General features: G+C 73.0%; 185 protein-coding genes, 2 tRNA genes, 1 pseudogene and 1 riboswitch (1 of these 189 cut by a window edge). Of the genes and pseudogenes, 128 read left to right on the top strand and 60 right to left on the bottom strand.

Annotated elements, in window-relative coordinates; all coding sequences use genetic code 11:
• From HCN08_RS03835 to HCN08_RS03825, 3 genes are all read left to right on the top strand, one after another.
• A protein-coding gene (locus tag HCN08_RS03835; protein ID WP_167981413.1) for a LamG domain-containing protein crosses the window boundary here: on the top strand, window positions 1-1,168 show its final stretch. Its footprint begins 2,894 nt before the window's first position; 1,168 of the gene's 4,062 nt are visible here — the last part of the coding sequence; its start codon lies beyond the left edge, outside the window; its stop codon occupies window positions 1,166-1,168.
• 139 nt (window positions 1,169-1,307) lie between these two features.
• Window positions 1,308-8,405, top strand: a complete 7,098-nt coding sequence (locus HCN08_RS03830; RefSeq protein ID WP_167981412.1) for an RHS repeat-associated core domain-containing protein — start codon at window positions 1,308-1,310, stop codon at window positions 8,403-8,405.
• Complete coding sequence (locus tag HCN08_RS03825; protein WP_167981411.1) at window positions 8,402-8,842, top strand: Imm1 family immunity protein; 441 nt, start codon at window positions 8,402-8,404, stop codon at window positions 8,840-8,842. The genes HCN08_RS03830 and HCN08_RS03825 overlap by 4 nt, the downstream gene beginning before the upstream one ends.
• A gap of 114 nt (window positions 8,843-8,956) precedes the next feature.
• Here HCN08_RS03825 and HCN08_RS03820 read toward each other — a convergent pair whose 3' ends face one another.
• Window positions 8,957-9,751 carry a transposase family protein gene (locus HCN08_RS03820; protein WP_167981410.1) on the bottom strand — a complete coding sequence of 265 codons (795 nt, stop codon included), beginning with the start codon at window positions 9,749-9,751 and terminating at the stop codon, window positions 8,957-8,959.
• A 221-nt stretch (window positions 9,752-9,972) separates the two neighbouring features.
• Here HCN08_RS03820 and HCN08_RS03815 point away from each other — a divergent pair.
• Window positions 9,973-10,790 (top strand): IS5 family transposase gene (locus HCN08_RS03815; RefSeq protein ID WP_167981409.1). Its coding sequence is split into 2 segments (ribosomal slippage): window positions 9,973-10,315 and window positions 10,315-10,790, totalling 819 coding nucleotides; the frame shifts between segments, so codons are not numbered across the junction.
• Between the two features lie 885 nt (window positions 10,791-11,675).
• On the opposite strand, the gene HCN08_RS03810 is transcribed toward HCN08_RS03815, so the two are convergent.
• A complete protein-coding gene (locus HCN08_RS03810) occupies window positions 11,676-11,984 on the bottom strand; it encodes a hypothetical protein (RefSeq protein WP_167981408.1) in 309 nt (102 codons plus the stop codon).
• A gap of 83 nt (window positions 11,985-12,067) precedes the next feature.
• Here HCN08_RS03810 and HCN08_RS03805 point away from each other — a divergent pair, with 83 nt between their 5' ends.
• The 13 genes from HCN08_RS03805 (at window position 12,068) to HCN08_RS03740 (ending at window position 27,373) form a co-directional block, all read left to right on the top strand.
• Window positions 12,068-12,400 (top strand): hypothetical protein, encoded by a 333-nt coding sequence (locus HCN08_RS03805; protein ID WP_167981407.1) that lies wholly within the window; start codon window positions 12,068-12,070, stop codon window positions 12,398-12,400.
• 9 nt (window positions 12,401-12,409) lie between these two features.
• Window positions 12,410-13,030: a hypothetical protein gene (locus HCN08_RS03800; RefSeq protein ID WP_167981406.1), complete on the top strand. Its 621-nt coding sequence runs from the start codon at window positions 12,410-12,412 to the stop codon at window positions 13,028-13,030.
• A 680-nt stretch (window positions 13,031-13,710) separates the two neighbouring features.
• Entirely contained in the window at window positions 13,711-13,902 is a 192-nt protein-coding gene (locus HCN08_RS03795) for an aroma-sacti cluster domain-containing protein (RefSeq protein WP_167981405.1), read from the top strand.
• Between the two features lie 2 nt (window positions 13,903-13,904).
• A complete protein-coding gene (locus HCN08_RS03790; RefSeq protein WP_167981648.1) occupies window positions 13,905-15,674 on the top strand; it encodes an AfsR/SARP family transcriptional regulator in 1,770 nt (589 codons plus the stop codon).
• 50 nt (window positions 15,675-15,724) lie between these two features.
• Entirely contained in the window at window positions 15,725-15,865 is a 141-nt protein-coding gene (locus HCN08_RS03785; RefSeq protein WP_167981404.1) for a hypothetical protein, read from the top strand.
• A gap of 106 nt (window positions 15,866-15,971) precedes the next feature.
• A complete protein-coding gene (locus HCN08_RS35035; RefSeq protein WP_240969744.1) occupies window positions 15,972-18,101 on the top strand; it encodes a glycosyltransferase in 2,130 nt (709 codons plus the stop codon).
• Window positions 18,098-19,309, top strand: coding sequence for a radical SAM protein (locus HCN08_RS03770; protein ID WP_167981403.1), 1,212 nt, complete (start codon window positions 18,098-18,100; stop codon window positions 19,307-19,309). Before HCN08_RS35035 ends, HCN08_RS03770 begins: the two co-directional genes overlap by 4 nt.
• Window positions 19,306-20,208 carry a DUF6895 family protein gene (locus tag HCN08_RS03765; RefSeq protein ID WP_167981402.1) on the top strand — a complete coding sequence of 301 codons (903 nt, stop codon included), beginning with the start codon at window positions 19,306-19,308 and terminating at the stop codon, window positions 20,206-20,208. Before HCN08_RS03770 ends, HCN08_RS03765 begins: the two co-directional genes overlap by 4 nt.
• Window positions 20,205-21,635, top strand: coding sequence for an MFS transporter (locus HCN08_RS03760; RefSeq protein WP_167981401.1), 1,431 nt, complete (start codon window positions 20,205-20,207; stop codon window positions 21,633-21,635). The genes HCN08_RS03765 and HCN08_RS03760 overlap by 4 nt, the downstream gene beginning before the upstream one ends.
• Window positions 21,632-24,844 carry an ATP-binding protein gene (locus tag HCN08_RS03755; protein ID WP_322974205.1) on the top strand — a complete coding sequence of 1,071 codons (3,213 nt, stop codon included), beginning with the start codon at window positions 21,632-21,634 and terminating at the stop codon, window positions 24,842-24,844. The genes HCN08_RS03760 and HCN08_RS03755 overlap by 4 nt, the downstream gene beginning before the upstream one ends.
• Before the next feature lie 61 nt (window positions 24,845-24,905).
• Complete coding sequence (locus HCN08_RS03750; RefSeq protein WP_167981399.1) at window positions 24,906-25,721, top strand: S8 family serine peptidase; 816 nt, start codon at window positions 24,906-24,908, stop codon at window positions 25,719-25,721.
• Window positions 25,711-26,361 (top strand): GAF domain-containing protein, encoded by a 651-nt coding sequence (locus tag HCN08_RS03745; RefSeq protein WP_322974204.1) that lies wholly within the window; start codon window positions 25,711-25,713, stop codon window positions 26,359-26,361. The genes HCN08_RS03750 and HCN08_RS03745 overlap by 11 nt, the downstream gene beginning before the upstream one ends.
• Entirely contained in the window at window positions 26,354-27,373 is a 1,020-nt protein-coding gene (locus HCN08_RS03740; RefSeq protein ID WP_167981398.1) for an ATP-grasp domain-containing protein, read from the top strand. Before HCN08_RS03745 ends, HCN08_RS03740 begins: the two co-directional genes overlap by 8 nt.
• A gap of 172 nt (window positions 27,374-27,545) precedes the next feature.
• Here the strand turns inward: HCN08_RS03740 and HCN08_RS03735 are convergent, their stop codons facing one another.
• Both HCN08_RS03735 and HCN08_RS34710 read right to left on the bottom strand, forming a co-directional pair.
• Window positions 27,546-28,793, bottom strand: a complete 1,248-nt coding sequence (locus HCN08_RS03735; RefSeq protein ID WP_167981397.1) for a hypothetical protein — start codon at window positions 28,791-28,793, stop codon at window positions 27,546-27,548.
• Window positions 28,790-29,332: an acyl-CoA dehydrogenase family protein gene (locus HCN08_RS34710; RefSeq protein ID WP_322974203.1), complete on the bottom strand. Its 543-nt coding sequence runs from the start codon at window positions 29,330-29,332 to the stop codon at window positions 28,790-28,792. Before HCN08_RS34710 ends, HCN08_RS03735 begins: the two co-directional genes overlap by 4 nt.
• Window positions 29,333-29,638: 306 nt before the next feature.
• On the opposite strand from HCN08_RS34710, the gene HCN08_RS03725 reads away from it, so the two are divergent.
• The 5 genes from HCN08_RS03725 to HCN08_RS03705 all read left to right on the top strand — a co-directional run bounded on the left by HCN08_RS03725 (window position 29,639) and on the right by HCN08_RS03705 (window position 43,380).
• Entirely contained in the window at window positions 29,639-30,616 is a 978-nt protein-coding gene (locus HCN08_RS03725) for an aldo/keto reductase (RefSeq protein ID WP_167981396.1), read from the top strand.
• A 103-nt stretch (window positions 30,617-30,719) separates the two neighbouring features.
• Window positions 30,720-32,138 carry an ATP-binding protein gene (locus tag HCN08_RS03720; protein ID WP_167981395.1) on the top strand — a complete coding sequence of 473 codons (1,419 nt, stop codon included), beginning with the start codon at window positions 30,720-30,722 and terminating at the stop codon, window positions 32,136-32,138.
• Window positions 32,139-32,476: 338 nt separating this feature from the next.
• The gene (locus HCN08_RS03715) at window positions 32,477-36,058 is read left to right on the top strand and encodes a LamG-like jellyroll fold domain-containing protein (RefSeq protein WP_240969743.1); all 3,582 of its coding nucleotides are present in this window, start codon (window positions 32,477-32,479) and stop codon (window positions 36,056-36,058) included.
• A gap of 138 nt (window positions 36,059-36,196) precedes the next feature.
• Window positions 36,197-42,793, top strand: coding sequence for an RHS repeat-associated core domain-containing protein (locus HCN08_RS36405; protein ID WP_167981394.1), 6,597 nt, complete (start codon window positions 36,197-36,199; stop codon window positions 42,791-42,793).
• A gap of 5 nt (window positions 42,794-42,798) precedes the next feature.
• The gene (locus HCN08_RS03705) at window positions 42,799-43,380 is read left to right on the top strand and encodes a hypothetical protein (protein WP_167981393.1); all 582 of its coding nucleotides are present in this window, start codon (window positions 42,799-42,801) and stop codon (window positions 43,378-43,380) included.
• Between the two features lie 86 nt (window positions 43,381-43,466).
• Here HCN08_RS03705 and HCN08_RS03700 read toward each other — a convergent pair whose 3' ends face one another.
• On the bottom strand, window positions 43,467-44,945 hold the full coding sequence (locus HCN08_RS03700) for an MFS transporter (RefSeq protein ID WP_167981392.1): 1,479 nt from the start codon (window positions 44,943-44,945) through the stop codon (window positions 43,467-43,469).
• A 163-nt stretch (window positions 44,946-45,108) separates the two neighbouring features.
• Between HCN08_RS03700 and HCN08_RS03695 the strand changes: the two genes are divergently transcribed.
• Window positions 45,109-45,834, top strand: a complete 726-nt coding sequence (locus HCN08_RS03695; protein ID WP_167981391.1) for a TetR/AcrR family transcriptional regulator — start codon at window positions 45,109-45,111, stop codon at window positions 45,832-45,834.
• Window positions 45,835-45,855: 21 nt separating this feature from the next.
• Here HCN08_RS03695 and HCN08_RS03690 read toward each other — a convergent pair whose 3' ends face one another.
• Window positions 45,856-46,785 carry an aromatic prenyltransferase gene (locus HCN08_RS03690; RefSeq protein ID WP_167981390.1) on the bottom strand — a complete coding sequence of 310 codons (930 nt, stop codon included), beginning with the start codon at window positions 46,783-46,785 and terminating at the stop codon, window positions 45,856-45,858.
• 226 nt (window positions 46,786-47,011) lie between these two features.
• Between HCN08_RS03690 and HCN08_RS03685 the strand changes: the two genes are divergently transcribed.
• The 3 genes from HCN08_RS03685 to HCN08_RS03675 all read left to right on the top strand — a co-directional run bounded on the left by HCN08_RS03685 (window position 47,012) and on the right by HCN08_RS03675 (window position 49,391).
• Entirely contained in the window at window positions 47,012-47,524 is a 513-nt protein-coding gene (locus tag HCN08_RS03685; protein ID WP_240969742.1) for a helix-turn-helix domain-containing protein, read from the top strand.
• An 86-nt stretch (window positions 47,525-47,610) separates the two neighbouring features.
• The gene (locus tag HCN08_RS03680) at window positions 47,611-48,090 is read left to right on the top strand and encodes a ParH-like protein (protein ID WP_206318315.1); all 480 of its coding nucleotides are present in this window, start codon (window positions 47,611-47,613) and stop codon (window positions 48,088-48,090) included.
• Entirely contained in the window at window positions 48,087-49,391 is a 1,305-nt protein-coding gene (locus tag HCN08_RS03675; RefSeq protein WP_167981389.1) for an MAB_1171c family putative transporter, read from the top strand. Before HCN08_RS03680 ends, HCN08_RS03675 begins: the two co-directional genes overlap by 4 nt.
• A gap of 202 nt (window positions 49,392-49,593) precedes the next feature.
• Here the strand turns inward: HCN08_RS03675 and HCN08_RS03670 are convergent, their stop codons facing one another.
• Entirely contained in the window at window positions 49,594-52,722 is a 3,129-nt protein-coding gene (locus HCN08_RS03670) for a helix-turn-helix transcriptional regulator (RefSeq protein WP_167981388.1), read from the bottom strand.
• A gap of 633 nt (window positions 52,723-53,355) precedes the next feature.
• Between HCN08_RS03670 and HCN08_RS34705 the strand changes: the two genes are divergently transcribed.
• The 8 genes from HCN08_RS34705 (at window position 53,356) to HCN08_RS03655 (ending at window position 59,094) form a co-directional block, all read left to right on the top strand.
• The gene (locus HCN08_RS34705; protein WP_206318314.1) at window positions 53,356-53,478 is read left to right on the top strand and encodes a class III lanthipeptide; all 123 of its coding nucleotides are present in this window, start codon (window positions 53,356-53,358) and stop codon (window positions 53,476-53,478) included.
• A 46-nt stretch (window positions 53,479-53,524) separates the two neighbouring features.
• Entirely contained in the window at window positions 53,525-53,647 is a 123-nt protein-coding gene (locus HCN08_RS34700; protein WP_206318313.1) for a class III lanthipeptide, read from the top strand.
• Between the two features lie 55 nt (window positions 53,648-53,702).
• Complete coding sequence (locus tag HCN08_RS34695; protein WP_206318312.1) at window positions 53,703-53,825, top strand: class III lanthipeptide; 123 nt, start codon at window positions 53,703-53,705, stop codon at window positions 53,823-53,825.
• A 55-nt stretch (window positions 53,826-53,880) separates the two neighbouring features.
• Window positions 53,881-54,000, top strand: a complete 120-nt coding sequence (locus HCN08_RS34690; protein ID WP_206318311.1) for a class III lanthipeptide — start codon at window positions 53,881-53,883, stop codon at window positions 53,998-54,000.
• 31 nt (window positions 54,001-54,031) lie between these two features.
• Window positions 54,032-54,151 carry a class III lanthipeptide gene (locus HCN08_RS34685; RefSeq protein WP_206318310.1) on the top strand — a complete coding sequence of 40 codons (120 nt, stop codon included), beginning with the start codon at window positions 54,032-54,034 and terminating at the stop codon, window positions 54,149-54,151.
• A 113-nt stretch (window positions 54,152-54,264) separates the two neighbouring features.
• Window positions 54,265-56,985: a class III lanthionine synthetase LanKC gene (gene lanKC / locus HCN08_RS03665; RefSeq protein WP_167981387.1), complete on the top strand. Its 2,721-nt coding sequence runs from the start codon at window positions 54,265-54,267 to the stop codon at window positions 56,983-56,985.
• Complete coding sequence (locus HCN08_RS03660) at window positions 56,982-58,541, top strand: ATP-binding cassette domain-containing protein (RefSeq protein ID WP_206318309.1); 1,560 nt, start codon at window positions 56,982-56,984, stop codon at window positions 58,539-58,541. Before lanKC ends, HCN08_RS03660 begins: the two co-directional genes overlap by 4 nt.
• A 106-nt stretch (window positions 58,542-58,647) precedes the next feature.
• Window positions 58,648-59,094: a hypothetical protein gene (locus tag HCN08_RS03655; protein ID WP_167981386.1), complete on the top strand. Its 447-nt coding sequence runs from the start codon at window positions 58,648-58,650 to the stop codon at window positions 59,092-59,094.
• A 95-nt stretch (window positions 59,095-59,189) separates the two neighbouring features.
• Here HCN08_RS03655 and HCN08_RS03650 read toward each other — a convergent pair whose 3' ends face one another.
• On the bottom strand, window positions 59,190-60,089 hold the full coding sequence (locus tag HCN08_RS03650; RefSeq protein ID WP_167981385.1) for a LysR family transcriptional regulator: 900 nt from the start codon (window positions 60,087-60,089) through the stop codon (window positions 59,190-59,192).
• Between the two features lie 108 nt (window positions 60,090-60,197).
• On the opposite strand from HCN08_RS03650, the gene HCN08_RS03645 reads away from it, so the two are divergent.
• Window positions 60,198-61,025: an oxidoreductase gene (locus tag HCN08_RS03645; protein ID WP_167981384.1), complete on the top strand. Its 828-nt coding sequence runs from the start codon at window positions 60,198-60,200 to the stop codon at window positions 61,023-61,025.
• Between the two features lie 117 nt (window positions 61,026-61,142).
• On the opposite strand, the gene HCN08_RS03640 is transcribed toward HCN08_RS03645, so the two are convergent.
• Complete coding sequence (locus tag HCN08_RS03640) at window positions 61,143-62,540, bottom strand: glycoside hydrolase family 18 protein (protein ID WP_167981383.1); 1,398 nt, start codon at window positions 62,538-62,540, stop codon at window positions 61,143-61,145.
• 60 nt (window positions 62,541-62,600) lie between these two features.
• On the opposite strand from HCN08_RS03640, the gene HCN08_RS36400 reads away from it, so the two are divergent.
• From HCN08_RS36400 to HCN08_RS03600, 8 genes and pseudogenes are all read left to right on the top strand, one after another.
• Window positions 62,601-63,680, top strand: a complete 1,080-nt coding sequence (locus tag HCN08_RS36400; protein WP_167981382.1) for a DUF4190 domain-containing protein — start codon at window positions 62,601-62,603, stop codon at window positions 63,678-63,680.
• 98 nt (window positions 63,681-63,778) lie between these two features.
• On the top strand, window positions 63,779-64,531 hold the full coding sequence (locus HCN08_RS03630; protein WP_167981381.1) for a GntR family transcriptional regulator: 753 nt from the start codon (window positions 63,779-63,781) through the stop codon (window positions 64,529-64,531).
• Between the two features lie 138 nt (window positions 64,532-64,669).
• Entirely contained in the window at window positions 64,670-65,179 is a 510-nt protein-coding gene (locus HCN08_RS03625) for an RpiB/LacA/LacB family sugar-phosphate isomerase (RefSeq protein WP_167981380.1), read from the top strand.
• Between the two features lie 27 nt (window positions 65,180-65,206).
• The gene (locus HCN08_RS03620; protein ID WP_167981379.1) at window positions 65,207-65,428 is read left to right on the top strand and encodes an SPOR domain-containing protein; all 222 of its coding nucleotides are present in this window, start codon (window positions 65,207-65,209) and stop codon (window positions 65,426-65,428) included.
• Complete coding sequence (locus tag HCN08_RS03615; RefSeq protein WP_322974202.1) at window positions 65,425-65,841, top strand: NUDIX hydrolase; 417 nt, start codon at window positions 65,425-65,427, stop codon at window positions 65,839-65,841. The genes HCN08_RS03620 and HCN08_RS03615 overlap by 4 nt, the downstream gene beginning before the upstream one ends.
• A 127-nt stretch (window positions 65,842-65,968) precedes the next feature.
• Window positions 65,969-66,457: pseudogene (locus HCN08_RS03610) on the top strand (GNAT family N-acetyltransferase); the annotation flags it as partial.
• A 136-nt stretch (window positions 66,458-66,593) separates the two neighbouring features.
• A complete protein-coding gene (locus HCN08_RS03605; protein WP_167981378.1) occupies window positions 66,594-69,101 on the top strand; it encodes a SpoIIE family protein phosphatase in 2,508 nt (835 codons plus the stop codon).
• 309 nt (window positions 69,102-69,410) lie between these two features.
• Entirely contained in the window at window positions 69,411-71,969 is a 2,559-nt protein-coding gene (locus HCN08_RS03600) for a SpoIIE family protein phosphatase (RefSeq protein ID WP_167981641.1), read from the top strand.
• Window positions 71,970-72,016: 47 nt separating this feature from the next.
• Here the strand turns inward: HCN08_RS03600 and HCN08_RS03595 are convergent, their stop codons facing one another.
• From HCN08_RS03595 to HCN08_RS03575, 5 genes are all read right to left on the bottom strand, one after another.
• A complete protein-coding gene (locus tag HCN08_RS03595) occupies window positions 72,017-73,840 on the bottom strand; it encodes a TPM domain-containing protein (RefSeq protein WP_167981377.1) in 1,824 nt (607 codons plus the stop codon).
• 125 nt (window positions 73,841-73,965) lie between these two features.
• The gene (locus HCN08_RS03590; RefSeq protein ID WP_167981376.1) at window positions 73,966-74,733 is read right to left on the bottom strand and encodes a succinate dehydrogenase/fumarate reductase iron-sulfur subunit; all 768 of its coding nucleotides are present in this window, start codon (window positions 74,731-74,733) and stop codon (window positions 73,966-73,968) included.
• Window positions 74,730-76,691, bottom strand: a complete 1,962-nt coding sequence (locus HCN08_RS03585) for a fumarate reductase/succinate dehydrogenase flavoprotein subunit (protein ID WP_167981375.1) — start codon at window positions 76,689-76,691, stop codon at window positions 74,730-74,732. Before HCN08_RS03585 ends, HCN08_RS03590 begins: the two co-directional genes overlap by 4 nt.
• A 1-nt stretch (window position 76,692) precedes the next feature.
• Complete coding sequence (locus tag HCN08_RS03580) at window positions 76,693-77,511, bottom strand: hypothetical protein (protein ID WP_167981374.1); 819 nt, start codon at window positions 77,509-77,511, stop codon at window positions 76,693-76,695.
• An 88-nt stretch (window positions 77,512-77,599) separates the two neighbouring features.
• Window positions 77,600-77,887: a hypothetical protein gene (locus HCN08_RS03575; protein ID WP_167981373.1), complete on the bottom strand. Its 288-nt coding sequence runs from the start codon at window positions 77,885-77,887 to the stop codon at window positions 77,600-77,602.
• A 394-nt stretch (window positions 77,888-78,281) separates the two neighbouring features.
• Between HCN08_RS03575 and HCN08_RS03570 the strand changes: the two genes are divergently transcribed.
• Entirely contained in the window at window positions 78,282-80,078 is a 1,797-nt protein-coding gene (locus HCN08_RS03570) for an ABC transporter family substrate-binding protein (protein WP_167981372.1), read from the top strand.
• Window positions 80,079-80,505: 427 nt separating this feature from the next.
• On the opposite strand, the gene HCN08_RS03565 is transcribed toward HCN08_RS03570, so the two are convergent.
• Window positions 80,506-81,819, bottom strand: a complete 1,314-nt coding sequence (locus tag HCN08_RS03565; RefSeq protein WP_167981371.1) for a hypothetical protein — start codon at window positions 81,817-81,819, stop codon at window positions 80,506-80,508.
• Window positions 81,820-82,029: 210 nt separating this feature from the next.
• Here HCN08_RS03565 and typA point away from each other — a divergent pair, with 210 nt between their 5' ends.
• The 11 genes from typA to HCN08_RS03510 all read left to right on the top strand — a co-directional run bounded on the left by typA (window position 82,030) and on the right by HCN08_RS03510 (window position 95,957).
• Complete coding sequence (gene typA / locus HCN08_RS03560; RefSeq protein WP_167981370.1) at window positions 82,030-83,895, top strand: translational GTPase TypA; 1,866 nt, start codon at window positions 82,030-82,032, stop codon at window positions 83,893-83,895.
• Between the two features lie 384 nt (window positions 83,896-84,279).
• The gene (locus tag HCN08_RS03555) at window positions 84,280-85,947 is read left to right on the top strand and encodes a peptide ABC transporter substrate-binding protein (RefSeq protein ID WP_167981369.1); all 1,668 of its coding nucleotides are present in this window, start codon (window positions 84,280-84,282) and stop codon (window positions 85,945-85,947) included.
• Window positions 85,948-86,088: 141 nt separating this feature from the next.
• Entirely contained in the window at window positions 86,089-87,012 is a 924-nt protein-coding gene (locus HCN08_RS03550) for an ABC transporter permease (protein ID WP_167981368.1), read from the top strand.
• On the top strand, window positions 87,005-87,937 hold the full coding sequence (locus HCN08_RS03545; protein ID WP_167981367.1) for an ABC transporter permease: 933 nt from the start codon (window positions 87,005-87,007) through the stop codon (window positions 87,935-87,937). Before HCN08_RS03550 ends, HCN08_RS03545 begins: the two co-directional genes overlap by 8 nt.
• 12 nt (window positions 87,938-87,949) lie before the next feature.
• Window positions 87,950-88,978 (top strand): ABC transporter ATP-binding protein, encoded by a 1,029-nt coding sequence (locus tag HCN08_RS03540; RefSeq protein WP_167981366.1) that lies wholly within the window; start codon window positions 87,950-87,952, stop codon window positions 88,976-88,978.
• A complete protein-coding gene (locus HCN08_RS03535) occupies window positions 88,971-90,023 on the top strand; it encodes an ABC transporter ATP-binding protein (RefSeq protein ID WP_167981365.1) in 1,053 nt (350 codons plus the stop codon). The genes HCN08_RS03540 and HCN08_RS03535 overlap by 8 nt, the downstream gene beginning before the upstream one ends.
• Window positions 90,024-90,240: 217 nt before the next feature.
• Window positions 90,241-91,887: a peptide ABC transporter substrate-binding protein gene (locus tag HCN08_RS03530; RefSeq protein ID WP_167981364.1), complete on the top strand. Its 1,647-nt coding sequence runs from the start codon at window positions 90,241-90,243 to the stop codon at window positions 91,885-91,887.
• 44 nt (window positions 91,888-91,931) lie between these two features.
• The gene (locus HCN08_RS03525) at window positions 91,932-92,855 is read left to right on the top strand and encodes an ABC transporter permease (protein WP_167981363.1); all 924 of its coding nucleotides are present in this window, start codon (window positions 91,932-91,934) and stop codon (window positions 92,853-92,855) included.
• On the top strand, window positions 92,848-93,840 hold the full coding sequence (locus HCN08_RS03520) for an ABC transporter permease (RefSeq protein WP_167981362.1): 993 nt from the start codon (window positions 92,848-92,850) through the stop codon (window positions 93,838-93,840). Before HCN08_RS03525 ends, HCN08_RS03520 begins: the two co-directional genes overlap by 8 nt.
• Before the next feature lie 13 nt (window positions 93,841-93,853).
• Entirely contained in the window at window positions 93,854-94,903 is a 1,050-nt protein-coding gene (locus HCN08_RS03515) for an ABC transporter ATP-binding protein (RefSeq protein ID WP_240969741.1), read from the top strand.
• Window positions 94,872-95,957, top strand: a complete 1,086-nt coding sequence (locus HCN08_RS03510; protein WP_167981361.1) for an ABC transporter ATP-binding protein — start codon at window positions 94,872-94,874, stop codon at window positions 95,955-95,957. The genes HCN08_RS03515 and HCN08_RS03510 overlap by 32 nt, the downstream gene beginning before the upstream one ends.
• Window positions 95,958-96,068: 111 nt before the next feature.
• Here HCN08_RS03510 and HCN08_RS03505 read toward each other — a convergent pair whose 3' ends face one another.
• The 6 genes from HCN08_RS03505 to HCN08_RS03480 form a co-directional block, all read right to left on the bottom strand.
• A complete protein-coding gene (locus HCN08_RS03505; RefSeq protein WP_167981360.1) occupies window positions 96,069-97,265 on the bottom strand; it encodes an ABC transporter ATP-binding protein in 1,197 nt (398 codons plus the stop codon).
• Between the two features lie 23 nt (window positions 97,266-97,288).
• Window positions 97,289-98,341, bottom strand: coding sequence for an ABC transporter ATP-binding protein (locus HCN08_RS03500; protein ID WP_206318350.1), 1,053 nt, complete (start codon window positions 98,339-98,341; stop codon window positions 97,289-97,291).
• A 19-nt stretch (window positions 98,342-98,360) separates the two neighbouring features.
• Window positions 98,361-99,338 carry an ABC transporter permease gene (locus HCN08_RS03495; protein ID WP_167981358.1) on the bottom strand — a complete coding sequence of 326 codons (978 nt, stop codon included), beginning with the start codon at window positions 99,336-99,338 and terminating at the stop codon, window positions 98,361-98,363.
• A gap of 103 nt (window positions 99,339-99,441) precedes the next feature.
• Window positions 99,442-101,247 (bottom strand): ABC transporter substrate-binding protein, encoded by a 1,806-nt coding sequence (locus HCN08_RS03490; RefSeq protein WP_206318307.1) that lies wholly within the window; start codon window positions 101,245-101,247, stop codon window positions 99,442-99,444.
• 95 nt (window positions 101,248-101,342) lie between these two features.
• A complete protein-coding gene (locus HCN08_RS03485; protein ID WP_167981357.1) occupies window positions 101,343-102,368 on the bottom strand; it encodes an ABC transporter permease in 1,026 nt (341 codons plus the stop codon).
• A 343-nt stretch (window positions 102,369-102,711) separates the two neighbouring features.
• Window positions 102,712-104,922, bottom strand: a complete 2,211-nt coding sequence (locus HCN08_RS03480) for a S9 family peptidase (protein ID WP_167981356.1) — start codon at window positions 104,920-104,922, stop codon at window positions 102,712-102,714.
• Between the two features lie 263 nt (window positions 104,923-105,185).
• Between HCN08_RS03480 and HCN08_RS03475 the strand changes: the two genes are divergently transcribed.
• The 6 genes from HCN08_RS03475 to HCN08_RS03450 all read left to right on the top strand — a co-directional run bounded on the left by HCN08_RS03475 (window position 105,186) and on the right by HCN08_RS03450 (window position 113,094).
• The gene (locus tag HCN08_RS03475) at window positions 105,186-105,380 is read left to right on the top strand and encodes a hypothetical protein (protein ID WP_167981355.1); all 195 of its coding nucleotides are present in this window, start codon (window positions 105,186-105,188) and stop codon (window positions 105,378-105,380) included.
• A gap of 46 nt (window positions 105,381-105,426) precedes the next feature.
• A complete protein-coding gene (gene mshB, locus HCN08_RS03470; protein WP_167981354.1) occupies window positions 105,427-106,407 on the top strand; it encodes an N-acetyl-1-D-myo-inositol-2-amino-2-deoxy-alpha-D-glucopyranoside deacetylase in 981 nt (326 codons plus the stop codon).
• The gene (locus tag HCN08_RS03465; protein ID WP_167981353.1) at window positions 106,404-106,772 is read left to right on the top strand and encodes a DUF6113 family protein; all 369 of its coding nucleotides are present in this window, start codon (window positions 106,404-106,406) and stop codon (window positions 106,770-106,772) included. The genes mshB and HCN08_RS03465 overlap by 4 nt, the downstream gene beginning before the upstream one ends.
• A gap of 154 nt (window positions 106,773-106,926) precedes the next feature.
• Window positions 106,927-109,461 carry a hypothetical protein gene (locus tag HCN08_RS03460; RefSeq protein ID WP_167981259.1) on the top strand — a complete coding sequence of 845 codons (2,535 nt, stop codon included), beginning with the start codon at window positions 106,927-106,929 and terminating at the stop codon, window positions 109,459-109,461.
• Window positions 109,462-109,645: 184 nt separating this feature from the next.
• Window positions 109,646-112,630, top strand: a complete 2,985-nt coding sequence (locus HCN08_RS03455; RefSeq protein ID WP_167981352.1) for a SpoIIE family protein phosphatase — start codon at window positions 109,646-109,648, stop codon at window positions 112,628-112,630.
• Between the two features lie 137 nt (window positions 112,631-112,767).
• A complete protein-coding gene (locus tag HCN08_RS03450) occupies window positions 112,768-113,094 on the top strand; it encodes a nuclear transport factor 2 family protein (RefSeq protein WP_167981351.1) in 327 nt (108 codons plus the stop codon).
• A gap of 6 nt (window positions 113,095-113,100) precedes the next feature.
• Here HCN08_RS03450 and HCN08_RS03445 read toward each other — a convergent pair whose 3' ends face one another.
• From HCN08_RS03445 to HCN08_RS03435, 3 genes are all read right to left on the bottom strand, one after another.
• Window positions 113,101-113,604: a hypothetical protein gene (locus HCN08_RS03445; RefSeq protein WP_167981350.1), complete on the bottom strand. Its 504-nt coding sequence runs from the start codon at window positions 113,602-113,604 to the stop codon at window positions 113,101-113,103.
• Window positions 113,605-113,717: 113 nt separating this feature from the next.
• Complete coding sequence (locus tag HCN08_RS03440) at window positions 113,718-114,545, bottom strand: transglutaminase family protein (protein WP_167981349.1); 828 nt, start codon at window positions 114,543-114,545, stop codon at window positions 113,718-113,720.
• Window positions 114,542-115,513: a GNAT family N-acetyltransferase gene (locus HCN08_RS03435; protein WP_322974236.1), complete on the bottom strand. Its 972-nt coding sequence runs from the start codon at window positions 115,511-115,513 to the stop codon at window positions 114,542-114,544. Before HCN08_RS03435 ends, HCN08_RS03440 begins: the two co-directional genes overlap by 4 nt.
• A gap of 114 nt (window positions 115,514-115,627) precedes the next feature.
• On the opposite strand from HCN08_RS03435, the gene fdxA reads away from it, so the two are divergent.
• Both fdxA and dapC read left to right on the top strand, forming a co-directional pair.
• Window positions 115,628-115,948, top strand: coding sequence for a ferredoxin (gene fdxA, locus HCN08_RS03430; protein WP_019058397.1), 321 nt, complete (start codon window positions 115,628-115,630; stop codon window positions 115,946-115,948).
• 99 nt (window positions 115,949-116,047) lie between these two features.
• On the top strand, window positions 116,048-117,145 hold the full coding sequence (gene dapC / locus HCN08_RS03425; RefSeq protein ID WP_167981347.1) for a succinyldiaminopimelate transaminase: 1,098 nt from the start codon (window positions 116,048-116,050) through the stop codon (window positions 117,143-117,145).
• A gap of 61 nt (window positions 117,146-117,206) precedes the next feature.
• Here dapC and HCN08_RS03420 read toward each other — a convergent pair whose 3' ends face one another.
• Both HCN08_RS03420 and HCN08_RS03415 read right to left on the bottom strand, forming a co-directional pair.
• Entirely contained in the window at window positions 117,207-117,545 is a 339-nt protein-coding gene (locus HCN08_RS03420; RefSeq protein WP_167981346.1) for an ATP-binding protein, read from the bottom strand.
• 234 nt (window positions 117,546-117,779) lie between these two features.
• The gene (locus HCN08_RS03415; RefSeq protein WP_167981345.1) at window positions 117,780-118,724 is read right to left on the bottom strand and encodes a hypothetical protein; all 945 of its coding nucleotides are present in this window, start codon (window positions 118,722-118,724) and stop codon (window positions 117,780-117,782) included.
• Window positions 118,725-118,811: 87 nt separating this feature from the next.
• Between HCN08_RS03415 and dapE the strand changes: the two genes are divergently transcribed.
• The 3 genes from dapE (at window position 118,812) to HCN08_RS03400 (ending at window position 121,975) form a co-directional block, all read left to right on the top strand.
• The gene (gene dapE / locus HCN08_RS03410) at window positions 118,812-119,888 is read left to right on the top strand and encodes a succinyl-diaminopimelate desuccinylase (protein WP_167981344.1); all 1,077 of its coding nucleotides are present in this window, start codon (window positions 118,812-118,814) and stop codon (window positions 119,886-119,888) included.
• A gap of 178 nt (window positions 119,889-120,066) precedes the next feature.
• Window positions 120,067-121,140: an alpha/beta hydrolase gene (locus HCN08_RS03405; protein ID WP_167981343.1), complete on the top strand. Its 1,074-nt coding sequence runs from the start codon at window positions 120,067-120,069 to the stop codon at window positions 121,138-121,140.
• 16 nt (window positions 121,141-121,156) lie between these two features.
• Complete coding sequence (locus tag HCN08_RS03400; protein WP_167981342.1) at window positions 121,157-121,975, top strand: LOG family protein; 819 nt, start codon at window positions 121,157-121,159, stop codon at window positions 121,973-121,975.
• Between the two features lie 84 nt (window positions 121,976-122,059).
• Here the strand turns inward: HCN08_RS03400 and folP are convergent, their stop codons facing one another.
• On the bottom strand, window positions 122,060-122,872 hold the full coding sequence (gene folP / locus HCN08_RS03395; protein ID WP_167981638.1) for a dihydropteroate synthase: 813 nt from the start codon (window positions 122,870-122,872) through the stop codon (window positions 122,060-122,062).
• A 139-nt stretch (window positions 122,873-123,011) separates the two neighbouring features.
• Between folP and HCN08_RS03390 the strand changes: the two genes are divergently transcribed.
• Window positions 123,012-123,434 carry a DivIVA domain-containing protein gene (locus HCN08_RS03390; protein ID WP_167981341.1) on the top strand — a complete coding sequence of 141 codons (423 nt, stop codon included), beginning with the start codon at window positions 123,012-123,014 and terminating at the stop codon, window positions 123,432-123,434.
• Window positions 123,427-124,011: a DNA-3-methyladenine glycosylase I gene (locus tag HCN08_RS03385; RefSeq protein ID WP_167981340.1), complete on the top strand. Its 585-nt coding sequence runs from the start codon at window positions 123,427-123,429 to the stop codon at window positions 124,009-124,011. The genes HCN08_RS03390 and HCN08_RS03385 overlap by 8 nt, the downstream gene beginning before the upstream one ends.
• Here the strand turns inward: HCN08_RS03385 and HCN08_RS03380 are convergent, their stop codons facing one another.
• Complete coding sequence (locus tag HCN08_RS03380; RefSeq protein ID WP_167981339.1) at window positions 124,012-124,794, bottom strand: enoyl-CoA hydratase-related protein; 783 nt, start codon at window positions 124,792-124,794, stop codon at window positions 124,012-124,014. It lies immediately after the preceding gene.
• 191 nt (window positions 124,795-124,985) lie between these two features.
• Here HCN08_RS03380 and HCN08_RS03375 point away from each other — a divergent pair, with 191 nt between their 5' ends.
• On the top strand, window positions 124,986-125,153 hold the full coding sequence (locus HCN08_RS03375) for a DUF3117 domain-containing protein (protein ID WP_073493047.1): 168 nt from the start codon (window positions 124,986-124,988) through the stop codon (window positions 125,151-125,153).
• 216 nt (window positions 125,154-125,369) lie between these two features.
• Here the strand turns inward: HCN08_RS03375 and HCN08_RS03370 are convergent, their stop codons facing one another.
• Window positions 125,370-126,050, bottom strand: coding sequence for an O-methyltransferase (locus tag HCN08_RS03370; RefSeq protein WP_167981338.1), 681 nt, complete (start codon window positions 126,048-126,050; stop codon window positions 125,370-125,372).
• Window positions 126,051-126,213: 163 nt separating this feature from the next.
• On the opposite strand from HCN08_RS03370, the gene sigE reads away from it, so the two are divergent.
• The 4 genes from sigE (at window position 126,214) to HCN08_RS03350 (ending at window position 129,515) form a co-directional block, all read left to right on the top strand.
• Complete coding sequence (gene sigE / locus HCN08_RS03365; RefSeq protein WP_167981337.1) at window positions 126,214-126,984, top strand: RNA polymerase sigma factor SigE; 771 nt, start codon at window positions 126,214-126,216, stop codon at window positions 126,982-126,984.
• Window positions 126,981-128,048: a zf-HC2 domain-containing protein gene (locus HCN08_RS03360; RefSeq protein WP_167981336.1), complete on the top strand. Its 1,068-nt coding sequence runs from the start codon at window positions 126,981-126,983 to the stop codon at window positions 128,046-128,048. The genes sigE and HCN08_RS03360 overlap by 4 nt, the downstream gene beginning before the upstream one ends.
• Window positions 128,049-128,174: 126 nt before the next feature.
• Window positions 128,175-128,687, top strand: a complete 513-nt coding sequence (locus HCN08_RS03355; protein WP_167981335.1) for a sec-independent translocase — start codon at window positions 128,175-128,177, stop codon at window positions 128,685-128,687.
• Window positions 128,688-128,903: 216 nt separating this feature from the next.
• A complete protein-coding gene (locus HCN08_RS03350; RefSeq protein ID WP_167981334.1) occupies window positions 128,904-129,515 on the top strand; it encodes a hypothetical protein in 612 nt (203 codons plus the stop codon).
• 123 nt (window positions 129,516-129,638) lie between these two features.
• On the opposite strand, the gene HCN08_RS03345 is transcribed toward HCN08_RS03350, so the two are convergent.
• From HCN08_RS03345 to HCN08_RS03335, 3 genes are read right to left on the bottom strand one after another with little or no spacing between them, the layout of a single operon-like run.
• Window positions 129,639-130,814 carry an Mrp/NBP35 family ATP-binding protein gene (locus HCN08_RS03345; protein ID WP_167981333.1) on the bottom strand — a complete coding sequence of 392 codons (1,176 nt, stop codon included), beginning with the start codon at window positions 130,812-130,814 and terminating at the stop codon, window positions 129,639-129,641.
• 32 nt (window positions 130,815-130,846) lie between these two features.
• Complete coding sequence (locus tag HCN08_RS03340) at window positions 130,847-131,440, bottom strand: DUF1003 domain-containing protein (RefSeq protein WP_167981332.1); 594 nt, start codon at window positions 131,438-131,440, stop codon at window positions 130,847-130,849.
• Complete coding sequence (locus tag HCN08_RS03335; protein WP_167981331.1) at window positions 131,430-132,869, bottom strand: magnesium transporter MgtE N-terminal domain-containing protein; 1,440 nt, start codon at window positions 132,867-132,869, stop codon at window positions 131,430-131,432. The genes HCN08_RS03340 and HCN08_RS03335 overlap by 11 nt, the downstream gene beginning before the upstream one ends.
• 226 nt (window positions 132,870-133,095) lie before the next feature.
• Here HCN08_RS03335 and HCN08_RS03330 point away from each other — a divergent pair, with 226 nt between their 5' ends.
• Complete coding sequence (locus HCN08_RS03330; protein WP_322974199.1) at window positions 133,096-133,863, top strand: hypothetical protein; 768 nt, start codon at window positions 133,096-133,098, stop codon at window positions 133,861-133,863.
• A gap of 206 nt (window positions 133,864-134,069) precedes the next feature.
• Here the strand turns inward: HCN08_RS03330 and HCN08_RS03325 are convergent, their stop codons facing one another.
• Window positions 134,070-134,609 (bottom strand): hypothetical protein, encoded by a 540-nt coding sequence (locus HCN08_RS03325; protein ID WP_167981330.1) that lies wholly within the window; start codon window positions 134,607-134,609, stop codon window positions 134,070-134,072.
• A 135-nt stretch (window positions 134,610-134,744) separates the two neighbouring features.
• Here HCN08_RS03325 and HCN08_RS03320 point away from each other — a divergent pair, with 135 nt between their 5' ends.
• On the top strand, window positions 134,745-135,716 hold the full coding sequence (locus HCN08_RS03320; RefSeq protein ID WP_265738148.1) for a DMT family transporter: 972 nt from the start codon (window positions 134,745-134,747) through the stop codon (window positions 135,714-135,716).
• A gap of 76 nt (window positions 135,717-135,792) precedes the next feature.
• Here HCN08_RS03320 and HCN08_RS03315 read toward each other — a convergent pair whose 3' ends face one another.
• Complete coding sequence (locus tag HCN08_RS03315; protein ID WP_167981329.1) at window positions 135,793-136,929, bottom strand: magnesium and cobalt transport protein CorA; 1,137 nt, start codon at window positions 136,927-136,929, stop codon at window positions 135,793-135,795.
• 422 nt (window positions 136,930-137,351) lie between these two features.
• On the opposite strand from HCN08_RS03315, the gene HCN08_RS03310 reads away from it, so the two are divergent.
• Together HCN08_RS03310 and HCN08_RS03305 are read left to right on the top strand one after the other, a co-directional pair.
• Window positions 137,352-137,936, top strand: coding sequence for a suppressor of fused domain protein (locus HCN08_RS03310; protein WP_167981328.1), 585 nt, complete (start codon window positions 137,352-137,354; stop codon window positions 137,934-137,936).
• A 58-nt stretch (window positions 137,937-137,994) separates the two neighbouring features.
• On the top strand, window positions 137,995-138,516 hold the full coding sequence (locus HCN08_RS03305) for a GNAT family N-acetyltransferase (RefSeq protein ID WP_167981327.1): 522 nt from the start codon (window positions 137,995-137,997) through the stop codon (window positions 138,514-138,516).
• Here HCN08_RS03305 and HCN08_RS03300 read toward each other — a convergent pair.
• Window positions 138,482-139,744 carry an MFS transporter gene (locus tag HCN08_RS03300; protein WP_167981326.1) on the bottom strand — a complete coding sequence of 421 codons (1,263 nt, stop codon included), beginning with the start codon at window positions 139,742-139,744 and terminating at the stop codon, window positions 138,482-138,484. The two genes, HCN08_RS03305 and HCN08_RS03300, sit on opposite strands and share 35 nt — an antisense overlap.
• A 196-nt stretch (window positions 139,745-139,940) precedes the next feature.
• On the opposite strand from HCN08_RS03300, the gene HCN08_RS03295 reads away from it, so the two are divergent.
• The 3 genes from HCN08_RS03295 to HCN08_RS03285 all read left to right on the top strand — a co-directional run bounded on the left by HCN08_RS03295 (window position 139,941) and on the right by HCN08_RS03285 (window position 142,366).
• Entirely contained in the window at window positions 139,941-140,579 is a 639-nt protein-coding gene (locus tag HCN08_RS03295; RefSeq protein WP_167981325.1) for a DUF6758 family protein, read from the top strand.
• Between the two features lie 116 nt (window positions 140,580-140,695).
• Window positions 140,696-141,547 (top strand): PHP domain-containing protein, encoded by an 852-nt coding sequence (locus HCN08_RS03290; protein ID WP_167981324.1) that lies wholly within the window; start codon window positions 140,696-140,698, stop codon window positions 141,545-141,547.
• A gap of 207 nt (window positions 141,548-141,754) precedes the next feature.
• Window positions 141,755-142,366 carry a MarC family protein gene (locus HCN08_RS03285; RefSeq protein WP_167981323.1) on the top strand — a complete coding sequence of 204 codons (612 nt, stop codon included), beginning with the start codon at window positions 141,755-141,757 and terminating at the stop codon, window positions 142,364-142,366.
• 89 nt (window positions 142,367-142,455) lie between these two features.
• On the opposite strand, the gene HCN08_RS03280 is transcribed toward HCN08_RS03285, so the two are convergent.
• The 3 genes from HCN08_RS03280 to HCN08_RS03270 all read right to left on the bottom strand — a co-directional run bounded on the left by HCN08_RS03280 (window position 142,456) and on the right by HCN08_RS03270 (window position 145,802).
• Window positions 142,456-142,608, bottom strand: a complete 153-nt coding sequence (locus HCN08_RS03280) for a hypothetical protein (protein WP_167981322.1) — start codon at window positions 142,606-142,608, stop codon at window positions 142,456-142,458.
• Window positions 142,609-142,706: 98 nt separating this feature from the next.
• Complete coding sequence (locus HCN08_RS03275) at window positions 142,707-143,609, bottom strand: alpha/beta fold hydrolase (protein WP_167981321.1); 903 nt, start codon at window positions 143,607-143,609, stop codon at window positions 142,707-142,709.
• Window positions 143,610-143,717: 108 nt separating this feature from the next.
• The gene (locus tag HCN08_RS03270) at window positions 143,718-145,802 is read right to left on the bottom strand and encodes a DEAD/DEAH box helicase (protein WP_167981320.1); all 2,085 of its coding nucleotides are present in this window, start codon (window positions 145,800-145,802) and stop codon (window positions 143,718-143,720) included.
• 364 nt (window positions 145,803-146,166) lie between these two features.
• Between HCN08_RS03270 and HCN08_RS03265 the strand changes: the two genes are divergently transcribed.
• A complete protein-coding gene (locus HCN08_RS03265; RefSeq protein ID WP_407648656.1) occupies window positions 146,167-146,958 on the top strand; it encodes a ferritin-like fold-containing protein in 792 nt (263 codons plus the stop codon).
• Window positions 146,959-147,026: 68 nt separating this feature from the next.
• On the opposite strand, the gene HCN08_RS03260 is transcribed toward HCN08_RS03265, so the two are convergent.
• The 4 genes from HCN08_RS03260 to HCN08_RS03245 all read right to left on the bottom strand — a co-directional run bounded on the left by HCN08_RS03260 (window position 147,027) and on the right by HCN08_RS03245 (window position 149,004).
• On the bottom strand, window positions 147,027-147,305 hold the full coding sequence (locus tag HCN08_RS03260; RefSeq protein WP_167981318.1) for a hypothetical protein: 279 nt from the start codon (window positions 147,303-147,305) through the stop codon (window positions 147,027-147,029).
• A gap of 155 nt (window positions 147,306-147,460) precedes the next feature.
• A complete protein-coding gene (locus HCN08_RS35015; protein WP_167981317.1) occupies window positions 147,461-147,691 on the bottom strand; it encodes a DUF3107 domain-containing protein in 231 nt (76 codons plus the stop codon).
• A gap of 148 nt (window positions 147,692-147,839) precedes the next feature.
• Window positions 147,840-148,487 carry a TetR/AcrR family transcriptional regulator gene (locus tag HCN08_RS03250; protein ID WP_167981316.1) on the bottom strand — a complete coding sequence of 216 codons (648 nt, stop codon included), beginning with the start codon at window positions 148,485-148,487 and terminating at the stop codon, window positions 147,840-147,842.
• A gap of 256 nt (window positions 148,488-148,743) precedes the next feature.
• A complete protein-coding gene (locus HCN08_RS03245) occupies window positions 148,744-149,004 on the bottom strand; it encodes a hypothetical protein (RefSeq protein WP_240969740.1) in 261 nt (86 codons plus the stop codon).
• A 283-nt stretch (window positions 149,005-149,287) separates the two neighbouring features.
• On the opposite strand from HCN08_RS03245, the gene HCN08_RS03240 reads away from it, so the two are divergent.
• From HCN08_RS03240 to moeZ, 7 genes are all read left to right on the top strand, one after another.
• Window positions 149,288-150,337 carry an alpha/beta fold hydrolase gene (locus tag HCN08_RS03240; protein WP_167981315.1) on the top strand — a complete coding sequence of 350 codons (1,050 nt, stop codon included), beginning with the start codon at window positions 149,288-149,290 and terminating at the stop codon, window positions 150,335-150,337.
• Window positions 150,338-150,792: 455 nt separating this feature from the next.
• The gene (locus HCN08_RS36395; RefSeq protein WP_322974196.1) at window positions 150,793-151,998 is read left to right on the top strand and encodes a DUF3152 domain-containing protein; all 1,206 of its coding nucleotides are present in this window, start codon (window positions 150,793-150,795) and stop codon (window positions 151,996-151,998) included.
• A gap of 252 nt (window positions 151,999-152,250) precedes the next feature.
• Window positions 152,251-153,957: a DUF3492 domain-containing protein gene (locus HCN08_RS03230; RefSeq protein ID WP_167981314.1), complete on the top strand. Its 1,707-nt coding sequence runs from the start codon at window positions 152,251-152,253 to the stop codon at window positions 153,955-153,957.
• 905 nt (window positions 153,958-154,862) lie between these two features.
• Window positions 154,863-155,831 (top strand): hypothetical protein, encoded by a 969-nt coding sequence (locus tag HCN08_RS03225; RefSeq protein WP_167981313.1) that lies wholly within the window; start codon window positions 154,863-154,865, stop codon window positions 155,829-155,831.
• 511 nt (window positions 155,832-156,342) lie between these two features.
• On the top strand, window positions 156,343-157,260 hold the full coding sequence (locus HCN08_RS03220) for an NAD-dependent epimerase/dehydratase family protein (protein WP_167981312.1): 918 nt from the start codon (window positions 156,343-156,345) through the stop codon (window positions 157,258-157,260).
• Complete coding sequence (locus tag HCN08_RS03215) at window positions 157,248-158,087, top strand: spherulation-specific family 4 protein (protein WP_167981311.1); 840 nt, start codon at window positions 157,248-157,250, stop codon at window positions 158,085-158,087. Before HCN08_RS03220 ends, HCN08_RS03215 begins: the two co-directional genes overlap by 13 nt.
• 128 nt (window positions 158,088-158,215) lie before the next feature.
• Window positions 158,216-159,394 (top strand): adenylyltransferase/sulfurtransferase MoeZ, encoded by a 1,179-nt coding sequence (gene moeZ, locus HCN08_RS03210; RefSeq protein ID WP_167981310.1) that lies wholly within the window; start codon window positions 158,216-158,218, stop codon window positions 159,392-159,394.
• A gap of 139 nt (window positions 159,395-159,533) precedes the next feature.
• On the opposite strand, the gene HCN08_RS03205 is transcribed toward moeZ, so the two are convergent.
• Entirely contained in the window at window positions 159,534-162,239 is a 2,706-nt protein-coding gene (locus HCN08_RS03205; RefSeq protein WP_407648677.1) for a lysylphosphatidylglycerol synthase transmembrane domain-containing protein, read from the bottom strand.
• Between the two features lie 542 nt (window positions 162,240-162,781).
• Here HCN08_RS03205 and HCN08_RS03200 point away from each other — a divergent pair.
• The 5 genes from HCN08_RS03200 (at window position 162,782) to nudC (ending at window position 172,722) form a co-directional block, all read left to right on the top strand.
• Window positions 162,782-163,168, top strand: a complete 387-nt coding sequence (locus tag HCN08_RS03200; protein ID WP_167981309.1) for an MGMT family protein — start codon at window positions 162,782-162,784, stop codon at window positions 163,166-163,168.
• A gap of 384 nt (window positions 163,169-163,552) precedes the next feature.
• Window positions 163,553-167,197, top strand: coding sequence for an ATP-dependent helicase (locus tag HCN08_RS03195; protein WP_167981308.1), 3,645 nt, complete (start codon window positions 163,553-163,555; stop codon window positions 167,195-167,197).
• Between the two features lie 152 nt (window positions 167,198-167,349).
• Window positions 167,350-168,162 carry a hypothetical protein gene (locus HCN08_RS03190; RefSeq protein ID WP_167981307.1) on the top strand — a complete coding sequence of 271 codons (813 nt, stop codon included), beginning with the start codon at window positions 167,350-167,352 and terminating at the stop codon, window positions 168,160-168,162.
• Window positions 168,163-168,232: 70 nt separating this feature from the next.
• A complete protein-coding gene (locus HCN08_RS03185; RefSeq protein WP_167981306.1) occupies window positions 168,233-171,622 on the top strand; it encodes an ATP-dependent DNA helicase in 3,390 nt (1,129 codons plus the stop codon).
• A gap of 158 nt (window positions 171,623-171,780) precedes the next feature.
• Complete coding sequence (gene nudC / locus HCN08_RS03180; protein WP_167981305.1) at window positions 171,781-172,722, top strand: NAD(+) diphosphatase; 942 nt, start codon at window positions 171,781-171,783, stop codon at window positions 172,720-172,722.
• Window positions 172,723-172,770: 48 nt separating this feature from the next.
• On the opposite strand, the gene HCN08_RS03175 is transcribed toward nudC, so the two are convergent.
• Complete coding sequence (locus tag HCN08_RS03175; protein WP_167981304.1) at window positions 172,771-173,028, bottom strand: glutaredoxin domain-containing protein; 258 nt, start codon at window positions 173,026-173,028, stop codon at window positions 172,771-172,773.
• A 182-nt stretch (window positions 173,029-173,210) separates the two neighbouring features.
• Here HCN08_RS03175 and HCN08_RS03170 point away from each other — a divergent pair, with 182 nt between their 5' ends.
• The 5 genes from HCN08_RS03170 to HCN08_RS03150 all read left to right on the top strand — a co-directional run bounded on the left by HCN08_RS03170 (window position 173,211) and on the right by HCN08_RS03150 (window position 177,020).
• Window positions 173,211-175,415, top strand: a complete 2,205-nt coding sequence (locus HCN08_RS03170) for an ATP-dependent DNA helicase UvrD2 (protein WP_322974235.1) — start codon at window positions 173,211-173,213, stop codon at window positions 175,413-175,415.
• 137 nt (window positions 175,416-175,552) lie between these two features.
• Entirely contained in the window at window positions 175,553-175,900 is a 348-nt protein-coding gene (locus tag HCN08_RS03165) for a hypothetical protein (RefSeq protein WP_167981302.1), read from the top strand.
• Between the two features lie 143 nt (window positions 175,901-176,043).
• A complete protein-coding gene (locus HCN08_RS03160) occupies window positions 176,044-176,400 on the top strand; it encodes a WhiB family transcriptional regulator (protein WP_167981301.1) in 357 nt (118 codons plus the stop codon).
• Window positions 176,397-176,717: a hypothetical protein gene (locus HCN08_RS03155; protein WP_167981300.1), complete on the top strand. Its 321-nt coding sequence runs from the start codon at window positions 176,397-176,399 to the stop codon at window positions 176,715-176,717. The genes HCN08_RS03160 and HCN08_RS03155 overlap by 4 nt, the downstream gene beginning before the upstream one ends.
• A gap of 111 nt (window positions 176,718-176,828) precedes the next feature.
• Window positions 176,829-177,020: a hypothetical protein gene (locus HCN08_RS03150; protein WP_167981299.1), complete on the top strand. Its 192-nt coding sequence runs from the start codon at window positions 176,829-176,831 to the stop codon at window positions 177,018-177,020.
• Between the two features lie 148 nt (window positions 177,021-177,168).
• Here the strand turns inward: HCN08_RS03150 and HCN08_RS03145 are convergent, their stop codons facing one another.
• Window positions 177,169-178,518, bottom strand: coding sequence for an ABC1 kinase family protein (locus HCN08_RS03145; protein ID WP_167981298.1), 1,350 nt, complete (start codon window positions 178,516-178,518; stop codon window positions 177,169-177,171).
• 273 nt (window positions 178,519-178,791) lie between these two features.
• On the opposite strand from HCN08_RS03145, the gene HCN08_RS03140 reads away from it, so the two are divergent.
• From HCN08_RS03140 to HCN08_RS03125, 4 genes are all read left to right on the top strand, one after another.
• On the top strand, window positions 178,792-179,418 hold the full coding sequence (locus HCN08_RS03140) for a M48 metallopeptidase family protein (protein ID WP_167981297.1): 627 nt from the start codon (window positions 178,792-178,794) through the stop codon (window positions 179,416-179,418).
• A 77-nt stretch (window positions 179,419-179,495) separates the two neighbouring features.
• The gene (locus tag HCN08_RS03135) at window positions 179,496-181,187 is read left to right on the top strand and encodes a TerD family protein (protein WP_167981296.1); all 1,692 of its coding nucleotides are present in this window, start codon (window positions 179,496-179,498) and stop codon (window positions 181,185-181,187) included.
• Between the two features lie 7 nt (window positions 181,188-181,194).
• Entirely contained in the window at window positions 181,195-181,878 is a 684-nt protein-coding gene (locus HCN08_RS03130; RefSeq protein ID WP_167981295.1) for an AIM24 family protein, read from the top strand.
• 17 nt (window positions 181,879-181,895) lie between these two features.
• Entirely contained in the window at window positions 181,896-182,660 is a 765-nt protein-coding gene (locus HCN08_RS03125) for an AIM24 family protein (RefSeq protein ID WP_167981294.1), read from the top strand.
• Between the two features lie 95 nt (window positions 182,661-182,755).
• Here HCN08_RS03125 and HCN08_RS03120 read toward each other — a convergent pair whose 3' ends face one another.
• Complete coding sequence (locus HCN08_RS03120; protein ID WP_167981293.1) at window positions 182,756-183,286, bottom strand: NUDIX hydrolase; 531 nt, start codon at window positions 183,284-183,286, stop codon at window positions 182,756-182,758.
• Window positions 183,283-184,782: a zinc-dependent metalloprotease gene (locus HCN08_RS03115; RefSeq protein WP_167981292.1), complete on the bottom strand. Its 1,500-nt coding sequence runs from the start codon at window positions 184,780-184,782 to the stop codon at window positions 183,283-183,285. The genes HCN08_RS03120 and HCN08_RS03115 overlap by 4 nt, the downstream gene beginning before the upstream one ends.
• Before the next feature lie 153 nt (window positions 184,783-184,935).
• Here HCN08_RS03115 and HCN08_RS03110 point away from each other — a divergent pair, with 153 nt between their 5' ends.
• The 4 genes from HCN08_RS03110 to HCN08_RS03095 all read left to right on the top strand — a co-directional run bounded on the left by HCN08_RS03110 (window position 184,936) and on the right by HCN08_RS03095 (window position 188,088).
• Entirely contained in the window at window positions 184,936-186,039 is a 1,104-nt protein-coding gene (locus HCN08_RS03110; RefSeq protein ID WP_167981291.1) for an SDR family oxidoreductase, read from the top strand.
• A gap of 39 nt (window positions 186,040-186,078) precedes the next feature.
• Complete coding sequence (locus tag HCN08_RS03105; protein WP_240969738.1) at window positions 186,079-186,522, top strand: molybdenum cofactor biosynthesis protein MoaE; 444 nt, start codon at window positions 186,079-186,081, stop codon at window positions 186,520-186,522.
• 175 nt (window positions 186,523-186,697) lie between these two features.
• Window positions 186,698-186,907, top strand: a complete 210-nt coding sequence (locus HCN08_RS03100) for a hypothetical protein (RefSeq protein WP_167981258.1) — start codon at window positions 186,698-186,700, stop codon at window positions 186,905-186,907.
• Window positions 186,908-187,002: 95 nt separating this feature from the next.
• The gene (locus HCN08_RS03095; protein ID WP_167981289.1) at window positions 187,003-188,088 is read left to right on the top strand and encodes a YlbL family protein; all 1,086 of its coding nucleotides are present in this window, start codon (window positions 187,003-187,005) and stop codon (window positions 188,086-188,088) included.
• A gap of 66 nt (window positions 188,089-188,154) precedes the next feature.
• On the opposite strand, the gene HCN08_RS03090 is transcribed toward HCN08_RS03095, so the two are convergent.
• Complete coding sequence (locus HCN08_RS03090) at window positions 188,155-188,712, bottom strand: PPA1309 family protein (protein ID WP_167981288.1); 558 nt, start codon at window positions 188,710-188,712, stop codon at window positions 188,155-188,157.
• Window positions 188,713-188,865: 153 nt separating this feature from the next.
• Between HCN08_RS03090 and HCN08_RS03085 the strand changes: the two genes are divergently transcribed.
• The 5 genes from HCN08_RS03085 (at window position 188,866) to HCN08_RS03065 (ending at window position 196,692) form a co-directional block, all read left to right on the top strand.
• On the top strand, window positions 188,866-191,820 hold the full coding sequence (locus HCN08_RS03085) for a UPF0182 family membrane protein (RefSeq protein WP_167981287.1): 2,955 nt from the start codon (window positions 188,866-188,868) through the stop codon (window positions 191,818-191,820).
• Between the two features lie 41 nt (window positions 191,821-191,861).
• A tRNA-Met gene (locus HCN08_RS03080) sits at window positions 191,862-191,935 on the top strand.
• 465 nt (window positions 191,936-192,400) lie between these two features.
• Window positions 192,401-194,131 carry a tetratricopeptide repeat protein gene (locus tag HCN08_RS03075; RefSeq protein ID WP_407648676.1) on the top strand — a complete coding sequence of 577 codons (1,731 nt, stop codon included), beginning with the start codon at window positions 192,401-192,403 and terminating at the stop codon, window positions 194,129-194,131.
• A 1,025-nt stretch (window positions 194,132-195,156) separates the two neighbouring features.
• Window positions 195,157-195,230 (top strand) — tRNA-Met (locus tag HCN08_RS03070).
• Between the two features lie 151 nt (window positions 195,231-195,381).
• Entirely contained in the window at window positions 195,382-196,692 is a 1,311-nt protein-coding gene (locus tag HCN08_RS03065) for a hypothetical protein (RefSeq protein WP_322974193.1), read from the top strand.
• Window positions 196,693-196,739: 47 nt separating this feature from the next.
• Here the strand turns inward: HCN08_RS03065 and HCN08_RS03060 are convergent, their stop codons facing one another.
• A complete protein-coding gene (locus HCN08_RS03060) occupies window positions 196,740-197,132 on the bottom strand; it encodes a CBS domain-containing protein (protein ID WP_167981285.1) in 393 nt (130 codons plus the stop codon).
• 160 nt (window positions 197,133-197,292) lie between these two features.
• Complete coding sequence (gene hisN, locus HCN08_RS03055; RefSeq protein WP_167981284.1) at window positions 197,293-198,090, bottom strand: histidinol-phosphatase; 798 nt, start codon at window positions 198,088-198,090, stop codon at window positions 197,293-197,295.
• A gap of 147 nt (window positions 198,091-198,237) precedes the next feature.
• Here hisN and HCN08_RS03050 point away from each other — a divergent pair, with 147 nt between their 5' ends.
• Complete coding sequence (locus HCN08_RS03050; protein WP_167981283.1) at window positions 198,238-198,783, top strand: TetR/AcrR family transcriptional regulator; 546 nt, start codon at window positions 198,238-198,240, stop codon at window positions 198,781-198,783.
• A 160-nt stretch (window positions 198,784-198,943) separates the two neighbouring features.
• Here the strand turns inward: HCN08_RS03050 and HCN08_RS03045 are convergent, their stop codons facing one another.
• The 4 genes from HCN08_RS03045 to HCN08_RS03030 all read right to left on the bottom strand — a co-directional run bounded on the left by HCN08_RS03045 (window position 198,944) and on the right by HCN08_RS03030 (window position 202,599).
• On the bottom strand, window positions 198,944-199,267 hold the full coding sequence (locus tag HCN08_RS03045) for a DMT family transporter (protein WP_167981282.1): 324 nt from the start codon (window positions 199,265-199,267) through the stop codon (window positions 198,944-198,946).
• Between the two features lie 98 nt (window positions 199,268-199,365).
• Window positions 199,366-200,382 carry a ribosome small subunit-dependent GTPase A gene (gene rsgA, locus HCN08_RS03040; RefSeq protein WP_167981281.1) on the bottom strand — a complete coding sequence of 339 codons (1,017 nt, stop codon included), beginning with the start codon at window positions 200,380-200,382 and terminating at the stop codon, window positions 199,366-199,368.
• A 3-nt stretch (window positions 200,383-200,385) separates the two neighbouring features.
• Entirely contained in the window at window positions 200,386-201,786 is a 1,401-nt protein-coding gene (gene aroA / locus HCN08_RS03035) for a 3-phosphoshikimate 1-carboxyvinyltransferase (RefSeq protein WP_167981280.1), read from the bottom strand.
• Window positions 201,787-201,885: 99 nt separating this feature from the next.
• Window positions 201,886-202,599 carry a M50 family metallopeptidase gene (locus tag HCN08_RS03030; RefSeq protein WP_167981279.1) on the bottom strand — a complete coding sequence of 238 codons (714 nt, stop codon included), beginning with the start codon at window positions 202,597-202,599 and terminating at the stop codon, window positions 201,886-201,888.
• Window positions 202,600-202,726: 127 nt separating this feature from the next.
• Here HCN08_RS03030 and HCN08_RS03025 point away from each other — a divergent pair, with 127 nt between their 5' ends.
• The 7 genes from HCN08_RS03025 (at window position 202,727) to def (ending at window position 208,681) form a co-directional block, all read left to right on the top strand.
• The gene (locus HCN08_RS03025) at window positions 202,727-203,542 is read left to right on the top strand and encodes an SOS response-associated peptidase (RefSeq protein WP_167981278.1); all 816 of its coding nucleotides are present in this window, start codon (window positions 202,727-202,729) and stop codon (window positions 203,540-203,542) included.
• Complete coding sequence (locus tag HCN08_RS03020) at window positions 203,542-204,378, top strand: alpha/beta family hydrolase (RefSeq protein WP_240969737.1); 837 nt, start codon at window positions 203,542-203,544, stop codon at window positions 204,376-204,378. The genes HCN08_RS03025 and HCN08_RS03020 overlap by 1 nt, the downstream gene beginning before the upstream one ends.
• A 290-nt stretch (window positions 204,379-204,668) precedes the next feature.
• Complete coding sequence (locus HCN08_RS03015) at window positions 204,669-205,334, top strand: sigma-70 family RNA polymerase sigma factor (RefSeq protein ID WP_167981632.1); 666 nt, start codon at window positions 204,669-204,671, stop codon at window positions 205,332-205,334.
• A complete protein-coding gene (gene rsrA / locus HCN08_RS03010; protein ID WP_167981277.1) occupies window positions 205,331-205,684 on the top strand; it encodes a mycothiol system anti-sigma-R factor in 354 nt (117 codons plus the stop codon). Before HCN08_RS03015 ends, rsrA begins: the two co-directional genes overlap by 4 nt.
• Before the next feature lie 180 nt (window positions 205,685-205,864).
• Window positions 205,865-206,581, top strand: coding sequence for an HD-GYP domain-containing protein (locus tag HCN08_RS03005; protein ID WP_322974192.1), 717 nt, complete (start codon window positions 205,865-205,867; stop codon window positions 206,579-206,581).
• 337 nt (window positions 206,582-206,918) lie between these two features.
• The gene (locus HCN08_RS03000) at window positions 206,919-207,920 is read left to right on the top strand and encodes a tetratricopeptide repeat protein (protein WP_167981275.1); all 1,002 of its coding nucleotides are present in this window, start codon (window positions 206,919-206,921) and stop codon (window positions 207,918-207,920) included.
• A gap of 125 nt (window positions 207,921-208,045) precedes the next feature.
• Window positions 208,046-208,681, top strand: coding sequence for a peptide deformylase (gene def / locus HCN08_RS02995; protein WP_167981274.1), 636 nt, complete (start codon window positions 208,046-208,048; stop codon window positions 208,679-208,681).
• A gap of 246 nt (window positions 208,682-208,927) precedes the next feature.
• Here the strand turns inward: def and HCN08_RS02990 are convergent, their stop codons facing one another.
• Entirely contained in the window at window positions 208,928-209,974 is a 1,047-nt protein-coding gene (locus tag HCN08_RS02990) for a ribonucleotide-diphosphate reductase subunit beta (protein ID WP_167981273.1), read from the bottom strand.
• Complete coding sequence (locus HCN08_RS02985; RefSeq protein ID WP_167981272.1) at window positions 209,974-212,349, bottom strand: ribonucleoside-diphosphate reductase subunit alpha; 2,376 nt, start codon at window positions 212,347-212,349, stop codon at window positions 209,974-209,976. The genes HCN08_RS02990 and HCN08_RS02985 overlap by 1 nt, the downstream gene beginning before the upstream one ends.
• A gap of 170 nt (window positions 212,350-212,519) precedes the next feature.
• Window positions 212,520-212,630: riboswitch (cobalamin riboswitch) on the bottom strand.
• 273 nt (window positions 212,631-212,903) lie between these two features.
• Between HCN08_RS02985 and nrtS the strand changes: the two genes are divergently transcribed.
• From nrtS to HCN08_RS02965, 4 genes are all read left to right on the top strand, one after another.
• Window positions 212,904-213,242 carry a nitrate/nitrite transporter NrtS gene (gene nrtS / locus HCN08_RS02980; protein WP_206318304.1) on the top strand — a complete coding sequence of 113 codons (339 nt, stop codon included), beginning with the start codon at window positions 212,904-212,906 and terminating at the stop codon, window positions 213,240-213,242.
• A gap of 134 nt (window positions 213,243-213,376) precedes the next feature.
• Window positions 213,377-214,372, top strand: a complete 996-nt coding sequence (locus HCN08_RS02975; RefSeq protein WP_167981271.1) for a hypothetical protein — start codon at window positions 213,377-213,379, stop codon at window positions 214,370-214,372.
• A gap of 126 nt (window positions 214,373-214,498) precedes the next feature.
• Complete coding sequence (locus tag HCN08_RS02970; protein ID WP_167981270.1) at window positions 214,499-216,352, top strand: HSP90 family protein; 1,854 nt, start codon at window positions 214,499-214,501, stop codon at window positions 216,350-216,352.
• 2 nt (window positions 216,353-216,354) lie between these two features.
• A complete protein-coding gene (locus tag HCN08_RS02965; protein WP_167981269.1) occupies window positions 216,355-219,306 on the top strand; it encodes a tetratricopeptide repeat protein in 2,952 nt (983 codons plus the stop codon).
• A 61-nt stretch (window positions 219,307-219,367) separates the two neighbouring features.
• Here the strand turns inward: HCN08_RS02965 and mctP are convergent, their stop codons facing one another.
• From mctP to HCN08_RS02950, 3 genes are all read right to left on the bottom strand, one after another.
• Complete coding sequence (mctP, locus tag HCN08_RS02960; protein WP_167981268.1) at window positions 219,368-221,026, bottom strand: monocarboxylate uptake permease MctP; 1,659 nt, start codon at window positions 221,024-221,026, stop codon at window positions 219,368-219,370.
• The gene (locus HCN08_RS02955) at window positions 221,023-221,280 is read right to left on the bottom strand and encodes a DUF3311 domain-containing protein (protein ID WP_167981267.1); all 258 of its coding nucleotides are present in this window, start codon (window positions 221,278-221,280) and stop codon (window positions 221,023-221,025) included. Before HCN08_RS02955 ends, mctP begins: the two co-directional genes overlap by 4 nt.
• A 132-nt stretch (window positions 221,281-221,412) precedes the next feature.
• Window positions 221,413-222,183, bottom strand: a complete 771-nt coding sequence (locus HCN08_RS02950; RefSeq protein ID WP_031520277.1) for a GntR family transcriptional regulator — start codon at window positions 222,181-222,183, stop codon at window positions 221,413-221,415.
• A 319-nt stretch (window positions 222,184-222,502) separates the two neighbouring features.
• Between HCN08_RS02950 and HCN08_RS02945 the strand changes: the two genes are divergently transcribed.
• Genes HCN08_RS02945 through HCN08_RS02930 form a run of 4 tightly spaced genes read left to right on the top strand, consistent with a single transcriptional unit; the run spans window position 222,503 to window position 227,323 of the window.
• On the top strand, window positions 222,503-223,810 hold the full coding sequence (locus HCN08_RS02945; RefSeq protein WP_167981266.1) for an extracellular solute-binding protein: 1,308 nt from the start codon (window positions 222,503-222,505) through the stop codon (window positions 223,808-223,810).
• 41 nt (window positions 223,811-223,851) lie between these two features.
• Entirely contained in the window at window positions 223,852-224,853 is a 1,002-nt protein-coding gene (locus HCN08_RS02940) for a carbohydrate ABC transporter permease (RefSeq protein WP_167981265.1), read from the top strand.
• Window positions 224,850-225,737, top strand: a complete 888-nt coding sequence (locus HCN08_RS02935) for a carbohydrate ABC transporter permease (protein WP_167981264.1) — start codon at window positions 224,850-224,852, stop codon at window positions 225,735-225,737. The genes HCN08_RS02940 and HCN08_RS02935 overlap by 4 nt, the downstream gene beginning before the upstream one ends.
• Window positions 225,734-227,323, top strand: coding sequence for a glycoside hydrolase family 3 protein (locus HCN08_RS02930; protein WP_167981263.1), 1,590 nt, complete (start codon window positions 225,734-225,736; stop codon window positions 227,321-227,323). Before HCN08_RS02935 ends, HCN08_RS02930 begins: the two co-directional genes overlap by 4 nt.
• A gap of 166 nt (window positions 227,324-227,489) precedes the next feature.
• Here the strand turns inward: HCN08_RS02930 and nagB are convergent, their stop codons facing one another.
• Window positions 227,490-228,275 carry a glucosamine-6-phosphate deaminase gene (nagB, locus tag HCN08_RS02925; protein WP_167981262.1) on the bottom strand — a complete coding sequence of 262 codons (786 nt, stop codon included), beginning with the start codon at window positions 228,273-228,275 and terminating at the stop codon, window positions 227,490-227,492.
• Window positions 228,276-229,241: 966 nt separating this feature from the next.
• On the opposite strand from nagB, the gene HCN08_RS02920 reads away from it, so the two are divergent.
• Window positions 229,242-230,297 (top strand): SIS domain-containing protein, encoded by a 1,056-nt coding sequence (locus HCN08_RS02920; RefSeq protein ID WP_240969736.1) that lies wholly within the window; start codon window positions 229,242-229,244, stop codon window positions 230,295-230,297.
• The last annotated feature ends 389 nt before the right edge of the window (window positions 230,298-230,686 follow it).

Genomic DNA, 230,686 nt, shown 5'->3' with positions numbered 1-230,686 from the left:
CACCTATGCCAAGACGTGGGTGTTCGGCCGCTACCAGGCCGACACCTCCACCGCGACGCTCATCAGCGCCAACCAGCCGGCCTGCACCGTCGGCCACCCGGACGCCAACGGCGTGCCGTGCATCGGCCCGACCACAGGAGAGTGGACTCATCTGGTGGGTGTCAGCGACCAGACCGCCCACCAGAACAAGCTCTACGTCAACGGCTACCTCGTCAGCACCGTCGCCTACACCCAGACCAGCCCCTGGACCACCCCGGGCGGTCTGCAGTTCGGCGCCGTCAACCGTGAAGGCGCCAACGACGAGTTCTTCGGCGGCGACATCGACGACGTCCGCGTCTTCGACCGGATCGTCACCGCCCCCGAGATCCAGACGATGATCCAGCAACGACCCCAGGTGGCCGGACGATGGAAGTTCAACACCGCCGACACCGCAACACCCCCGACATCCCCCGACGACCTCGGCACCCACCCGGCCACCTTGTACGGACCGGCAGCGATCTCGAACGACGCGAACATCGGCACAGGAGCCTTGAGCCTCGACGGCGACACCGCCTACGCCGCGACCACCGATACACCGCTGCGCACGGACGAAAGCTTCACCCTCGCCGGCTGGGCACAGACCGCAGCCACCCCGACCCACGACATGACCGTCCTGTCGCTCGGCGACGACACCGACAGCGCCGCAACCATCCGCTGGCACTACGTGCGCACCGACCACGACCCCGACTTCCCCGACGACCCCGACCTTGACACGGTCGTCGGTGAGTGGCAGGCGGAAACAGTTGCCGACGGGACACCACGAGCCCACACCGTCGTCGCTCACTCCGCCGACACCGGGCAGGCAAGCAACTGGACGCATCTGGCCGTGACGTACGACGCGCTGTCCAACCAGCTCACCCTCTACGTCAACGGTCAGACCGAAGACCAGGTCTGCGACGACGAGGACACCTCCGGCACCTGCACCCAACACGTCTCGTTCACGGGCGCCGTGCAGCCGCTCACCGCCACCAGAGGACTGCAGTTCGGGCGGGGCCTGAGCGCCGGCACATGGACACAACCCTTCTCCGGCCAGATCGACGACGTGTGGGCCTGCCAAGGAGTCTTGACCCCGGCCCAGATCATCACCCTGCACGACTCCGTGGAACTCGACAGCACCGGCACCTCGTAAGCCCACGCTCCCGGTTAGTGGCGGCTGGCCGAACTCCGCCGTCACCACCAGACGCCGTTGTCTTCCCTTTGTGTCGTCCATCCGGTTCTGCCGGATCGAGCAGCCGCAGCCCCACCGGGGCGCGGGAGGAGCATCTGCCATGCACTTCACACCTGTACCTCGACGCCGCCGGACGGCAGCCAAGGTGGCGTCCGCGGTAGCGGCTGCCCTGATCGCCACGACACTCCAGGTGCTGCCGCACGCCACGACGACGGCCTCAGCGGATACGGGCCCGGCAGTGCGCTCCTTGGAAAAGCCGGTCAAGGTCTCCGCCGCCAAGGTCAAGCCGCGACCGGTGGACCGAACGGTGTCCCATCCCTCGACGCCGAAGAGCGCCTGGCCTGCGGCTGGTACGGCGACGGTGTCGTTGGCCACGCCGTTTACCTCGCTGCTGGCAAAGCCTGGTAATGCCGGTTCGGCGGGTGACGGGGTGAAGGCGGGCACCCTCCCGGTGACGCTACGGCCGGCGACAACTGCGGGCAAGGACCGCCCAAGTGCCTCGCCCACGGCACCAGCGAAGGCAACGGTGCGGATCCTGGACCATGCGGCAGCGGTGAAGGCCGGCGTCGACGGGGTCCTCATGACCGTGAGCCGCAGCGGCACAACCGCCGGCCGCGCGCAGGTCTCCTTGGACTACAGCGCTTTCGCAGGTGCGGCCGGGGGCGGCTACGGGGAACGCCTGCGCCTGGTCCAACTTCCCGCGTGTTCGCTCACGACACCAGAAGTAGCCAAATGCAGGGTCACCACCCCCCTGGCGGGCACGAACGACTCCGAGCGGCAGACGGTCACCGCTGACGACGTCACCGTACCGGCCGAAGCGAAACCGAGTTCTGACTCCCCTCTGGCCGCGCCCCGGACAAGCCCGGACCCGGGCGTGACGGTGCTGGCTGCGACGACCGACGCATCTGGTCCGTCCGGGGATTACAAAGCGACACCGCTGGCATCGGCCTCGACGTGGAGCACCGGGCTGAACAGCGGGTCCTTCTCCTGGAACTATTCGATGCCGGTACCCAGCGTGCCCGGCGGGCTGATGCCAAAGGTTGGGTTGTCGTATTCATCCGGGTCGATCGACGGGCGAACAGCGAACACCAACAACCAGGGCTCATGGGCCGGTGACGGCTTCGACATGGATCCCGGTTTTGTCGAGCGGTCGTACAAGCTGTGTGGCGACGACGGCGTGAAAACCGACGGTGTTGAGCCCGGTGATCTGTGCTGGGGTTACGACAACGCCACGATCAGCTTCTCCGGCCACTCCGGACAGCTCATACCCGTATCAGCGGACGAGTGGCGCATCTCGGGTGACGACGGCACCAAGGTTCTGCGACTGCGGGACACCGCACACGGCAACGGCGACAACGACGGTGAGTACTTCGAGGCCATCACCACCAACGGCACGCGGTACTACTTCGGGTACAACCGCCTGCCGAACTGGACCTCCGGCAAGCCCGAGACGAAGTCGGTGGAGACCGTTCCGGTCTACGGCGACGACGGCAACGAGCCCTGCCACGCCTCGACGTTCGCCGACTCGTGGTGCCAGCAGGGCTGGCGCTGGAACCTCGACCTGGTCATCGACACCAACGGCGACGACGTCACCTACTGGTACAAGCCGGAGACCAACTCCTACGGGCGGAACCTGAAGTCGACCGACGACACGCCCTATGTCCGCGCGGCGACGCTGGGCCACATCGAGTACGGGCAGCAGCAGACGGACATCTACTCGACCACGGTCAAGCCCATGGCCCGGGTCGACTTCGGCACCGCCGAACGCTGCCTGGAAACTACAGCGGCGCTATGCGACCCGGCGAGCATCGACACCAACCGGCAGTACTGGTACGACACTCCGTGGGACATGAACTGCGAGGCCGGCACGACCTGCGACGCGGGACGGTACTCGCCGACCTTCTTCACGCGGACCCGGCTCACCGATGTCACCACCTCAACTCTGCAGTCGGACGGCACCTACACGCCGATCGACACATGGGTTCTGCACCACAAGTGGGGCACAGCGGACACGGACTACCAGCTGCTGCTCGACTCCATCACCCACACCGCTCTGGCAGGCACCACCCCGATCACCCCGCCGGCCACCACTCTCCAGTACGACCCGCGGATCGGGCGGCTCGACAGGACCGGCGACGGCCGATCCCCGTTCTACAAGCAGCGGCTGAGCACCATCGACGACGAGGTCGGCGGGCAGGTCGACGTCAACTACTCGCAGGCGGCCTGCGACTGGGACTCCCTGCCGACTCCGCAGACCAACACCACACACTGCTTCCCACAGGCGTACCAGCCCTCCTCCGACGTCCCCGTGACCACCGAGTGGTTCAACAAGTACGTCGTGGACTCCGTCATCTCCACCGACCGCACCGGCGGCGCCCCGGACATGGTGACGCGCTACTTCTATCTCGACGACGGGGCCTGGGCGTTCGCCGACGACGAAGGCATCACCAAGGAGAAACTCAAGACCTGGTCCGAATGGCGCGGTCACGCCCACGTCAGAGTGGAGACCGGCGGCACTTCGGGGATGTCCACCCAGACCGACCACTACTTCCTGCGGGGCATGGACGGCGACCGCTCCGACCCCGCCGATGCCACCGCGACGCGTACGGTGACCGTGCAGGACCCGGACCTGGGAACTCTCACCGACGACCAGGCGTGGGCCGGCTTCGAATACCGAACCGAGTCCTACGACGCCCCCAATGGGAAGATCCTGGCCAAGACCGCCAGCCTGCCGTGGAAGAAGCAGACGGCCAAGCGGGTCCGCGACTGGGGAACCACCACAGCCAACCTCACCGGGACGAGCGTCAGCCACTCCTACACCTCGCTCGACAACGGCGCCGGCTCACAGTGGTCCGAGACCCGCAGCACCACCTCCTTCGACGACTACGGCCGGGCAACCCAGGTCGAGTCCCTCGGCGATGTCGCACTGCCCGGTGACGACACCTGCACCCGCACCACCTACGCGGACAACACCGCGGACTGGATCCTCACCGCAGCCATCCATGCCGAGACCGTCGCCGGCACCTGCGCCGCACAGCCGAACCGCGACACCCAACCGGACGGCACGTCGGCGGTCCTGGCGGACAAGCGCGTCCGCTTCGACGGCCAGGCGTACGGCAAGGCACCCACCCGCGGCCTGGCCACACTCACCGAAACCCTCAAATCCCGCAACGGAACCACTGCCACATACATCGATGACGCGGCCACGTACGACCTCTACGGCCGCCAACTGACAGCCACTGTCGGGGCGTCCACCAGTGTCTTCGACCCCACGGACGACACCGAAGCACCGGTCACCACGCCCGCAAGCGCCGCACGGACCACCACCAGCGTCTACACCCCGGCGACCGGGCGCCTCACCAAAACGGTCGTCACGACCCCGCCTTCCACCGTCGGTGTCGACTCCACCAAGCAGACCACCACGACCTACACCGATGCCCTGCGCGGTCTGCCCGTCATCAGTCTCGACACCAACGCCAAGCGCACCGACGTCTTGTACGACGCACTGGGCCGCGCGCTGAAGGTCTGGCAGCCCAACCGCTCCAAAGCATCCGGGCAAACACCCAACACGGAATACGTCTACACCAACGCTGACAACGTCATCGCGTCGATCAAGACCAAGACGTTGAACAACGACGGTTCCCAGGACAGTGCCTACACCCTCTACGACGGATTCGGCCGCCCGAGGCAGACCCAGTCGCCGGCCCAGGACGGCGGACGGCTCCTCACCGACACCTTCTACGACGAACGTGGGCAGGCCGCCCTGGCCTACGCCCCCTACTACGCCAACGGCGCGCCCGGCGCGACGCTGCTCAAGGTCGAAGACGCCACCGGTGTGGAGACCCAGACGGCCACGACATTCGACGGTCTGGGCAGGACGGTAAGAACTCAGGTGCTGGCGGGCAATGGTGCCGGTACACCGCTTGCGACAACTCTCACCTCTTACAGCGGGAACACCACGAGCGTCACGCCACCCAAGGGCGGCACCCCGACGACGACCATCACCGACGCCACCGGGCACATCACGGAGCTACGCCAGTACGACTCCGCAACGCCCACGGGCACGTACGACGCCACCACCTACGCCTACGACCCCCGCGGCGACCTGATCAAGCTCACCGACCCGTCAGCCAACGTGTGGACCTGGACCTACGACCAACTCGGCCGACAGGTCAAGGCCGTCGACCCGGACACCGGTACGAACACCAAGGCGTACAACGACCGTGGTGAACTGGTCTCCACCACCGACGGACGCGGAAAGACTGTCACGCACATCTACGACAACCTCTCCCGCGAGATCGAGACCCACGACGGAGCCGCAACCGGCCCGCTGCTGACCTCCCAGACCTGGGATCCCACCAACAACAAGGGCCAACTCGCCTCCACCACCCGCTACGCGACCGTCAGCGGGACGACGTACCAGTACAAGACCGTCGTCAACACCTACGACGCGCTCTACCGGGTCACGAAATCCACCCTCACCGTCCCCTCGGTGCCCGGCCAGGAGGGCCTCGCCGGCGACTACGTCGGCGGGAGCCAGTACAACCTCGACGGCACCCTCCAGGGCACCGCCTACCCCGCGGCAGGGAACCTCCCGGCCGAGGGCGTCGCCTACACCTACGACAGCCTGCATCGGCCGGCGACCATCGGCAGCAACCTGTCCACCTACCTCACCGGGCAGACGTACAGCCTCACCAACAAGCCGACGCAGTCCACGCTGAACGCCGGCTCGAAGAGCACCTGGGTCACCAACTCCTACGAGTGGGGCACTCAGCGCCTGGCAGGCAGCCGCACCGACCAGCAGGACATCACCGGCGCCGCGCGCGCCACCGCTTACACCTACGACGAAGCCGGAAACGTCACCTCACTGCTGGACAACTCCCGCACCGGCACCGACCAGCAGTGCTTCCAATACGACCACCTCGGCCGCCTCACCGAAGCCTTCACCCCGGCCGCCGCCACCTGCCCGACCACACCGGCCGGAACGACGCTCGGCGGCCCGGCGCCGTACTGGACCAGCTACACCTACAACACCGACGGCACCCGCGACACCGAAACCCGACACGACCCCACGGGCATCACAGCCGCCGACTCCACCAGCACCTACACCTACCACGTTGCCGGAGCCGGCCCCCACACACTCGCCGACCTCACCACCACAACCGGCACCGCCACGCCCGTCCACCAGACCTACGGCTACGACACCGCCGGCAACACCACCACCCGCCACCTCGCGCCGACCCCCGGACAAACTGACGACCAGACCCTGACCTGGGGCACCGAGGACCACCTCGACCACGCCGCCGACAGCGTCACCACCACCGCCGGAACCGGCACGACCACCACCGCCAAGACCACCGACTACATCTACGACACTGCCGGCAACCGCCTGATCGAGCACACCCTCGACACTGCCAACCCGTCGGCCGAGAACACCACGCTCTACCTCGGCACCACCGAGATCAACTTCGTCAAGGGCGCCGCGAAAGCCACCGCAACCCGCTATTACCCCCTCGGCTCGGCAACCGCAGTCCGCACCGACGACAGAAAAGTCACCTTCCAGATCACCGACGCCCACGGCACCGCCGACGCCGGCATCGACGCAGCCACCGGCGAACTCAACCAGCACTACGAAACCCCCTTCGGCCAGGACCGGGGCCCCGCACCTGCCACCTGGGCCGGCACCAGAGGCTTCCTCGGCGGCACCAAAGACACCGCCACCGGCCTGACCCACCTCGGCGCCCGCGACTACGACCCCACCACCGGCCGTTTCCTATCCGTCGACCCCCTTCTCGCCTCCACCGACCCTCAATCGCTGGCGGGCTACACCTACAGCAACAACAACCCCCTCACCTACAGCGACCCCACCGGCCAGCAGCGCAGCAGCCGGGATGGCGGCGACGCCCCCTGCAGCGAGCAACCCGGCGCCGGCCAGTACGCCTGCCCCGACAACCCCGACCCGTCGGGCGACAACATCTCCGTCGGTGACCTGGTGGAACAGGAGAAATTCGGAACCGACGTCAACAACGACCACCTCGCAACGATCTACCCCGGCTACAGCATTCCCATCGACTGGGACAAGGCCCAGGCGTACGCAAAAGCCTTCAACGCCACGATGACCCGGCTTTGCAAGCCCTACAACTGGGACTGCGACGCATTCTCGGACTACAACCTGTACGGGGTCGAGCGTTCAACCTGCAATGAGATAGGCGGTTGCCCGGCAGGAATCGAAGCGAGCCTGGCCCAGCAGATAGCGGCCGGATTCCTTGAATTCGGGTTCGGCGGAAACGACGGCGCAGGAAGAACGCAGTGGGGCAAAGTCAAGCCGAAGGGCTCGAAATCCGTCTTCTGTAGTTTCTCGCCGGACACCCCGGTCCTGCTCGGCGACGGCCAGACCGAGGAAATCGGCAAGCTCGAACCAGGCCAGCAAGTCGAATCCGCCGACCCGGAAACCGGCAGGCACAAAGGCCCGCGCACCATCACCGCCACCCTCGTCCACCACGACGACGACCTGGTCGACCTCACGATCGAATCCACCCCCGGCCACACCAGCACCCTCCACACGACCGCCAACCACCCCTTCTGGGACGACACCCTCCACAAGTGGATCACCGCCGGCCACCTCACTCCCGGCCACGCCCTGGAAACCGCGACCGACCAGCACGCCACGATCACCGCAGTAAGCACGATTGCTGGCGACGCCGACATGTACAACCTCACCGTCGACCAGCTCCACACGTACTATGTACTCGCCGGGGATACTCCGGTATTGGTTCACAATTCCGGTTGCTTCAATCCTGCCGAGATGGGTGCCGCGCTTCCTGAATATGCAGGCGGTACGACATCCGGCACCGGAGTCGCAGCTAATGGGCGTGTCTACAATATTGAGAGCGGGAATAAGGCCGCCGATGCCGACTTGCTCAAGATTGTCAATGACAGGCTCCGGGCTGCTGGGCGCATACCTGGAACGGTGACTTCAGCTCGTGCCAGCGATGCCGAACAGAAATTCGCGGCCACGATGATCCGGGACGGAATCGATAACGCTGATCTCGTAATTAACAACCCGGCAGGACCATGCACGGTGAGGCTCGGGTGCGACGATGCGTTGGGCACCATCCTCGGTGATAGACAGCTTACCGTACACTGGCCTGACGGCAGCGGGGGTTGGACGTCGCAGACATATGGAGGAGCCGGATGATGCAGCACCGTGTAGAGGCGCGGTATCGACGAGAGCACGGCAAGGAGCCGGTTGTGCTCAGCACCAGTGATGACGTCGATGTGCTTATCGAGACGCTCCTTACCGGCCCGGCGTACCACAACCTCGCCCAACTGCATTCTCTGGAGCGCCCGCTTCTCCCGTCCGGATATCCTGATCACGAGCTCCTGGTCGGGGTCGATAGGGATCTTCCCGTAGGCGTTCTCGCGTTCATGGATGCTGAATCCGGAAATTTGGTGACCCTCGGCTCATCGGAAGGGCGCGGGAAGGTGCCCTACCTGATCATGGGTCAAATGACAGAGTTCCCGGATCGCTCGGAACTTCCGATCGAACTTGTGCGCCAGGCTGTTAGCGAGTTTCTGATGAGTGGAGGCAAGCGCCCAGCGTGCGTTCAATGGCAGGTGCCAGAAGTTTGGTGAATCCGCGAGCTATGTGAGCTTTCGTTAGAACTGTCCGCAGTGGTTCGGTAGAAAAGTAGAAGTGGCCTCATCGGACCTTTTCCGGTGGGGCCACTGAGGTTTTCTCAGTGAAGATCACTTCCATTGCCCGTTGAGGAGGAGGGCGGCGCGGGCGATGTCGCCGATCCGGCTCGGGCTGAGGGTGACGTGCTTGAGTGCGCGCCAGCGCTCTTTGAGTTCGGCGGCGGCACGCTCACCGCGCGCGCGAAGGTCTCTGATCAGGGCGTTCGTGGTGCGGGTGTCAGCATGGAGGGCCTGTTCGGACTGGCCTTTCGGGCGGCGAACGGGGACCAGGATGCCGATGCCAGCGCCGATGTAGCCTTTGTCGGCCAGAGCGGGCAGGCCGTTGACCGCGGCTTTGTACAAGGCGGGCAGGGCATGGATGCGGCCGGCGGTGATGTCCGGTGTGGAGCCGGGTTCGACGTCGGAGACCCACAACGGGGTGCCGTCGGGTGCGGACAGGAACTGCACGTTGCCGCCGAAGGCCTTGTGTTTCTGGCTGCCGTTCTCGCGGACACCGGCAAGGCGGTCGGACTCGATGAGGGTGCCGTCCAAGATGACGTGCGCCATTCCCTCCCGCCGACAGCGGTCCAGGACGTCGTGCAGGCCGGGGGCCTGGTCGGCGAGGACGTCGATGCTTTCGTGGAGGTAGCGGTAGCCGGTGGTCTGGGAGATGCGCGCGTCGCGGGCCAGGCAGTGCCCGCAGCCGCGTTCCCGGAAGCAGCGCAGGACCAGCACGGCCTGGCGGAACGGACCCAGCACCCGCGATCCCCGCGGGGTGCGCAGCTGCCGCCGGTGGGCGGCCAGCAACCGGGAAAGGTGGTCCACAACGTGGCGTGGGGCGTCGAGCGTGGCAACATAGGTGACCAACGTGAAGCCTCTGGTGTCGCAGCGGACGATCTTGTGAGAGAGAACCGTCCTACCAGGGGCTTTACGTATGCCCGCACCCGGGGGCCCGCCCGCCGTCCCATCCGACCGCTTACGAGCACCTCACACCGCTTCGCGAAGATCATTTCGCTGAGAAAACGTCAGTGGGGCTTTAGGCGATGTTTCATGTGGTGATGGTGTGAGCTGCGGCATGATTGCTGTTCGTGGGTGTTGATCTGTCTTGGCGGCTGGTTCCTGACGGGTTATGGGATCTGGTCGCGCCGTTGCTTCCGTCGTTCTCGCCGCGTCGCCAGGGCGGCGGTACTGCGCCGTTGGAGGAGCGGGCGGTGTTCACTGCCGTGGTGTACGTGCTGACCAGCGGGTGTGTGTGGCGGCATCTGTCGCCGACGTTCGGTGTCTCGCCGGCCACCGCGCACCGCCGGTTCTCCGCCTGGACGAAGGCGGGTCTGTGGCGTGGGCTGCACTGGGCGGTGCTGGACGAACTCGGCGCGCGGGGCGAGCTGGACTGGACGTCGGTGATCGTCGATGCCGCGTCGGTGCGGGCGAAAAGGGGGGTTCGCTGACCGGGCCGAACCCGGTCGACCGTGGCAAAGCCGGCAGCAGACTGCGCGTGATGTCCGAGGCCCAGGGCATACCCCTGGCGGTCGGCGTGTCGGGTGCGAACACGCACGACAGCCTGGCCCTCAAGCCCCTGGCGAAGGGGATACCGGCCGTGCGGTCCCGGCGTGGACCGCGCCGTCGGCGCCCCGGCAAGCTCCGCGCCGACAAGGCGTACCACTCCGCCGACACCCTGTCCTGGCTGCGCGAACGCGGCATCACCGCCCGCATCGCCCGCCCGGGGACCGAGTCCTCCGAACTACTCGGACGGCACCGCTGGAAGATCGAACGCACCATCTCCTGGCTGTTCGGCTACCGCCGCCTCACCGTGAAGTACGAACGCAAAGGCAGCCACTTCCTCGCCTTCCTCGGCCTCGCCGCCGCCCTGACCTGCTACAAAAAACTCGCTAAACTCACCACATGAGACATCGTCTTAGTCTGCGATCCGAGTTGAAGATCTGAAGGATTACTTAAATAGGGAACAAAGTGTTTCCATGATAGTCTGATGCCATCGCCAGAGTGAATCTAGCGATGGCTTCCGGGTGTCCGCACGGCAATGCTGACGGCACCATTCCAGCCGACATCCCGCCGGTCCCTTTGCCAGTTCTGCGTCCAATCAGGCGAACTGCTTTACCGTCTAGACCTATAGCACGCCGACAGCACGAGCAGCCTGGCGTACCAGACGTCGGCTAGGGGGCTCACGGCCCGCCCCATCGAGCTACGCCGAAGGGCTCAAGCCGGATGCAGCGAGCCCTTTCGGCGTGGCCACTGGCATCTTCTACGTCGGGGGCGTGAAAACGAACGTCCGGTTCTTCGGCAAGAAGACCCCGCGAGCCGGTGGTAAACCCCACACCACCACGGCCTCTACGCTGAGCTGGCCTTCAAGAGATTCGTGGACGCATACCTGCCGGGCAAGTCTCGTACCGAGCGCACACAGAGAGCTGGAGTCGGGGCGTTTCAAACCCTTCGCTTACGACGAGTCGGTGGTGCGCGACCAGATCAACCCCGACATCACTGGACGACGCGGACAGCCAGTTGCCGCCCGCAGTGATCGCCCAGGAGATCATGGAAGACCTGAGGGCCGCACCGGCCGAGAGCGAGACCGTCGCCGAAGCCCTCGGGGTGGAGCCGGACCGACTGGTCAGCGAAGACGAAGTGATCGGGGCTTCGGGCTGACCGGGGGCTGGAGTGATCTCCGGAGTTCCGACACCTCACGCCGGCGGCACACTCATCGTGCTGGACCGGTGCTGGATGCGGACACCGGCGGGCGTGTTTGTGCAGGTGACTGCCCCGCGCCCGGTGTTCCGCTTCAACGTGTAGCGGACACCTGTGGCGTAGATGGCACCGTTCCGAACGTCATCGGGGCAACGTACGTGGGGCCGCTGTCGGGTTCGGTGATCACCCGTGCGACGGTGGTGCCGATGCGGAGATCGATGGTGCCGCCGCAGTTGACGCATGAGTGCGGGACGGCGTCGGCGCCGTACGCGACCCGTCTGCTGAGGTCGGGGGCGGCGAAGGCCCGGCGGGGATTTGCCGCCATTCCGTCCGGCCCGGATCCGTCGGTGACCTGGCCGATCACCGTCCACGTGGCCGACACCTGCGCCGCCCCGAAGAGCACGGACGAGCCCCGATCCTTCGTCAGGACCACCGGGTGCGTTGGGCTCGCCGGTCCGGCCGGGCTGCCGGTGCGGGGGTGGGGATGTGAGCTGCTGCAGCCGACCCGCACAGGCCGACGCAGGCGCGTCCTATCTCGCCGGGACCTACGCGGACGCCATCTCGCTTCAGCTCGGCGTGCGCTCCATGCTTGACAACGTCGTGTGGGGCGAGGAAGCCCGCAGCCGGGACGCCGAGCTGGCCATGATGCTGCTGGGACATCACCTCGGGTTCACCAGCACCCGCCCCGTCGATATCACGGGTGGCAGCAAGACGTCGATTGCCGACCATTTGAAGCGCTCGTACCCTCAAAGAGAAAATATCCTGGACTATCAGACGATTCCGTTCTGCAAAATTAAGAAAATTTTCAACATCCCGTAGGAAGAGCAGGTGGCGGGTGTCGAACTGTCAGGGTTCGACTTGGAAGGAGTCGAGTTCCGAGGCTGTGCGATCGCCCACTTCGAAAGCCCTCTCGGCGTGGTCGTGCGCGCCGGGAGGCTGAGGCGCTGCAAGGCTGTCGGCTGCTCTGTGCACGGGGTGAGGTTCGAGGAAATTTCCGTCGAGAATCTCACCTTTTCGAAGCTGACCGAGTTTGCGGCGTGCACATTTCGCCATGTTGAGCTGAAGGGAAGAATCGGCTCGTTCATTACGGTGCCTCCGCATTACTCGCTTCCCGCTGGTGTGGCCCAGGCGTTCACGGATTCCATGGTGGAGTACTATCAGGGTGTCGATTGGGCATTGGATATCTCTGCTGCCGAGTTCTCGGATGCTTCTGTCTATATGGTTCCAGGTGATCTTGTCAGGAGGGATGAGGACACGCAGTTCTTGCTGCGCCGGTCCGCCTTCGAAAGATGTCCCGAACCCCTTCCCGTAGTTGCGGAAATCTATCGCGGACGGTTCTCGCTGACACCGTTCGACTCGTACGTTGCGATCGCTCCGGTGCGTTCCAAGAATTTTGAAGGTATTCGAGACGGCCTGATGGAACTGAAGCGTATGGGCCTGGCTGAATAGTCCACCGGGTTGCTTACCTTCAAAGGGTGGTGTCGCCATGGTTGGGGCGGTCGCAAGGCCGGTGCCGGTCCGGCGTCGGGCCGGCGCTGGATGAACTGGGGCGCCGCAGCGTCGTCACGTTCGACCATGACGCACCGGCCGGCGGGTTCGCGGGGAATCTGGTGCTCCGCCGCGACCTGGCCGGCCTCTGGCCGCTGCCCGAGCGTGGCTCCGCCACTGCCGACTCCCGCTGGGCGAGTCCACGTCGAGCTGGTGACAGCCGGCAGGGCCGACAGGTCGGCTGAAGAGGGCGGCGGTAGCCGGTGGGGCGTGGCCGGGGGCTCCGGTCGGGCGGGGGCGGGCGGGTGGGGCTGCCGCGGTCGGCCGCGGGTCCGCAGGGCGTCCCTGCCGTACCGGCCAGGGGGATTTGCGCCTGTTCACGTAGTTGGGGCTCGCCTCTTGCCACCACCCGGGATTCGAGGTCAGCATGAACGCGTCACGATGTTGTTACGTGCCGTGGTGAGAAGCGGAACATCATGGGGGAGGGGGCGTCACCGCCCGAGGCTGCGCTTGCGCGTGCCTCGGCATGCCGGAGTCCGACCCCCGGGGGGACCGGTCGGCATCCGGGAACTGTTCGTCTGGGAACGCACTTTGAGCTGGCTCCGTACATGACATGCCGACATACGACACCGGAGGCAACCATGGACTTCGATCCCCTCGCGTCTCTGCGGCAGGCCGGCAATCCGGTCGATCTGCTGAGTGATGCGCAGCGCGATGTGCTGGCGCAGCTCACGGAGGACGAGGTCGCCGTCCTCAACTCCGTGAAAATGAGGCTGGACGCGGTCTCGGACGCGGAGGTCGAGGGTCACTCCACTGCCATCAAGCTGGCGTGACGATGGGCGTGAGCTTCGGGATCCTCGGCCCGTTGCAGGTGCTCCGGGACGGCTTCCCGGTGGACCCCGGATCGGGGAAGCAGCAGACTCTGCTGGCCACCCTGCTGGCCCACGCCAACGCGCGGGTCTCGTCGGACGTGCTGGTCGAGGTGCTGTGGACGGACGATCCGCCGCGGACGGCCCGCAAGAACATCCAGGTGTACGTGTCCGCGTTACGGCGGCTGCTGGACGGGGGGACCGGTTCGCGGATCGTCCATCAGCGCGGTGGTTACGTACTCCAGGCAACCGCTGACGAGCTGGACGCGCTCTCCTTCATGCAGCGGGCCCGGGCCGGCTCGCTGACCGAGGCCCTCGACCTGTGGCGCGGGCCGGCGCTGGACGGGTTCCGTGGTGTGCCGCTGATCGGGGATGCCGCGCGGCGGCTCGAACGGCGCTTCCTGGAGGTCTCGGAGGACTGGGCGGAGGCGGAGATCGCGGCGGGCGGCGGTGCCGCGGCGATCGAGCGGCTCACCGAGATCGCGCAGCGCCATCCGCTGCGGGAGCGCCTGCGGATGGCGCAGATGACGGCGCTGTGCCGGGCGGGGCGGCGGTCCGAGGCGCTGGCGGTGTACGACGACCTGCGCCAGGCCCTCGCCCGTGAGCTGGGGCTGCCGCCGAGTCCGGCGCTGGGGCGGTTCTACCAGTCGCTGCTGCGCGAGCAGGAGGACAGCGAGCCCCGGTTCGAAGTGCCGCACCGGGCGCGGGCGCACGCGCCGAACCTGCTGCCGTGGGACCTGCCGAACCTCACGGGGCGGGAGACGGAGACCGCCGAGGTGGTGGACGTGCTGACCCGGGGGCGCAGCGGGCCGGTGGTGGTGAGCGGCCCGCTCGGCGCCGGGAAGACGGCGCTCGCGATACGGGTGGCGCACCGGCTCGGCGACCACTTCTCGGACGGCCGCTTCTTCGTCCGGCTGCGCGGCGAGGACGGCAGGTTGCGGCCGTTGGAGGACGTGGTGTCCCAGCTGCCGTTCACAAGGGCGAGGATGCCCGGTGGGCGAGCCGACCCGCGGCGGGAGTGGCAGACGTGGCTCTCCCAGCGCCGGGCGCTGGTCGTCCTCGACGATGCCCGACGGGAGTGCGAGGTCCGTCCGCTGCTGCCGGAGACCGGGCAGAGCGCGGTCATCGTCACGGCCCGGTCGGCGCTGATCGGTCTGGAGGGCGCGTACCGGATCCGGCTCTCCACCTTCACCCCGGCCGAGGCGCTGCAGTTCCTCGGGCGGGTGATCGGTACGGACCGGGTCACCGCGGACCGGGAGTCCGCCGAGCGTGTGGTCGCGGCGTGCGGGCTGCTGCCGCTCGGGGTGCGACTGGCGGCGGAACGGATGGCGTTCCTGCGCCATGTGCCGCTGCGCGAGTACGCGGCCCGGATCGCGGATCCCGGCGGTCTGGTCGACGAGCTGTGCGGGAGCGATCCGGCGGTCCGCTCCCGGCTGACCGAGGCGATCGGGGACCTGCCGGGACCGGCGCATCAGGCGGTGTTACGGCTGGGCACCCTGGCGGAGCCCGTGTTCACGCTCCAGCAGGCGACCGCGGTTCTGGAGGCCGAGACCGGTACGGCGATACGGCTGCTGGAGACGCTGCTGGAGGCCGGCATCCTCACCGTCGTCGGCGGAGAGGAGGCCGCGGAAACCGTGCGGTACGAAATGCCGCGGCTGCCCTTCGCCGTGTTCGTGAGCGGGCGTCATACCGTTTTCGAACCGGTGGAAAGTCGTTTGCATACCGGGGCCTCCTAGCTTCCTTCTGGGGCGGTGTCGTGGATGCCGCTGGAGCTGAGGAGGACAGCATGCCCGAGGAAGTGAACCCGGAGAGCGCCGAGACCGAGGCCACCGAGACCGAGGAGGTCGAGGTCGTCGCCCACGAGTTGGGCGAGGAGGGCGTTGTCGAGCCCGACTGGTGCGTCACGAACAACAGTTCCGCGCTCTGACCAACTGGTGACCCGGCCGACGGCAGTTCCTGCCGGAGGCCGGGTGGCCCTGGGGTGCGTTCCGCACGTTTCGAGCGCACCCCAGCCGCGGCGGCCGGGAGGGCCCATGAACATCCTGCTGTGCCCGCACAGCAGCGGCGGCTACCTGTACCCGGCGCTCGCGGCCGGGCGCCGGCTGCAGCAGCGGGGTCATCGGGTCAGCGTGCTCGGACACGCGGCGGCCGGTCCCGTCGTCGCCGAGGCCGGGCTGCCGTTCGCGGCGGCGGAGGACTTCGGCGGACGGCGGGCCTTCTCGCCCACCTGGTGGGGGACCACCGGCCTGGAGCAGTACCAGGTGGTCACCCGCGCCGCCCGGCAGTCGGGGGCCGACCTGCTGGTCACCTCGGTTCTCTGCAACGGGCCGCTGGCGGCGGCCGAGGCCCTGGACATCCCCGTGGCGGTCATCGGATTCTCGGTCCATCTGTGGGACTACCGCTCCGGCGGTGCCGGCGAACCGCAGTGGGGACGGCCCCGCGGCAACCGGACCGCCGAGATGCTGCGGTGGTACGCAGACACCCGTGAGCAGGCGGGCCTGGCCGCGCGGCCCTCCCGGTGGGCGGGCAGCCCGCTGCCGGGCGACGCGCTGCTGCTCCGCGGCGACCCGCTGCTGGAACACCCCGGCGCGGTGCTGCCCGCACGAGTGCACCAGGTCGGGCCGCTGGCCTGGGAGCCTGCCGCCGACCCGGCCGAAGTCGAAGCCGTACGGGCGCATCTGGCGCGCACCGGCAAGCCCGTGGTCTACGTACACCTGGGCCGCTTCTTCGGGGGCAAGAACCCATGGCCGCGCCTCAACGCCCTCTTCACCGGCGGCCGGTTCCAGGCCGTGGTCGAGCAGGGCCGTTCGAGCGACCCGCGGCCTGCTCCCGGGGCGGACATCCTGCTGGTGCGCAAGCCGTGGATGGGACCGCTGATCGACTCGGCCGGACTGGTGCTGACCAGCGGCACCAGCGCTCCTGTCCTGGCCGCGCTGCTGCGCCGGCGCCCGCTGGCCGTCTCACCCAACGGCTCCGAGCAGCCGCTGCTGTCCGGGGCCTGCCTGCGGGCCGGCGTGGCCGCGTACCTCCCGAACCGCGATCTGCCGGATGCAGCCGACCCCGCCGACGTGCTCGCGGCGGCCTGGCAGGACGAGGGCCTGCGGGAGCGGGCCCGCGCCCTCGGCAGCAAGCTGGCCGCGGGAGACAGCGCGGGGCGTGCGGCCGATGTGATCGAGCAGGTGGCTCGTCAGTCCCCGGCCACGAGGGAGACCATGGGTATGCACAAGGCCGATCACGCGCCGGTCGGACAGCTGGCAGAGGGCGCCCTGGAGTGGATACGTGTCCACGCGGGCTATCTCGACTCACCCGCCGGCCGCGCCGAACTGCCCGTCACCCCGCGGGTCAAAGCACTGCTGCAGCTCGCTCTGCTCTGCCGCTACTGGGCAAAGGCCGCACCGGCCCACCCAGGTCTGCGCGAGGTGCGGGCGACCGTGGAATCCGCCTGGCGCTCGCCTGCGTACGCGGGTCTGCTCACCGCCGACCCGGACTACGCGCGGCCGATCCAGCTGACGTACGCGGCGCTCGCTCCCGCGGACGGGAACCTGCGACGCGCGGTGCTCCAGCGGATCGCCGCCGAGGGGTATCTGACACCGCGCAGGAAGACGCCGTACCACCAGCTGTCCACCCGGTTCTTCGCCGATCTCGCGGGCGCCGCCCACCACCTGGATTCGTACCAGGCTCTGTATCAGGCCAGTCAGCTCGCCCGGTATCTGTCCGGGCAGCAGGCAGACGACCCGGATCCGTGCGTCGCTGCGCACACCGCGTTCTATCTCACCGACTTCGGCTTCCGGGAATCGCTCCTGGGGGAGGACGCCCGGGAGCACGCCCGGGCGGTGCTGCACCGGTTCATCGAGCAGTCCGTGCAGCAGGGGGAGTGGGACCTGGCCGGGAAGCTCGTGCTCGCCCAGCACTGTCTCGGCGGCGATCCGGTGCGCACCGACGCGGCGGCGCTGCGGATGCTGGCCGGTGCGCAGACGGCCGACGGGGCGATTCCCGGACGGACCGCTGCCGGGCGGACGACGGCGGGGGGCACCGCATTCTTCCGGGCGGCGTACCAGACGACCCTGGTGACAGCGATGACCGCACTGATCATCTCCCACCGCCGACCGGACGACACCGGTCCGGCCGGCCGGACCCCGGAACCGTGGGGGGCCGCGCGGTGACCTCCGTACCGACCGTCCCCGTACAGACCGGCGGCGCCCGCATCCTCCGCGGCAGCCGCAACTGGTGGTTTCTCGCCCCGAACGGCGCCGTCGCCCGGCTCCGCGACGGGCATCTGACGGCCGGCGGCACGCTGCGGCCGGACACCGAGCGGCAGTTGCGCGAGCGCGGGCTGCTCGGCAGCGCCCCGCTGCCGCGTGTCTACTCCCTCACCGTGCTGACCAGCACCCAGTGCAACCTCGGCTGCGGATACTGCTTCCAGAACACCGGCCAGGACACGGACCCCGACCGCGGCAGCCGCCCACCGCGGATCGCCCGGGCGCGGCTGACCACACCGACCATCACGTCGATCCTCGGCTTCACCGAACGGCAGATGGCCGTGGCCGGACTGGAAAAGCTGCGGATCATGCTCTTCGGCGGCGAACCGCTGCTCAACCCGCGTGGCTGCCTGGAACTGCTGCGCCGGGCCGCCGGCACCCTCGGCCCCACCTCCGCCTGGATGATCTCCAACGCGACGCTGCTCACCCCGCGGCTGGCAGGCGAGCTCGCGGGACTGGGGCTCGACCACGTGCAGGTCACCTTCGACGGCGACCGCCCCGACCACGACCGGATCCGCATCCGGCGCGCGGAGGGCGGGGGGACCTTCGACACCATCGTCCGCAACATCGCGCGGGCCTGCGAGGACACCACGATCAGCTGGACCCTGCGGGTGAACGTCTCCCAGGAGACGCTCGGTGGCATCGACACACTGACCGACCGGCTCGCCGCAGAGCTCGACACCTCCCGTTGCACGCTGTACTTCGCCCCGGTCGGTGACGTCGGCGTCGGCTTCACCAACGAGCTGCTCTACACCGGCGAGCTGTCGGCACGTTTCGGCCGCTGGCAGCGCAGAGCGCTCGAACTCGGCTTCCGGGTGTCCCGGCCGCAGGCCCGCCGACCGTGCGCCACCTGCGGTTACCGCGACGGGCGGTACGGCGCGGTGGTCAGCGCCGACGGCACGCTGGCGAGCTGCTGGGAGACCGCAGGACGGTCCGACTGGGAGGTCGGCACCGTGACCGGGGGCTATCTGCCGGACACCGTGACCCGGGAGCGCTGGGTCGGCTGCCAGGATCTCTACCGGCAGAACGAGAACGAGCGGACCCGTGCGGCGTTCCGTGACGCCGTGGACGCGGCGCTGCTCGACCACCTGGACGAGACGGGGCGCCTGTGAGTGTCGAGGCGGATCTGAAACAGCTGGCCGCGGGCACCCTGGGGTGGCTGGCCGAGAACCTGGACTCCTTCGACCCGTTCGAGGCCGACCCCCGCACTCCCGGCCTCCGCCGGGCGAAGGCCCCGCTGGAGCTGGCGCTGCTGTGCCACTGCTGGTCCCGGCACGACGGTCAGGACGCCCGGCTGGACAAGGCGAACGCCCTGCTGCGCCGGGTATGGCAGCATCCCGGCTTCCTGGGCCTGCTCACCGCCGAGCCCGAGGCCGCCGCCGCCTACCGCCTGGTGGCTGCCGCCCTGGCACCGCACGGGGTGGACCCCTGGGCCGGCGGTGCGCCGCCGACAGCCGAGGACCTGCCGCCGGAGAGGTGGCTGCCGTACCACCGGCTGGAGCTGCGCTTCTACGCGGACAAGGCGGGGGTTCGCCACACGATCGAGCCGTACGAGGACCTCGTCGAGAAGAACGTACTCGTCACGCTGCCGGCCGCCCCCGCGGGACAGCCGCCGGAGCCCCCGGTCACGGTCCCCCGGGCGTACGCGCTGACCCACTCCGCGTCGTACCTCACCGACTTCGGCCGCACCGCCCCGGGACTGACCCCTGACGCCCTGACAGCCGCGGCGGACCTGCTCGACCGGCAGTTGGCGCACTGCGTCCGGCACGACTGGTGGGACCTGGCCGCGGAGCTGGTCACCGCCCGGCACTGCCTGGGCGGCACACCGCTCGACACCGCCGTGGGCGCTGCGGCGGTGCGCTGTCTGGCCCGCGCCCAGCTGCCCAGCGGGGCACTTCCCGGACGTACGGCTGCCGACCGGGACGACGCGTCAGGCCCTCTCTTCTTCGCGAAGGCGTACCACACCACCCTGGTGACGGCGCTGATGACCCTCCTGGTGGGTGTCCGATGAGGGCGCGGCTGGTACTGATCAGTCCCAGCTACACCCGGCTGTGGTTCGGGCAGGCCGTGTCGACCGTCGGCGACGCGGTGTTCAGCACGACCCTGGTGCTGTGGGTGGCCACGGTGCTGGCCAAGGGCGAATCGTGGGCGCCGCAGGCGGTCAGCGGGGTGCTGCTGGCCGGCGGTGCCGCGATGCTGTTCGTCGGGCCCGTCGCGGGCGTCTTCGTCGATCGCTGGAACAAGCGCGCCACCATGCTCGGCACCGAGGTGCTCCGTGGGACGATCGTGGCGATGCTGACCGCGGTGTCGCTGCTGCCGGTCCACGCGATGCCGGTCGCCGTGTGGCTGACGCTGATCTACGTGGCGGTGCTGGTGCTCAACTCGACGGGGCAGTTCTTCACCCCGGCGCGTTTCGCGGTCATCGCGGACATGGTGAACGGGGAGGCCGACCGAGCCCGTGCGGCGGGCATCGCGCAGGCGACGGCCCAGACCGCGTGGATCATAGGGCCGCCGCTGGCCGCGCCGCTGCTCTTCACCGTGGGGCTGGAGTGGGCGCTGCTGCTCAATGCGGTGTCGTATCTCGTGTCGTACATCGCGATCCGGTCGGTGGACATTCCGGCGGCGCCCGTGCCCGAACCGGCGCCCGTGCCGGAACCGGTGGCCGTGTCCGCGCCGGAGGGGGAGCCGGGGGCCACGGACGTCCCGGAGCCTGCCGCTGCCCCCGGCGCGGGGAAAGGCAGGAAACGTACCGGCCTGCTGACCGAGTTCCGGGCCGGGCTGAGCTTCTTCGCCCGCAGCAGGTTCCTCGTCGCGCTGCTGATGCTGGCTGTCATCGGGCAGCTCGGGATGGGCGCCCTCAGCACGCTGAACGTCTTCTTCGTCACCGGGAACCTGCACGGCTCCGCCGAGCAGTTCGGCTACTTCGGCATGGCCATGGGCTTCGGCGGCATCGCCGGTGCGCTCGGCGCGGGCCGGGCGGTGAAGCTGATCGGCGCCCGCCGGACCACCTGGATCGGCCTGCTGATCACCGGCACGCTGCTGTTCGTCTACTCGCGGCAGGACAACGTCGTCGCCGGCCTCGCCCTGATGCTGGCATTCGCCATCCCGCTCACCATGCTGAACACCGCGATGTCCCCGCTGCTCCTCGCGGCGACCACCCGGGAGTTCCGCGGCCGGGTCGTCGCCGTGTTCTACCCGCTGACCCGGCTGTCCTCGCTGCTGGCCGCAGCCCTGTCGGGCTGGCTGGCCGGCGGCGGACTCCCGCACTTCGGCCGTACGGTCGCGGGCATGCACTTCACTCCCGTCGACACCATCATCGCGGGGGCCGGTGTGCTCGTCGTGGCCGCCGGTGTCTACGCCCGGATCGCCCTCCCCGACACCGAGGCCGCACCGGCCCCGGCGCCCGGCCCGGTGGCGGCCGTGAAGGCCAGCCCGTGAACTGCGCCGCCTGCGGGCGCACCCCTGCCGACTCCGACCGCTTCTGCGCCGGCTGCGGGGCGTCGCTGGCCGTTGACGCGCCACGGCGGGAGACCCGTAAACGGGTGTCCATGCTCTTCATGGACCTCGTCGGCTCGACGGCTCTCGCGGAGCGGCTGGACCCCGAGCCGCTGCGGCAGGTCATGGACCGGTACTTCGCCAGCTGCGGGGCGTGCATCGCAGAGCACGGCGGGGCGGTGGAGAAGTTCATCGGCGACGCGATCCTCGCCGCTTTCGGCGCCACCGTGGCACACGAGGACGACACGCTGCGCGCAGCGCGGGCGGCCACCGAAGCACTCGCGGCGCTCGAAGGGCTCAGCGCGGAACTCAGCGCCGACTACGGGGTGCGGCTCCAGGCGCGGGCCGGGATCTGCACGGGTGACGTCGTGGTGGTATCGACCGTGGGAGACGAATTCCGGGTGATCGGGGATTCGGTCAACACCGCCAGCAGGTTGCAGACGGCCGCCCAGCCGGGCGAGGTGCTGCTCTGCGCCGACACCGCGGCCGTGGTGCGGGGGCGCATCGGCGTCGAGCCGGTCGCGCCGCTGCGGCTGAAAGGGAAGGCCCGTGCGGTGCCGGCCTGGCGGATCACCGACCGGTCGCCGGCCGAGGACAACCCCCTGCCGGCGGTCCCGTTCATCGGCCGGGACGACGAGCGGGAGGAGCTGGAGCACCGGTTCCGGCGGGTACGGCAGCACCGGCACGTGTGCCTCGCGACGGTCGTCGGCGAGCCCGGGATCGGCAAGTCGCGGCTCGTACGGCAGTTCCTCGCCGACCTGCCGGAAGGCGCGGCGACCGTACTCACCGGGCACTGCTCGCCGTACGGGAGGGGCATCACCTACCAGCCGCTGGCCGAGATACTGGGGTCCTTTCCCGGCGGATGGCCGGAGCTGGTCCGGCTGGTGGAGGCGGATTCCGGCGGGGGCCGCGGGGCGGCGCAGAACCTGGTGGTGCGCGCCCTCAGGGCGATCCCCGGCCGGGACGGCGGAGACGGGAACAGCACCGGCCACGACGGCCGGCCCGGCCACGTCGGCGTCGAGGACATCGCCTGCGCGGTCCGGCACCTGCTGAAGGTCCTCGGCCGCGAGAAGCCCGTGATCATGATCTGGGAGGACCTCCACTGGGCCGAGCCCACCCTCCTCGACCTCATCGACGACATCGCGACCTGGCTGCAGGACGTCCCGGTCCTGCTGCTCTGCGTGGCCCGCCACGAACTGCTCGACCTCCGCAGTTCCTGGGGCGGCAGAAACGCGCGGGCCACGACGCTGGAACTCGGGCCGCTGACGGACGAGGAGACGGCGGAGCTGGCCGACCGACTGGCACCGCGCAACGATCCGTACCTCCGTGACCGACCGGACCTGCTGCGCCGCGTCGTCGCCCTCTGCGACGGCAACCCGCTCTTCGCCGAGCAGCTCCTGGACGTCTTCGCCGAGACCAGCCCCAGCACCCATATCCCGCCCACCACCCAGGCGATGCTGGGCGCACGGCTGGACCAGCTGCCCGGCACCGAGCGCACCCTGCTGGAGATGGCCGGCGTGATCGGCCGCGAGTTCACCCCGGAACTGCTCCGGGCGATGGCCGGCACGGACGGGATCGACGACGCCGCGACAGACGGCTACCTGGCGCGGCTCACCCGGCGGCGGATCTTCGAACGCGGGTCGGCCGGGACCATCCGGTTCACGCAGACCCTGCTGCGCGACACGGCGTACGAGTTCATTCCCAAGAGCCGCCGCGAGCAGTGGCACGGCTTTCTGGCCGACCAGCTCGCCGACGAGCAGCCGCCGGACGCGATGGCGGTGGCGGTCCATGTCGAGGCCACCCGGGAACTGCGCTGGCAGCTGCGGCCCGGCGACCGGCGCCTGCCGCGCCTTGCCGGGGTCGCCGCGGACACGCTGATCCGGGAGGGGATGAGCGCGCTCGCCCGCAAGGACCTCCCGGCTGCAATCCAACTGCTGGGACGTGGACGGGAGTTGCTGGCGCCCGGTGATCGCCGTCACACCCCGCTGGCCCTGAACATCTGCGACGCCGGCATCTGGCTCCAGGACGAGCAGTGCTGTCACAGTGCCCTCGCCGCCGCGGAAGCCGCTCAGCCGGACGACCCCGCCGCCGCGGCCACCCGCGCGATCCAGCGCGGGATCGTCGCGCTCCGGCTCGGCCTCACCCCGCCCGCGGTGGTGGCAGAGCAGACGGCGGAGATCGCCGCGGGACTCGACCCCGGGGACGACCTCAGCTGGTGCCGGCTGCACCAGCTCCAGGCGTACGTCGAACTCACCGCAGAGCGCGCGGCCTCGGCGGAGAAGCTGATCGGCCGCGGACTGGACCGGGCGCGGGCGCTGAACGACGGCTACCAGCAGGACCTGCTGCTGTGCGCCCGCTGCGAGCTGGCGCAGTGGTCGCCGACACCCGTTGCCGCCGGGCTTGAGCTGTGCACCCTGCTCTCCGAACGGTTCGCAGCCGCGCGGGTGCTGCTGATGCCCGTCCTGGTGACGCGGGCGCGGCTGCAGGCACTCGGCGGGGACATCACCGGGGCCAGGAGCACACTGGCCGAGGCCCTCGGGTACGCAAGGGACGTCCATCTCGACCTGGCCGATGCGGTGGTGCTGGACGCCTCCGGCTACGTGGCGTCGCTCGCCGGGGAGCACGAGGTGGCGGAGGCCCGCTACCGGCAGAGCCTGGACGTGCTCCGCTCGGCGGAGAAGGCCCCCGACACCAGGGGCACGGAGATCGCGATAGCCAGGGAACTCTTCGCCCAGGGCAAGCTCGCCGCCGCGGCGGGCGCCCTCGACCGGGCGGGCACCGGGGGCACGGAGGGGGCGGGCACCTTGGGCACGGAGGGGGCGGGCACCGGCGACGTGGCCCCGGGCCCCCGTACGCGGATCGCCTTCGCCGCGCTGCGCGCCCGGATCGCCTCGGCCCGGGGCGCCCACGACGACGCCCTCGCCGAAGCAACCGCCGCCTGCGCCCTCGCCGCCCGCTCGGACGACCTCGCCCTGGCCGGTGAGACGTTCTTCGACCTGGCGATCGTCCTGCGGGCCGCCGGCGCGACCGGCCGGGCAACCGAGGAAGCCGCCACCGCCCTGGCGAAGTTCGAGGCGAAGGGCGCCGCGCTGCCGGCGGCCCGGGTGCGGGACTGGCTCACCGCCAGGAAGGAAGAAGGCATCGTTGACTGACACCGGCACACCGTGGCGCAGGCCGCCGCGCGATCACTTCCCGGGCGTCCCGGCATGGAGCATGCCCGCCTCCGCGATGCCGGAGGAACGGTTCGACGTCAGCCCCCTCGGGACGGTCACCCCCGACTGGGCCTGGGGCGGCGCGAACGGCTCCGGGATCCGGGTGTGCCTGCTCGACAGCGGCGTCGAGGCCGACCATCCCCTGGTCGGCGGCCTGGACGGCGCCGTGGACGTGATCGCCGACGAGGACGGCGGCCTCAAGGTCGTACCGACGGACCCGGTGGACAACGCGGGGCACGGCACAGCCTGCGCGAGCGTGATCCGCTCCGTGGCCCCCGCCGCCCTGCTCACCTCCGTACGCGTGCTGTCCAGCGGCAAGACCGGCAGCGGCGCCGCCCTGCTGACCGGTCTTGGCTGGGCCGTCGAGCAGGGCTTCGACGTCATCAACATGAGCCTGTCGACCACCCGGACCGACTTCCGCGCCGCCCTGCGCGACCTCGCGGACTCCGCCTACTTCCGGCGCTGTGTGATCGTCGCCTCCGCCCACAACATGCCCGTGCACAGCTACCCGTGGCGCTTCCCCTCGGTCATCTCCGTCGCCAGCCACGACAACCCCGACCCGATGACGTACTACTACAACCCCGCGCCACCGGTCGAGTTCTACGCCCGCGGTGTCCGGGTGCCGGTCGCCGGACTCGGTGGCCGGCGGATCCTCACCACAGGGAACAGCTTCGCGACCCCGCACATCGCCGGCATCTGCGCGCTGATCCTCAGCAAACACCGCTGGCTCACCCCGTTCCAGCTGAAGTCCGTCCTCTACCTGGCCGCCGAGAACGTAGCCGTACCCGATGGAGATGGAGGCGCGCGTGTCGACTGATGTGCTGGAAAGCGCGGGTATCCCGCAGCGCAGACTGCTGCAGTCCATCGTGGAAGTCGCCCGCAGCGTCTTCGGCGCGGCGGCCACCTCCGTGATGCTGGTGGACCCGGCCAGCGGGGACCTGGTCTTCGAGGCTGTGGCGGGCGAGGGCGAGCGCCACCTGCTGGGCTCACGTTTCCCCGGTGGTACCGGGATCGCCGGGTGGGTGATGGTGTCCGGGCAGCCGCTGGTGGTGGACGACGTCACGGACAACCCCCAGTTCGCCCGTGACGCAGCGGAATCCACCGGCTATGTGCCGCGCAGCATCATGGCCGCGCCGCTGATCTGCGACGGCGACTGCATCGGAGTGCTGGAGATACTGGACCGGGACAGCCGCCCGCGCTCCGACCTCGGGGACATGGCCTCCCTCGGCCTGCTTGCGATCGAGATGGCCACCGTACTGGAGGTGATCGTCCAGCTCCGCAGGAGCGAGGCGGAGCGAGCCGCCGCGCCGAGGACCGGGCACGATCTGTCACCCCTGCTGCAACGAGTGGCGGAACGGCTGCCGCGGGCCGACGAGAAGGTGGGCGCGACGGTCACCCGGTTGCTGATGATGGCCGACGACCTGCTCGCCGACACGCTCGCCGACGGCGATGGCTGACGGCCCCCCGGACTTCCTCTCCCAGCTCACATCCCCCGACCACACCCTTGACGTACGGCCACGGGCCGAGCCCGCCGTCGTCCTGCTCAGCCGGGCCTGCGATGCGGACCTCGACGCGGTGGAGAGCCTGCTCGCCGGCGTGGGGATCCGGACGGCGCGGCTGAACGCCGACGAACTCGCGGACAGCGGCCTCACGGTGGATCCGCAGCAGCGTGCGGCCCGTCTGCACGGGCGCCGGCTGACGCCGACCGTGACCTGGATCAGGCACTTCGCCCCCACCGCGATCGAGGGCACGGGGGACCCCGCGCAGATTGCCTTCCAACGGGAGTCCTGGCAGGCGGCAGCGGTCTCGCTGGCCGGCATCTCAGGGACGAGCCTGCTTGCTTCCGCACCGGCGCCGCTGGCTCAGCTGGAGTTCGCCCGGCGCCACGGGGTGGCGGTGCCACGCACATTGGTGACCACCGACCCGTACCGCGCCTTCGCGGAATTCGGCTGCCGGCGGCTGGTGGTCAAGGCCGCGCACAGGCACTTCGTCGAGTCGGAACCCGGGCGACTGCGCGGGGTGTTCCCCGTCGTCGTCGAACAGCACACGCCGTCCACCGGCCTGGGGCCACCGGTCATCGTGCAGGAGTACGTGGAACACGAGGCGGAGCTGAGGGTCTATTACGTCGCCGGGCAGCTCCACGCGTTCCGCATCGACAAGGGCTCGGCCGCCGCACTCTGGCTGGCGCCCGACACCGTGGACGTCAGCCCCGTGCTCCCGCCCCCGTCGGTGGCCGAGGCCACCACCCGCCTAGCCACGGCGATGTCGCTCCACTACGGCGCCTTCGACTTCCTGCTCCGCGCAGGAACCCCGGTTTTCCTGGAGGTCAACCCGGACGGCGACTGGCGCTGGGCGGAACGCAAGTCCCACACCACCCCGGTCACCGCGGCAGTGTCCGCCATGCTCGCGACACTGCACCGCGCCGCACCGGCCCACCAGAACTGTCCGGCAGACGCCTCCGGCCCCTAAGCCCCCACGCCGTGGCGGAGGCGAACGCGCCGTGGCGTTGTGCGTCAACGTGCGGCGGATGCGCTGGACGGCGGGGCTCGGCTCGGGTTCGGTCTGCTGGTCGGTGAGGGCGCAGTCGTAGCGGCAAGGGCGTGTCGGCGCTGGCGGCTGTAGTCGGTCAGCGGGTTTAGTTTCACGCCTGCCTCCCGCCCGGCGGGACCGCCGTGTCGCCGAGGCCGAGCGAGGCCAGGTAGCCCAAGAGGAACGCACTGCGCTCGGCGATCTCCCCGTCCGTCATCACCGCGCCCGACCGGCGGTCGAGCCGGACCGCCCGCAGGCCGCGCAGCGGGGGCAGCCCCGCGCCGCCGACGTCCCCGAGCAGCCTGGGCTGCAGGGTCAGGAGCACCGGCGCGTCCTCCGGGCCGGGGGCCTGCGACATCCCCACCGAGTAGTCCAGGCCCGCCAGCGTCACGCTGCGCACCGCGCGGCGCGGGTCCTCCCGGGCCGCCTCGATCTCCCCGGGCCCGAGATCGCGCAGGGCGTTGCGCAGCGTGAGCAGGTCCGCCGCGGTGTCCGGGCCCAGCCAGCCGATCGCCGCGAGCCGCCTGCGGACCTCCGCCTCCGGCAGCAGCGCCGGCCGCTGCCACACCCCCGACGGCTCCGCCGAGCCGACGAAGGCCGCGCGCACCTCCGCGTACGCCTGCTCGGCGCCGCGGTGCAGCGTCCGCAGCACCCCCGCCGCGACGGGCCCGGCCAGCGCGTCCCAGCCGGCCAGCCGTACGGCCAGGCCGACCGGCGCCCCGGGGACGCGGTCCGGTTCGACCTCCGTCGGCTGCCCCTCGACGGTGGGGCCGGTCAGATCGCGCAGCACCCGGGCGCCGAGGTACGCCAGCGGGTCGATCAGCCGCCGCCGCATGACCGGGTCGGCGATCGAGCCGTAGGGCTGGGCCGACAGGCCTTCCAGATCCCGCTCGGGCCAGCAGTTCATGTGCAGGTGGAACCGCTTGTCGTAGAACATCGCGTTGTCGCGGTCCACCGTGTCGCGGTCGTAGTTGAAGCACAGGTGCACGGCCGCGTCGCCGAGCGCGTACCGCGCGGCGGTCGCGGGCGAGCGGACGTAGCGGACGAAATCCCTCCCCAGCGACAGGACGCGCTCCAGGCCGGCGCGCGCCATGTCCGTCGTCGCGGTGCGCGGCTCGTCGTCGGCGGCCAGCCACATCGCGTCGAAGCGGGCGTGCGGGAAGAGCTTGTCGACCAGCGCGATCCGGTCGGGGGTGCCGGGCACCCGGAAGGCCGCGAGGAGCCGCTCGGCGTAGAAGGCGTCCACCCCCGTGTCGTTGCGGCGCTCGGCGGCGGCCGGGAAGCGCGGCACCGCGAGGGAGGCGGCCACCGGCAGGTCGGCCGCCCCTGCGGGATAGAGGTCGGTGAAGCGGTCCTTCACGGCAGTTCGCTCCGATCGTCGTCGAGTGGTTGCGGGAGATCGCCGGGGGCGGGACGGGCGCCGGCGAGCCAGGCACGGACCCCCGCGGCGGGGAAGGCGAGCAGGTCGGGGAAGCGCAGCGCGCGCCACTCGGCCTCGTCCGGCGCACGCCCCGCGAGCCGGGCCCGCCACAGGGTGATCACCAGGCCGTGCGTGACGACGACGGCCTCGTCGCTCCCCGCCGCACGGCGCACGGCCTCGCGCGCCCCGCAGGCGCCGGCCGCCATGCCCTGGGCGGCGGTCCAGACCGAGAACCGCAGGACCGTCAGCCGCGAGGAGAGTTCCGCCAAGCGCAGCCTGAGCGCCTGGTGCTCCATCAGGGGCCGCCCGAACTGCCGCCGTGTGCGGAGGTGCTCGGCGGCCGACGCGACAGCCCGTGACGTGCTGCCCACGACCTGGGCCGCCACCGACAGCCGCTCGTGCGTCAGCCCCCATACCGCGGCGGCAAGCCCGCCGGCCTGCCCGAAGGCGGTGGCAGGTCTGATCGAGGCCCAGGTCACGGTGCCGGTGCTCCCTTCGCGGTGGACGGGCGGGGACGTCGTCCGCCGCCCGAACGTCATCGAAGCAGAGGCGCGGAAGGGGGCAAAGGCGCAATGGCCCGGCGAAAGTTTCGCCCCACCGCGGGCGCGCCTGCGCAGGCGGCGGCTGTGGCGCTCGGGCCGATGGAGGTTGCCGGTGCGCCGGGTATCGGTCCCGTGCCGGGCGGGGACCGGACGATCCCGGCCTGCTTGCGGCCGGTGGCAGCCCCATGGCCAGGGGTCCGTTTCGACGTGGAGGTGCGGGGGCGGGCGCGATAGCGTCCGGGGATGGATTACGCACCTCTCGGAAGCAGCGGTCTCGTCGTCTCGGGGCTCGGCATCGGATGCAACGCCTTCGGGCGCCGTATCGACCAGGAGCAGACCGCGGCTGTGGTCGGGGCCGCTCTCGACAACGGCGTGAACTTCTTCGACACCGCCGACAGCTACGCGCAAGGCGCCTCCGAGACGATGCTGGGGAAAGCGCTCGGCAGCCGCCGTGACGAGGCCGTCATCGCCACGAAGTTCGGCATGGACATGGGCGACACCTACCCGGGCGCCCTGGCGAACCGGGCGAGCCGCGGCTATGTCGCGCGCGCGGTGGAGGGGTCCCTCGCGCGCCTCGGCACCGACCACATCGACCTCTACCAGTTGCACACGCCCGACCGCATCACGCCGATCGAGGAGACCCTGGAGGCGCTCAGCGATCTCGTACGGGCGGGGAAGGTGCGCTACATCGGCTGCTCGAACCTCGCGTCGTGGGAGGTCGCCGACGCGGCGCTCGTGGCCGACGCCCTCGGGTCCGAGCACTTCATCACGGCACAGAACGAGTACTCGCTCTACAACCGCAGCGCCGAGGCCGAGCTCGTACCGGCGGTCGAGCACTACGGCATGAGCCTGCTGCCGTACTTCCCGCTCGCCTACGGTCTGCTGACGGGCAAGTACGCGAAGGCCGACAGGGCACCCGAGGGCACCCGCCTCGCGACCGAGACGGCACGTTTCGACGGTGCGGACTGGGGCGTCGTCGAGGGCTTCCGCGCCTTCGCCGAGGACCGCGGCATCACGATGCTCGACGTCGCCCTCGGCGGGCTGCGGGCCCAGCCCGCGGTCGACACGATCATCGCCGGCGTGACGCGCCCGGAGCAGGTCGCTGCGAACGCGGCGGCCGTGCAGTGGAAGCCGACCGGGGAGGACCTCGACGCGATCGACGCGATCGTCCCCCCGGGGTCCGGCACGGGCTACGTGACGTTCGCCCCGCGCCGGCACTGAGCAACGCGCCCGGCCCGTACCGCCGGGCCCCGGCTGGCGAGTGCATCTACTAACGTCTATGTTACTAACATTGTTGTTAGTACTGTGGACGGGAGTCAGGTGGATGGTGGACTTCGTGGGGCGTCGGCAGGAGCTGGCGACGTTGGAGCGGGAGCTGGGGAAGGTGGCGGCGGGGGTCGGGGGGGAGCGGCCCGGGCGGTGTGTGATGTTGCGGGGGCGGCGGCGGGTGGGGAAGTCGCGGCTGGTCGAGCGGTTTGCGGAGGGGTCCGGGGCGCCGTTTTTGTTCTACGCGGCCACCGGGGCATCGCCTCGGGACGATCTGGCGCGGCTGGCCCGGGACGCCCAGGCGTCGACGTTGCCGATGGCGGGGCTCGTGGCCGCCGCGCGGCCGGAGAGCTGGGACGCCGCGTTCGACGTGCTGGCCGCGGCGCTGCCTGCCGACCGGGTGAGCGTGCTGGTCATCGACGAGGTGCCGTACCTGATGGATGACGCGGGCGCGTTTGAGGGCATGCTCCAGCGGGCCTGGGACCGGGTGCTGGAGACCAGGCCGGTGCTGCTCGTCCTCATCGGCTCCGACCTGTCGATGATGGAGGCGCTGAACGGCTACGGCCGCCCCTTCCACCAGCGGGGCCGGGAGATGGTGCTGGGGCCGCTGAACCCCGCCGAGGTGGGCCGGATGCTCGGGCTGGAACCGGCGCAGGCGTTCGACGCGGCGCTGGTCACCGGTGGGCTGCCGTTGATCTGCGCGGAGTGGCCGCGGGGTGCGGGGCTGTGGGACTTCCTCGGTGAGGCGCTGAGCGATCCGGTGTCGGCCCTGCTGGTGTCGGCCGAGCGCTCGCTGGCCGCCGAGTTCCCGCCGCAGGCCCAGGCGCGTACGGTGCTGGCGGCCATCGGCAGCGGGGAGCGGAGCTTCACCAACATCGCCCGGGCGGCCGGCGATATCGCGGCCACGCCCCTGCACCGGGCGCTGGAGCTGCTGACGGACAAGCGGATCGTCGCCGCGGAGCTGCCGGTGTCGCCGCGTCCGTCGAAGGACCGCCGCTACCGGGTGGCGGATCCCTATCTGCGGTTCTGGCTGCACCTGCTCGGGCCGTCCATGGAGGAGATCGAGCGGGGGCGGGGCGATCTGACCCTGGCGCGGATCCGGGAGAGCTGGACCAGCTGGCGCGGCCGGGCGATCGAGCCGCTCGTCCGCGAGGCGCTCGCCCGGCTCCTGCCGGACGACCGGCTTCCCGCGGCCCCCGCGGTGGGCGGTTACTGGACCCGCACCAATGACGTCGAGATCGACATCGTCGGGGCCGACCGGGCCCCCATCGCCAAGGAACTGCTCTTCGTCGGCTCCATCAAGTGGCTGGAGCAGTCGCCCTTCGACCGGCACGACCTGGCAGCCCTCCACCGCCACCGGGCCGCCCTCACCGACGAGCCCGTTCCCGTCGTGGCGGTCTCCCGCAGCGGAGTCGACTGCCCGGGGCTCGACGCCGGCTACGGGCCCGGTGACCTGCTGGCGGCATGGCCGCTGTGAGCGGCGCGGCCTGGGCGACCGGGCAATTTTTGAGGGGCGAGGGCCGGGTGTCCGGCGTGATCAATGAGTGGTACGAACCTCAAAGTTCGTATTGACGGTCAACTTATTTCGGTGCTTCTCTTTTTCCGTTTGTAATTTTGCCGCACTCGGCAGGGGTGGGAATTGTGAAGCGGAGACGAATAACAGGTGAACGGCGGGGGTCCGGTCGGCGGTTCAGATCCGCGGTCGCGATTGTCGCGGCTGCCGGACTGCTGACCGGGATTTCCGCTGTCGGCGGGGGGACCGCTGTCGCGGAGGGTGCGGGCGCGGGTGGGGGTGGGGGTGGCGGGGAGAGTGCGTTGCAGCGGGCCGCCGCGAGTGGGGAGCGGGTCGAGGTCGCTGCGGAGCGGACCGAGTTCGACACGGTGTACGCCGATCCGGACGGGGTGACGTACACGCGGGAGATGTCCGCCGTGCCGGTGCGGGTGCGCGCGGCGGGCGGGGGGTGGGTCAAGCCCGACGCGACGCTCGTGCGGCGTACCGACGGCACGGTCGGGCCGAAGGCCGCGATGGTGGACCTCGCCTTCTCCGGCGGGGGCAGTGCGCCCATGGTCGCCATCGGCAGCGGCGGCAAGGACATCGCGCTGACGTGGCCGGGTACGTTGCCGGCGCCGCGGCTGGACGGGGACACCGCCACGTACCCGGACGTCCTGCCCGGCGTGGACCTGCGGCTGACCGCGTCCGTCGAGGGCTACCGCGAGCTGCTGGTCGTCAAGTCGCCGCAGGCCGCGGCCGGTCGAGAGCTCAAGGAGCTGCGCTTCGGCGTGAAGAGCGGCGGGCTGCGGGTCGCGCCGCTGGCCGGCGGCGGGCTCACCGGCGTCGACGCCGACGGCAAGCAGGTCTTCACCGCGCCGCCCGCCCAGATGTGGGACTCCCACGGCACCGGCCCCGCCGCCCAGGCGCCGCCCGGGGCCCAGCAGCCGAAGGCCGGCACCGCCCGACCCCGGGCCGGGACCGGCACCGCAACCTCAAGCCCCGTGCCCCCCGCCTCCGCCCTCGACGGCCCCGCTCCCGGCGCCGGCGCCGGCACCCTCCCGGTCACCGTCAGCGGCAGCACCCTCGCCCTCGCGCCCGACCCGAAGCTGCTCGCGCAGACGGACACCGCCGCGTACCCCCTGTACATCGACCCCAACATCGGGCTCGCCAACGGCACCCCCGAGCACACCCTGCTGCGCAGCGACGGCTACAGCGACTACGCCTGGGCCAACGGCGCCAGCGGCGAGGGCGACGGGAAATGCGGCACCTGGGACGGCTATTACTGCGGGCCCGGATACGTCCAGAAGCTCTACTTCCAATTCGCGCCCGGAAATCTCAAGGGCAAGACCGTGCTGTCCGCCACCTTCCGGGTGAACTCGCCCTGGGCGTTCCAGTGCGCGGCCCGGCAGACGGACCTGGTCCGTACGAACAACATCACGTCCGCGACCACCTGGGCCAGCCGGCCCAAGGAGCTGGACTGGATGGTCGACGAGTCCTTCTCGGCCGGCCGCGGCTCGTCCTGCGACCCCGACTCGCCCGCCGCGCCGATCGAGTTCACCGACAACCCCGCCGAGAGCGACGAGAACCTCACGCCCACCGTCCGCGACTTCGCGGCGGGCAAGTTCGCCAAGCTCACCCTCGAACTGCGGGCGCACGACGAGGGCGACACCTCGGCGTGGAAGCGCTTCAAGAACGACGCGACGCTCACCGTCACTTACGTCGGTACGCCCGCCCCGCCCACCTCCGCCGGCATCAAGTCCGGCAGCGGCGTGGCCTGTTCGACGAACGCTGCCGACCCGGACATCGTGGGCGACCCGCACCCCACGCTGACCGCCAAGCCGCAGGTCGCCTCCGGCGGCACCTCCGCCGGCGCCCCGGCCAAGCTGCGGGTCGACTTCCAGGTGCAGCAGCAGTCCTCGTCGGGTACGTGGGCGGTGGTCACCGAGCCCATCAGACCCTCCCCGCCCGACTTCGCCGGCGCCAACTCCACGGTCTCGGCGCCCTCCCCGATCACCCTCACCAACGGCTCCCACTACCGGATGGCCGCCTCGACCTGGTCCTACGAGGACAACCAGTCCACGCACATCAACTCGCACAGCACCGTCACGACCACCGGCTGGTGCTACTTCACCATCGACACCACGGCGCCCAAGGCCCCGACGATCACGTTCGGTTCGCCCTACACGCCGTGCACCGACAACGACTGCCAGGCGGCCGGCGGCCCCGGCACGCCCGGCTCCTTCACCTTCGCCGCGGCCCCCGGCGACACGGTCACCGGCTTCCAGTACAAGCTGGCGAGCGGCGCCTGGTCCGCGGCGATCAACGGCGCGGGCCCCTTCACCGTGAACGTCACCCCGCAGCTCACCGGCACGCAGCAGCTCCAGGTACGGGCCAAGGACGCGGTGGGCGGCGGCCGTTGGGGCGCGACGTCCATCGTCGTGTTCAAGGTCGCGGCGGGCGCGGACGCGGTGGGGCGCTGGCACTTCAGCGACTCGGCCCCGGGCAGCGGTGCTGTGAGTGCCGCCGATTCCGGTACGGCGCCGGGTGCGCGGCACACCGCGACGTTGCGCAACGCCGGTGCGGGGTGGTCGAGTCTGGGCCGGCGCGGCGCGGGCGACAACTCGCTGTGGCTCAACGACACCACCAACAGCACGCAGCAGACCGGCTACGCCGACACCTCGGGGCCGGTGGTCAACACGCAGGACAGCTTCACCGTCTCCGCCTGGGTCAACCCCACCGACACCGACAACTACCACACCCTGCTGTCGCAGACGTCGAGCGACAAGTCCAGCTTCACGCTGCGCTATTCGCCCGGCATCCACCGCTGGGTGTTCCTGTGGACATGGCCGTCCGGCGGCAAGGTGACCTGGCTCGGCGCCAACGGCACCTCGGACGTGGTGCCCAACGTGTGGACGTACGTGGCGGCTTCGTACGACGCGAGCGCCAACGCGATCAGCCTGTACGTCAACGGCGTCCCGCAGGGCGCGCCCGTGCCGCTGCCCGCCGAGGCGAAGTCCGCGGCCAGTGACGGGCCGCTGGAGTTCGGGCGCTACAACGACCCCAACAAGGCCGCCTGGACCGAGTATTGGAAGGGCCGGATCGACGAGGTCCAGGTCTGGCAGCGGGCGCTGACGCCCGACGAGATCGCGCTGGACGCCCAGTTGCTCGACGACAACGGCAAGCCCGCGGTGGAGAACGTCGCTTCGTGGGCGCCCGACCCTGCGGCCACCGGCAGCGCCCCGCTGGACGACGCCGGCAGCGGCTACACGCATCCGCTGACCTTCTCCAACGGCGCCTCCGTCGCCGACGGCGCGATCGTGCTCGACGGTGTCAACGACGCCGGCGCCACACCCGGCCCGCTGGTCGACGAGACGGGCTCCTTCACCGTCACCACCAGCGTGCAGATCGACCAGGACGCCATGCTCGGCAAGCCGGACGGCTACACCGGCCAGGTGGCCGGCCAGCGGTCGGCCGACGGCTCGGCGTGGGGCCTGTGGTACCAGCTCACCGGCCGTACGACCACCCTCGACGACAACCAGAACGTCATCACCGTGCCCACCAGCCGCTTCCTGTTCGGGCGGCTCAACGCGGACGGCACCTTCAGCGGCGCCGCCTCCGAGGTGATGACCGGCGGCGACACCGGTGACGGCTCCAACGGCGAGGGCGCGGTCCGGGTCACCGGGATCTTCGACGCCCAGCACGGCACCGCCACGCTCTACCTCGGCGACGCGCCCGAGGACACCCAGCCCTACTCCGTCGTGGTCGGCGCCGACCGCTTCTCCGTGGGCGACGCCTTCGTGGCGGGCGCCTGGAGCCACTACCTGCCCGCGCGGGTCGAGGAGATCCGGGTCTGGGCGGGCGCCATGAGCGACCCCGACCAGGTCGGCTCGGTCATCGGCGACTGAACCGGCCCACCCGCACCACCGGTTGGACCAGCTCCAGCAGTTCCACGCACCACCATTCCCGCGGCCGGTGCCACTCCCGTGGTGCCGGCCGCCGCCGGGTCCGCGTGCCCTTCACGCGGAAAACCAGGGAGGGGAACCGTGAGATCACCGACAGGGCTGCCCGCCGCGCGCCGCAGGGCGTGGTGGCGGGGCAGCACGATATGCGCGGCGCTGGCGACCGCCGTCCTCGTACCGATGCTGGGCTTCTACCCCGGCACGGCGACGGCGACGGCGGCCCCGGCGGCCAAGCCGCTCGGCAGGACCGGCGTGCCCGAGCCGCGCAGCACCACGACGCACCACGTGGCCCTGGGCGCCGCCGAGCAGCGGGACGCCTTCGCCCGGCAGAAGACCGCCGACGACCGCCAGGCCGCGCAGGCGCTGAGCCAGCAGCACGCGACCTGGCCCAAGGGCGGCACGGGTACGGTCCCGGTACGGCAGCGCACGCCGGCGGGCAGCGCGCACGACTCGGCCGAGGCGCAGCCCGCCACGACCGGCGCCGCGACCGGCGGCCTCCCCGTCACCCTCACCGCCGCCGGCACCCCCGCCGGCACCGGCAGCCCCGCGGCCACCGCCGCCGCGAGCCCGGCCACGAGCCCCACCGCCGAGGTCACCGTCGCCGACCGGGCGACGACCGACGCGGCCGGCATCCGCGGCGTCCTGCTGTCCGTCACCCCGCAAAGCACCGGCCTGAGCACCGGCCGAAACAGCGCCCAGAGTACCGCCCAAAGCCCAACCCAAAGCCCAAGCCCAACCCCAAGCACCCCCCAGCCCACCGACATCAGCATCGGCTACGCCGCCTTCGGCTCCGCCTACGGCGGCAACTGGTCCGGCCGCCTACGCCTGTTCACCCTCCCCCCGTGCGCCCTGACCACCCCCGCCGAGCCCGCGTGCCGCACCGAGACCCCGCTGCCCGGCAGCAGCAACGACATCGCCGACCAGACCGTCACCGCCCGGCTCCCCCAGACGGCCGCCACCGCCCAACCGCTGGTCCTGGCACTGGACTCCACCACCGGCGGCGAAGCCACCGACGGCGCCGGCGACTACACCGCCACCGCCCTGTCGCCCTCGGCGACCTGGCAGGCCGGCGACTCCTCCGGCTCCTTCACCTGGTCCTACGACATGGACGTGCCGTCGGCCCCGGCCGGCCCCGCGCCCACCGTCTCCCTCGCCTACGACTCCGGCAGCACCGACGGCGAGGTCGCGACCAGCAACAACCAGGGCACCCAGGTCGGTGAGGGCTTCTCCGACACCGCCGAGTCCTACATCGGCCGCAGCTACGGCAGTTGCGACGACGACGGCCAGGCCAAGGTCTACGACCTGTGCTGGAAGTACGACAACGCCTCGCTCGTCCTCAACGGCAAGACCACCGAACTCGTCAAGGACGACACGACCGGCAGGTGGCGGCTGGCCGACGACGACGCCTCGACCGTCACCCACTCCACCGGCGCCGACAACGGCGACCAGGGCGACAGCGTGGACGGCGCCGGCGAATACTGGACGGTCATCACCGGAGACGGCACGAAATACGTCTTCGGCCTCAACAAGCTCCCGGGCGCCGGCACCCAGCGCACCAACTCCGTATGGACGGTGCCGGTGTTCGGCGACGACGCCGGCGAACCCGGCTACGGCAAGGGCAGCACCTTCGCCGACCGCTGGTACAACCAGGCCTGGCGCTGGAATCTGGACTACGTCGTCGACACCCACGGCAACGCCGAGACCTTCTGGTACACCCCGGAGACCAACTCCTACAAGAAGGACAAGGCCACCACCGCCAACGCCACCTACACCCGCGGCGGTTACCTCGACCACGTGCTGTACGGGCAGCGCTCCGACACCCTCTTCAGTGCCACCGCCCCCTACCAGGTGCACTTCGGCTACGCCGAGCGCTGCACGGCCGCGGACTGCTCCAGCCTCACCAAGACCACCGCGCCCAACTGGCCGGACGTGCCCTTCGACCAGATCTGCGCCGCGGGCGCGTCCGACACCGCCTGCAAGGCGCAGGCGCCGTCCTTCTTCACCCGCAAGCGCCTCACCCAGGTGCAGACGTCCGTGTGGTCCGGCACCGGCACCACCTACACCCCGGTCGACACCTGGGCGCTCACGCAGAAGTACCTGGACCCGGCGGACATCGGCAACAGCACCGACCAGTCGCTGGTGCTCGACTCCATCACCCGCACCGGCAACAGCGCCGGCGACGTGGCGCTCAAGCCGGTGTCGTTCACCTACCAGCAGCTGCCCAACCGGGTGGACGCCACCGACAACATCCTGCCGCTGAGCCGGCCCCGCATCGAGGGCATCACCTCGGAGACCGGCGCGATCACCACCGTCACGATGTCCACGGCCGACGACTGCGTCCGCGGCGCGAAGATGCCCGCGGCCGAGGACAACGACACGATGGCCTGCTACCCGGTGTACTGGCACATCAACGGCGCCACCGACCCCGGGCTCGACTGGTTCCACAAATACCGCGTCCTGTCGGTCAGTACGGCCGACCCGACCGGCAACAACGAGCCGGAGGAGCACAGTTACGACTACGCCGGCCCGGCCTGGCACTACGACGACAGCCCGCTGACCCCGGAGAAGGAGCGCACCTGGTCCATCTGGCGCGGCTACGGCACCGTCACCGAATACACCGGCACCGGCACCGGCCGCGAGAAGACCGTCACCACCTACATGCAGGGCATGGACGGCGACCGGCAGAAGTCCGGCACCCCGCGCTCGGTGAAGGTCGACGCGCAGCCGGTCAGCGGCCTGAGCGTCCCCGCGATCACCGACTCCGACCAATACGCCGGCTTCACCCGCGAGAGCGTCACCTACAACGGTGCCACCGCGATCTCCGCGACGGTCGACGACCCCTGGTCGGCGCGGACCGCCACGCAGCACAAGTCGTACGCCGACACCGAGTCCTACTACGTCCGCACCGGCAAGGCGTACGCCTACACGTACCTGACCGCGCAGGGCACATGGCGCGCCACCTCGACGGCCACCAGCTACGACTCCTACGGCATGGCGACCGCCGAGGACGACGCGGGCGACACCGCGAAGTCCGGCGACGAGACCTGCACCCGCACCTGGTACGCCCGCAACGACGCGGCCGGCATCAACTCCCTCGTCTCCAGGACCCGTACGGTCGGCCGGCCCTGCTCGGTGAACGACGCCTCGCTGTCGCTGCCCGCCGACAGCAGCACACCCGGCGACGTGCTGTCCGACACCGGCACCGTCTACGACAACCCCTCGGCCACGACGTGGACTTCGGCGCAGACCCCGACCAAGGGCGACGGCTACTGGACCGGCCGCGCCTCGGCCTACCCGGCGACCGCGGACGCCAACGGCGACCGCAAGCCCGCGAGTTGGCAGACGACCACTACGCAGACCTTCGACGCCCTGGGCCGCTCGGTGTCCTCCACCGACGCGAGCGGCGCGACCGACACCACCGACTACACCCCGGCCGGCGCCGGCCCGGTCACCAAGACCGTCGAGACCGACGCGGCCGGGCTGAAGACCACCACCGTCTTCGAGCGGCTGCGCGGCCTGCAGACCCAGCTCTACGACGCCAACAACAAGCTCACCGAGCTCACCTACGACGGCCTCGGCCGGCTCACCGGCGTATGGCTGCCCAACCGCAGCAAGGGCGGCGGGGAGAGCGCCAACACCACCTTCACCTACCACGTCGACAACGCCACCGCCTCGTACATCAAGACATCCACGCTCGGCGTCAACAATGCCCGCAACGACAGCTACCAGATCTACGACGCCCTGCTGCGCCCGGTCCAGCAGCAGGACCCCACCCCCATCGGCGGCCGGCTGCTCACCGACACCCGCTACGACTCCCGCGGCCTGGTCACCGCCACCTACGCCGACACCTACGACAGCACCAAGGCGCCTGGCGGCACCTACGACCGCGGCGAGTACGGCGGCACGCCCACCCAGCACCAGTTCACCTTCGACGCCGCCGGCCGCACCACCGCCGACCAACTCCTGGTCTACGGCGTGCCGAAGTGGACCACCACCACCAGCTACACCGGTGACTCCACCGCCACCAGCGCCCCGCAGGGCGGCTCGGCCGTCCGCACGGTGACCGACGCGCTGGGCCGTACGACCGAGACCCGGCAGTACGCCGGCCCGTCGTACAACGACACCGACTTCGGGGGCAGTTCGCCGGCCCCGTCGTACACCAGGACCGCCCGCACCTACACCCGCGACGGCAAGCAGCTCACCACCACCGGCCCGGACAACGCCAAGTGGACTTACGGCTATGACCTGTTCGGCCGGCAGACCAGCACCACCGACCCGGACGCCGGCACCACGACGACCGCGTACAACCCGACCGACACCGTCGCGGCCAACACCGACGCCGAAGGCCGCGTCCAGCTGTTCGGCTACGACAAGCTCGGCCGCAGGACCGGCCTTTGGCAGACGGCGAAGACCGACGCGAACCGGCTGGCGAGCTGGTCCTACGACACCGTCACCGGCGGCAAGGGGCAGTTGGCGTCCTCGACCCGCTACGCCGACGGTCGGCAGTACACCGACACGGTGACCGCGTACGACAACCTCTACGACGTCACCGCCCACACCCTGCACCTCGACCCGGCCGACCCGCTGGTCATCTCCAAGGCGGCGCAGCCCAGTTACGACTTCACCGCGAAGTACAACACCGACGGATCGCTCGGCTACAGCGGCGACCCGGCGGCCGGCGGGCTGCCCGCGGAGAACGTCAGCTACACCTACACGCCCACCGGCCAGACCGACACCGTCACCGGCACCTCCGACTACGTGCTCAACACGGCCTACTCGCAGACCGCCCAGCCCGAGCAACTCACCCTCGGCGTCTCGCCGTCCACCCAGGTCAAGCACGCCTACCTCGACAACCAGTACGAGGAGGGCACCGGCCGGCTGCTGCGCAGCTTCGTCACCGACGACACCCACGCCTGGATGCCGCAGGACCTCACCTACTCCTACGACGACGCCGGCAACGTCACGAAGATCAGCGACCCGGTCACGCTCGGCGGCACCACCACCGCCGACACGCAGTGCTTCGGCTACGACGGCTACCAGCGCCTGACCGGCGCCTGGACCCCGGCGAGCGGCGACTGCACGACCGGTACGGCGGCCACCGCCGCGCTCGGCGGCCCGGCCCCGTACAGCAGCGGCTACACCTACACCGCCGGCGGCCTGCGCACCTCCGACACCGAGCGCACCGCGGCCGGCGGCAGCAGCACGACGACGTACTGCTATGCCGAGCCCGGCCAGCCGCACACCCTCACCGCCACCACCACCAGCGGCAGTTGCACCGGGGTGGCCGACACGTACACCTACGACAAGACCGGCAACACCACCACCCGCCCGGCCGCCGGGACGTCGGGCCCGGCGCAGACGCTGACCTGGAACACCGAGGGCAGCCTCGCCACCACCAGCGAGGGCGGCGACGCGGCCGGCTACCTCTACGACGCCGACGACGACCCGCTCATCCGCTACGCCACCGCCGGCGACGGCGAGAACGTGCTCTACCTCGGCGACACCGAGCTGCACAGCCGCAAGAACGCCGACGGCACCCTCACCACCTGGGGCGTACGGCAGTACAGCGAGGGCGCGGACGGGCCCGTCGTCGCGACCCGCACCACGCAGCCGGGGGTGTCGCCGCTCAGCTGGATCGCCGCCGACGACCACGGCACCGCCGGCATCACCATCGACGGCGCCACCCAGGACATCACCCGCCGCTACACCACCCCGTTCGGCACCGCGCGCGGCAGCAGCCCCACCGACTGGCCGGACGACAAGGGCTTCCTGGGCGCCCCGGCCGACCCCGACAGCGGCCTGACACAGGTCGGCGACCGGCAGTACGACCCCGTCACCGGCCGCTTCCTGAGCGTCGACCCGAAGCTGGAGACGGACAAGCCGCAGACCCTCAACGGCTACGCCTACGGCGCCGACAACCCGGTCACCTACTCCGACCCCACCGGCGACGGCCTGGCCTGCGACTTCGGCGACAACCCGGCCTGCCCCCACTCCCCGAGCAAGGGCAAGGGCGACGGCGGCGACCACCGCACCGAGAAGGAGAAGAAGGACGACGCGAGGAAGCAGCGCAAGAACCAGAACCCCTCGCACAGCAACAGCGGTGGCAAGTCCATCGACCACAAGACGCAGACCTGGCTGCGCAAGAACCTCGGCTACAAGGGCGGGGCGACCCTGGACGACAAGACGTTCCGGGCCTGGATGGACGGCGCCGCCAAGTACACACCGCAGATCCAGCAGTTCGACAAGTGCCTGCAGAGTGGTAGTTCGGCCGCGCAGTGCAAGGACGCCATCGACATGCCCAAGAAGGAGGACAAGGTCTCCAAGGCGATCGACGACGCCAGCAACTACGTCATCGCCGGCGCCGGTGTCGCCGCGGCGGGCTGCGGGATCGCGGGCGCCATCGCCGGTGAAGCGGTGTGCGCCGTCGGCTTCGTGGCCACGATGGCGGGCCTGAACGCGGCGGGCAACGCATGGCAGATGTACGAGAACTGCCGGGGCGGCTTCAGCTCCGGATGCGTCAAGTCGGCCGCGAACACCGTTGCGCAGGCCGCCACCATGGGCGCACTGTCCTGGGTGTCGAGATCGGGTGCCCCGGTGGTGAAGGCGGCCGTCAGGAACTCGAAGGTCGGCAAGGCGGCGGGCTGGGTGGGCAGCCAGGCCAAACGTCTGAAGTTCTGGTGAGGGGGATGGAGACCATGACACCCGGGGAGCGACCGCCGGAGAGCCGTCTCGTGCCGATGATCGCCCGCTGGCGCTGCCAGCTGGCGGCCGTCGTCGCCGGGTGCGTGGTGGCGCTCGCGATCACGCTGCCGACGACGGACCGCACGCGCTGGTCCGGCAGTGCCGGCGTCCAGGCCGCCGTCGCGGTCGGGATCGCGGTGCTGTTCGCGCTGTATATGCGGCGGCCCAGCGTGCGGGCCCGGCTCGCGGTGCGCTTCGGCGCGGCGGTGCCGGTCGCCGATCCCACCGCGCTGTGGCGGGACCGGGAGGGCCGGCGTTCCCGGCTGGTCACCGACGCGGTGTTCCTCGGGGCCGGCGTGCTGGTGGTGGGGCTGCTGTGCGGCTACCTCTGGCACCTGCCGGTGGTGGTGGCGGCGCTGCCGCTGGCGCTGCTGCCGGCCGAACTGGGCTGGGCCCGGCAGGCCGCGCGCTGGCAGCGCGAGCACCATGTGGTGCTGTGGCAGCCGCCGCTGGGCGCGGCCCGGCCCGGCGTGCCCCTGAACGCGCTCTTCACCACTCCCGAGGGGGTGCCGCCCGCGGCGCACTGAGCCGGTCGGAGCAGTCGCCGGCCGCCGGGTTGCCGTACGCGGGTACGGGAATCCGGCGGCCGGCGTCGTCACCCGGCGGGGCCCGGTTACGCAGCCGGGTCCGGCCGGCGGCGCAGGAACGCGGCGGCGAGCAGGGCGGTCAGCAGCGCGAGGCCGGCGTTGACGGCGATGGCGGCCGTGACGCCGTGGTGGAGGGCGGCCGGGGTGGTCGCGCCGGAGGCCGCGGCGGTGACGACGGTGGACATCAGGGGAGTGCCGAGGGTGATGCCGACCTGCTGGCTCATCGACGCCAGGCCCGTGGCCAGGCCCTGCTCGGTGTCGGGCAGGCCGGACGTCGCGGTGATCATGAAGGCGACGATCGCCAGCATGTTGCCGACGCCGCCGACGAACGTGGCGGGCAGCAGCAGGCCGAGCGCCGGGCCGGTCGTGGTGCCGAGGAGGAGCAGGGCCGCGGTGGAGGCGGCCTGCACGAGCGCGCCGGCGACCAGCGCGGTCCGCGCCGAGGTCGCGGCGACCACCCGCGGGGCGAGCAGCCCGCCCGCGACGGTGCCCAGGCCCAGGACACCGAAGGAGGCGCCCGCGGCGAGCGGGGAGAAGCCGAGGGTCTTCTGCAGGTAGAGCGTCAGGAGGTAGACCAGCGAGGTCTCGGTCGCGAAGGCCAGCAGGCCGAGCGCGTTGCCCCAGGCGACGGTCCTGCGGCGCAGGGTGCGCAAGGGGACGAGCGGGGCCGCGACCCGCCGCTCGACCAGGAAGAACGCGGCCAGCAGCGCGGCGCCGGCGGCCAGCCCGCCCACCGCAGGGCCGTCGCCCCAGCCGTGCGCGCCGGCCTGGGTGAGGCCGAAGACCAGCGCGAGCAGGCCGCCGGTCACGGTGAGGGCGCCGGGTATGTCGAGCCTGGGGCGTACGGCCGGACGGGACTCGCTGATCACCGCGGGCGCGATCAGGACGACGGCGAGCGCGACAGGCACGTTGACGAGGAAGGCCCACCGCCAGGACAGCAGGTCGGTGAGGACGCCGCCGAGGATCGCCCCGGTGGTGAACCCGGCGGACATCAGGGCGCCGTTGGCGCCGAGCGCCCGGCGGCGCAGTGGGCCCTCGGGGAAGGAGGTCGTGAGCAGCGCCAGGCCGGCGGGCGTCGCGGCGGCGGTCGCCAGGCCCTGCGCGACCCGGGCGGCCAGCAGTACGGCCGGGGTGGTGGCCAGTCCGCCGGCCAGCGACGCCGCGCCGAGCAGGGCGATGCTGCCGACGAAGATGCGCTTGCGGCCGATCATGTCGCCGATCCGGCCGAAGAAGAGGGTGAAGCCGGCGGCGGCGAGGGCGAAGGCGGTCGCGACCCACTGGAGGTTCGCGAGCGAGAAGCCGAGGCCGTCGCCGATGTCGGGGAGCGCGACGTTCAGGATCGAGAAGTCGACGGCGAGCGTGAACTGGGCGACCAGCAGCACCGCGAGGACGAGCCCCGGCCGCCCGGCGAGCCGCCCGTCCGCGGGGGCGCCGGACGCGCCGGGTCCCGGCGGCCGGCCGGCAGGGTCCGCGGCGGCGGGGCGCGAGGTTCTGGTGGTGGGCATGGCAGAGGGTCCCTCCGGGGGTGCGGGCGGGGACGCCGAGGCCGTTAATGGGATCGGCGTCCCGTTACGTCTGCCGACGGTAGCACCCGGGCGGCCGGTAAGGGAACTGCGGTTCCGATACGCTGGGGGGAGCGCGGCACCGCGAGCCGCAGAAGGAGGCCCCATGCCCGACGACACCAGGCCGGACGCACCGGCGGCCGGCGGGCCCGCGCCTGACGCGTCTGCGTCCGACGCGCCCGGCCCCACGGCCCCGGCGCCCGAGGTGCCCGGCCCCGACGCCGCCCCGGTCGGCGGGCCCGCGCCCGGGACGTTGCGGCCCGGGGGGCGTACCGCGCGGGTGCGGGCTGCTGTGCTCGCGGTCGCTGCGGAGATGCTCGCCGAGGAGGGGTTCGAGGCGCTGGACCTCGGGGAGGTCGCCCGCCGGGCCGAGGTCGGGAAGACCACCGTCTACCGGCGCTGGGCCACGCCCGGCGGCCTGGCCGCCGACCTGCTCGGCGACATGGCCGAGCAGTCGTTGCCGCGTACCGACACCGGCAGCCTGGAGGGCGACCTGCGGGCCAACGCGGCGCTGGTCGTCCGTACGCTCCGCGACCCGCGCCAGGGCCGGCTCTTCCGGGCGCTCATCGCCGCGTCGCTGTGCAACGAGCAGGCGGCGGACGCCCTGCACCGCTTCTACGCCGTCCGCATCGAGGAATGGGCCGGCTGCGTACGGGACGCCGTCGCGCGCGGCGAGGTCCCGCCGGGTACCGACCCGCACGCGGTCGTCGCCGCGGTCTCCGCGCCGCTCTACTACGCCCTGCTCAACGCCGGCCGCGCCCTCACGGACGCCGACGCCGAGCGGGCCGCCCGCGCCGCCGCCACCGCCGCCCGCGCGGGCGTGTGGGCCTGAGCGGCCCGGGCGTACGCGGGGTCAGCCGTTCGCGGGAGCGCCCGGCGTGCGGTCGGTGGAGTGCGCGACCAGCAGCTGGTTCTCCACCTGCGGCTGCCAGGCGTAGTACGACTGGAGCTTGTGGTACTCGCCGCGGGCCGTCGCCGCGATCGCGTACACGAACTGCCGGTCCTCGGTGTTGTACGGCGCGTTCTTCACGAAGCGCTCGATCTTCGGCTCGATGTGCACCGGCAGCGCCATCGGGTCCGGCGTCATGCGCGACAGCGTCAGCCGCTCCACCGCCGGGGAGTCCCACGTCATCGTGGTGTAGATGCCGAACGCCTCCGCCCCGAGCGCCAGCAACTGCTCGCTGGGCGCGGGCAGTCCGGCGTCCCGCAGCATCGCGGTGATGCCCTGCTCGGTGAACAACTCCCGCGGCGCCGCGCCGAAGTAGAGGTTCACCGACCGGTGCGCGTAGTCGATGCCGACCAGGCTGACCCGGTCCGTGAGGCCGTAAGCGGCGAAGAACTCCAGGTTCTTGGCGATGCTCGGCGGCAGCGAGGGCAGGCCGACCAGCCGGGTCACCGACTGCAGGTCGTCGAGCGCGAAGAAGGTCCACGTCTTGGTGAAGCCGGCCACCACGCCGAAGTCGACGGCGTTCGCGTCGATCGGGAACTCCCGGTGCAGCTCGCCGATCAGGTTCGCCACCGGGTGGTCCTGCCGCGGCGTCAGCCCCGCGGCGAGCGCGACGGCGTACGGATCGAGGCTGCCGGGCAGCATGAAGCGGCAGTCGAGGTCGCCGGCGGCCTGCGTGCCCGTGGACACCCGGAAGGCGATGACCTGTTCGGCGAGCGCGTCGCCGTAAGCGGTGAGTACCGGCCGCACACGCTCCGGCGTGAACGGCACCTCCATCAGCCGGGAGGACTCCTCGATGGCCGCGAGCAGGCCGCTGAGCTCGTCGGTTCCGGACATGTGCCCCTCCAGGTGAGTGCTGCCGTCCGGGCCCCGATCTCCCAGGCGTGCGGTCATCGTCAACCAGGCGACTTGGCCGGGACTAACGGGCGGCTTGGCGCCGGATTGGCGGCCGGCGTCCGCGCTCGCGCCACCGTCCCGGCCGAAGGGCGCGCATTAGGATGACCGGCAATGTGTGGCGAACGCGAGAGGCAAGCCGCAACCTGGGGTTGACGAGAGGTGCGACATGCCCGAGCCGGAACCACATAAGGAGCACGAGCCACAGCCAGAGCGTCCGTCCCAGACGCCCCAGGCGTCACAGACATCTCAGACGCCCCAGGCATCCCAGACGCTCGCCGCGAAGATCGACGCGCTCTTCCGGGCCGTGCGCCGCCCCAACCGCGAGCAGTACAGCCACGAAGAGGTCGCCAAGGCGTGCCGCGAGGCGACCGGGGAGAGCTTTTCGGCCACCTACCTCTGGCAGTTGCGCACCGGGCGCCGCGACAACCCCACCAAACGGCACCTCGAAGTCCTCGCCCAGTTCTTCCAGGTGCCGGTCGCGTACTTCTTCGACGACGAGCAAGGCGCCGCCATCACCAAGGAGTTGGAGCTGCTGACGGCGCTGCGGGACGCGGGTGTGCGCAATATCGCCCTGCGTGCCGTCAACCTGTCCCCCGAAGCGGTGGGTACGATCAGTGACATTATCGACGTACTTGCCCGCCGGGAGCAGGGGAGCGATCCGCCGAGCACTCGCGGCTGAGCACCCACGGCTGACCGGCGCGGGGAGAGGGGTGCCGAGTGTGCCGTGACCGGAGCCAGCGGAGCTTATGGCAGCGATGTCGGCGCATGGTGTCCGCGCTGAGCCTGCCGGACCCCTTCGACATCGCGGACTTCGTCCGCACGCTGGCCGCCCGTCGTGGCCGCCCCATCGAGCTCGTGCCGGTCACCGGCCGGCCCAACCTCCCGTGCGGGCTGCTGCTCACCACGGCCGGGGCCGACTACATCCTCTACGCCGCCGACACCACGCCGCTGCACCAGCAGCACATCCTGCTGCACGAGGCCGCGCACCTGCTGTGCGGCCACCAGGACGGCGGCGCGGGCCTGGACAGCGCCGCCAGGACCCTCATGCCGGCCCTGCCGGCCGCGCTCGTCGAACGCGTCCTCGGCCGCACCATCTACACCGAGCCGCAGGAGCGCGAGGCCGAGATCGTCGCCTCCCTCATCCTCTCCCGGGTCTCGCACTGGTCCCCGCCGCCCTTCGCCGCCCGGGCCCGCAGCCTCGAAGCGCTCTTCGACCGCTCCGCCCCGGGGAGCCAGGGCCGATGACCGACGTCACCGCCTACGCAGCCGCCGCCGTCTTCCTGCTCTTCGCCGCCTACCGCTTCTCGGCGGCCGGCGGCGACGCGACGCAGCGCTACATCTACGCCTTCTCGCTGTGCGTCGGCAGCGCGCTGGTCCTCAACGCCCCTGCCAGCGTTGCCGCGTTGTGCGCGGTCGTGCAGGCCCGGGCGCCCATCGTCGCGGTCGAACACGGCCTGAAAATGGGCGCGTTCACCTGTATCGCGCTCATCTCCCTGACGCTGCGCGCCTCCACCGCCGACCGCACGCCGGTACGCCGGCACATCGCGGCCGGGCTCGCCGTCCAGGTCGTCTCCGGCTGGATGTTCGCCGCGTCCTTCGTCACCGTGACCCCCGACGCCGTGACGGTCGGGGACGGCCGCAGGGTGCTGTTCGCCGGGTACGAGCTGCTGTTCGCGGTCTACGGGATCGGGTGCCTGGCGATGCTCGTCGGCGCGCTCGCCGGGCACGTCCGGCGGGAGGCCAACGGGGTGCTGCGCACCGGGCTGGTGCTGATGGCGCTGTCCGCGTGCGCGGGCATCCTGTGGACCGGCTGGTCGGCGCACGACATCACCGAGGTGCTGCTGCACGGCCGCCAGGGGCTCGGCGAGGACCTGCCGTCCACGTCCTTCTCGGTGGCCGTCGCGCTGCTCGCGGCGGGCGGCGCGTCCGCGACCCGCTGGCCGGTGCTGCTCGGCGGGCCCCTGCGCTGGTGGCGGGCGCACCGCTCCTACCGCGCGCTGGAGCCGCTGTGGGCGGCGCTGTGCAAGGAGCTGCCGGAGATCGCGCTGCACGCCGGCACCCCGCGGCGCCGGCCGCACCCGCGCCGGGCGACCTTCGCGCTCTACCGCCGGGTGATCGAGATCCGCGACGCCCACCTCGCGCTCCGCCCGTACTTCGAGCCGGTGCCGCCGGCGCCGCCGGCCGCCGCTTCCGCGCCGGCCGCCGCTTCCGCCGCGCCGGGTGCCCCGTCCACCGCGCCGGCGCCGTCCGCCGCCTCCGCCTCGACCGCCGCAGCCGCGCCGGCTGCCTCGTCCACGCCGGCCGCTGCGACCGCGCCGCCCGTCCCGCCCCCCGACGCCGGGGGCCGCGGAGCCGCCGGGCAGGCCGCGCTGGAGGCCGCGGCCATCACCGCCGCCCTCGCCAACCGCCGCAGCGGCCGGCGCCCGGACGCCGCCGCGACCGACGCCCCGGCGCCCTGGCCGGTCGCGGGCACGCTGGACGCCGAGACGGCGTGGCTGCTCCAGGTGACCCGCGCCTTCGTCCGTACCGAGCGCGCGTCCCGCTGAGCGGGCGCCGGTACGTCGCTGGTACGCGCGGGGTACGTCGCCGGTGCGTGCCGTTACGTCGCGGGTACGCCGCCGGGTACGTCGCCGGTGCGTGCGGCCGGCAACGGGCCTACCCCGCACCGGAGTCGGGCCCGCACCCTCCCGCGCCGCCGGCGACGCGCAGCCCCCGCCCGGGAGGGCGCCCGCCGCCGGCGACGCGGCCTCAGCCCGCGTTCGCGATGAGCTCCGCCGCCGCGGTCGCGAAGGCGGCACGGTCGGGGTGGCCGGTCTTGCGGAGCAGGCTCGCCACGTGCTTCTCCACCGTGCGGGGGGAGATGTGCAGGCGGCCCGCGATGTCCTTGTTGCCGATCCGGGCGGCGAGCAGCCGGGCCACCTCGAACTCCCGTACCGTCACGCCGTGCCGGCGCAGCGCCGGCGGGACGCCCTCGATGCCGGCCCGCCGCTGCCGCACCTGCGCGCCCATGCCGCGCAGCAGCCCGCGGCAGGCGCCGGCGACCGCGGGCAGGCCGGCGGCGTGGAAGTGCTCCTCGGCCTCCCGCAGCCAGCCCACCGGATCGCCCCAGCCGTGCTCGTACGCGTCCCGTGCGACGAGCCGTACGGCCAGGTGCCGGGCCTGCGGGTAGGCCGCGGCGGCGTCGAGCGCGGTGCGGGCGGCGGCGTCGGCCTCGGCGGGGCGGCCCTCCCGGCCGCGCAGGACCGCGTGCGCCATGCCGGCGAAGACCTGGTTCCAGCAGTCGCCGGCCGGCCCCTGCGCGCAGTGCTGCCGGCCCACCCGGCCGGCCAGCACGCCGAGCAGCAGCCCCGGACCGTGCCGGCCGACGTCGCAAGTCGCCGGGTTCTCCGCGTCGTAGGCCAGGCCCTGCGCGAACTCCCGCTCGGCGGCCTCCCGTTCCTCCTCCAGCAGCGAGCAGAAGGCCCGCGCGAGGCCGTACGACATCGCCCGTACGCCCGGCGCGTCGTCCACATACGGCGTCAGGCGGTCCAACGCGGCCTGCATGGCGGCGCGTTGCCCCTGGTGCGCATGGGCGATCGCGTCGGCGAGGTGCAGCAGCGGCAGGGCGCGGCCGAGGCCCTGCCGGGTCGCGGAGGGCACGTCCTCGGCGAAGCGCTCGGCCGCCGCGGCGAACCGGCCGCGCCTGATCTCGTCCAGGGCGAGGGCGAAACCGGCCTCGTGCGCGGGCGGCAGCACGCCGAGGCGCGCCGCCTCCTGCCGGGCCTGCTCCAGCGCCGCCCAGCGGCCCTCGTGCCGTGCGGCCAGCAGCGCCAGCCCGATCTCGGCGGTCACGCGCTGCGCGGGCAGCCGGTGCTGGCGGGCGAGCGCGCACGCGGCGAGCAGGTGCCCGCCGGCGGCCTGCGGGTCGGCGGGGGCGGTGAGCCCGCCGAGCAGCACCAGGGCCCGGCACTCGACCTCGGGCAGCCCGGCACCCCGGGCCGCGTCCACCGCGCGCCGGGCGGCATGGCGGGCCGTACGCAGCCGGTCCGGCGCCAGGCGGTGCGGCTCGACCCGGGCGGCGGCGGCGTCGACGGGGGCGGTGTGCCCGGCGGCGGGGGAGTCGCCGAGCAGCCGGCGGGCGACGTCCAGGTGGTGCAGGGCCTGCGCCGGGTGCCCGGCGAGCACGGCGAGGTCGGCCAGGCCCGCGCACAGCACCGCGCGCCGCCCGGCGGGCACCTCGCGGCCGTCCAACGCCTCGACCCCGGCAGTCAGTTCGGGCAGCAGGTCATAGCGCGCGGCATGCCCGGCGGCGGACAGCAGCGCCTCCAGCACGTCCGCCCGCAGCCCGCCGGGGACCGCGGCGTCGCCCGGCCGGTGCGCGGCCCGCAGCAGCGCCACCGCCCGCTGCACCGCGCCGTCCGCGACCGCCCGCCGCCCGGCCTCGCAGGTCAGCCGTACCGCCTCGGCGGTGTCCCCGGCCTGCCCGCACAGCGCGGCGGCCCGGCCGCACCAGTCGCCGGGCAGCCCGGGGTGCAGCTCGGCCAGGGCGGCGACGGCCCTACGCGCGTAGCGGACCCGCTCGCCGGGCGTCAGGGCGTCGCGGACGGCCCGGGCGGCGATCGGGTGCCGGAAGCCGTACCAGCCGGGGTCCTCCGGGTCCGGCTCCACGAGAGACGACGCGGTGGCGGCGTCCAGCACCGCGGTGAGGTCCTGGTCGCCGCGGTCCACCGTGCGGCGCAGCACCGGCAGCGGGAAGCGCGGCCCGAACAGCGCTGCGGCGCCCAGCACCGCCCGCGCGCCGGGCCCGAGCCGGTCGACCCGCCGCGCCAGGCCGCGGGCGAGCGCGGGCGGAACGGCCCCCGGGCGCAGCCGGGTTGCGCCCCGGGCGGCCAGGTCGCGGGCCAACTCCCGGACCAGGTACGGATTCCCGCCGCAGTCCGCGACCACCTCGTCCAGCAGTTCGGCGCCGACCTCGTCCGGCGAAGCGCCCGACTCCGCGGCGAGCAGCCGCCGTACGTCCGCCCGGTGCAGCGGGCCGAGCTCCAGCGCCTCGGCCACCCCGCGCTGGCACGCCCGCGCCCCGAGGTCCGCCGCGGCGCCGGCCGCCCGCCCGGCGGTGAGCAGCAGCGCGACGGGCTGCCCGGCGAGGTTGTCGAGCAGGTACTCCACGGCGGCGAGCGTGTGCACGTCCGCGTCCTGGAGGTCGTCCAGCACGAGCAGGCACCCCCGCGCCCGCCCCACGGTCCCCAGCACCCGCAGCAACGCCTCACCGACGACCAGCGGCCCCCAACCGTCCGCGGCGGGCCGCGCCGTCAGCGACCCGAGCGCGCCGCCGCGGTACGCCGGCAGCAACCCGACCGCCATCCGCGTCCCCGGCGGCAGCCACGAGCCGAACCCGTCCGGCGGGCAGCCCCCGAAGTCCCCCTCCACGCCGCCGTGTTCGCGCCGCGCCCCGGCGTACCGCGGTCCGGCGGCGTCGGCAGGCGGGGCCTGCGGCGTGTACGGCCCGAACACCGCGTCGGGGCCGCCCGGGGCCGGCGGCCGGGGCGGGACGCCGAGGGCGGCGAGGACGGGGCCGTAGCGGTCCAGCTCGGCGCTGTCCGGCAGCAGTCCGGTGCGGGCGAGGCTCAGCAGGGCCTCGATCAGCGGGCGGTACGGCGCGGGCGGGGCCACCGCGCTGACGCCGCCCCGGGCGGCGGCCAGGCCCGCGGCGCCGGCGGCGGCAAGGGCCTCCGCGGCGAGCCGGGTCCGGCCGGCGCCGGGCTCACCCGTGACGAACAGGGCGCTTCCGCGGCCGGCCGCGGCGGCGGCCAGCGCCGCCGTGACACGCTCCATCTCGGCCCGCCGGCCGATCAGCGGCGCGGTCCGCACCGCCGCGCGCGGCGGTAACAGGCTCACGGGCGACACCCGGCACCGCCGTGGCCGCTGCGACTGCTCCGGCTGCTGTGGCTGCTCCCAGCGCTGCGTACATGACGTTTCCTCATGGACACTCCCGGTGCGCGACGGGGTCGGCCCGGCGGAGCACTGCGAGGCTGCGAGGCTGGCAGGACTGCGGGGCCGACACGGCTTGCATGCTGTGCGTGCGTGGCTGGCGGAACGGCAGGACCGGCTGAGCAGGCGGTACGGGCGCGGGGCGGCGGCCCCCGGCGACCGGGCGGGCGGTACGGACCCGGCGGCGTGGCCGGGGACCCGGCGCGCCCGGGCCCGGGACACGGCGCCCCGGCCGGCGGCGGGCGGCATCCCCACGTCATGAGCTGAGGTGAATGACGCGGGGGTCGCCATTCGCCTCAGCTCGCGCATAACGATGGCGCATCGAACCTGACCCGTCAACAGGACCGGGTGCCGGACCCCACCATTCCGGCTCCCACCCCCCACCCGCAACAGGGCGCCGGCCGGGCCGAATTATGGGGGCCGGCTACGGATGTGCGCGCGCCGGACCGCGCGGTTGGCTTGAAACGCCATTCGGCATCACGTCCGGGCGTCCGCCCCGAGCGCCCCGCACGCCCCCGACCCGGGCAGGAGGTGACACGCATGAGCATCCTCAACCTCCAGACCATGGAGCCGATCGTCGCCCCGAGCGCGGTGGCCGTGGTGAGCGCCACCAGCTCCCACAGCAACTGCTGCAAGAAGGAGCCGGTCAAGCCCACCGCCTGACCGCCGCCACCGGACCCCGCCCACACGACGAGGAGGTGACACCCCCATGAGCATCCTGAACATGCAGCGTATGGCCCCGATCGCCACCGACAGCGCGGTCGCCATCTGGAGCACCACCAGCTCCGGCAGCGACTGCTGCAAGACCCAGCCCAAGAAGCCGGCGCTCTGACCCGTGCCCCGCACCGTTTCGCCCCGACGCACCGGCGGAAGGAGGTGAACACCCCATGAGCATCCTGAAGATGCAGCGCATGGCGCCCATCGCCACCGAGAGCGCGGTCGCGATCCTCAGCACCACCAGCTCCAGCAGCGACTGCTGCAAGAGCCCCACCAAGCCGGTCGGCCAGTGACGACCAGCCGTACTCCCCGTCCATCCGCACCTTCGACCGACGAAGGAGACGACGTATGAGCATCCTCAACCTCCAGACCATGGAGCCGATCGCCACCGAGAGCGCGGTCGCCGTGCTGAGCACCACCAGCTCCAGCAGCGACTGCTGCAAGAAGGCCACCAAGCCCGGCGTCTGACCGGTTCACGACCACACGAGGAGATGATCCCGTGAGCGTCCTGAAACTCCAGGCGATGGAAACGACGGCCACCCAGAGCGGCCTCGCGGGCATCAGCTGGACCAGCAGCCAACTCCTGTGCTGCACGAAGGACGATCCCGTGCCGCAGTGACGGCGCCCGCCGTGCGGGGGCGCAACCGGGACCCCGCGCCCCCGCACGGCACCCCCCCCGCACGGCCCCACCCGCCCGTATCCGCAGCCGCTCCGCACCCCCAAGAGGCAGACATGCGCGACGAACGATGGGTCAACCGCTTCCTCTTCGCGTGGAACGACACGCTCTTCTTCGACCCGCTCGACGTCTACTACGAGCCGCGCGAGGACAACTTCCTCGCCTCCCTCGACGAGCAGGTGCGCGCCCGTTTCGTGCGCAGCGGCATCTGGTGGAGCCACCGGCACAACGAGGAGCTGCCGGCGCAGGGGTGGAAGATCCATGTGTCGGCGAGCCAGCGGACGGTACGCAGGGTGGCGGCGACCGTCATCGACTACCTCACCGCCCACGCCGTCGACTTCAAGATCGCCCTCGACATGAACATCTTCGAGATGCTCAACTCCAAGGCGATGTCCCGCGGCGGCGCCGGCAAGCTCGTGACGATCTACCCCGACGACGAGGACCGCTTCCGCACCGTCCTCGCCGACCTCGCCGGCCTGCTCGACGGCGTCGAGGGCGCGTACGTGCTGTCCGACATGCGCTACCGGGACAGCAAGGCGCTCTACTTCCGCTACGGCCAGTTCCTGCCCACCCACACCGTCGACGTCATGGGCCGCGCCGTCCCGCACATCATCGGCCCCGACGGGCCCGTGCCGGACGAGCGGGCCATCGGGTACGCGCAACCGCCGTGGCAGCCCTGGCCGTTCACCGACTGGAAACCCGGCGACTACGGCGCCGACGACGACGCCGGGCTGCTCGGCGGGCGGTTCCGGGTCACCGAGGCCATGCAGTTCTCCAACACCGGCGGCGTCTACAAGGCCGAGGACACCGCACGCGACAACAAGATCGTGGTGGTCAAGGAGGCCCGCCCCTACACCAACATCAACCCGCGGCTGGACCACGACGCCATCGACATCCACCACCGCGAGTGGACCTTCCTGCAGCGGCTCGGCGACCTCGGCTCCTTCCCGACCCCGATCACCTCCTTCCAGCACTGGGAACACCACTTCATCGCCGAGGAGTTCATCGACGGCAAGGACATCCGCTCGGTGCTGCTGGAGCGCAACCCGCTGGCCCGGCCCGGGCGTTCCACCGAGCGCTCACGCGACTTCCTGCGCATCTACCTGTCGGTCTTCCGTGGCCTGACCCGCGCGGTGCGCGACGCCCACAGCCGCCAGGTGATCCTCGGCGACCTCACCGCCGCCAACCTGCTGGTGGACACCGACACCTTCACCGTCACGGTGATCGACCTGGAGTCCTGCCGGCTCGCCGAGGCCGAGTCCGACGACGCCCATCTGGCCACGCCCGTCGAGCTGTTCACCCCCGGTTTCAGCCACTCGCGGCGGCGCTTCAACGCCTCGCAGTACGAGGACGACCTGTTCGGCCTGGCGATGACCATGGCCTACTTCATCTTCCCGATCGCGGCGATGTCGTACCTGCGCGAGGACGTCATGGGCCTCTACCGGCTCTTCACCGACCGGCTGGGCTGGCCCGCCCGCATCCACGACCTGCTCACCGAGCTGCTGGAGGCCCGCGTCACGCTCGACGAGGTGCTGGAATTCCTCGACGGCGAGGAGGAGTTGCTGGCCGCCGTCACCGACGCGCCGCCACCCGTACTGGACGAGCAGCGGCTCGGGCTCGCCGGCACCGAGGCGGGCGTCGCCGCCTTCGTCGAGGCCGTCGCCGACACCTCGCGCGAAACCCTCTTCCCCGTCGACCCGTTCGCCCACATCACCAACCCGCTGGGCCTGGGCACCGGGGCGAGCGGTGTGCTGTGGGCGCTCAAGGCCACCGGCGTCACGATCCGCCCCGAGTGGACCGACTGGCTCGACCGGCAGCTCGCCGAGATCGATATCACCGAATACGCCGACGGCCTCATGAACGGCCTGGCCGGCATCGCATGGGCCGCCGACACCCTCGGACTGCACGGCCACGCACGCAAGTTGCTCGCGACCGCCAACGAGCGCGGCCTCGACAGCGGCGACCACACCCTCTACTACGGCCTGGCCGGCCTCGGCATGACCAACCTGCGCTTCTACCTCGCCGGCCGCGACGAGCGCGACCTCGACGCCGCCCGCGCCTGCGCCGCCCGGCTCATCGACCTCGCCCGGCACGAGGGCGACCACACCTACTGGCTCAACTCGTTCTCCGAGAAGGCCCCGTTCACCGGCCTCGGCTTCGGACAGGCCGGCGTCGCGCTGTTCCTGCTGCGGATGACCCAGGCCACCGGCGACGAGAGCTACGCCGACCTCGGGCAGCGCGCACTGGCGTGGGAGATGGCACACGCCGAGTCGCTGGAGGACGGGCTCATCATGTTCAAGCACGAAGGGACGATGGACCCGTACGTCGAGGTCGGCTCGGCCGGCGTGCTCCAGGTGCTGCTGCGCTACGGCCGCACCGACGACGCCCGCGAGGTCGCCCGCGCCCTCGACATCTGCCAGTCGGTGCTGCCCGGTTACGCGTTCGGCCTGACCGGCGTCGCCGACGCGATGCTCGACGCCGCCGACCGCACCGGTGACGACACCTACCGCCAACTCGCGCTGCGGCAGATCGACTTCGTGCGGCAGGTGTTCGTCTTCGAGCCCGCCGGGAAGTTCGGCCTGCCGCGCGAGGAGGGCAGGCGGCTGCTGGGGCTGCCGGGCGAGGGCCTGCTGCGCTGCTCGTGCGACTACCTCACCGGCTCGGCCGGCCTGCTGCGGGTCCTGCACCGCTTCACCCACGGCGGCACCGCCGACTTCCTGCTCGACGAACTGGACCCGCAGGACGGGCCGGACGCGGCGGCCGGGAGCCCGCGGTGACCGAGCTGTGGCGCACGCTGCGCGACCACCGCGCCCGCTTCGCGACGATCCTGGTCCTGGAGGCCCTGGTCAGCGGCATCGAGGCGCTGGTGCACCCGCTGCTGCTCAAGGCGCTGTTCGACCAGGCCATCCTCGCCGGGCACTTCGCGAAGTTCATCACCCTCGGCCTGTTCTACCTGCTGCTCGGCCTCACCCTGAACATCGGCGGCTACTGGATCTCCCGCTGGCGCAAGCGGTGCGAGAACACCTTCGTGCTGCAGTTGGAGATGGAGCTGCTGGACCGCACCCTGGACCAGGACGGGCGGCGGCTGTCGGAGGCCGGCAACGCCTCGTACGTCAGCCGGGTCCACAACGACGTCCACGAGGGCGTGCTGCCGGCCATCGACGTGTGCGTGCGCATCGCCAAGCAGGCGCTCGCCTCGCTGGTCTTCATCGGGGTGCTGCTCTACCTGTCCTGGCAGGCCAGCCTCATCCTGCTGGTGATCGTGCCGCCGCTGGTCTTCGTCAGCAACCGCATCGCCAAGCGCATCGAGGACAACACCGAGCCGGAGCGGGAGGGCGAGGCCCGCTACATCAACACCCTCACCCGCACCCTGGAGGCCTTCCACGCGCTGCGCGGCATGCGGGCCCTGCGCCCCGGCGCCCGCGCCGCCAACAAGCAGGCGCTGGGCGGCTTCCTGGACATCACCTTCGTCAACTACCGCCTCACGCAGAAGCAGAACACGCTCAGCGACCTGGTGATGAACCTGTCCGACACCGCCTCCATGGTCGTCGGCGCCTACTTCGTCTTCGCCGGCCGGATGACCTTCGGCAGCTTCCTCGCCTTCGTCAACTCGCTGTGGCGGGCGGTCACCGGCATCTTCGACCTGATCAACATGATCCCGCAGGTGCGCCGCAACACCGCGGTGCTCAAGCGCATCCACACCCTGCGCGGCTCGCGCCCGGCGCCCTACCACGACGAGGGCCCGATGGTCCTCGTGCACGGCGCCCGGGTCCGCTACGGGGCCCCCGAGGCCGGCGGCGAGGGCGCGCAGGACCCGGCCGGCGGGACGACGGTGGCGATCGAGGACTTCGAACTGCGGCCCGGCGAGCATGTGTTGCTGCGCGGCCCCAACGGCTGCGGCAAGACCACCCTGCTGCACATCATCTCCGGCACCCTCGCCCCGGACGCCGGTGTCGTCACCCTGCCGCCGAAGGTCGCCAGCCTGACCGCGCCGGTCAACCTGCCGCCGCTGCCGGTACGCGACCTCGTCCCCGACCCGCGGCTCCGGGACGCCCTCGAACTGACCGCGCTCACCGACCAGTTGCCGACCGACCTGTCCTCCGGCCAGCGCCAGCGCACCGGTGTCGCCGCGCTGCTCACCGAGGACGCGGACGTCTACCTCGTCGACGAGCCCTTCGCCAACCTCGACGACCACGGCCGCGACCTGGTGCTGCGGGCCCTGGTCGCCCGCACCGCCGGCCGCGGCCTGCTCGTCGTCCACCACGGCGACAACGACCTCGACACCCGCTTCGACCGCGTCGTCACCCTCTCCGCCGCCACCGCCCGCCCCTGACCCCGGCCTGCCCCCGCGCCGCCGCAACCGGTAGGACTGAGGCAGCACAGGGGCAGGACATCGGCGCAAGAGCGCAAGAGCGCAAGAGGGCAAGGGGGCGCGGGAGATGGCGGTGCGGTGGGGGCTGATCGTCGAGGAGTCGGTGGGGTACCGCTACTCGCGGTACCGCCCGCGGGTGCTGGCGGAGGTCACGGGCACGCGGGAGGAGGCGCTGGCGGAACTGGCCCGGCAGGTCGAGGAGTACGTCGACGGCTACGGCTACGACGGCCCCAGGCGGCGGCTGTTCCGCACCGACGACGGGTTCCTGTACGTGCGCGGCAAGAACTACGCGACGACCGGCGCGCGGTTCAGCGTCGCCGAGCTGCTCAGCGACAGCGACGACGCGAAGGCGGCCGAGGCCGCGCGGCGCAAGGCCGCCAAGGAGCGCAAGGCGGCCGAGCGCAAGCCGCGCCGCGGCTGGTGGTCGCAGGCCGACGAGGCCGACCCGGCGGAGTACGAGGACGGCTACGCCCCCGGGGAGCCGGAAGACCGCCCGGGCGCCCCCGGGCAGTGAGCCGCAGGCCGCCGCGGCGCCGGGCGGTGAGCCACGTGTCGCCGTGACGCCCGGCGCCGCACCCCCCCCCGCGAACCGCGGGCCCACGGCGCCCGCTACCCGCGGGAGCGGGTCGCCGCGCGGCAGGCGGCCACGTAGCCGCGGGTCAGGGGGTTGGTCGTGGTGCGGGGCCAGGCGAGGGCGAAGCGGCTGGGGGACAGGCCGGTGACGGGGTGGGTGGTGACGCCGCCGAGGGTGATGAGCGGGGCGTTGCCGGCCGCGACCAGGACGACGCCGAGGCCGGCCACCAGCGCCTCGTACGTCTCCTCCGTGGACGCCACCTCCGCCCCGACCCGCGCCGGCCGCCCGCCCCGCTCGTCCACCGCGAGCCAGTAGTCGCGCAGCGGCCCCGCGGCCGGCGGCAGCGCCAGGAAGGGCTCGTCCAGCAGCTCGGCGAAGTCCACCGCCTCGCGCCCGGCCAGCCGGTGGCCGTCCGGCAGGGCGACCAGCCGCGGCTCGCGCGCCACGACCAGCACCTCGTAGCGCTGCTCGTCGGGCAGCGGCAGCCATACGTACGCCACGTCGCTGCTGCCGTCCGCGAGCCCGGCCGTCGGGTCCTGCCAGCCGACCTGCCGCAACCGCAGCTCGGCCCGCGGGTGCGCGGCGGTGAACCGCGAGCGCACCGCCGGCAGCAGCCCGCCGCGCCCGGGGCTGGTGCTCATCCCGACCACCAGCGTGGCGCGCTGCGCCGCCTTCGCCGCGTCCACCGCGGTGACCGCCGCGTCCCACCCGGCGAGCACCCGCCGGGCGTGCGGCAGCAACGCCGCCCCCACGGCCGTCAGTTGCACGCCCTGCCGGTCCCGTACGAAAAGCTCCGCGCCCAACTGCCGCTCCAGCGCCCGGATCTGCTTGCTGAGCGCGGGCTGCGACACGAACAGCCGCTCCGCCGCCCGCGTGAAGTGCAACTCCTCGGCGACGGCGGCGAAATACCGCAGGTCCCGCCCGTGAACGTCCATAACCACCGGTTATCACGGCAGGTCTTGGACGATCAAGGCCGACCCGCAGCAGGCTGGGTCTCAGCAGCCGGGCGGACAGCCGCCGGGCCGGACAGGGGAGAGCCTGCGATGAACAAGGTGTGGCTGGTCACCGGCGCGAACAGCGGCTTCGGGCGGGCGATCACCGAGGCGGCGGTGGCCGCGGGGGACGTCGTGGTCGCCGCCGCCCGGCGGGTCGCGGCGCTCGCGGACCTGGCCGCCGCGCACCCGGACCAGGTGGAGCCGCTGGCGCTGGACGTCACCGACCTCGCGGCGATCGACACCGCCGTCGCGGACGTGCTGGCCCGGCACGGCCGGATCGACGTCCTGGTCAACAACGCAGGGCGCGGGCATGTGGGAGCGTTCGAGGAGACCGGCGACGCGGAGCTGCGCGAGCTGTTCGAGGTGCACGTCTTCGGGCCCGCCGCGCTGGTGCGGGCGGTGCTGCCGTCGATGCGCGAGCGCCGCTCGGGGGCGATCGTGCAGATGAGCAGCATGGGCGGGCAGATGTCCTTCGCCGGCTACTCCGCCTACAGCGGCACCAAGTTCGCCCTGGAGGGCATGACGGAGGCGCTGGCGCTTGAGGTCAACCCGCTGGGCATCCGCACCCTCATCGTCGAGCCCGGCGCCTTCCGCACCTCGCTGATGGCCAACCTCACCGCGAGCCCGCAGATCGCCGACTACGCGCCCACCGTCGGCGCGACCCGCGACGGCGCCGCCGCCAGCGACGGCCTGCAGCCCGGCGACCCCGCCAAGGCCGCGGCGCTCGTCCTGGCCGCCCTGGACGCCGACGAGCCGCCGCTGCGGCTCACCCTCGGCGCCGACGCCCTCGACCAGGTCCTCGGCCACCTCGACCGGGTGCGCGCCGACCTCGACGCCTGGGACAAGCGCGCCCGCGCCACCACCTTCGACGACTGACCCAGATTGACCCGACCGACCCGGCCGACCGCAACCGACCCCACCGACCCCGACCGGCCGCAGCCGGCAAAGGGCCCGCCCTCCGGCGCACCGGAGAGCGGGCCCGTGCCCGTGGGGTCAGCGGCCGGTCAGGCCGCGGTGCACCGCGGCGACCAGCTCACCGTCGGAGGTGTCGCCGTCCAGCGACCACATCATCGCCCCGCCCAGGTGCGCGGAGCGGATGTACGCGGTCTTGGCGGCCAGCACCTGCGGGTCGTCGTACGTCCAGAAGTTCGTGCCGTCGTACAGCCACGCGAAGCCGTCGCGGACGTCGCGGTGGACGGTGTACGTGCCGGAGGCGGCGAGCGCCTTCAGCGCGTGGTAGTCCTCGTTGCCGGCCTGCCAGGTGGCCGGGGCGGGCCCGGTCGAGGACTGGAAGAGGCCGGCGGTGCCGCCGTCCGGGACGCCCGTCCAGCCCTGGCCGTAGAAGGGCAGGCCGAGCACCAACTGCTTGGCCGGGGCGCCCCTCTTGAGCCAGTCGCCGATCGCCTGGGTGTCGCTGAAGTCGTTCGGCACCGGCGAGGTGCGCGGCGCGCGCAGCGCCGACTGCTGGTTGGTGGTGGCCTCGTAGGGGCCGTGGAAGTCGTAGCCCTGGACGGTGCCGAAGTCCAGGTACTTGAAGATCTTCTTCGCCTCGAACCCGGCGTCGATCTTCGCGGGCGCGGCCGGCAGGAAGGCGCTCAGGTCGTAGTGCTTGTGGGTCTGCCGCCCGTACGCGTCGAGCTGCTTGCGGAACTCGGCCGCCAGCGCGGTGAAGTTCCGCTTGTCCTCGGGCCGGTAGACGGTGTCGGTGTCACCGGAGGAGCCCGGCCACTCCCAGTCGATGTCCACCCCGTCGAACAGGCCGGCCGCAGAGCCCGGGCCGCCCTTGCCGTCCAGCAGCGGGAGGTTGCCCTTGACGAACATGTCGATGCAGGAGGAGACAAGTGCCTTGCGGGAGGCGGGGGTTCGGGCCGCGTCGGACAGGTGGGTGGACCAGCTCCAGCCGCCGATGGAGATCAGGACCTTCAACTTCGGGTTCTTGGCCTTGAGTTCGCGCAGCTGGTTGAAGTTGCCGGCCAGCGGCTGGTCGGCGGTGTCCGCGGTGCCGTCGACGCTGCCGGCGGCGTCGACCGGGTGCTGGTAGTCGGCCCAGGCGTCCGCCTCGCCCGCGACGTTCGCCTCGAAGCACTTGCCGTCGGCGCCGACATTGGCGAAGGCGTAGTTGAGATGGGTCAGCTTGGCCGCGGCACCGGAGGTCTGGACGTTCTTGACCTGGTAGTTGCGGCCGTAGATGCCCCACTGGGTGAAGTAGCCCACCGACTTGTAGCCGGAGGTGTGGCCGTAGTCGTGACCGGGGCTGTGGCCGGAGCCGGCGGGAGGGCGGTGCCCGGCGTGGGCCTGTGCGGTGCTGCCTCCGGTGACGGCGGGCAGGACCGCGACCAGCGCGAGGGTGGCGGCCGTTGCGGCCGTCCGGACGAGAGTTCGTCGACGCATGGCGAGACGCTATTGGTCTGGACCAATGCCGTCAAGAGTACGGGCCCGTAAACTCCGGGCGTGGACATACCGCCGCCGCCTCCGCCCCCGCCGTCCCCCGAGGACGCGCAGCCGCCGGGCCCCCCGCCGTACCCGGGCGCCCCCGGCCACCACGACAACCCGTACGCCCAGGCCCAGCAGCCCACCCAGGCCGCCATGCCGGGCGGCCCGCCTCCCATACCCGGCGGGCCGGGCCCCTACGCCCAGCCCGGCCCACCGGGGCAGCCCGGACCGCCCGGCCCGTCCGCCCAGCCCCCGTCGCCCTACGGCACCCCCGCCCCCGGCCCGTACGGTCCCGGCACCGCCTACCCCGGCGCCCAGCAGCCCGGTTACGGCTACGGCTACCCCGGCCCCGGCATGCCGCCGCCGTACCCGGGGCAGCCCGGCTGGTACGCGCAGGAGCGCGGCACCAACGGCATGGCCATCGCCGCCCTCGTCACCGGCCTGATCCCCTGCCTGGTCTTCCTCGGCGGCATCTTCGGCCTCATCGGCCTGAAGCAGACCAAGCGGCGCGGCGAGCGCGGTCGCGGCATGGCGATCGCCGGCATCGTGCTGGGCAGCGTGTGGACCGCGCTGCTCGCCCTGATCATCGTCCTCGCCGCGACCGGCGTCATCGACAGCGGCAACACCTCGGTCGAGGACATCAAGTCCGGCCAGTGCTTCAACACCGTGGGCGAGAAGCTCTCGCAGTTCGGCACGGACGACGACGACAAGCGCCGCACCAGCAGCGTGGACGTCGTCGACTGCGACGCCGAGCACGACGCCGAGGCCTTCGCCGTCTACGCGATCCAGTCCGGCGACGACGACCCGTACCCGGGCGTCTCCGGGGTCAGCCGGGACGCGCAGACCAACTGCAGCAAGTACGCCCGCACCTACCTCGACGGCCGGCGGCCGGCGTCCGGCACCGAGATGTACTTCTACATCCCGCCGCCCGACAGTTGGGCCGCCGGCAAGCGCACGGTGATCTGCTTCTTCGGCTCGCCCGACCACAAGGTCACCGGCACCGTGAAGGCCGGCGCCGGCGGCAGCGGCGCCGGTGAGCCGGGCGACAAGGACGACCAGGACGACCAGGGGGACGGCGACGCAGGCGTGGGGGTCTGATCGCATAAGCGCAGGGTGATGCTCAGGGGAGGGCTTGCGGACGAGTACCCAGGGTTGCCAAGCTGTCGCGGACAGTCAACCCCTTGGGAGGGGCAGCCGTGGCATTCGGTGAGCAGCCCGCATACCTGCGCGTCGCCGACGACCTGCGCCGCAAGATCCTCGACGGCACCCTGCCGCCGCACGCCCGGCTCCCCTCGCAGGCCAGAATCCGCACCGAGTACGGCGTCTCCGACACCGTCGCGCTCGAAGCGCGCAAGGTGCTGATGGCCGAGGGCTTCGTCGAGGGCCGCTCGGGCTCGGGCACGTACGTGCGCGAGCGGCCCCGCCCGCGGCGGATCATCCGCAGCGGCTACCGCCCCACCGGCCCCTCCACGCCCTACCGGCAGGAGCAGGCCGACGAGAGCTGCAAGGGCAGCTGGGAGTCACGCAGCGTGCAGGAGTCGGCGAGCCTGGACGTCGCCGAGCGGCTGCGGATCGAGCCGGGCGAGCGCGTCATGCGCACGAACTACGTCTTCCGCACCGAGGGCGAGCCGACGCTGCTGTCCACCTCGTGGGAGCCGCTGGCGCTGACGGGGCGTACGCCGGTGCTGCTGCCCGAGGAGGGGCCGGTCGGCGGGCAGGGCGTGGTGGCCCGGATGGCGGCGATCGACCTGGTCGTCGACCACATGGCCGAGGAGGTCTCGGCCCGCCCCGGGCTCGCCGCGGAGGCCGCCGCGCTCGGCGGGGTGCCGGGCCATGTCGTGATCGAGATCCGGCGCACGTACTTCGCCTCCGGGCGCCCGGTGGAGACCGCGGACGTCGTCATCCCCGCCGACAAATACCGCGCGGTGTACCACCTGCCCGTGCGCTGACCGCCGCAGGACCGGCCACCGCGCACGGCCGGGCGCGCCCCCGGCGTCATCGACTTCTGGTCGAACGGCTGGCCGGATCGGTACCTCTTCGTGTCATTGCGTACCCGCGCTGTGAACCTCGGGCGTAGGCTCGGGCATATGCGCATCGCCGTTTCCTCGGACATGGATGAGCCGCCCGCCCGGCAGCTCGTCGACGAGTTGCGCCGGCGCGGCCATGACGTGCGGCTTTACGGCGCGCTGCGGGACGGCGACCGGGCGGACTGGGCGTGGAGCGCGCACAAGGCGGCGTACGCCGTCGCACTCGGCGAGGCGGACCAGGCGGTCGTGTGCTGCTGGACGGGCGCCGGCGCGTCCATGGCCGCCAACAAGGTCCCCGGCGTGCGCGCCGCCCTGTGCGCCGACGCGTACGCCGCGCGCGGCGCCCGGGTGTGGAGCGACGCGAACGCGCTGGCGCTGAGCCTGCGCACACTGTCCGGCGGGCTGCTCGCCGAGATCCTGGACGCCTGGTTCGACCCCACGGCCGAGCAGGACCGCGACGCCCAGGACCGCGCGAACATCGCCCACCTCGCCGCCGTCGAACCGGCCGGGGCAGGCGGACCGGGCGCATCGGCCGAACGCGCCGGCCGGGCGCATGAACCGAGCGAGTGAACCGAGCCAGTGAAGGGGCATGACCTGATGACGTCCGACCTCGTATGGGCCCTGATACGACAGGACGGCGGCGCCAACCGCTACCGCGTGGGCCGGTACGCCACCCGGGCCGAGGCCGAGCGGATCGCCGACCGGCTGGCCGCCCGCCGCGCGGACCCCGAGCGCGAGCCGGAAGCCGGCCCCGAGCGCCCGGCGCACGAGCGGCGCTACGTCATCGAGCGCATCGCGCCCCGGCTGGCCCAGGCGTGAGCCGCCGGCCGCCCGCGCTGATCGACACGGTGGCCTGGGTACGGATCGAGGACGGCCGGATCCTGTGCGCCCGGCCGCGCGGCAAGGACGTCTTCTACATCCCCGGCGGCAAGCGCGAGGGCGCCGAGAGCGACCTCGCCACGCTGCTGCGCGAGATCGAGGAGGAGCTGACCGTCGCCCTCGACCCGGCCTCGGTCGCCCACGTGGGCACGTACGAGGCGCCGCTGGGCCCCGGGGCGCCGGACGCCGCGGTCGTCCGCATGGCCTGCTACACCGCGGACTACCGCGGCGAGCTCACCCCGAGCAGCGAGATCGCCGAGGTCGCCTGGTTCTGCTACGCCGACCGCGCCGCGGTGCCGCCCGTGGACCAGCTGCTCTTCGACGACCTCAGGGCGGCCGGCAGCCTGGCCTGAGCCCGCGGCGGCTGACTAGGGTCGGGGCATGGACGAGGCGTACGACGAGCAGGTCACCGCACCGGCCGCACCGCGGAACGCGGGCGGCATCCCGACTCCCGCGGCCGGCGCACCCGCGCCCGGCGGCGTCACGCTGGACGAGGTCGACCCGGACCACCCCGACGCCCGCGGCTGCCTGCTGGCGTACTTCACCGAGCTGCAGGAGCGCTTCGACACCGGCTTCGACCCCGGGCGCAGCCTGCTGCCCGACGCCGGGGGCCTGCGCCCGCCGGCCGGGGTCTTCCTGGTCGCCCGGCGGCACGGCGGGCCCGGCACCGCCCCGGTCGCCCTCGGCTGCGCCGGGATGAAGCTGCCGAAGGACGCGCCGGCCGAGATCAAGCGCATGTGGGTCGCGCCCGAGGCCCGCGGGCTGGGCCTGGCCCGGCGCTTCCTGGCCGAGCTGGAGGCGCGGGCCGCCGCACTGGGCCGCGACACGCTGCGGCTGGACACCAACAAGGCCCTCGACGCCGCCATCGGCCTCTACCACTCCAGCGGCTTCCGCGAGGTCCCGCCCTTCAACGACGAGCCGTACGCCCACCACTGGTTCGAGAAGCACATCACCCCCGCCGCCCGCTGAGCGCAGCCGCCCCGCTGCCACCTCCGGCGGCGGTGGAGGCGCGACAACCGGGTAAATGGGCCACTATCGGGTACGAGGTGCAAATCCCTGTTGGTGGCCGGGCGGATCCGGCCTGACCCGGTCGGGGGTGCGAGGCATGAGTGCCAGCGGCGACACCCCGCCCGGCGAGGGCGCGGGCGGCGGTGCCGGACGGCCGGCCCGCGGGACGCTGCTGGACACCCTGCGGGTCGCCGTCGTCATGCTGGACACCACCGGGCGGGTCCTGCTGTGGAGCCCGCTGGCCGAGGAGGTCCTCGGATGGGCCGGCGAGCACATCGTCGGGCGCCGGGTCGGCGGACTGTTCGGGCCGGGCCACCGCGTCCCCGCCGGCCGGCCCGCGCCCCCGCCCGTACCGTCGGCGAAAGAGGCCGAGCGGATGCTCGGGGAGCTGCTGCGGGACGGCCGCTGGGACGGCATCCTGTCGCTGCGGCACCGCGACGGGCACACCGTGCAGGTCGAGGCGCGGGCGTCGCTGCTGGTGGACGGCGACGGGCGGCCGTTCGTGCTGGCGTCCATGGTCGAGACCAGCCGGCTGCGCACCCTGGAGCACGACCTCGCCGCGCTGGACTCGCTGTTCGACTCCTCGCCGCTGGGCGTGGCGATCTTCGACAACGACCTGCGCTACGTCCGCGTCAACGACGCGCTCGCCGGCATGAACGGGCTGCCGGCCGCCGACCACATCGGCCGTACCGTGCACGAGGTGATGGCGGACACCAAGGCCGCCGAGTCGCTGAGCGCGCTGCAGCGCGACGTGCTGGAGACCGGCCGGCCGGTCGTCGACCTGGTCTCGCCCGCGCCCCGGGGCAACGGCCACCGCTCGCTGTCGTACCACCGGCTGGTGGACCGGGCCGGGCGGGTGCTCGGCATCAGCGCGACCGTCATCGACGTCACCGAGCGGGTGGAGTCCGAGGCCAAGGCCGAGCGCGCCCGGCGCCGGCTCGCGCTGCTCAACGACGTCGGCTCGCGCATCGCCGGGCACCTGGACGTACGGCGCAACGCCGAGGAGCTGGCGGCGGCGCTGGTGCCGACCTTCTGCGACTACTCCGGCGTCGTGCTGCACTCCCAGCTCGCCGACGGCGGCGAGCTGCCGTACGCCGCGTACAGCGACTCCACGCCCATGCGGCAGGTCGGCGTCGGGGCGATCAACTGGAACGCGGACGTGGTGCGGGTGATCCGGCCGGGGCAGGCGGTGTCCTTCGACCGCAAGTCGCCCTTCGGCGAGGTGCTGGCGACCGGCCGCCCGCAGCTGATGAACACCCACGACGAGCTGTCCCACCTGACCCACCCCGACGACCCGAAGGTCCGCGCGACGCTCGCGATCGGCGTCCGGTCGATGATCGTGCTGCCGCTGCGCGCCCACGGCGTCGTGCTGGGCCTGCTGATCGTCAGCAGGGCTGACGGTCGGGAGCCCTTCGACCAGGAGGACGTCGCCCTCGGCATGGAGCTCGCCGACCGCGCCGGCGCCGCGCTGGACAACGCGCGGCTGTACGTACGCGAGCGCGAGGGCGCGCTGATGCTCCAGCGCTCCCTGCTGCCCCGCTCCACGCCCGCCGCGCCCGGCGTGGACGTCGCCTACCGCTACGTGCCCGGCAGCAGCGCCGCCGAGGTCGGCGGCGACTGGTTCGACGTGCTGCCGCTGGCCGGCGGCCGGGTCGCCTTCGTCGTCGGCGACGTCATGGGCCACGGCCTCGGCGCCGCCGCCACCATGGGCCGGCTGCGTACCGCGGTCCGCACGCTCGCCGCACTCGACATGAAGCCGGACGAGCTGCTGCGGCGGGTCGGCGAGCTGGGCGAGGACCTGGCGCAGCGGCCCTCGGAGGGCTGGATGGCGACCGCCGTCTACGCCGTCTACGACCCGGCCACCCGGCGCTGCGCCATCGCGCAGGCCGGCCACCCGCCGCCGGTGCTGATCGCGCCGGACGACGACGGCGGGCACCCCCGGGCCCGGCTGCTGGACGAGCTGCCGCCGGGCGTGCCGCTCGGCGTCGGCGGCGGGCGCTTCGAGACCACCGAGCTGGACGTGCCGGACGGCACCGTGCTGGTGCTGTACACCGACGGCCTGATCGAGTCGCGGCGGCACGACATCGGCACCGGCCTGGAACGGCTGCGCGCGACGCTCAGCCGCCCGCTGGACTCGCTGGAGGACGCGTGCGACGACCTGCTGGCCACCATGGAGCCCGGCCGCGAGCCGGACGACGTGGCGCTGCTGATGGCCCGGCTCGGCACCCTGCCCAGCGGCTCCACCGAGGCGTGGACCTTCCCCGCCGAGGCCAGCGCGGTGCGGCTGGCCCGCCGCCGGGTGCGCGACACGCTCGCCGAGTGGGAGCTGCCGGAGCTGATCGACGTCACCGTGCTGCTGGTCAGCGAGCTGGTCACCAACTCGCTGCGGTACGCGCACGGGCCCATCGGGGTGCGGATGGTACGCGGCGGGTCGCTGCTGGTGGAGGTCTCCGACCCGCTGCCCGACCCGCCCCGCGAGCGGACCACCACCGCCGAGGACGAGGGGGGCCGCGGCCTGCAACTGGTGGCCGGCGCGTCCCGCAGGTGGGGCACCCGGCACGGGCCGCTGGGCAAGACCGTATGGTTCGAACTGGCACTGCCGTGACGCGTGGGGCGAGGGCTTGCGCGAAACGGCCGTTTCCCGCCCGATCCCGGCATGGGAACGCTCCCACTGCGCGGCCCGGGATCACCCGCCCGTTGATCGCGGGAAATGGTTCACGGGGGCTGTGCCGGGTATTCCGAAGAGACGAGAGCGAAAGGTGCGGCCGAGGTGGTCAGGGGACCTTCCCCGTACCCCGGGAGCCGAGATGATGCTGTGATCGACAAGACCGTGTGCTGGACGGTCCGCATGCTGAATACTCAGCTCCAACCGGTCCATGTGTGCTGAGCTGGAGGGGTCGGGCGAGTGAGCGACATGCCAGCAGGGGCGGTTCCGCCCGGCGACGACGCGGACGCGGCGACGGCCGCGGTCTGGCAGTCGAGTCCGCCCGGCTCCATCTACGACTACATACGGGTCGCGTCCTTCTCGCTCGGCGCCGACGGCCGGATCGAGCAGTGGAGCGAGCGCGCCGCCGAGTTCTTCGGCGTCCGCGCGGACGACGCGGTCGGCCGCGACCCCATCGCCGCCTTCGCCCCGCCGCACGTCCAGCGCCGCGGCCACGAACGCCTCACCGACATCCTCAACGGCCGCGAGTGGACCGGCCTCGTCCCGTACAACGACGCCTCCGGCAAGGAGGGCCTGGCCGAGGTCTACGTCATGCCCGCCGACCGCGGCGCCCTGTGCATCGCGGTGGACGTGGCGACACTGCGTCAGATCGAGACCGATCTGGCCGCCTCCCAGGCGGTGTTCGGGCAGTCGCCGATGGGATTCGTGCTCTTCGACAGCAAGTTGCGGCTGATCCGGGTCAACGACCGCTTCGCGACCGTCTTCGGCCGCCCCGCCGAGGAGCACCGCGGCCGGGGCCCGCACGACTTCCTCTCCCGCGTCGAGGCCGACCGGCTCAGCGCGGCGCTGCGCCAGGTGCTGGAGACCGGCGAGCCGGTGCTCGACATGCCGCTGGTCGGCACCGTGCCCGGCGACCCCGGGCGGCGCCGCTGGTCGATGTCGCTCTACCGGCTGCACAGCTCCAGCGGGCGGGCCATCGGCGTCGCGGGCCTGGCCATGGACGTCACCGGCCGGCAGCGCGCCGAACGCGAGGCCGCGCACGCCCGGCGCAACCTCGCGCTGCTCAACGAGGCCGGCTCACGCATCGGCACCTCGCTGGACCTGGAGACCACCGCCCGCGAACTGCTCGACGTGGCCGTGCCGCACTTCTGCGACCTCGCCTCCGTCGACCTCTACCAGGCGCTGCTGTCCGGCGCGGAGGACCTGGCCGGCACCACCGACGGCAGCGGCGAACTGCGCCGGGTCGCCTTCGCCAGCTCCGTCTCCGACGCGCCCGTCGCGATGGCCGGGGACGACGACGACACCTCCGCCGACGACGGGCCCGTCGCGGTCGGCTCCGTCCACCGCTACCGCTTCAGCTCCGCCAGCGCCCGCGCCCTGCGCACCGCCCAGCCGCAGGTGCTCGACGGCGACGGCGGGCAGGACCTGGGCGGCGCGCTCGTGCAGTCCACGCTCGTCGTGCCGATGGTCGCCCGGGACACCGTCCTCGGCCTCGTGCAGTTCTCCCGCGCCAAGGGCAGCGAGCCCTTCACCGAACGCGACCGGATGCTCGCCGAGGAACTGGCCGCGCGCGCCGCCATCTTCATCGACAACGCGCGGCTCTACCGCCGCGAGCACGAACGCGCCCTCATCCTCCAGCGCAGCCTGCTGCCGCCCGACGACCCCGAGGCCGCGGGCCTGGACATCGCCTGCCGCTACCTGCCCGGCAGCATGGAGACCGAGGTCGGCGGCGACTGGTTCGACGTCATCGAGCTGCCCGGCCACCGCACCGCCCTGGTCGTCGGCGACGTCATGGGCCGCGGCTTGCGCGCCGCCGTCGCCATGGGCGAACTGCGCACCGCCGTACGGACGCTGGCGATGCTCGACCTGGAGCCGGGGGAGGTCCTCAGCGCGCTCGACGAGGTCGTCTCGGGCCTCGGCGCCCCCACCCCCGGCCGGACCCGGCGGACGGCGTCCAAGGAGCGCGGCGACTCCGACCTCGCGGAGGTCTACCTCGCCACCTGCGTCTACGTCGTCTACGACGCCGTCACCCGGCGCTGCACCATCGCCAACGCCGGGCACCTGCCGCCGGTCGTCGTCGAGCCCGGCGAGCAGCCGCTGCTGCTGGAGCTGCCGCGGGGCGTGCCGCTGGGCGTCGGTGACGAGCCGTTCGAGGAGAGCGAGGTCGAACTGCCCGAGGGCGCGCTGCTCGCCCTCTACACCGACGGCCTCGTCGAATCGCGCAGCCTGCCCCTCGACGAGGGCCTGGACGCCTTCCGGCGCTCCCTCGACGGGCCCGAGCGCCCGCTGGAGGACATCTGCGACCACGTCCTCGCCACGCTGGACACCGCGCACGGCGAGGACGACATCGCCCTGCTCATGGCCCGCATCCGCGGCCTGCCCGCCGAGCAGGTCGGCGACTGGTCCCTCAAGCCGCAGCCCACCTCGGTCGCCCGGGCCCGCGAACTCGCCCGCGAGCAGCTGCAGAGCTGGGGCCTGGACGAACTCGTCGACACCACCGAGCTGCTGGTCAGCGAACTGGTCACCAACGCGCTGCGGCACGGCTACGGCGACATCCGGCTGCGCCTGCTCCTGGACCGCACGCTGGTCTGCGAGGTATGGGACAGCGCCCTGGTCCAACCCCGCCGCCGCCGCGCCCGCGACACCGACGAGGGCGGGCGCGGCCTGCAACTCGTGACGATGCTCAGCGAGAGCTGGGGCAGCCGCCGCACCCACCGCGGCAAGACCGTCTGGTTCGAACTCGCCCTCCCCGGCCGGCAAACCCACGCCTCGACCCCGACGGTGGACGAGCTGCTGAGCATGTTCTGACGCGGGGGCGCATGCCGCGCGGGGGCCGCGCATGCCGCGCGGCGGGGTCAGAAACGGCCGCCGCCGCCCATACGGCCGCGGGTGTCCGTGCCGCCGAAGCTCGCCGGGCCGGAGCCGCCGACGCCGCCGCTCATGCCGCCGAAGCCGCCGCGGCTGCCGCCGGAGAGCTCGCCGATGACGATGCCGCCGAGCATGGCGGCGCCCAGGCCCTCGACGCCGGGCATGCCGCGGGTGCGGCCGAAGCCGCCGGGGACGTAGCCGCCGATGTCCTGCCGGGCCAGGTCCTGGGCGGCGCGGGCGAGCCGGTCGGCGTCCCGGGCGAGCGCGAGGACGGCGGCCGGCTCGCCGCGGGCCGCCGCCTGAGCCGTCGCCGTCGCTTCAGCCGGAGCTTCTGCCTGCGACTCGGCCTCGGCCCCGGCGAGCTTGCGCTCGGCCGCCGCGAGCCGGGTACGGGCCCGGACGCCGATCGCGCCCCGGTGCGTGGTGACCAGGTCCCGGGCCGCCGCGACCTCGCTGCGGGCCGGCAGCAGCGCGAGCTCCAGCAGCGCCCGGCCGCGCGGCTCACCGGCCCGCTCCAGCTCCGCCCCGGCCTCCGCGACCCGCCACACCTCGGCGAGCGGGTCGTAGCGCCCGGAGCCGACCCGGCCGCGTACGTCGGCGAGCACGGCCCCGAGCCGCGCGTCCCCGGGGCCCGCGGTGGGGGCCGGGTCGCCGTCCGCCGAGGACGCCACCGCCGCCGGCACCGTCTCGCGCAGCCACCTGTCGGCGGTGTGCAGCTCGGCCACCCGGCGGGCCGCGGCGTCGGCCAGGGCGGTGGCCTGGACCAGGGCGCCCTCGGCGGCGCGGATGAAGACGGCGGCCCTGCCGTGGTCGGTGCCGAGCGCCGCCCGGGCCTGGTCCAGGCTGCCGCGGGCGAAGTCCAGCCGGTCGCGGGCCCGCGCCGGATGGCCGGCGACCGGGTCCAGGGCGGAGCCGGTGTATCGGGCGGGCAGCGGTGCCAGCTCGGCCGCCGCCGCGGCGATCCGGCCGGGCAGCGCGGCGGCCGTCAGCTCCGCCTCCGCCAGCGCCCGCGGGGCGTTCGCCTCCATGGCCCGCAGCCGGTCGAACGCCTCGGACTCCGCGTCCAGCCGCCGGTCGGCCTGCGTGCAGCGCGACAGGATCTCGTCCAGCAGCTGCCGCCGGGTGTCGTCGTCCGCGGCCTCGTCGTCGTCCAGCCGCTGCCGCAGCCGGAAGGCCGCGGCCAGCTCGCCCGCGGCGTAGTCGACCGCCTCGGTGAAGGGCCGCGCCGCCCGCGCACCGCACTGCGCGGCGGCGAGGCCGACGTCCTCCCGGCTGGTGCGCACCGCGTCGTCCGTCGCCACCAGCAGCTGACCGGCCTGCGCGGCCAGCTCCGGCAGCGGGGTGAGCCGGGGCGCGTAACGGCGCACCCGGCGCGCCCCCGGCTGGCCGCCCGACGCGACGGGCGGGCCGTGGCCCGCGGCGGCGGTGCGCCTGCGGCGGCGTACCGCCATCAGGGCGACCAGCCCCGCCGCGGCCACGACGACCACCGGGATCCACAGGTCGGCCGCACCATTGCTGGTCCCGACCCCGACCCCGGTTCCGAGCGCGGCGCCGCCGGGACCGTCGTACGTCGCCGGCGCCGCGCTCACCGGCCGCCCGTGCCCGTCCAGCTCCGCCTCGTACCCGGCCGCCGCGCCCACCGCCGCACCGGCCTGCGCCGTACGCCCCTGGAGCGCGCCCGCCCGGTCGGTGACGCGCCCGGGGCGCAGCAGCGGCGCCGGCTCGCCGGCCCACGCCTGCGCCGGGCCCGCGAGCACCACGAGCCCGAGCACCCCGAGCGCCGCGCACCACCGGGAAACCCGCCGCCTCATGCGCACCGCGCCTCTCGCCGCGCCACGCCTCCTCCGCGTGGCTGTGCTCGGAGGCTATGCGCGCAATGTGCGTGCCGCGACTTGTGGACGGCTTACGCCCGCCCCGGGGCTCGGGCGCGCAAAAGTCACCCCTCGCGGCGGCGGATCTTGTTGCCCAGCCACACCAGGGGGTCGTACTTGCGGTCCACCGCCCGCTCCTTGAGCGGGATGAGCGCGTTGTCGGTGATCTTGATGTGCTCGGGGCAGACCTCCGTACAGCACTTGGTGATGTTGCAGTAGCCCAGCCCGTGGTCCTCCTGCGCGGAGGCGGCCCGGGTCAGGCCCTGGTCGGCGGCGGCGTCCAGGGGGTGCATGTCGAGTTCGGCGATGCGCATCAGGAAGCGGGGGCCGGCGAAGGCCGGCTTGTTCTCCTCGTGGTCGCGCACCACGTGGCAGGTGTCCTGGCACAGGAAGCACTCGATGCACTTGCGGAACTCCTGCGAGCGCTCCACGTCCACCTGCTGCATCCGGTACTCCCCGGCCGCGACGCCCTTGGGCGGCACGAACGCCGGGACCTGCCGGGCCTTGGCGTAGTTGAAGGAGACGTCCGTGACGAGGTCCCGGATCACCGGGAAGGCCCGCAGCGGCGTGACGGTGACGGTCTCCTCCGGCTGGAACACCGACATCCGCGTCATGCACATCAGCCGGGGCCGCCCGTTGACCTCCGCGCTGCACGAGCCGCACTTGCCGGCCTTGCAGTTCCAGCGGACGGCGAGGTCGGCGGCCTGGGTCGCCTGGAGCCGGTGGATGATGTCGAGGACGACCTCGCCGTCGTTGACCTCGACGTCGTAGTCCTGGAGGCCGCCGCCGTCCGCGTCGCCCCGCCAGACCCTGAAGTGCGCTGTGTGGGTCACCCGTCAAGCTCCTCGTCCGTCAGGTATTTGCGCAGCTCTTCGCGTTCGAAGAGGGCGAGCAGATCGGCGCGGATCGCCGGCATCGGGCGCTTGCGCAGCCCCACCACCTGCCCGGGCTGCCCGTCCGCACCCTCGGGGGCCGCGCCCTCCGGGGCCAGCTCGCACACCAGGTTGACCTGGCGCCAGGCGCGGTCCATGCCGGGGTGGTCGTCGCGGGTGTGGCCGCCGCGGCTCTCGGTGCGCTCCAGCGCGGCCCGCGCCACGCACTCGCTGACCAGCAGCATGTTCCGCAGGTCGATCGCCAGGTGCCAGCCGGGGTTGAACTGCCGGTGCCCCTCGACGCCGACCCGCCGCGACCGCTCCCGCAGCCCGGCCAGCCGCTCCAGCGCCTGCTCCATCTCGGGGGCCCGCCGGATGATGCCGACCAGGTCGTTCATGACCTGCTGGAGCTCCTGGTGCAGGGTGTACGGGTTCTCCGGCGCACCGCCGGAACCGCCGGGCCCGCCGGAACCGCCCGCGACATCCGCACCCGCCTCGAACGGCCGCAGCGCCTCCCGCGCCGCCGCGTCGATCTGCTCCTGCGCCACCGCCGGCCGCTGCCCGCCGAGCCCGGCGGCGTACTGCGCCGCGTACAGCCCGGCCCGGCGGCCGAAGACCAGCAGGTCGGACAGCGAGTTGCCGCCCAGCCGGTTGGAGCCGTGCATGCCGCCGGCGACCTCGCCGGCCGCGAACAGCCCCGGCACCCCGGTGGCCGCCGCGGTGTCGGGGTCCACGTCGACGCCGCCCATCATGTAGTGGCAGGTCGGCCCGACCTCCATCGCCTCCGCCGTGATGTCGACGTCGGCCAGCTCCTTGAACTGGTGGTGCATCGACGGCAGCCGGCGCCGGATCTCCTCGGCGGGCAGCCGGGTCGACACGTCCAGGTACACCCCGCCGTGCGGGGTGCCGCGGCCGGCCTTGACCTCGGCGTTGATCGCCCGGGCCACCTCGTCGCGGGGCAGCAGCTCGGGGGGCCTGCGGTGGCTGTCGGGGTCGGTGTACCAGCCGTCGGCCTCCTCCTCGCTCTGCGCGTACTTCTCCTTGAAGACGTCCGGCACATAGCCGAACATGAAGCGCTCGCCCTCGCTGTTGCGCAGCACCCCGCCGTCGCCGCGCACCGACTCGGTGACCAGGATGCCCTTGACCGACGGCGGCCAGACCATGCCGGTGGGGTGGAACTGGATGAACTCCATGTTGATCAGCGGCGCCCCCGCCAGCAGCGCCAGCGCGTGGCCGTCGCCGGTGTACTCCCAGGAGTTGGACGTCACCTTGAAGGACTTGCCGACGCCGCCGGTTGCCAGCACCACCGCGGGCGCCTCGATCACGAACAGCCGGCCGGACTCGCGGACGTACCCGAAGACCCCGGACACCGCGTCGCCGTCCTTGAGCACCCGGGTGACCGTGCACTCCTGGAAGACCTTCAGCCGGGCCTCGTAGTCGCCGGTCTCGGCGAAGTCGTCCTGCTGGAGCGAGACGATCTTCTGCTGGAGGGTGCGGATCAGCTCCAGGCCGGTGCGGTCGCCGACGTGCGCCAGCCGCGGGTACTCGTGGCCGCCGAAGTTGCGCTGCGATATCCGGCCGTCGGGCGTGCGGTCGAACAGCGCGCCCCACGTCTCCAGCTCCCACACCCGGTCCGGTGCCTCGCGCGCGTGCAGCTCGGCCATCCGCCAGTGGTTGAGGAACTTGCCGCCGCGCATCGTGTCGCGGAAGTGCACCTGCCAGTTGTCGTGCCCGTTGACATTGCCCATGCTGGCCGCGATGCCGCCCTCGGCCATCACCGTATGGGCCTTGCCGAACAGCGACTTGCAGATCACGGCGGTACGCAGTCCGTGCTCGCGGGCCTCGATGGCGGCGCGCAGCCCGGCGCCGCCGGCGCCGACCACGACCACGTCGTACGCATGCCGTTCCACTTGTGTCATCTCAGAAGAACCTCGGATCGTCGAAAGCGCCGCTGGCCACCAGGTACACGTAGAGGTCGGCGAGCCCGACGCTGACCAGCGAGGACCAGGCCAGCAGCATGTGGCGGCCGTTGAGCACCCCCACCCAGCCCCACAGCCGGTAGCGCACCGGATGGGCCGAGAAGTGCCGCAGCTTGCCGCCGATGATGTGCCGGCAGGAGTGGCAGGACAGGGTGTACGCCCAGATCAGCGCGATGTTGACGACGAAGACCAGGGTGCCGAGCCCGGCGTGCCCCCAGTTGCCGTCCCGGTCGCGGAAGGCGAGCACCACGTCGTAGGTGAGGATCGCGGCCACGACCAGGGCCAGGTAGAAGAAGTACCGGTGGACGTTCTGCAGGATCAGCGGGAAGCGAGTCTCACCGGAGTACGTCGCGTGCGGCTCGGCGACCGCGCAGGCCGGCGGCGACAGCCAGAAGCCGCGGTAGTACGCCTTGCGGTAGTAGTAGCAGGTCAGCCGGAAGCCCAGCGGGAAGACCAGCACCAGCAGCGCGGGGGACAGGCCCCACCAGCTGCCGAAGATGTGCCAGTCGGCGCCGCCGTTCATGTCCGTGCAGTTCGAGGCCAGGCACGGCGAGTAGAGCGGCGAGACGTACGGCGCGGAGTAGTAGTCGCCGTTGGCGAAGGCGCGCCAGGTCGCGTACACCACGAAGATCGTCAGGGCGATCGCGCTGACCAGCGGTGACAGCCACCACTTGTCGGTCCGCAGGTGCCGGGCGGTGATCGCGGCGCGGCCGGGGGTGAAGACGCCGCGGTCGGAGGAGGGGGTGGTTCCGGTGGCCAAGGAGGACTCCGTACGGGAGGGGACCGGGGCGGGCGCCGGCGGCGGTGCCGGAGCGCGCGGGGGTGGGGCGGGCCGGGGCCGGCGCCGGTCAGGGCGCGTGCCGGTGCGGCGAGCCGAGCCCCTCGTCCTCGGCGTCCGCCCACAGCCCGCGGTCGTACGGCGCGTCGGGGACGGCGACCATCTCGACCTGCCGCCGCCCGGCGTCGACCGGCGCGGAGACCTTGAGCAGGTCCAGGCTGTCCCGCAGGTGGGCGGCGGCCGAGCGCACCCTGCGCATGTCGAGGGAGTCGCCGCAGGGCTCGTCGAGCCGGGCGACGCAGCGCATCAGGTCGTCGAGCCGGCGCTGGACCGACGTCAGGTCGTCGTGCAGGGACATGCGGGGTCCTCACCATCTGCCGCCGTGGCAACGCTGGTACGGGGCGCGGGCTTGCGGAAGCGAGTGTTGCGCGTCACACCACGCGTTGTGAAGACGCGTGCACCGAATCGGCGGGCGCGGACGCCCGGCACCGGCGGATACCGGCCGGGTCCCGGCGGTACGGGGGCCGGGTCCCGGCGGGCGGGGGGCCGGGGTGGGCCGGACGGGTGGAGTGCGCCGGGGCCGTCGGCGGGTCGCCGCCGGGCGGGGCGGGCCGTCGTCTGGAGTGGGGTCTGTCGAATAACCGGACCACCGGTAAAGCGGCCCATTCGATCGTCAGACAAACATCCCTGGCCGGTGCCGGACCGCAGCCGCCTGCGGCCCGGCCGCGCCAGGGTCGCGGAGGAGCGACCTCATGAACCGCAGTGCGGCCCCGACCGCTGTCCCCCCGGCGCCGCGGGCGCACGCGGTGCGTATCGCCGTGGCCCTCACCGCAGGCGCCGCCCTCACCCTGAGCGCCACCGCGTGCTCGTCCGGCGACGGCAACCACGCCGCCGGCACCGCCGGCACCGACATCGCCTCCGTCGCGCGGGCCGGCGTCCGCGACGGCGGCACCCTGCGCTGGGCCGTCGACAGCGTGCCGCGCACCCTCAACGCCTTCCAGGCCGACGCGGACGCCGACACCTCGCTGGTCGCCGGCGCCACGCTGCCGGCGATGTTCCGGCTGGACGCGCACGGGCGGCCGGCGGCCGACACCGACTTCCTGAAGAAGGCCGACGTCAGCGCGACGCAGCCGCGGCAGGTCGTGACCTACGAGCTCAACCCCAAGGCGAAGTGGAGCGACGGGCGGGCCGTCGGCATCGCCGACTTCACCGCCCAGTGGAAGGCGCTGGGCGGCACCAACACCGCGTACTGGACCTCGCGCAACGCCGGGTACGACCGGATCGCCGCGATCAAGCAGGGCAAGGACGCCTCGCACATCGAGGTCACCTTCAGCACGCCCTACGCCGACTGGCGCTCGCTGTTCAGCCCGCTCTACCCCAAGTCCGTCACCGGCGACCCCGACGCCTTCAACGACGGGGCCCGCACCGCGCTGCCCGTCGTCGCCGGGCCCTTCGCCGTCAAGGGCGTCGACAGCAAGGCCGGTACGGTCACGCTGGTGCGCAACGCCTCGTGGTGGGGGCAGCGCGCCAAGCTCGACCAGCTCGTGCTCACCGCGGTGCCGCGCGACAAGCGGGCCGCGGCGCTGGCCGCCGGCAAGCTGGACCTCGCCGACATCGACGCCGGCGCGCTGTCCACCGTCAAGAAGACCCGGGGCCTGGCCGTGCGCAAGGCGCCCGACGCGGCGTACGCGCAGCTCGCGCTCAACGGCAGCGCGGGGCCGCTGGCCGACGAGAAGGTACGGCACGCGGTCGCGCAGGCCGTCGACCGCAAGGCCATCGCGGCGGCGGTGCTCAAGCCGCTCGGGCTGCCCGCGGTGGCGCTCGGCAACCACCTGGTGCTGCCCTCCCAGGACGGCTACGCCGACCACAGCTCGGCGCTCGGCAAGGCCAGCCTCCAGCAGGCGCAGGCCGCTCTGGCGGACGCGGGCTGGAAGCAGTCCACCGCGAAGGCCGGCGACCAGGCGGCCGGGCCCGGCCGCAGCGCGGCGTCCGGGGCGCTCACCGTCGTCGAGCCGGCCCGGGCGGTGACCAAGGCCGGCAAGCAGCTGAGCCTGCGGTTCGTGCTGCCCGCGGGGTCGCCCACGCTGGACGATGTCGGGGGGCGGATCGCGAAGATGCTCTCCGCGATCGGGATCCGTACGGAGATCACGAAGGTCGACGGGACGAGCTACTTCCAGGACCACATCGCGGCGGGTGACTTCGACCTCGCGCTCTACTCCTGGCCGGGTACGGCCTACCCGGCGACGGACGACACGCCCATCTACGCGAAGCCCGTGCCGGCGCCGGACGGCTCCCTGAGCGTCGCGCAGAACTACACGCGTGTCGGCACGGACCAGATCGACCAGCTCCTCGACCGCGCCGGCTCCGAACTCGACGCGGGCGCCGCCCGCTCCCTGACCGCCCAGGCCGACGCCCGCATCTGGGCTGCCGCCGGCTCCATCCCCCTCTACCAGCGCCCCGCCGTGGTCGCCCTCCGCACGACGGTCGCCAACGCGGGCGCGTTCGGCTTCGAGACCCCGCGCTTCCAGGACATCGGCTTCCGCAAATAGCCCCCCGGCGGGCCCCGCACCAACGCCCCGCCCTGCCCCGCCCCGCCCGCTTGCGACCTTCCGCCGGTTCCCGGCTGATCGCGCCGTTCTCCCCCAGAGCGTTGCCTGGGGGTACCCCCACGCGCCCCTGAAGAACCGTGCCCTCCCGCGCAGAGGCTGCGTCTGCGCAGAGACGCCGGCATACCAGGGGCGCGGGGAACTGCGCGACAAGCCGAGAACCGGCGGATGTTCGCGGGACGGCAGGACGGGGCAGCCCGGGGCGTAGGAGCCCGGCGCCGGGTGAGCGGGCGTTGGCGCGCGGACGCCGGCAAATCAGGGGCGCGTGGGGGTACCCCCAGGCAACGCTCTGGGGGAGAACGGAGCGACCAGCCCACCCGCGGCGGAAGGTCGCAAGGCGGCAGGACGGGGCAGCCCCGGGGGGGAGAGCTCAGAAGTGGAGGAGGGCCGCGGACTTTGCTGCCGCGGCGGCGGCGTTGGTGGGGCGGGCCATGGCGGTGTGGGCGGAGGCGAGGGTGTGGAGGGCGGTGGCGCGGCTCAAGGCGTCGGGGGACGTCGCGGCGGCCTGCCCGGCGAGGGCAACCGCTCGGGCGGGGCGGCCCTGGAAGAGGGCCTCACGGGCCGCGAGGTCCGTGCCGCGCAGCGCCGCCACGGAACCCTCCGCGCGGAGCGCGGCAAGCGCCGCGGCGAAGTGGGGCAGCGCCTCCTGCGGGCGCCACCGCCCGGCGTACACCCCGTCGGAGACGGCCATCGCGTAGAGCTGGAGCGCGGCCAGCCGCAGCGAGGGCGCGTGCGAGCGCTCCCGCAGGGCCAGCGCCTCGCGGGCGGCGACATCGGACCGGCCCTCCGCGAGCGCGAGCGTGATGCCGAGGGCCTGGCGCCGCGGCGAGCCGGAGGGCGGCGCGCCGGCGAGCGCGGCCCGCATGAGGTCGATCCGCCCGAGCGCCGCGGCCCGCGCGGCGGCGAGCGTCGCCGGGTCCACCCGCCACTCGCCGAGCTTCGCCTCCTCCTCCCCGGCCCGCAGCCGCCACAGCCGCCAGGCCGGCGAGGTCACCTTCCCCGCGCCGGACGTGAAGATCAGCACGGTGATGAAGCCGAGCCCCACCCCGAAGTAGACCCCCGGCGCCCCGCCCACCGCCGCGACGCCCCCGGCCACCGCGAGCTGGACGACCAGCTGCACCACCGCCCCGCGGCGCAGCCGCCCGCGCAGGTCGGGCCGATCGGTGAGGACCAGGCATGTGCTGAGCAGCACCACCGGCACCATGCGTACGGTGAGCAGCCGCCCCCGTACGGTCGTCGCGCCGAGTCGGCGCCCCGCGCCGAGCGTGCCGTACACCGGGGCCAGCCCGGAGAAGCCGGCCAGCAGCGTCGAGAGCAGGTTGAACACGCTGACCCCGGCCAGCACCCCCACCGCGAAGAGCGCGAGGTAACCCGTGCCGTACGGCACCGCGCCGAGCGCGCCGGCCAGCCCGAGCGCCACCCCCACGGGCACGGCGACCAGCATCAGGCCGAGCTTGCGGGGCCGCACGGCGGGCGCGCCGCCACCCGTACCGGCGGGCAGCGGCGGCACGGCCCCGTCGTCGTACGGCGGCTGCGGGCCGAGCCCGGCGAGCGGCGCCTGCGGCTCAACCGGCTCAACCGGCTCAACCGGGGCAACCGGCGGCTGCGGCTCAAGCGGGGAGAGCGGCGATGGCGCCGGCTGCGCGGCGTGCGGGGAGTTCGGCGAAGCCGATGGCGTGGACACGCCCGGGATCATGGCATGCCCACCACCAGCTTGTCCGCTGATATCCGCCGTGCGGACGCCCCCGCGCAGCGGCCCCCGGGCGGCACACCGGCGGGCGGAGGGGGACGGGCCACGTACCATGGGAGAGGCCGTGGCGTGAGGTGTGCCCGGCAGGCGAGCGCGTCACACAGGAACGCGACGTCATCCACGATCCGGGAGAAGCGCCGCAGCATGTCCACGCGCCACGATATCCGCAACGTCGCCATTGTCGCCCACGTCGACCACGGCAAGACGACTCTCGTCGACGCCATGCTCAAGCAGGCGGGCGCCTTCGCGGCGCACCAGCATCTGGACGACCGGATGATGGACTCCAACGACCTGGAGCGCGAGAAGGGCATCACCATTCTCGCGAAGAACACCGCCGTGAAGTACCACCCCAAGGACGGCGGCACCCCGGTCACGATCAACATCATCGACACCCCCGGCCACGCCGACTTCGGCGGCGAGGTGGAGCGCGGCCTGTCGATGGTGGACGCGGTCGTGCTGCTGGTGGACGCCTCCGAAGGCCCCCTGCCGCAGACCCGCTTCGTGCTGCGCAAGGCGCTGTCGGCCCGGCTGCCGGTCATCCTCTGCATCAACAAGACCGACCGCCCGGACTCCCGGATCGACGAGGTCGTCAACGAGACCTACGACCTCTTCCTGGACCTGGACGCCGACGAGGACCAGATCGAGTTCCCGATCGTCTACGCGTGCGCCCGCGACGGCGTCGCCTCGCTGACCAAGCCGGCCGACGGCACCGTCCCGGCCGACAGCGACAGCCTGGAGCCGTTCTTCTCCACGATCCTGTCGACCGTCCCGGCCCCGGTCTACGACGAGGACGCGCCGCTCCAGGCGCATGTCACCAACCTGGACGCCGACACCTTCCTCGGCCGTATCGCGCTGCTGCGGGTGGAGCAGGGCAACCTGAAGAAGGGCCAGACCGTCGCGTGGATCCGGCGGGACGGCAGCATCTCCAACGTCCGCATCACCGAGCTGATGATGACCGAGGCGCTGACCCGCAAGCCCGCCGAGAGCGCGGGCCCCGGTGACATCTGCGCGGTCGCCGGCATCCCGGACATCATGATCGGCGAGACGCTGGCCGACCCGGACAACCCGATCGCGCTGCCGCTGATCACGGTCGACGAGCCGGCGATCTCCATGACGATCGGTACGAACACCTCGCCGCTGGTCGGCAAGGGCGGCAAGGGCCACAAGGTCACCGCGCGGCTGGTCAAGGACCGGCTGGACCGCGAGCTGGTCGGCAACGTGTCGCTGCGGGTGCTGCCGACCGAGCGGCCGGACGCCTGGGAGGTGCAGGGCCGCGGTGAGCTGGCGCTGGCCATCCTGGTGGAGACCATGCGCCGGGAGGGCTTCGAGCTGACCGTCGGCAAGCCCGAGGTGGTCACCAAGGAGATCGACGGGAAGATCCATGAGCCGATCGAGCGGATGACCATCGACTCGCCCGAGGAGCACCTGGGCGCGATCACCCAGCTCATGGCGTCCCGCAAGGGCCGGATGGAGACGATGACCAACCACGGGTCCGGCTGGATCCGCATGGAGTGGATCGTGCCCTCCCGCGGCCTGATCGGCTTCCGCACCGAGTTCCTGACCCAGACCCGCGGCACGGGCATCGCGCACTCCATCTTCGAGGGCCACGAGCCGTGGTTCGGCGAGTTGCGCACCCGTAACAACGGCTCGCTCGTCGCGGACCGCGCGGGCGTCGTCACCGCGTTCGCGATGACCAACCTCCAGGAGCGCGGCGTGCTGTTCGTCTCGCCGACCACCGAGGTCTACGAGGGCATGATCGTCGGCGAGAACTCCCGCTCGGACGACATGGACGTGAACATCACCAAGGAGAAGAAGCTCACGAACATGCGGTCCTCGACCGCCGATGTCACGGAGTCCCTTGTTCCGCCGCGTTTGCTGTCCCTTGAACAGTCCCTGGAGTTCTGCCGGGACGATGAATGCATCGAAGTGACCCCCGAGACGGTCAGGATCCGTAAGGTGGTCCTCGACCAGAAGGAGCGGGGCCGTGCCGCGTCCCGCGCCAAGCGCTGACGCCCGCTGACACCCAAGCGTTCGGTGAGGGGTCCAGGGCTTCCTGGGCCCCTTCTCCATGACGTCGGCGCGTCCGCTTTCCGGACAGCAATCTCCGTTAGATACGTCACACCGCCCAATTCGCCGGTGTCTGTCTACGTTCCATAATGTCCGGATTCTGGAACGGCCGCACCGCTGATGTGACCAAAGCGAGACCAACCCTGTGTCGATCCGACTTCAAACGTGCCCGATAGTGGGACGAAGTTGAGCTCGGGTCAATGGGTCACGCGCTGATGGGGAGCGCCGACTCACGAGCACGGGAAGGCCGTAGTCGCTGTCAGGGGTGTCAGTGAGCGTCCGGCCTTCCTTTCACGTATCGACAGTGACTCCTGAGGAGGCAAACCCATGCGCGGTGCCAAGAGCGCCAAGTGGGTCGTAGGTGCGGCCGTGATCGCCCTCGCAGCGACGGCCTGCAGTTCGAGCGATGACTCGGGCGACAAGGACAAGGGCAGCAGCACCAAGGCGAGCTCGTCCAGCGACGGGATCGTCCGGGCGTGGTGGGGCGACCCCCAGAACCCGCTGGAGCCCGCCAACACCAATGAGGTGCAGGGCGGCAAGGTCCTTGACATGATCTTCATGAACCTCAAGGAGTACGACCCCAAGACCGGCAAGGCCATGCTGGAGGCCGCCGACTCCATCACCACGACCGACCAGCAGAACTTCACCATCAAGGTCAAGCCCGACCTGAAGTTCTCCGACGGCACCCCGGTGACCGCCAAGTCGTTCGTGGACGCCTGGAACTACGGCGCCCTGGTCACGAACAAGCAGCTGAACGCGTACTTCTTCGCCGACATCGACGGCTACGACGCCGTCCACCCGTCCGACGACGAGAACGCCAAGCCGACCGCCCAGACGATGTCGGGCCTGAAGGTCGTGGACGACCACACCTTCACCGTGAAGCTGAAGCAGAAGTTCTCCACCTGGCCGGACCGCCTGGGCTACAAGGCCTTCGCGCCGCTGCCGACGGAGTTCTTCACCAACCACGCGGCGTACCTGGCCAAGCCGATCGGCGACGGCCCGTACATGGTCGAGTCCTACACCAAGGGCACGAGCATGAAGCTGGTCCCGAACCCGAACTACACCGGCCCCAGCAAGCCCAAGAACAAGGGCGTGCTGCTCAAGGTCTACACCAGCGACGAGACGGCCTACGCCGACCTGCAGTCGGGCAACCTGGACGTCCTGGACACCATCCCGCCGGCCGACCTGCCGCACGTCAAGGACGACCTCGACGGCCGCTACCTGAACCAGCCGGCCGGCATCATCCAGACGTTCTCCTTCCCGATGTACGAGAAGGCGTGGAGCAAGCCGGGCATGGAGAAGGTCCGCCTGGGCATCTCCATGGCGATCGACCGGAAGACCATCACCGACAAGATCTTCCAGGGCACCCGCACCCCGGCCACCGACCTCACCTCCCCGGTGCTGGGTGCGGCCGGCGGCTTCAGCACCACCCTGGCCGGCGACGCGGTGACGTACGACCCGATCAAGGCCAAGCAGCTGATCCAGGAAGGTGGCGGCCTGCCCGGCGGCCACATGACGATCGGCTACAACGCCGACTCGCCGCACAAGGACTGGGTCGACGCGGTCTGCAACAGCATCAACAACGCGCTGGGTGACAACAAGGCGTGCGTCGGCGCGCCGACCGGTACCTTCGCGGACTTCCGCAACCAGATCACCAAGCAGCAGATGAAGCAGCCGTTCCGTTCCGGGTGGCAGATGGACTACCCGCTGATCGACGACTTCATCACGCCGCTGTACGCGACGGGCGGCAGCTCGAACGACTCCAAGTACAGCAACCCGCAGGTCGACTCGCTGATCAACCAGGCCAACGCCGAGGGTGACACCGCCAAGTCGGTCGCCCTGTACCAGCAGGCCGAGAAGCTCATCCTCAACGACATGCCGATCGTCCCGCTGTGGTACCAGAATGGTGAGGCCGGCTGGTCCGCGCGGGTGTCGAATGTGACCGAGAACGCCTTCAGCGTCCCGGTGTTCACCGACATCACCGTCAACGGCTGATCCCAGCAACACCAGTGAGCGCGCCCGGCAGGGGAGACAGCCGGGCGCGCCCGCGGGGGAACTGACAACAACCGCTCGCGGTGTGGATGTCGGCCGGGGCCACAAGCCCCGGCCGACGTCTGCCCGATCCCTGGAGGGCAGATGGGGCGCTACGTCATCAGGCGACTGCTCCAGATGGTTCCCGTGTTCATCGGAACCACTTTGTTGATCTTCGTCATGGTCTACGGGCTCGGTGATCCCGTGGCCGCCATGTTCGGAGACCGTACGCCGGACCCCGCAACGGCCGCTCAGATCAGACATGACCTGCATCTGAACGACCCGCTGATCCAGCAGTACTGGATCTACATGTCGGGTATCTTCCACGGCGACTTCGGTAAGGCGTCCACGGGCCAGCCGGTCAGCGAACTGCTGAAGTCGGCCTACCCCGTCACGCTGAAGCTGACGATCGTTGCCTTCGTCATCGAGGCCGTGATCGGTGTCGCGCTCGGCCTGTTCGCGGGCATGCGGCGCGGCCGGTTCCTGGACACCGGAGTGCTGGCCATCACGCTGCTCGTGGTCTCCATCCCCACCTTCGTCACCGGCTATGTCCTCCAGTACCTGGTCGGCGTCAAGTGGGGAATAGTGAAGCCCTCCGTGGGTGACGGTGCACCGTTCAATCAGCTGATCATGCCGGGCCTGGTGCTGGCCGGCGTCTCCCTGGCGTATGTGGCACGGTTGACCAGGACCTCGGTCGCCGAGAACTCCCGTGCCGACTACCTGCGCACCGCGGTGGCCAAGGGCCTGCCCCGGCGCCGGGTGATCACCAACCACATGCTGCGCAACTCGCTGATACCCGTGGTGACCTTCCTCGGCACGGACATCGGCAACCTGATGGCCGGTGCCCTCGTCACCGAGCGCATCTTCAACATCCACGGCGTGGGCTACCAGGTCTACCAGGGCATCGTGCACAACAACCCGCCGACGGTGGTCGGGTTCGTGACGGTGCTGGTGATCGTGTTCCTCGTCGCCAACCTGCTCGTCGACCTGCTCTACGCGGTCCTGGACCCGAGGATCCGGTATGCCTGAGAACACCGACGCCGCGATCCTCGACGGCGTACCCCCCACCACCCAGGACGGCACGGCCCTCCCGCAGGACACCCGCGACAAGGCGCGCAGCCTGTGGACGGACGCCTGGTACGACCTGCGCCGCAACCCGGTCTTCTACATATCGTCGCTGGTGATCCTGTTCCTGGTCTTCATCTCGATCTGGCCCGGCGCGATCGCCCACACCGACCCGCTGCAGTGCGACCTGATCAACTCGCAGAACGGGCCCAGCGGCGGCCACTGGTTCGGCTTCGACCAGCAGGGCTGCGACGTCTACTCGCGTACCGTGCACGGCGCCCGCAACTCCGTCGAGGTCGGTCTGCTGTCCACCGTCGGCGTCGCACTGCTCGGTTCGGTCCTCGGCGGCCTGGCCGGCTACTTCGGCGGATGGCTGGACGCGATCCTCTCCCGGGTCAGCGACATCTTCTTCGGCATCCCGATCCTGCTCGGCGGCGTGGTCTTCCTGTCCGCCTTCAAGGGCGGCTCGGTCAGCATCGTGTCGACGTTCATCATCCTGCTGGGCTGGCCGCAGCTGGCCCGGATCGCCCGCGGTGCCGTGATCACCGCGAAGGAGCAGGACTACGTGCTGGCCGCCAAGGCCCTCGGCGCCGGCCACGGCAGACTGCTGCTGCGGCACATCGCCCCGAACGCGCTTGCTCCGGTCATCGTATGGTCCACGATCGCGCTGGGCACCTTCATTTCGCTGGAAGCGACACTGTCGTTCCTCGGCGTGGGTCTCAAGCCGCCGGCCGTCTCCTGGGGTATCGACATCTCCTCGGCCTCGGAACAGATCCGCAACGCCCCGCACATGCTGCTCTTCCCGGCCGGCGCCCTGAGCATCACCGTGCTGGCGTTCATCCTGCTCGGCGACGCGGTCCGCGACGCCCTCGACCCGAAGCTGCGCTAAGGGAGGCGTACGTTGACTGTCATCGACGATGTTTCGAACGTCCCGGCACCCGACGCCGCACTGGCGCCGCTGCTGGAAGTACGCGACCTGCACGTGGAGTTCCACACCCGTGACGGAATCGCCAAGGCCGTGAACGGCGTCAACTACTCGGTGAGCGCCGGGGAGACGCTGGCGGTGCTCGGCGAGTCCGGCTCGGGCAAGTCGGTGTCCGCGCAGGCGGTCATGGGCATCCTGGACATGCCGCCGGCCCGGATCCCCAAGGGGGAGATCTTCTTCCAGGGCCGCGACATGCTGAAGATGTCCGGTGAGGAGCGGCGGAAGATCCGCGGCCGGAAGATCGCGATGATCTTCCAGGACGCGCTGTCCTCGCTCAACCCGGTGCTCAGCGTCGGCTACCAGCTCGGCGAGATGTACCGGGTGCACCAGGGCCTGTCCCGCAAGGCGGCCAAGGCCAAGTCCATCGAGCTGATGGACCGGGTGCGCATCCCGGCCGCCCGGGAGCGGGTCAACGACTACCCGCACCAGTTCTCCGGCGGTATGCGCCAGCGCATCATGATCGCCATGGCGCTCGCCCTGGAGCCCGAGCTGATCATCGCCGACGAGCCGACCACGGCCCTCGACGTGACGGTGCAGGCGCAGGTCATGGAGCTGCTCGCGGAACTGCAGCGCGAGTACAACATGGGCCTGATCCTCATCACCCACGACCTGGGCGTCGTCGCCGACGTCGCCGACAAGATCGCGGTGATGTACGCGGGCCGGATCGTCGAGGACGCGCCCGTCCACGACATCTACGCCCGGCCGGCCCACCCGTACACCAAGGGCCTGCTGCAGTCGATCCCGCGGCTGGACCAGAAGGGCCAGGAGCTCTACGCGATCAAGGGCCTGCCGCCCAACCTGACGCGTATCCCGGCCGGCTGCGCCTTCAACCCGCGCTGCCCGATGGCGCAGGACATCTGCCGTACCGACGTGCCGCCACTGCACCCGGTCGGCACGGCGCGCGGCAGCGCGTGCCACTTCTGGAAGGAGACCCTCGGTGACTGAGCCCACTCCCGTCACGTCCCGCGAGCCGATCCTGCGGGTCCGGGGCCTGGTCAAGCACTTCCCGCTGACGCAGGGCATCCTGTTCAAGAAGCAGGTCGGCGCGGTCAAGGCCGTCGACGGCGTCTCCTTCGACCTCTACCCCGGCGAGACGCTGGGCATCGTGGGCGAGTCCGGCTGCGGCAAGTCCACGGTGGCCAAGCTGCTGATGAACCTGGAGCAGGCGACCGCGGGCGAGGTCTTCTACAAGGGCCAGGACATCACCAAGCTGTCCGGCCGGGCCCTGAAGGCGGTGCGGCGCAACATCCAGATGGTGTTCCAGGACCCGTACACCTCGCTCAACCCGCGGATGACGGTCGGCGACATCATCGGCGAGCCCTTCGACATCCACCCGGAGGTGGCCCCCAAGGGCGACCGCCGCAAGCGGGTGCAGGAGCTGCTGGACGTCGTCGGGCTGAACCCGGAATACATCAACCGGTATCCGCACCAGTTCTCCGGCGGCCAGCGGCAGCGCATCGGCATCGCCCGGGGCCTGGCGCTCAACCCGGAGATCATCATCTGCGACGAGCCGGTCTCCGCGCTCGACGTGTCGGTGCAGGCGCAGGTCATCAACCTGATGGAGAAGCTGCAGGACGAGTTCAGCCTGTCCTACATCTTCATCGCGCACGACCTGTCGATCGTCCGGCACATCTCGGACCGGGTCGGCGTGATGTACCTGGGCAAGATGGCCGAGATCGGCAGCGACGCGGCGATCTACGAGCACCCGACCCACCCGTACACCCAGGCGCTGCTGTCCGCGGTGCCGGTGCCGGACCCGGAGGCGCGCGAGCACAGGGAGCGCATCATCCTGTCGGGCGATGTGCCCTCGCCGGCCAACCCGCCGTCCGGGTGCCGTTTCCGCACCCGGTGCTGGAAGGCGCAGGACCGGTGTGCGCAGGAGGAGCCGCTGCTGGCGATCCCGGCCCGGTTCGCGCAGGCCACGACCCCGGTCGCGCACGAGTCGGCGTGCCACTTCGCCGAGGAGAAGGACGTGGTCGGCGCGGCCTGACCGGTCCGCCGCGGCGGGGGCGACCCCGCCGTACGCAGGGAGCAGCACGGAGCAGCAAGGAGCAGGGGCGTCCCGTACGGGGCGCCCCTGCTGGCGTTCCGTCGTGCTTGGGCCAATGCATTGGCGGCGCGACACGGGGGAGTAATAGTGCGGCTTTGCCCCGATTGCGGTGTCATGGGTAACGAAGTGTCATTTGTGACCCATGAGGAGGCACACGATGCGCGGAGCCACGCGCGTGAGGTGGGCCGTCGGTGTGACGGTCGTGGCCCTGACCGCCGCCGCCTGCGGCGGCGGTGACAGCGGGGGCGGCGGCTCGTCCGGCGGAAGCGGCGGCGGCATCGTCAGGGCCTCCTGGGGCGACCCGCAGAACCCGCTGGAGCCGGCCAACACCACCGAGGTGCAGGGCGGCAAGGTCCTCGACATGATCTTCCGCGGGCTGAAGTTCTACAACCCCAAGACCGCCAAGGCCGAGAACATGGTGGCGGACTCCATCACCACGACGGACTCGCAGAACTTCGACATCAAGCTCAAGAGCGGGTGGACGTTCTCCAACGGCGAGCCGGTCACGTCCGACTCCTTCATCGACGCCTGGAACTACGACACCCAGCTGAAGAACGCCCAGCTCAACGCGAGCTTCTTCCAGTACATCGACGGCTACGACAAGGTGCACCCGGACGCCCCCGGCGCCAAGGCGAGCGCCGCGACGCTGTCCGGCCTGACGAAGGTGTCCGACACCGAGTTCAAGGTCAGGCTCAACCAGAAGTTCGCGCTCTTCCCCGACACCCTCGGCTACGCGGCCTTCGACCCGCTGCCGAAAGCGTTCTTCACCAACCGGTCGGCCTGGCTCGCCAAGCCGATCGGCAACGGCCCGTACCAGATCTCGTCCTACACCAAGGGCTCCAAGATGGAGCTGAAGAAGTGGGACGGCTACAAGGGCCCCGACCCGGCGCAGAACGGCGGGGTGGAGCTGCGGGTCTACACCGACAACAACACCGCCTACACCGACCTGCAGGCCGGCAACATCGACCTGGTCGACGACATCCCGGTCTCCCAGCTGCGCAACGTCAAGGCCGACCTCGGCTCGCGCTACATCAACCAGCCGGCCGGCATCATCCAGACCATCGCCTTCCCGCTGTACAGCCCGCGCTGGTCCTCGGCGAACGCCGCCAAGGTGCGGCAGGGCCTGTCGATGGCGATCAACCGGGACCAGATCACCAAGCAGATCTTCGAGGACACCCGCACCCCCGCCAGCGACTGGACCTCGCCGGTGCTCGGTGACGCGGGCGGCTTCAAGAAGGGCCTGTGCGGCGACGAGTGCACCTACAACGCCGACAAGGCCAAGCAGCTCATCTCCCAGGGCGGCGGCCTGCCCGGTGGCCACATCACCATCACGTACAACGCCGACACCGGCTCCCACAAGGAGTGGATCGACGCGGTCTGCAACAGCATCAACAACGCGCTCGGCAACAACAAGGCGTGCGTCGGCGCCCCCGTCGGCACCTTCGCCGACTTCCGCAACCGGATCACCAACAAGCAGCTCAACGACCCGTTCCGGGCCGGCTGGCAGATGGACTACCCGCTGATCCAGGACTTCCTGCAGCCGCAGTACTTCACCGGCGCGTCCTCGAACGACTCCCACTACAGCAGCCCCACGTTCGACAGCCTGGTCAACCAGGCCAACGCGGCCGGCTCCACCTCCGAGTCCGTCAGCAAGTTCCAGGACGCGGAGAAGCAGCTGGTCAAGGACATGCCGGCGATCCCGCTGTGGTACCAGAACGGCAGCGCCGGCTACTCCAGCAACCTCTCCAACGTGGCGCTCAACCCGTTCAGCGTCCCCGTCTACAACGAGATCAAGGTCAGCTGACCGCCATCGCCAGCTGACCGCAATCCCCCCGGGAAGGCCCTCGTATGGGACGGTATGTGATCCGGCGGCTGCTCCAGATGATCCCGGTCTTCATCGGCAGCACGTTCCTGATCTTCTTCATGGTCTACGCGCTCGGCGACCCGGTCGCCGCGCTGTTCGGCGACCGCGCGCCCGACCCGGCCACCGCCGCCCAGATCCGCAACGAACTGCATCTGAACGACCCGCTGTGGAAGCAGTACCTGCTCTACATGAAGAACATCTTCTCGGGGGACTTCGGCACCGCGTTCAACGGGCAGTCCGTCACCAGCCTGATGGGCAGCGCCTTCCCGGTCACCATCCGGCTGACGATCGTCGCGATCATCTTCGAGATCATCATCGGCATCACCCTCGGTGTCATCACCGGCATGCGGCGCGGCAAGCCCGTCGACACCGGGGTGCTGCTGCTGACCCTCATCGTGATCTCGGTGCCGACCTTCGTCACCGGCTACGTCCTGCAGTACCTGTTCGGCGTGCAGCTGAAGTGGACCGCCCCCTCGGTCTCGCCCGAGGCGCCCTTCAACGAGCTGATCCTGCCCGGCCTGGTGCTCGCCCTGGTGTCACTGGCGTACGTCACCCGGCTCACCCGCACCTCCATCGCCGAGAACACCCGCGCCGACTACCTGCGCACCGCGGTGGCCAAGGGGCTGCCGCGGCGCCGCATCATCATCCGGCACCTGCTGCGCAACTCGCTCATCCCGGTGGTCACCTTCATCGGCACCGACGTCGGCTTCCTCATGGGCGGCGCCATCGTCACCGAGCGGATCTTCAACATCCACGGCGTCGGCTTCCAGCTCTACCAGGGCATCCTGCGCAACAACGCGCCGACCGTCGTCGGCTTTGTCACCATCCTGGTGCTGGTCTTCCTGCTCGCCAACCTGCTGGTCGACCTGCTCTACGCGGTCCTGGACCCGAGGATCCGTTATGCCTGACACCAACCCGATCGACCCGGAGCAAGGCCCCATCGCCCCCGGCGGCGGCTACGGGGGCGGCATGGACCTGGCCGCCTCCGACGCCGAGGCGCTGGAGCGCGAGCCCGGGCACGGCCAGGAACCGGGCGGGCCGACGGGCAAGCCGCGCAGCCTGTGGTCCGACGCCTGGCGGGACCTGCGGCGCAACCCCATCTTCATCATCTCGGTGCTGATCATCCTCTTCCTGATCTTCATCTCGCTGTGGCCCGGCACCATCGCCACCCAGGACCCGCTCGCGGCGAACCTCTCCAAGTCGCAGGCCGGCCCCGAGCCCGGTCACCCGTTCGGCTTTGACTCGCAGGGCCGCGACGTCTACACCCGGGTGGTCTACGGGGCCCGCGCGTCGGTCACCGTGGGCGTGTGCGCGACCCTCGGGGTGGTGCTGCTCGGCAGCGTCCTCGGCGGGCTCGCCGGCTTCTTCGGCGGCTGGTGGGACGCGATCCTCTCCCGGATCAGCGACATCTTCTTCGGCATCCCCGTCGTGCTCGGCGGCCTGGTGTTCCTGTCGGTGGTCACCAACAGCACGGTGTGGCCGGTCATCGGCTTCATGGTGCTGCTGGGCTGGCCGCAGATCGCCCGTATCGCCCGCGGCTCGGTCATCACCGCCCGGCAGAACGACTACGTGCAGGCCGCCCGGGCGCTCGGCGCCGGCAACTCCCGGATGCTGCTGCGGCACATCGCGCCCAACGCCGTCGCGCCCGTCATCGTCGTCGGCACCATCGCCCTCGGCACGTACATCGCCCTGGAGGCGACGCTGTCCTACCTCGGCGTCGGCCTCAAGCCGCCCACCGTCTCCTGGGGGATCGACATCTCCGACGCGTCCAACCAGATCCGCAACGCGCCCCACATGCTGCTGTGGCCCGCCGGCGCGCTGAGCATCACCGTGCTGGCGTTCATCATGCTCGGCGACGCGGTGCGCGACGCCCTCGACCCCAAGCTGCGCTGAGGAGCCCGCCGACATGGCCACTGCTGCCGAGATGAGCACCGAGCCCGTATCCGCCAGGGGCGGCCCGCTGCTGGACGTACGGAACCTGCATGTGGAGTTCCGCACCCGGGAGGGCGTCGCCAGGGCCGTCAACGGCGTCGACTACGCCGTGGACGCCGGCGAGACGCTCGCGGTGCTCGGCGAGTCCGGCTCGGGCAAGTCGGTCACCGCCCAGGCGATCATGGGCATCCTGGACTCCCCGCCGGGCTTCGTCACGCAAGGGCAGGTCCTCTTCCACGGCGAGGACCTGCTGAAGTTCGGCACCGAGCAGCGCCGCAAGGTGCGCGGCGCCCGGATGGCGATGATCTTCCAGGACGCGCTGTCCGCCCTCAACCCGGTCCTCAACGTCGGCGAGCAGCTCGGCGAGATGTTCACCGTGCACCGCGGCCTGTCCCGCAAGGACGCCCGCGCCAAGGCCGTCGAGCTGATGGAGCGGGTACGCATCCCCGCGGCCAAGGAGCGGGTGCGCAGCTACCCGCACCAGTTCTCCGGCGGCATGCGGCAGCGGGTGATGATCGCCATGGCCATGGCGCTGGAACCCGAGCTGATCATCGCCGACGAACCGACGACCGCGCTGGACGTCACCGTGCAGGCCCAGGTCATGGACCTGCTCGCCGAGCTCCAGCGCGAGTACAACATGGGCCTGATCCTCATCACCCATGACCTGGGCGTCGTCGCCGACGTCGCCGACAAGATCGCGGTGATGTACGCCGGCCGGATCGTGGAGACCTCACCGGTCCACGACATCTACCGCGCGCCCGCCCACCCGTACACCAAGGGCCTGCTCGACTCCATCCCCCGGGTGGACCAGAAGGGCCAGGAGCTCTACGCCATCAAGGGCCTGCCGCCCAACCTGCTGCACATCCCGCCCGGCTGCGCCTTCCACCCGCGCTGCCCGCTGGCGCAGGACATCTGCCGGACGAAGATCCCGCCGCTCTACCGGGTCAGCGAGGTGCGGGCCAGCGCCTGCCACTTCTGGAAGGAGTGCATCGGTGACGACCGCCCCGCAGCCGACAAAACCTGAGCCGTCCGCGTCCGGCTCGCCGGGACGCGAGCCGATCCTCCAGGTCCGCGGCCTGGTCAAGCACTTCCCGCTGACCCAGGGCATCCTGTTCAAGAAGCAGGTCGGCGCGGTGCAGGCGGTCGACGGGGTGGACTTCGACCTCTACCCCGGCGAGACGCTGGGCATCGTCGGCGAGTCCGGCTGCGGCAAGTCCACCGTGGCCAAGCTGCTGATGAACCTGGAGCAGCCCACCCGCGGCGAGATCCTGTACCGCGGCGAGGACATCAGCAAGCTCTCCGGCCGGGCCCTGAAGGCGGTGCGGCGCAACATCCAGATGGTCTTCCAGGACCCGTACACCTCGCTCAACCCGCGGATGACGGTCGGCGACATCATCGGCGAGCCCTTCGAGATCCACCCCGACGCGGCGCCCAAGGGCGAGCGCCGCAGGCGCGTGCAGGAGCTGCTGGACGTCGTCGGGCTCAACCCGGAGTACATCAACCGCTATCCGCACCAGTTCTCCGGCGGCCAGCGGCAGCGCATCGGCATCGCCCGCGGGCTCGCGCTGCGGCCGGAGATCATCGTCGCCGACGAGCCGGTCTCGGCCCTCGACGTGTCGGTGCAGGCGCAGGTCGTCAACCTCATGGAGCGGCTGCAGGACGAGTTCGACCTGTCGTACATGTTCATCGCGCACGACCTGTCGATCGTCCGGCACATCGCGGACCGGGTCGGCGTGATGTACCTCGGGCGGATCGTGGAGACCGGCGCGGACGCGGCGATCTACGAGCACCCCACGCACCCGTACACCCAGGCGCTGCTCTCGGCGGTGCCGGTGCCCAACCCCGAGGCGCGCGAGCACCGCGAACGCATCATCCTCAGCGGGGACGTGCCCTCGCCGGCCGATCCGCCCTCGGGCTGCCGCTTCCGCACCCGGTGCTGGAAGGCGCAGGAGAAATGCGTCGTCGAGGACCCGCCGCTGACCGTCCCCGACGTCTTCCGCGGCACCGCGGGCCCGGCCGAGCACCCCTCGGCCTGCCACTTCGCCGAGGAGAAGATCGTGGTGCCGCGCGACGAATGAGGCCCCGCTCGTACGGAGCAGGGCCTCGGGGGGTGCCGGCAAGGGCTTACCGGGGAGTGCGGGGCCGTGCGGACCACGCCGGGGCCGTTCGGCGCGGTCCGCACGGCTGTCTCACGGGCGCCCGGCCGCGCTCCCGGCGCCGTCCTGGAAGTCCTCGCCATCGCCGACACCGTCGACACCGCCGACGTCGTCGAGCGCGTCCTCGATCGCGGCGAGCGCCGGGTCCAGCACCACGTCCTCGGTCCGGCCGGTGATCGTCGGCTCCTCCGGGTGGTGGCACGCCGTCAGATGGCCCTCCGCCGACCCGCCGAGCCGCACCAGCGGCGGCTCCTCGGCCGCGCACACCTCGGTGGCCTTCCAGCAGCGGGTGCGGAAGTGGCAGCCCGAGGGCGGGTTCACCGGCGAGGGCACGTCACCGGCCAGCCGGATCCGCTCGCGTTCGGTCCCGCCGTCGGTCAGGTCGGCCTCCGGCACCGCGGACAGCAGCGCGTGGGTGTACGGGTGGCGTGGCCGCAGGTAGATCGAGTCGCGGTCGCCGACCTCCACGATCTTGCCCAGGTACATCACCGCGACCCGCTCGGAGAAGTGCCGCACGATCGCCAGGTCGTGCGCGATGAACAGGAACGCGATGCCGAGCTCGCGCTGCACCTGCTGGAGCAGGTTGACCACCTGCGCCTGGATCGACACGTCCAGCGCCGAGACCGGCTCGTCGGCCACGATCAGCTTGGGCTCCAGGGCCAGCGCGCGCGCCACCCCGATGCGCTGCCGCTGGCCGCCGGAGAACTCGTGCGGGAAGCGGTTGTAGTGCTCGGGGTTGAGCCCCACGGTCTCCAGCAGCTCGCGCACCCGCTGCTCCCGGCCGCCGGGCGGCTCGATGCCGTTGATCTCCATCGGGCCGCGGATGATCGTGCCGACCGTCTGCCGCGGGTTCAGCGACGAGTACGGGTCCTGGAAGATCATCTGTATCTCGGAGCGGACCGGCGCCAGCTCCTTGCGGGAGGCGTGCGTGATGTCCCGGCCGCGGTAGGAGATCGAGCCGGCGGTCGGCTCCAGCAGCCGGGTCACCAGCCGCCCGGTGGTGGACTTGCCGCAGCCGGACTCGCCGACCAGGCCAAAGCTCTCGCCCGCCCGTACCGTCAGGTCGACCCCGTCGACCGCCTTGACCGCGCCGACCTGGCGCTTGAACGGGAAGCCGCCCATGACGGGGAAGTGCTTGGCGAGGCCGCGCACCTCCAGCAGCGTCTCGCCCGGCGGCTCGGCCGCCCGCGCCGCCGCCGGGGCCTTGGACAGTGAGATGTCGTTGCTCATATCGATGCCTGCCCTGGTGCCCGTCAGCCGAGCCGCGGCTGAATGGTCTCGATGAACACGGACCGCTTCTGCTGGTCCGTCAGATGGCACGCCGACCCGCGGCCGAGCGGCAGGTCCGGCCGCTGCACCGCGCACCGCCCGCCGCCGACCAGGTCGGTGTAGCCGCACCGCGGATGGAAGGCGCAGCCCGGCGGCGGCGCGAGCAGGCTCGGCGGCGCCCCCGGGATCGGGGTCAGCTGCTCGTTGACGTCCGACATCAGCCGCGGCATCGAGCCCAGCAGCCCCCAGGTGTACGGGTGCTGCGGCTCGGTCAGCAGCTGGCGCGTCGAGCCGCGCTCCACCGCCCGGCCCGCGTACATCACCAGCAGGTCGTCGGCGACCTTGGACACCACGCCCAGGTCGTGGGTGATCAGGATGATCGCCGAGCCGAACTCCTGCTGCAGGTCCGACAGGAGGTCCAGGATCTGTGCCTGCACCGTCACGTCCAGCGCGGTCGTCGGCTCGTCGGCGATCAGCAGGTCCGGGTTGCACACCAGTGCCATCGCGATCATCGCGCGCTGCCGCATACCGCCGGAGAACTGGTGCGGGTAGTCGTCGACCCGCAGCCGCGGCTGCGGGATGCCGACCTTCTCCAGCATCTCGATGGCCCGCTCCCGGCCCTCGCGCTTGCTGGCCCCGCGGTGCTTGACGTACGGCTCGGCGATCTGCCGGCCGACGGTGTAGTACGGCGACAGCGCGGTGAGCGAGTCCTGGAAGATCATCGCCATCCGGTTGCCGCGCAGCCGCTCCAGGGTGCGGTTGCTCGCCCCGGTCAGCTCCTGGCCGTCCAGCACGATCTCGCCGGCGATCTCGGTGGTCGCCGGGTTGTGCAGGCCCAGCACGGCCAGGTTGGTCACCGACTTGCCCGAGCCCGACTCGCCGACGATGCCGAGGGTCTGGCCGCGCTGCAGGTCGAAGGACAGCCCGTCGACCGCCTTGACGATGCCGTCCTCGGTGGAGAAGCGCACGTACAGGTCGCGGACCGAGAGGAAGGCCCCCTGCGCGGCCTTGGGGGCGGCGTCCTCCGGTGTGGTCATGGTGGTCACTGCCGGTCTCCTAGGACAGCCGGATGCGCGGGTCGATGAACGCGTAGACGGCGTCCACGAGGATGTTGAAGAGGACGATCATGGCGGAGCTGAAGAGCATCACGCCCATCAGCATCGGCAGGTCCGTCTTGGTCACCGAGTCGATCGCCAGCCGGCCGAGCCCGGTGAGCTGGAAGGTCCACTCGGTGATCATCGCGCCGCCGAGCAGCGAGCCCAGGTCGATGCCGAGGATCGTCACGATCGGGATGAGCGAGCCGCGCCAGGCGTAGCGGAAGAAGACGTAGGCGCCGGACATGCCCTTGGCGCGGGCGGTGCGGACGTGCTCCTCCTGGAGCTGCTCGATCATCGTCGAGCGCGCCATACGCGTGTAGTTCGCGGTGAACAGGATCGACAGCACGCACCAGGGGATGATCAGGCCGCTGAACCAATGGACCGGGTTCTGGGTGAGCGGCACGTACTTCGGCTGGTCGAGGATGTGGTTGTTGTAGACCAGCAGCGCCAGGACGAGCGGCCCGACGAAGTAGATCTGCATCGAGCTGAGCACCAGCGAGGCGGAGCTGAGGACCTTGTCGACGGCGCTGCCGCGCCGCCAGGCGGCCAGCATGCCGGTCCCGAGGCCGAAGAGCAGGAAGACCACCATCGAGCCCAGCGCGAGCGAGAGCGTGGTGGGCAGCCGGTCGATCAGGGTGGGCCACACCGGCTCGCTGTTGGCGAAGGAGTAGCCGAAGCAGGGGGCCGGGCAGTTGCCGGCCGCGAAGTGGTGGCCGGTGAAGATCCGCACCATGAACAGGTAGTACTGCACCGGGACCGGATGGTCGAGCCCCAGGTTGTGGTGGATGGTCTTCAGGTTGTCCGGCGTGCAGTTCTTGCCGCAGGACAGCAGCGCCGGGTCGTGCGGGATCGCGAAGAACAGGAAGAACGTGAAGGCGCTGATGAACAGCAGGATGACCACGGCGCCGAGCGTCCGGCGGACGAGGAATCGAAGCATGGCGGTCGCAGCTCTCTCAAGGACGGCGGCGGTGGACCGGGATCCGGGGCGCCCCGGTGGGGCCGGACGGCTGCCCGGCCCCACCGCGGCGGTCGAACGGGGTTTACTGCTTGACGAAGAGCTTGGTCGCGTCGATCGCCGAGAACATGTTGTTGTACACGGCGCCGCCGACCTTCGAGCCGAACAGCTGGAGCTGCTTGTAGTAGACGGTCGGAACGCCCGGGATCACCTTGGTGACGATGTAGGTGTTCAGGTCGAACCACGCCTTCTGCGCCGCCGCCGGGTCGGTCAGGGCCTCGATCCGGTCGATCTCGGAGTTGATGTGCGCGTCGTTGACGTGCGCGTAGTTCGGGGCCTGGTCGGCGATCGTGCGGCCGTCGAAGACCGGCGGGATCACCGTCGAGGCGCTCGGCCAGTCGGCACCCCACGCCGAGGCGTAGATGTCGTACTGGTTGTCGACCTTGCCGATCAGGTCGTAGTAGGTGTCCGAGGGCAGTTCCTTGCGCTGCACGTCGAAGCCGGCGGCCTTCAGGGCGGTGGCGATGGTCACCGAGTACTGCTGGCCCGCGGTGGTGTTGACGTACGCGTAGGTGATCTTGGTGTTGAGCTTGCCGGCGTCGGTGAGGATCTTCTTCGCCGCAGCCGCGTCGCCGTTGGGGTTGGCGGCCTTGCCCAGCGGGTCGGCCTTCTGGTAGCCGGCCAGCGACGGGCTCAGGAAGCCGCCGGCGTACTCGGCACCGTACTCGGCGCCGAGCGCCTGGTAGACGGCCTTGGTCGGGATCGCCAGCGCCAGCGCCTTGCGGACGTCGAAGTCGGTGAGCCGCTTCATGTTGAAGTCGATCTGCCCGACGAAGGGCTGGTAGCCGGCCACCGTGCGCTTGTAGATCGCCGGGTCGCCCACCACCTTCGGGGTGTTGTCGGTGTCGACCGCGTTGTCGAAGCTCACCGAGGTCTGGTTCTCACCGGAGTCGGACATCAGCCGCTTGGTGGAGTCCTCGGCCTGGTGGTTGAAGGTGATCGCGAAGGTGTCCACGTACTGGTGCCGCGCCGAGTCGGTGTTCGGGTCCCAGTTGGGGTTCTTCACCAGGGTCATCGACTTGCCCTGGTCGAAGTTCTTGATCATGTACGGGCCGCTGGCCACCGGCGCCTTGTCATACGCCTGCTTGGTGTCCTTCGCGGAGTCCACGACCGAGTAGCCGGGCATCGCGAACAGGTACGGGGTGTCGGTCTGCGGCTTGGGGAAGTGGAAGACGATGGTCTTCGCGTCCGGCGTCGACAGCAGCGTGTCCGGCAGGTGGGCGCCCTTGTACGGGCCGTCCGGCAGCAGCTTGCGGTAGTCGGTGCCGGCGGTGTTGGCCAGCCACTGCTGGAGGTAGGCCGGGCCGTTGGTGATGAACGGCGCGAACAGCCGCTCCACCGACCAGCGGATGTCCTTGGACGTGATCGGCGTGCCGTCCTGGAACTTGATGCCGTCCTTGAGGTGGTACGTCCAGGTCTTGCCGCCGTCGGACTGCTCACCGCTGTTGGTGGCCAGGTCGCCGACCACGGTGTACTTGCCGGCGTTGTCCAGCTTGTACGTCGTCAGGCCGCGGTGGATCAGCGTCGCGAGCTGGCCCTCGTTGGAGACGTAGATCTGGCCCGGGTCCAGGTGGGTGTAGCTGTCGCGCTCCAGCACGTTCATCGTGCCGCCGGGCGTCGCCCCGGGCACCGGCTCGGCCGGGCCCTTGGAGGCCGCGTCGTCACCGAAGGTGATCTGGCCGGCCAGCTGCTGGGCGCTCTTGCTCTGCTTGACCTTGGCGTCCTTGTTCTCGGTGGTGCTGTTCCCGCCGCCCCCGCCACTGCTGCACGCGGTCAGGACCAGCGCGCCGGCGGCGACCGTCGCCAGCAACGCGGTCCGCGTTCTACGCATGTAGAGTCTCATTTCGGTTGTGCACCCCTGTTCGTTGTAGCGATGAGCTGCCTGAAGGTCCGGTGCGGGGCGACGCCGCCCCCGCAACGGCGTCCCTAACGTGCGGCCTTCGGGTCGAAGGCGTCACGGACCGAATCCCCGAGCAGGTTGAAGGCGACGATGAAGACCACCATCGCGATGCCGGGGAAGAACATGTACGTGAGGTCGTTCTGGTAGACCTCGGCGCCGCGGGCGAACATCCGTCCCCAGTCCGGCGTCGGCTCGATGAGCCCGACCCCCAGGAAGGACAGTCCGGCTTCCGCGGTGACGAAGGCAGGCAGCATCAGGGTGCTCTGCACCAGGATCGGCGTCACCAGGTTGGGCAGCAGCTCGCGCCGGACGATCCGCCACGACGAGGCCCCGGTCACCCGGGCCGCCTCGATGAACTCCCGCTCGCGCAGGCTCAGCACCTGGCCGCGCAGCAGCCGGGCCAGGCCCATCCAGCCGAGGAACCACTGCACCGAGATGAGCGCCACCACGCGTAGGTACGTGGGTGTCTCGTCGACGGGGCTGACGAACACCGCGGTGACCACCGGCATGACGGCGACGAAGAACAGCTGCGCCGGCAGGGCCATCAGCAGGTCGGTGACCCGGCCGATGAAGTAGTCGGTCTTCCCGCCCACGTAACCGGCCGTGACGCCCATCACGATCGCGGTGGCCGTGACCGCGAGGGTCACGGCCACCGCGATGCTCAGCGAGGTGCGGATGCCGTAGACCAGCTGCATGAAGACGTCCCGCCCGAGGTTCGGCTCGATACCGAACCAGAACCGGCTGCTCATGCCGCCGTTGGGCGCGATCGGGTAGCCGAAGTCGTTGAGCAGGCCCGGCTCGTTGGTGCCGTACAGCGTGTACGGGTCCTTGCCGTAGAGCTTCGATATGACCGGCGCGAAGATGCCGACCAGGAAGAAGAAGCCTACGACGTAGGCGGATATGACGCCCGTGCGGTCGCGTTTGAACCGCTGCCACATCAGCTGCCCGGGTGAGCGCCCGGCCAGCTCGGCCGGCGCAGCGGTGCCGCTGTCGGCGATCTGCCCCGGCTCGCCGGGGGGACCGGCGAGGGTGGTCTCGGTGGAACTCGTCATCGCGATGGCCCCCGCTGCTGCTTGCGTTGTCGCTTGTCACTGGAGCTGATGGCTGAGATGCCCGCGACGGGTTGAGGCGTCGTGAGTTGCCGGGACTGTCGCAATGAAAGCAAGTTCCAGTCAAGAGGGCGTGGAGGGAAGAAAGCGTGATCCACTGCTTCTTGAGCGAACATTGAGCAGATCGTCTTCCGGGCGTGCTTGACAGCACCCGGGACGGGTGGGCATTCCGGATATTTCCGGGTCAATCGCGTTTACACGCGAGCAATCTCGCTGTCGCAACACCGATATACGGACCGGGTTTCCTGGAGTCCGTACTCCTCGGGGGCGCAGCGCCGCCGTGCCCTCAGCGGGTCAACGCGCGGTGCAGGAAGGCCACCTGGAGCAGCAGCAGGTTTTCGGCGACCTGCTCCTGGGGAGTCATGTGCGTGACGCCGCCCGACAGCGGGAGCACCTCGTGCGGGCGGCCGGCGGCCAGCAGCGCGGTCGACAGCCGCAGCGAGTTGGCCACCAGGACGTTGTCGTCGGCGAAGCCGTGGATGATCATCAACGGCCGTGCGGGCTCGGCCAGATGGGGAATGCCGTCCGCGGTGACGACGGAGTTCTCGTCGTAGGCGGCCGGCTGCTCCTGCGGCATCCCGAGGTAGCGCTCGGTGTAGTGCGTGTCGTACAGCCGCTGCTCGGTCAGCGGGGCGCCCGCGATGCCCGCGTGGAAGACGTCCGGGCGGCGCAGCACCGCCAGCGACGCCAGCGTCCCGCCGAAGGACCAGCCGCGGATCGCCACCCGCGACAGATCCAGCGGGAATTGCCCGGCCAGGGACCGCAGCGCGTCGATCTGGTCGTCCAGCACCACCTCGGCCAGCCGGCCGCCGCCGATCGCCTTCTCCCACGCCGGGGAGCGGCCCGGGGTGCCGCGGCCGTCGGCGACGACCACCGCGAAGCCCTGGTCGGCGAACCACTGCGACACCAGGTGCGCGTTGTGCGCGGCCAGTACGCGCTGGCCGTGCGGCCCGCCGTACGGGTCCATCAGCACCGGCAGCGGGCCGTCGCCCTCCGCGTGACCGGACGGCAGCAGCACCGCGCACGGGATGCGCCGCTCGCCGGCCTCCGTGAGCCGCACCCGGGCGGTCAGCGACGGCAGTTCCGCGTGCGAGACGATCCGCGCGACCTCGCGGCCGGCGCGCAGCACCCGCGCGCCCGACCCCGGCCGGTCCGGCACCGCCGACACCAGGACGGTGACCTCGCCCGCGCGCACCGCCGTATGCACGCCCGGCTCCTCGGTGAGGCGCGCCGCGCCCTGCCCGGTGACCCGGAAGACATGGATCTCGCCGGTCCGCGGCTCCTTCGCCGCCGGGCCCGCGGAGGCGGCCACCAGCACGTCCGGCCCGTCGGCCGCGAGCACCGACCGTACGTGCAACTCGCCGTCGGTCCACGGCTGCTGACCGGCCATCAGGACCCGGACGCCGGCCGCGTCGGTGATCCGCAGCAGTGTCCCGTCCGGGCGCAGGGCCGGCACGCCGGGGAAAAGATCAAGCCAAACTCGATCTTCCTCGACGACCGCGGTCCGGGTCGCGCCGGTCGCCGGGTCCACCGTCAGGTAGTGCTGGGTGCGCTGGTCGCGGGTCTGGACCAGCAGCACCGGGTCGCCGGCCGCCGACCAGTGCACCGCCGCGAGGTAGGGGAAACGCCCCCGGTCCCACGGCACTTCGCGGCGCGAGCCGTCCAGGCCCAGCAGCCACAGCGTCACCTCGGCGTTCGGCGTGCCCGCCGCCGGGTAGGCCACCTCGCGCGGCGCGCGGTCCGGCTGCGCCGGCTCCGACAGCCACCGCCGGGCCACCCCCGACTCGTCGACCCGGGCCGCCAGCAGCGCCGAGCCGTCCGGCGCCCACCAGAAGCCGCGGTGCCGGCCCATCTCCTCGGCCGCGACGAACTCCGCGAGGCCCCAGGTGACGTCGGCGCCGTCCGGCTCGGCGAGGGCGCGCTCGTGCGTGCCGTCCGCGGCGACGACGCGCAGGGCGCCGCCCGCGGCGAAGGCGATCCAGCGGCCGTCCGGCGAGGGGCGCGGGTCCACCACGGGGCCGGGCACGGGCAGTTCGCGGGCGCCGCCGCTACGGGCTGCGCCCTGGGCCGCGTTCGTGGCGCCGTCCTGGGCTGCGTCCTGGGCTTGGTCCTGAGCTGCCGCCGTGAGGTCCGCCGTGAAGAGCCGGCCGGACAGCGCGAAGGCGGCCGTCGTCACGGCGGAGTCCGTCGCGTAGGCCACCACGCCCGCCGAGCCCTCGCGGCTGCGCTCCCGGCGGGCCCGCTCGGCCGCCGGCAGGTCCTCCCGCGACCCGCCCAGCAGCGCCGCCGGGTCGGCCGCGACCCGCTCCCGTACGCCCTCGGCGGCGCCTTCCGCGGGCAGGTCCAGCACCCACAGCACCTGGGCGGTGTCCGTGCCGGAGCGCGAGCGCAGGAAGACCACCCGCTCCCCGTCCGGCGCGACGGTGAACGCGCGCGGCACCCCGAGGGTGAACCGCTGTGTCCGTGCGTGCTGCCGGGGGAATGAGAGGTACGTCATACCCGAGACACTAGGGGGTGGCGCCGACAAGCGCCTCCGGATAACCGCCCGGCACCGCCGCGTACCACCCGACCTGCGGCGCGGGGAGCCGGGCCGACAAGGGGTCGGGGAGCGTCCGTGGCTGGATCTGGTCATGCGCCCCCGCGTGCTTCCGTGCTCCGACATATGCGGTGCCACGGAAAGTTATGATCCGTTGCCATGGGTGGGTAATAAGCATGTGGCAACTGACATCATCCCTGCGTCCGACCTGGAGGTGAGCCGCTGTGGCACTCTCGATTTCGGCGGTGCTGCTGCTGCTGATCATCGTGTTCCTGCTGATCCGACGGTCCGGGTTGAAATGGGGCCATGCCGTCGCCTGCACCCTGCTGGGCTTCTACCTGGCGAGCTCGTCGTGGGCGCCGCAGATCAGCGACTTCACCAACAACGTCGCGGGGATGATCTCGGACATCAAGTTCTGAGCCGCCGCGTTCCAGGCGCCACCGGCGGGAGTCGTAGGCTTCCGCCATGACCGACAGAACGACCCCGCCGGCGCGGCGGTTGCTGTTCGTCCACGCCCACCCGGACGACGAGACGATCAACAACGGCGCCACCATGGCCAAGTACGCGGCGGAAGGCGCCCTCGTCACCCTGGTGACCTGCACCCTGGGTGAGGAGGGCGAGGTCATCCCGCCCGAGCTGGCGCACCTGGCCGCCGACCGCGACGACACCCTGGGCGAGCACCGCATCGGTGAACTGGCCGCCGCGATGGCCGAGCTGGGCGTCACCGACCACCGCTTCCTCGGCGGCCCCGGCCGCTACCGCGACTCCGGCATGATGGGCCTGGCGCAGAACGACGTACCCGGCAGCTTCTGGCAGGCCGACCTCGACGAGGCCGCGGGCCACCTGGCCGACGTGATCCTGGACGTACGGCCGCAGGTGCTCGTCACCTACGACGACAACGGCGGCTACGGGCACCCCGACCACATCCAGGCGCACCGGGTCGCGCTGCGCGGCTACGAACTCGCCGCCGAGCGCGGGTACACCGTGGAGCGGGTCTTCGAGATCTGCACCCCGCGGTCGGTCGTCGAGGAGGGCTTCCGGCGGCTGGCCGCCGCGGGCAAGGACTTCCCCTTCCCCTCCGTCGCCACCGTCGACGACGTCCCCGGTGTCGTCGACGACGCGCTGGTGACCGCGGCGGTCGACGGCACCGCCTACGCCGGGCACAAGACGGCGGCGATGCGGGCGCACGCGACGCAGATCGCGGTGGACGGGCCGTTCTTCGCGCTGTCCAACGACCTGGGCCAGCCGTTCTTCAGCACCGAGTACTACCGGCAGGTGCGCGGTGAGGCGCTGCCGCGCGGGGCGGACGGCGGGCCGGCTCCCGATCTCTTCCCGGCATACGGCGCTTCCGGCTCGGCTTCGGGTCCTGCTTCCGGCTCGGTTTCCGGCTCGGTTTCCGGTCGCGCTTCCGGCTCCGCTTCCGGCCCTGGCGGGGGTGCGGTGTGACGACGCCGGTCTCGCTCGGCCGCATCCTCGGCTACCTCGGCCTCGCCGTCCTCGGCGCGGTCGTCGCGCTCGCCGGGGCGCTCGTGCAGGACGCCTGGCCGCCCGGCGGGCTGCTGCTGTCGCTCGCGGGCTGCGCGGCACTCTTCTACGGCGGCTGGGCCGCCACCGGCAGCCGGATCGGGGTCGCGGTGCCCGCCGCCTTCTGGCTGGTGTGCGTGGTGCTGCTCAGCACCACCCGGCCCGAGGGCGACTTCCTCTTCGCGGCCGGCGCGAGTTCGTACCTCTACCTCCTGGGCGGCGCCCTGCTCGCGGTGATCTGCGCCACGGTGCCCTACCTGACCTCATCAGGGGCGAATAGGGCCTGACTTGGCGGGCAGGGGCGAGCACATGGTTGGCTGAGCCCCGAGGGTTCCCGCCGACCAGGGCCGCGCTCCGCGGCAGGTCGGTATGGTGGGGCCCGCCGGCGAGCCGCAAGCGGGGAACCATGTCGGGCGGCGAAGCACACCGGGAGAGCCTGCTTTGACTCGTGAAACAGACAGTTCGTCCTCCGGGACCCAGGGCGGTCGCGGCGGAGCGGCGTACCCGTCCGGGACGCAGCCGTACGGCAGCCGCCCCTTCCCCTCGCTGCACCCGCAGGAGCGGGCCCGGGCCGCGGGCGCGCCGGACGAGGGCGCGGGGGCTGCTGCGGGGGGCGGGGCCGGTGCGGACGCCGGGGCCGAGGGCGGTGCGGGCGCGGGTACGGGAGCCGGTGCGGGCGCCGGGACCGGGGCCGGTGCCGGTGCCGGGCGGGAGCCGGGCGCTGAGCCGCCCGCGCCGGACGAGCCCAGGACCGAGACGACGCTGACCACCCGGATCCGGATCAACATCCCCGGCTCGCGGCCGATCCCGCCCGTCGTGGTGCGCACGCCGGTCGACGAGGCCACCGCTGCCGCCGCCGCGGCCTCGCAGGCCCCGGCCGAGACGCCCGAGCCCGAGCCGGAGAGCCGGCCGGAGCCGGAGCCGGAGAAGACCACCAGCGACTGGTTCGCGCCGCGCAAGCAGGCGGCTGCGCCGGCAGGTCCGGGTGCGGGGCCGGGCGCCGGGCCGGGTGCTGGGTCGTCCTTCGGGGACGGCGGGGCGCCGGGGGCTGCTCCCGGTGCGCGGACGCCGTTCGGCGAGCCGGCCGCGCCCGCGTCCCCGTACGGCACGCAGGGCACGGGCCCCTACCTCCCGCCGCCGGCCGGCGGTGCCGGCGGTTCCGGCGGGGTGCCCGGTGACGCCGAGGCCGCGCGCGGGCCGCACGACACCCCGGCGGAGGGCTTCGCCTCGCCGTTCGGCGCGGGCTCCGCCTTTGACCCGGCGGGCGGCGCGAGACCCGGCTCCGTACCGCAGCCGCCGCAGGCTCCGCAGCCGCCGCAGGCCGGCAACCAGGCTCCGCCGTTCGGCGCGGGCTCGCCGTTCGACACCGCGGCGATGCCCCGCGTGGAGGAGGGCGGCTCGCCGTACGACACCGGGGCTACGCCTGCGGTGGGAGGCCCGTACGACACCGGGTCCACGCCGCTGCCGGGCGGCCCCTCCCCGTACGACACCGGGGGTGCGCCCGTGGTCGGAGGCCCGTACGACACGGGGTCGCAGCCCTCGCCGTACGACACGGGCTCCCAGCCGTCCCCCTTCGACACCGGCTCGCAGCCCTCCCCCTTCGACACCGGCTCGCAGCCCTCGCCCTTCGACACCGGATCCCAGCGCTCCCCGTACGACACGGGCTCGCAGCCGTTCGGCACCGACGACTTCCCGCCCGGCGTGCCGCGCCCCACCGAGGGCGGCGGCCAGGAGGGCCCGTACGCGGCGCCCGGCGCCGCGCCCTTCGGGGGCCGCCTCGACGCGCCCAGTGGCCCGACCGCGGGCCCGGCGACCGGCCCCGTCACCGTGCCGCCGCTCGGGCCCGAGCCCGGCGGGAGCGACAACGAGGAGCGGGTCTCCGGCGACACGCTCGTCAGCGGCATCCCCGCGGTCTCCGCCGGCGGCCCGCGCGGGCCGCGCCAGACCGCCCCCCGCGGACCGGCAGCCGAGCCGGAGCCGGCCCCGAAGGCCCCGGCGCCCGCCCCCGCGCCGGCCGCCGCCCGGCCGGCGAAGAAGGGCCGCTCCAAGCCGGTGCTGCTGGTCGCCGCGATCGGCGTCGTGCTCGCCGTCGCGTACGGCGCCGGCCTGCTGATGAACCACGCCGACGTGCCCAAGGGCACCACGGTGATGGGCGTCGACATCGGCAACCAGAACCGCGGGACGGCCGTCAAGATGCTCGACGAGGCGCTCGGCAACCGCCCGACCGCGCCCATCCAGCTCACGGTCGGCGGCAAGAAGCAGACCCTCAAGCCGTCCGTGGCGGGTCTGTCCGTCGACACCGACGCGACCGTGCGCGGCCTCGCGCACGCCGACTACAACCCGGTCTCCGTGATCGGCTCCCTCTTCGGCGGCAGCCGCACCGCCGACCCGGTGTTCGTCGTGGACGAGGACAAGCTCAAGTCCGCCCTCCAGGCCCTCGCGGGCAAGGGCGGCGCGGGCACCGAGGGGATGGTCCGCTTCGAGGACCACAAGGCCATCGCCGTCCCCGGCACCCCCCGCACGACCTTCGACGTCGCCGCCGCGGCCCAGCAGGTCGAGGCCGCCTACCGCACCCGCGCCGAGACCGGCACCGACCAGGTCGTGGCCCTCAACGCCACCACCCAGCCCCCCAAGGTCACCCAGGCCGAACTCGACGCCGCGGTCAACGGCTTCGGCAAGTCGGCGATGTCCGGCAAGGTCACCGTGCGCGCCTACGGCGTCCACGAGATCTCCTTCGACAACACCCTCCCGAAGTTCCTGACGATGACCGCCACCCCCGACGGCAAACTCGCCCCGCACATCGACCTGGTGGAACTCAAGAAGCTCTACTCCCACACCTTCGACAACGTCCTCCTCGAACGCGGCGACGGCTCCAAGACCCCCGTCACCCCCCAGGACGTCGCCACCGCCCTCATCCAGGCCCTCAACGCCACCAACCCCGCCGACCGCACGGTCACCTTCCCGAACCTGGGGTAGACCCCGGTCCGCCCCGCCTCCGTCCCCGCCGACCCGGCGCAGCCGCAGTGGCCGCGCCGGGTCGCGCCGTTTCCGGCGCCGGGTGCCGCGGCCGGGGGGACAAGGGGACGGGGCGGGGGATCGGCGTAAGAATAGGGAGGAAAGGGGGCAGAGCGGTACGGAGGGTGAGGCTGGTGATGGGGTGATGGATGCCGCACCCGGTGGGCTGGGCGTCGAGCGTGGGGATGCGCTGCGGCTGCGGATGGTGGAGGCCGAGGCCGCGGGGGGGATGGGGGAGCCGGATCTGCTGCGGGTCGCGTTGCAGCAGGCGGTCGCCGCGCTGTGCGGGTTCGGGGGGCTGGTGCATTTGGCGGGTGAGGAGGGCGTGCTGCGGCTCGCGGTGGCCAACGGGCTGCCGGCCGGGCTCGCGCGGCGGTGGGACGAGGTGGCGTCGCAGGCCGCGACCGCGCCGTCGCTCGCCGTGTCGCGGGGGCGGGTGGTGTGGTCGCCGCGCTGGCCCGAGGCGGGGCAGGGCGGGGGCCCGGGGGCCGAGGGGGTCGACGAGGGCGGGTGGGCGCCCACCGAGCCGGCCGGGGAGGTGCCCGGCGGGGCGGCCGGGGCGGTCGGGGTCGGGGACGTGCCCGGCGGGGTCGTGGCCGCGCCCATCCTGGTCGGGGGGATGCCGATCGGCGCGGTGTCCGTACTGGTCGCCGAGGCGCCGGACATCGCCCGGCAGGGCTTCCTCGGGCAGCTCGCCCAGGCCGTCGGCCGGCGGCTCACCCACACCCGGCAGCCGCGCAGCGGCACCGCGCCCTGGTGGCAGGAGCCGTTCGGCGTGCGCGAGCAGGTCATGCGGCAGATCAGCGTCGGCACCTGGAGCTGGGACCTCGACAGCGGGCTGCTGGACGTCGACGACGTCACCGAGAAGCTGATCCCCGCGGCCGGCCTGGACCCCGCCACCTGGGACCACCGCATCGAGACCTGGATGGAGCGCATCCACCCCGACGACCGCCCCGGCGTGCAGGAGGCGATCGAGACGGCGCTGGCCACCGGGCAGCCGTACGCCGTCGAATACCGGGTCGTCGGCGCCGACCGGTCGATCAGCTGGCTGGAGCTGCGCGCCGCCGTCGACTGCGACGAGACCGGCCGGGCGCTGCGCATGTCCGGCACCGCCTGGAACGTCACCGCCCGGCACAGCCAGGCCGCCTGGCTCGTCGGGCTGATCGAGCAGCACCCGGACCCGATCTACGTGCTGTCCGCCGACGACCGCGTCCAGTGGATCAACCAGGCCGCCCGCGACCAGGACGGGGGCACCGGCGCGGACCTGCTCGGCGAGATCCCGTGGGAGAAGCTGCCCCGGCTCGCCGGCCAGGGCATCCCGGAGCTGCTGGCCAGGGCCCGCGCCACGCCCGGCCAGGCGGTCACCACCCAGATGACGTACGACGGCCCCGACCGCGAGATGTCCTCCTGGACGGTGCGGGCGGTCGACGTCGGCGGCTTCGTCGCCGCGCAGCTCGCGGACGTCACCGCGCAGAAGGCCGCCGAGATGGCGCAGGCCGACCGCAGCCGCCGGATGGCGGAGCTGAACGCGGCGCTGATCCGGGCGCTGGGCACCGAGCAGGTCGTCGCGGCGCTGACCCGGCACGTCCTGCCGATGTTCGGCGCCGAGGGGCTGATCGTGCACGACCTGTCCGAGCCGGTGCCGCGGCTGGTGGCTGCCACCGGCTACAGCGCCGAGTTCCGCGCCGAGCTGGAGGCTCCCGGCTGGCCCGTACGGCTCGCCGAGGTCACCGCCTCCCCGCAGCCGCGGTTCTTCTCCACGCCGGCCGAGCTGGAGGCCGCCTGGCCCACGCTCGCCCCGCTGGCCCGGCACGGCGGCAAGAGCGCGTGGGCGGTGCTGCCGCTGAGCGTCAACGACCGCCGGGTCGGCTCGTGCATCATCAGCTGGTCGGCGCCGCGGCCCTTCCACGAGTACGAGAAGTCGCTGCTCGGCACCATCGCCGTCATCATCGCCCAGGCCCTGGCCAAGGCCCGGCTGTACGAGGAGGCCCGGCACCGCGCGGAACGGCTCCAGGAGGAGCTGATGCCCGGCACGCTGCCGCCCACCGTCGGCGTGCGCACCGCGGCCCGCTACCGGCTCGCCGCCGGCGAGGAGGTCGGCGGCGACTGGTACGACACGATCCCGCTGCCCGGCGGCCGTACCCTCGCGATCATCGGCGACGTACGCGGCCACGGCCTGGAGCAGGCCATCGCGATGGGCATCCTGCGGCACGCCGCGCTCACCGTCGCCACCCTCGACCTGCCCGTCGACGAGATCATGGCCCACCTCAACGACGCCGCAGGCCGCCTCGGCCCGCTCACCGCCACCTGCATGCTCGTGCTGTACGACGCCACGACCGGCGAGTGCAGCGTCGCCGGCGCCGGGCACCCGCCGCCGGTGCTGCTCACCCCCGGCGGCAAGGCCCACGAGGCGGAGCTGTCGCCGGGGCAGCCGCTCGGCCAGGCGTCCGTCCCCGCGCCGGTCAGCGGCACCGAACTGGCCGACGGCAGCGTCCTGGTCCTCTACAGCGACGGCCTCGTCGACGGCACCCGGCGCGACGTCACCCCGCTCACCGAACTGCTCACCCGCTACGGCGCCACCGCCCCGCTCCCGCAGGACGTCGAGCGGCGCGACGCCTGGCTCGACACGCTGTGCGAGACCATCGCCGAGCAGCTGCCGCCCGACCCCGGCCGGGTCGACGACGCCGCCCTGATGGCGCTCGCCACCAGCCGCGTACCGCCCGAGCGGATCGCCGCGTGGGACCTGCCGTGGGAGCCGGAGTCCGCGCGGCTCGGCCGGTCGCTGGCCGCCGACCGGATCGACGCCTGGGGCCTCGGCGAGCTCGCCGACACCGCGACGCTCGTGGTGAGCGAGCTCATCGGCAACGCGGTGCGGCACGCCGTCGGCATCGGCGCGGACGTCGCCGACGACCGCGCCGGCGTCCTGCGGCTGCGGCTGCTTCACCTGGCGGACGGCGAGCTCACCTGCGAGGTCTACGACGGCTCCCAGGCCACCCCGCGGGTACGGCACCCGCTGCTGGACGACGAGTTCGGCCGCGGCCTGCAACTGGTCGCCGTCACCGCCGAGCGGTGGGGGACGCGCTACACGGAGGGCGGCAAATGCATCTGGGCGACGGTGACGGACGTATGAGCCCCGACCCCGGCCGCGCGGCGACCGGCTCCCACCGCGCGGGGCCGGCGAGCCACCGCGGCCCGCGCCGGCCGCTCTTCCCGCGACCCCACCTGTTCGGCGGGCGTCGAAGCGGGCCCGCCGTTCGTTCACACGACATGACGCACGCACCCCTTCCCATCCCCGTCGCCGCGGCCCTGGAAGCCGCCAACGCCGGGGCCATCGAGGACTTCCTGGCCGCCTTCGCCGAGGACGGCGCCGTCGACGACTGGGGCCGCGTCTTCCGCGGCCACGACGCGATCCGCTCCTGGAGCGACGCGGAGTTCATCGGCAAGCAGGTCCGCCTCACCGTCACCGGCTGCCGCACCGCCGCCGACACGACGACAGTGAGCACCGAAGTCGGCGGCAACGGCTACAACGGCCCCTCCGACTTCGCCTTCACCGTCGCCGACGACCACATCACCCTGATGCGCATCACCGGCTAACCCGGCTCAAGACAGCGAGCAGTGCGCGTCGACCTCGATCATGTGGGACGGCACGCCCTTGACCTTCCCGAGGTCGGTCCGGGTCAGGTAGACCTCCCAGTCGTCACGCAGCAGCCGGGTCTCGTCCGAGCCGTTGTCCAGCGCGTCCTTCCAGCCATACGAGTGCAGGGTGGCAGTCAGCTTCTCCCGTGCGTGCGGGCTCACCTTGTCCGCGTACACGAGGGCGAAGTCGACGCCACACCGGGTGATCTGCCCGGCGTCGCGGCCGGGCGGCAGGTTGGCGGCGGTCAGCGCCGCACGCATCTCGGTCTCCATGGAGGCGGTCTTGGACGCGGCCCTCTCGGCGGCCGGATCCTCGGTCGCGACCGGATCCGGTGCGTGCGCCGCCGGCTTGGTGGTACGCGCGGTGGCCGGGCTCGCGGCGGGCTCGGCGGCGGAGTCGTCGTGGCTGCCGCAGGCGGCGAGCAGGACGAGGGCCGGTATGACGGCAAGGGTGTTGCGGAGTTTCACGGCGCGCAGCCTATAGGCCGCTGGGCGTACCCAGCACGTTCATCCGGCCGCGGACCCGGCGCGGCACGACCGGGCCTGACCTGCGGCGGGGCGCAACGGGCGGGCAGGGGAACCTAGTTGAGGTGCGCCCTCGCTGAGCGGGCCTGGCGGTGGATGGTCTCCGCTGTTTCCGGGTCGAAGGCGCCGATGATGTCGGCGTAGGAGTCCAGTTCTGCGGCCCCGCCCAGGAAATCGCCCATCGTCACGAGCAACTGCGCCCGCTCGTAGCGGAGTTTGGCGGGGTGGCGGGGGAGGAGGAGGGTCAGGTCGAGGGACCAGAGCTGGACGCCGCGGTGCTCGGGGCGGGGGGCGGCCCAGACGCGGATGTTGGCCAGGACGCGCTGGACGACGTCGAGCGGGTCGGCGGGGCCGTAGGAGTCGGTGCCGCCGGCGAGGAGTTCGGCGTCGTCGCGGGACATGACGCGGCCGAAGTCGAAGGGGTCGACCAGGACGTGCTCGCCGTCCGGTTCGCCGATGCCGACGACGAAGTGGCCCGGCAGCGCCACCCCGTAGACGGGCGCGCCGGCCCGGCGGGCGACCTCGATCCACACCACCGACAGCAGGATCGGCAGCCCGCGGCGCCGCCGCAGCACCTCCTGGAGCAGCGAGGACGCCAGCAGCCGGTAGTCGCCCGGCGTGCCGTGGAAGCCGTGCCCGCGGCCCAGCACCCGGTGCAGGGCGGCAGCCCACTGCGCCGGGGTGTGCAGGCCGTGCGGGAGCAGCCCGGCGAGCCGGTCCAGCTCGATCTGGGCGAGGTCGGCCGCGGTCCCGTCCAGCGCGGGGTCGGCCCGGGCGCCGATGAGCAGGCACAGCTCGGCCAGGTCCGGCCGCCCGTCCCGCGCGGCGGCGGCGAACCGGTCGGCCACGGACTCCGGTTCCGGCTCGGGGGGCGGTGGGGTCATGCGGCCGGTCGCCGGTAGTGGTAGCCGTGGTGGTCGGTGAAGCCGAGCCGGTCGTAGAGCGCGCGGGCCGCGCCGTTGTCCGCCTCGACCTGGAGATACGCCGCCGTCGCCCCCTCGTCCGCCGCGCGCCGGGCGAGTGCGCCCATCACCGCGGTGGCCAGGCCCTGCCGCCGCCGCTCCGGGGCGACCTCGACCGCCCCGAAGAGCACCCACGGCCCCTCCACGACGGCCCGCCCGATCGCGCCCGGCGTGGCCGCGAACCACACCGAGGGCCCGCCCGAGACCACCGCGAGCGCCGCCCGCGCCAGCTCCCCGGTGCGGTGGTAGGCCGCCAGCCACGCCTCGTCCGGCGTACGCGACAGCGCCACCTCCCGCGCGGGCCGCGGCAGGCGGGTGAGCGGCGCCAGCGGCGCGACCCGCACCACCGTGTCGGCCTCCCGCACCCACCCCCGCGCGTCCAGCCGCGCCGCGTACGGCGAGGAGTCCGGCAGCTGTACGTACGGCGTCGCGCCCCGCGCGCCGTACCAGCGCACGACCCGCTCCAGCGCCTCGTCCAGCGGCAGCCCCGGATCGCCGCCCGCCAGCACCGAGTTGGCCCGCCGGGTGAAGCCGCCGGCGAAGCGCAGCGTCCAGCTGCCGAGCGCGGCGGTCTCGGTGGCCGGCCAGGCCCGCGACGCGACCGCCTCCAGCTCGGCGTCGGCCACCACGGGCACCCCGCCGGGGCGGCGTACCGGAGCCGGCGGCACGACCTTGCCCGCGACGAGCGCGGACGCCGCGATCGCCACGCTCTCACCGGTCCTGCGCGTGATGTACACCACCCCCTCGTCCCAGGATGCGAGAACACCGACCGTATCGGTGAACGTAGGATGCCCGTCAACGATCGCGGTCAACTGTCGCACCGAGACCCGTTTTCCCACGTCAGCGGGGGTGATCCGAACTTCGAGCCGTGCTCCGCCCGAGAAATCCACCGGCATGCGAGCCCCTCCTGTTCGGTTCGTGCCCCGGAACGGAGATACTAGGTGCGGGCATCGACGACGCCGCGCTCCCGCGCGAGATGAGCCCTATCGAGGAGGAACGACAGCGTGACCTACGTCATCGCGCAGCCTTGTGTCGACGTCAAGGACAAGGCGTGCATCGAAGAGTGCCCGGTCGACTGCATCTACGAGGGCTCCCGGTCCTTGTACATCCACCCGGACGAGTGTGTCGACTGCGGCGCGTGTGAGCCGGTCTGCCCGGTAGAGGCCATCTTCTACGAGGACGACACCCCGGAGGAGTGGAAGGACTACTACAAGGCGAACGTGGAGTTCTTCGACGAGCTGGGCTCGCCCGGCGGCGCGTCGAAGCTCGGCCTGATCGAGCGGGACCACCCGTTCGTCGCCGCGCTCCCGCCGCAGAACCAGTAGCGATCGCCGCCACCGGCCCCGTACGCCGCCGCGCGTACGGGGCCGGTGGCGTACGCAGCGCCGGTGTGGCCCCGGTGCCGAGTGAGAGTTGTGAGCACGTTGAGTATTTCCGCCCGCCTGCCCGTCTTCCCGTGGGACCGGCTGGAGCCGTACAAGGCCGCCGCGGCGGCGCATCCGGACGGTGCCGTCGACCTGTCGGTGGGCACCCCGGTCGACCCGGTGCCCGAGGTCGTCCGGGAGGCGCTGAGCGCCGCCGCGGACAGCCCCGGCTACCCGCTGACGTACGGCACCGCCGCGCTGCGCTCGGCCGCCGCGGACTACCTGCGGACCTGGCACGGCGTCAGCGGCGCCGACCCGCGGCACGTGCTGCCGCTCATCGGCTCCAAGGAACTGGTGGGCTGGCTGCCGACGCTGCTGGACCTGCGCGAGGGCGACGTCATCGCCTACCCCCGGCTGGCCTACCCGACGTACGAGATCGGCGCGCTGCTGGCCCGCGCGGAGCCCGCCCCGTACGACGACCCGGTCGCCGAGCTGGACCCGGCGCGGGTGCGGCTGCTGTGGCTCAACAGCCCCTCCAACCCCACCGGCCGGGTGATCGGCGCGGCGGAACTGCGGCGCATCGTGGCGTGGGCGCGCGAGCACGGCATCCTCGTCGCGTCCGACGAGTGCTACATCGAGCTGGGCTGGGAGGGCGAGGCCCCGGTGTCGGTGCTGCACCCCGACGTGTGCGGCGGCTCGCACGACGGCCTGGTCGCCGTCCACTCGCTGTCCAAGCGGTCCAACTTCGCCGGCTACCGCGGGGCCTTCCTCGCCGGCGACCCCGGCGTCGTCGCCGAACTCCTCGCGGTGCGCAAGCACGCCGGGATGATCGTGCCGCAGCCCGTCCAGGCCGCGATGGCCGCCGCCCTCGGCGACCGCGCCCACGCGGTGGAGCAGAAGGCCCGCTACGCCCACCGCCGCACCCTGCTGCGTGCCGCCCTGGAGGCGGCCGGCTTCCGCATCGAGCACAGCGAGGCCAGCCTCTACCTGTGGGCGACCCGCGGCGAAAACTGCTGGGAGACCGTCGCGGACCTGTCCAAGCACGGCATCCTCGTCGCCCCGGGCGAGTTCTACGGCCCCACCGGCGCCGATTTCGTCCGCGTCGCCCTGACCGCCACCGACGAACGCATCGAGGCCGCGGTAGGCCGCCTGGCGTAATACGCCGACGGGACTGAGAGCTTCACGGCTCGCAGTCCCGTCGCACGTGGAGCAGCGGCCATTAAAGCGGCAGGGCGTTCACCGGGAGCTGGTCCGTGGTCGGGAGGGCGCCCGTGTCGGGGAGGGCGCCGGAGACCGGGAGGGACTCGGTGGTCGTGCCGACGAGGCGGCCGGTGGTGTCGGTGGCCTGGGTGGTGCCCTGGGAGGCGAGGGTGGTGGCCTTGTGGGACGTGGTGTCGACGGTCTGGCCGAGCTGCGTGCCGTCCAGGGCGGTGAGGCCGCCGACGCCGGCCTGCTGGGGGGCGGCGGCGTGGGCGGCGCCCGCGCCGAGGAGGGGGGCGGCTGCGGCGCCGAGGAGGAGGGCGGCCTGGGCGATCCGGCGCGAGAGGGGGAGGGACATGGTGCTCCTTGCGGCGTGGTCGGAAACGACGCCGTGCCTATCGGATCGGCCGCCGGAAGAGTTGCGGGCCTCCCGGGTAAAGAGTAGGTAATGCGTCGCATAATAGTCATCCGGCACACCGGATATAACGGACGGCTCATATGACCGGCCGTCAGCCTGAAAAAACGTCACGGCCTCATGTTTCGCCGTCCACCCACCGCCCCGGGGAATTCCCCGCACGAGTGAGCCCGCGTACTACTGCGCGACCGTGATCGTCACGAATCCGCCGGGAGCGGCGGCCCCCGCAGCCTTCCCCTTGCCCGCCGGCGGCACCTTCTGCCACCCCGCCCCGGACCGCGCCGCCTGCCAGCGCATACCGTCGAAGGCCACCTCCGCCACCTTCAGCTCATGCGCGTGCGCCACCGACCACTGCGCCAGCTGCCACCCGCGCCGTGCCGTCACCGCCGCCGTGCCGCCCTTGGCCGGCGCCGCCGGCAGCGACACCGTCACCGGCGGCGCGCCCGCCGTCCGCGGCCGGGCCTGGACGCCGAACTCCCGGGTCAGGGAGGCCGCGACGACCGCCGGGCTGCCCGGCGCGCCGCCCGCGCTGTCCGCCCGGTCCGCGCCCGTCGTGCAGCTCAGCGCGCCCGCCGCATGCCCGGTCAGCGCCGTCGTCAGCAGCGTCGCGTCCGCCTCGTGCTTGGCGTACGCCTCCGGGTAGCCGCTCTTCTGCACCTTCTGCGCCGCCACCGTCAGCGGCAGCCCCTCGTACCCGTGGATCTTGACCAGCGCGCTGTAGAAGGCGCCCGTCGCGTACACCGGGTCGAGGATCTGCTGCTCGGTGCCCCAGCCCATCGACGGCCGCTGCTGGAACAGGCCGAGCGAGTCGCGGTCGCCGTGGTCGATGTTGTCCAGCCGGGACTCCTGGAGCGCGGTCGCGAGCGCTATCGTCACCGCCCGGTCCGGCAGCCCGCGCGACATCGCGACCGCGGCGATCGTCGCGGCGTTCGCGGCCTGGGACTGCGTCAGATCCAGCGACCTGCCACCGGACCGCACCGTGCAGCCGGCCTGCGGCGTCTTCTTGCCGGTGAAGTGGTAGGCCACATACCCGGCGACGGCCAGCACCAGCAGGAAACCGAGCGCGCGAAGGACACGGCGGCGCGGACGAGGGCGCCCGGAAGGGGCGTCTGACGTGGGCACACGGCGAGGGTACCGGCTCCGCCGCGCGGCCCGCGCCGGGCGAGCCCGGGGCGGGGAGGCCGCCCGGAGCGCATAGGCTGCGGCGTCATGGACAGCGGACTCGGCGGACTCGACCTGACGACGGATGTAGGCGCCCTCACGGCGGCGCTGGTGGACGTGCCCTCGGTGAGCCGCGAGGAGAAAGCCCTCGCCGACCTCGTCGAGCAGGCACTGCGCGGCCTGCCGCACCTGAGCGTGGACCGCGACGGCGACGCGGTCGTGGCCAGGACCCACCTCGGCCGGCCCGAGCGGGTCGTGCTCGCCGGCCACCTCGACACCGTGCCCGTCGCCGACAACCTGCCCTCCCGGCTCGACGCCGACGGCGTGCTGTGGGGCTGCGGCACCTCCGACATGAAGGCCGGCCTCGCCGTCCAGCTCGCACTCGCCGCCCGCCTCACCGCGCCCAACCGCGACCTGACCTACGTCTTCTACGACGCCGAGGAGATCGCCGCCGAGTACAACGGCCTCGGCCGGCTCGTCGAACGGCACCCGGACTGGCTCACCGGCGACTTCGCCGTGCTCATGGAGCCCACCGGCGGCCGGGTCGACGGCGGCTGCCAGGGCACCCTGCGGGTCCGGGTGCAGACCACCGGCAAGCGGGCGCACTCCGCGCGCAGCTGGCTGGGGGAGAACGCCATCCACAAGGCCGCCCCGATCCTCGCCCGGCTCGCCGGGTACGAGCCGCGCCGGGTCGAGATCGACGGCCTGGTCTACCCCGAGGGCCTCAACGCGGTGATGATCGAGGGCGGCCACGCCGGCAATGTGATCCCCGACACCTGCGCCGTCACCGTCAACTACCGCTTCTCGCCCGACCAGAGCGAGGCCGACGCCCTGGAGCGGGTCCGCGGCGTCTTCGAGGGCTTCGACGTCGTCCTCACCGACAGCGCCCCCGGCGCCCTGCCCGGCCTGTCGCACCCCGCCGCCGCCGCCTTCGTCGCCGCCATCGGCACCCCGCCCGCGGCCAAGGAGGCGTGGACCGACGTCGCCCGCTTCTCCGCCCTCGGCATCCCCGCCGTCAACTACGGCCCCGGCGACCCGACGCTCGCCCACACCCGCGAGGAGCACGTCGAGGTCGCCGCGATCCACGAGGCCGAGCGCCGGCTGACCGCCTGGCTCACCGCCTGACCCGACCCGGCCGGCCGACCGACCGACCCCCCTCGCGGCACCCGCCCGGCGTGGATCACCCGCCCGCCGGGCAACCGAACCGGGGTGCGCTCCGGTCCTTCCCCCCGGCATGGTGTGATCGGATACGTCCGGTCCGGGCGGGTCCGGGAGGGGCCGGGACAGGGGGGGAGGGGGCCGCATGGGACTGACCAGCGGCTGGTTCGCGGCGCTGCTCGTCGCGGCGGCCGTCGCCGCGGTGGCCGGCGCGCTGCTGCTGTGGCCGAGGGTGCGCGGGCCGCGCCCGGTGCGGTTCGGCGCGCGGATCGGCCTGATCCTGCTGTGCCAGGTCACCGCGATCGCCCTGGTGATGGTCACGGTGAACAACCAGTACGGCTTCTACGCCTCGTGGGACGACCTGCTCGGCCGCGCCAACTCCGGCGGCGGCACACCCGCCCCCGGCGCCTCCGCGACACCCCAGGTGCCGGACTACACCGTGAAGTTCACCCCCTACACGCAGGGCTTCCAGCGGGCCACCGTCCGCGGCTGGCACAGCGGCACCAAGGGCGACGTCATCGTGTGGCTGCCCCCGCAATACGCCAAGCCGGGATTCGCCCACACCCGTTTCCCGGTCATCGAGGTGCTGCACGGCATACCGGGCACCCCGCACAGCTTCCTGCGCGGCATGCGGCTCGGCCGGATCATGCAGGACCAGATAGCGGCCGGCCGCGCCGAGCCGGCGATCCTGGTGCTGCCCACCATCACCCCGGACCGCGTCGACACCGGCTGCGCCGACGTCGCGGGCAAGAGCGAGGTGGCGACCTGGCTCACCGACGACGTCGTCGCGACGATCGCGCACAACTTCCGTACGCTGCCCGCGCCGCGCGGCTGGGCGGTGATGGGGATATCCACCGGCGGCTACTGCGCGGCCCGGCTGGTCCTGGACCATCCCGAGACGTTCGCCACCGGCGCCGCGCTGGCCCCCGACGACCCGACGCACGGCGTGCGCTGCCCGGTGTGGCTGGAGCAGACCAGCACGCCCCGCGTGCAGCTGCTGGTGGAGTCCAGCCGGCAGGACCCGGAGAGCCCGCCGCGGTTCGCCGACGCCATCACCGCCGCCGCCCGGCCGCCGACCCGGGTCAGCACGCTGCGGCTGGACCGCGGCGGGCACAACTGGAACACCTGGGGCCGGATGTTCCCCGACGCCTTCACCTGGGTCAGCGCCCGGCTCGAAGCGCCCCGGGCCGTCCCTCTGGACCCCTCGGCGGCACCGTGATGCGTAGGCTGCCGATATGACAGACGCAACCCAAGAGCAGGACGGCCGCGACGAGGCGGAGCGGGCCGCGGCGGCGGCCACCGCGGAGGCGGAGCAGCTGCCGTACGGCAGGAGCTGGCCCGAGCGGCACACCGGGCCGGTCGTCCGGCGGCGCGGCCAGGTGCAGGCCGGCACCACCGACCAGCGGCTGCTGGACAGCCACGGCCCCTCCGACTGGGTGCACGGCGACCCGTGGCGGGTCATGCGCATCCAGTCCGAGTTCGTCGAGGGCTTCGGCGCGCTCGCCGAGCTCGGCCCGGCCGTCAGCGTCTTCGGCTCGGCCCGCACCCCCGTCGACTCGCGCGAGTACGAGGCCGGCGTCCGTATCGGCCGGGCCCTGACCGAGGCCGGCTTCGCCGTCATCACCGGCGGCGGCCCCGGCGCGATGGAGGCCGCCAACAAGGGCGCCCTAGAAGCCGGCGGCGTCTCCGTCGGCCTCGGCATCGAGCTGCCCTTCGAGCAGGGCCTCAACCCTTACGTCGACATCGGCGTGAACTTCCGCTACTTCTTCGTCCGCAAGACGATGTTCGTCAAGTACGCGCGCGGCTTCGTCGTGCTGCCCGGCGGCTTCGGCACCCTCGACGAGCTGTTCGAGGCGCTCACCCTCGTGCAGACCAAGAAGGTCACCCGCTTCCCGATCGTGCTGTTCGGCACCGACTACTGGGGCGGCCTGGTGAGCTGGATCAAGGGCAGCCTGGTCGCCGAGGGCAAGGCGTCGGCCGCCGACCTGGAGCTCTTCCACGTCACCGACGACGTCGAGGACGCGGTGGAGCGGGTCACCAAGGAGAGCGCGTAAGCACATCGCGCCCGGCTCAGGCCGACCCGCGGCTCAGGCCGGTCCGCGGCTCACGCCGGTCCGCGGCGCACGCCGATGCGCGGCTCACGCCAGCCCGCGGCGGGCGACCGCGGGCGGGCGGTGGCCGGCCAGCGAGGCGACCATGTCCAGCACCTGCCGGGTCTCGGCGACCTCGTGCACCCGGTAGACCCGGGCCCCCAGCCACGCCGACACCGCGGTCGTGGCGAGCGTGCCGATCAGCCGCTCCTTGACCGGGCGGTCCAGCGTCTCGCCGACGAAGTCCTTGTTCGACAGCGACACCAGCACCGGCCAGCCCGTCGCCGTCATCTCCGGCAGCCGCCGGGTCGCCTCCAGCGAGTGCCGGGTGTTCTTGCCGAAGTCGTGCCCCGGGTCGATGAGGATGCCGTCCCGGCGCACTCCCAGGCCCACCGCCCGCTCGGCGAGCCCGCACGTCACCCGCAGGATGTCGGCCATCACGTCCTCGTACCCGACCCGGTGCGGCCGGGTACGCGGCCGGGCGCCGCCCGCGTGCGTGCACACCAGCCCCACGCCGTGCCGGGCGGCGACCACCGCGAGGTCCGGGTCCACGCCGCCCCACGCGTCGTTGAGCAGGTCCGCGCCCGCCGCGCACACCGCCTCGCCGACCTCGGCCCGCCAGGTGTCCACGCTGATCACCACGTCCGGATGCCGGCGCCGCACCTCGGCGACGAAGCCCGCCGTCCGCCGGATCTCCTCCTCGGGGCTCACCTCCGCGCCGGGACCCGCCTTCACCCCGCCCACGTCGATGATCGCCGCGCCCTCCGCGACCGCCCGCGCGACCCGTTCCAGAGCGGGCTCGTCGGTGAAGGTGGCGCCCTGGTCGTAGAACGAATCGGGCGTACGGTTCACGATCGCCATGATCACCGGCTCCCGCTCGCCGAATTCCCGGGTCCCCAGCCGAAGTGCCACTGCCGCTCCTCATCTCAGACTCATGCGATCGTGGCACGATCGTGCCTGACATGACGGCAGGCCCCCAGGCCGGACTCCGGGAGACGACTTGTTCTGGTTCATGCTCATCGCGCTCGTCGCGGTGGTCGCCGCGGTGGCACTGGCCGTGCTCGGCGACGGCGGAGCGCTGCGGGACGCCGGCACCGACCGGCTCGACGACCGGCTGCCCGCCGACCGGCCGCTGGTCCGCACCGACATCGACGCCGTACGACTGCCCACCGCGGTACGCGGCTACCGCATGCTCGACGTCGACGAGGTCCTCGACCGGCTCGGCGCCGAGCTCGCCGAGCGCGACGCCCGGATCGCCGAGCTGGAGTCCGCGCTCGCCGGCGACGCCCCGTACCCGGGCGACCACGGCCTGGCGAGCGCGCCCGGCGCGACGATGACGCTGCGCAAGGACGAGCCGGCGCCCGGCGGCAGCGGCGAGCACGGCGGCGGCCACGAGCACGGCGGGAGCGGCGCGGGTGAGTGAGCCGGTCGGCGTCGTGACCGGCGAGGACGGTCTCCCGCGCTGCCCGTGGGGGCTGTCCACGCCGGACTACGTCGCGTACCACGACCACGAGTGGGGCGTGCCCGTGCACGGGGACGACGCGCTGTTCGAGCGGGTGTGCCTGGAGGCGTTCCAGTCCGGGCTGTCGTGGATCACGATCCTGCGCCGCCGGGAGACCTTCCGGGCGGCGTTCAAGGGCTTCGCGATCGACGCGGTCGCGGAGTTCGGCGAGGCGGACCGCGAGCGGCTGCTCGCCGACCCCGGCATCATCCGCAACCGCGCCAAGGTCGACGCGGCGATCGCCAACGCCGCCGCCGCCCGCGCCCTGCGCGACGACGGCGGCCTGGACGCCCTGATCTGGTCCTTCGCCCCCGACCCGGCCGCCCGCCCGGCCCCGCGCGGCACCGGGGACGTCCCCGCGACGACCCCGGAGTCGGTCGCCCTGGCCAAGTCCCTCAAGAAGCACGGCTTCCGCTTCGTGGGCCCGACCACGGCGTACGCCCTGATGCAGGCGTGCGGCCTGGTCAACGACCACCTGGCCGACTGCGCGTACCGCTGATCACAGCCCCGTGAAGTGCGGCGGGCGCTTGGCCACGAACGCCGAGACCGCCTCGCGGTGGTCGGAGGTCGCGCCCGCGGCGGACTGGAGCTCGGCCTCCAGGGCGAGGGTGTCGGGCAGCGAGTGGGCGGCGCCGTAGGCCAGCGCCCGCTTCATCGCGGCGTACGCGTGCGTCGGGCCCTCGGCCAGGCGGCGGGCCACCGCCCGCGCCTCCACCGCGAGGTCCACGGCCGGCACGACCCGGTTCGCGAGGCCGAGCGCGGCGGCCTCCACCGCCGGGACGGACCGCGGGAAGAGCAGCAGCTCGGTCGCCCGGGCGTGGCCGACGAGCCGGGGCAGCGACCAGGACATCCCGGAGTCGGTGGAGAGCGCGACCCCGGCGAAGGACGTGTTGAAGGACGCGGTGTCCGCGATGACGCGGTAGTCCGCCGCGAAGGCGAAGCCCGCGCCCGCGCCCGCCGCGACCCCGTTCACGGCGGCGACCACCGGCTTGGGCATCGTCGCGAGCGCCAGCGCGATGGGGTTGTAGTGGTCGGCGACCGTGGTCATCCCCCCGCCCGCCTCCAGCGTCGCGACATGCTCCTTGAGGTCCTGCCCGACGCAGAACGCCTTGCCCGCGGCGGTGAGCAGCACCGCGCGTACGGCCTGGTCGCGGCCCGCCTCCTGGAGGGTGTCGCGCAGCTCCACCTTGGTCGCGGTGTCCAGCGCGTTCATCGCCTCCGGGCGGTTCAACGTGACGGTGGCGAGCCCGTCGGACACCTCGTACAGCACGCGGTCGGCCATGTCGTCAACCCCTTCGTCGCGGCAACGGTCCAGGCCAGGATGCCGGACCGGTGAGCCGAATCACCGGGTGGCGCGGATGTCGATTGTGGAACGGACTGCCACCGCTGTTGGTCATCGGGCTGGTCGATGCGGGATAATGGCCGAGAACCAATGTGTTCGAGTCCGAGCTGGTTTCAGGAAGGGGAACGAGCATGGCGGCCATGAAGCCGCGGACGGGTGACGGCCCGCTCGAGGTGACCAAGGAGGGGCGGAGCATCATCATGCGCGTTCCGCTCGAGGGCGGCGGGCGGCTTGTCGTCGAGCTGACCCCGGACGAGGCGGATGCCCTGGGCGATGCGCTGAAGAAGGCCATCGTCTGAGCCCATCGCTCCCCTGGATCTCCCGTCGCGGTCACATACAGAGCCTCGTATGTGATCGCGACCCTTTTTTGCCGCCTTCTCGCCTCCGGGGGCTTCTATCCGGTGTCGACGGTCGATCGTGCTCGGTCCTTCGTCCCTCAGGACCTCCGCGCGTTCTCCCTTTCGACACCGGCGCCCCCTTTGGCTCGCCGGCTACAGGTTTTGCGGCGGAGCCGGTCAGCGGCGGACGGCGCAGAGGAGGCCGTCGTCGGTGGGGAGGAGGACGGGGGCGAGGCGGGGGCTGTCGCGGACGGTGCGCATGAGGTCGCGCAGGGTCTGGGACTCCGGGTCCTGGTGGGCGGCGTCCAGGGCGCGGCCCTGGGCGAAGGCGCCCTCGAAGCAGAGCACGCCGCCGGGGCGCAGCAGCCGCAGCGCCTCCGCGAGGTAGTCCAGGTACTCCAGCCGGTCGCCGTCGCAGAAGACCAGGTCGTACGCCCCGTCGGTGAGCCGCGGCAGGACGTCGAGGGCGGCGCCGGGGATGAAGCGGGAGCGGTTCGCGGCGAAGCCCGCCTCCCGGTAGGCCTCGCGGGCGAGCTGCTGGCGGTCCGGCTCGGTGTCGACGGTGGTCAGGACGCCGTCGGGCCGCATGCCGCGCAGCAGATGGATACCGGAGACGCCGGTGCCGGTGCCGATCTCGACGACGTACTTCGCGTTGCCCGCCGCGGTCAGCAGCCGCAGCGCCGCGCCCGTACCGGGCGAGACGGGCCGCAGGCCGGCGGCGTGGGAGCGGGCCCTGGCGCGTATGAGGGCGTCGTCCTCGGCGACGAACGCGTCGGCGAACGCCCAGCTCGCCTGCCGGTTGCCGGTAATGGCCCTCTCCTCGTCGCCGACTGTGCCCGGTGGCCGTCTGATGACCATGTGTGGGCCGCCCGGGCGACTGTATCCGTTGGGCACGGGAACCTGCTGATGGGACCGCGCGTTAGGAAGGGCGAAGGCACAAGGGCGGGAGTCCGCGGCAGCGGAGCGGGCCCCGGCCCCGAGGCAGCAGTGCATTTATCCGGAGCTAACGGGCGAGGTGGCTATGGTAGAGGCTCTACTGGACACCACCAGAGCCGACAGGGGAGGTGCGGCTGCGGCCGGTGACCGCAAAGTGCTTCCGCGCTTTCGCCGGTCCGCCGGACAGCCGAAATCCGTGACCAAGAATGCTGACGCCCGTTCACGTGACGACGACTCCCCGACCGCGACCGCTACTTTCGCCACCGACGGGGATCCTCAGACGTGGACTCCTCCCTCCTGGGAGGAGATCGTCAGCACGCACAGTGCCAGGGTCTACCGGCTGGCCTACCGCCTGACCGGCAACCAGCACGACGCGGAGGACCTCACGCAGGAGGTCTTCGTCCGGGTCTTCCGTTCCCTGTCCACCTACACGCCCGGCACGTTCGAGGGCTGGCTGCACCGCATCACCACCAACCTGTTCCTCGACATGGTGCGGCGCCGCCAGCGCATCCGCTTCGACGCCCTGGGGGAGGACGCGGCCGAGCGCCTGCCCAGCCGCGAGCCGTCCCCCGCGCAGCACTTCAACGACACCCACTTCGACGCGGACGTCCAGCAGGCGCTGGACACCCTCGCGCCGGAGTTCCGGGCCGCGGTGGTGCTGTGCGACATCGAGGGGCTGTCGTACGAGGAGATCGCGGCGACCCTGGGCGTGAAGCTGGGCACGGTGCGCAGCCGCATCCACCGCGGTCGCTCCCACCTGCGCAAGGCTCTGGAACACCGGGCGCCCGGCGCCCGGCCGGCCCCCGCACTCGCTGCCGTCGCACCGCAACCTTGCGTGGAGGGCGGGAGAGCGTGAGCAGTAGCGGTTCGGGCGAGCAGCGCGCCAGGCGCACCGCCGCCGCGGAGCAGCATCTGGGCGACCGGCTGGCCGCGTTCGTCGACGGCGAGCTGGCGGACGACGCCCGGGACCGGGTCCAGGCGCATCTGGCGACCTGTCCGCAGTGCAAGGCCGCGGCCACCGAGCAGCGGCGGCTGAAGAGCGTCGTGGCGGGCTCGGAGCTGCCCGCCATCTCCGCGGGCCTGCTGGCCCGGCTCCAGGGCCTCGCCGCGTGTGGCCCGGACGGGCCCGGCGGTCCTGGCGGCCCCGACGGCGACGGCAAGCGCGGCCCCCTCGGCATGCGGGACGTGCACGATGTGCAGGACGTCCCCGGGGGCCCGGACGGCGGGGCGCGCCGCGGGCCGTTCGACGGCGGCCTGCTCGGCTCCGGGGTCTCCGGTGTCCTCGGCGGCGGCCGTCGCCGGCCCTCGTATCTGTCCCCCGCGCGCGACCTGGTCGCCCCCGGTGACGGCAAGGGCGCCCGGGGCTTCCGTATCCACGAGGTGGCCCGCGGCCTCACCGGCGCCGGCGACCCGGCCGCCGGGCCCGTCACCCCGCTCGACGCCCCCGTACGGGCGCACGGCCCGGCCCGCGGCGGCGCCACGGTGGCGCCCGCGCCGGCCGCCGCGTCCCCGTCCGGCTCGTGGGCCTCGTCCGCGTCCTTCGGTCGGCGGTTCGCCTTCGCCGCGGCCGGCGCCTTCTCGATGGCCGCCATCGCCATCGGCGGCGCCCTCCCGATGGAGGCCGGTGTCGACGGCGGAGCCCACCCCGACGACGGGCCCGCGGTCACTCCCTTCAGCGCCAACTCGGTGACCGACACCCACGGCACGACCCCGCGCGATCTGCTGGACGCCCGCGAGGAGCGGCTGATGCGGCAGGCCGAGGCCGCCCCGTCCCCCTCCGCGCTGGCCGCCCCGCGGACGGTGGCGTCGGTCACATCCGTGGCGCTGGCCGGCTCGCCCGCCGTCCCGGCCGCCTGGTCCGGCGGTGCGCCGACCCCCGGCCCGGTCCCTGCCCTGAACGGCCGGGCGACCGGGCGCTGAGCCGCGCCCTTCACCTGGTGGCGACGTAGTGTTGGCCGCAGCCACTCCCGCGCCGCCCGCGTGGGCAGGTAACGTAAGTTCGCCGGACACAGCCCCCCGGCTGCGGACGTCCCAAGGAGCTGCACGGTGTTCTTCGACATAGGCCCGCTCGAGCTGGTCGCGCTCGTCGTCCTCGCCGTGCTCGTCTTCGGCCCCGACAAGCTGCCGAAGGTCATCCAGGACACGATGCGGTTCATCCGCAAGGTGCGGGAGTTCTCCGACAGCGCGAAGGAGGACATCCGGCGCGAGCTCGGCCCGGAGTTCAAGGACTTCGAGTTCGAGGACCTCAACCCCAAGACGTTCATCCGCAAGAACCTGATGAGCGACGACGACGACGAGTACGGCCTCAAGGAGCTGCAGGACCTCGGCCGCAGTCTGGACCTGCGCAAGGAGATGGCCGAGGTCACGGACGCGGTCAACGGGGTCGAGACCTCCGCCGCGACCACCCGTTCGGCGGGTTCCGGCTCCGCTACCTCGTCCGGTAAGGCTTCCGCGTCCGATACGGGCGGCTCCGGGACCTCCGGGACCCCGGACCGGCTGCGCAAGCGCGAGCAGCTGGACGAGGACGAGCCGCCGCCGTTCGACGCGGACGCGACCTGACGCCGACGTGGACGCCGGTGCGGATGCCGGTGCCGGCGCCGTGGTGGTGCCGTCGCGGCGCCCCGCTGACGTCAACCGGCTCGCGGGATTTCACCCGATCGAGTGGTCATTGTCCGTGTGTTCGCCGTCACCCCACGCCGTTTCGGCCCCCGAACCCACCCAGGGTCGGGCAAGATGGCGAGTCGCCCAGAAGGGCAATGAGGAGGCGCGACCCAAATGGAGACCAAGACCGGCACGACACAGAGCCTGGTCGACGGCTACTTGATGGCCGACTTCCCCTGGTACGGCCTGGACGACGCGTTCACCGGACGCCGCTGGCTGCACACGGTCGGGGCGAGCGGGGACGGCACGGTCGAATACGGCTCGATAGGGCATGGTGACGAGCCCACGCTCAAGGCGGACCCCGCCGACGAGAGCCGGCGCTTCGCGGTGGTCCTGACGGTCGCCCAGCGGCCCCGGCGGCGCACCGCGGACGGTACCGGGCTGCTGGAGGCCACCTCGGTCTCCTCGGCGGCCTGGCTGGCCGGCTCGGGCCTGCTGGCGTGCACCTGGCCCACCACGATGGAGCGGTCGCTGCGCCAGGACTGGCTCGACCAGCAGACCGCCACGGCCTGGGAGCTCGCCGACGACCTCGCCGGCGCGGGCTGGGCCGCCCTCACCCTCCCCGTGGACGGCGAGCCGACGCCCTTCCACTACCGCGAGTCCGCATACGGCTGGGTCCTCGCCGGCTCCGCCCGCGGCGTCCACCTCGGGGCGTACGGCCGCGGTATGAGCGCGTACGGATTGGCCTTGGCGGCCATCCCCGACATCCGCACGTACGACGCGTAGCGCTGCCCCGGAGCCCGCCCCGGGCTGCCCCTTGCGGTGGAACGCGCGACCTTCCCGCCGTCGTGGCTGGTCGCGCAGTTCCCCGCGCCCCTGAAATGCTCACCCTCGCGGGCGGAAACGGCCTCAGAACTTGTTGCGGGGCGTGATGCCCAGGGACATGCCGGAGAGGCCGCGCTGCCGCGCGGAGAGCTTCGCGGCGATGCCGCGCAGGGCCGCGCCCGCCGGGGAGTCGGGGTGCGCGACAGCGACGGGGCGGCCGTCGTCGCCGCCCTCGCGCAGCCGCACGTCGATGGGGATACGGCCGAGGACGGGAACCTGCGCCCCGGTCGTACGGGTCAGGCCCTCGGCGACCCGGTCGCCGCCGCCCGTACCGAAGACCTCGACGATCTCGTCGCAGTGCGGGCACGGCATGCCCGCCATGTTCTCCACCACGCCCACGATCTTCTGGTGCGTCTGCACCGCGATCGAGCCCGCCCGCTCGGCGACCTCCGCCGCGGCCTGCTGCGGCGTCGTCACGACCAGGATCTCCGCGTTCGGCATCAGCTGCGCCACCGAGATCGCGATGTCGCCCGTGCCGGGCGGCAGGTCCAGCAGCAGCACGTCCAGGTCGCCCCAGTAGACGTCCGCGAGGAACTGCTGGAGGGCCCGGTGCAGCATCGGCCCGCGCCACACCACGGGCGCGTTGCCCGGGGTGAACATCCCGATCGAGATCACCTTCACCCCGTTGGCCGACGGCGGCATGATCATGTTCTCGACCTGCGTGGGCCGCCCGTCCGCGCCCAGCATGCGCGGCACGCTGTGCCCGTAGATGTCCGCGTCGACCACGCCGACCTTCAGCCCGTCTGCGGCCATCGCCGCCGCCAGGTTGACCGTCACCGACGACTTGCCGACGCCGCCCTTGCCGGAGGCCACCGCGTAGACCCGGGTCAGCGAGCCCGGCTTGGCGAAGGGGATCTCCCGCTCGGCCTGCCCGCCGCGCAGCGTCTCCGCGAGCCCGCGGCGCTGCTCGTCGCTCATCACGTCCAGCCCGACCCGTACCGCCGTCACGCCCGGCACCGCGGAGACGGCCGTCGTGACGTTCTCGGTGATCGTGTCCCGCATGGGGCAGCCGGACACCGTGAGGTAGACGGTCACCGCGACCGTGCCGTCCTCGGCGATGTCCACGGACTTGACCATGCCGAGGTCGGTGATCGGCTTGTGGATCTCCGGGTCGTTCACCGTGGCCAGCGCCGCGCGCACGGCCTCGTCGGTCGGTGTGGCGGCCGGCGCGGTGCCCGAGCCGTACGTGGTGGTAGCCATACGTTGATGGTACGGCGGGCGCCGCGGGGCGATCAGCGGCCCCGGCCGTCTGCTTCGTCACCCGCCCCCGGGTGGGGGCGCCGGTCGTCGATCTCCTTGAGCAGGTCCTGCAGCTCGGAGCGGATCCAGTCGCGGGTGGCGACCTCGCCGAGGCCCACCCGCAGCGCCGCGACCTCCCGGGTCAGGTACTCGGTGTCGGCGATGCTGCGCTCGTTCTGCCGCCGGTCCTGCTCCAGGTTGACCCGGTCCCGGTCGTCCTGCCTGTTCTGCGCGAGCAGGATCAGCGGGGCCGCGTACGACGCCTGGAGCGACAGGGTGAGGGTCAGGAAGATGAACGGGTAGCGGTCAAAGCGGACGACGTTGGGCGCGAAGACGTTCCACAGCACCCACAGGATGATGACGACCGTCATCCACACGATGAAGCGGCCGGTGCCGAGGAAGCGGGCGACCCGCTCGGAGAGCTTGCCGAAGGCCTCCGGGTCGTAGGCCGGCCACGGCCGGCGGCGCGTGGCGCGCGGCTGGTCCAGCCGCACCCGGGGCCGGGGCGCCGCGGTGGCGCCCGCGGGGCCGCGCGCCGCCGTCCCCGTCCCCGCCGCCCCCGTACGGTCGCGGTCCTCAGCGGCCATCGTCCCCCGCCTCCGTACGGTCGTCGTCGGCCCGGTCGTCGGCCTGCTCGTCGGTCCGCGGGGCGTCGTCGGCCGCGGGAGCGCCGGGGGGCTGCTGGGGGCCGCGCAGCTCGGTCTCCCGCCAGTCCTCGGGCAGCAGGTGGTCCAGGACGTCGTCGACGGTCACCGCGCCGAGCAGCGAGCCGCTGTCGTCCACCACCGGCGCGGAGATCATGTTGTACGTCGCCAGGAAGCTCGTCACCGACGGCAGCGGGGTGTCGGGGTCCAGCGGTTGCAGGTCGGTGTCGACGATCGCGCCGAGCAGCGTGAACGGCGGGTCGCGCAGCAGCCGCTGGAAGTGCACCAGGCCCAGGTACTTGCCGGTCGGCGTCTCGTCCGGCGGCCGGCACACGTACACCTGCGCGGCCAGCGCCGGCGACAGGTCCGGGTGCCGGATCCTGGCCAGCGCGTCGGCGACGGTCGCGTCCGGGCGCAGCACGATCGGCTCGGTCGTCATCAGCCCGCCCGCGGTGCGCTCCTCGTACGACAGCAGCCGGCGGACGCCCGCGGCCTCCTGCGGCTGCATCAGCATCAGCAGCCGCTCCTGCTCGTCGGCGGGCAGCTCGGCGAGCAGGTCGGCGGCGTCGTCGGGGTCCATCGCCTCCAGGACGTCGGCGGCGCGCTCCTCCTTGAGCTTGCCGAGGATCTCGACCTGGTCGTCGTCCGGCAGCTCCTCCAGCACGTCCGCGAGCCGGTCGTCGTCGAGGGCGGCGGCGACCTCGCCGCGGCGCTTGGGGGAGAGGTGGTGCAGGACGTTCGCGAGGTCCGCCGGGCGCAGCCGCTCGAAGGTCGCGACCAGGCTCTCGGCGCCCTGGTCGTCCTCGGCCAGCCGGAAGCCGCTGACCGTGGACCAGTCGACGGTCAGCGTCTCGCCCTTGCGGCGCAGTGCGCCGGGCTTGCCGCGGCGGATGAAGACCTTGTCGATCTCCCAGTCGCGGCGGGCGGGCAGCTGCGCCATCGACACGTCCAGGACGGTGACCTCCTCGCCCGCGTCTTCTCCGGTGGGGCCCGGCGCCATGCCGGCTCCGGCGCCGGGTGCTGTGCCCGTGCCCGAGTCCGCGCCGGTGCCGTGCGGCGTCCAGCGCACCCGGCGGTCCAGCAGCTCGCCGAGCACCAGCGTCTCGGCCGGGCGCTGCTCGAAGCGGCGCAGGTTCAGCACCCCCGTGGTGATCACCTGCCCGGCTTCCACGCCGGTCACGCGGGTCATCGGCAGGAAGATCCGGCGCCGGCTCACGACCTCCACGACCAGGCCCAGCACGCGGGGCGGCCGGCCGCCGACCCGCAGCATCACCACGACGTCGCGGACCCGGCCGACCTGGTCGCCGTTCGGGTCAAAGGCCGCGACGCCGGCCAGGTGGGACACGAAAACCCGCGGGGTGCCTGCGACCATCAGGCCTCCTCAGCGGGTCCTCGCGCTCTGCCGTCCTGCCAGAACAGGCTAACCCGAGCGGATCTTGCCCGCTCCGTGAGTCCCCCGTGTACGCCTTGGGCGTGCCCTGAGAGCCCCGCGTCCGGCCCGCGCGTGCCCTGCGTGGGGCCCGTGCGTGCTCGGTGGCCGGATCGTGCGGTAGCTTCGGGGCGCCCGAAGACCCCGCCCCACGAGGAGTCGAGCCGCCGTGAACCCCGGTCCCCGGACCGCCGCCGCCGTCCTCGCCGGCCTCGTGTCGGCCCCGCTGCTCACCGGCTGCCTCGGCCTGGGCGGCGACCCCGACTCCGGGACGAACGGCGTCGGCAAGCTCCCGGCGCAGACGATCGAACAGAAGGCGAGCAGCGCGGCCGGCTCCGCCACCGCCGTCCGGCTGACCGGCACGGTCGTCAGCGGCGGGCAGACGTACCGGCTCGACATGCGGCTGCGCGCGGACGGCGGCGTCGGCGAGGTCACCACGAAGGGCGACACCTTCCAGCTGCTGCGGGTCGGCGACGACCTCTACCTCAAGGCGAGCGCGGACTTCTACGGCGACGGCGATTCGAAGGACAGCCAGGCCGCCGCGGCCAAGCTCAACGGCAAGTACGTGAAGGTGCCGCCGGGCGACCCGGCCTACCAGCAGTTCAGCGGCTTCACCGACAAGAAGGTGCTGCTCGCGGGGTTGTTCGTGCTGGACGGCGCGCTGCAGGTCGGCGACCACCGCAAGGTCGGCGGCACGAAGACCATCGAGCTGGCCGGCTCCAAGGGCGGCAGCCTCGACGTCTCCCTCAAGGGCACGCCCTACCCCCTCCGCTACCAACGCGCCGGCAACGCGGGCACCCTCACCCTGACCGACTGGGGCCAGGACTTCACCCTCGCCGCCCCGCCGAAGTCCCAGGTCGTCGACTACGGCAAGACGGTGGGCACGAGCCCGACGCCGTCCCCGACGACTTCGGCGCCGGCGCCGGCGAAGAAGTAGAGCTGACCGTCAGGCGGGCTGACGGTCGGGCGGGCTGACGAAGGGCCCGCAGGTGATTCTCAGCCGTGCTGACGGTCAGGCGCGCTGATGTGCGGGTGGACCGGATGAGCGAGCCGGGAGAATAGTCAGGCGGGCTGACCGTCAGGCGGGCTGACGAAAGGTCGCCGTCGATGCTCAGCCGCCCTGACGGTCAGCACGCCCGATGGTCAGCCGCGCTTGCGGCGGCGGGTGAGGAGTTTGGGGAGGCCCGCGGGGATCGGGTGGCGGGTGGTGGCTGGGGTGGGGCGTGGGGGAGCGGCGCCGGAGGCGGTGGGCATCGCGCCCGGGTGCTCGGCGGGCGGGCCCTCGGGGGTGAGGCGGAAGAGGGTGCACTCGCGGGCCCAGCGCTCGGTCGCGGTGTCGGCGTCCGCCGAGTTGAGCCGCTTGGTGCGCAGCTCCGTGACCGCCGCGCGCCATGGCTCGGAGTCCGCGGTGACGACCGCCGCCCGGCCCTGCCAGCCGACCAGGCGCCCGCCCTTGTCCTTGCTGCGGACGGTCACCGAGGCGACCGCGCCGTCCGCGAGCCCGGGGGGTGCGGGCTGCTCGACGGGGCCGCCGGTCAGGACGTACATCGCCCCGTCGATCCAGGCGTGCCACACCGCCCGGCCGTTCACCCACACCAGCCCCGACTTCTTCGTGGCCTCCTCGACGAGCGCGGCGAGTTCACCGCTCGTGGGCGCGGGGGCCGGGGGCGTGGCAGGCGTCATGCCCTCAGGGTAGGGGGCGCCGCGCCCGGCCCCGCATCCCGGGGCGTGGAATGACAGGTGCTCAGGGCGGTTACGGGCCTTACGCTGGTGGCGGCCCAGCCCGTCCCGCCCCGTCGTCGTCCCCCAGGAGCCACGTTGACCGCCCCGCAGAGCACGTCCGCCGCGGTTCCGGGTCCGGTCGAGCCGGCCTCGGGGGCCGCGCCCGCCGTCGGGGGCGGGGCGGCGCCGGTCGGGGCCTCGCGGGGAGCGGACTTCGCACTGCTCGCCGTCGCCATCGCGGGCGTCTCGATGTCCGCGCCGCTGATCGCCGCGACCACCGCGCCCGCGCTGGCCATCGCCTTCTGGCGCAACGCCATGGCCGTCGGCGTGCTCAGCCCCGTCGCGCTGTGGCGGCACCGCGGGGAGCTGCGCCGAATGGGCCGCCGGGCGCTGACGCTCTCGACCGGCGCCGGCGTCGTCCTCGCCCTGCACTTCGGCCTGTGGCTGCCCAGCCTGACGATGACCTCCGTCGCGACCTCGACCGCGCTGGTCACCACGACCCCGATCTGGACCACCCTGATCCTGCGCGTCCGCGGCCACCGCCCGCCCGCCCTGGTGTGGGCGGGCACCGCGCTCGCGGTGTGCGGCGTGCTGATCCTCACCGGGATCGACATGTCGACCGACACCCGCGCCCTCGCCGGTGACGCCCTCGCGCTCGCCGCGGGACTCGCCGCCGCGGTGTACATGCTGCTGGGCGCGGAGGTCCGGCGGACGGCGACGACGACCGCGTACACGTACGTCTGCTACTCCACGACCGCACTCGCGCTGCTCGCCGCCTGCCTGGTGTCGGGCTCGGCGCTCGGCGGCTACGACGGGCGGAGCTGGCTGAAGATCGCCGCGCTGACCGTGGTCGCCCAGCTGCTCGGGCACTCGCTGCTCAACCGGGTCGTACGCGGCCTCGGCCCGTCCACCACCTCGACGGCGATCCTGCTGGAGACGCCGGGCGCGGCGCTCATCGCCGCACTGTGGCTCGGCCAGACGCCGCCGGCCGCCGCGTACCCCGCGCTCGCGGTGATCCTCGCCGGGCTGGCCCTGGTGGTGCTGGCCGACGTCCGCCGCGACGCCTGAGCCGCCAAGCCCCGGAGCCCCTGGCCCCGCGCCCTGAAGCCCCGCGCCCCGCCGCGGACCCGTTCCCGTAAGGCCGCTACAGCCACCCGTTGCGACGGAAACCACGGTGGATCGCGTAGCAGATCGCGAGGATCACGCCCAGCACCGCCGGGTACCCGTAGCGCCAGCGCAGCTCCGGCATGTGGTCAAAGTTCATGCCGTAGACGCCGGTGATCATCGTCGGGACGGCCAGGATCGCCGCCCACGCCGTGATCTTGCGCATGTCCTCGTTCTGCACGACGGTGGCCTGCGCGAGGTTGGCCTGGAGGATGGAGTTGAGCAGGTCGTCGAAGCCGGTGACCTGCTCGTGGACGCGGGCGACATGGTCGGCGACGTCCCGGAAGTACTTCTGGATCTCCGGGTCGACCAGCCGCATCGGCCGCTCGCCCAGCAGCTGCATGGGCCGCAGCAGCGGCGACACCGCCCGCTTGAACTCCAGCACCTCGCGCTTGAGCTGGTAGATACGGCCCGCGTCGCCGCCGCGCGAGGACTTGCCGGGCTCGGCGGAGAAGACGTCGATCTCGACCTCGTCGATGTCGTCCTGGACGGCGTCCGTCACCGCGAGGTAGTCGTCGACGACCTGGTCGGCGATCGCGTGCAGCACCGCCGAGGGGCCCTTGGCGAGCAGCTCCGGGTCGTCCTCCAGCCGGTGGCGCAGCGCCCGCAGCGAGCCGTGGCCGCCGTGCCGCACGGTGATGACGAAATACCGGCCGGTGAAGACCATCACCTCGCCGGACTCCACGACCTCGCTGGTCGCGGTCAGCTCGGCGTGCTCGACGTAGCGGATGGTCTTGAAGACGGTGAAGAGGGAGTTGTCGTAGCGCTCCAGCTTCGGCCGCTGGTGGGCGTGCACCGCGTCCTCCACGGCCAGCGGGTGCAGCCCGAACTCCTCGGCGATGCCGGCGAACTCCTGCTCGGTCGGCTCGTGCAGCCCGATCCACACGAAGCCGTCACTGCCGTCGCACTGGTCGGACGTCCGGCCGCCGCGTACCGCCGACAGCGCCTCGCGCAGCCCGGCGATGTCGGTGCAGCGCACCCCGCCGCGGTAGACGGCGCAGTCCACGACGGCGCTGGTGGCGGTCGCGGTGTCACGTGTCGGGCCGTAGTCGTGCGATGCGGGGGACTTGCGCAGGGCCGGGCGTACGACTGCGCGAAGATCACGGATCATCGACATGGCAAGCTCCTTCACGGACTGGCCGACGGCATCACGCCGCACTGAACTGAAAAGCTGCTGATCTTGATCAGAAAAGGGCGATCACCGGGAGGTGGGGAGGTGATCGCGCGGCAGTTCAGGGCGCTCTTCGGGAGGAGCGCGCTCCGCAGGGGCACGACGGGCCGGGAAGGCCGCGTTTCACGGTTTCACGGCACGAGGGCCGGGTATGGAACGCGGGGGATCAGCGGGTCACACTGCGCGCGGGGCGGCGGCGTACGAAGAGCTGCCGGTACTGCACGGTCGACTAGGATCCATGTCAGTCCCCACCTCCTCCGGCCGGTCCCCGCTGGGGGAATGGACTTGCGCGAACGCCCTACCTTAGCAAGCGCAGGGTACGCCCCCGCGCCGCCGGATGCCGTCCTGACGCGTTCTATGCTCGCGGCATGGGTGAGATTTTGCCGTCCGTCGAGGAACGGCTCAGGTCCGTCTTCGGGGCGCCGGAGGCCCGGGCGGCCGTGACCTTCCTGGGCGCCGAGCGCATCGAGGTGCTCCGCTTCGCCGACGGCCCGCTGCTGCGCTACGCCACCCTCGGCATGTCCGCGCAGCCCATGGCCGACCCCCTCGCCCCGGTCGCCGACCCCGAGCGCGGCCCCCGCGCGGAGGTCGTCCTGACGCTACGGGCCGGCCGCGCGGACACCTCGCCGGTGCTGCGCCCCCTCGCCATGGCCGCGGCGTCCCCGCAGGTCGAGGGCGTCGTCCTGGCCGACGGCAACACCCTCGACTTCGCCGCCCCGCTCTGGCCCGGCGCCCCCTTCACCGCCTTCCTCGCCGCCACCCCCGGCACCCTCGTCCCCGACCTCCCCCTCCCCGCCCCCCTCGACCCGGTCCGCTTCTACCCCCTGACCCCCATGACCCCGGCCGAAGCCGCCTTCAAACGCGCAAAGGGCGCCGAAGCCCTCCGCACCCTCTGGTCCACCCACTCCACCGACCTGACCGACCCCCTCCGCCGAGCAGTCCCCCTGACCTGAGCCACCGCCGAGCCGACGACCGGGGGGCTGCGGCGGGCGTGCCGGGTAGGGTCGGGCGATGCCTGAACTGATGCTTCTGCGGGCGGACCACGCCGCGGCGGTCCTGGACTTCGAGACGGCGAACCGCCGTTACTTCGCCGGCTTCATCTCCGACCGCGGGGATCACTACTTCGAGCGGTTCGACGAGCGGTTCGAGGCGCTGCTGGCCGAACAGGCGGACGGGGTCTGCGCGTTCTACGTGCTGGTCGACGAAGACGGCTCGGTCATCGGCCGGTTCAACCTCTTCGACCTCGACGACGGCTCCGCGGACGTCGGTTACCGGGTCGCGCAGCGCGCCGCCGGGCGCGGGGTGGCGACCGCCGCGCTGGGGGAGTTGTGCCGGCTGGCGGTGGAGCGGCACGGGCTCCGTACGCTGCGGGCGGCCGTCGCCCACCAGAACCCGGCGTCCCAACGCGTCCTGGCCAAGGCCGGTTTCGCCCCCGTGGGCCCGGCCGGCCCGGCCGACCTCGGGGGGAAGCAGGGCAGTTGGTACCAGCGCGACCTCGTCAGCGGACCGGGGTCGGGTGGGGGGACGGGGTGAGGTGGTGGTGGCGGGTGGTGATGATGGCCGTGGCCGTGACGGCGGCGAGGGCGGCGATCACGAAGGGGATGTGGATGTCGGTCCACTCCTCGATCTTCGGGGCCAGGTACGGGGCCGCCGCCGCGGCGAACCAGCGGACGAAGTTGTAGCCGGCGCTCGCGACGGGGCGGGGGGCGGGGGAGACGCCGAGGGCGAGTTCGGTGTAGACGGTGTTGTTGACGCCGATGAACGCGCCCGACAGCACCGTGCAGGCGATCGCCGTGGTGTGGGAGCCGTAGCCGAGCACGACCAGGTCCGCCGCGAGCAGGACCAGCGACGCGCCCAGCACCTTCAGCGAGCCGAAGCGGGACTGAAGGCGCGGCGCGACGATCACCGAGAAGACCGCGAGCAGCACGCCCCAGCCGAAGAACACCGCGCCGGAGCGGTAGGGCGACATGTCGAGCACGAACGGCGTGAAGGCCAGCACCGTGAAGAAGGCGTAGTTGTAGAAGAACGCCGAGGCCGCGGCGGAGGCGAGACCGCCGTGGCCGAGGGCCTTCAGCGGGTCGAGCACGGAAGTGCGGCGGGCGGGCCTCGGCTGCTCCTTCAGGAAGAGCGAGATCGCCACGAAGCCGATCGCCATGAGCACGGCCGTGCCGAAGAACGGGTAGCGCCACTTCATGTCGCCGAGCACCGCGCCGAGCAGCGGGCCGCAGGCCATGCCGAGGCCGAGCGCGGACTCGTACAGCAGGATCGCCGAGGCGGCGCCGCCGGTGGCCGCGCCGACGATGACGGCGAGCGAGGTCGAGACGAACAGCGCGTTGCCCAGGCCCCAGCCCGCGCGGAAGCCGACGAGCTGGCCGACGCTGCCGGAGGTGCCGGCGAGCCCGGCGAAGACCACGACCAGCGCGAGACCGGCGAGCAGCGTCTTCTTGCCGCCGATCCGGCTGGAGACGAAGCCGGTGACCAGCATCGCGAACGCGGTGATCAGGAAGTAGCTGGTGAAGAGGAGCGAGACCTGGCTGGGCGAGGCGTCCAGGCCCTTGGCGATGGACGGCAGGATCGGGTCGACCAGCCCGATGCCCATGAACGCCACGACGGCCGCGCCGGCCGTCGCCCACACGGCGGTGGGCTGGCGCAGCAGGCCGGCCTTCTCCGGGCCCTCCTCCTTGCGCGCCGGGTTCTCGTGCGCCGGGTTCTCGTGCGCCGGGCCGGCCAGGCCCTCGGCGGTGTCGGTGGCTGGCTGCATGGCCCGCGTTCCCCTCTGGCCGGCGGACGGCCGGGACGGTGGAAGTAGTTGGTGACTACACGAATAATAGGTTGGCAATGGCAACTAGTGCAAGGTGCATCTAGTGGGCGAGGGGTGGGGCGGGTGGCGGAACGTTCCCCTCCGGACGGGTGATCGTCCTTGACGCGGGCACATGGCTGGAGGACCGTGGGGATTTATGAGGGGCGAACCCAGTTGCCCGAAGTGCGGTGGCAGGGTCAGGGCGCCCGGCCTTTTCGCCGACTCCTGGCAGTGCGACGCGCACGGCACGGTGTATCCGCTGCAACCGGTCGTCCCGCCGAGCGTCGAGGGCCTCGGCGTGGTCGTCAACCGGTCGCAGGTGCCCGTGTGGATGCCGTGGCCGCTCCCGGTCGGCTGGCTCTTCTCCGGCGTCGCCGCCGCCGGTGACGACCGCAGCGGGGGCCGCGCGACCGCTGTCGCCTGCTCGGGCCCCGGGCCCTTCGGCGGGCCCGGCGAGCTGATGCTCATCGCCGAGGAGCTGGGCGTCGGGCTCGGCGCGCGCTACGCCGGCATCGACGGGGTGGACCCCGGCCCCGCCATGTGCGTCGACAAGCCCCCGCACGCCAAGGTGCTCGCCGCCGGCCGCCCCACCGCCCTGTGGCACGTCGACGGCGCCCCCGCCGACCGGGTCGTCTTCGCGGGCGAGGCGCGCGGGCTGTGGCTGTGGGCCATCGTCTGGCCCGAGGAGACGGGGCTGCTGATGTACGACGAGCTGGTCCTGACGGACCTGCGGGACGCCGGCGCCGAGGTCGAGCTGCTGCCGTGCGGCGCGCTGACGCCCCGGCTGCTGAGCTGAGCCGTACGCCCCGGAGGCCGGCGGCGTGAGCTGCGCAATACCTGCGAATCGCAGGCTCGGGCGGGCGCTATCCTTTTCTTCGTCCCCTGTCCGCGCCGTCCCCGGGAGCCCGTGCCGTGCGCATCGACCTGCACACCCACTCCTCGGCGTCCGACGGCACCGACACCCCCGCGGAGCTGGTCCGCAACGCCGTGGCCGCCGGGCTCGACGTCGTCGCCCTGACCGACCACGACACCGTCGCCGGGCACGCGGAAGCCACCGCCGCGCTCGCCGGTACGCCGCTCACGCTCGTGCCCGGCGCGGAGCTGTCCTGCCGGGTCGACGGGATCAGCATGCACATGCTGGCGTACCTCTTCGACACGACCGAGCCGCGGCTGCACGCGGCCCGCGAACTCGTCCGCGACGACCGGGTGCCGCGGGCCCGCGGCATGATCGCCAAGCTCCAGGAGCTGGGTGTGCCCGTGACGTGGGAGAGGGTCGCGCGGATCGCCGGCGACGGCTCCGTGGGCCGCCCGCACATCGCCACGGCGATGGTCGAGCTGGGCGTCGTCCCCACGGTCTCCGACGCGTTCACCTCGCAGTGGCTCGCCAACGACGGGCGGGCGTACGTCGAGAAGCACGAGTTCGATCCCTTCGAGGCGGTGGCTCTCGTCAAGGCGGCGGGCGGGGTGACGGTGTTCGCGCACCCCGGTGCGCACAAGCGGGGCGAGACCGTGCCGGACGAGGTCATCGCGCGGCTCGCCGCCGCGGGGCTCGACGGGCTGGAGGTCGACCACACGGACCATGACGCCGGGACGCGGGAGCGGTTGCGCGGGCTCGCCCGGGAGCTGGGGCTCTTGGCGACGGGGTCGTCGGATTACCACGGCTCCCGGAAGACGGTGGAGCTCGGGGCGTGTACGACCTCGCCGGAGGTCTACGCGCAGATCGCCGCGCGGGCTTCGGGGGCGCAGCCCATCTCCGAGGTCTAGCGACCTCGGGGCTTCTTCCGCCCGGGCTGCCGCGCCCGCAGTCGCCGGACCTTCCGTCCGGCGGGGGGCTGGTCGCTTCGTTCTCCCCCAGAGCTTCGCCCGGGGGCACCCCCACGCAGCCCCCGGTTTCCTGCCCCGCGCGGCAGGGGCGCCCCTCGCCGCGCCCTCACTACATTCGCTCGCCCTCTGACAAACGAAAGCTCAGCCATGTTCGACCTCACCCTGTTCGGGTCCGTGTTCTTCACGTTGTTCGTGATCATGGACCCGCCCGGGATCACCCCCATATTCCTCGCCCTCACCTCCGGGCGGGCGGCCAAGGTGCAGCGGCGGATGGCGGCGCAGGCCGCGGGCGTGGCGTTCGGGGTCATCGCCGTGTTCGGGGTCTGCGGGCAGCAGATCCTGGACTACCTGCATGTGTCCGTGCCCGCCCTGCGGGTCGCCGGCGGGCTGCTGCTTCTGCTCATCGCACTGGACCTGCTCACCGGCAAGGCGGACGAGCCGACGCAGACGCGGGACGTGAACGTCGCGCTCGTGCCGCTGGGGATGCCGCTGCTCGCCGGGCCGGGGGCCATCGTCACCGTCATCCTCGCCGTGCAGCACGCCGACGGGATCGGCTCCCAGGTGTCCGTGTGGGCGGCGATCCTCGCGATGCACGCCGTGCTGTGGCTGACGATGCGTTACTCGCTGGCGATCATCCGGGTCATCAAGGAGGGCGGCGTCGTGCTGGTGACGCGGCTGTCCGGCATGCTGCTCTCGGCGATCGCGGTGCAGTCCGTCGCCAACGGCGTCCTCGGGTTTGTCCACGGCCAGGGCGCCTGAGCCTGCCGTGGCGGGCCGGCGCGCGCGGGCAAACGAAAGCGCCCCGTACGTACACGATGTACGGGGCGCCGGAACGTTGTGTCGTCGCGTCAGTCCGTGAGAGCTTCCGCCGGTCGGATGTAGATGCGCTGCCCGATGGCAGCGGCCTGCTGCACGATCTTGTTGACCGCGGAAGCGTCCACGACGGTGCTGTCCACCGCGTCGCCGTTCCGGTCGTCGAGCCGCATGATCTCGAAGCGCATAGGGCTTCTCCCTTCCTCCCTCGTTACATGTGTGGTCAACGAACACCCCCTTCAAAACATTCCCTACTCTAAATAAAAACCTTCGGCGGGCCGACTGCTTATCCCGCTTGTCCCGCCACCGTGCCCTCGTCCGCCCAGAACGCCACCAGCGCGGCTGCCGTTTCCGCAGGTCGCTCGGCGTTGGGGGAGTGCTCCGCGCCCTTGATCACGACGCGCCTGGCGCCCAGCCGCTCCGCCATCGCGTCGAGCAGCGGGACCGGCCATGCGTAGTCCACCTCCCCGGACAGTACGAGCTTCGGCAGGGGTATGGCGGCAAGTTCCGCGACCCGGTCCGGTTCGGTCATCAACTGGCGGGCGGTGGCGATGAGTTGTTCCGGGACCGTACCGATCCAGCGGCGGTGCAGGAAGTCGTCGAGCCAGGCCGGTCCGACCGGGGTGGTGCTGGTGTCGGCGGAGTCCAGGGAGCGCATCGCCCACCAGGCGGTCTCCATGTCCATCGTCGGCAGGTGGTCGATCAGCAGCTGCGTCCTGAGCTGCTGGTCCGGCGCGATCTCCGCCGGGCCCGAACTCATCAGCGTCACGGAGGAGAAGGGGCCCGGGCCGGCCGCGAGCAGGGCGGCGCGGACGAGGTGGCCGCCGAGGGAGTGGCCGAGGACGTGCAGCGCGGCGCCCGGGGCCTGCGCGGCGAGCGCGTCGGCCTGCGCGCGGACGTCCGCGGCGAGCTCGCGCTGGGCGTACGCCGCCTCGTCGCGCGGCCCCGGCGTCTCGTACTGGCCGCGGCCGTCCACCGCGACGACCCGGAAGCCGGCCGCGGAGAGCGGGGCCAGCAGGTCGAGGAAGTCCTCCTTGCTGCCCGTGAAGCCGGGGACGAGCAGTGCGGTGCCCTGCGCGGGCGCGTCCGGCGCGGGGGCCGCGTCCAGGACGGCGAAGGACCCGCGCGCGGTCTCCAGCCGGTGCGCGGTCGCGCGCTCGGGCAGTCGCAGAGTGCTCGGTCGGCTCATGCAGTGAGATTACGCGGTGCATATGTCCGACAGGTTGCCGCTCGACGCGAAACACCCCCGGCCGGTGCGGCCGGGGGTGTCCACGCTGACCTCACGCGTGCCGCTCCGTCAGCCCTCGTCGGCCACGGCGACGGCCTTACGCGTCCGGCGCCGCGGCGCCTTGGGCGCTTCCTCGCCCTCCGGCGCACCTGCGGGCGCGGGCACCTCCGCCGAAGCGGCGGTCTTACGCGTCCGCCGCCGCGGCGCCTTGGGGGCTTCCTCGGCTGCGGCGGCCGGTGCCGGGACCTCGGCGGTTGCCGCGGTCTTACGGGTCCGGCGGCGCGGGGCCGCCTCGGTCACCTCGGCGTCGGCGGCCTGCGCCTCGGCGACGACCTCCGTCGTAGCGGCGGCCTTGCGGGTACGCCGCCGGGGTGCCTTGGGGGCTTCCTCGGGTGCGGCGGCCGGTGCGGGGACCTCGGCGGTTGCCGCGGTCTTGCGGGTCCGGCGGCGTGGGGCCTTCGGCTCCTCGGCGGGGTCGGCCGCCGGCTCCGCCGCCGGTGTCACCGGCGCGGCGACGGGAGCGGCCTCGGCGGGCAGCGGCTCGGCCGGAGCGGCAGAAGCGGCGGACGGGGCGCCCGCGCGGGTCCTGCGGCGGCGGCGCGGAGTGCGCGGGGCGGCGCCGGGCTCGTCGGTGAGCGCGGCCGGCTCGGAGACCGCCGTGGCGGACCCGGCGGTCGCCGGCGTGCCCTCGGCGGGCGCCTCGGCCTGGCCGCCACGGGTGCGGCGGCGCTGCCGCGGGGTGCGGGTGCGGGGCTGGCGCTCCTCGGCCGGCGCGGCGCCCGGCCGGCCGCCGCCACCGCCCTTGCGGCCACCGCCGCGCGGCCCGCGGCCACCGGTCTCGCCGAGGTCCTCGACCTCTTCCGCGTCGAGGCCGGCGCGGGTGCGCTCGGCCCGGGGCAGTATCCCCTTCGTGCCGGCGGGGATCCGCAGCAGCTCGTACAGGTGCGGAGACGTCGAATACGTCTCCTCCGGGTCGTTGAACGGCAGGTCCAGCGCCTTGTTGATCAGCTGCCAGCGCGGGATGTCGTCCCAGTCGACCAGCGTGATCGCCGTACCCGTCGCCCCGGCGCGCCCGGTGCGGCCGATGCGGTGCAGATACGTCTTCTCGTCCTCGGGCGTCTGGTAGTTGATCACATGCGTGACGCCCTCGACGTCGATGCCGCGCGCGGCGACATCGGTGCACACCAGCACATCGACCTTGCCGTTGCGGAACGCCCGCAGCGCCTGCTCGCGCGCGCCCTGCCCGAGGTCGCCGTGCACCGCGCCGGAGGCGAACCCGCGGCGCTCCAGCTGCTCGGCGACGTCCGCGGCGGTGCGCTTGGTGCGGCAGAAGATCATCGCCAGGCCCCGGCCCTCGGCCTGGAGCACCCGCGCGACCAGCTCGACCTTGTCCAGGGAGTGCGCGCGGAAGATGTGCTGCGTGGTCGAGGCGACCGTCGCGCCCTCGTCGTCCGGGGCGGTCGCGCTGATGTGGGTGGGCTGCGACATGTAGCGGCGGGCCAGGTTGATGACCGCGCCCGGCATGGTCGCCGAGAACAGCATCGTCTGCCGCCTGGCCGGCAGCATCGCCATGATCTTCTCGACGTCCGGCAGGAAGCCGAGGTCGAGCATCTCGTCGGCCTCGTCCAGCACGAGCGCGCGCACGTGCTTGAGGTTGAGCTTCTTCTGGCCCGCGAGGTCCAGCAGCCGGCCCGGGGTGCCGACGACCACGTCGACGCCCTTCTTCAGCGCCTCGACCTGCGGCTCGTACGCCCGGCCGCCGTAGATGGCGTGCACCCGGACCGCGCGGACCTTGCCGGCGGTCAGCAGGTCGTTGGTGACCTGCTGGCACAGCTCACGGGTGGGGACGACGACGAGCGCCTGCGGGGCGTCGGTCAGCTGCTCGGGCGTCGCGCGCCCGGCCTCGACGTCGGCGGCGACGGTGACCCGCTCCAGCAGCGGAAGGCCGAAGCCCAGCGTCTTGCCGGTGCCGGTCTTGGCCTGGCCGATGACGTCGCTGCCCGCGAGGGCGACCGGGAGCGTCATCTCCTGGATCGGGAAGGGAGTGGTGATGCCGACGGCCTCCAGGGCCTCGGCCGTCTCGGGAAGGATGCCAAGACTGCGGAAAGTAGTGGTGGTGGTCAGGATGCTTGCCTCTTCTGTGTGACGCGGCACTTTTCGGCGAGGGGGTCGAGTGGCCGGAGTCGCCGGACTTGCCGGCGCGCCGGTCACTGACCGCGCAGATGTGTCGTACAGCCTGCGAAGGGCTGTGGAGCGCGGGACCGCTGCTCTCGCCCTTGCCGCGAGTGGGCCCCTCCCGATGGCGGGAGGGCGGTCGGGTCGGAGCCGATCGGGCCACCGACCGGGCATCCAGGGTGTTGCACACGTCGCCCGCCGAGGATCGCGAAACTGGCCGATGAGCGGCGGGTGCATTACCACTCTACCCCGGAAACACGTAGCTGCACCCGATCAAATGTTTCGTTCGGGACATCATCGGGTCACGCGGAGGGTGTCGGTCCCCGGTCGGGACTTGGTTATTGTGCGCTCCATGGAGACGCCTGACGACACCACCAAGCCCACCCCGACGCCGCCCGCCGCCGAGACCGCCGGGACGTCCGAGCCCGCCGCGCCGGCCACCGGGATCGCCGCGCAGGACTGGGCCTCGGCCTCCGCCGACCCGCGCTACCGCGCCGCCGTCGTCGACCTGCTCGGCGCGCTCGCCTACGGGGAGCTCGCCGCTTTCGAACGGCTCGCGGAGGACGCCAAGCTCGCGCCGACCCTGGAGGACAAGGCGGAGCTGGCGGCGATGGCCGCCGCCGAGTTCCAGCACTTCGCGCAGCTGCGGGACCGGCTCACCGAGGTGGGCGAAGCGGCGGTCGAGGCGATGGAGCCGTTCAGCACCGCGCTGGACGACTTCCACCGCCAGACCGCGCCGTCGGACTGGCTGGAGGGCCTGGTCAAGGCGTACGTCGGCGACTCGATCGCGTCCGACTTCTACCGCGAGGTCGCCGTCCGGCTCGACAGCGACACCCGCACCCTGGTGCTCGCCGTCCTCGACGACACCGGGCACGCCACCTTCGCCGTCGAGAAGGTCCGGGCCGCCATCGACGCCGACCCGCGCGTCGGCGGCCGGCTCGCCCTGTGGGCCCGCCGGCTCATGGGCGAGGCGCTCTCCCAGGCCCAGCGGGTCGTCGCCGACCGCGACGCCCTGTCGACGATGCTCGTGGGGGGCGTCGCCGACGGCTTCGACCTGGCCGAGGTCGGCCGGATGTTCTCCCGGATCACCGAGGCCCACACCAAGCGGATGGCGGCCCTGGGGCTGGCCGCGTAACGCCGCGCGCGAGGCGGCGCGGGTCCGGTTGACGCCGGCCCCCGTGGGCGCCGGTCCGGTGACGCGGGTCACGCCCCCGGGGTCGTGATCTTGGCGTGCCGGCCGCGGCGGGCGGGGCTCGCCAGGACGCTCAGGCCCGCCGCCGCCGTCGCGAAGGACGCGGCGAAGGTGAGCTCGGGGCGGGCGCCGCCGAAGATCGTGTAGCCCACCAGGCCGCCGGTCAGGGCGGCGACCACGCCGGTGAGCAGCAGCAGGCCGGCCGCCGGCAGCCGGGAGGGGAACAGCCGCGCGGCGGCGAAGGCGGCGAGCAGGCCGAGTGCCGTATAGCCGGCGATCTGCCAGAGCATCAGATTCCCCTCCAATGACACGGTGGTACGGACCGGTGCACTGAGGTCCTACCCCCGCGGGGAGCCGCGTGAAACGGGGCACCGCGCGAAACGGCGGCACGAACGAGGGGGCGGCAACCGGACTGGCCGGTTGCCGCCCCCTCGCTGACGTGACGTCAGAGAGCCGCGCCGAAGCCGACCCTGCGGGCGGCCGACTCGCCGATCTCGACGTAGGCCAGCCGGTCGGCGGGCACGAGCACCTTGCGGCCGTGCTCGTCCACCAGGCTGAGCAGCTTCGCGTCGCCCGACAGCGCGTCGGCGACGGCCTTCTCGACCTCGTCCGCCGACTGAGAGCTCTCGATGCTGATCTCGCGCGGCGCGTGCAGCACGCCGATCTTGACCTCCACGGCTTGGGTCCCTCCGATGGGCTGGCGGTGTGCGCGGAATGTCGCGCCGTACGCTGCCCAGACTAGCCCGGCCGGCGGGCATGCGTGGCGCGCAGGACCGGCTCGGGAGTCGCGCGGGACCCGGCGCACGACCGGGCGCAGGACCGGCTCAGGAGTGGTGGCCGCCCTCGGCGCCGTGCAGCGGGAAGCCGGCGATGCCGCGCCAGGCCAGCGACGTCAGCAGCTGCACCGCGGTGTCGCGCGGCACATCGCTGCGGCTGGCCAGCCAGTAGCGGGCCACCACCTGCGAGACGCCGCCCAGGCCCACCGCGAGCAGCATCGACTGCTCGCGCGACAGCCCGGTGTCCTCCGAGATGACCTCGCTGATCGCCTCGGCGCACTGCAACGACACCTTGTCGACCCGCTCGCGCACCGCCGGCTCGTTCGTCAGGTCGGACTCGAAGACCAGCCGGAAGGCGCCGCCCTCGTCCTCGACGTACGCGAAGTACGCGTCCATCGTCGCCTCGACGCGCTTCTTGTTGTCCGTCGTGGACTCCAGCGCGCCGCGCACCGACTGCAGCAGGGCCTCGCAGTGCTGGTCCAGCAGCGCCAGATACAGCTCCAGCTTGCCCGGGAAGTGCTGGTAGAGCACCGGCTTGCTGACGCCGGCCCGCTCGGCGATGTCGTCCATCGCGGCGGCGTGGTAACCCTGCGCGACGAACACTTCCTGGGCGGCCCCCAGCAACTGCTCGCGTCGGGCCCGGCGGGGCAGGCGGGTGCCGCGCGGTCGTGCGTGAGTCTGCTCGATGGCTGTCACGCCGCCTCCCAATTCTGCGGAACGAACGGATGAACGAACGAAAGAACGCTGCGCTGGCCATCGTACTTTTGGGTAACGACCCTGTGCGCCGTACGAGGGCACATTCTCACGTACTGGAATCCGGCGGATCCGGCCGAAACCAGGCGCCGGCCCGGCCCGGGGCGGGCCGGTAACCCCGGCCGGGGCCTCGTGGACCGATACCCTGCGGGGCCCCGCAGGGTATCGGTCCACGCCCCGGCGGGCCGCGCCGGGGGCGTCAGCGGCGCTCCTCGTCCTCGTCCTCGTCCAGCGCGACGACCCGGCGCTGCTCGGCGGTGTCCGCCGGGTTCGCCTCGCCGTCGCGGTCGGCGGGCCGCTCGGTGACCGGCTCGTCGCGCTGCTGCAGCAGCTCCGCGCGCTGCTCGGCGCTGTCGGCCTCCGGGGCCTCCAGGTCCAGGTCGTCGCCGTGGTCGCGCTCCGCGGCGTTGGTGTCGTCCTCGTCGGCTTCCCGCTCGATCCGGGCGATCTCGTCGGACATGGCGCCCTTCCTTCCGTCGGATGTACTCCCTCGCCCCGCCGGCGCCCGGGTCCCGCCGGCGGCCCCTTCCTGGAGCCTAGGAGCCCGCGGCCGGGCCCGCAGCGCGTACGGGCGCCGCCGGCCGGGGCCGCGTACAGGTCGGCTACCCACTGCCGCCGCCGCGCACCATCGCGGCGGCCGGGTCCGGCGTCGGACCCGTGAGCCAGGTCCCGTGGCCGGTTGCGTACGGGCATGTGCGGACCGACACAGGGCCGTCCGCGTGATCGTCTCGTAACATCAATCCATGGCCTCGACGGAATTCCCCCAGCCCGCCGCGTCGCCGGCGACCGTGCCGCCGGCGGGTCCGGTGCTCGCGGACGGGGAGACGTCGAGAACCGTCACGCTGCCCGGCCTCAGCCTGCTCGTCCGCTCGCGCGGGCACGACCTGCGGGCGGCGCACGCCGGCGTGCGCGAGCCGGCGATGTTCGTGCACGGCCTCGGCGGCTCGTCGCAGAACTGGTCGGCGCTGATGGCCAGGCTCGCCGGCGTCCTCGACGTCGAGGCGCTGGACCTGCCCGGTTTCGGCCATTCCCCGCCGCCCGACGACGGCAACTACTCCCTCGCCGCGCACGCCCGCGCGGTCGTACGGCTGCTGGACGCCGAGGCGCGCGGCCCGGTGCACCTGTTCGGCAACTCCATGGGCGGCGCCGTCGTCGTCAAGGTCGCCGCCGCCCGGCCCGACCTCGTCCGCACCCTCACGCTGATCTCGCCGGCGCTGCCCGAGCTGCCGCCGCAGCGCACCGCGCTGCCCACCGCGCTCGCCGCCGTCCCCGGCCTGCCCGCGCTCTACCGCCGGGTCACCCGCGACTGGCCGGCCGAGCGGCGCACCCAGGCGCTGCTGTCCCTGTGCTACGCCGACCCGTCCGTCGTCGGCCCCGCGGAACGCGCCGCCGCGGCGACCGAATACCAGCGGCGGGTGGACCTGCCGTACTTCTGGGACGTCACCGTCCGCTCCACCCGCGGCATCGTCAACGCCTATACCCTCGGCGGCCAGCACGCCCTGTGGCGCCAGGCCGAGCGGGTGCTCGCGCCGACGCTGCTGGTCTACGGCGTCCGCGACAAGCTCGTGGGCGTACGGATGGCCCGCCGCGCGTGCCGCGCCTTCCGTGACGCGCGGCTGCTCACCATCCCCGGGAGCGGGCATGTCGCGATGATGGAGCACCCGTTCCTGGTGGAGCGGGCCTTCCGCGATCTGCGGCAGGAAATGGCCGCCCGCACCCGCGGCGGCGCGGGCGAGGGTAGCGTCTCGGCAACGGCGGAGATGAGCACGAGCACGGCGGCGAGCGGGAGCTGATCGAGGGCGTGGGCAAACACAGCGCGCGGGACGGCCAGGACGGCTTCGGCGGCCCGGACGGCGACGGCACATTCGGCGCCGCCGGTTCACCGGGCGGCTTCGGCTCTGCCGGCGGCCCCGGCGGCCCGGGGCCCTTCGGCGTCCCGGGCGGCCCGGGCGTTCCCGGCGGCCCGGGCGTTCCCGGCCCCTTCGGGCCCGGCTCCCTCGGCGGTGCGGGCTCCGCGGGCGGGCCCGGGGCCTTCGGTGGGCCAGGCGGTGCGGATTCCCCCGGCGGTGCGGGCGGTGCTGGTGTCCCGGGCGGGCCCGGCTCACTCGGCGGGTCCGGTGGCCCGGGTGGCTACGGGACGGCGGCCGGGTTCGGGGCCGCGCCGCCCGGAAGCGCGCTCGGGACGCCGGGGAGCGGGCGGCGGCGGCGCAGTCCCGCCGGGCCGTACACCGAGCCGTTCGACCCGTTCGTGGACAGCGGTGCCTTCGCCGCCGTGCGGCGCCCCGAGCCCGGCGGGCGGCTCACCGGCCACCCCGAGCACCGCGAGCACGGCGCCTGGGGGGACACGCCCGAGGCGTGGGCCGCGGCCGGCGTCCGGGCGGCGCGCCGCGACCTGCCCTTCGACCCCGTCGAGGACTGGGCCGAGGGCTGGGCGGCGCACGACACCGCGACCGCCGCGCAGATGCGCGCCCCGCGCGTCCACCCGCCGGGCCGCACCGTGCCGCGCCCCCGGCAGGAGTTCCTCGACGCCTTCGAGCCCGCCCCGCCCGCCGCCCCCGTACCGCGGGCCGGGTCCGGCGCCGAGCCGCCGGCCGCCGAGGAGCCGCCCGGCGGCAGCGGGGGAGGGGGCGGCCGGCGCCGGCCGGGCCGGACCGGCTGGACGCTCACCGGGATCGCCGCGGCGGCCGTCGTGACCGTCGTCGCCGTCACCTCCGGCAGCCAGCTCACCGGCATCGGCCGTAAGCACCCCGCGCCCGACCCCACCACCGCGGACACCACCCCGACGCCCTCCCCGCCCTCGTCCGCGACGCCCGCCGCCGCGCCCGCGCCCGGCTCCGCGGTGACGCCGACGCCCGCCTCGTACGACGAGCAAATGGCCCGCCAATACCCGCTGGACCCGCGCCTGAAGCTCTCCGGCGCCTTCGAGACCGTCCCCGGGCAGCAGCCCGCGCCCGGCAAGGGCAAGGTGCTCACCTTCCGGGTCGATGTCGAGAAGGGCCTCGGGCTGGACCCGCGGCTCTTCAGCGACACGGTCTACAAGACGCTCAACGACCCGCGCAGCTGGGGCCACGGCGGCACGATGACCTTCGCCCGGGTCTCCACCGGCCACGCCGACATCGTCGTCACCCTCGCCAGCCCCGGCACGACGGCGGCGTGGTGCGCGAAGTCGGGGCTCAACACGACGATCGACAACGTGTCGTGCGATGCGGCGTCGACGCCGCGGACGATGATCAACGCGTATCGCTGGGCCCAGGGGGCGGACACGTTCGGGCCCGGGCTGATGCACGCGTACCGGCAGATGCTGATCAACCACGAGGTCGGGCACCGGCTCGGGCACCACCACGTCGGGTGCCCGGCGGCGGGGGCGCCGGCGCCGGTGATGATGCAGCAGACGAAGTTCCTGTCCCTCGACGGCGGGCCCACCTGCAAGCCCAACGCCTGGCCCTACCCGTGAGCCGCCGCCCCGCGGGGCCGGGCTTTTCCGCCCCGGGCCGCTGCTCGCCGTAGCTCGCGCAATCCCACCGCAAGGCGCAGCCCGGAGCGTACGGGCTCAAAACGCTTCGCGCGGGGAGAGGTTACGCGCCTTCACCCCTTTTGGTGGCATCGCGGACAACCGTCCGTCGTGGCGGGGAGCGGGTCAATACGGTCGTCGCGCCGGGGGTGACAGCAGCTCGTCCGGCGCGACGGACGAGAAGGGCGCGGACCCGTGCGGATTGCATTACTTACCGAGGGTGGTTACCCGTACGCGAGAGGTGAGGGCGGCGCGTGGTGCGACCGCCTCGTGCGGGGCCTGCCGCAGCACGACTTCGACGTCTACGCGCTGAGCCGTTCGCCGCGTACGGAGGCGGCCGGCCGCGTCGGGACCCCGCCGAACGTCCGCGGCTTCCGGCAGGAGCGGCTGTGGGGCCCGCCCCCGCAGGACGACATGCCGTACGGCGGGCGCGCGGCCGGGCGGGCGGCCCGTACCGCCTTCCGGGCCGGCTTCCGGGAGTTCGCCGCCGCGCTCGCCGGCGCCGCGGCGACGAGCCCGGCGCGGCGGGCGGACCGTTTCGGCACGGGGCTGTACGCACTGGCCGAGGTCGCCCAGGACCACCCCGGCGCGCTCCCCGAACTGCTGCGCGGCGACGACGCGCTCGCCGACCTGGAGGCCGCCTGCCGCGCGCCCGGCGTCCGGCCGGTCCTCGCCGACATCGTCGTGACCGAGCTGCTGACCGCCGCCGACCTGCTGGAACGCCAGCTCCGCCCGCTGTCCGCGCCCTGGTACGGACCCGCCGCGCTCGGCTCCGCCGACGTCTGCCACGCCGCCTCGGGCGGGCCCGCCGCCCTTCCGGGACTGCTGGCCAAACGGTTCTGCGGTACGCCGCTCATCGTCACCGAATACACCGTCCGGGCCCGCGAGGCCCTGCTCGCCCACCGTGCCGCCGGACTGCCGCCCGCCGTCCGCGCCCTGCTCGGCGACCTGCACCGGCTGCTGTCCGGCGAGGCCTACCGGCGGGCCGCGCTCGTCACGCCCGGCTCGGCGCACGTACGCCGCTGGCAGGAGCGGTGCGGGGCGCCCAGGGAGCGGCTGCGGACCATCCACCCCGGCATCGACGCGGGGCGCTTCGCGCGGGCCGGCGCGCAGGCCGAGGCGGACGCGGCGGCGCAGGCCGCGGAGCCCACCGTGCACGCCGACCCCACCGTGGCGTGGATCGGCCGCGCCGACCCGGCGAAGGACCTCATCGCGCTGCTGCACGCCTTCCACGCGATACGCCGCGAGGAGCCGCGGGCCCGACTGCGGATCTTCCACCTGAGGGCGGCGGACGAACGTGCCGCCGGCTACCTCGGGCACTGCCGCACGCTCGCCGCGCAGCTCTTCCCCGACGAGGCGGCGGACGCGCACGCGGTGGGGGAGAGCCCGGTGAGCTTCGAGGAGATCGGCTCGCCGGGCGCGCCCGAACCCGCGGACGCCTACGCGGCGGGCGATGTCGTGGTGCTCTCCAGCAGCGCGGAGGGCTTTCCGCTGAGCCTGGTCGAGGCGATGTTCTGCGGGCGGCCCACGGTGTCGACGGACGTCGGGGCGGTACGCGAGGTCATCGGCGGCACCGGCCTCGTGGTGCCGCCGCGCAACCCGCGGGCGCTGGCCGAGGCGACGCTCGACCTGTTGCGCGGCCCCGAGCGCGCCGCCCGGCTCGGCGCGGCGGCCCGTGAGCGCGCCCTCGCGCTCTTCACGGTACGGGCGTGCGTGGACGCCTTCCGTGAGAGCTACCTCGACGTGGTGGCGCACCACCCCGTACGCCACCCCCCGCTGCTGGACGCGCAGGGCGACCCGCGCCCCTTCACCACCCCGCCGGAATCCCTCTCCCCGGCCCGCCTCGCCCCCACCCCCGCCGCCTGGACCTCCGTCCCCGCCACCCCAGGAACCGCCCGATGACCACCCACCCCGACCCCACAAAAGCCCTCCTCCGCCGCCTGACCTCCCCCTCGACGCCGGACGCGCCTCCTCTGCTCCTCCCGATACCGGACCCGGCCCCGGACCGCACCGGCTCCGCCGGGGGGCAGGCGGACGCCGCCGACGCCCTGGCCGGGCCGGTCAGGGGCATGCCTGCGGCGGGCGGTGAGGCCGCTGTTGACGCCGTGGACGGTACGTATGCGGTGGACGGCGCGGGGGAGCCGGACGAGCCGGCCGTGCTGGACTTCACGGAACTCTTCCGCCGCGCGGGCGGCGAGCTTGCCACCTCGGAGGACGAGGGCGCTGCGGGGCGGTCGGCGCGTGAGGCTGCCGCCTCGGGGGGCGGGGATGTGCGCGGGCCCGGGGGGTGCGCGGAGGTTGCCGACTCGGAGAGGCGGGGCGTACGTAGCGCCGCGGAGGCAGCCGCTGAGGGACGCGCCGCGGCCGGCGCCGTGGAAGCCGGGGGCGGACGCGGTGCCGGGCGGTGCGCGGAGTCCGGCGCTGAGGTCGGTCGCCCGGGGGGCGGTGCGGATGCCGACCTCCCGGAGGGCGGGGGCGTACGACACCGCGCGGAGTCCGAGGCCGCCGCCTCGGCGCGTGCGGGCGCGGGAGGGGAGCCGGGACCGGGGCGGGCCGATGGCGTCGGCGGTGGCGTCGGCGGTGGCCCGGAGGGTGGGGGCGCACGGAAGGGCGCCGGGCGCGGGGAAGCGCATGCCGAATCGATTTCGCACCCGGCATCCACCGCGCCCACATCGCCCACCGCGTCCACCGCGTCCACCGCGCCCACCGCGCCCACCGCATCCCCCGCGCCCTCCCCGCCCCCCGCCGGGTCGCGCAAGCCCCCGGGCGTACCGCCGGCCGGGCGGCGCAGGGGGCCGGCGGACCCGGTGCGTGAGGTGATGCACCGGCACCGGGCGATGGCGGCCGGGGCCGTCGACGCGTGGGAGATCGCCGCCGGCCTCGAAGCGTGCGGGGTCAGCGACGGGGAGGCGCGGCGGCTGCGGCACCGGGACGTGTTCGGGCTCGCGGAGGAGCTGTACGCGCGGGTGCCGCGGGCCGGCCGGGTCGTGGCGGTGCCGGAGCGCGGTGCGGCGGACCGGGTACGGCTCGGGCGCCGCACGGTCGCCGGGCACCTGCTGCCGGGCGCCGGCTGCCTGCTCGCCGCCGGGCTGCCCGCGGCGGCCGGGCCCGTCGCCGTACTCGTCGCCGTCGCGCTGTGGGCGGCGCTGCGCGGCGGGCCGCTGCGGGTCGCGCACGGCGCCGGCGCCGCCGTATGGACGTACGGCCTGCTGGGCTTCGCGCTGTACGGGCCGCAGGCCGTCGCCGCGCTCGCCGGGCGCGGGCCCTTCACGGCCGGCGCCGGCATCGCCGCCTTCGCCGCGCTCGCGCTGAGCCTGCTGCCCGCGGCGGCGCTGGCCCGCTGGTTCGCGGTCGCCGCCCGTGCGCAACTCGCCCCGAGCCACGGCCTCGCCGAGTTCGCCGACGCCGTACGGCCGCGGCTCGCCGCCGCCCTCGCCGGGTACGGCGCCGCGCTGGCCGGCCTGCTGCTGCTCGCCGCCGCGGCGGCCGGCTCGGGGGCGCTCGCCGGGCCCGCCGCGCTCGGCGTGCTGCTCTTCACCGCCCGGCTGCTGGCCGTCCACGGCCACCCGGCGCCCGCCGCCGCGGGCCTCGCCGCGGCCTGCGCCGCCGAGGCCCTGACCCTCGTCCTCGCCGCCGCCCCCGGCCACTTGGCGCCGCCCGGCGGCACCGCGGAGGCCGCCGTCTGCGCCGCCGCCGCCCTCCTCCTCGCCGCCCGGGCCTTCCGGCTGCTCGCCCGAGCAGCCGCACATCGCCCACCGGCGTACGAACCCCGCTGACCTGCCACAACCGACCAGGAGAACCCCCCTTGACCAGCCACAACACCCGCCCCCGACCCCACCCCCCGGCCAGCCCCGGCCCTTCGGCCGGCACGGCCGCCGGCGCTGTGCCGGCGCCTCGTTCCCCGCGGGCTGCCGCTCCCGGTGCTGTGTTCGCGCCCCGCCCTTCGCGGGCTGCCGCCGGGGACAGTGCGCCGTCTGCGCTCTGCGCTGGACGGCACGTGGCGCCAGGGGCCACCGCAGCGCCCACTGCTGTGTCGGCGCCCCCCGCCTCGCGCGCTGCCGCTCGCGCGTCCGCCGCCGGGGCTTCGCGCGTCGCGCGGGCCGGAGCCGCCGGAACAACTCACCGCACCTGCACCGCCGGGCGTACCGGCTCCGTCGCCGTGCGGCCCCCGGGCGCGGCCCGTACCGCGGCAGCGCCCCCGAGGGCGCAGGCCACCCGCGCGGGGTACCGCCCCACCGCCCCCGGCGCCGTCACCGGCGGGCGCGGCAAGTCGTGGGGAGGGCGGCGATGAGAGTGTTGCTGCTCGGGGCCGACGGGTTTCTCGGCCGGCATGTCGCGGAGCGGCTGCTTGCTGATCCCGCCGTGCAGCTCACGGCGTTGGGGCGCAGTGATGACGCCGATGTGCGGTTCGACCTGTCCAGCGGGGCGCCCGGTGTGCTCGCCCGGTTCCTGAACGCCGTGCATCCCGGCGTCGTCATCAACTGCGCCGGCACCACGCGCGGGGCCGCGCGGGAGCTCACCCGGCAGAACACCGTGGCCGTGGCCACCGTGTGCGAGGCGATGCGGCGCAGCGGCATCGGGGCGCGGCTGGTGCAGCTCGGGTGCGGGTCGGAGTACGGGCCCTCGCCGGCCGGCTCGTCGACCGGCGAGGACGCGGCGCCGCGGCCGGGCGGCCCGTACGGGGTGAGCAAGCTCGCCGCGACGGAGCTGGTGCTGGGCTCGGGCCTGGACGCGGTCGTGCTGCGGGTGTTCAGCCCGGTCGGCCCGGGCACGCCGACCGGCGCGCCGCTCGGGCGGATCGCCGAGGCGCTGCGCCGGGCGATGCAGAACGGCGAGCCGGAGCTGCGGCTCGGCGGGCTCGCCGTGCAGCGCGACTTCGTCGACGCCCGGGACGTCGCCCGCGCGGTGCACGCCGCGTCGCTGTCGGCGGCGCAGGGCGTGGTGAACATCGGCTCGGGGCGCGCGGTGCGGCTGCGCGACATGGCCGCCGCGCTCGCGCACGTCGCCGGTTACGAGGGCGCCGTCCGCGACCTGGACGACGGCCCGCACGGCGGCGGCGCGGCCGTACCGCCGTATCCGGACGGCTGCGGGCTGTGGCAGCAGGCCGACGTGCGCACCGCGCGCGACCGGCTCGGCTGGCGACCGCGGATCGGCCTGGAGGAGTCGCTGGCCGACGTGTGGATGGAGGCGGCATGCCGCGTGTGACCCGGCCGCCCGCCGCCGCGCAGGGCCGCGCCGCCACGACCGGGCTCGCGGTGCCGGGCCTGGCGCACCCGCTGATCGCCCCGGCGGAGTGGGCCGAACTCGCCCGCCCCGGCGCCCCCTTGCACTGGGCCGCCTTCGACGTCAGCCGCGGCCCCGGCACCCGCCAGGACCCGCTCTACACGGAGGTCACCACCCGCGTCCGTGAGAACGGCGTCCCACTCCTCGGGACGCTGGACGCCGCGTACGGCGAACGCCCCTTCGGCGAGCTGGTCTCCGACGCCTCCCGCTACCTGGACTGGTACCACGTCGACGGCTTCTACCTGGACCGCGCCCCCACCGGCCCGGAGCACGCCGCCGACTGCCACTGGGCCGTCACGACCCTGCGCGCCCTGCTGGACCACGACGCCGGCACCCCCCGCGCGCAGGGCGGCCCGGGCCCGGCGGACGCGCCGCCGTGCCCCGAGCCCCCGCGCCCCGGCCTCGTCGTGCTCGGCCACGGCATCCACCCCCACCCCCGGTACGCCGAACTCGCCGACCAGCTCGTCACGTTCGCCGGCCCCTGGGACCGCTACCGCTGGTCGGAGGCCCCGCCGTGGACCGCCGCCCACCCGCCGTCCCGCTTCGTGCACCTCGTGCACTCGCTGCCCGGCCTGCACCTGGACGGCGCGCTGCGGATCGCCCGCTGGCAGGGCGCGGCCACCGTGTGCCTGACCGACCGCACCGCACGGGAGGGGACCGACCCCTGGGCAGGTCTGCCCGGATACTGGGACCGCCTGGCCCGGGCGACCGCCGCACCGGCCGAGGACCGGCCGCCGCCCACCATGTGACCGGCGGATGTCTCGGTCCTCGGACCGGGTGTCTTGGAATGAAGACCGGCGTGGCAGTGTTGACGGGATGCGTGGGAGACCACGCGCCCGTACCGTCTGAGACCGCCAACCGTATTGCTGAGGTCCCTGTGTCGCTGCCACCCCTGGTCGAGCCGGCCGCCGAGCTCACCGTTGACGAGGTCCGGAGATATTCGCGTCACCTGATCATCCCCGATGTGGGCATGGACGGGCAGAAGCGCCTGAAGAACGCCAAGGTGCTGTGTGTGGGCGCCGGCGGGCTCGGCTCGCCGGCCCTGATGTACCTCGCCGCCGCCGGTGTCGGCACGCTCGGCATCGTGGAGTTCGACGAGGTCGACGAGTCGAACCTGCAACGCCAGATCATCCACAGCCAGGCCGACATCGGCCGCTCCAAGGCGGAGTCCGCGCGTGACTCCGTCCTCGGGATCAACCCGTACGTGAACGTGGTCCTCCACGAGACGCGGCTCGAAGCCGACAACGTCATGGAGATCTTCTCCCAGTACGACCTGATCGTGGACGGCACCGACAACTTCGCCACCCGCTACCTGGTCAACGACGCCTGCGTGCTGCTCAACAAGCCGTACGTGTGGGGCTCCATCTACCGCTTCGACGGCCAGGCGTCCGTCTTCTGGTCCGAGTACGGCCCCTGCTACCGCTGCCTGTACCCGGAGCCCCCGCCGCCGGGCATGGTCCCCTCCTGCGCCGAGGGCGGCGTCCTCGGCGTGCTGTGCGCGTCGATCGGCTCGATCCAGGTCACCGAGGCCATCAAGGTCCTCGCGGGCGTCGGCGAGCCGCTGGTGGGCCGGCTGATGATCTACGACGCCCTGGAGATGACCTACCGCCAGGTCAAGGTCCGCAAGGACCCCGACTGCGCGGTGTGCGGCAAGAACCCGACCGTCACCGAGCTCATCGACTACGAGGCCTTCTGCGGCGTCGTGTCCGAGGAGGCGCAGGAGGCGGCGGCCGGCTCGACGATCACTCCCAAGCAGCTCAAGGAGTGGATCGACGACGGCGAGAACATCGAGATCATCGACGTCCGCGAGCCCAACGAGTACGAGATCGTCAGCATCCCGGGCGCCAAGCTGATCCCGAAGAACGAGTTCCTGATGGGCACCGCCCTGGAGGGGCTGCCGCAGGACAAGCGCATCGTGCTGCACTGCAAGACCGGTGTGCGCAGCGCCGAGGTGCTGGCCGTGCTGAAGTCCGCGGGCTTCTCCGACGCCGTGCACGTCGGCGGCGGCGTGATCGGCTGGGTCAACACGGTGGAGCCCCACAAGCCGGTGTACTGACCGGCGCGACCGGCCGCACGGGTTCTCGCGGCGGGCCGGGTATGTCAGACGTGGTACGGACGGCGGGGCCGGCACCTTCGGGCGCCGGCCCCGCAGCCGTTTCCGCAGCCGTTTCCGTACGGCCCTCCGTCCGTACGGGTTACAGCTCGCCGCGGCGGCTGAGCTGGGTGAAGGACAGCCAGCCGGGCAGCACCGGCAGCCAGAACGTCAGCAGCCGGAAGAACAGCACCGCGGGCGTGGCCACCTCCTTCGGCAGCCCCGCCGCGATCAGGCCGCCGGTCAGCGCCAGCTCCACCGCCCCGACCCCGCCGGGCGTCGGCGCCGCCGAGCCCAGCGCGTTGCCGGCGAGGAAGACCACGGCGACGGCCGCGTAGCTCAGATTCCCGCCGAAGGCGCGTACGCAGCCGTCCAGGCAGATCACGAAGGTCACGGTGACCATCAGCGTGCCGCCCAGGCCCGTCGCGAGCTTGCCGGGGCGCTGGAGGACGTCCAGCATGCGCGGCACGACCCCCGCGAACAGCGCCCGTACCCGCGTCGAGACGAACTTGCGCAGCGCCGGCACCGCCGTGACCACCAGCACCAGCACGCCCGCCGTCAGCAGGCCCGCCATCACGGTGCGGGACGGCGACAGCGACGGCGTCTTCTCGGTGCCGGTGATGAAGCCGAACGTCATCAGCAGCACCACATGCATGCCGAGGCCCACCAGCTGCGACGCCCCGACGCTCGCCACCGCCAGGCCCGGGCGCACCCCGGCCTTCTGCAGATAGCGGGTGTTCAGCGCCACCCCGCCGACCGCGGCCGGCGCCACCAGCTTCACGAACGACCCGGCGATCTGCGCCTGCACCGTCCGCAGCAGCGACAGCCGCTCGGGCACGAAACCGGACAGCGCGAACGCCGCCGCCACGTAACTGGCCGACGCGCCGGCGACCGCGACCACCGCCCACTGCCAGTCGGCGTGCACGATGGCCTGCCCGATCGGCACCGAGCTGAGCTGCGACAGCAGGAAGTACGCGGCGAAGGCGCCGGCGATGACGGTGATGAGGGTGCGCGGCTTGATGCGCTCCAGCCGCACCGGCTCCACCGCGGCCTGCGGGCGGATCAGCAGCACCTGCTGCCGGATCCGCGAGAGCAGGTCCTCCTCGCGGGCCTCCTCCAGGGCGGTCTCTATCGCCCGCTTCTCCGCCTTGCGCTCGGCCTTCGAGACGGCCTTGTCGCTGCCTTCCGCGCTCCCGCCCGCACCGCCCCCTGCGCTCCCCCCTGCGCCGCTCTCCGCGCCGCCTCCCGCCTCTCGGCCGCCGAGGTCCGCGTGCGCGGCGGCCTCCCGGTGCGCCGCCGCCTCCTGCGCCCGCTTGTGCTCGCGGGCCTCCTTCTCGGCCGCCGACGCCGCCAGCACCGCCTCGCGCTCGCGCTGGGCGCGCTCCCGGCCCAGCTGCTTGAGCTGGGCGCGGGTGGCGCGGCTGAGCGCGATCGGCTGGAGCAGCGGCAGCGAGTTCGCCACCGCGTCCGGGCCCAGCACCGCCACCGCCGAGGCCACCGCCCGCTCCGGGCCGACCCGCAGCGCCACCGTCACCAGGAGCTGCGCCACGTCCATCCGCAGCACGATGTCGCCGGCCGCGATCTCGCCGCCGCGCAGCTCGGTCAGGAACACCCGGCCCGAGCGGTCCACCAGCAGCGACTCGCCGACCAGCCGGCGGTGCGCGATCCGCCGCGACTGCAACGCCCGCACCTGCGTCCACGCCTCGCGCAGCAGCGTGTCGGTGATCTCCTCGTCCGCGAGCGCGTCCAGCCGGCGCCCGCCGATGTGCTCGTAGACCAGCATCACCGCGTCCGGGCCGAGCTCGGAGGTCGCGATGAGCTTGGGCGCGTTGGCGCCGGCGGCGATGGCCGCGTACGCCAGCAGCGCCTCCTGCTCCAGGGCCTGGCGCAGCGACAGCAGGCTGCGCCGCTCGTTGATGCCGCCGACCAGGGCCAGCCGGCGCCAGGAGCGGTAGAAGAAGCCGTGCGCCTGCTGCTCGCGGTCCACCACCGTGACGTCCAGCGGCGGGCCGTCCTCCAGCGTCACCAGATAGCCGCGCCCGCGGTCGGTGTCGGAGTTCTCCGGGGCCTCCTGCGCGACCCGGCGGGCGGTCAGCGGGCTGAAACCGACCCGGCGCAGCCCCGCGAGCAGCTGCCGGCCGGTCGGGCGGACGTTCGGCGAGCCGACCGCGTAGATCGTGCCGTAGCCGATCGTCCAGCCGATCAGCACGGTCACCGCGATCGAGAACGGCGTCGTATAGCCGCCGACCAGCACCGCGAAGGCGTCCAGCAGCAGCACGAACCACAGCGCGACCCGCCAGCGCGGGCGGCGCGCCATGCCGACGGCCGTGACGTAGGCGATGACCGGCGCGAGATAGCCGTGGACGGGGTCGGTCATGCCGGTGCCGGAGGGCGCGTTGTGGGTGAGCGCGTCGCGGATCGGGCCGGGCGCGGAGTTCGTCACCCACAGGTCGGTGGCCAGCGCGGTGCCGTGCGCGAGCACGGCGGCGAGCACGCCGTCGGCGATCCGCAGGCCGTCCCGCTTGGCCAGCCGCTCGATCGCGAACGCCACCGGCACGATGAGGACGGCGATGCTCGCCGTCAGGCCGGCGAAGGACGAGAGCACGTCGGGCGCGTGGTCCGTGCCCTTCGTGATGTCGGTCTCCAGGCCCGTCGTCGTGGCGTGCGCGAACCCCGCGACGGCCAGCACGACGGCGATCCCGAGCGCCCCGAGCAGGAACCGCACGAGATCCGCCGGCCGGTGCACCCGCGCCGCCAGCAGCGGCTCGTCCACGGCGACGGGGGTGGGGGCGGGCTGGGGCTCGGGCACGATGGTGTGCGAATGCGGCTGCGCCCGGGGGTGCGGCTCGTCCGGGCCGCCGCCGTGGCTGCCGTTGCCGCCGCCGCTGCTGCTTCCGCCGCCGTTGCCGTTTCCGCCGGGGCCGCCGCCGTGGCTGTCGGTGCTGGGACTGCTGTCGCTTGAGCCGGCGCCGGGGCGGTGGCCGTCGGAGCCGGGCGTACGGGCGTGGGGGCGCCGGCCCTCGCCGGGCGGGGTGCCGTTGGCCGACGCCACGCCGGGTACGTCCGCGCCGGGTGCGTCCGCGTCCGGGCCGGGCGTACGGGCGCCGGGCGGGGGCGCGGCGGGGCGACGGGGGGCGGGGCCGCCGTCCGCGGGGGCCTCGCCGGAACCGGGTGCGGGCAGCGCTGTACGGGCGCGGGAGGCCGCTCCGGCCTCGTCCGCGCCCGGCTGATCCGCTTCCGTCTCTTCTTGATCTCGTATCACCAGTCACCGCCGGGACGATGGTGGCATGAGCACCGTACGGATCGCACCGGAACCCCCCGGTGTCGGTGGTCTGCGGCAGGATGGGGCGGATGAGCGAGGAGTACGACGACCCGGCGGGCGGGCCCGGCGCGCCGGGCGACTACGCGGAGCGGGTGCTGGAGACCGTCGAGCTGATCCCGCCCGGCCGGGTGATGAGCTACGGCGACATCGCCGAATGGCTCGGCGAGGGCGGCCCGCGCCAGGTCGGCCGGGTGCTCGCGCTGTACGGCAGCGGCGTGCCGTGGTGGCGGGTCGTACGGACCGACGGCGTGCTGCTGCCCGGCCACGAACTGCGCGCCCTGGACGCCTACCGGGCCGAGGGCACCCCGCTGCGCACCGCGGGGCCCGCGAGCGAGGGGCACGTACCGCGGGTCGACATGCGCCGGGCGCGCTGGGACGGGCGCACGCCCGGCGCGGACGGCGCGGAAGACGGCTGACGGCCGGAAACTCATGACTCCCAGCTTCCGCCATCCGGGGCCCGACCACGGCATCGCCACCCCGTACGTACCACCCGGCGTGTCCGCGCGCGACCCGGCGTAGCGTCGGGGCTCCGCCCCGCCCGGCGTACCGTACGGGCCGAGCGCCCGCGGCTTCCCGGCGCGCCGGCGCCACCGACCCGGCGCCGCGGCGCCGGAGCGGGGCGGGCAGGGCGGACGGGGCGCCCGTACGACCGCACCAGCGGCCCGCGCGGGCGTACGACCGTACGACCGGCCCGCGCGACCGTACGACCGGCCCGCCCGGGCGGCGCACCGCACGACCCGCCCGCGCGGGCGGCGCACCGCACCACCCACCCGCGCGGCAGCGCGACCGCACCACCGACCATGACGAAACCGGCGAACCACGTGATCCTGTCTCCTCCCCCCGCTCCCGGCCCCGCCCCCGCCGCCTCCGCGGCGACCGGGTACCGCCTGCTGCGGACGCCGCCCGCGCAGGCACGGCCCCCTGTGCTGGACGCGGACCAGCGGGCGGTGGTTGAGCACCGGGACGGGCCGCTGCTGGTGCTCGCCGGGCCCGGCACGGGCAAGACCGCCACCCTCGTGGAGGCGGCGCTGGCGCGGGTGCGGGACGGCACACCGCCCGAGCGCGTGCTCGTCCTGACCTTCGGCCGCCGGGCCGCGGTGGACCTGCGCGACCGGATGGCGGCGCGGGGGCTGGCCGGGATGCAGGCGAGCACCTTCCACTCCTTCTGCTACGCCCTGCTGCGCGAGCACCAGAGCGCGGCGGACTTCCAGGAGCCGGTGCGGCTGCTGTCGGGCCCCGAGCAGGACCTGCTCGTACGGGAACTGCTCGCCGGGCAGGCGGCGCTGGAGCGCGAGGGCCGCGGCCGGGTGCGCTGGCCCGACGACCTGCGGGCCGCGCTCACCACGCGGGGCTTCGCCGACGAGGTGCGGGCCGTGCTCGCCCGCACCCGTGAGCTGGGCCTCGGGCCCGAGGCGCTCGACGCGTTCGCCGCACGGATCGGCCGTCCCGACTGGACCGCGGCGGCGGCCTTCCTCGACGAGTACCTGTCGGTGACGGAGCTGGGCGGCATGGTGGACTACGCCGAGCTCGTCCACCGCGCGGTGCTGCTCGCGCGGCGGCCCGAGGTGCACCGGGAGCTGGCCGGGCGCTACGACGCGGTGTACGTCGACGAGTACCAGGACACGGACGCCGCGCAGGTGCGGCTGCTGCGGGCGCTCGCGGGGCAGGGCCGCACGCTCGTCGCCTTCGGCGACCCCGACCAGTCCGTCTACGCCTTCCGCGGCTCGGACGTCAACGGCATCCTCGGCTTCCCGGAGCAGTTCCGGCGGCGCGACGGCCGGCCCGCGGACATCCGGGTGCTGCGCACCTCGCGCCGCGCGCGGGCCGGGCTGCTGGCCGCGACCCGGCAGGTCGCCGCGCGCATGCCGCTGCCGCGGCTGCCCGCCGCCGCGGTCCGCGCCCACCGCACGCCCACCACCGACGCGCCGGGCGGCACGGTCGCCGTGCGCACGTACCCGACGCCGGGCGCGGAGGTCGAGTCCATCGCCGACACCTTGCGCCGCGCCCACCTGGAGGACGGCCTGCCCTGGCACGCCATGGCCGTCCTCACCCGCTCCACCGCCGCCCTCGCCCCCCTCCGCCGCGCCCTCACCTCCGCCGGCGTCCCCATCGACCTCCCCCCCTCCACCACCCCCCTCCACACCGACCCCGCCCTCACCCCCCTCCTCCTGGCCCTCCACCTCGCCGCCACCTCCTTGCTCCCCACCCCCGCCCCGACTTCGCCGCCTGAGGAAATCTCCGCGCCCCGCGGGGGATCCGCCGGAGGCAGTGCGCGGAGTGGCGCGGGGGAGTCAGAGGGCTCGGCGACTTCGCCGCAGGCAGAGGCCGCCACGCCGGCGTGCGCGTCCGCCTCGCCGGGGACGGAAGCCTCCACGCCCGACCCCGCCGCCGTCTTGGAGCCCGGCTCCGCCCCGCAGGGTGCGGCATCCCCCGACCCCGCCTTCACCTCGCCGCCTGAAGAAATCTCCGCGCCCCGCAGGGGATCCGCTGGGGGCAGCGCGCGGAGTCACGCCGGGGAGTCAGAGGGCTCGGGCCCCCCGCAGGGGGAGGGCGTCGATGGGAGCCGCGCCGGAGGCGTCGTCGTCGGGGTCGAGGAAGCCATCGCGTTGCTGGGCTCGCCGCTCGGGGGGATGGACGCCGCGGATCTGCGGCGGCTCGGGCGGGCGCTGCGGGAGGAGGAGCGGGCCGCCGGGGTGGCCGTACCGCGGCCCTCGGACGAGCTCATTGCGGAAGCGCTCTCGCAGCCCGAGCGGCTCGTCGCGCACGACGCCTCGTACGCCCGGGGCGCCCGCCGCGTCGCGGCCCTGCTGCGTAAGGCCCGGGACGTCCTGGCCGGCGGCGGCACCGCCGAGGACGCGCTCTGGGCGCTGTGGGACGGCACCCCGTGGGCCGCCCGGCTGGAGCGCGCCGCCCTGCGCGGCGGCCCCGCGGGCCGCAACGCCGACCGCGACCTCGACGCGGTGTGCGCGCTGTTCGAGACCGCCGCCCGCGCCGAGGAACGCACCGGCGGTCGCGGCGCCCTGAACTTCCTCGAAGAGCTCTCCCACCACGACATCGCCGCCGACACCCTGAGCGGTCGCACCGTCCGCCCCGACGCCGTCCCCCTCATGACCGCGCACCGCGCGAAGGGCCTGGAGTGGCGCCTGGTCGTCGTCGCCGGCGTCCAGGAGGGCGTATGGCCCGACCTGCGCCGCCGCGGCTCGCTCCTGGAGGCCGACCGCATAGGGCGCGACGGCATCGCCCCGCCGCTGAGCCAGGGCGCCCTCCTCGCCGAGGAGCGCCGGCTGTTCTACGTCGCCGCGACCCGCGCGTCCGAGCGCCTGCTGGTGACCGCCGTGAAGTCCGCCGCGGACGACGGCGACCAGCCCTCCCGCTTCCTGGCCGAGCTGGGCGTGCCGCCCCAGGACGTACCGCACCGGCCGCGCCGCCCCCTCGCAGTCGCCGCGCTCGTCGCGGAACTGCGCGCGACCACCGTCGACCCGGCCGCCTCACCCGCGCTCAGGGACGCCGCCGCCCGGCGGCTGGCCCGCCTCGCCGAGCTGAACGACGACGGCCACCCGCTCGTCCCGGCCGCGCACCCGGACCGCTGGTGGGGCCTGTACGAGACCACCGCCTCGGCCGTACCGCTGCGCGACCGCGACCAGCCGGTCGCGCTGTCCGGCAGCGCCCTGGACCAGCTCGCCAACACCTGCTCCCTGCAGTGGTTCCTCGGCCGCGAGGTCAAGGCGGAGCCGCCCGCGACCGCCGCCCAGGGCTTCGGCAACGTCGTGCACGTCCTCGCCGACGAGGTCGCCTCCGGCCGCGCCCCCGCCGACCTCGACGTCCTGATGGAGCGCCTGGACTCCGTGTGGGACGCGCTCGCCTTCGACGCGCCCTGGAAGTCCCGCCAGGAGAAGGACACCGCCCGGGCCGCCCTGGAGCGCTTCCTGCGCTGGCACGTCATGGAGCGCGGGCGCACCCCGGTCGCCACCGAGCACGAATTCGACGTCACCCTCGCCGCGGGCGACGCCCAGGTCCGTATCCGCGGCAGCATGGACCGGGTCGAGACCGACGCGCAGGGCGCCGCCTATGTCGTGGACTTCAAGACCGGCCGCGCCAAGCCCACCGCCGCCGAGGTCGCCCGCCACCCGCAACTGGCCGTCTACCAGCTCGCGGTACGCGAAGGGGCCGTCGACCCGCTGTTCGGCGGTGCCCCACCGCCCTCCGGCGGCGCCGAACTCGTCCAGTTGCGCATCGGCGCCGCCCGCCGCGACGGCGGCGAGACCGTACCGGCGGTGCAGCGGCAGGAGCCTTTGGCCGGGCAATGGGCCGAGGAACTGCTGGCCACCGCCGCGGCTCGGGTACTGGACGAGCGTTTCACGCCCGCCGCGGGCCAGCACTGCACCCATTGCGCCTTCCGCGCCTCCTGCACCGCACGCCCGGAGGGCAGGCACGTGGTGGAGTGAAACCGCACCCAAGCCCCCGGCGTGGGTAATTGCCGCGCCGAGCGGTGCCGGCATCGGACACTATGGTTCTGCTGTGCCACCCGGGGCGGGGATACGCGGACGCAATTTGCGCAGCCGCGCGGCACACGGGGGTGGACGAGGGGGGACGGCCGATGCCGGCCATTGCAAGAAGCCTGGCCGCCATGTGCGCGGCTGCCGCGGCGGGCGCACTGCTCACCGGCTGCCTGGGCGACGAGGACGACGCGGGCGGCGCGCTGCCCATTGCCGTGCCCGCCGCGTCGACGACGGCGGCTGCGCACAAGGCGCAGCCCTTCGCCGACCTGACGGCGCGGCAGCTCCTGGACAAGGCCGTGGCAAACATGCGCGCCTCCGGCGCCTTCACGATGGACCTGACCACCTTCGGCTACGACGGAGACCACCTCAAGGCCGCCGCCACGACGTCGGGAACCTGCGCGCTGTCCGCGCAGTTCGACGGTGAGAACATGCAGCTGACCGTCGCCGACGACGGGCGCGCGTACCTCAAGGGCGACGACCGGTTCTGGTACGACAGCGCCGACGACGGGGACGCCGCCGCCGACCGCCTCGCCGGCAAGTGGGCCCGGCTGACGCCGCAGGAGTACGCGGCGGTCGGGTTCGACCAACTGTGCCACGTCGACGACTTCCTCGACGAGATGACCTCGGAGATCACGGAGGGCACATTGCGCAAGTCCGCGCAGATCACCCTCGACGGCCGGCAGGTGGTCCCGCTGGTCCACACCGCCTCGGGCTACATGTCCACCCTCTTCGTCTCGACCGGCGGCACGCCGTACGTCGTCAAGTCCGAGAGCGGCCCGGACGGTACGGGCGAGACGGGCCTCTACAGCGACTTCGGCAAGCCCCCGCACGTCACCGCGCCGCCCACCTCGCTGACCGTCGACCCCGCCGAACTGGCCACCCTCACCGACGACGGCGGCGTCAGCGTCTGACCCGCCCGACTGCCGCCTCTGCCGCGTCGCCCGCGTCCGCCGTGTCGGCGGCTCCGGGTAGCCTCCATGGGTGTCGACCCGCATCACTTCGCCTGACCAGCTCAAAGAGCTGCTGGGCATCCCGTTCACCCCGGAGCAGACGGCGTGCATCACCGCGCCGCTCGCCCCGGGCGTGATCGTGGCCGGCGCGGGATCGGGCAAGACGACGGTGATGGCCGCCCGGGTGGTGTGGCTCGTCGGCACCGGGCAGGTCGCCCCCGAGCAGGTGCTGGGCCTGACGTTCACCAACAAGGCGGCCGGCGAACTGGCCGAGCGGGTACGCAAGGCGCTCACCCAGGCGGGCGTCACCGCACGCGACCCGTACGACCGCGAACCTCCCCCGTACGAGCGAACCCCGGGACCGTACGAGCCCACCCCCCGCACGGGCGGCGGTCACGAGGAGGCGGAGCCGGGGGCGGGCGAGCCGCAGATCTCCACCTACCACGCCTTCGCCGGGCAGTTGCTGAAGGACCACGGCATGCGCATCGGCCTGGAGCCGACCGCCCGGCTGCTCGCCGACGCCACCCGCTACCAGCTCGCCGCGCAGGTGCTGCGGGCCGCGCCCGGGCCCTACCCGGCGCTCACCAAGGGCCTGCCGACGCTCGTGGGCGACCTGCTGGCGCTGTCCGGCGAGCTGTCCGAGCACCTGGTGCCCGCCGAGCGGCTGCGGGCCCACGACGAGCGGCTGGCCGCCGAGCTGGCCGGGCTCGACCCGGGGCGGCGCGGCTACGCCTGGGTCAGGGACGTGGCGCACGCCGTCGCCGCCCGCCGCGACCTCGCCGGTCTCGCCGCCGCCTACCGCGACGCCAAGCGGCGCCGCGACCTGCTGGACTTCGGCGACCAGATCGCGATGTCCGCGACCCTCGCGCAGACCCGGCCCGAGGTCGGGGCCGCTCTGCGCGAGCAGTACCGCGTGGTGCTGCTCGACGAGTACCAGGACACCTCCGTCGCCCAGCGGCTGCTGCTCGCCGGGCTGTTCGGCGCCGGCACCGGGCACCCGGTGACCGCGGTCGGCGACCCCTGCCAGGCCATCTACGGCTGGCGCGGCGCCTCGGTCGCCAACCTCGACGACTTCCCGCGCCACTTCCCGTACGCCGACGGGCGGCCCGCCGACCGCTACTCGCTCAGCGAGAACCGCCGCTCAGGGGGCCGGCTGCTGGACCTGGCCAATACCCTCGCCGCCGAGCTGCGCGAGCGCCACGAGGGCGTCCAGGCGCTGCGGCCGGCCCCTGGAGCCGAGCGGGACGGCCTGGTGCGGTGCGCGCTGCTGCCGACGCAGCAGGAGGAGACCGAGTGGCTGGCCGACTCCCTCGCCCACCTGGTGCGCACCGGGACGCCGCCGGGCGAGATCGCCGTGCTGTGCCGCACCGCGGGCCGCTTCCCGGAGATCCACGCCGCCCTGGTCGCCCGGGACGTGCCCGTCGAGGTGGTGGGCCTGTCCGGGCTGCTGCATCTGCCGGAGGTCGCCGACCTGGTCGCGGTGTGCGAGGTGCTGCACGACCCGACCGCCAACGCCTCCCTGGTGCGGCTGCTGACCGGCCCGCGCTGGCGCATCGGCCCGCGCGACCTGGCGCTGCTCGGCCGCCGCGCCCGGCTCCTGGTGCGCTCCGGGCCCGGCGGCGACGGGCGCGACCGGCTGGCCGCGGCCGTCGAGGGCGTGGACCCGGCCGAGGTCGTCTCGCTCGCCGACGCGCTGGAGACCTTCCTGGACGCCGACCCGGACGACGGCCTGCCCTTCTCCGCCGAGGCCCGGGTGCGTTTCGCCCGGCTCGCCGCCGAGATACGGGACCTGCGCAGATCGCTCGCCGACCCGCTGATGGACGTGCTGCACCGGGTGCTGACGGTCACCGGCCTGGAGGTCGAGCTGTCGGCGTCCCCGCACGCCCTCGCCGCCCGCCGCCGCGAGACGCTGGCGAACTTCCTCGACGTCGCCGCCGGCTTCGCCGCCCTGGACGGCGAGGCGACGCTGCTGGCCTTCCTCGGCTTCCTGCACACCGCGGCCGAGTACGAGAAGGGCCTGGACAGCTCGCTGCCGGGCGGCGAGAACACCGTCAAGGTGCTCACCGCGCACAAGTCCAAGGGCCTGGAATGGGACGTCGTGGCGGTGCCCGGGCTCGTCGCCAAGGGCTTCCCGAGCGAGCGCGGCCGTGAGCTGTGGCCGGTCAACGCCAAGGTGCTGCCGCACGCGCTGCGCGGCGACGCCGGGACGCTGCCGGACGTGCCGGAGTGGACGCGGGCCGGGCTCGACGGCTTCCGGGAGGCGATGCGCGAGCACCAGCGGGTCGAGGAGCTGCGCCTGGGCTACGTGACCTTCACCCGGCCGCGCTCCTTGCTGCTGGGCTCCGGATATTGGTGGGGGCCGACGCAGAAGGCGCCGTTCGGGCCGTCCGCCTTCCTCGACGCCCTGCGCGCGCACGGCGAGGCCGGGTACGGCGAGGTCGAGGCGTGGGCCGAGGAGCCGGCGGAGGGCGCCGTCAACCCGTCGCTCGAGCAGGCCGGCGAGCCGGCGTGGCCGCTGCCGCTGGACCCGGAGGGGCTGCGGATGCGGCGCCGGGCGGCACGGGCGGTGCTGGGGTACGCGGCGGAGTCCGCGCAGGACGCTCCGGCGGGGGAGGGCGGCGTCCCCGCCGCGCGCACCGGGGACGAGTCGGGCGCGGCGGACCTCGACCCGGCCGAGGCGCGGCTCATTGCGTCGTGGGACCGCGACCTGGACGCCCTCTCGGAGGAGCTGCGCAGGTCACGCGCCCGGGTGCGGGACGTACCGCTGCCGGCGACGCTCACCGCGAGCCAGCTCATGCAGCTGGCCTCCGACCCCGAGGGCCTGGCCCGCGAGCTGGCCCGCCCGATGCCGAAGGCGCCCGCCCCGGCCGCCCGGCGCGGCACCCGCTTCCACGCCTGGGTCGAGTCCCGCTTCGACGCCCGCCCGCTGTTCGGGCCCGAGGAGCTGCCCGGCATCGAGGGCGGCGACGAGATCGCCGACGAGGCGGACCTGGAAGCCCTGAAGGAGGCGTTCCTGCGCGGCCCCTACGCCGACCGCACCCCTTACCGCGTCGAGGTCCCGGTGCACCTGGTCCTCGGCGGCCGGGTCGTCCGCGGCCGGATCGACGCGGTATATCGCCGAGCCGCAGCCGACGGCGGCACACATGGCCGAGCCGAAGCCGACGGCAGCGACGGTGACGGCAGCGGCGGCGCGGACCCTTATACGTACGAGATCGTGGACTGGAAGACCGGCCGCAGTCCGGCCGCGACCGCCGACCCGCTCCAGCTGGCGATCTACCGGCTGGCGTGGGCGGAGATGCGGGGCGTGCCGCCGGAGCGGGTCGGCGCGGCCTTCCTGTTCGTCCGCACTGGCGAGGTCGTACGGCCCGCGGGGCTGCCAGGGCGGGCGGAGCTGGAGCGGCTGCTGGGCGGCGAGGGCTGACGGCGGGCTACGCTGCATAGGGCGCGCCCGACCTCGGACGACGCGGCGTATCGGGGTATCCGTACCGTCACCGGGAATTTCCCCGGGCGCCGGCGGTTGGCAGCTGCCGGAGGCAAGGGTGGTGCGCCTGCGGTACGCACCCATTGCACGACGGGGAGATGGAAACGACCTTGACCGGACTTGACGCCCAGGACCGACCGCTCGCGCTCACCTACTCGGGAGTGGACCGGGCCGCACACCACCGGACGGACGAGGCGTGGCTCGCCGCGGCGTGGAGCCACCCGACGACCCGGGTGTTCGTGGTCTCCGGCGGTCAGGTGCTGGTCGAGGACGGCCCCGACGGCCGTACCGAACTGGTGATGACCCCGGCGTTCGACGCGCCGGAGACCGAGATGCACCGCTACTTCCTCGGCATCGCCCCCGACGGGGTGCGCTACTTCGCGCTGCAGAAGGACGCCCTGCCCGGGCGGATGGACGGCGCGGCGCGGCCCGCGGGACTGCGCGAGGTCGGCGGGCTGCTCTCGCCGCTCGAAGCGGGCCTGATGGTGCACGCGGTCGCGCTGGAGAACTGGCAGCGCATGCACCGCTTCTGCTCCCGCTGCGGCGAACGCACCGTCATCGCCGCCGCGGGCCACATCCGCCGCTGCCCGGCCTGCCTGACCGAGCACTACCCGCGCACCGACCCCGCGGTCATCATGCTCGTCACCGACGACCAGGACCGCGCCCTGCTCGGCCGCCAGCTGCACTGGCCCGAGGGCCGCTTCTCCACGCTGGCCGGCTTCGTCGAGCCCGGCGAGTCGGTGGAGCAGGCGGTGCGGCGCGAGGTCGCCGAGGAGGTCGGCGTCACCATCGGCGACGACGTCACCTACATCGCGAGCCAGCCCTGGCCGTTCCCGTCCAGCCTGATGCTCGGCTTCAACGCCCGCGCGACCTCCTCCGACATCGACGTCGACGGCGAGGAGATCCACGAGGCCCGCTGGTTCTCCCGCGCCGACCTGCGCGCCGCCTTCGCCTCCGGCGAGGTCCTGCCGCCGTTCGGCATCTCGATCGCGGCCCGCCTCATCGAGCAGTGGTACGGCGCCCCGCTGCCCCGCCCCTGAGGGCGGGGGCGGCGGGACGCGCCGCCGTGCGGCGGGCCGGGCCCGAGGTCAGGCGCCCAGCGCCTGCTTGACCTGGGCGAGGCTGGGGTTGGTCATGACGACCTGGGGGGCGCCGGAGGCGGGCAGGATCTGCAGCGTCGGCACGGTCTGGTTGCCGCCGTTGGCCTCCTCGACGAACTTCGCCGACTCCGGGTGCTCCTCGATGTTGATCTCGGTGTAGGCGATGCCCTCGCGGTCCAGCTGGCTCTTCAGACGGCGGCAGTAGCCGCACCAGCTGGTGCTGTACATGGTCACGGTGCCCGGCATCGGAGTCGCTCCTCGTCGCGAGAGAATCTGGCTCACCGCTCAACGCGCCGCCCGCCGTCCGCATTCCGGGGCCGGCTGTGGATAACTTTCCCGGGGTGTCGGCCGGACCTGGCAGAGTGGCGGTTGTGACTGCGACACCCCACGACACGCTCTTCCCCCCGCTCCCCGACTCCGCGGACGCGGTGCTCGACGGCCTCGACCCCGAGCAGCGCGCCGTCGCCACCGCGCTGCGCGGCCCGGTGTGCGTGCTGGCCGGCGCCGGCACCGGCAAGACCCGGGCGATCACCCACCGGATCGCCTACGGGGTGCGGGCCGGCATCCTCGCCCCGGCCAGCGTGCTCGCGGTGACGTTCACCGCGCGGGCGGCCGGCGAGATGCGCGGGCGGCTGCGGCAGCTCGGCGCGGGCGGTGTGCAGGCGCGGACGTTCCACTCGGCGGCGCTGCGCCAGCTGCAGTATTTCTGGCCGCGCGCGATCGGCGGCGAGATGCCGCGGCTGCTGGAGCGCAAGGTGCAGCTCGTCGCCGAGGCCGGCGCCCGCAGCCGCATCCGCCTGGACCGCAACGAACTGCGGGACGTCACGGGCGAGATCGAGTGGTGCAAGGTCACCCAGACGGTGCCCGAGGACTATCCGGCGGTCGCCGCCAAGACCGGGCGCGACGTGCCGCGCGACCCCGCGGAGATCGCCCGTATCTACGCCACCTACGAGCAGCTGAAGCGGGACCGCGGCTCCATCGACTTCGAGGACGTGCTGCTGCTGACGGTCGGCGTGCTCCAGGACCGCCCGGACGTCGCGGACACCGTCCGCTCGCAGTACCAGCACTTCGTGGTGGACGAGTACCAGGACGTCAGCCCGCTCCAGCAGCGGCTGCTGGAGCTGTGGCTCGGTGGCCGGGACACCCTGTGCGTCGTCGGCGACGCCTCGCAGACCATCTACTCCTTCACCGGCGCCACCCCGGATTTCCTGCTGGGCTTCCGCACCCGGTATCCGGAGGCGACGGTCGTCAAGCTCGTCCGCGACTACCGCTCGACGCCCCAGGTGGTGGGCCTGGCCAACGGGCTGCTGGCCCAGGCCCGCGGGCAGGCCGCCGCGCACCGCCTGGAGCTGGTCTCGCAGCGCGAGGCCGGCCCCGAGCCCTCCTACGCCGAATACCCGGACGAGCCGGCGGAGGCGGCCGGCGCCGCCCGGCGGATCCGCGAGCTGATGGACGAAGGGGTGCGGCCCAGCGAGATCGCCGTGCTCTTCCGGATCAACGCCCAGTCGGAGGTCTACGAGCAGGCGCTCGCCGACGCCGGGGTGCCCTACCAGCTGCGCGGCGCCGAGCGCTTCTTCGAGCGGCCCGAGGTGCGCGAGGCGGGCATGCTGCTGCGCGGCGCGGCCCGCGCGTCGGCCGACCCGGCGCAGGACGCGGGCAGCGTGCCGGAGCAGGTGCGGGCGGTGCTCAGCTCGCGCGGCTGGGCCTCGGAGCCGCCGACCGGCTCCGGGGCGGTGCGCGACCGCTGGGAGTCGCTGGCGGCGCTGGTGCGGCTCGCGGAGGATTTCGCCGCGGCCCGCCCCGGGGCGACCCTCGCCGACTTCGTGGCCGAACTCGACGAGCGGGCCGGCGCGCAGCACGCCCCCACCGTCGAGGGCGTCACGCTGGCCTCGCTGCACGCGGCCAAGGGCCTGGAATGGGATGCGGTGTTCGTCGTCGGCCTGACCGAGGGCACCCTGCCCATCACCCACGCCAAGACCGACGAGCAGGTCGAGGAGGAGCGCCGGCTGCTGTACGTCGGCGTGACCCGGGCCCGGCTGCACCTGTCGCTGTCGTGGGCGCTGTCCCGCTCGCCCGGCGGTCGCGGCAGCAGGCGGCCTTCCCGCTTCCTCGACGGGCTGCGGCCCGGCTCGGCGCCGCGCGGCGCCCGGGGCGCGGCCGGCGGCGCCGGCGGGGTGGAGCGCGGCTCGGGCGGTCGCAAGCGGCGCGGCCCGGTGCTGTGCCGGGTGTGCGGGCGGACGCTGTCGGACGCCGGCGAGATCAAGCTCATGCGCTGCGAGGACTGCCCGTCCGACCTGGACGAGGCGCTGTACGACCGGCTGCGCGAGTGGCGCACCACCCAGGCCCGGGCGCTGGGCCAGCCCGCCTACTGCGTGTTCACCGACAAGACGCTGCTGGCCATCGCCGAGGTCCGGCCCGAGGACGCGGCGGACCTGTCGCGTATCCCCGGGGTCGGCGCCCGCAAGCTCGACAAGTTCGGCGCCGACGTGCTCGCCCTGTGCACCGGCGGCGAGGTGGGCGGCGAGGCCGGTGGCGACGCGATCGGCGAGGCAGCCGACGAAGCCGCAGGTGAAACGGACGGCGGGCTTCCGGAGGACTCCGCGAAATCTTCTGCAGAAGGAGCCGAAAAATAGTTTGCGCATCGCGTCGCGGTCCCCATAGCCTTCACGAGCGCGGTTGAGAACGGCTCTTCCAAGAGCCCGCCCGATCGTGATGTACTAGGCAAACACCGTCCATCAGCCTTACGAGACGCCGAGAGGAGGCGAGCCAGATGTCCACGCAGATTCTGATCACGAAACTGACCGGTCGTCCAGTTGCCGCCCCCTGCTCGCTCGGCATGCCCATGGCTGCCTCCGGTCTCCTGCTCGCTGATGCCCTGCTGCCGGTCCTGGCCACCGGTGCGCGCAGTGAGCGACCGACCGAGGCGTCCGCGGTAGCGGCGGCGGCGAAGACCAAGGCGCATGCCTTTGGTTTCGCGGCGGCAGCGGCCAACGGCGCCGGAAACAGGAACGCCGCAGGCGCGGAAGGCGCCTACGGCTCCGCGAACGGACAGCAGAAGACGCAGCAGTACGGCAAGTGGGCCTTCCGCGGGCTCGAACCCTGGAGTGATCCAGCCTGACAGCGCATCAGGTCGGCACCTCAGGGCCGCGGAATCCCAGACCGGGATCCGCGGCCCTTCTGTTTTCCCCAGAAGACAGCGTCTCCGAGGAGACACCAGCAACCGGCCGACCGGCCGGACCGACAGACGAGGAACGAACCACCGTGCAAACCGCCCAGCACGCCCCGTCAACCGCCACCGACCCGAGTCGCCCTCCCGCACAGCCCCCGGAGACCACCTTGCTGCCCCTCACCGAGCTCGACGACGAGATCGACCGTCTCGGCGTGCCCGTCCCGTGCCGCACCTACGACCCGGAGGTCTTCTTCGCCGAGTCGCCCGCCGACGTCGAGTACGCGAAGTCCCTCTGCCAGACCTGCCCCGTCCGCGAGGCCTGCCTCGCCGGCGCCAAGGACCGCCGCGAGCCCTGGGGCGTCTGGGGCGGCGAGCTGTTCATCCAGGGCGTCGTCGTGCCCCGCAAGCGGCCCCGTGGCCGCCCGCGCAAGGACGCGGTCGCGGCATGAACGCCAGGAAGCTCACGACACCGGGGACGATCGACCGTCCCGCCACCCACGACCCGATGAATCAGGCTCCGATGACTCCCACCCGCCTCGAACAGACCCCCCGGACCTCCGACGCGCTGGCGTCCACCCAGAACAGGAACCACGACATGCAACTCATGCCAGAAGCCCTGGCCCGTGCCCATATGCAACAGCGGCTGCAAGAGGCCGAGCACGAACGCAGGGCCTCCCGGCTGATCGCCGCCCGGCGGCTGCAGCGGCGCGCCGAGCGCGCCTCGCTGCGGGCCCGGCGGGCGCTGGCCCTGGCCGTGATGCAGTAACCCGATAGGGCGCACAGCACGGCCGACGACGATGCGGGGCCGGTCCGAAAGGACCGGCCCCGCGGTGCGTTATGCCGCCGATTGCGGCACGCGCGGAGGTATCGTCTCCCGGTGGATCACAAGAACGCCCGGCCCACGCCCCGGACCACGACCACCTGCGCCCGCTGCGGCACCACCCAGGACGGCCTGCCGCTGACCTGGACCTGCTCGGTCGAGAACGGCCACCGCGTCTACTTCTGCGACGACTGCGCCCGCCGCCACCTGCGCAGCATCGAGAGCCGGCTGGACTCCGCCTGGTGGTAGCCGCCCCGGGCGCACCCCTCGCGACCCGGGCACCCCGCGGCCCGGACCCCTCGCGACCCGTACCCCTCGCGACCCGTACCCCTCGCGACCCGTACCCCTCGCGACCCGGACACCTCGCGCCCGGACACCTCGGCAGCCGGCCGCCGGCTCAGCCGGAAGCCGTGCCCTTGCGCGCGGCGAAGCCCGGCAGCCACTCCAGCAGCTCCTCGCGCAGCCGCACCCGCGCCCCGAGCTGGCACAGCACGCCCACCGTGCTGAGCGTGACCCGGTGGATCAGCAGATACGACGGCGGCAGGTTCAGCTGCTTGCCCAGCTGGTGCGCGGGCGAGCGCGGATCGGCGATCCGGGCGGCCTGCGCCCGCATCCACGCGCGGTCGAAGGTGAACTCCTCCCGCCCGGCCGGCTCGATGATCGGCTTGAGGTAGTCGAGGACCGCGTCGGAATCCAGCGTGATCGTCGGCTTGACGAAGCCCTCCTCGCGCAGCATCGCGTGCACCTCCTCCGCCTCGCCGGCCAGCGCCAGCCGCAGCGCCGTACCGATCGGCAGCGGCAGGCCCTCCGGCAGCCGGTCCACCGTCCCGAAGTCCAGCACGCCCAGCCGCCAGCCCGACACCGGCCCGTCGTCGGTCAGCAGCCGGAAATTGCCCGGGTGCGGATCGGCGTGCAGCAGCCCCGTGCGGGCCGGGCCTGCGAACAGGAAGTGCGCGAGCAGCTGCCCCGCGCGATCGCGCATCTCCTGGCTGCCGCCGGAGATCACCTCCGACAGCGGCACCCCGTCCATCCACTCGGTCACCAGCACCTGGTCGGCCTGGTGCACCACGTCCGGCACCACCACATCCGGATCCCCGGCGAACTCCACCGCGTGGACGTGCTGCGCCCCGGCCTCCAGCTCGTAGTCCAGCTCCTCCGCGACCCGCTCGCGCAGCTCGGCCAGCAGCGGCTTGACGTCCATGCCCGGCACCAGCGGGCCGAAGAGCCTGGCCACCCGGCCCAGCTGCGACAGGTCCGACAGCAGCGCCGCGCCCGCGCCCGGATACTGCACCTTCACCGCGACCTTGCGCCCGTCGCCCCACACCGCGCGGTGCACCTGGCCGATCGAGGCAGCCGCCGCCGGGGCGTCCTCGAACTCGGCGAACATCGACCGCCAGTCCGCGCCCAGCCGCTCGGCGAGCACCCGGTGCACGGTGCGGGCCGGCAGCGGGGGCGCCGCCTCCTGGAGCTTGGTGAGGGCCGCGCGGTAGGGGCTCGCCACGTCCTCGGGCAGCGCGGACTCGAAGACCGACAGGGCCTGGCCGAACTTCATGGCGCCGCCCTTGAGCTCACCGAGCACCTTGAAAAGCTGCTCGGCCGTCCGCTCCTGCAGCTCGACCGCCACCTCGTCGGCCGGCCGGCCCCCCAGACGCTTTCCCAGGCCGAGCGTCGCGCGCCCGGCGAACCCCAGGGGCAGTGCGGCCAGCTTCGCGGTGCGGGTCACAGCCTTGCGCGGAAGATCAGACATGCGCCCCTCATTTCGCGTCGGTCACCTCGCCATTGTGCCTGCCTGCACCGACCGGCCGGTCAAGAGCGGGTCAGTATCCGTCCACTGTCACACTTTGCCCCCTTCCGTCCGTGCGCGACTCCTCCAGATTGCCCTGTCCCGCCGCCCCGCCTCACGGGTTATCCACAGGGTGTGGGGAATAGTCGTTCAATATGCGTAAGAAGCGAGGTGATTCCGGTGGCAACCGGCCTGGAGACGGGACTTCCCGGACACACAGCGGGTACGGTCGAAGGCGTGCCCGCCGATCCCGCGCGAGAACTCGCCAGCCAGCCCGGCCGCGGCCACCGGACGAGCGCGGTCGAAGTACGCCGCAGCGCCCGGCGGCGGCGGACGGTGTCTGCCTACCGCGACGGCGACCGCACGGTCGTCCTGATCCCGGCCCGGATGTCCGCGGCCGAGGAGCAGCGCTGGGTGGCGGTCATGCTGGACAAGCTCGCGGCGCAGGAGAGCCGCCGGATGCCCGGCGACGACGAGCTGGCCGCCCGCGCCGAGCGGCTCTCTGAGCAGTATCTCGACGGCCGGGCCGTCCCCGACACCGTACGCTGGGTCACCAACCAGAACTCGCGGTGGGGCTCGTGCACCCCCTCCGAGGGCAGCATCCGGCTGTCCCACCGGCTCCAGGGCATGCCCGAGTACGTCATCGACTACGTCCTGCTGCACGAGCTGGCGCATCTGCTGGTGCCCGGGCACGGCCCGGCCTTCTGGAAACTGCTGGAGAGCTACCCGCGCACCGAGCGCGCCCGCGGCTTCCTGGAAGGCGTCGCCGCCGACCGGCCGCGGCATCCCGGGGACAGCGGGGAGGGCCGGGGCGCCCGGGACGGCAGGGACGACCACCAGGGCCGCAAGGCCATAGGGGAATAGCCGGTGCCCGCGCGACCGGTTAGCCTGTCGCAACGCACCAGCAGCGAGCACGGGACGGGATGGGGGCCGGTCGATCGATGGCCAGGGAATTCCAACGTGGCCACAAGGCCAAGATCAGTGATCTGACCGCGGGGACGGATCTCTACGTCGGGGTGCAGATCGGCGGACCCGGCCTGACCTTCGACATCAGCTGCTTCGGGCTGGACGCCAAGGAGGAGCTGTCCGACGACCGCTACTTCATCTTCTTCAACCAGCCGAAGTCCCCCGAGGAGTCCATCCAGCTGCTCGGGCCGCAGTCCGGCGACACCGAGTCCTTCCGGGTCACCCTGGACCGCATACCGCCCGCCGTGCAGAAGCTCACCTTCACCGCGACCGTGGACGGCGCCGGCCAGATGTCGCAGATCGGCCCCGGCTACATCCGGCTGGTCGCAGGGGGTGAGGAGGTCGTGCGCTACGCGTTCAGCGGCGCCGAGTTCACCACCGAGCGCGCCGTGATGCTCGCCGACATCTACCTCAAGGACGTCTGGCGCTTCGCCGCCGTCGGCCAGGGCTTCGACGGCGGGCTCGCCGCGCTGCTGCAGAACTTCGGCGGCGAGGTCGCCGAGGAGGAGCCCGCCGCGCCGCAGCAGGCCGGCGCCCCCGGCTTCGCCCCGCCGCCCGGCGGCCCCGCGCCGAGCTTCGCGCCGCCGCCCGGCGCGCCCGCCCCGGCGCCCGCCCCTTCGTTCACCCCGCCCCCGGCCCCCGCGCCGGCCCCGCCCGCCTTCGGCACCCCGCCGCCGGCCCCCGCGCCCGCGGCTCCGGCCTTCGGCCAGGTCCCGCCGCCGGCGCCGGCCCCCGCGCCGCCCGCGTACGGCACCCCGCCCGGCGACCCCTCGGTGCACCAGGCGCCCACCATGGTCGCCCCGCTCGGCCAGCCCGCCGCGCCGCCCTTCGGCCAGGTCCCGCCGCCCGGGCCCGTACCCGGCCAGCAGGTGCCGCCCGGGCCGCCGCAGCCGCCGGGATATCCGCAGCCCGCCTTCGGGCAGCAGCCCCCGCCCGGCTACCCGCAGCCCGCCTTCGGCCAGCAGCCCGGCGGATACGCCGCGCCGCAGGTCCCGGCGCAGGGCGCGGGCCTGGCCGCCGGCATGCAGAAGTACCGCGAGCTGCCCACCGGCCAGCGCTGGACGCAGCAGAACCCGAAGATGATGCGCGCCGACCTCAGCCAGGCCGGCGGCCAGCCGGTGCTCGCCCGGCAGGGCAGCATGGTGCTCTACCAGGGCAAGGTCGACTTCGCGTACAAGGGCGCCGGCTTCACCGGCCGCATCGTCGGCAACATGACCGGCCAGGAGATGCAGCTCATGCGCTGTACCGGCGGCGGCCAGGTCTTCTTCGCCGAGAACGCCGCCTATCTGCACCCGATCGAGCTCCAGGGCGACGCCATCTGCGTGTCCGCGGAGAATGTGCTGGCCTTCGACGAGAGCCTCCAGCACGAGGTGCGCCGGATCGAGGGCCACGGCATCCCCGGCGGCGCCCTGTTCACCATGCAGTTCCAGGGCACCGGCACGGTGATCGTCAAGACCCACGGCACCCCCGTGGTGCTGCCCGTCACCCCGACCACCTACGCCGACAGCAACGCCATCGTGGCGTGGTCGTCCGCCGCCCAGGTGATCGTCTCCAGCCAGGTGCGGCTGCGCAGGACCGCCTACCCGGGCCACAGCGGCGAGACCGTGAACCTCCAGTTCCGCGGCGCTCCCGGCAACTTCATCGTCGTCCAGCCCTACGAGGTGTGACCCCGCAATGGACCAGCAGATGATCGCGGGCTACGCACCCACACCGGTCGCCGCCCGGATGGAGAACCACGGCTCCTCCATGCTCAAGGTCGCCATGGCGACCGGCCAGGACCTCTTCGCGCGCACCGGCTCCATGGTCGCCTACGAGGGCTTCGTGCAGTACGAGCCCAACCCGCCCGCCGTGCGGCAGATGGCCTCGGCGTGGCTGACCGGCGAGGGCACGCCGCTGATGAAGTGCAGCGGCGACGGCCTGCTCTACCTCGCCGACTACGGCGCCGACGTGGTGTGCCTGAACCTGAACAACGAGTCGGTGTCCGTCAACGGCACCAATCTGCTCGCCTTCGACGCCCATCTGAGCTGGGGCGTCGAGCGGGTCAAGGGCCTGGCCAAGTTCGCCGGGCAGGGCCTGTTCAACGTCGGGGTGTCCGGCAGCGGATGGGTCGCCGTCACCTCCCGCGGCACACCGATCGTGGTGGACTGCGGGCGCGGCGAGGACGAGACGTACGTCGACCCGGACGCGCTGGTGGCGTGGTCGTCGGGCCTGAAGATGAAGGCCAAGCGCAGCTTCAAGGCGTCCGCGCTCATCGGGCGGGGCAGCGGGGAGGCCTTCCAGATCGCCTTCTCCGGGCAGGGCTTCGTGGTCGTACAGCCGAGCGAGGACAGCACCGACCGCCTGCGGGCGCGGGGCTGAGGGGGGATCCGGACACCATGCAGAGTCCGCTTTTCGCGTACACCGAGGTCCAGAACCAGGACCACTACAGCCTGCAGAACTCCTACCTGCTGCGGGTCCGCCTCGACGGGAACACCGGGCCGGACTGCCTGGCCCGCAAGGGCTCGATGGTCGCCTACCAGGGCATGATCGAGTTCGACGGCGAATACCAGTCGCACCACCAGCGCAGCGGTCGCCGGCACACCGGCGAGGGTCTTGACCTGATGCGCTGCTCGGGCCAGGGCACCGTCTACCTCGCCAACCTCGCCCAGCAGATCCACATCCTCGACGTCGACCACGACGGCCTCACCGTGGACAGCGCCTACGTCCTCGCGCTGGACTCCGGGCTGCACTGGGACGTCATCGCCGTCGACAGCCAGTTCGGCCTGTCCGGCACCGGCCAGTACAACCTCAACATCGCCGGTGACGGCAAGGTCGCCCTCATGACCTCCGGCAAGCCGCTGATGATGCCCGTCACGCCCGACAAGTACGTCTCCTGCGACGCGGACGCCGTGGTGGCCTGGTCCTCCTCCCTGCGGGTCCAGATGCAGGCGCAGACCAGCAGCAGCTCGGTCTTCCGCCGCCGCGGCAACACCGGCGAGGGCTGGGAGCTGAACTTCGTCGGGCAAGGGCACGTCCTGGTGCAGCCCAGCGAGCTGATGCCGCCGCAGAACGCGGTGATCGGCGGCGGCGTGCGCGCCCAGTACGGCCTCGGCCCGCAGGGCGCCCACGGCCAGAACGCCGGCAACATCTGGGGCAACTGACCCGCGGCCCCGCAAGGGATTCCGGTACGAGGACGGCGCCCGGCCCGCCGCCGGGCGCCCGTCACGCCCCGGCGGCCGAGTCGGCGCCGTCCGTCCTAGAGCAGCGCGCGGGTGCGCGCCAGCAGCGAATTCACCGAGCCGTCGGCGACGCCGGCGACCTCGTCGTAGGAGAACCACCGCAGGTCCAGCGACTCGTCGCTGATCGACTCCACCGCGCCCTCCGGCGCGACCGCCGCGTACTGCACGTCCAGATGCCACGCGCACGGCGTCAGATGCCGGTCCAGCTGCACCGGATACGGCACCAGCAGCCGCAGCCCCGCGATCCCGGACTCCTCCGCGCCCTCGCGCAGCGCCGCGGCCGACAGCGCGGTGTCCTCCGGCTCGCAGTGCCCGCCCATCTGCAGCCACATGCGCAGCTTGGCGTGCAGCGTCAGCAGGACGCGCTCGCGCGGCGGGTCGACGACCAGCGCGCCCGCGGTGATGTGGCCGGCCTTGCTGGGCTTGTACAGGCCGTCCGGATGCGCGGCCAGATGCGCCAGGTAGTCCTTGCGCAGCAGGTCCTGCTCCTCGTCGGGCGCCCGCCAGCCCTCCAGCACGCCGACGGCGTCCTCGTACAGCGCGCTCACTTCTCGCCGTCGCCCTTGGCCGGGCCGTCCCCGGTGCCGTCCTCGCCGCCGCTGTCGCCGTCGGTGCCGCCGGCGTCGGTGCCGGGGGCGGTGTCCGGGCCGGACGCCTCGCCGAGCATCTTGTCCAGCTCGGAGAAGTCGATGTCCAGGGCCTCGCGGTGCACGAAGCCGTCCGGGTCGTCGAGGTCGGCGGCGGTCGGCAGCATGTCGGGGTGGGCCCACAGGCCGTCGCGCCCGTCCACGCCGCGCGCGTCGGTCAGCGACGCCCACAGCCGGGAGGCGTCCCGCAGCCGCCGCGGGCGCAGCTCCAGGCCGATCAGCGTCGCGAAGGTCTGCTCGGCCGGGCCGCCGGTGGCGCGGCGGCGGCGCAGCGTCTCGCGCAGCGCGCCGGCCGACGGCAGGTGCGGGGCCGCGGCGGCGTGCACCACCGCGTCCACCCAGCCCTCGACGAGCGCGAGCGCGGTCTCCAGCCGGGCCAGCGCCGCCTTCTGCTCCGGGGTGTCCTCGGGCTGGAGCATGCCCTGCTGCAGCGCCTCCTGGAGCTGCTCGGGCTGCGTCGGGTCCAGCTGGCCCACCGCCTCCTCCAGCCGGGCGGTGTCGACCTTGATACCCCGCGCGTAGCCCTCGACCGCGCCGAACAGATGCGCCCGCAGCCACGGCACATGCGCGAACAGCCGCTGGTGGGCGGCCTCGCGCAGCGCCAGGTAGAGCCGGATCTCCTCCATCGGCACGCCGAGCCCGGAGCCGAACGCCTCGACATTGGCCGGGAGCAGCGCCGCCTTGCCGGCCGGGCCGAGCGGCAGGCCGACGTCCGTGGAGCCGACGACCTCGCCGGCCAGGGTGCCGAGCGCCTGCCCGATCTGCGAGCCGAACATCGCGCCGCCCATGGAGCGCATCATGCCGAGCAGCGGCCCGGTCATGGCCTGCATCTCCTCGGGCATCACGTCGCCCATGGCGCCGGCCACCCGCTCCGCGACCGGGTCGACCAGGTCCTTCCACACCGGGAGTGTCGCCTCGACCCACTCCGCGCGGCTCCACGCCACCGCGCTGCCGGCGCCCGAGGGCAGCGACGTCACGCCGTCCAGCCACAGATCGGCCAGCCGCATCGCCTCCTCGACCCACGCCCGGTCCGCGCGGCCCACCGTGGCGTCCTTGCGGCCGTCCGCGGTGCCCTGGGCGACGGTCTGGCGGGCGATGTCCTTGGCCATGTCCCAGTTCACCGGGCCGCCCTCGTAGGAGAGCATCTGGCCGAGCTGCTGGAAGGCGGCGCCCAGGTCGCCGGGGTTGAGGGAGCCGAACATCGCCGCGAACGGGTTGTCGCCGGCGCCGGGACCGAACGGATTGCCGCCACCGAACGGATTGCCGCCGAAACCGAACGGATTCGCCGGCCCGCCGCCGCTGCCCGCGCCACTTCCGTCGCCCTTGTGCTGCTTGCCTTCGTCGCCGTCCTCGGGCTCCTCCGGAGGGACGCCGAATCCGAATGGGATGTCGCTCACGGGATTCCTCGGATCTGTGTCGTGGTGGGCTGTCGTGGTCGGCCGGGTGTGATGGGCTGTACCTCCAAGCCTAGACACCTGTCCGGCAGGATGGCTGGGTGCGTGGCAGGTACGGGCCGCGTACGTAACTGAGACAACCGTGGGAGACACCCGGTGAGTTCCCCAGATGGACACGTTCGCCCAGAGCGGAGCGCCGCCAGGAGCGCCGCGGGACCGGTGGTCGCGATCACCGGTGCCGCCTCCGGCGTCGGCCTCGCGCTGGCCCACCGCCTGGTCGAGTCCGACCAGGTCAGAAAGGTGGTGGCGATCGACGAGCGGCGCGGGGACGTGCCGGGGGCGACCTGGCGGGTGCTCGACGTCCGCGACCCGGCCGTCGCCGACAAGCTGCGCGGCACGGACGTCGTGGTGCACCTGGCGCTGGACCTCGACCTGGAGTCCGACCCCAAGGCGCGCTCGGCCTTCAACGTGCGCGGCACGCAGACCGTGCTGACCGCCGCGGCGGCGGCCGGGGTGCGCCGGGTGGTGCTGTGCACCTCGGCGATGGTCTACGGCGCCCAGGCCGACAACGACGTGCCCCTTGCCGAGGACGCTCCGCTGCGCGCCACCTCCGAGGCCAGCTTCGTCGACGACCTGCTGGAGATCGAGCGGCTGGGCCGCCGCGCGCCGCGCGCCCACCCCGGGCTCCACGTGACGATCCTGCGGCCCGCGGTCCTGGTCGGCGGCACGGACACCGCGCTGACCCGGTATTTCGAGTCGCCGCGGCTGCTGGTGGTGGCCGGCAGCCGGCCGTGCTGGCAGTTCTGCCACGTCGAGGACCTGGTCTCGGCTCTGGAATACGCGGTGCTGGAGCAGGTCGAGGGCGAGATGGCGGTGGGCTGCGACGGCTGGCTGGAGCAGGAGGAGGTCGAGGAGCTGAGCGGTATCCGGCGCATGGAGCTGCCGCCGGCGATCGCCTTCGGCGCCGCGTCCCGGCTGCACAGGCTGGGCCTGACGCCGTCGCCGGCCGGCGACCTGGCGTACACGATGCACCCGTGGGTGGTCAGCGGCAGCCGGCTGCACGAGGCGGGGTGGCGCCCGCGCTGGACCAACGAGGAGGTGCTGGCCGAGCTGCTGCGCGAGGTGGCGGGCCGCAATTCGCTGGCCGGGCGGCGGCTGGGCCGCAAGGACGCCACGACGCTGGGCGCGGCGGGCGCCACGGTCGCGCTGGTCGGCACCGCGGCGCTGGTCCGCCGGGCGCGCAAGCGGCGCGGCATCTGACCGGCGGTGATCGCCGGGGGATGAGGCAGCATGGTGGGCATGACATCCATGGACCTCACCGGGCCGATCCGCCTGCTCGGCATCCGCGACACCCCGCTGTCGGTGGCGGAGGTCCTCGCGGCGGTCGGCGACGACGCGGCGGGCGGCACGACGCTCTTCGTCGGGACGGTACGCGACCACGACGGCGGCTCCCGCCCGGCCGTGACGGGGCTGGCGTACACCGCGCACCCCTCGGCGGGGGAGGCGCTGCGGCAGGTCGCGGAGAAGGTCGCGGCGGACTTCCCGGTCACCGCGCTCGCGGCCGTCCACCGGGTGGGCGAACTGCGGGTGGGCGATGTGGCGGTGGTCGTGGCGGTGTCGTGCCCGCACCGCGGTGAGGCGTTCGAGGCGAGCCGGCGGCTGATCGACGACCTCAAGAGCCAGGTGCCCATCTGGAAGCACCAGAGCTTCGCCGACGGCAGCGAGGAGTGGGTCGGCGTCTGACGGACGCAGGCGGCCGTACCGGCGCGCGGACGGGCGGAGTGCGCGGTGCGCGCCGCGGTGCGCTGCCAGGGGGAATTCCGGTTGCGTAACCCCGCGCCCCGGCGGAGCGTTGGGCCATTGAGTCGTTAATCTGCTCATAGGTCCGTTTTGCTGGTGTGTGGGTCGGGAGTTCGCCGTGGCGGCACTTGTCTGGTTGCTCATCCCCCTTCTCGGTGTGCTCGTCGCGGTGCTGTGGGCGCGCTGGGCGGCCCGCGCGCGTACCAACGCGGACGGGGCGTCGCTGGCCGGCTACGAGCGGTTCAGGACCGCCATGCAGCCCGCCGAGCACCCGCCGCTGACGATCACGAAGGGCGAAACGGACGAGACCGACGCCGAGCCCGTGTGAGGGCTGTGCGGGGGCTGTGGGAGCGCGCCTGGGGCGCTGCTCGTCCGGGCTCACCCGGGACGCCGCATCGCCGGCCGGTCACGTACTGTCGTTCCATGCCCAGCCGTACCGCGACGCTGCTCGCCTCGACCCTGACGCTGATAGCGCTGCTGAGCGTCGCGCTGCTCGTTCCGACGCCGTATTCGGAGATGTCGCCCGGTCCCACGGTGAACACGCTGGGGACGTACGGCAACGACACCGTGATCCAGATCACCGGGCACAAGACGTATCCCGCGGACGGCCATCTGAACATGACCACCGTGCGGGTCACCGGCGCGGACTACCACATGAACCTGGTCGAGTCGGTCTTCGGCTGGCTGCGGCACGACGACAAGGTCGTCGAGCACGACACCATCTACCCCAAGGGGCAGACCGCCGAGCAGGCCGACCAGCAAAATGCCGAGGAATTCACGCAGTCGCAGGACAGCGCCAAGGTCGCCGCGCTCAAGGAGCTGAACATCCCCGTGAAGTCGCGGGTGATCGTGGCCGCGGTGGTCAGCGGCGGCGCCTCGCAGGGCGTGCTGCACGCCGGCGACGTGATCAAGGCGGTGGACGGCACCGCGATCAAGCAGCCGGACGACGTCGCCTCGCTGGTCACCAAGCACAAGCCGGGCCAGCCGGTGACGTTCACCGTCGTGAGCGCCGCCGAGGCAAAGGGCAAGGCCGTCGACGATGTACCGGGCCGGCAGGTGACGATCACCACCCGCAAGTCCGCCGACGACGGGCCCGCCCGGGCCGTGGTGGGCATCCAGGCCGGGGTGGAGCACCTGTTCCCGTTCGACATCGACATCAAGCTCGCCGACGTCGGCGGCCCGAGCGCCGGCATGATGTTCGCGCTGGGGATAGTCGACAAGCTCACCCCCGGCGACATGACCGGCGGCAAGTTCGTGGCCGGAACGGGCACCATCGACGACGACGGCAAGGTCGGGCCGATCGGCGGCATCAGCCTGAAGACCATCGGCGCCCGCAACAAGGGCGCGCAGTATTTCCTCACCCCCGCCGACAACTGCGGCGAGGCCGCCAAGGACATCCCCGGCGGCCTCACCCTGGTCAAGGTCACGACGCTGGACGACGCGGTCGCGGCGCTGAAGGAGATCAAGGCCGGCGACACCAAGGCGCTGCCCAGCTGCACCAAGGGCTGAGCCCGCGCCAAGGGCCGGGCCTGCGCCAAGAGCCGGGCCTGCGCCAAGAGCCGGGCTGCCGGGCGGCTACGCCTCGAACGTCGCCGACAGCGCGTCCGCCAGGCCCGGGACGAGCCCGGCACCGGTCAGCACCTGCGTCGCGGTGTCCTTCGACCGCAGCCGCACCGCCGCCTCGCGGGCGCCGTCACGCAGCACCGCCACCGTCATCCGCACCTCCTCGCGCTGCGGGTGCGCCGCGACCCACTCGGCGAGGGCCGCGTCGTCCAGGTCGTCGGGGATCGCCGTCTCGGCGGACGGCGGCAGCATCAGCCGCTCCACGGTCAGCGCGCAGCCCGCGATGACCTCGGGCCACGCGATGGTGGCCAGGAACTCGTCGAGCGGCGTGCCGGCCGGCAGCTCCTCCTGCTCGATCGGGGTGAGCGCGGCGGCGGCCCCGTCGTCGGACAGCCCCAGCTGCACGGCCAGGGCCGGCTCCTGGGCCTTGAGGTGCGCGGTGTCGACGAGCGCGAACAGCCGCGCGGGCCGGTCCCAGCCGAGGCCGGCGGCGTACTCGTCGATCTCCAGGACGGCGCGGGTCAGCGGGTTCGCCGCGAGCGGCGCTCCATCGGTCGTATTGGTGGACATGTGGGTATCCTCCCCCTTCCGCTGCCGGAATCGGGAACCGGCCAAAGCGCGGTGAAGTTGCATCTGTGGGAGCCCGACGGGGATCCCGGCCCGGGACGCCGGGCAAAAGCCGACATGAGTTGACATTCGAGGTGCGCACTCTTGGTATTCCAGATGCCTGACCGCGGTGAAGGGGCGGCAGGACACAACAGGAGAGCCCACCGCCCCTCCCGCGCGGCCGTCGCGCTCATCGTCGTGCTCGGTGTCCTCGTCGTGCTCATGGCCGGATTCGTGACCTTCGCCGGCTTCTGGACCGACCTGCTCTGGTACCGCTCCGTGCGCTATCCGTCGGTCTTCTCCACCCTGACGTGGACCAAGGCCGACCTGTTCGCCGGCTTCGGGCTGCTGATGGCGCTCAGCGTCGGCGGCAACATGTACCTCGCCCACCGGCTGCGCCCGCCGCTGAGCGCGATGTCCAGCGAGCAGCAGAACCTGGACCGCTACCGGATGGGCCTGGCGCCCTACAAGCCGTGGGTGCTGCTCGGCGTCAGCGGGGCGCTCGGCCTGATCGGCGGCGGCGCGGCGGCCGGCCAGTGGCGGCAGTGGCTGCTGATGCTGCACTCCACGCCCTTCCACACCAAGGACCCGCAGTTCCACAAGGACGTGTCCTTCTACACCTTCCAGCTGCCCTGCTACCGCTTCCTGGTCGGCTACGGCTTCGCCGTGGTGGTCCTGTCGCTGCTCGGCTCGGTGGCCGTGCACTACCTGTACGGCGGGCTGCGGCTGACCTCGCCCGGCGCGCGCGTGACGTCCGCGGCGACCGGGCACCTGGCGGTGCTGCTCGGCCTGTTCGTCTCGCTCAAGGCCGTCGCCTACTGGCTGGACCGCTACAAGCTCGCGGTGCGCTCCAGCGGCTACCGCACCGCCGACAACTGGACGGGCCTGCGCTACGTCGACGCCAACGCCTACCTGCCCGCCAAGACGATCCTGTTCTTCATCGCGGTCATCTGCGCGCTGCTGTTCTTCGCCACCCTGTGGCGGCGCGACTGGTCGCTGCCGGCCATCGGCTTCGGCCTGATGGTCCTCTCGGCGATCCTCATCGGCGGCCTGTACCCCGCGATCGTGCAGAAATTCCAGGTCCAGCCGAACGAGGCCGCCAAGGAAGCGCCCTACGTCCAGAAGAACATCGACGCCACACGGGCCGCCTACGGCCTGACGGGCGCCAAGGTGACCGGATACCCCGGCAAGCCCGCCGCGCCCCCCGCAGCAGCCGCCAAGGGCGTCCAGGCGGGCCCCCAGGCCGGCGCCGGCCCGGCGCTGCGGGCGGACGCGGCGAGCTCGGTGGGCATGGGCGTGCTGGACCCCAACGTCGTCTCGCCGGCCTTCCAGCAGCTCCAGGGCAGCGGCTCCTACCAGTTCCCCTCGACGCTGGACGTGGACCACTACGCCGGGGCCGGCACGGACCAGGACACCGTCGTGGGCGTCCGGGAGCTGAACGTCAACGGGATACCGAAGAGCAACTGGGTCGACGACCACCTGAAGTACACCCACGGCTACGGCGTCGTCGCCGCCCAGGGTTCCGCCGTCGACGCCACGGGCGCCCCCGTCTTCGACGGCCAGGGCCTGCCGGCCGGCTACCAGCAGCGGATCTACTTCGGCGAGGAGACCGGGCAGTATTCCATCGTCGGCGGGAAGACCCCCGAGGCGGACTACGCCGACAAGGACGGCACCACCTACGACGGCAAGGGCGGCGTCAGCCTGCGCAGCCCGCTCACCCGGGCCGCGTACGCGATCAGCTTCGGCGAGCCGCGGATCCTCACCTCAGGCGCCGTGGGCAAGGACGCGAAGATCCTCTACAACCGCACGCCCAAGGAGCGGGTCGCGGCGGTCGCGCCCTGGCTGACGATCGACGGCGACCCGTACCCGGTGGTCGTCGGCAAGAAGGTGCTGTGGGTCGTGGACGGCTACACGACCAGCGACAGCTACCCGTACGCCTCCCGCACCGCGCTCGGCAGCACCACCGCGGACTCGCTCACCGACGGCCGGCGCGCGGTCCTCACCGACCAGAACCAGGTCAACTACATCCGCAACTCCGTCAAGGCGACGGTCGACGCCTACGACGGCACGGTCACGCTCTACCAGTGGGACACCGGCGACCCGGTGCTCAAGACGTGGATGAAGGCCTTCCCGCACACCGTGCGGCCCAAGGCGGACATCCCCGCCGGGCTGCTGGACCATCTGCGGTATCCGCAGGACCTGTTCAAGGTGCAGCGCCAGATCCTCACCTCCTACCACGTCACCAAGGCGGCCGACTTCGGCGACGGCGACCAGGTGTGGAAGGTGCCGGACGACCCGGCCACCAAGGGCGGCAAGGCGGTGCCGCCCTACTACATGAGCCTGCGGATGCCGGACCAGCCCGCGAAGACCTTCTCCCTGACCACGACCTTCACGTCGGACGACCGGGAGGACATGAGCGCGTACATGGCCGTCGACGCGGACGCCACCAGCCCCGACTACGGCACCATAAGGCTGCTGCGGATGCCCGCCAGCCCCTCGGTGGACGGGTTGAAGTCCGTGCAGTCGAAGATCGACTCCGCGAGCCGGTCCGACCCGGAAATCGCCCGGATGAAGGGCTCGGGAACGGACTCCGCCGTCGTCTACGGCAATCTGCTGACCGTCCCGCTGGACGGCGGGCTGCTCTATGTGGAGCCGGTCTACGTCCGCGGTGCCGGCGACGACTACCCGCTGCTGGGCAGCGTGACCGCGCTCTACAACGGCAGGACCAGCCACGCGCCGACGCTCTCCCGGGCCCTGGACGACCTGCTCGGCCGGGCCGGCGGCGCCGCCGCGCCGAAGAGCGGCGCTTCGGGGACCGCCGCGCCGCCCGGCTCCGGCAGCTCGCTGGAGCAGGCGCTCGCGGACGCGCAGAAGGCGATGGACGACAGTGACGCGGCGATGAAGAAGGGCGACCGGGTGGCATATGGCGCCGCCCAGCGGCGGCTGGCCACGGCGCTGCAAGAGGCCGAGGCGGCGGCGAAGGCGTCGGACAGGACGGCGGACGGGGCCGATGGGGCGGCAATAACCGGCAATATGCCGAAGGCTTCGCCAACTGCCATGAAAAAGGGCTGAACGGGTGAGCTTCACAACGTGGTACTGTGAGCACACAACGACGCGGGGTGGAGCAGCTCGGTAGCTCGCTGGGCTCATAACCCAGAGGTCGCAGGTTCAAATCCTGTCCCCGCTACGGCATGAAGAGGCCCGAAGTCAAGTGACTTCGGGCCTCTTCGCTTGTAAGGGTGAATCCTGGGTAGACGTGTTTGGCATGCCGTCATGTCGGGAAGTCGACAAAACGCTGTAGAGACCAAGTGGGTTGCGGTATACCGGGTGTACGCCGCTGGCGGGTGGTGCGACGATGGGGCTTATGGGGGATGGTGCAAAACTGCTGAACACTCGTCAGAACCGTGGTCGCCATGGTCCGACGGGTGACTCGGCGCTGCCCTCGGCGCCGGTCGCCGCGGACCCGGGTGAGCCGCGCGATGCCCTCGGCGTGCTCGCCCCGCCGGCCCCCGCGCTCTCCACCGCCCCGGCCGCCGGGCTCGCCGCGCTGCTGCCCGCGCCCCGCGTCGGGGACGCGCCCCTGCCCGCCCTCGCGGCGGGCCCCACCACCGAGGCCGGCGAGGCCGCGGACACCGCGGAGGGTGTGCCCGTCGTGCCCGCCGTGCCCTTCGAACTGCCCGACGAGGACGCCCTCGCGCTGCGCGAGGAGGCCGAGATCGAGGCCCGCACCCGGCGGGCCGCCGAGCACGGCGACCCCGGCGCCATGAGTGCGCTCGGCACCGCGATGCTGCGCCGCGGCGACCTCGACGGCGCCGAGCCGTACCTGCGCGCCGCCGTGCAGCACGGCGACCGCGCCGCCGCCAACAACCTGGGCCTGCTGCTGCACCAGCGCGGTTACGCCGACGAGGCGGCCGGCTGGTGGCGTATCGCCGCGGTGGCCGGCTCCGCGTCCGCCGCGCACGCGCTCGGCCGGCACTTCCGCGAGCGCGGGGACGAGCCCGGCGCCGAATACTGGCTGCGCCAGGCCGCCGAGTCCGGTCACGCGCTGGGCGCGTACGCGCTGGCCGACCTGCTCGACCACCGGCGGGACTCCGCCGCCGAGCGGTGGTTCCACGCCGCCGCCGAGCACGGCCACCGCGAGGCGTCGTACCGGCTCGCCCGTATCTGCGCCGCCCGCGGCGACACCCACGAGGCCGAGCAGTGGTTCCGGCAGGCGGCTGCGCGCCGCCACCGCAGGGCCGCGCTGCGGCTCGGCAATCTGCTGGAGGAGCGCGGCGAGACGAAGGAGGCCGCGCACTGGTACCTCACCGCCGCGCGCGACGGCGAGGCCAAGGCCGCGTGCGCGCTGGGCTTCCTGCTGCGCGACTCCGGCGACGTCGACCAGGCCGCCACGTGGTGGCGGCGCGCCGCCCAGGCCGGCGACGGCAACGCGGCGAACGCGCTGGGCGCGCTGCACGCGCAGGAGGGCGAGCCGCAGACCGCCGAGCGGTGGTACCGCGCGGCGCTGGAGGCCGGCGACGTCAACGGGGCGTACAACCTCGGCCTGCTGTGCGCGGGCCAGGGGCGTGCCGCGCAGGCCGAGCAGTGGTACCGCAAGGCCGCGTACGCCGGCCACCGCGAGGCCGCCAACGCGCTCGCCGTGCTGCTGCTCCAGCACGGTGACGCGGACGGGGCCGAGCCCTGGTTCTCCAAGGCCGCGGAGGCCGGCAGCATCGACGCGGCCTTCAACCTCGGCATCCTGCACGCCGGGCGCGACGAGCAGAAGGCGGCACGCGCCTGGTACGAGCGGGCCGCCGCCGCGGGGCACGCGGAGGCCGCGCTCCAGGTGGCCATCGCGCTCCAGCGCGACGGCGACCACCACGGGGCCGAGCGGCACCTGCGGTGCGCCGCGGGCGGCGGCAGCCCCGAGGCCGCGTTCCGGCTCGGCGCGCTGCTCGACGGGCGGGCGCGGGAGCGGGAGGGTGCGGAAGGTTCGGAGGCGTTCGGTGACGAGGCCGCGGAATGGTACGAGCGGGCGGCGCGCCAGGGGCACAGCCGGGCGCAGGTGCGGCTCGGCATGACCGCGGCGCAGCGCGGTGACGTCCAGCTCGCCGCGCACTGGTACCGCCTGGCGGCGGAGGCCGGCTCCCGCAACGGGGCCTTCAACCTCGGCCTGCTGCTGGCCCGCGAGGGCAGCGAGCCCGAGGCCGCGCTGTGGTGGACCCGCGCCGCCGACGCGGGCCACGGCCGCGCGGCCCTCCGCCTCGCCCTCCTCTCCGCCCGCCGCGGCCAGCTGGCCGAAGCGCAGTCCTGGTGCTCCCGAGCGATGGCCTGCGGCCCGGCCGAAGTCACCGAACGCGCCGCCCGCCTGACGGCGGCCGTCACCCAAGAGCTCTCCGCATAACCCTCCGGGGCTCCCGACCCCTGGCTGCGCCTTGCGCCGCCGGGTGCCCCAGGGGCGCGCGGGGTTGCCCTTTCAGCCGGCCACCGGCCGGTGGTCCGGTTCGGATCTAAGAGCCCCTTTGGGTGGGTGGCGATGTGCGGGCCGGTTGCTGGCTTGTCGCGCAGTTCCCCGCGCCCCTGAAAAAGCACCCTGCGGCGCAGCCGCAAGCCCCCGCCGGCTGGGCGCCTGGACGTCGGACGTCAACCACCAGGGGCGCGGGGAACTGCGCGCGCAACCGGTCACCGGCCGGTGGTCCGGATCGGACCGAAGAGCCCCTTCGGGTCGGTGGCGACGTGCGGGCTGGTTGCTGGCTTGTCGCGCAGTTCCCCGCGCCCCCGAGTGGCAACGTCCGACGCGGGCGTAACCCCCGCTGGGCTTGGCTCACTTGGCGCGGGACGCCGACTACCAGGGGCGCGGGGAACTGCGCGCGCAACCCACCACCGGCCGGTGGTCCGGTTCGGACTGAAGAGCCCCTTTGGGTGGGTGGCGATGTGCGGGCCGCGTGTGGCTGGTCGCGCAGTTCCTCGCGCCCCTGAAAATGCACCCGGCGGCGCAGCCGTAGCTCCGCTGGGGTGAGCCCCGCTTGGCGCGGGACGCCAACCACCAGGGGCGCGGGGAACTGCGCTCCCCCAGAGCTTCGCCTGGGAGGTACCCCCAACCGGCCACCGGCCGGTGGTCCGGATCGGACCGAAGAGCCCCTTTGGGGCGGTGACGACGTGCGGGCCGGTTTCTGGTTGGTCGCGCAGTTCCTCGCGCCCCTGAAAAGCAGCGCCCGGCGCAGACGCAACCCCCGCCGGTCGCGCCCGCGCGGCGGCAGGCGCACGGCAAACAGAGCCCCCTGGGGCGCGCCCGCGGCGCGAGCCGCAGCTCCTGCGTGGGAGCGCACATGCGGTGGCGGGCGCGCAGCACGTGCGGGTTTGGGTGGGGGAGCCCCCGGAGGGATTTGCGTTGATCGAAAAGGGGGGGCTAAGGTTGAGGCACAACGACGCGGGGTGGAGCAGCTCGGTAGCTCGCTGGGCTCATAACCCAGAGGTCGCAGGTTCAAATCCTGTCCCCGCTACTACGTGGTACTGAAGGCCCAGAGGCGCACGCCTCTGGGCCTTCGGCGTTTGTTCTCCTTTGGGCAAAGACCGGGCATATCAGGTGGAGGCGGGCACGGGGGCGGTAATGCTGAAGAGAGGATGAGCTGACGGATCCTCAGGAGGCCGGACGTGTGGCGGTGGTGGTGGGGGCGGCGGGACCGGGGGCTGGAGGTCGCGGCGTTGTGGGCCGGGTGGTGCGGGGCGGCCGGGGGTGGGGGGTCCGGGGAGGTGGAGGCGCTGCTGGGGCGGCTGCTCGCGCTGCCCGCGCAGGGGGCGGCCACCGAGCGGCGGGCCGCGCTCACCGCGCTCACGCAGGCACCGCCGCGGCTGCTGCTGCTCCTGGACCGCGCCGCCCGCCGCGAGGGCGGCCTCGCGCCGGGCCAGGCCCCCGGCGGGGATGTGCTCGGGCTGCTGCTGCGCTCCTTCGCGGCGGACGGCCACGTCAGGCAGGCCGCCGTCGAGGGGCTGGCGTGCCGCGGCGGGCCCGCGGCGGTCGCGGGGCTGGCGCTGCGCAGCGCCGACTGGGTCGACCCGGTCCGCAGCCGCGCCACCGCGGCCCTGCTGGCGCGCAGCGCCCCGGAGGAGGTCGCCGCCGCGGTACGGGTGCTGCTGCGGCTGGAGGGCCGCAGCCGGGCCCGCGCGCTGCTCGCGGACTACCGCGGCCTGCTGTGCCGCCCACCGCATCGCAGGGCGCTGCGGGCGCTGGCGGCGGACGGCGACCGGGCGGCCCGCCGGTTCGGCATGGCCCTCGCGCTGGAGCTCGGCGAGTACGGGTGCGGCGACCTGCTGCATGCCGCGCTGTGCGACCACGACCACGAGTGCCGCACCCTGTGCGCGCAGCGCCTGCTGGACCTCGACCCGGGCCAGGCGGACCGGCTGCTCCAGGCCCGGGACGCGGCCGTACGGGAACTGGCCGTCGCGGCGCTGCCCGCGGACGTGCCGGCGACGCGGCTGGTGGCGCCGCTGGCGGACCGGGCGCGCCGGGTGCGGGCGACGGCCCGCTGGCAGCTGTACGGGCGCGGAGAGCCGCCCTCCGCGGTCTACCGCAGGCAGCTGGGCCGGGCGGGCCGGACCACCCCCGTACGGCTGCTGGCGGGCCTCGCGTACGGCCTGGGGGAGTGCGGTGACGCGGCGGACGTCCCGGCGCTGATGCGGCTGCTGGACCCGCACCGCCCGGCAGAGGCCGCGGTGCGCCGGGCGGCGGTGCACGCGGTGGGGCGGCTCGCGCCCCGCGAGGAGCTGGTACGGCTGCTGCGCCCGCTGGCCCGGGACCCCGACCCGGCGGTGGCCCGCGAGGTCTTCGAGGCGTGGGCCCTGCGCGCCCCCGCGGCCGTGCCGCCGGAACTGCGCCGCAGCGGCACGGCCCACCCCGAGCCCGCGGTCCGCCGCGCCGCCGCGCGCATCGGCCGCGGCCTCACGGCGGCACCGGCCGGCGGATGAGACCCCGGGCGGGAACCCTGGCGGGAACCCGGGCGAAACCCCGGCCCCTACGCCGGGATCGCGGACTTCAGCGGCGCCCAGCAGCGGATGATGTCCCGGACCGAGACGACCCCGGCCGGGTCGCGCCCGTCGAGCACGATCAGATGGCGGAAGCCGCCGCGGACCATCGCGTTGGCCGCTTCCTCCAAGGTCCACTGCGGCGCGGCGAAGACGACGTCGGTCGTGGTGTGGGCGTGGGCCAGCTCCTCGTCGGGGCTCATCCCCGCGCCGACCGCGTTGAGGACGTCGCGCTCGGTGAGGATGCCGAGGCCGCAGGTGTCGGGGTCGAAGACGATGGCCGCGCCGACCTTGCGGGCGGACATCAGCTGGGCGGCCTGGCGGAGAGTGTGGGCGGGGCCGATGGTGAGTACCACCGTGCTCATCGCGTCGCGGACCAGCATGGACGGGCACCTCCTGGGGTGTGCCGGGCCGTGCGTGAAGCACTTCACAAATTCACAAGCGCCGGCACTTTCATGGTCACACGCACCCTCGCGGCGGACAAGGGGGCGCGCACAGCCCGTGGCCCGCGCGCGGTTGCGCGACGGACCGTCACGCGCGCCGTCACGCGCCACCCAGATAGCCCAGCAGCTCCTCGTGCAACAGCCCGTTCGACGCCGCCGCGTTGCCGCCGAACGGCCCCGCCACACCCTCCAGCGACGTGAAGCGCCCGCCCGCCTCCCGCACGATCACGTCGTTCGCCGCCATGTCCCACAGGCTCAGCTCCGGCTCGGCGCAGATGTCCACCGAGCCCTCGGCGACCATCATGTACGGCCAGAAGTCGCCGTAGCCGCGGGTCCGCCAGCAGGTGCGGGACAGGTGCAGGAAGCCGTCGAGGCGGCCCAGTTCGTCCCAGCCGGTCAGCGAGGAGTAGCCGAAAGACGCGTCCTCCAGCCGGCCCACCTGCGAGACCCGGATCCGGCTCGCGGACGACAGGCTGCGCCCGGTGTACGCGCCCGCCCCCTTCGCCGCCCACCAGCGGCGGCCCAGCGCCGGCGCGGACACCACGCCGACGACGCCCTCGTCGCCCTGCTCGCCGCGCACCACCAGCGCGATGAGCGTCGCCCACACCGGCACCCCGCGCACATAGTTCTTGGTGCCGTCGATCGGGTCGACGATCCAGCGCCGCGGCCCGCCGCCCTCGCTGCCGTACTCCTCGCCGAGCACCGCGTCCCGGGGCCTGGCGCGGGCGAGCTGACCGCGGATCAGCTCCTCGGCCTCCTTGTCGGCCTCGCTGACCGGTGTCAGGTCCGGCTTGGTCTCGACCTTCAGGTCGAGCGCCCGGAAGCGGGCCATGGTCGCGGCGTCGGCGGCGTCGGCCAGCACATGGGCCAGCCGCAGGTCGTCGGTGTAGTCGGGCATGGCCGAACAGTAGCGCGGCGCCCGGCCCGCCAGTCGTGACGCGGCACCTTGACAGCGTCCGACGGCCGCTCAATTCTCCGAGGACGGCCGTCCGTCCGACACACCGCCACCTTCGCGGTGGCCCGGGGGTACCGCCAGGAGGCGCCGATGCCCACCGTGCGAGACGCACTCATGGACGCGGCCTTCGCCGCGCTCGGGAGCCGCCCCTGGGAGGCGGTCCGCATGACCGACGTCGCCGCGGCGGCGGGAGTCTCCCGGCAGACCCTCTACAACGAGTTCAGCAGCAAGGACGGCCTGGCCAAGGCCCTGGCCCGGCGGGAGGCGGAAGCCTTCCTCAGCGGCCTGGAGGGCGCGCTCACCGCCGCGTGCCGCGCGGGGGCCGACGCCGGGGACTGCTTCGCGGCGGCGGCCGGCTGGACGCTGCGCTCCGCCCGGCGCAGCCCGCTGGTCCACGCCGCCCTCACCCGCTCCGGGCCCGGCGCCCCCGCACCCGGCGCGGGACTGGTGGCGGCCGTGCACGCCCGCACCGTCGCCGCCCTCGTCCGCGGCCACCCGGGTCTGCACCCGGAGGACGTCGGCTGGGCGTGCGAGGCGGCGCTGCGGCTCACGCTGTCGTACGTGATCGCGCCGGCGGCCGACGACCGCGAGTCGTGCGCCCGGGTCGCCCGGCTGGTCCGCAGCCTGCTGGCCTGACGAACCGCCGCCCGAACACGCGCCCGGCAAGAGACGCAGGCTCACCAAATAGGCGCAGCCGCGGCAATACGCACAGGGCGTGGCTCTATGCGCGGGGCTCCGCAATACGTGCAGGGCTCGGCAATGGGCCACGGCCCGGCCATACGCGGCGCCGCCGCGCTCAGTGCGAGGAGCCGGAGATCTGCAGCCCGATGACGCCGACGATCACCAGCGAGATCGACGCGAGCTTCAGCGACGAGACCAGGTCGCCCAGGAAGGCCATGCCGTAGATCGCGGTGCCCGCGGCGCCGATGCCGGTCCACACCGCGTACGCCGGGCCGACGTCCAGTTTCTTCAGCGACAGCGTCAGCAGCCCGAAGGAGCCGAGCGCGAAGATGCAGAAGGCGACGGTCGGCCACAGCCTGGTGAAGCCGTGCGAGAGCTTCAGGCAGACCGCGAAGCCGGTCTCGAAGAGACCCGCGACCACCACCAGGAGCCAGGCCATGCCGGCGCCTCCGTTTCGGCTCGATTCGGCGCGTTGCGCACATGCGGTGTCGATCATCACACATGCCCAACCGATGTGAAGCGGCCCAACGGTACCGGTCAGTCGCCCTCGCGGCGCTCGCGGGTCGCCAGCAGGCGGCGCAGCGAGTCCAGCCGGGCCGGTTCCGCGTGGCCTTCGGCCACCCACGCGTCCAGCGCGCAGTCCTTCTCGTCGTGCGAGCAGCCGCGCGGGCAGTCCGCGGTGCCCGGCTCCAGGTCGGGAAAGGCGTGGATGACGCGGGAGGGGTCGATGTGGTGCAGCCCGAAGGACCGTACGCCGGGGGTGTCGATGACCCAGCCGGCCGAGCCCTCGGGCCCGTCGGAGGGCAGCGGCAGCGCGAGCGCCGACGTCGTGGTGTGCCGGCCGCGCCCGGTCACCGCGTTGACGTGGCCGGTGCTGCGCTGACGCTCCACCAGGGCGTTGACCAGCGTGGTCTTTCCGACGCCGCTGTGCCCGACGAAGGCGGTGACGCGGTCCGCGAGCCGCTCGCGCACCTCCTCCACGCCGCCGGTCAGCAGCGTGTCGCGGGTGGTCACGACGTAGTCCAGGTCGAGCGTGCCGTACGTCTCCAGCAGCGGCTCGGGCGAGGCCAGGTCGGACTTGGTGAGCACCAGCAGCGGGCGCAGCCCCGCGTCGTAGGCCGCGACCAGGCAGCGGTCGATCATCCGCGGGCGCGGCTCGGGGTCGGCCAGCGCGGTGACGATGGCCAGCTGGTCGGCGTTGGCGACGACGACCCGCTCGAAGGGGTCGGTGTCGTCGGCGGTGCGGCGCAGCACCGAGCGGCGCTCCTCCACCCGGACGATCCTGGCCAGCGTGTCCTTCGCGCCGGACAGGTCGCCCACCACCGCGACCCGGTCGCCGACGACCGCGGACTTGCGGCCGAGCTCGCGGGCCTTCATCGCGGTGACCTCGTGGCCGCCGACCAGCACGGTGATCCGGCCGCGGTCGACGGTGAGCACCATGCCCTCGGCGGCGTCGGAGTGCTGGGGCCTGATGTTGGTCCGCGGGCGGCTGCCCTTGGGGTTGGGGCGGACCCTGATGTCGTCCTCGTCCGGGTTCTTGCCGTAGCGCCGCACCGCTCAGCCCCGTCCCGCCGCGGGTCCTGCGGCCCGGCCGTCGGCCGCCGCGGAGCCGCCGGTGGCGTCGCCCTCGGCGACCGCGGGGGTGTCGCCGAGCATCGCCGTCCACAGCGCGGGGAAGTCCGGCAGCGTCTTCGCGGTCGTCGCGACGTTCTCCACCCATACGCCCGGCACGGCCAGGCCCAGTACGGCCGCGGCTGTCGCGAGCCGGTGGTCGTCGTAGGTGTGGAACTCGCCGCCGCGCAGCGGGCGCGGGCGGATCCGCAGGCCGTCGGCGGTCTCGGTGACGTCGCAGCCGAGCGAGCCCAGCTCCTTGGCGAGCGCGGCGAGCCGGTCGGTCTCGTGCAGCCGCAGATGGGCGATGCCGGACAGGTGCGACGCGTCCTCGGCGAGCGCGGCGACCGCGGCGATCACCGGGGTCAGCTCGCCGACGTCCCGCAGGTCCGCGGTGATGCCGCGGATCCGGCCGGTGCCGCGGAAGGTCAGCCCCTGGTCGCCCAGCTCGCACCGGCCGCCCATCCGGGTGAAGATCTCCCGCAGCGCATCACCCGGCTGGGTGGTCCGGCGCGGCCAGCCCGGGACGGTGACCCGGCCGCCGGTGACCAGCGCGGCGGCCAGGAAGGGCGCGGCGTTGGACAGGTCCGGCTCCACCGTCAGGTCCCGGCCGAGCAGCGCGCCCGGGGTGACCCGCCACACGTTGCGCGTACCGCCGTCCTCGGGGGCGTCCACCCGGGCGCCGGCCTTGCGCAGCATGTCGACCGTCATCCGGATGTGCGGCACCGACGGCAGCGCGTCACCGGTGTGCCGCAGCTCCAGGCCCTTGTTGAAGCGCGGGCCCGACAGCAGCAGCGCGCTGACGAACTGCGACGAGGAGGACGCGTCGACGTCCACCGCGCCGCCGGTCAGCGACCCGGCGCCGTACACCGTGAGCGGCAGCGAGCCGCGGCCCTCGTCGTCTATCCGCGCCCCGAGGCCGCGCAGCGCGTCGATCACGCCGTGCAGCGGGCGCTCGTACGCCCTCGCGTCGCCCTCGAAGCGGACGGGGCCGTCGGCGAGCGCGGCCACCGGGGGCAGGAAGCGCATCACCGTCCCGGCGTTGCCGACGTCGACCGTGGCCGGGCCGTACAGCCCCGCGGGGATGATCCGCCAGGCCTCGCCGCCGTCCGGGTTGACCGTCTCGTCGATCTGCACGCCCATGGCGCGCAGGGCCTCGGCCATCAGGACGGTGTCCCGGCTGCGCAGCGGGCGGCGCACCCATCCGGGTTCCGCGGAGTGCGCGGCCAGCACCAGGGCGCGGTTGGTCACCGACTTCGATCCCGGCACCGTGACGGACGCGTCAACGGCGCCCGGCGCGGTGGGGGCGGCCCACCAGAGGGGGGAGTGCGCGGCGCTGTCGCTCATGAGCCCCAGCGTAGTGGCTCAAGGGAGGGGAGATAAGTTGGCGAATGCGCCGAAACCTCCCGGAAACAGGAGGTCACCGGCCCGGAGCAGAGCGCGCGCTCAGCGCTCCAGCAGCCACCGGGCACCGCCGATCAGGCAGCACAGGGCGACGGCGTGGAAGAAGAACAGCCACAGCGTCGCCGGCGTACTGGTCAGCCGGGCCAGCTGGTCGGCGTCCGAGGAGCGGCTGCGGTCCCGGCGGCGGCTGCGCTGCAGCTCGGCGACCGGCCGGGTGCCGCCGGCCAGCAGGAACCACACCACCAGATACGCGAAGGCCGCCTGGACCTGCGCTTTCGTCAGCCAGGACACCAGCAGGAAGAGCGCCCCGGTCAGCACGACGGTCAGCGCCCCGTACGCGTTGCGGATCATCACGAGCATCACCAGGAGCAGCGCCGTCGCCCCCCACAGCAGCGCCGTTATGTGCCCGGCCGCGAGCAGCGCCGCACCCGCCAGGCCCAGCAGCGGTGGCGCCGTGTAGCCGGCCGCGGCCGTCAGCACCATGCCCAGGCCGTGCGGTTTGCCGCGGGAGACCGTCAACCCGGAGGTGTCCGAATGCAGCCTTATGCCGTCGAGCCGCCGCCCGCTCAGCAGCGCCACCAGGCCGTGGCCGCCCTCGTGGGCGATCGTGACGGCGTTGCGCGCCACCCGCCACGTACCGCCGGAGAGCACCGCGGCCACCGCCAGCAGCGCGGTCGCGCCGATCAGCCAGCGCGGCGGGTCGGTCTGGGTCCCGGTGAGCCGGTCCCACATCTCGCTGATGTCCGCGACGTTCATCCGGTGCCCGTTCCCTTGCCGCCCGCTGTGTGCCTCATGCCCGTCCGTTCCCGCTTCCGGCCCGTTTTTCGTACGCCCGTGCGAGTCGACTGCCGTCCCGGCCCGCAGGCGTGGCAGTCTGGCACCCATGTGCGGTCGATATGCGGCGAGCCGGAAACCCGAAGATCTCACGAGCGTCTTCGACGTCCAGAAGTGGGAGCCCGCCGAGGCCCTCGCCCCGGACTACAACGTGGCGCCCACCAAGGACGTCTATGTCGTACTGGACCGCCCGGTGAAGGACTCCGGTTCCCCGGATCCGGTACGGCAGCTGCGCGTGCTGCGCTGGGGCCTGGTGCCGTCCTGGGCCAAGAGCCCCGACGTCGCCTTCAAGATGATCAACGCCAGGGCCGAGACCGCCGCGGAGAAGCCCTCCTACCGGCGGGCGCTGGCCTCCCGGCGCTGCCTGATACCCGCCGACGGCTACTACGAGTGGATGACGGACGCCGCCGAGCGCGAGCTGGAAGAGAAGGGCCGGCGCAAGCGGTCCCGCAAGCAGCCGTACTTCGTCACGCCCGCCGACGGCTCGGTCTTCGCCATGGCCGGGCTGTACGAGTTCTGGCGCGACCGGACGCTGCCCGACGACCACCCGCGCGCCTGGTGGACGACCTGCACGGTGATGACCACCGCCGCCGAGACCACCGCGCTGGCCGGCTACGACGGCCACGGGCCGCGCGCGCTGGCCGACATCCACCCCCGCATGCCGCTGATGATGCCGCGCGACCGCTGGGACGCCTGGCTCGATCCGGCCACCACCGACACTGACGCGGTCCAGCACCTGCTGGAGCCCCCGCCGCCCGGGCTGCTGCGGGCCTACCCGGTGGGGACGGCGGTCAGCAACGTCGCCAACAACGGCCCGGAGCTGCTGACCGAACTGGAGGGGCCCGAGGAGGAGACACTGTTCTGATGGACGACGCACCGGCCGGCCGGCCCCGCGGCGCACGGCGCCCCGCCCCCGCGGACGAGCCCGCCGCCCCTGCGGCCCCCGCCGCACCCGCACCCGCAGCCGCCGCTGCCGCACCCGCGCCTGCGGCAGCCCCGCCCGCGCCGACCCGTACCGAGCAGCCCGACACCCCCGCCGGGCCCGCGCGGATCACCTGGTTCGCCCCCGCCCGGCCCCGCAGCGTGCTGGCCCTCGGGCACGGCGCCGGCGGCGGCGTCGAGGCGCAGGACCTGGCCGCGCTCGCCGCCGCGCTGCCCGCGGCCGGGGTCGCGGTGGCGCTGGTCGAGCAGCCGTGGCGGGTCGCGGGGCGCCGGCTCGCCCCCGCGCCCAAGACGCTGGACGCCGCGTGGAGCGCCCTGTGGCCGGCGCTCGCCGCGCCGGGGCTGCCCGTCGTCGCCGGCGGGCGCAGCGCCGGGGCCCGGGTGGCGTGCCGTACGGCCGCGGGGCTCGGCGCCGCCGCCGTGCTCGCGCTGGCCTTCCCGCTGCACCCGCCGGGCCGCCCGCAGTCCTCCCGCGCCGCCGAGCTCACCGAGGCCGCCGCGGCGCTGCCGCTGCTGGGCGTGCAGGGCGGCAACGACCCCTTCGGGTACCCCGGCGAATTCCCCGCGGACCACCTGCCGGTGGAGGTGCCGTACGCCGACCACGGCTTCACGGTGCCCAAACGCGCCCCCGTCACCCAGCAGGACGCGCTCGGCCGGCTCACCGGCGCCGTCATTGACTGGCTCGCCGGCCTCGGCCTCGGCCACGCCGCCGCCCGCCCCGGCACCGGCCCCACCACCGCACCCACCGGCCGGGAATGACCGCACCGGTGGCGGCGTTGTGCCTGGCGTCGGACCGAGAAGCAGTGACGCAACTGCTGTGACGAAGCTCTGGTGAAAGAGGCACCCGCATGGTTTCAGCCGCATGCCGGCCCCGCGCCGAGGCAACCGCCCGGCAGACGGCCCCGGCACCGTTCGTGGACTGGGCCGCCTGGCCCGCCGGCGGTGACGGCAAGGACAGTGGCAAGGGCGGACCGGGCGTGTCCCTCGCCGGTGCAATATCCTCCGAGACGAGCGTGTCCGCTTTGGGACTCGCCGGCGTTTCTGAGGAGGTGGGTCCGGTCACCGGCACCGACGACAGCACGGCGGGAACCGCGGGTGCGTCCGGTCGGGAAGCAGCCGAGAGCAGCGCGGAGCGCACCGAGCGCTTCGAGCGGGACGCCCTCGGGTTCCTGGACCAGATGTACTCGGCCGCGCTGCGGATGACCCGCAATCCGGCCGACGCCGAGGACCTGGTGCAGGAGACGTACGCCAAGGCGTACGCGTCCTTCCACCAGTTCCGCGAGGGGACCAACCTCAAGGCCTGGCTCTACCGCATCCTTACCAACAGCTTCATCAACTCCTACCGCAAGAAGCAGCGCGAGCCGCTGCGCAGCGGCTCGGAGGACATCGAGGACTGGCAGCTCGCCCGCGCCGAGTCGCACATGTCGACGGGTCTGCGCTCGGCGGAGTCGCAGGCGCTCGACCACCTGCCCGACTCCGACGTGAAGGCGGCGCTCCAGGCGATCCCGGAGGAATTCCGTATCGCGGTGTATCTCGCGGACGTCGAGGGCTTTGCCTACAAGGAGATCGCGGACATCATGGGAACGCCGATCGGCACGGTGATGTCCCGGCTGCACCGCGGTCGCCGTCAGCTGCGCGAGCTGCTCGAGGACTACGCCCGTGACCGGGGACTGGTCCCGGCGGGCGCGGGAAATGAGAAGGGCGCGGATTCATGAGTTGCGGCAACGCGCATGAGACGGACTGCTCGGAGGTGCTCGACCACCTCTACGAATATCTCGACAACGAGATGTCCGACGAGTCGTGCACGAAATTCCGGCAGCACTTCGAGGAGTGCCACCCCTGCCTGGAGAAGTACGGCCTGGAGCAGGCCGTGAAAAAGCTGGTCAAGCGGTGCTGCGGCTCCGACGAGGTCCCCACCGACCTGCGGTCGAAGGTCATGATGCGCATCGAGACCATCCGCGCGGGCGAGGCCGCGGCGGCCTCGGCGTCCTCGGCGTCCCCATCGGCCTCGTCGTCTTCGGCATCCTCGGCGGCCTCGACCTCGGCCGCGGAGCCCGCCTCCTGAGTACGGCCGGCTGACCGCGCCGTCCTGATACGCCCGGGTTCCCGCCCGGGCGTCAAGGCGCCGCCACCCGGTGTAGTCCGAACGGGCGTAATACGGGCGTTCTCCACCCGGGCGCCCGGCCGGGTCGTAGGGTCAATGGGTCCGAGGGGACGTCGCCTTCGGATCAGGAGGCCGCTCGCCGTGCCGTTTCCGGACGCCCGCAGAAGAGGGCTCGCAGAATCCTTTCTCCCGCCGCTGCCCGCACGCCCCTCGCGCGCGGCGGCGCTCGTCGCCGCCATGCAGCTCAAGGACCCCTACACGCGCGGCCACGGCGACCGGGTCGGCGAGGCCGCCGCCCTCATCGGCGCCGAACTGCGGCTGCCCGCCGACGCCCTGCGGGACCTGCGGCTCGCCGGCACCCTGCACGACATCGGCAAGCTCGCCGTCCCCGGCTGCCTGCTGCGCAAGCCCGGCCCGCTGACCCCCGCCGAGCGGGAGACCGTCCAGCGCCATCCGCGGCACGGCTACGCCCTGGTGTGCGGCAGCGAGGTGCCCGCCGTGGCGCGGGTCGCCGTACTGCACCACCACGAACGCCTCGACGGCGGCGGCTACCCGCACGGCCTGGCCGGCCGGCGCATCCCCTGGCCGGCCCGCATCGTGTCGGTCGCCGACGCGCTCGACGCCATGACCTCCACCCGCAGCTACCGCCCCGCCCGCCCGGTCGCCGCCGCGCTCGCGGAGCTGCGGCGGTGCGCCGGCAGCCAGTTCGACCCCGCCGTCGTCTCCGCGCTCGCCCGCGCCCTGGCCCGCCACCCCTGGCCGCCGCCCGCCCTGCCCGGCACTCCTGCCGCTGCCGCCACGCCCGCCGCTCCCGTATCCGCTCCGGCCGCGCACGGCGGCGCGTCCTGCCGCATGTAGGCCGTTCGCAAGCGGTGCGCGCGGGCCGCGCGTGGCCGGGACTCACCCGGGTGCCGGTGGAGCCGCCCGCCCCGGCATGGTTGGATGCCCACGGGGATGGCAAGGAGGCAGTCAGAGGCCGCTGCGGGACGGCAGCGGTGGAGCGCACCGGGGCCGGGCTGAGACCGCGGCCGAAATGTGCGAGGTTGGTGTGTGTGGCCGCTTGTCCGACGACGTACGGGCGGTGAGCGCAGGGGCCGCATCCCGCAGGGGAGCGCCCCGACGGGGGACGACGTGAACGTGGTGCGGAAGGCGACGTCCTGGCAGTGATCGGCTGAGCGGGCAGGCGGTAACGACGTTGAAGATCTTCGGCAGAGTGCGGCACCGGCCGTCGCCCACCTGGCGGCAGGCCACCGACCAGGCGTTCTCACTGATCGACGACGGGCGCTACGAGGACGCGGGCGCGCTGCTGACCCGGGCGGCCGACCTGGAGCCGTGGCTCTCGGAGTCCTGGTACAACCTCGCGCTGCTGCACAAGTTCCGGCACGACTGGGCGCAGGCCAGGATCGCCGGGCTGCGCGCGGTGGCGCTGCTGGACCGGCCGGTCGGCGCGCCCGACTGGTGGAATCTGGGCATCGCGGCGACCGCGCTCCAGGACTGGCCGCTGGCCCGCCGCGCCTGGCAGGCGTACGGGCTGCGGATGCCGGCCGGCACCGCGGGCCGCGGCGGTGAGGAGTCGGCCCGGCTGCCGCTGGGCAGCGCCACCGTACGGCTGTCGCCGGAGGGCGAGGCCGAGGTGGTGTGGGGCCGCCGGCTGGACCCGTGCCGGGTCGAGGTGCTGTCCATCCCGCTGCCGTCGTCCGGGCGGCGCTGGGGCGAGGTGGTGCTGCACGAGGGCGTCGCGCACGGTGAGCGCTCCACCCCGGGCGGTGGCGCCGGCGGGGTCTACCCGGTCTTCGACGAGATCGAGCTGTGGGCGCCCTCACCGACCCCGACCTGGCTCGTCCTGCTCGAAGCCGAGGCCCCGGCCGACCGGGACGCGCTGGAACGGCTCGCGGCCGAGGCCGGCTACGCGGCAGAGGACTGGTCGTCCTCGGTACGGCTGCTGTGCCGCACCTGCTCCGAGAGCCGGATGCCCACCGACGACGGCTCCGCGCGCCGCGACCCGCACGACCACGGCGAGCCGGGCCACCCCGGCCACCTCAGCCACCTCAGCGACGCCGACGCCGGGCCGCTGTGGTCCCAGGAGCGCGAGTGCGGCATCGCCGCGCCGGCGGGGCTGGTGCGGGGCCTGCTCGACGGCTGGGTCGCCGACGCGCCCGACACCCGGGCCTGGCGGGACCTCGAAGAGGTGTGCTGAGGCAAGAGGCGTGCCGAGCCGAAGCCGTGCGCTGAGAGCGGGCGCTTTCGGCCCGCGTGGCAAGGGGACGCCGCGCGGGCCTTACCCTGGACGGATCGAGCAGACCCGGTCCTGGAAGGCGAAAGATGCCGCACACCGCCCACCCCGCCCCTCCGGAGGAGGGGGAGACGTTCGTCGACGACGTGACCGACGGCGCCGCCCGTGAGCAGGCGCACCGGGAGCGCGGCACCGCGCGGCCGATCACCGTGGTGGGCAACCCGGTGCTGCACCGCGAGTGCCGGGACGTCACCGACTTCGGCGACGAGCTGCTCGCGCTCGTCGACGACATGTTCGCCAGCCAGCGCGCCGCCGAGGGCGTCGGGCTCGCCGCGAACCAGATCGGCGTGGACCTGAAGGTCTTCGTCTACGACTGCCCCGACGACAACGACGTCCGGCACGTCGGCGCCGTGTGCAACCCGGTGCTCCAGGACCTGCCCGCCGACAAGCGGCACCTGGACGACTCCAACGAGGGCTGCCTGTCGGTGCCGGGCGCCTACATGGAGACCCCGCGCCCGGACTACGCCGTGGTGCGCGGCCAGGACCTGCACGGCAACCCGATCCTCGTGCAGGGCACCGGCTACTTCGCGCGCTGCCTCCAGCACGAGACCGACCACCTCTACGGGCGGCTCTACATCGACCGGCTCTCCAAGCGCGACCGCAAGGACGTGCTGCGCCAAATGGCCGAGGCCACCCCGAAGTTCGCGACCGTCCCGAACGACTAGGGCCTGTTTTAGAAGTAGCGTCGTCCCGCCCGTAAGGGCGGGGGCCGGAGGGGCTGGGTGCGTGCGATTGCAAGGCGGAGGGAGGAGAGCGCAGCGGGCTGCGCCGACGACCGACAACGCAGCAAGCGTGCGTGCCCAGCCCCTCCGGGCAGACGGGACTTCTAAAACAGGCCCTAGGCGGCGCAAAGGGGGCCGTACGCGCGACGTACCCTGCGCGTACGGCCCCCCGGCCGGTTCGTCCCCGGGCTAGAACTCCTCGTCCAGCGCCACCGAGCCCTCCACCGCCACCTGGTAGGCGGACGGCCGGCGCTCGAAGAAGTTCGTCAGCTCCTGCACACCCTGCAACTCCATGAAGGAGAAGGGGTTCTGGGAGCCGTACACCGGCGGGAAGCCCAGCCGGGCGAGCCGCTGGTCGGCGACGCACTCCAGATACGCCCGCATCGACTCGGTGTTCATGCCCGGCAGCCCGTCCCCGCACAGGTCGCGGGCGAACTGCAGCTCCGCCTCGACGGCTTCGCGCAGCATGTCGGTGACCTCCTGCTGCAACCGCTCGTCGAACAGGCCCGGGTCCTCCTTGCGGACGGTGTCGACGACGTCGAAGGCGAAGCTCATGTGCATCGTCTCGTCGCGGAACACCCAGTTGGTGCCGGTCGCCAGCCCGTGCAGCAGCCCGCGCGAGCGGAACCAGTAGACGTACGCGAAGGCGCCGTAGAAGAACAGGCCCTCGATGCAGGCCGCGAAGCAGATCAGGTTGAGCAGGAAGTTGCGGCGGTCCTCGTGGGTCTCCAACTGGTCGATCTTCTCGGCCCCCTGGCCGTCGAAGTTGGCCATCCAGCGGAAGCAGAACTGCGCCTTCTCGCGGATCGAGGGGATCTCCTCGACGGCGGCGAAGGCCGCGGCCCGGTCCACCGGATCGGGCAGGTAGGTGTCCAGCAGCGTCAGGTAGAACTGGACGTGCACGGCCTCCTCGAACAGCTGCCGGGACAGGTACAGCCGCGCCTCGGGCGAGTTGATGTGCTTGTAGAGGGTCAGCACGAGGTTGTTGGAGACGATCGAGTCGCCGGTGGCGAAGAAGGCCACCAGCCGCCCGATCAGGTGCTGTTCGCCCGGGGTGAGCTTGGCGAGGTCGGCGACGTCGGAGTGCAGGTCGACCTCCTCCACCGTCCAGGTGTTCTTGATCGCGTCCCGGTAGCGCTCGTAGAAGTCCGGGTAGCGCATGGGGCGCAGGGTCAGTTCGAAGCCCGGGTCGAGCAGGTTCTTCACGCCGCGCGCGGTTTCGGGTGTGGTGGTCATTACTGGCAGGCCTCGCAGGACTCGGGGTTTTCCAGGGAGCACGCGACGGCGTCGGCCGCCGGCACGGGGGAGGGGGAGGGAACGGCGGACGGGGCGGGCACGCCCTGCGCCGCGCGGGCGATCCGGGTGGCGGGGCGGGACCGCAGGTAGTACGTGGTCTTCAGGCCCTGCTTCCAGGCGTAGGCGTACATCGAGGAGAGCTTGCCGATGGTCGGCGTCTCCAGGAACAGGTTCAGCGACTGGCTCTGGTCCAGATACGGGGTGCGGGCCGCGGCCATGTCGATCAGGGCGCGCTGCGGCAGCTCCCACGCGGTGCGGTAGAGCGCCCGCACCTCGGCCGGGATCCAGCCGAAGCCCTGCACGCTGCCGGCCGACTCGCGCAGCGCCTCGCGGCTCTGCGCGTCCCACACGCCCAGCCGCTTGAGGTCGGCCACCAGGTAGGAGTTGACCTGGAGGAACTCGCCCGACAGCGTCTCGCGCTTGAACAGGTTCGACACCTGCGGCTCGATGCACTCGTAGACGCCCGCGATCGAGGCGATGGTCGCGGTCGGCGCGATCGCCAGCAGCAGCGCGTTGCGCATCCCGTGCTCGGCGACCCGCGCCCGCAGCGCCGCCCACCGCTCGGGCCAGCTGAACTGCACGCCGTAGTGGTCCGGGTGCAGCACCCCGGCGGCGGTACGGGTGCGGTCCCACGCCGGCAGCGGGCCGCTCTTCTCGGCCAGGTCGCACGATGCCTCGTACGCGGCGAGCATGACGCGCTCGGCGATCCGGGTGGACAGGGCGCGGGCCTCGGCGGAGTCGAAGGGCAGCCGCAGCTTGAAGAAGACGTCCTGCAGGCCCATCACGCCCAGGCCCACCGGGCGCCACTTGGCGTTGGAGCGGCCGGCCTGCTCGGTCGGGTAGAAGTTGATGTCCACGACGCGGTCCAGGAACGTCACCGCGGTGTGCACGGTCGCGTCCAGCCGCTCCCAGTCGATGTCGCCGCCGGCGGTGACGAAGGCCGCGAGGTTGACCGAGCCGAGGTTGCACACCGCGGTCTCGGCGTCGTCGGTGACCTCCAGGATCTCCGTGCACAGGTTGGAGGAGTGCACGGTGTGGCCGGGCTGCGCGGTCTGGTTGGCGGTGCGGTTGGCGGCGTCCTTGAACGTCATCCAGCCGTTGCCGGTCTGCGCGAGCGTACGCATCATGCGGCCGTACAACTCCCGTGCGGGCAGGGTGCGCTGGGCCAGGCCCGCGGCCTCGGCGGCACGGTAGGCGGCGTCGAAGTCGGCGCCCCACAGGTCCACCAGCTGCGGCACGTCGGCCGGGGAGAACAGCGACCAGTCGGCGTCGGCCTCGACGCGGCGCATGAACTCGTCCGGGATCCAGTGCGCCAGGTTCAGGTTGTGGGTGCGCCGGGCGTCCTCGCCGGTGTTGTCGCGCAGCTCCAGGAACTCCTCGACGTCGGCGTGCCAGGTCTCCAGGTAGACCGCCGCGGCGCCCTTGCGGCGGCCCCCCTGGTTGACCGCGGCGACCGAGGCGTCCAGCGTCTTCAGGAACGGCACGATGCCGTTGGAGTGCCCGTTGGTGCCGCGGATCAGCGAACCGCGGGCCCGCACCCGGGAGTAGGGCAGCCCGATGCCGCCGGCGTGCTTGGACAGCCGGGCCACCTGCTGGTAGCGCTCGTAGATCGAGTCCAGCTCGTCCAGCGGGGAGTCCAGCAGGTAGCAGGACGACATCTGCGGGTGCCGCGTACCGGAGTTGAAGAGGGTCGGCGAGCTCGGCAGGTAGTCCAGCGCGCTCATCAGCCGGTAGAGCGCGGCGACTTCGTCCACCGCGGCGGCCGAGTCGTCCTCCGCCAGCCCCGCGGCGACCCGCAGCATGAAGTGCTGCGGGGTCTCGACGACCTTGCGGGTGAGCGGATGCCGCAGCAGGTAGCGGGAGTAGAGGGTGCGCAGCCCGAAGTAGCCGAAGCGGTCGTCGGCGTGCTCGGCGAGCGCCCGCTCGACCAGGCCGTCCAGGCGGGCGGCGTGCCGGGCGGTGAAGTCGGCGGTGCGGTCGGCGACCAGGCCCTCGCGGTGCCCCACCGCGATCGAGGCGGTGAAGGACACCGCGCCCTGCGAGGCCGCCTCCTCGGCGATCGTGCGGGTCAGCAGCCGGGCGGCCAGCCGCGAGTACGAGGGGTCCTCGGAGATCAGGCCCGCGGCGGACTCGGTGGCCAGCTCCCGCAGTTCGGCGGTGTCCGCGGCGGCGCTGCGCCCCCGCAGCGCGGCGGCGGCGACCCGGCCGGGGTCGGTGTCGGGGAGATCCGCACACAAGTCCACCAGCGTATGCAGCAGTTCGGCGCTGTGCGGCGCACCGGCGGTGGTGGCGGGTGCTTCTGGCGCGATGGTCACGGTGGTGCTTCTCCCTCGATGCGCGGCGGCGGCCACGCGGGGAGGGACGGAGGGGCCCCGCGGACGCCCCTCGGCGAGGGCATGCCGGACCGCGTCCGCAAGGCCCACTCCACGAGGCCCGGACACAAGCGGGACGCCGCGCGCGGCGCGCGTGCGTACCCCTGCCGGCAGGCGATCGGGCTCCGCCGCCGGGCACACGGGCACCCGGCAGCTCACCGTTGCGGGGCAGCGCCGGATTCGCACCGGCTTCCCCTGCGGGCAGCGGAGTGAGCATACATCTTGTGCCGGCTCATGTAGTCGCACCCACATGTTGTGTCGCCGTGTCGCTCTCGGTGCTGTATACGACACGGCCCAGGCGCCCCTTGGGGTCCCGGGGCAATCCGGGAGGCGCGGCTCGGCGCGCGGGCGCGGGATCGTGGTCGGTACACGTGCCGGGGGCACGCGGGACGCGACGGAACACCGAAACGGAACACCGAACGGAACGCCGACAGAAGGCAGACAGAACACCGCACAGAACGCGAGAGGGAACGCGAGACGGAAGGGGAGTACGGGACGTGAGCGCAACGCCTGAACGCAGTCGGGACGAGGGCTGGCGGCACTGGGGCACGGCGCTGTGCATGCTGCTGCACGGCCGCACCGCCCGGGTCGCGCTGCCGGTCGCGGCGGTCGTCGGCACGGTCCTCAGCAGCGTCAACCAGGCCGCGGTCATCGCCTCCGGCCACACCACCGCCGGCACCTGGATCCGGGTGGGCGTCAACTACCTGGTGCCGTTCCTGGTCTCCAGCTACGGCTATCTGACCGCCCGCCGGCTGCGCAGCGCCCTGCTCGAACCCCGCGTGGAGCGCCGGGTGGTGTGCGCCCCGCCCCGGGAGCGGGTCGCCGCCGGCCGCTGACGCCCCGCCGGCCGCCGCCCCCCGGCGTCCTCCCCCCGCGGCCCCCTGGCCCGCGTAAACCCTGTGGCAGCGGTGTCGGTGGCACCGCTTATCCTGCACCGGACGTTCACGCAGGACCAGGGGAGGGGCGCGTCATGCTCGGCAGGCTGTTCGGCAGAGGGGCGGGGAGTGGGCAGGCGGATCCGTACGCCCTGCCCGCGCCGCGCAGGCAGAAGAACGGGATGTACGAGCTGCGCGCGCTCGGCGACACGCGGGTGCTCGCACTGGTGGAGGCGGCCCGGGCCGGCGACTGGGAGGCGGTCAAGGCGGCCTCGGCGCCCTTCGACCTCGGCGGGCGCGACCACCGGGTGCTGGGCGAGCTGGCCGACGTCGACGGCGTGCAGGACTGGATCGGCCGGGCCGTCCAGGAGGACGAGGAGCACCGGGCCACCGCCCTGCTCATCTCCGGCGCGCGGCACGTGATCTGGGGCTGGGAGGCCCGCACCTCCGCGCGGGCGAAGCACGTCACCCGCGAGCAGTGGAAGGTCTTCGGCGAGCGGCTGACCGTCGCCGACGAACACCTGCTGCGGGCCGCGGAACTGCGCCCGGCGTGGATCGCGCCCTGGCGCCACCTGCTGACCTCCTGCCGCGGCATGTCGCTGGGCCGGGCGGTGGGCGAGGCCCGCAGGGACGCCGCCTTGCGCCGCGACCCGCTGGACCTGCCGAGCAACATCGAGTGGGTCTCCCAGCTCCAGCCGCGCTGGAGCGGCGAACCGGGCGAGGCGCTGGCCTTCGCCCAGGCCGCCGTCGCCGGCGACCGGGTGCCGGACGGCCACCGCCTGCACGGCCTGATCGCCTTCGCGTACGTCGAGGAATGGGTCGAGTCCGAGGTCCCCGACACCCTGGAACGGCCTGCCGTGCGCAAGGAGTTGCGGGAGGCCGCCGAGCGCGGCGTACTGCACCCCGACTACGAGCGCCGGCCGGGCTGGCAGTACGACTTCAACCTGTTCGCCATGGCCCTGTCGCTGGCCGGTGAACTCGCCACGGCCCGCCGGGTCTTCAAGGAGCTGGACGGCGCCATGACCGACCGGCCCTGGGGGTATTTCGCCGAGCCGCACAAGCAGTTCGCCCGCTTCCTGGCCCGCGCCTGAGCGCGCCGCCGGCCCGCCCGCCGGCCGCACCGCCCGCCGCCCGCACCGCCCACCGGGCCGCCGTACGTCCCGCCGCCTCCGCTGCCGGACCTCCCGGCGCCGTAACTCCCACCACCGGACTGCCCCATGACCCTGCCCGACATCCCCGCGACCCCGCCCGCCGACGCCGCCGACCGCACCTTCCAGGTGGACCTGCGCGGCCTGGTCGACCTGCTCTCCCACCACCTCTACTCCAGCCCCCGGGTCTACCTGCGCGAGCTGCTGCAGAACGCGGTGGACGCGCTCACCGCCCGCCGCACCCTGCAACCGGCCGCCGCAGCAGGCGAGTTCGGCATCCGGCTGTATGCCGACGGCTCCGTCGTCCGGGTCGAGGACGACGGGGTCGGCCTCACCGAGGCCGACGTCCACACCTTCCTGGCCACCATCGGCCGCAGCAGCAAGCGCGCCGACAAGATCGCCGAGCAACGCGGCGACTTCATCGGCCAGTTCGGCATCGGCCTGCTGTCCTGCTTCCTGGTCGCCGACGAGATCCACGTGCTCAGCCGCTCCGCCCGCACCCCGGACGCGCCCGCCGTCGAGTGGCGTGGCCGCGGCGACGGCAGCTACACCGTGCGGACGCTGCCCGCCGCCGCCCGCCCCCGCCCCGGCACCACCGTCACGCTCACCCCGCGCGCGGACGCCGCCGAGTGGACCCGGCCGGGCCGTGTGCACGCGCTCGCCCGGCACTTCGGCTCGCTGCTGCGCCACCCGGTGACCTTCGACGACGGCGCCGGCGGCCCGGCCGCCTCCGTCAACCCCGAGCCCGCGCCCTGGGCGGTCGGTCACCCCACGCCCGGCGCGCGGGCCCGGGCGCTCGCCGGATACGCCGAGGACGTCTTCGGCTTCACCCCGCTGGACACCATCGAGCTGGACCTGCCCGCGGTGGGCCTGAAGGGCATCGCGTGCGTGCTGCCCGAGACGGTGCCCGCCGGGCGCCGCAACGGCCACCGGGTGCACGTCAAGGGCATGCTGCTGTCGGAGCAGGCCGAGGAGATCCTGCCCGACTGGGCCTTCTTCGTCCGCTGCGTCGTGGACGCCGAGAGCCTGCGCCCGACGGCCTCGCGCGAGTCGCTGTACGAGGACGACACCCTCGCCGCCGTCCGCGACGCGCTCGCCGAGCGGCTGCGCGCCTGGATCGCCCGGGCCGCCGCGAGCGACCCCGACCTGCTCGGCCGCTTCCTCCAGGCCCACCACCTGGCCGTCAAGTCGCTCGCCGTGCACGACGACGAGATCCTGCGGATGCTGCTGCCCTGGCTGCCGTTCGAGACCACCGACGGGCACGTCACGCTGGACGAGTTCGCCCGCACCCACCGCACCGTCCTGGTGACCTCCAGCGTCGAGGAGTTCCGGCAGGTCGCCGCGATCGCCTCGGCGGCCGGCCTCGGCGTCGTCAACGGCGGCTACACCTACGACCGCGAACTGGTCCACCGGCTGCCCGAGATCAGGCCCGAGGCCGCCGTCGCCGGCCTCGACCCGGCGACGCTGACCGCCCACCTCGACCCGGTCGACCGGGAGACGGAGCTGGCCGCCGCGGCCTACCTGGCCCAGGCCCGCGACACCCTCGCCGTCTTCGACGTGGACGTGGCCCTGCGCACCTTCCAGCCCGCCTCCGCGCCCGCCCTGCTCGTCGACAGCCGCGAGGCCCGGCACGAGCGCACCCGCTCCCGGCTCGCCCGCGAGCAGGACGGCGGGCTGTGGGGCGACATCCTCGGCGCGCTGCGCCAGGAGGCGCCCAAGGCGCAGCTGATCCTCAACCAGCTCAACCCGCTGGTCCGCACCGCGGTCGCGATCACCGAGCCCGAGCTCGCCCGCACCAGCGCCGAAGCGCTCTACGGGCAGGCCGTGCTGCTGTCCCGGCGCCCGCTGCGGCCCGCCGAGTCGAGCCTGATCAACCGCTCCTTCCTCGACCTCCTCGCCCACGCCCTCCGCAAGGACAGCTGACGATGCCGATCGCCGCACCCCAGACCACCGACGAGCTGTACCAGGCGCTGGACGAGAACGCCGAGCGCCCCTTCGGCCGGGCCCGCACCGTCCGCGCCGAGGAACTCCTGGAGACCGCCGAGCAGTTCGCCGAGCCCGCGCCGCTCGTGCACGCCCTGTTCGAACTGCAGAAGGCGTATACGTACGGCTCGGAGCCGCGCAAGTCCCCGGTCGTCTTCGCCCGGGTGCTCACCCTCTTCGACGAGCAGCCCGACGTCTTCGACGAGCGGATGCGCCACCAGCTGTTCTGGCGCTTCAAGTGGGTCGCCAACGCGCTGGTCCAGCTCCCCGAGATCCCGCTGGACTCGCTGCGCCAGTGGCTGAAGGAGATGCGCGACCGCTACGAGAAGGCGGACCTGGGCCTCCAGCCGTACTACGGGCAGGCGTACGTCCTGGCCGCGCACATCGGCCGGGACAGCGCCGCCGCGTACGACCTGTGGGCCGCCCGCACCCGCACCCGGCTCAGCGACTGCGAGGCGTGCGAGATCTGCGAGCGCGCCCTGTACCACCTGACGGCCGGCGACGACGAGCGGGCGCTGGACCTGTGGGAGCCGGTGCTGGAGGGCAAGGAGTCCTGCCAGGAGGAGCCGGCCCGCTCCGTGTCGTACGCGCTGCTGCCGCTGCTGCGCACCGGCCGCGCCGAACAGGCCCGCGAACTGCACCTGTTCGGCTACCGGGCCTGCCGCCGCAACCCCTCGATGGCCGGCGAGGCCGGCCGGCACCTGGAGTTCTGCGCGCTGACCGGCAACGAGGCACGCGGCCTGGAACTGCTCGCCGAGAACCGGGTGCTGTTCGACGAGGTCGACTCGCCGCTGGAGCAGCTGGACTTCCTGACCGGCGTCGAGGTGCTGCTGCGCCGCGTCGAAGGGCTCGGCCACGGCGGGCTGCCCGCCGCCGGATACGCCGGGCGTGCCTGGACGGTGGCGGGCCTGCGCGCCGAGGTGGCCTCCCGCGCCGACGACCTCGCCGCCCGCTTCGACGCCCGCAACGGCACCGACACCCACGAGCAGCGCCGCCGGGCCCGGCTGGAGCGCGCACCGCTGCTGGACGCGCTCGAACTGACCCTGCGCACCCGTGCGCTGGACGACGTCGCGGCCCCCGCCGCCCCCGCCCCGGCCGCCGCGCCCGCCGCCGCCCGTGAGGCCGCCCTCCCCGAGGCGCTGCCCGAACTGATCCTGCGGGCCCGTGAGTTGGAGGACCAGGGCCACCCGGACGCGCAGGGCTGCTGGGCGCGGCTGCGTACGCTGGCCGCCGACCCCGGCTACGCCCACCCGGCCGACCCGGCCGTCGGCCCGCTCGCCCGGCTGCGCGCCGACCTGCTCGCCGACGCGGCCGACCAGGCGGGCGACAAGGACGACTTCGCCGCCGCCGCAGCGGGCCACGCCGAGGCCGCCGCCCTGTACGAGGAGGCCGGACTGCCCGGCCACGCGGCGGTCTGCCGGGCGTATGTGACGCTCGCCGAGGCCGAGTTGCCGGTCGAGGGCGACGACACCGGCGAGGCGAAGGCCGCTGCGCTGGGCGCCGCCCACACCGCGCTGGTCCGGCAGCACGAGGAGGCCGCGGGCCTCGACCCGCGGCAGGAGGCGCGGGTGCTGCGGCTGCGCGCGACGGCCCTGGCGCTGCGGTTCCAGGCGTCGGGCGACGAGGAGCACCTCGCGCCGGTCTTCGCCGAGACCGACCTGCTGGAGGAGTTCGCCCTCCGGCACGACATCCCCGTGCAGGTCTCCGGCGCCCGGCTGCTGCGGGCCGGCACCCACGCCGTCCGCGGCGACCTGCCCGCCGCCCGCACCGGGGCCGACGCCCTCGTCGGCCACCTCGCCGAGCACGGCCCCGCCTGGCACCTGCCCCGCACCCTGGGCCTGCGCGCCCGTATCCACATCGGCCTGGGCGACGCGCAGGCCGCGTACGACGACCTCACCGAGGCGCTGCGGCTTGCCGCCGACTGGCCCGCCCACGTCATCTCCACCGCCCGGCTGCGCAGCGACCTGGGCGAGACCGCGCTGCGGCTCGGCCGCCCCGAGGAGGCGCTGCGGCACCTGACGCGCGCGGCGGAGCAGGAGATGCGCACCGGCGACCGGACCGACGCCTTCGGCACGTACTGCAACGCCGCCCAGCTCAGCCTCGACCTCGGGCGGGTCGAGGACACCATCGCGCTGCTCGACTCGCTGCTGGTCGAACCCGACGTCGCCGCGGGGGAGTTGAACGACCGGCTGGTCGCGCAGCTGCGGCTGACCCGGGCCCGCGCGCTGCACGCCGGCGGCGACCTGAAGGCCGCCACCGCCGAACTCGCGGCGCTGGCCGCCGAGTCGGCCGAATGGGACGACGACCCGGGCAGCCACGCCATGATCGCCGCCGAGACGGCCGTACTGCTCGCCGAGTCCGGTGAGTTCGGCCGCGCCCGCGAGGCCGCCGACCAGGCCCTCGACGCGCACGCCAAGGCGCCGCGCCACGAGCAGCTCAGCAACTGCCTGCGCGAACTGGCCCGCCTCCAGGCCCAGCAGCAGGGCCCGGACGGTCTGGAGGCCGCCCGCGGCTTCCTCACCGACGCCGCCCGGGTCGCCGACGAGGCCCGCGAGGCCGGCTACGAGGCCCACGGCCGCTCCCTGGACACGGCGCTGGCCTACGAGCAGGGCCGCGTCCACGCCTACGCGGGCGCGTACGAGGAGTCGCTCGCGGCACTGGAGCAGGCCCTCGCCCTGCTCGGGGAGCCGGTCGCGGACGGGGACCGGGACACCGTGGGCGAGTGGGCCGAGTGCGTACGCCTCGCGGGCGCCGTCGAGGGCATCTACCTGGAGCGCCGGGCCCCCGCCCTGGCCCGCCTGGACCCGGCGGTGGCCCGGCTGACCGCGCTGGGCCGCACCGGCGAGGCCGAGCCGCTGACCGCCCTGGCCGCCCGGCTGCGCGACGGCGACTGACTGACGGCCCCCGGGGTGCCGGGGCGGCGGAACGCGCCGCCGCCCCGGCACCCGGGAGCCGCTACGCCGGTTCCGGCAGCCCCGGGCTGACCGCGGTGTCCGGCGGCACCGCCGGGCCCGGGAGCGCCGGGGTGGCGGCCTCGGCGGTGTAGTCGTCCGGCCGGGTCTCGTCGTCGCCCGCGGGCGCCTTGAGGGCCCGCAGGACGACGGTGAGCACGACGGTGACGGCGACGTTGAGCACGAACGCGGTCAGGCCGATGTAGCCCTTCTCGCCGATCCACGGGATCATGTCCGCGTTGCCGCCGAAGTGCGACTGGGCCGGGCTGGACTGCTCGTACGCCTTCCACGTGCCGTAGAACATGCCGGCCGCCCAGCCGGCCAGCAGCGCCCAGCGGTGGAACCAGCGGGTGAACAGCCCGCCGACGATGGCCGGGACGGTCTGCAGGATCCAGATGCCGCCCAGCAGCTGGAAGTTGATCGCCACGGTCTTGTCCATCGTGAGGACAAAGACCAGCGCGCCGACCTTCACCACCAGCGACACCGCCTTGGAGACCGCGGTCTCCTGCGCGGGCGTGGCGTCCGGCTTGATGAGGTCCTTGTAGATGTTGCGGGTGAAGAGGTTGGCCGCCGCGATGGACATGATGGCCGCGGGCACCAGCGCCCCGATGCCGATCGCGGCGAAGGCGACCCCGGCGAACCACGACGGGAACATGTTCTCGAACAGCTGCGGGATGGCCAGTTGGCCGTTGTAGCCCGTCACGCCGCTGCCGACGCCGTCGGCGATGGCCATGAAGCCCAGCATCGCCAGCAGCCCCAGCATGAGCGAATACAGCGGCAGGATCGTGGTGTTGCGGCGGATCGTGTCCCGGCTCCTGCCCGACAGCACCGCGGTGACCGAGTGCGGGTAGAGGAAGAGCGCCATCGCCGAGCCCATCGCCAGGGTGGCGTAGGCCCATTGGGCCTGCGGCCCGGTCACCAGAGCGCCGCGCGGCGCCCCGGTCGCCGGGTTCTTCTTCGCGAAGGCGTCGCCGGCCTTGGCGAAGATGTCGTCGAACCCGCCCAGCTTGTACGGGATGTAGACGATGGCCACCGCGATGACGATGTAGATCAGCGCGTCCTTGACGAAGGCGATCAGCGCCGGCGCCCGCAGCCCCGAGGAGTAGGTGTACGCGGCGAGCACGCCGAACGCGATGAGCAGCGGCAGGTCCTTGACGAACCAGTTCGACGAGTCGCCGCCGCCGATGCCCATCACGTCCAGCACGGCCTGGATGCCGACGAGTTGCAGCGCGATGTAGGGCATCGTGGCGATGATCCCGGTGATCGCGACGGCCACCGACAGGCTCTTGGAGCCGAACCGCCCGCGGATGAAGTCCGAGGAGGTGACGTAGCCGTGCCGGTGCGAGACCGACCACAGCCGGGGCAGGAACAGGAAGACCATCGGGTAGGTGATGATCGTGTACGGCACCGCGAAGAAGCCGGACGCGCCGGCCGCGTAGATCGCCGCGGGCACGGCGACGAAGGTGTAGGCGGTGTAGAGGTCCCCGCCGAGCAGGAACCACGTCACCCAGGTGCCGAAGCTGCGCCCGCCCAGGCCCCATTCGTCCAGGTGCAGCGGGTCGGCGGCGCGCCGCCAGCGGGCGGCGACGAAGCCGAGCACGGTGACGGCCAGGAAGAAGAACAGGAAGACGGCCAGCGTCACCCCGTTCACGTCGTTCTTCACGCGTCGTCACCCCCCTTGCGGGCGCGCTCCTCGCGCCGTACGAGCACGTACGCGGTGTACGTCAGCGCGGCGGCCACCGGCACCCACGCCATCTGGTACCAGTAGAAGAACGGGATCCCGATGAAGCGCGGGGTCAGCCGCGCGTAGGAGTCCACCCAGAGCAGGGCGACGAACGGCGCGAGCAGGCACAGCGCGGCGGTCACCCTGGCGGCTGTGACGACCGGTGGACGCGGGTCCGGTGGTGCTGGTGGCATGGGCGGTGCTCCCGTCCCCTAGAGCGGCACGTGTAATGGCCAGGAAATGTAGGGGAGGCTAGCGGCGCCCGTCACTACCCGTGCACGGATCCGTTCCCAGGTCAGCCGCCCGGGTGACGTAAATGCCCCGGTTCAGTCGGTGGGGCGGCTCAGCCGGGCGACGAACTTGTAGCGGTCGCCGCGGTAGACCGAGCGCACCCACTCCACCGGCTCGCCGGTGGTGTCGATGGAGTGCCGGGAGAGCATCAGCATCGGCAGGCCGACGTCCGTGCCCAGCAGCCCGGCCTCGCGCGGGGTGGCGAGCGAGGTCTCGATGGTCTCCTCGGCCTCCGCGAGCCGGACGTCGTACACCTCGGCCAACGCGGTATACAGCGAGGTGTACTTGGCCAGGCTCCGGCGCAGCGCCGGGAAGCGCTTGGCCGAAAGGTGGGTGGTCTCGATCGCCATCGGCTCGGAGTTGGCCAGCCGCAGCCGCTCGATGCGCAGCACCCGGCCGCCGGCCTTCATGTCCAGCAGCCCGGCGAGCCGGTCGTCGGCGGTGATGTAGCCGATGTCCAGCAGCTGGGACGTGGGTTCCAGCCCTTGAGCGCGCATGTCCTCGGTGTAGGAGGTCAGTTGCAGCGCCTGCGACACCTTGGGCTTGGCCACGAAGGTGCCCTTGCCCTGGATGCGCTCCAGCCGCCCCTCGACGACGAGTTCCTGGAGCGCCTGCCGGACGGTGGTGCGCGAGGTGTCGAACTCGGTGGCCAGGGTGCGCTCGGGCGGCACCGGGGTGCCCGGCGGCATGGTCTGCGTGATGTCCAGCAGATGGCGCTTGAGCCGGTAGTACTTGGGCACCCGTGCGGTCCGGCCGGCGGTCCCGCCCGTCGTGGTCTCCGCGCTGGTGACCGCGTCGCTCTCCATGTCGTCTACTCCCGACTGCGCTCGTGCTGCCGAACGCCGGCTCCTGGCGTTGATCGCGGCTCACATGGTGGCACGCGGGGCCCGTCGGGAGGCAGGCGGCGGGGTCAGGTCCCCTTCAGGTGTCGGTCCGATAACAGACCCGACGGGTGTTCTTATACACCCTTGACACCCCTAAAGGTCTAGGCCAAGCTCCCGGTACTGGTCTAAACCATTAACGGCCAAATCCCAGTCCCACGAGCAGGTATGGGCCTTCGCGTGCCACGCGGAGTCCGGCATGTCGGGCGGTGGGGGGAGTTTCGGGCATCCTGAGGAGGGTGGCGTGAAGCGCAAGCTCATCGCGGCGATCGGCGTCGCGACCATGATCGTCGGCATTGCGGCGTGTGGATCCGACAAGAAGGACGACGACAAGAAGGCCGACGGCGGCAGCAAGCCCGCCGCGAGCGCGTCCTCGATCACCGTGTGGCTCACGGTGGACGCGCAGCACAACTGGCCCGAGCTGGTCAAGGCCGCCGACGACGCCATCGTCGCCAAGCACCCGGGCCTGAAGGTCAAGCACGAGTACTACGCCTGGCCGGACAAGAATGCCAAGCTGGACGCCGTGCTCGCCACCGACAAGGCGCCCGACGTCGTCGAGATGGGCAACAGCGAGATGGTGCCCTACATGGCCGAGGGTGCCTTCGCCCAGCTGGACCCGTCGAAGTTCGACAACTCCTCCGCCTGGCTGGACGGCCTCAAGCAGTCCGTCACCTACGACGGCCAGACCTACGGCGTGCCCTACTACGCCGCCGCCCGTATCGCCACCTGGCGCAAGGACATCGCCGCCGACGCCGGCATCACCGCCACCCCGAAGAACTGGACCGAGCTGACCGCGGACCTGGACAAGATCCAGGCCAAGGAGGGCCCGAAGTTCAACGCCTGGTACCAGCCCTCGCGCGACTGGTATGCGGCCATGTCCTTCGTCTACGACGCCGGCGGCGCCATCGCCACCAACGAGGGCGGCCAGTGGAAGGGCAGCCTGGAGTCCCCGCAGGCGATCCAGGGCCTGACCACCTGGAAGAACGCCATCGGCAAGTACATGCACGGCGACCTCACCAAGGACGAGTCCGACCGCTACATCGTCTACGGCCAGGGCAAGTCCGCGCTCATCTACGCCCCCGGCTGGGAGGGCCCGTCCGCGGCCGACCCGAAGTACGACAAGACCGGCGGCAAGCTCAAGGACAACCTGGTCAACTTCGTGATGCCCGGCCCGTCCGGCAAGAACATCCCGGTCTTCCTCGGCGGCTCGGACCTCGCGGTCCCGAGCAAGTCCAAGAACGTGGACCTGGCCTCGGAGTGGATCAACGACTTCACCAACAGCGCCGGCCAGAAGATCCTGATGAGCAAGGGCAACCTGCCCAACAACAACACGCAGCTGGCCACGCTGAAGGCCGACCCGGCCTCCGCGGTCACCGCGGAGGCGGCCGAGTCCAGCTGGTTCGTGCCGACCGCCCCGGGCTGGGGCAGCGTGGAAAAGGCGCAGACCCTGCAGACCATGCTGCAGAACATCGCCACCGGCAAGTCCTCCGTCGCGGACGCGGCCAAGGCCGCGGACGCCGACATGGACAAGGTCCTCAACGTCAAGAACTGACCGTCCTCACAACGTAGACCGGGACCGCTGAGGAGCACGTGATGAGTGCCGCCGAGACCACCACCACGAAGGTGCCGCCGCCACGGCGGCACTCATCACCCCCCGGGCGCGGCCCGGGGAGAGCCCGCGTCAGACGCGGCAACCGGGTCCGCCTCGGCCGGGCGCTCACGCCCTGGCTGCTGCTGGCCCCGTGCCTGCTGGTCCTGGTGCTCGTGCTGGGCTACCCGCTGATCAAGCTGGGCACCCTGTCCTTCCAGGACTACAAGAAGCCCCAGCTGTGGGGCTTCAAGCCGGCCACCTGGGTCGGTTTCGACAACTACCAGGCGATCCTGAAGGACCAGGAGTTCTGGGACGTCGTGGTGCGCACCATCCTGTTCGCCGCGAGCGCGGTGATCCTCACGATGGTGCTCGGCATGCTCATCGCGCTGCTCCTGCAGCGGGTGTCCGGCTGGGTGCGCACCCTGATCAACATCGCGCTGGTGGCCAGCTGGGCGATGCCGGTGGTCGTCGCCGTCACCGTCTTCAAGTGGATGTTCGACAGCGACTACGGCGTCGTCAACTGGACCCTCAGCCAGATCCCCGGCGTCGACTACAGCGGCCACAACTGGTTCGCCTCCGGGCCCGAGGGCCTGTCGGTGATCATGCTCCAGGTGGTGTGGGGCGCGATCCCGTTCGTCGTGATCACCCTCAGCGCCGGCCTCACCCAGGTCCCCAAGGAGCTGGAGGAGGCCGCCCGGCTCGACGGCGCCGACGCCTTCGGCGTCTTCCGCTACGTCACCTTCCCGATCATCAAGCCGCTGGTCGTCATGATGACCACGCTGTCCATCATCTGGGACATGGGCGTCTTCGCCCAGGTCTGGCTCATGCGCGGCGGCCACCCCGAGCCGGAGTTCCAGCTGCTGACCACCTACTCGTACGACAAGGCGTTCGGCGTCAACGACTACGCCACCGGCTCGGCCATCGCGCTGCTGACCGTCCTGCTGCTGCTCGGCGTCGTCGCGGTGTACATGCGGCAGATGCTCAAGATCGGAGAGGTGGAATGAGCGCCCTGACCTCGCGGCCGACCGCCGCACCGGCCGTGATCACGGCCACCGCCGCCGAGCGCCGTCGGCGCAACGCCAAACGCGGCTGGAACGTCGTCGGCCTGCTGGTCTTCGTGGTGACCGCCTTCCCGGTCTACTGGATGATCAACACCGCGTTCAAGCCGGCCAAGGACGCCATCGACCCCAAGCCGCACTTCTTCCCGTGGCCGGTGTCGCTGGAGAACTTCCGCCGGGCGCTCAACATCAGCGACTTCTGGGGCCCGGTCGAGCGCAGCCTGATCGTCAGCGCCAGCACCGTCGTGATCGGCGCGATCATCGGCCTGCTGGCGGCGCTGGCGATCTCCCGGTTCGCCTTCCGCGGACGCAAGGTCGTCATCGTCGGCATCCTGACCGTGCAGATGGTGCCGCTCGTCGCGATGATCATCCCGGTCTTCCTGCTGCTCAACCAGATCCACCAGATCGACAAGCTCAGCGGCCTGGTGCTGACCTACCTCACCTTCGTGCTGCCCTTCACCGTGTGGACGCTGCGCGGCTTCATCGTCAACATCCCCAAGGAGCTCGAAGAGGCCGCGATGGTCGACGGGTGCAGCCGCACCGGCGCCTTCATCCGGGTCGTCTTCCCGCTGCTGGCCCCGGGCCTGGTCGCCACCTCCATCTACGCCTTCATCCAGGCGTGGAACGAATTCCTCTACGCGCTGCTCGTGATGAGCCAGGAGCACGAGACCGCCACCGTGTGGCTGGGCACCTTCACCACCCAGCACGGCACCGAGTACGCGCCGATGATGGCCGGCTCCACCATGATGGGCGTGCCCGTGGTGATCCTCTTCCTGCTCGTCCAGCGCAGGATGGCCGCCGGCCTGACCGCCGGGGCGGTGAAGGGATGACGACGCCCGCACCCGCCGACCCCGCGCTCGTGACCGACGCGCTGACCGTCCTGCAACCCGGCTTCACCGGCACCACCGCTCCCGAGTGGCTGCTGCGCCGGCTCGCCGAAGGGCTGGGCGCGGTCGCGCTGTTCGCCCGCAACATCGAATCGCCCGCGCAAGTCGCCGCGCTCACCGCGCAGTTGCGGGCGGTACGGCCCGACGTGCTGGTCGCCGCCGACGAGGAGGGCGGCGACGTCACCCGCCTTGAGGCGCGCGGCGGTTCGTCCTTCCCCGGCAACCTCGCGCTCGGCGCCGTCGACGACATCAAGCTCACCCGCGCCGTCGCCGCCGAACTCGGCCGCCGGCTCGCCGAATGCGGCGTCAACCTCAACTGGGCGCCGTCCGCGGACGTCAACTCCGACCCGGACAACCCCGTCATCGGCGTACGCTCCTTCGGCGCCGACCCCGACCTGGTCGCCCGCAACACCGCCGCCTACGTCGAGGGCCTGCAATCGGCGGGCGTGGCCGCGTGCGTCAAGCACTTCCCCGGCCACGGCGACACCGCGACCGACTCCCACCACGCGCTGCCGCGGATCGACGTCGACCTCGACACGCTGCACGCCCGCGAGCTGGTGCCCTTCCGGGCCGCCCTCACCGCCGGCACCAAGGTCGTCATGAGCGCGCACATCCTGGTGCCCGCGCTCGACCCCGAACTGCCCGCGACGCTCAGCCCCGCCGCGCTCACCGGCCTGCTGCGCGCCCCGCGCGAGCAGGGCGGGCTCGGCTACGACGGCCTCATCGTCACCGACGGCATCGAGATGCAGGCGATCGCCGCGACGTACGGCATCGAGCGCGGCACCGTCATGGCGCTGGCCGCCGGCGCCGACGCGATCTGCGTGGGCGGCGGCCTCGCCGACGAGCAGACCGTGGTCGCGCTGCGGGACGCGATCGTGACCGCCGTCGAGTCCGGCGACCTGCCGCGCGAACGGCTCGCCGACGCCGCCGCCCGGGTACGCGAGCTCGCCGCGTGGGCGGTGGCGCAGCGGCAGCCGGGCGCGGCGGAGGGGACCGCGCCCGGCGAGGGTCCCGGCGCCGCGCTCGCCCCCGCGGGCGAGGCGTTCGGTCCCTTCGGGGCCGCCTCCGAGGTCGGCCTGGAGGCCGCTCGGCGCGCCCTGCGGGTCACCCGCGCGCCCGGCTTCGTACCGCTGGACCGCGCGCCGTACGTGGCGGCCTTCACGCCGGTGGCCAACATCGCGGTCGGCGAGGACACCCCGTGGGGCGTCGCCGCCGAGCTGGAGCGGCTGCTGCCGGGCACGAGGACCGCGACCTACCGGGCCGCGGACGCCGGTGACCTCACGGCCTTCACCGCCGGGGTGCTCGCGGCGGCGGGGGAGCGGCGCGTCGTCGCCGTCGTGCGCGACGTCCACCGGCACGCGTGGATGGCCGGCGCGCTGGACGCCCTGGTCGCCGCCCGCCCCGACACCGTCGTGGTCGAGATGGGCGTCCCGCAGGCCGCGCCGCGCGGCGCCCTGCACCTGGCCACGCACGGCGCCGCCCGGGTGTGCGGCGAGGCCGCCGCGGAGGCCATCGTCAGCGCCCGCTGAGCGTACGCGTGCCCGCGCGGGGGAGCGCTCCCGTACGACGCCGGGCCGGCCGGACGACCTCGGCCGGACCCGGCGTCCGCCATGCCCGCGGGGCTTTCCCGCCCGCCCCGCGCACACGTCCGCGCCCGCGCCGTCCGGGGGACGGCACGGGCGCGGGCAGCCTGCCTCACAGGCCCTGCCAGGGCGGCTTGGCCGCGTAGGTCGCACGGAAGTACGGCGCGAGCTTCAGCTTGGACGCGGCGGCCTCGTCGACGACCACCGTGGCGTGCGGATGCAACTGCAGCGCGGACGCCGGCACCACCGCGGCGACCGGCCCCTCCACGCTCTGCGCGACCGCCTCTGCCTTGCCCTCACCGGTGGCCAGCAGCACCACGTGCCGGGCCTCCAGGATCGTGCCGATGCCCTGCGTGATGACGTGGTGCGGGACCTGGTCGATGTCGCCGCCGAAGAAGCGGGCGTTGTCGACCCGGGTCTGCTCGGTGAGCGTCTTGATCCGGGTCCGGGACGCCAGCGAGGAGCACGGCTCGTTGAACCCGATGTGCCCGTCCGTGCCGATCCCCAGCAGCTGCAGGTCCACCCCGCCGGCCGCGGCCAGCGCCGCGTCGTACGCCTCGCACGCCGCCTGCACGTCCTCGGCGGCCCCGTCCGGCCCCATGAACGCCTCCGCGGACAGCCCCAGCGGCTCCACGACCTCCCGCAGCACGACCGACCGGTACGACTCCGGGTGCCCGGCCGGCAGCCCCACGTACTCGTCCAACTGGCACACCCTGACCCGCGAGACGTCCACGACCCCGCCGCGCACCTTCGCGGCGAGCGCCTTGTACACCGGCAACGGCGTGGACCCGGTGGCCACCCCGAACAACGCATCGGGCCGCCGGCGGACCAGCGAGACCACGGCCTCCGCGATCACTTCGCCGCCTGCCGCGGCATCCGGGACGATGACAACTTCCACGCTTGGCCTGCCGTTTCTGGAGAGGTGGAGTGTGGTATAGACCAATCTACCAGCCCTTCCCACCCCGCCCCAGGGGCGGGCCGGGTTTGGGGAGCCTTGGGGGGGTTGGGCTTGGGGGGGTGGGGCTTTTTTTTGGGGGGGGGCGGGGGCGATGCGCGGGGGCTGTGCGTCGGGGTGACGCCGGGGGCCCGGCGGGGGCGGGCGGTGGAGGGGGCGCCGGGGGTGGGCGTGGTTGCGGGGGCTCGGCTGGGTTGGGGGGCGGGGATGTACGGGGCGCCGGGGGTGGGCGTGGCACAGGGGCTGGCCTGGGGGGATGGTCGGCGATGTACGGGGCCGGCGGGAGCCGTAGCGACGGCGGGGCGGCTCGGGCGGGAAGTCGACGATGCACAGGGCCCCGGCGCGTGGACGTATCTGCGGCGGGTCAGCTCAGGCGGATAGCAGATGACGCACGGAAGTCCGGCGCGTAGCCGTACCCGGGTTGGCTGGCCGGCGGCGGGAAGTCGACGATGCACAGGACCCCGGTACGCAAGCGTACCCACGGCGGGTCAGCCCAGGCGGAAAGCCGACGACCCACCGAACCCCACCACGCAACCGCACCCGGGCTAGCTGGGCGGCGGCGGAAAGTCGACGATCCACGGAACCCTCTTCCGTCAGCTTCTGGCCCCACTGCCTTTTTGCCGCCTTCTCGCCTCCGGGGGCTTCTATCCGGTGTCGACAGTCGATCGTGCTCGGTCGCTCGTTCCTCACGACCTCCGCGCTCCCCCAGAGCTCCGCCTGGGGGTGCCCCCACCCTTTCGACACCGGCGCCCCCTTCGGCTCGCCGGCTACACAGGAGTGACCAGCGACGCAAGGCTCGGCTGGCGGCGAACCGTCGGGCGCTGATGCGTGTGTCGGCTCCGCGCGCGGGGGGACGGGGGATGTGGTCGACTGTTGGAGTGGTCCCCGGCGGGATGGAGGCGGGCGGACATGGCGGATGGCGGTGAAGGGCCCGGCGCGATCATGGCCGCGGAGATGGCCGAGCAGCCGGAGACGATGCGGCGGGTGCTGGAGCGCGCGGTGGGCGACATCACCGCCACCGCCCACGCCATCGCCGCACGGCGGCCCCGTTTCGTCCTGCTCAGCGCCCGCGGCACCTCCGACCACGCGGCCCTCTACGCGAAGTACCTGCTGGAGGTCGAGCTGGGCCTGCCGTGCGGCCTCGCCTCGATGTCGACGATCACCGCGTACGGCGCGCGTCCGCACCTCGCGGACGTCCTGGTGGTCACCGTCAGCCAGTCCGGCGGCTCACCGGACCTCACGACCACCTCGCAGGCCGCCCGCGAGGCCGGCGCGATCACCCTGGCGGTCACCAACAACCCCGAGTCGCCGCTCGCGGAGGTCTCGGAGTTCCACATCGACCTGCTCGCGGGCCCCGAGCGGGCGCTGCCGGCCACCAAGACGTATACGGCCGAGCTGATGGCCCTCTACCTCTTCGTGACCGCCCTGGGCGGCCAGGACGGCGCCAGGGCCGCGCAGGCCATCCCGGAGCTCGCCGAGGGCGTCCTGGCCCGCGGCGACGAGGTACGCGACCTCGCCGGGCGCTACCGCTTCGCCCAGCGCATGGTCATCACCTCGCGGGGCTACGGCTACCCCACGGCGAAGGAAGCGGCCCTGAAGCTGATGGAGACCAGCTACTTCCCCGCGCTCGCCTACTCCGGGGCTGACCTGTTGCACGGGCCGCTGGCCATGGTCGACAACATCTCGCCGGTGATCGCGATCGTGACCGAGGGCCGCGGCGGGCAGGCCCTCCAGCCCGTGCTGGACCGGCTGCGTGGCCGCGGCGCCGACCTCGTCGTCATCGGCCCTGACCCCCAGGTCAGCGCCGCCTCCGGCGGCATCGCCATCCCCACGGGCGTCCCCGAATCCCTCCAGCCCCTCCTCGAAATCCTCCCCCTCCAACGCCTGGCCTGGGAAATCGCCATGGCCCGCGGCCAAGACCCCGACTCCCCCCGCGGCATCGCCAAAATCACCGAGACCCACTGACGCCAGACCGTTCCCTCATCAACGCTGGACGGTTGCCCCATCAACGCCTGACGGTTCGCCGCTACCCGAGCCTTGCGTCGCTGGTCACTCCTGTGTAGCCGGCGAGCCGAAGGGGGCGCCGGTGTCGAAAGGGAGAACACGCGGAGGTTCCGAGGAACGAGGAACCGAGCATGATCGACTGTCGACACCGGATAGAAGCCCCCGGAGGCGAGAAGGCGGCAAAAAGGCAGTGGGGCCAGAAGCTGACGGAAGAGGGTTCCGTGGATCGTCGGCTTTCCGCCGCGGGCCAGCCAACCCGGGTGCGGTTGCGTGGTGGGGTTCGGTGGGTCGTCGGCTTTCCGCCTGGGCTGATCCGCCGTGGGTACGCTTGCGCGTCGGGGTTCGGTGCG

It is taken from the genome of Actinacidiphila epipremni, from assembly GCF_012034175.1.
GTDB lineage: Bacteria > Actinomycetota > Actinomycetes > Streptomycetales > Streptomycetaceae > Actinacidiphila > Actinacidiphila epipremni.
Note: the sequence above shows the minus strand (reverse complement) of the source record. Positions and strands in the feature narration are given on the sequence as shown.

What these genes read in the sequence shown, in the direction of transcription:
- HCN08_RS03275 (WP_167981321.1), bottom strand. Translation starts at nt 143,609, where the DNA reads ATGAGCCGACCGAGCACTCTGCGACTGCCCGAGCGCGCGACCGCGCAC.
- HCN08_RS03500 (WP_206318350.1), bottom strand. Translation starts at nt 98,341, where the DNA reads ATGACCACACCGGAGGACGCCGCCCCCAAGGCCGCGCAGGGGGCCTTC.
- sigE (WP_167981337.1), top strand. Translation starts at nt 126,214, where the DNA reads ATGGTAGAGGCTCTACTGGACACCACCAGAGCCGACAGGGGAGGTGCG.
- HCN08_RS02930 (WP_167981263.1), top strand. Translation starts at nt 225,734, where the DNA reads ATGACGACGCCCGCACCCGCCGACCCCGCGCTCGTGACCGACGCGCTG.
- HCN08_RS03545 (WP_167981367.1), top strand. Translation starts at nt 87,005, where the DNA reads ATGCCTGAGAACACCGACGCCGCGATCCTCGACGGCGTACCCCCCACC.
- HCN08_RS03310 (WP_167981328.1), top strand. Translation starts at nt 137,352, where the DNA reads ATGGGTGAGATTTTGCCGTCCGTCGAGGAACGGCTCAGGTCCGTCTTC.
- HCN08_RS03505 (WP_167981360.1), bottom strand. Translation starts at nt 97,265, where the DNA reads ATGAGCAACGACATCTCACTGTCCAAGGCCCCGGCGGCGGCGCGGGCG.
- HCN08_RS03525 (WP_167981363.1), top strand. Translation starts at nt 91,932, where the DNA reads ATGGGACGGTATGTGATCCGGCGGCTGCTCCAGATGATCCCGGTCTTC.
- HCN08_RS03155 (WP_167981300.1), top strand. Translation starts at nt 176,397, where the DNA reads ATGAACGCCAGGAAGCTCACGACACCGGGGACGATCGACCGTCCCGCC.
- nudC (WP_167981305.1), top strand. Translation starts at nt 171,781, where the DNA reads ATGGAAACGACCTTGACCGGACTTGACGCCCAGGACCGACCGCTCGCG.
- HCN08_RS03830 (WP_167981412.1), top strand. Translation starts at nt 1,308, where the DNA reads ATGCACTTCACACCTGTACCTCGACGCCGCCGGACGGCAGCCAAGGTG.
- rsrA (WP_167981277.1), top strand. Translation starts at nt 205,331, where the DNA reads ATGAGTTGCGGCAACGCGCATGAGACGGACTGCTCGGAGGTGCTCGAC.
- HCN08_RS03020 (WP_240969737.1), top strand. Translation starts at nt 203,542, where the DNA reads ATGGACGACGCACCGGCCGGCCGGCCCCGCGGCGCACGGCGCCCCGCC.
- HCN08_RS03280 (WP_167981322.1), bottom strand. Translation starts at nt 142,608, where the DNA reads ATGCGCTTCGAGATCATGCGGCTCGACGACCGGAACGGCGACGCGGTG.
- HCN08_RS03575 (WP_167981373.1), bottom strand. Translation starts at nt 77,887, where the DNA reads ATGTCCCTGCACGACGACCTGACGTCGGTCCAGCGCCGGCTCGACGAC.
- HCN08_RS03620 (WP_167981379.1), top strand. Translation starts at nt 65,207, where the DNA reads ATGACGTCCGACCTCGTATGGGCCCTGATACGACAGGACGGCGGCGCC.
- HCN08_RS03600 (WP_167981641.1), top strand. Translation starts at nt 69,411, where the DNA reads ATGCCAGCAGGGGCGGTTCCGCCCGGCGACGACGCGGACGCGGCGACG.
- HCN08_RS03570 (WP_167981372.1), top strand. Translation starts at nt 78,282, where the DNA reads ATGAACCGCAGTGCGGCCCCGACCGCTGTCCCCCCGGCGCCGCGGGCG.
- HCN08_RS03295 (WP_167981325.1), top strand. Translation starts at nt 139,941, where the DNA reads ATGAGGGGCGAACCCAGTTGCCCGAAGTGCGGTGGCAGGGTCAGGGCG.
- HCN08_RS34695 (WP_206318312.1), top strand. Translation starts at nt 53,703, where the DNA reads ATGAGCATCCTGAAGATGCAGCGCATGGCGCCCATCGCCACCGAGAGC.
- HCN08_RS03490 (WP_206318307.1), bottom strand. Translation starts at nt 101,247, where the DNA reads ATGCGTAGAACGCGGACCGCGTTGCTGGCGACGGTCGCCGCCGGCGCG.
- HCN08_RS03030 (WP_167981279.1), bottom strand. Translation starts at nt 202,599, where the DNA reads ATGAACGTCGCGGACATCAGCGAGATGTGGGACCGGCTCACCGGGACC.
- HCN08_RS03485 (WP_167981357.1), bottom strand. Translation starts at nt 102,368, where the DNA reads ATGACGAGTTCCACCGAGACCACCCTCGCCGGTCCCCCCGGCGAGCCG.
- HCN08_RS02970 (WP_167981270.1), top strand. Translation starts at nt 214,499, where the DNA reads ATGACCCTGCCCGACATCCCCGCGACCCCGCCCGCCGACGCCGCCGAC.
- HCN08_RS03790 (WP_167981648.1), top strand. Translation starts at nt 13,905, where the DNA reads ATGGGCGTGAGCTTCGGGATCCTCGGCCCGTTGCAGGTGCTCCGGGAC.
- HCN08_RS03555 (WP_167981369.1), top strand. Translation starts at nt 84,280, where the DNA reads ATGCGCGGTGCCAAGAGCGCCAAGTGGGTCGTAGGTGCGGCCGTGATC.
- HCN08_RS02975 (WP_167981271.1), top strand. Translation starts at nt 213,377, where the DNA reads ATGCTCGGCAGGCTGTTCGGCAGAGGGGCGGGGAGTGGGCAGGCGGAT.
- def (WP_167981274.1), top strand. Translation starts at nt 208,046, where the DNA reads ATGCCGCACACCGCCCACCCCGCCCCTCCGGAGGAGGGGGAGACGTTC.
- HCN08_RS03340 (WP_167981332.1), bottom strand. Translation starts at nt 131,440, where the DNA reads ATGGCCGCTGAGGACCGCGACCGTACGGGGGCGGCGGGGACGGGGACG.
- HCN08_RS03375 (WP_073493047.1), top strand. Translation starts at nt 124,986, where the DNA reads ATGGCGGCCATGAAGCCGCGGACGGGTGACGGCCCGCTCGAGGTGACC.
- HCN08_RS03285 (WP_167981323.1), top strand. Translation starts at nt 141,755, where the DNA reads ATGTTCGACCTCACCCTGTTCGGGTCCGTGTTCTTCACGTTGTTCGTG.
- HCN08_RS03135 (WP_167981296.1), top strand. Translation starts at nt 179,496, where the DNA reads ATGGCCAGGGAATTCCAACGTGGCCACAAGGCCAAGATCAGTGATCTG.
- HCN08_RS03200 (WP_167981309.1), top strand. Translation starts at nt 162,782, where the DNA reads ATGAGCGAGGAGTACGACGACCCGGCGGGCGGGCCCGGCGCGCCGGGC.
- HCN08_RS03625 (WP_167981380.1), top strand. Translation starts at nt 64,670, where the DNA reads ATGCGCATCGCCGTTTCCTCGGACATGGATGAGCCGCCCGCCCGGCAG.
- typA (WP_167981370.1), top strand. Translation starts at nt 82,030, where the DNA reads ATGTCCACGCGCCACGATATCCGCAACGTCGCCATTGTCGCCCACGTC.
- HCN08_RS34690 (WP_206318311.1), top strand. Translation starts at nt 53,881, where the DNA reads ATGAGCATCCTCAACCTCCAGACCATGGAGCCGATCGCCACCGAGAGC.
- HCN08_RS03300 (WP_167981326.1), bottom strand. Translation starts at nt 139,744, where the DNA reads ATGCAGCCAGCCACCGACACCGCCGAGGGCCTGGCCGGCCCGGCGCAC.
- HCN08_RS03585 (WP_167981375.1), bottom strand. Translation starts at nt 76,691, where the DNA reads ATGACACAAGTGGAACGGCATGCGTACGACGTGGTCGTGGTCGGCGCC.
- HCN08_RS34700 (WP_206318313.1), top strand. Translation starts at nt 53,525, where the DNA reads ATGAGCATCCTGAACATGCAGCGTATGGCCCCGATCGCCACCGACAGC.
- HCN08_RS03335 (WP_167981331.1), bottom strand. Translation starts at nt 132,869, where the DNA reads ATGGTCGCAGGCACCCCGCGGGTTTTCGTGTCCCACCTGGCCGGCGTC.
- HCN08_RS03400 (WP_167981342.1), top strand. Translation starts at nt 121,157, where the DNA reads ATGACAGACGCAACCCAAGAGCAGGACGGCCGCGACGAGGCGGAGCGG.
- HCN08_RS03480 (WP_167981356.1), bottom strand. Translation starts at nt 104,922, where the DNA reads ATGACGTACCTCTCATTCCCCCGGCAGCACGCACGGACACAGCGGTTC.
- HCN08_RS03785 (WP_167981404.1), top strand. Translation starts at nt 15,725, where the DNA reads ATGCCCGAGGAAGTGAACCCGGAGAGCGCCGAGACCGAGGCCACCGAG.
- HCN08_RS03260 (WP_167981318.1), bottom strand. Translation starts at nt 147,305, where the DNA reads ATGCTCTGGCAGATCGCCGGCTATACGGCACTCGGCCTGCTCGCCGCC.
- HCN08_RS02990 (WP_167981273.1), bottom strand. Translation starts at nt 209,974, where the DNA reads ATGACCACCACACCCGAAACCGCGCGCGGCGTGAAGAACCTGCTCGAC.
- HCN08_RS35035 (WP_240969744.1), top strand. Translation starts at nt 15,972, where the DNA reads ATGAACATCCTGCTGTGCCCGCACAGCAGCGGCGGCTACCTGTACCCG.
- HCN08_RS03190 (WP_167981307.1), top strand. Translation starts at nt 167,350, where the DNA reads ATGCCGGCCATTGCAAGAAGCCTGGCCGCCATGTGCGCGGCTGCCGCG.
- dapE (WP_167981344.1), top strand. Translation starts at nt 118,812, where the DNA reads ATGGACAGCGGACTCGGCGGACTCGACCTGACGACGGATGTAGGCGCC.
- HCN08_RS03025 (WP_167981278.1), top strand. Translation starts at nt 202,727, where the DNA reads ATGTGCGGTCGATATGCGGCGAGCCGGAAACCCGAAGATCTCACGAGC.
- hisN (WP_167981284.1), bottom strand. Translation starts at nt 198,090, where the DNA reads ATGCCCGACTACACCGACGACCTGCGGCTGGCCCATGTGCTGGCCGAC.
- HCN08_RS03705 (WP_167981393.1), top strand. Translation starts at nt 42,799, where the DNA reads ATGGAGACCATGACACCCGGGGAGCGACCGCCGGAGAGCCGTCTCGTG.
- HCN08_RS03165 (WP_167981302.1), top strand. Translation starts at nt 175,553, where the DNA reads ATGTCCACGCAGATTCTGATCACGAAACTGACCGGTCGTCCAGTTGCC.
- HCN08_RS03825 (WP_167981411.1), top strand. Translation starts at nt 8,402, where the DNA reads ATGATGCAGCACCGTGTAGAGGCGCGGTATCGACGAGAGCACGGCAAG.
- HCN08_RS03105 (WP_240969738.1), top strand. Translation starts at nt 186,079, where the DNA reads ATGACATCCATGGACCTCACCGGGCCGATCCGCCTGCTCGGCATCCGC.
- HCN08_RS03680 (WP_206318315.1), top strand. Translation starts at nt 47,611, where the DNA reads ATGGTGTCCGCGCTGAGCCTGCCGGACCCCTTCGACATCGCGGACTTC.
- HCN08_RS03495 (WP_167981358.1), bottom strand. Translation starts at nt 99,338, where the DNA reads ATGCTTCGATTCCTCGTCCGCCGGACGCTCGGCGCCGTGGTCATCCTG.
- HCN08_RS03515 (WP_240969741.1), top strand. Translation starts at nt 93,854, where the DNA reads ATGGCCACTGCTGCCGAGATGAGCACCGAGCCCGTATCCGCCAGGGGC.
- folP (WP_167981638.1), bottom strand. Translation starts at nt 122,872, where the DNA reads ATGGCGATCGTGAACCGTACGCCCGATTCGTTCTACGACCAGGGCGCC.
- HCN08_RS03090 (WP_167981288.1), bottom strand. Translation starts at nt 188,712, where the DNA reads ATGTCCACCAATACGACCGATGGAGCGCCGCTCGCGGCGAACCCGCTG.
- HCN08_RS03350 (WP_167981334.1), top strand. Translation starts at nt 128,904, where the DNA reads ATGGAGACCAAGACCGGCACGACACAGAGCCTGGTCGACGGCTACTTG.
- HCN08_RS03050 (WP_167981283.1), top strand. Translation starts at nt 198,238, where the DNA reads ATGCCCACCGTGCGAGACGCACTCATGGACGCGGCCTTCGCCGCGCTC.
- HCN08_RS03750 (WP_167981399.1), top strand. Translation starts at nt 24,906, where the DNA reads ATGCCCGCCTCCGCGATGCCGGAGGAACGGTTCGACGTCAGCCCCCTC.
- HCN08_RS02920 (WP_240969736.1), top strand. Translation starts at nt 229,242, where the DNA reads ATGGCGGATGGCGGTGAAGGGCCCGGCGCGATCATGGCCGCGGAGATG.
- HCN08_RS03685 (WP_240969742.1), top strand. Translation starts at nt 47,012, where the DNA reads ATGCCCGAGCCGGAACCACATAAGGAGCACGAGCCACAGCCAGAGCGT.
- HCN08_RS03370 (WP_167981338.1), bottom strand. Translation starts at nt 126,050, where the DNA reads ATGGTCATCAGACGGCCACCGGGCACAGTCGGCGACGAGGAGAGGGCC.
- HCN08_RS03060 (WP_167981285.1), bottom strand. Translation starts at nt 197,132, where the DNA reads ATGCTGGTCCGCGACGCGATGAGCACGGTGGTACTCACCATCGGCCCC.
- HCN08_RS03130 (WP_167981295.1), top strand. Translation starts at nt 181,195, where the DNA reads ATGGACCAGCAGATGATCGCGGGCTACGCACCCACACCGGTCGCCGCC.
- HCN08_RS03550 (WP_167981368.1), top strand. Translation starts at nt 86,089, where the DNA reads ATGGGGCGCTACGTCATCAGGCGACTGCTCCAGATGGTTCCCGTGTTC.
- HCN08_RS03215 (WP_167981311.1), top strand. Translation starts at nt 157,248, where the DNA reads ATGCCGCGTGTGACCCGGCCGCCCGCCGCCGCGCAGGGCCGCGCCGCC.
- HCN08_RS03195 (WP_167981308.1), top strand. Translation starts at nt 163,553, where the DNA reads ATGACGAAACCGGCGAACCACGTGATCCTGTCTCCTCCCCCCGCTCCC.
- HCN08_RS03760 (WP_167981401.1), top strand. Translation starts at nt 20,205, where the DNA reads ATGAGGGCGCGGCTGGTACTGATCAGTCCCAGCTACACCCGGCTGTGG.
- HCN08_RS03145 (WP_167981298.1), bottom strand. Translation starts at nt 178,518, where the DNA reads ATGTCTGATCTTCCGCGCAAGGCTGTGACCCGCACCGCGAAGCTGGCC.
- HCN08_RS03220 (WP_167981312.1), top strand. Translation starts at nt 156,343, where the DNA reads ATGAGAGTGTTGCTGCTCGGGGCCGACGGGTTTCTCGGCCGGCATGTC.
- HCN08_RS03325 (WP_167981330.1), bottom strand. Translation starts at nt 134,609, where the DNA reads ATGACGCCTGCCACGCCCCCGGCCCCCGCGCCCACGAGCGGTGAACTC.
- HCN08_RS03420 (WP_167981346.1), bottom strand. Translation starts at nt 117,545, where the DNA reads ATGTCCCTCCCCCTCTCGCGCCGGATCGCCCAGGCCGCCCTCCTCCTC.
- HCN08_RS03380 (WP_167981339.1), bottom strand. Translation starts at nt 124,794, where the DNA reads ATGGCCGACCGCGTGCTGTACGAGGTGTCCGACGGGCTCGCCACCGTC.
- HCN08_RS02965 (WP_167981269.1), top strand. Translation starts at nt 216,355, where the DNA reads ATGCCGATCGCCGCACCCCAGACCACCGACGAGCTGTACCAGGCGCTG.
- HCN08_RS03315 (WP_167981329.1), bottom strand. Translation starts at nt 136,929, where the DNA reads ATGTCGATGATCCGTGATCTTCGCGCAGTCGTACGCCCGGCCCTGCGC.
- HCN08_RS03305 (WP_167981327.1), top strand. Translation starts at nt 137,995, where the DNA reads ATGCCTGAACTGATGCTTCTGCGGGCGGACCACGCCGCGGCGGTCCTG.
- HCN08_RS03645 (WP_167981384.1), top strand. Translation starts at nt 60,198, where the DNA reads ATGAACAAGGTGTGGCTGGTCACCGGCGCGAACAGCGGCTTCGGGCGG.
- HCN08_RS02940 (WP_167981265.1), top strand. Translation starts at nt 223,852, where the DNA reads ATGAGTGCCGCCGAGACCACCACCACGAAGGTGCCGCCGCCACGGCGG.
- mshB (WP_167981354.1), top strand. Translation starts at nt 105,427, where the DNA reads ATGACCGACAGAACGACCCCGCCGGCGCGGCGGTTGCTGTTCGTCCAC.
- HCN08_RS03795 (WP_167981405.1), top strand. Translation starts at nt 13,711, where the DNA reads ATGGACTTCGATCCCCTCGCGTCTCTGCGGCAGGCCGGCAATCCGGTC.
- HCN08_RS02950 (WP_031520277.1), bottom strand. Translation starts at nt 222,183, where the DNA reads ATGGAGAGCGACGCGGTCACCAGCGCGGAGACCACGACGGGCGGGACC.
- aroA (WP_167981280.1), bottom strand. Translation starts at nt 201,786, where the DNA reads ATGAGCGACAGCGCCGCGCACTCCCCCCTCTGGTGGGCCGCCCCCACC.
- HCN08_RS03655 (WP_167981386.1), top strand. Translation starts at nt 58,648, where the DNA reads ATGGCGGTGCGGTGGGGGCTGATCGTCGAGGAGTCGGTGGGGTACCGC.
- HCN08_RS03125 (WP_167981294.1), top strand. Translation starts at nt 181,896, where the DNA reads ATGCAGAGTCCGCTTTTCGCGTACACCGAGGTCCAGAACCAGGACCAC.
- HCN08_RS03530 (WP_167981364.1), top strand. Translation starts at nt 90,241, where the DNA reads ATGCGCGGAGCCACGCGCGTGAGGTGGGCCGTCGGTGTGACGGTCGTG.
- HCN08_RS03405 (WP_167981343.1), top strand. Translation starts at nt 120,067, where the DNA reads ATGGGACTGACCAGCGGCTGGTTCGCGGCGCTGCTCGTCGCGGCGGCC.
- HCN08_RS03605 (WP_167981378.1), top strand. Translation starts at nt 66,594, where the DNA reads ATGAGTGCCAGCGGCGACACCCCGCCCGGCGAGGGCGCGGGCGGCGGT.
- HCN08_RS03695 (WP_167981391.1), top strand. Translation starts at nt 45,109, where the DNA reads ATGCCCGACGACACCAGGCCGGACGCACCGGCGGCCGGCGGGCCCGCG.
- HCN08_RS03450 (WP_167981351.1), top strand. Translation starts at nt 112,768, where the DNA reads ATGACGCACGCACCCCTTCCCATCCCCGTCGCCGCGGCCCTGGAAGCC.
- lanKC (WP_167981387.1), top strand. Translation starts at nt 54,265, where the DNA reads ATGCGCGACGAACGATGGGTCAACCGCTTCCTCTTCGCGTGGAACGAC.
- HCN08_RS03240 (WP_167981315.1), top strand. Translation starts at nt 149,288, where the DNA reads ATGGCCTCGACGGAATTCCCCCAGCCCGCCGCGTCGCCGGCGACCGTG.
- HCN08_RS03650 (WP_167981385.1), bottom strand. Translation starts at nt 60,089, where the DNA reads ATGGACGTTCACGGGCGGGACCTGCGGTATTTCGCCGCCGTCGCCGAG.
- HCN08_RS03700 (WP_167981392.1), bottom strand. Translation starts at nt 44,945, where the DNA reads ATGCCCACCACCAGAACCTCGCGCCCCGCCGCCGCGGACCCTGCCGGC.
- HCN08_RS03085 (WP_167981287.1), top strand. Translation starts at nt 188,866, where the DNA reads ATGCCTGACCGCGGTGAAGGGGCGGCAGGACACAACAGGAGAGCCCAC.
- HCN08_RS03640 (WP_167981383.1), bottom strand. Translation starts at nt 62,540, where the DNA reads ATGCGTCGACGAACTCTCGTCCGGACGGCCGCAACGGCCGCCACCCTC.
- HCN08_RS03690 (WP_167981390.1), bottom strand. Translation starts at nt 46,785, where the DNA reads ATGTCCGGAACCGACGAGCTCAGCGGCCTGCTCGCGGCCATCGAGGAG.
- HCN08_RS03455 (WP_167981352.1), top strand. Translation starts at nt 109,646, where the DNA reads ATGGATGCCGCACCCGGTGGGCTGGGCGTCGAGCGTGGGGATGCGCTG.
- HCN08_RS03245 (WP_240969740.1), bottom strand. Translation starts at nt 149,004, where the DNA reads ATGTCCGACGAGATCGCCCGGATCGAGCGGGAAGCCGACGAGGACGAC.
- HCN08_RS03095 (WP_167981289.1), top strand. Translation starts at nt 187,003, where the DNA reads ATGCCCAGCCGTACCGCGACGCTGCTCGCCTCGACCCTGACGCTGATA.
- HCN08_RS03720 (WP_167981395.1), top strand. Translation starts at nt 30,720, where the DNA reads ATGGTGGACTTCGTGGGGCGTCGGCAGGAGCTGGCGACGTTGGAGCGG.
- HCN08_RS03520 (WP_167981362.1), top strand. Translation starts at nt 92,848, where the DNA reads ATGCCTGACACCAACCCGATCGACCCGGAGCAAGGCCCCATCGCCCCC.
- HCN08_RS03345 (WP_167981333.1), bottom strand. Translation starts at nt 130,814, where the DNA reads ATGGCTACCACCACGTACGGCTCGGGCACCGCGCCGGCCGCCACACCG.
- HCN08_RS03595 (WP_167981377.1), bottom strand. Translation starts at nt 73,840, where the DNA reads ATGAGGCGGCGGGTTTCCCGGTGGTGCGCGGCGCTCGGGGTGCTCGGG.
- HCN08_RS03740 (WP_167981398.1), top strand. Translation starts at nt 26,354, where the DNA reads ATGGCTGACGGCCCCCCGGACTTCCTCTCCCAGCTCACATCCCCCGAC.
- HCN08_RS03675 (WP_167981389.1), top strand. Translation starts at nt 48,087, where the DNA reads ATGACCGACGTCACCGCCTACGCAGCCGCCGCCGTCTTCCTGCTCTTC.
- HCN08_RS03045 (WP_167981282.1), bottom strand. Translation starts at nt 199,267, where the DNA reads ATGGCCTGGCTCCTGGTGGTGGTCGCGGGTCTCTTCGAGACCGGCTTC.
- HCN08_RS02935 (WP_167981264.1), top strand. Translation starts at nt 224,850, where the DNA reads ATGAGCGCCCTGACCTCGCGGCCGACCGCCGCACCGGCCGTGATCACG.
- HCN08_RS03725 (WP_167981396.1), top strand. Translation starts at nt 29,639, where the DNA reads ATGGATTACGCACCTCTCGGAAGCAGCGGTCTCGTCGTCTCGGGGCTC.
- HCN08_RS03440 (WP_167981349.1), bottom strand. Translation starts at nt 114,545, where the DNA reads ATGACCCCACCGCCCCCCGAGCCGGAACCGGAGTCCGTGGCCGACCGG.
- HCN08_RS34705 (WP_206318314.1), top strand. Translation starts at nt 53,356, where the DNA reads ATGAGCATCCTCAACCTCCAGACCATGGAGCCGATCGTCGCCCCGAGC.
- HCN08_RS03175 (WP_167981304.1), bottom strand. Translation starts at nt 173,028, where the DNA reads ATGCCGGGCACCGTGACCATGTACAGCACCAGCTGGTGCGGCTACTGC.
- HCN08_RS02955 (WP_167981267.1), bottom strand. Translation starts at nt 221,280, where the DNA reads ATGCCACCAGCACCACCGGACCCGCGTCCACCGGTCGTCACAGCCGCC.